201 protein-coding genes, 2 tRNA genes, 1 other RNA gene and 6 pseudogenes (2 of these 210 running past the window's edge) are annotated in these 227,823 nt (G+C 66.0%); 96 read left to right on the top strand and 114 right to left on the bottom strand.

Going from position 1 to position 227,823, the window contains the following annotated elements:
• Positions 1–168, bottom strand: partial view of an ABC transporter ATP-binding protein gene (locus tag ACMX37_RS04155; protein ID WP_483147649.1) — the beginning only. The gene continues 852 nt to the left of window position 1, outside the view; only the first 168 of its 1,020 coding nucleotides appear in the window; its start codon is at positions 166–168; the stop codon falls past the left edge of the window.
• A gap of 23 nt (positions 169–191) precedes the next feature.
• Here ACMX37_RS04155 and ACMX37_RS04150 point away from each other — a divergent pair, with 23 nt between their 5' ends.
• The 5 genes from ACMX37_RS04150 to ACMX37_RS04130 all read left to right on the top strand — a co-directional run bounded on the left by ACMX37_RS04150 (position 192) and on the right by ACMX37_RS04130 (position 5,828).
• Positions 192–1,871, top strand: coding sequence for an ABC transporter permease (locus tag ACMX37_RS04150; RefSeq protein WP_483147648.1), 1,680 nt, complete (start codon positions 192–194; stop codon positions 1,869–1,871).
• Positions 1,872–2,082: 211 nt separating this feature from the next.
• Positions 2,083–3,084: a magnesium chelatase ATPase subunit I gene (gene bchI, locus ACMX37_RS04145; protein ID WP_483147647.1), complete on the top strand. Its 1,002-nt coding sequence runs from the start codon at positions 2,083–2,085 to the stop codon at positions 3,082–3,084.
• Positions 3,081–4,781 carry a magnesium chelatase subunit D gene (locus ACMX37_RS04140; RefSeq protein WP_483147646.1) on the top strand — a complete coding sequence of 567 codons (1,701 nt, stop codon included), beginning with the start codon at positions 3,081–3,083 and terminating at the stop codon, positions 4,779–4,781. Before bchI ends, ACMX37_RS04140 begins: the two co-directional genes overlap by 4 nt.
• Positions 4,778–5,650, top strand: coding sequence for an alpha/beta fold hydrolase BchO (bchO, locus tag ACMX37_RS04135; protein WP_483147645.1), 873 nt, complete (start codon positions 4,778–4,780; stop codon positions 5,648–5,650). Before ACMX37_RS04140 ends, bchO begins: the two co-directional genes overlap by 4 nt.
• A gap of 16 nt (positions 5,651–5,666) precedes the next feature.
• Positions 5,667–5,828 carry a hypothetical protein gene (locus ACMX37_RS04130; RefSeq protein ID WP_483147644.1) on the top strand — a complete coding sequence of 54 codons (162 nt, stop codon included), beginning with the start codon at positions 5,667–5,669 and terminating at the stop codon, positions 5,826–5,828.
• Positions 5,829–5,858: 30 nt separating this feature from the next.
• Here the strand turns inward: ACMX37_RS04130 and ACMX37_RS04125 are convergent, their stop codons facing one another.
• The 5 genes from ACMX37_RS04125 to crtD form a co-directional block, all read right to left on the bottom strand.
• Complete coding sequence (locus tag ACMX37_RS04125; RefSeq protein WP_483147643.1) at positions 5,859–6,953, bottom strand: phytanoyl-CoA dioxygenase family protein; 1,095 nt, start codon at positions 6,951–6,953, stop codon at positions 5,859–5,861.
• A gap of 248 nt (positions 6,954–7,201) precedes the next feature.
• The gene (locus tag ACMX37_RS04120; RefSeq protein WP_483147642.1) at positions 7,202–9,658 is read right to left on the bottom strand and encodes an autotransporter outer membrane beta-barrel domain-containing protein; all 2,457 of its coding nucleotides are present in this window, start codon (positions 9,656–9,658) and stop codon (positions 7,202–7,204) included.
• On the bottom strand, positions 9,655–17,130 hold the full coding sequence (locus tag ACMX37_RS04115; RefSeq protein ID WP_483147641.1) for a beta strand repeat-containing protein: 7,476 nt from the start codon (positions 17,128–17,130) through the stop codon (positions 9,655–9,657). Before ACMX37_RS04115 ends, ACMX37_RS04120 begins: the two co-directional genes overlap by 4 nt.
• 197 nt (positions 17,131–17,327) lie before the next feature.
• Positions 17,328–18,152 (bottom strand): hydroxyneurosporene dehydrogenase, encoded by an 825-nt coding sequence (locus ACMX37_RS04110; RefSeq protein WP_483148356.1) that lies wholly within the window; start codon positions 18,150–18,152, stop codon positions 17,328–17,330.
• Positions 18,153–18,166: 14 nt separating this feature from the next.
• Positions 18,167–19,729 carry a 1-hydroxycarotenoid 3,4-desaturase CrtD gene (crtD, locus tag ACMX37_RS04105; RefSeq protein WP_483147640.1) on the bottom strand — a complete coding sequence of 521 codons (1,563 nt, stop codon included), beginning with the start codon at positions 19,727–19,729 and terminating at the stop codon, positions 18,167–18,169.
• A 95-nt stretch (positions 19,730–19,824) separates the two neighbouring features.
• Here crtD and ACMX37_RS04100 point away from each other — a divergent pair, with 95 nt between their 5' ends.
• From ACMX37_RS04100 to pufM, 9 genes are all read left to right on the top strand, one after another.
• Complete coding sequence (locus ACMX37_RS04100) at positions 19,825–20,949, top strand: methyltransferase (protein WP_483147639.1); 1,125 nt, start codon at positions 19,825–19,827, stop codon at positions 20,947–20,949.
• A 128-nt stretch (positions 20,950–21,077) separates the two neighbouring features.
• Positions 21,078–22,025: a chlorophyll synthesis pathway protein BchC gene (bchC, locus tag ACMX37_RS04095; RefSeq protein WP_483147638.1), complete on the top strand. Its 948-nt coding sequence runs from the start codon at positions 21,078–21,080 to the stop codon at positions 22,023–22,025.
• Positions 22,019–23,014, top strand: a complete 996-nt coding sequence (locus tag ACMX37_RS04090) for a chlorophyllide a reductase iron protein subunit X (RefSeq protein WP_483147637.1) — start codon at positions 22,019–22,021, stop codon at positions 23,012–23,014. Before bchC ends, ACMX37_RS04090 begins: the two co-directional genes overlap by 7 nt.
• Positions 23,011–24,543 (top strand): chlorophyllide a reductase subunit Y, encoded by a 1,533-nt coding sequence (gene bchY, locus ACMX37_RS04085; protein WP_483147636.1) that lies wholly within the window; start codon positions 23,011–23,013, stop codon positions 24,541–24,543. Before ACMX37_RS04090 ends, bchY begins: the two co-directional genes overlap by 4 nt.
• Positions 24,540–25,985, top strand: coding sequence for a chlorophyllide a reductase subunit Z (gene bchZ, locus ACMX37_RS04080; RefSeq protein WP_483147635.1), 1,446 nt, complete (start codon positions 24,540–24,542; stop codon positions 25,983–25,985). Before bchY ends, bchZ begins: the two co-directional genes overlap by 4 nt.
• Before the next feature lie 171 nt (positions 25,986–26,156).
• Positions 26,157–26,303, top strand: a complete 147-nt coding sequence (pufB, locus tag ACMX37_RS04075) for a light-harvesting antenna LH1, beta subunit (protein WP_088915090.1) — start codon at positions 26,157–26,159, stop codon at positions 26,301–26,303.
• A gap of 91 nt (positions 26,304–26,394) precedes the next feature.
• A complete protein-coding gene (pufA, locus tag ACMX37_RS04070) occupies positions 26,395–26,583 on the top strand; it encodes a light-harvesting antenna LH1, alpha subunit (RefSeq protein ID WP_088915091.1) in 189 nt (62 codons plus the stop codon).
• 98 nt (positions 26,584–26,681) lie between these two features.
• Positions 26,682–27,506 carry a photosynthetic reaction center subunit L gene (gene pufL / locus ACMX37_RS04065; RefSeq protein WP_483147634.1) on the top strand — a complete coding sequence of 275 codons (825 nt, stop codon included), beginning with the start codon at positions 26,682–26,684 and terminating at the stop codon, positions 27,504–27,506.
• Between the two features lie 14 nt (positions 27,507–27,520).
• Positions 27,521–28,495, top strand: a complete 975-nt coding sequence (gene pufM / locus ACMX37_RS04060) for a photosynthetic reaction center subunit M (protein ID WP_483147633.1) — start codon at positions 27,521–27,523, stop codon at positions 28,493–28,495.
• A 114-nt stretch (positions 28,496–28,609) separates the two neighbouring features.
• Here the strand turns inward: pufM and ACMX37_RS04055 are convergent, their stop codons facing one another.
• The 7 genes from ACMX37_RS04055 to ACMX37_RS04025 form a co-directional block, all read right to left on the bottom strand.
• On the bottom strand, positions 28,610–28,894 hold the full coding sequence (locus ACMX37_RS04055) for a hypothetical protein (RefSeq protein ID WP_483147632.1): 285 nt from the start codon (positions 28,892–28,894) through the stop codon (positions 28,610–28,612).
• 16 nt (positions 28,895–28,910) lie between these two features.
• Positions 28,911–29,414 (bottom strand): TspO/MBR family protein, encoded by a 504-nt coding sequence (locus ACMX37_RS04050; RefSeq protein ID WP_483147631.1) that lies wholly within the window; start codon positions 29,412–29,414, stop codon positions 28,911–28,913.
• A gap of 34 nt (positions 29,415–29,448) precedes the next feature.
• Entirely contained in the window at positions 29,449–30,642 is a 1,194-nt protein-coding gene (locus ACMX37_RS04045; RefSeq protein ID WP_483147630.1) for a geranylgeranyl diphosphate reductase, read from the bottom strand.
• On the bottom strand, positions 30,639–31,994 hold the full coding sequence (locus ACMX37_RS04040) for a BCD family MFS transporter (protein ID WP_483147629.1): 1,356 nt from the start codon (positions 31,992–31,994) through the stop codon (positions 30,639–30,641). The genes ACMX37_RS04045 and ACMX37_RS04040 overlap by 4 nt, the downstream gene beginning before the upstream one ends.
• Positions 31,994–32,920, bottom strand: coding sequence for a chlorophyll synthase ChlG (chlG, locus tag ACMX37_RS04035; protein ID WP_483147628.1), 927 nt, complete (start codon positions 32,918–32,920; stop codon positions 31,994–31,996). Before chlG ends, ACMX37_RS04040 begins: the two co-directional genes overlap by 1 nt.
• Positions 32,921–33,229: 309 nt before the next feature.
• Entirely contained in the window at positions 33,230–34,651 is a 1,422-nt protein-coding gene (gene ppsR, locus ACMX37_RS04030) for a transcriptional regulator PpsR (protein ID WP_483147627.1), read from the bottom strand.
• A gap of 14 nt (positions 34,652–34,665) precedes the next feature.
• A complete protein-coding gene (locus tag ACMX37_RS04025; protein ID WP_483147626.1) occupies positions 34,666–35,559 on the bottom strand; it encodes a cobalamin B12-binding domain-containing protein in 894 nt (297 codons plus the stop codon).
• Between the two features lie 255 nt (positions 35,560–35,814).
• Between ACMX37_RS04025 and bchF the strand changes: the two genes are divergently transcribed.
• From bchF to ACMX37_RS03950, 15 genes are all read left to right on the top strand, one after another.
• A complete protein-coding gene (gene bchF, locus ACMX37_RS04020) occupies positions 35,815–36,354 on the top strand; it encodes a 2-vinyl bacteriochlorophyllide hydratase (RefSeq protein ID WP_483147625.1) in 540 nt (179 codons plus the stop codon).
• A complete protein-coding gene (locus ACMX37_RS04015) occupies positions 36,351–37,655 on the top strand; it encodes a ferredoxin:protochlorophyllide reductase (ATP-dependent) subunit N (protein WP_483147624.1) in 1,305 nt (434 codons plus the stop codon). The genes bchF and ACMX37_RS04015 overlap by 4 nt, the downstream gene beginning before the upstream one ends.
• A 3-nt stretch (positions 37,656–37,658) precedes the next feature.
• Positions 37,659–39,233 carry a ferredoxin:protochlorophyllide reductase (ATP-dependent) subunit B gene (bchB, locus tag ACMX37_RS04010; protein ID WP_483147623.1) on the top strand — a complete coding sequence of 525 codons (1,575 nt, stop codon included), beginning with the start codon at positions 37,659–37,661 and terminating at the stop codon, positions 39,231–39,233.
• Positions 39,223–42,867: a magnesium chelatase subunit H gene (locus ACMX37_RS04005; protein ID WP_483147622.1), complete on the top strand. Its 3,645-nt coding sequence runs from the start codon at positions 39,223–39,225 to the stop codon at positions 42,865–42,867. The genes bchB and ACMX37_RS04005 overlap by 11 nt, the downstream gene beginning before the upstream one ends.
• Positions 42,868–42,886: 19 nt before the next feature.
• Positions 42,887–43,783: a ferredoxin:protochlorophyllide reductase (ATP-dependent) iron-sulfur ATP-binding protein gene (gene bchL, locus ACMX37_RS04000; RefSeq protein WP_088915103.1), complete on the top strand. Its 897-nt coding sequence runs from the start codon at positions 42,887–42,889 to the stop codon at positions 43,781–43,783.
• Positions 43,783–44,487 (top strand): magnesium protoporphyrin IX methyltransferase, encoded by a 705-nt coding sequence (bchM, locus tag ACMX37_RS03995; RefSeq protein WP_483147621.1) that lies wholly within the window; start codon positions 43,783–43,785, stop codon positions 44,485–44,487. The genes bchL and bchM overlap by 1 nt, the downstream gene beginning before the upstream one ends.
• Positions 44,484–45,923: a BCD family MFS transporter gene (locus tag ACMX37_RS03990; RefSeq protein WP_088915105.1), complete on the top strand. Its 1,440-nt coding sequence runs from the start codon at positions 44,484–44,486 to the stop codon at positions 45,921–45,923. Before bchM ends, ACMX37_RS03990 begins: the two co-directional genes overlap by 4 nt.
• A 73-nt stretch (positions 45,924–45,996) precedes the next feature.
• Positions 45,997–46,806 carry a photosynthetic reaction center subunit H gene (gene puhA / locus ACMX37_RS03985; protein WP_483147620.1) on the top strand — a complete coding sequence of 270 codons (810 nt, stop codon included), beginning with the start codon at positions 45,997–45,999 and terminating at the stop codon, positions 46,804–46,806.
• Positions 46,797–47,573 (top strand): photosynthetic complex putative assembly protein PuhB, encoded by a 777-nt coding sequence (gene puhB, locus ACMX37_RS03980; RefSeq protein WP_483147619.1) that lies wholly within the window; start codon positions 46,797–46,799, stop codon positions 47,571–47,573. The genes puhA and puhB overlap by 10 nt, the downstream gene beginning before the upstream one ends.
• Positions 47,570–48,061, top strand: a complete 492-nt coding sequence (gene puhC, locus ACMX37_RS03975) for a photosynthetic complex assembly protein PuhC (protein WP_483147618.1) — start codon at positions 47,570–47,572, stop codon at positions 48,059–48,061. Before puhB ends, puhC begins: the two co-directional genes overlap by 4 nt.
• On the top strand, positions 48,061–48,363 hold the full coding sequence (locus tag ACMX37_RS03970; RefSeq protein ID WP_483147617.1) for a hypothetical protein: 303 nt from the start codon (positions 48,061–48,063) through the stop codon (positions 48,361–48,363). The genes puhC and ACMX37_RS03970 overlap by 1 nt, the downstream gene beginning before the upstream one ends.
• A complete protein-coding gene (acsF, locus tag ACMX37_RS03965) occupies positions 48,360–49,421 on the top strand; it encodes a magnesium-protoporphyrin IX monomethyl ester (oxidative) cyclase (protein ID WP_483147616.1) in 1,062 nt (353 codons plus the stop codon). The genes ACMX37_RS03970 and acsF overlap by 4 nt, the downstream gene beginning before the upstream one ends.
• Positions 49,418–50,209, top strand: coding sequence for a putative photosynthetic complex assembly protein PuhE (gene puhE, locus ACMX37_RS03960; RefSeq protein ID WP_483147615.1), 792 nt, complete (start codon positions 49,418–49,420; stop codon positions 50,207–50,209). Before acsF ends, puhE begins: the two co-directional genes overlap by 4 nt.
• Positions 50,210–50,241: 32 nt before the next feature.
• Positions 50,242–51,462, top strand: coding sequence for a 5-aminolevulinate synthase (gene hemA / locus ACMX37_RS03955; protein ID WP_088915112.1), 1,221 nt, complete (start codon positions 50,242–50,244; stop codon positions 51,460–51,462).
• Between the two features lie 426 nt (positions 51,463–51,888).
• Positions 51,889–52,200 (top strand): GIY-YIG nuclease family protein, encoded by a 312-nt coding sequence (locus ACMX37_RS03950; protein WP_483147614.1) that lies wholly within the window; start codon positions 51,889–51,891, stop codon positions 52,198–52,200.
• A gap of 119 nt (positions 52,201–52,319) precedes the next feature.
• On the opposite strand, the gene ACMX37_RS03945 is transcribed toward ACMX37_RS03950, so the two are convergent.
• From ACMX37_RS03945 to ACMX37_RS03935, 3 genes and pseudogenes are all read right to left on the bottom strand, one after another.
• Entirely contained in the window at positions 52,320–54,398 is a 2,079-nt protein-coding gene (locus ACMX37_RS03945; protein WP_483147613.1) for a glycoside hydrolase family 97 protein, read from the bottom strand.
• A 28-nt stretch (positions 54,399–54,426) separates the two neighbouring features.
• A complete protein-coding gene (locus ACMX37_RS03940) occupies positions 54,427–55,788 on the bottom strand; it encodes an alpha-amylase family glycosyl hydrolase (protein WP_483147612.1) in 1,362 nt (453 codons plus the stop codon).
• 44 nt (positions 55,789–55,832) lie between these two features.
• A pseudogene (locus ACMX37_RS03935) lies at positions 55,833–56,255 on the bottom strand (MFS transporter); the annotation flags it as partial.
• A 310-nt stretch (positions 56,256–56,565) separates the two neighbouring features.
• Between ACMX37_RS03935 and ACMX37_RS03930 the strand changes: the two are divergent.
• The 4 genes from ACMX37_RS03930 to ACMX37_RS03915 are packed head-to-tail and all read left to right on the top strand — an operon-like array spanning position 56,566 to position 62,618.
• Positions 56,566–58,407 (top strand): alpha-amylase family glycosyl hydrolase, encoded by a 1,842-nt coding sequence (locus ACMX37_RS03930; RefSeq protein ID WP_483147611.1) that lies wholly within the window; start codon positions 56,566–56,568, stop codon positions 58,405–58,407.
• On the top strand, positions 58,407–60,059 hold the full coding sequence (locus ACMX37_RS03925; RefSeq protein ID WP_483147610.1) for an alpha-glucosidase: 1,653 nt from the start codon (positions 58,407–58,409) through the stop codon (positions 60,057–60,059). The genes ACMX37_RS03930 and ACMX37_RS03925 overlap by 1 nt, the downstream gene beginning before the upstream one ends.
• A gap of 10 nt (positions 60,060–60,069) precedes the next feature.
• On the top strand, positions 60,070–61,101 hold the full coding sequence (locus ACMX37_RS03920) for a LacI family DNA-binding transcriptional regulator (protein ID WP_483147609.1): 1,032 nt from the start codon (positions 60,070–60,072) through the stop codon (positions 61,099–61,101).
• Positions 61,098–62,618 (top strand): tryptophan halogenase family protein, encoded by a 1,521-nt coding sequence (locus ACMX37_RS03915; protein WP_483147608.1) that lies wholly within the window; start codon positions 61,098–61,100, stop codon positions 62,616–62,618. The genes ACMX37_RS03920 and ACMX37_RS03915 overlap by 4 nt, the downstream gene beginning before the upstream one ends.
• Before the next feature lie 160 nt (positions 62,619–62,778).
• Here the strand turns inward: ACMX37_RS03915 and ACMX37_RS03910 are convergent, their stop codons facing one another.
• Positions 62,779–65,550, bottom strand: coding sequence for a TonB-dependent receptor (locus ACMX37_RS03910; RefSeq protein ID WP_483147607.1), 2,772 nt, complete (start codon positions 65,548–65,550; stop codon positions 62,779–62,781).
• Positions 65,551–65,980: 430 nt separating this feature from the next.
• On the opposite strand from ACMX37_RS03910, the gene ACMX37_RS03905 reads away from it, so the two are divergent.
• On the top strand, positions 65,981–66,685 hold the full coding sequence (locus ACMX37_RS03905; RefSeq protein WP_483148355.1) for a DUF6445 family protein: 705 nt from the start codon (positions 65,981–65,983) through the stop codon (positions 66,683–66,685).
• The gene (locus ACMX37_RS03900) at positions 66,682–68,214 is read left to right on the top strand and encodes a tryptophan halogenase family protein (RefSeq protein WP_483147606.1); all 1,533 of its coding nucleotides are present in this window, start codon (positions 66,682–66,684) and stop codon (positions 68,212–68,214) included. The genes ACMX37_RS03905 and ACMX37_RS03900 overlap by 4 nt, the downstream gene beginning before the upstream one ends.
• 84 nt (positions 68,215–68,298) lie before the next feature.
• Here the strand turns inward: ACMX37_RS03900 and ACMX37_RS03895 are convergent, their stop codons facing one another.
• On the bottom strand, positions 68,299–68,808 hold the full coding sequence (locus ACMX37_RS03895; RefSeq protein WP_483147605.1) for a c-type cytochrome: 510 nt from the start codon (positions 68,806–68,808) through the stop codon (positions 68,299–68,301).
• Between the two features lie 205 nt (positions 68,809–69,013).
• Between ACMX37_RS03895 and ACMX37_RS03890 the strand changes: the two genes are divergently transcribed.
• The gene (locus tag ACMX37_RS03890) at positions 69,014–69,826 is read left to right on the top strand and encodes a DUF1499 domain-containing protein (protein WP_483147604.1); all 813 of its coding nucleotides are present in this window, start codon (positions 69,014–69,016) and stop codon (positions 69,824–69,826) included.
• Here ACMX37_RS03890 and ACMX37_RS03885 read toward each other — a convergent pair.
• The 4 genes from ACMX37_RS03885 to ACMX37_RS03870 form a co-directional block, all read right to left on the bottom strand.
• Positions 69,823–70,428 (bottom strand): CDP-alcohol phosphatidyltransferase family protein, encoded by a 606-nt coding sequence (locus ACMX37_RS03885; protein ID WP_483147603.1) that lies wholly within the window; start codon positions 70,426–70,428, stop codon positions 69,823–69,825. The genes ACMX37_RS03890 and ACMX37_RS03885 overlap by 4 nt on opposite strands.
• A 10-nt stretch (positions 70,429–70,438) precedes the next feature.
• Complete coding sequence (locus ACMX37_RS03880; protein WP_483147602.1) at positions 70,439–71,710, bottom strand: NupC/NupG family nucleoside CNT transporter; 1,272 nt, start codon at positions 71,708–71,710, stop codon at positions 70,439–70,441.
• 82 nt (positions 71,711–71,792) lie between these two features.
• Complete coding sequence (locus ACMX37_RS03875; RefSeq protein ID WP_483147601.1) at positions 71,793–73,934, bottom strand: FAD-dependent oxidoreductase; 2,142 nt, start codon at positions 73,932–73,934, stop codon at positions 71,793–71,795.
• Positions 73,935–73,976: 42 nt separating this feature from the next.
• A complete protein-coding gene (locus ACMX37_RS03870; RefSeq protein WP_483147600.1) occupies positions 73,977–75,113 on the bottom strand; it encodes an FAD-dependent oxidoreductase in 1,137 nt (378 codons plus the stop codon).
• A 270-nt stretch (positions 75,114–75,383) separates the two neighbouring features.
• On the opposite strand from ACMX37_RS03870, the gene ACMX37_RS03865 reads away from it, so the two are divergent.
• The 3 genes from ACMX37_RS03865 to ACMX37_RS03855 are packed head-to-tail and all read left to right on the top strand — an operon-like array spanning position 75,384 to position 79,680.
• On the top strand, positions 75,384–77,129 hold the full coding sequence (locus tag ACMX37_RS03865; protein ID WP_483147599.1) for an ABC transporter transmembrane domain-containing protein: 1,746 nt from the start codon (positions 75,384–75,386) through the stop codon (positions 77,127–77,129).
• Between the two features lie 2 nt (positions 77,130–77,131).
• Positions 77,132–78,166, top strand: a complete 1,035-nt coding sequence (locus ACMX37_RS03860; RefSeq protein ID WP_483147598.1) for an HlyD family secretion protein — start codon at positions 77,132–77,134, stop codon at positions 78,164–78,166.
• Between the two features lie 2 nt (positions 78,167–78,168).
• Positions 78,169–79,680 carry a TolC family protein gene (locus ACMX37_RS03855; RefSeq protein ID WP_483147597.1) on the top strand — a complete coding sequence of 504 codons (1,512 nt, stop codon included), beginning with the start codon at positions 78,169–78,171 and terminating at the stop codon, positions 79,678–79,680.
• A 7-nt stretch (positions 79,681–79,687) separates the two neighbouring features.
• Here ACMX37_RS03855 and ACMX37_RS03850 read toward each other — a convergent pair whose 3' ends face one another.
• The 10 genes from ACMX37_RS03850 to rpsU all read right to left on the bottom strand — a co-directional run bounded on the left by ACMX37_RS03850 (position 79,688) and on the right by rpsU (position 86,320).
• Positions 79,688–80,146 carry a tRNA (cytidine(34)-2'-O)-methyltransferase gene (locus ACMX37_RS03850; protein ID WP_483147596.1) on the bottom strand — a complete coding sequence of 153 codons (459 nt, stop codon included), beginning with the start codon at positions 80,144–80,146 and terminating at the stop codon, positions 79,688–79,690.
• 30 nt (positions 80,147–80,176) lie between these two features.
• Positions 80,177–80,986: a hypothetical protein gene (locus ACMX37_RS03845; protein WP_483147595.1), complete on the bottom strand. Its 810-nt coding sequence runs from the start codon at positions 80,984–80,986 to the stop codon at positions 80,177–80,179.
• A gap of 47 nt (positions 80,987–81,033) precedes the next feature.
• Positions 81,034–81,585: a hypothetical protein gene (locus ACMX37_RS03840; protein WP_483147594.1), complete on the bottom strand. Its 552-nt coding sequence runs from the start codon at positions 81,583–81,585 to the stop codon at positions 81,034–81,036.
• Positions 81,586–81,626: 41 nt separating this feature from the next.
• A complete protein-coding gene (gene gatB / locus ACMX37_RS03835; protein WP_483147593.1) occupies positions 81,627–83,123 on the bottom strand; it encodes an Asp-tRNA(Asn)/Glu-tRNA(Gln) amidotransferase subunit GatB in 1,497 nt (498 codons plus the stop codon).
• Complete coding sequence (locus tag ACMX37_RS03830) at positions 83,120–83,275, bottom strand: hypothetical protein (RefSeq protein WP_483147592.1); 156 nt, start codon at positions 83,273–83,275, stop codon at positions 83,120–83,122. The genes gatB and ACMX37_RS03830 overlap by 4 nt, the downstream gene beginning before the upstream one ends.
• The gene (locus tag ACMX37_RS03825; RefSeq protein ID WP_483147591.1) at positions 83,276–83,461 is read right to left on the bottom strand and encodes a glutamyl-tRNA amidotransferase; all 186 of its coding nucleotides are present in this window, start codon (positions 83,459–83,461) and stop codon (positions 83,276–83,278) included.
• Positions 83,458–84,939: an Asp-tRNA(Asn)/Glu-tRNA(Gln) amidotransferase subunit GatA gene (gatA, locus tag ACMX37_RS03820; RefSeq protein WP_483147590.1), complete on the bottom strand. Its 1,482-nt coding sequence runs from the start codon at positions 84,937–84,939 to the stop codon at positions 83,458–83,460. Before gatA ends, ACMX37_RS03825 begins: the two co-directional genes overlap by 4 nt.
• 120 nt (positions 84,940–85,059) lie before the next feature.
• Positions 85,060–85,362, bottom strand: coding sequence for an Asp-tRNA(Asn)/Glu-tRNA(Gln) amidotransferase subunit GatC (gene gatC, locus ACMX37_RS03815; RefSeq protein WP_483147589.1), 303 nt, complete (start codon positions 85,360–85,362; stop codon positions 85,060–85,062).
• Between the two features lie 14 nt (positions 85,363–85,376).
• Positions 85,377–85,976: an FKBP-type peptidyl-prolyl cis-trans isomerase gene (locus ACMX37_RS03810; protein WP_483147588.1), complete on the bottom strand. Its 600-nt coding sequence runs from the start codon at positions 85,974–85,976 to the stop codon at positions 85,377–85,379.
• A 137-nt stretch (positions 85,977–86,113) separates the two neighbouring features.
• A complete protein-coding gene (gene rpsU, locus ACMX37_RS03805) occupies positions 86,114–86,320 on the bottom strand; it encodes a 30S ribosomal protein S21 (protein ID WP_017664771.1) in 207 nt (68 codons plus the stop codon).
• A 220-nt stretch (positions 86,321–86,540) separates the two neighbouring features.
• Between rpsU and crcB the strand changes: the two genes are divergently transcribed.
• Genes crcB through ACMX37_RS03775 form a run of 6 tightly spaced genes read left to right on the top strand, consistent with a single transcriptional unit; the run spans position 86,541 to position 90,366 of the window.
• Positions 86,541–86,954, top strand: coding sequence for a fluoride efflux transporter CrcB (crcB, locus tag ACMX37_RS03800; RefSeq protein ID WP_483147587.1), 414 nt, complete (start codon positions 86,541–86,543; stop codon positions 86,952–86,954).
• Entirely contained in the window at positions 86,951–88,156 is a 1,206-nt protein-coding gene (locus ACMX37_RS03795) for an RluA family pseudouridine synthase (RefSeq protein WP_483147586.1), read from the top strand. The genes crcB and ACMX37_RS03795 overlap by 4 nt, the downstream gene beginning before the upstream one ends.
• The gene (locus ACMX37_RS03790) at positions 88,156–88,755 is read left to right on the top strand and encodes an FMN-binding negative transcriptional regulator (protein WP_483147585.1); all 600 of its coding nucleotides are present in this window, start codon (positions 88,156–88,158) and stop codon (positions 88,753–88,755) included. Before ACMX37_RS03795 ends, ACMX37_RS03790 begins: the two co-directional genes overlap by 1 nt.
• Positions 88,752–89,426, top strand: coding sequence for an HAD-IA family hydrolase (locus tag ACMX37_RS03785; RefSeq protein ID WP_483147584.1), 675 nt, complete (start codon positions 88,752–88,754; stop codon positions 89,424–89,426). Before ACMX37_RS03790 ends, ACMX37_RS03785 begins: the two co-directional genes overlap by 4 nt.
• Complete coding sequence (locus ACMX37_RS03780) at positions 89,423–89,662, top strand: hypothetical protein (protein WP_483147583.1); 240 nt, start codon at positions 89,423–89,425, stop codon at positions 89,660–89,662. Before ACMX37_RS03785 ends, ACMX37_RS03780 begins: the two co-directional genes overlap by 4 nt.
• Positions 89,662–90,366, top strand: a complete 705-nt coding sequence (locus ACMX37_RS03775; RefSeq protein ID WP_483148354.1) for an ATP12 family protein — start codon at positions 89,662–89,664, stop codon at positions 90,364–90,366. Before ACMX37_RS03780 ends, ACMX37_RS03775 begins: the two co-directional genes overlap by 1 nt.
• Here ACMX37_RS03775 and ACMX37_RS03770 read toward each other — a convergent pair.
• From ACMX37_RS03770 to ACMX37_RS03755, 4 genes are read right to left on the bottom strand one after another with little or no spacing between them, the layout of a single operon-like run.
• Positions 90,363–90,965: an ABC-type transport auxiliary lipoprotein family protein gene (locus ACMX37_RS03770; protein WP_483147582.1), complete on the bottom strand. Its 603-nt coding sequence runs from the start codon at positions 90,963–90,965 to the stop codon at positions 90,363–90,365. The genes ACMX37_RS03775 and ACMX37_RS03770 overlap by 4 nt on opposite strands.
• A 27-nt stretch (positions 90,966–90,992) precedes the next feature.
• The gene (locus ACMX37_RS03765; RefSeq protein WP_483147581.1) at positions 90,993–91,943 is read right to left on the bottom strand and encodes an MlaD family protein; all 951 of its coding nucleotides are present in this window, start codon (positions 91,941–91,943) and stop codon (positions 90,993–90,995) included.
• Positions 91,944–91,993: 50 nt separating this feature from the next.
• Positions 91,994–92,797: an ABC transporter ATP-binding protein gene (locus tag ACMX37_RS03760; protein WP_483147580.1), complete on the bottom strand. Its 804-nt coding sequence runs from the start codon at positions 92,795–92,797 to the stop codon at positions 91,994–91,996.
• Between the two features lie 10 nt (positions 92,798–92,807).
• Positions 92,808–93,920: an ABC transporter permease gene (locus ACMX37_RS03755; protein ID WP_483147579.1), complete on the bottom strand. Its 1,113-nt coding sequence runs from the start codon at positions 93,918–93,920 to the stop codon at positions 92,808–92,810.
• 107 nt (positions 93,921–94,027) lie between these two features.
• Between ACMX37_RS03755 and ACMX37_RS03750 the strand changes: the two genes are divergently transcribed.
• The 3 genes from ACMX37_RS03750 to ACMX37_RS03740 all read left to right on the top strand — a co-directional run bounded on the left by ACMX37_RS03750 (position 94,028) and on the right by ACMX37_RS03740 (position 98,389).
• Positions 94,028–96,844 carry a valine--tRNA ligase gene (locus ACMX37_RS03750; protein ID WP_483147578.1) on the top strand — a complete coding sequence of 939 codons (2,817 nt, stop codon included), beginning with the start codon at positions 94,028–94,030 and terminating at the stop codon, positions 96,842–96,844.
• A gap of 121 nt (positions 96,845–96,965) precedes the next feature.
• Positions 96,966–97,592, top strand: coding sequence for a class I SAM-dependent methyltransferase (locus ACMX37_RS03745; protein WP_483147577.1), 627 nt, complete (start codon positions 96,966–96,968; stop codon positions 97,590–97,592).
• A 62-nt stretch (positions 97,593–97,654) separates the two neighbouring features.
• The gene (locus tag ACMX37_RS03740) at positions 97,655–98,389 is read left to right on the top strand and encodes a 7-carboxy-7-deazaguanine synthase QueE (RefSeq protein ID WP_483147576.1); all 735 of its coding nucleotides are present in this window, start codon (positions 97,655–97,657) and stop codon (positions 98,387–98,389) included.
• A gap of 247 nt (positions 98,390–98,636) precedes the next feature.
• Here the strand turns inward: ACMX37_RS03740 and ACMX37_RS03735 are convergent, their stop codons facing one another.
• The 6 genes from ACMX37_RS03735 to ACMX37_RS03710 form a co-directional block, all read right to left on the bottom strand.
• A complete protein-coding gene (locus tag ACMX37_RS03735; RefSeq protein WP_483147575.1) occupies positions 98,637–100,334 on the bottom strand; it encodes an ATP-binding protein in 1,698 nt (565 codons plus the stop codon).
• Between the two features lie 97 nt (positions 100,335–100,431).
• Positions 100,432–101,178, bottom strand: coding sequence for a TIGR02186 family protein (locus tag ACMX37_RS03730; RefSeq protein ID WP_483147574.1), 747 nt, complete (start codon positions 101,176–101,178; stop codon positions 100,432–100,434).
• A gap of 32 nt (positions 101,179–101,210) precedes the next feature.
• The gene (locus ACMX37_RS03725) at positions 101,211–102,128 is read right to left on the bottom strand and encodes a sulfite exporter TauE/SafE family protein (RefSeq protein WP_088915152.1); all 918 of its coding nucleotides are present in this window, start codon (positions 102,126–102,128) and stop codon (positions 101,211–101,213) included.
• 101 nt (positions 102,129–102,229) lie between these two features.
• Positions 102,230–103,342, bottom strand: coding sequence for a hypothetical protein (locus tag ACMX37_RS03720; RefSeq protein WP_483147573.1), 1,113 nt, complete (start codon positions 103,340–103,342; stop codon positions 102,230–102,232).
• Positions 103,339–104,772, bottom strand: a complete 1,434-nt coding sequence (locus ACMX37_RS03715) for a glycosyl transferase family protein (protein ID WP_483147572.1) — start codon at positions 104,770–104,772, stop codon at positions 103,339–103,341. The genes ACMX37_RS03720 and ACMX37_RS03715 overlap by 4 nt, the downstream gene beginning before the upstream one ends.
• 119 nt (positions 104,773–104,891) lie before the next feature.
• Positions 104,892–105,329, bottom strand: a complete 438-nt coding sequence (locus ACMX37_RS03710; protein WP_483148353.1) for a VOC family protein — start codon at positions 105,327–105,329, stop codon at positions 104,892–104,894.
• Between the two features lie 76 nt (positions 105,330–105,405).
• On the opposite strand from ACMX37_RS03710, the gene ACMX37_RS03705 reads away from it, so the two are divergent.
• The 4 genes from ACMX37_RS03705 to ACMX37_RS03690 all read left to right on the top strand — a co-directional run bounded on the left by ACMX37_RS03705 (position 105,406) and on the right by ACMX37_RS03690 (position 108,970).
• Positions 105,406–106,158 carry an SIMPL domain-containing protein gene (locus ACMX37_RS03705; protein ID WP_483147571.1) on the top strand — a complete coding sequence of 251 codons (753 nt, stop codon included), beginning with the start codon at positions 105,406–105,408 and terminating at the stop codon, positions 106,156–106,158.
• A 176-nt stretch (positions 106,159–106,334) separates the two neighbouring features.
• The gene (locus ACMX37_RS03700; RefSeq protein WP_483147570.1) at positions 106,335–107,141 is read left to right on the top strand and encodes a metallophosphoesterase family protein; all 807 of its coding nucleotides are present in this window, start codon (positions 106,335–106,337) and stop codon (positions 107,139–107,141) included.
• 66 nt (positions 107,142–107,207) lie between these two features.
• Positions 107,208–108,518: a UDP-glucose dehydrogenase family protein gene (locus ACMX37_RS03695; protein ID WP_483147569.1), complete on the top strand. Its 1,311-nt coding sequence runs from the start codon at positions 107,208–107,210 to the stop codon at positions 108,516–108,518.
• An 89-nt stretch (positions 108,519–108,607) separates the two neighbouring features.
• Positions 108,608–108,970, top strand: a complete 363-nt coding sequence (locus ACMX37_RS03690) for a carboxymuconolactone decarboxylase family protein (protein WP_483147568.1) — start codon at positions 108,608–108,610, stop codon at positions 108,968–108,970.
• Positions 108,971–109,014: 44 nt separating this feature from the next.
• Here the strand turns inward: ACMX37_RS03690 and rnpB are convergent.
• From rnpB to ACMX37_RS03665, 5 genes are all read right to left on the bottom strand, one after another.
• Positions 109,015–109,431, bottom strand: an RNA gene (rnpB, locus tag ACMX37_RS03685) — RNase P RNA component class A.
• 63 nt (positions 109,432–109,494) lie between these two features.
• Positions 109,495–110,223, bottom strand: a complete 729-nt coding sequence (gene aqpZ, locus ACMX37_RS03680) for an aquaporin Z (RefSeq protein ID WP_483148352.1) — start codon at positions 110,221–110,223, stop codon at positions 109,495–109,497.
• Positions 110,224–110,303: 80 nt separating this feature from the next.
• Entirely contained in the window at positions 110,304–111,017 is a 714-nt protein-coding gene (locus tag ACMX37_RS03675) for an N-acetylmuramoyl-L-alanine amidase (RefSeq protein WP_483148351.1), read from the bottom strand.
• An 18-nt stretch (positions 111,018–111,035) separates the two neighbouring features.
• A complete protein-coding gene (locus ACMX37_RS03670) occupies positions 111,036–111,689 on the bottom strand; it encodes a histidine phosphotransferase family protein (RefSeq protein ID WP_483147567.1) in 654 nt (217 codons plus the stop codon).
• Positions 111,690–111,698: 9 nt separating this feature from the next.
• Positions 111,699–112,082: a M67 family metallopeptidase gene (locus ACMX37_RS03665; RefSeq protein ID WP_483147566.1), complete on the bottom strand. Its 384-nt coding sequence runs from the start codon at positions 112,080–112,082 to the stop codon at positions 111,699–111,701.
• A 28-nt stretch (positions 112,083–112,110) separates the two neighbouring features.
• On the opposite strand from ACMX37_RS03665, the gene ACMX37_RS03660 reads away from it, so the two are divergent.
• Together ACMX37_RS03660 and rpoH are read left to right on the top strand one after the other, a co-directional pair.
• Positions 112,111–113,076, top strand: a complete 966-nt coding sequence (locus tag ACMX37_RS03660) for an RluA family pseudouridine synthase (RefSeq protein ID WP_483147565.1) — start codon at positions 112,111–112,113, stop codon at positions 113,074–113,076.
• A gap of 134 nt (positions 113,077–113,210) precedes the next feature.
• A complete protein-coding gene (gene rpoH, locus ACMX37_RS03655; RefSeq protein ID WP_483148350.1) occupies positions 113,211–114,098 on the top strand; it encodes an RNA polymerase sigma factor RpoH in 888 nt (295 codons plus the stop codon).
• A gap of 148 nt (positions 114,099–114,246) precedes the next feature.
• Here the strand turns inward: rpoH and ACMX37_RS03650 are convergent, their stop codons facing one another.
• Positions 114,247–115,584 carry an amidohydrolase gene (locus tag ACMX37_RS03650; protein WP_483147564.1) on the bottom strand — a complete coding sequence of 446 codons (1,338 nt, stop codon included), beginning with the start codon at positions 115,582–115,584 and terminating at the stop codon, positions 114,247–114,249.
• A gap of 104 nt (positions 115,585–115,688) precedes the next feature.
• Here ACMX37_RS03650 and mtgA point away from each other — a divergent pair, with 104 nt between their 5' ends.
• From mtgA to ACMX37_RS03620, 6 genes are all read left to right on the top strand, one after another.
• Positions 115,689–116,360, top strand: coding sequence for a monofunctional biosynthetic peptidoglycan transglycosylase (gene mtgA, locus ACMX37_RS03645; protein ID WP_483147563.1), 672 nt, complete (start codon positions 115,689–115,691; stop codon positions 116,358–116,360).
• Positions 116,361–116,366: 6 nt separating this feature from the next.
• The gene (locus tag ACMX37_RS03640; protein WP_483147562.1) at positions 116,367–117,320 is read left to right on the top strand and encodes a cation diffusion facilitator family transporter; all 954 of its coding nucleotides are present in this window, start codon (positions 116,367–116,369) and stop codon (positions 117,318–117,320) included.
• Entirely contained in the window at positions 117,320–117,907 is a 588-nt protein-coding gene (locus ACMX37_RS03635) for a sigma-70 family RNA polymerase sigma factor (protein ID WP_483147561.1), read from the top strand. Before ACMX37_RS03640 ends, ACMX37_RS03635 begins: the two co-directional genes overlap by 1 nt.
• The gene (locus ACMX37_RS03630) at positions 117,904–118,680 is read left to right on the top strand and encodes an anti-sigma factor (protein ID WP_483147560.1); all 777 of its coding nucleotides are present in this window, start codon (positions 117,904–117,906) and stop codon (positions 118,678–118,680) included. The genes ACMX37_RS03635 and ACMX37_RS03630 overlap by 4 nt, the downstream gene beginning before the upstream one ends.
• Positions 118,681–118,824: 144 nt before the next feature.
• Complete coding sequence (locus ACMX37_RS03625) at positions 118,825–119,379, top strand: fasciclin domain-containing protein (RefSeq protein WP_483148349.1); 555 nt, start codon at positions 118,825–118,827, stop codon at positions 119,377–119,379.
• A gap of 201 nt (positions 119,380–119,580) precedes the next feature.
• The gene (locus ACMX37_RS03620) at positions 119,581–120,900 is read left to right on the top strand and encodes a hypothetical protein (RefSeq protein WP_483147559.1); all 1,320 of its coding nucleotides are present in this window, start codon (positions 119,581–119,583) and stop codon (positions 120,898–120,900) included.
• Positions 120,901–120,954: 54 nt separating this feature from the next.
• Here ACMX37_RS03620 and clpX read toward each other — a convergent pair whose 3' ends face one another.
• Positions 120,955–122,220 carry an ATP-dependent Clp protease ATP-binding subunit ClpX gene (gene clpX / locus ACMX37_RS03615; protein ID WP_483147558.1) on the bottom strand — a complete coding sequence of 422 codons (1,266 nt, stop codon included), beginning with the start codon at positions 122,218–122,220 and terminating at the stop codon, positions 120,955–120,957.
• Positions 122,221–122,417: 197 nt separating this feature from the next.
• Complete coding sequence (clpP, locus tag ACMX37_RS03610) at positions 122,418–123,122, bottom strand: ATP-dependent Clp endopeptidase proteolytic subunit ClpP (RefSeq protein ID WP_088915665.1); 705 nt, start codon at positions 123,120–123,122, stop codon at positions 122,418–122,420.
• Between the two features lie 166 nt (positions 123,123–123,288).
• Between clpP and ACMX37_RS03605 the strand changes: the two genes are divergently transcribed.
• A complete protein-coding gene (locus ACMX37_RS03605; RefSeq protein WP_483147557.1) occupies positions 123,289–124,824 on the top strand; it encodes an amidase in 1,536 nt (511 codons plus the stop codon).
• 20 nt (positions 124,825–124,844) lie between these two features.
• Here ACMX37_RS03605 and tig read toward each other — a convergent pair whose 3' ends face one another.
• Positions 124,845–126,392: a trigger factor gene (tig, locus tag ACMX37_RS03600; RefSeq protein ID WP_483147556.1), complete on the bottom strand. Its 1,548-nt coding sequence runs from the start codon at positions 126,390–126,392 to the stop codon at positions 124,845–124,847.
• Between the two features lie 63 nt (positions 126,393–126,455).
• Positions 126,456–126,540, bottom strand: a tRNA-Leu gene (locus ACMX37_RS03595).
• 133 nt (positions 126,541–126,673) lie between these two features.
• On the opposite strand from ACMX37_RS03595, the gene ACMX37_RS03590 reads away from it, so the two are divergent.
• From ACMX37_RS03590 to ACMX37_RS03580, 3 genes are read left to right on the top strand one after another with little or no spacing between them, the layout of a single operon-like run.
• Positions 126,674–126,985: a DUF3297 family protein gene (locus ACMX37_RS03590; protein ID WP_483147555.1), complete on the top strand. Its 312-nt coding sequence runs from the start codon at positions 126,674–126,676 to the stop codon at positions 126,983–126,985.
• Between the two features lie 51 nt (positions 126,986–127,036).
• Positions 127,037–128,449 carry a ribosome biogenesis GTPase Der gene (gene der, locus ACMX37_RS03585; protein WP_483147554.1) on the top strand — a complete coding sequence of 471 codons (1,413 nt, stop codon included), beginning with the start codon at positions 127,037–127,039 and terminating at the stop codon, positions 128,447–128,449.
• Between the two features lie 6 nt (positions 128,450–128,455).
• Entirely contained in the window at positions 128,456–128,944 is a 489-nt protein-coding gene (locus tag ACMX37_RS03580; protein WP_483147553.1) for a DUF2721 domain-containing protein, read from the top strand.
• Between the two features lie 42 nt (positions 128,945–128,986).
• On the opposite strand, the gene ACMX37_RS03575 is transcribed toward ACMX37_RS03580, so the two are convergent.
• From ACMX37_RS03575 to ACMX37_RS03555, 5 genes are all read right to left on the bottom strand, one after another.
• The gene (locus ACMX37_RS03575; protein WP_483147552.1) at positions 128,987–129,454 is read right to left on the bottom strand and encodes a hypothetical protein; all 468 of its coding nucleotides are present in this window, start codon (positions 129,452–129,454) and stop codon (positions 128,987–128,989) included.
• A gap of 283 nt (positions 129,455–129,737) precedes the next feature.
• On the bottom strand, positions 129,738–130,220 hold the full coding sequence (gene bfr, locus ACMX37_RS03570) for a bacterioferritin (RefSeq protein ID WP_088915176.1): 483 nt from the start codon (positions 130,218–130,220) through the stop codon (positions 129,738–129,740).
• Positions 130,221–130,358: 138 nt separating this feature from the next.
• Positions 130,359–130,559, bottom strand: a complete 201-nt coding sequence (locus ACMX37_RS03565; protein WP_483147551.1) for a (2Fe-2S)-binding protein — start codon at positions 130,557–130,559, stop codon at positions 130,359–130,361.
• Positions 130,560–130,635: 76 nt separating this feature from the next.
• Positions 130,636–131,922: a DUF418 domain-containing protein gene (locus ACMX37_RS03560; protein ID WP_483147550.1), complete on the bottom strand. Its 1,287-nt coding sequence runs from the start codon at positions 131,920–131,922 to the stop codon at positions 130,636–130,638.
• Between the two features lie 95 nt (positions 131,923–132,017).
• Positions 132,018–133,109, bottom strand: a complete 1,092-nt coding sequence (locus tag ACMX37_RS03555) for an SPOR domain-containing protein (RefSeq protein WP_483147549.1) — start codon at positions 133,107–133,109, stop codon at positions 132,018–132,020.
• 257 nt (positions 133,110–133,366) lie between these two features.
• On the opposite strand from ACMX37_RS03555, the gene ACMX37_RS03550 reads away from it, so the two are divergent.
• The 3 genes from ACMX37_RS03550 (at position 133,367) to ACMX37_RS03540 (ending at position 136,204) form a co-directional block, all read left to right on the top strand.
• Entirely contained in the window at positions 133,367–134,086 is a 720-nt protein-coding gene (locus tag ACMX37_RS03550; RefSeq protein WP_410179848.1) for an AAA family ATPase, read from the top strand.
• Between the two features lie 20 nt (positions 134,087–134,106).
• A complete protein-coding gene (locus ACMX37_RS03545) occupies positions 134,107–134,775 on the top strand; it encodes a hypothetical protein (RefSeq protein ID WP_483147548.1) in 669 nt (222 codons plus the stop codon).
• Positions 134,776–134,839: 64 nt separating this feature from the next.
• Entirely contained in the window at positions 134,840–136,204 is a 1,365-nt protein-coding gene (locus tag ACMX37_RS03540; protein ID WP_483147547.1) for a tetratricopeptide repeat protein, read from the top strand.
• Between the two features lie 87 nt (positions 136,205–136,291).
• Here ACMX37_RS03540 and ACMX37_RS03535 read toward each other — a convergent pair whose 3' ends face one another.
• Together ACMX37_RS03535 and ACMX37_RS03530 are read right to left on the bottom strand one after the other, a co-directional pair.
• On the bottom strand, positions 136,292–137,527 hold the full coding sequence (locus tag ACMX37_RS03535; RefSeq protein ID WP_483147546.1) for a dihydroorotase: 1,236 nt from the start codon (positions 137,525–137,527) through the stop codon (positions 136,292–136,294).
• The gene (locus ACMX37_RS03530; RefSeq protein ID WP_483147545.1) at positions 137,524–138,540 is read right to left on the bottom strand and encodes an aspartate carbamoyltransferase catalytic subunit; all 1,017 of its coding nucleotides are present in this window, start codon (positions 138,538–138,540) and stop codon (positions 137,524–137,526) included. The genes ACMX37_RS03535 and ACMX37_RS03530 overlap by 4 nt, the downstream gene beginning before the upstream one ends.
• Before the next feature lie 118 nt (positions 138,541–138,658).
• On the opposite strand from ACMX37_RS03530, the gene sppA reads away from it, so the two are divergent.
• Positions 138,659–140,566, top strand: a complete 1,908-nt coding sequence (gene sppA, locus ACMX37_RS03525; RefSeq protein ID WP_483147544.1) for a signal peptide peptidase SppA — start codon at positions 138,659–138,661, stop codon at positions 140,564–140,566.
• 89 nt (positions 140,567–140,655) lie between these two features.
• Positions 140,656–140,730, top strand: a tRNA-Val gene (locus ACMX37_RS03520).
• Positions 140,731–140,852: 122 nt separating this feature from the next.
• On the opposite strand, the gene ACMX37_RS03515 is transcribed toward ACMX37_RS03520, so the two are convergent.
• Both ACMX37_RS03515 and ACMX37_RS03510 read right to left on the bottom strand, forming a co-directional pair.
• Positions 140,853–141,950 (bottom strand): tyrosine-type recombinase/integrase, encoded by a 1,098-nt coding sequence (locus ACMX37_RS03515; protein WP_483147543.1) that lies wholly within the window; start codon positions 141,948–141,950, stop codon positions 140,853–140,855.
• A gap of 193 nt (positions 141,951–142,143) precedes the next feature.
• Positions 142,144–142,365: a hypothetical protein gene (locus ACMX37_RS03510; protein WP_483147542.1), complete on the bottom strand. Its 222-nt coding sequence runs from the start codon at positions 142,363–142,365 to the stop codon at positions 142,144–142,146.
• A gap of 105 nt (positions 142,366–142,470) precedes the next feature.
• On the opposite strand from ACMX37_RS03510, the gene ACMX37_RS03505 reads away from it, so the two are divergent.
• The 4 genes from ACMX37_RS03505 to ACMX37_RS03490 all read left to right on the top strand — a co-directional run bounded on the left by ACMX37_RS03505 (position 142,471) and on the right by ACMX37_RS03490 (position 145,051).
• Positions 142,471–142,875: a helix-turn-helix domain-containing protein gene (locus ACMX37_RS03505; RefSeq protein WP_066526817.1), complete on the top strand. Its 405-nt coding sequence runs from the start codon at positions 142,471–142,473 to the stop codon at positions 142,873–142,875.
• Positions 142,868–143,332 (top strand): hypothetical protein, encoded by a 465-nt coding sequence (locus ACMX37_RS03500; protein ID WP_141458246.1) that lies wholly within the window; start codon positions 142,868–142,870, stop codon positions 143,330–143,332. Before ACMX37_RS03505 ends, ACMX37_RS03500 begins: the two co-directional genes overlap by 8 nt.
• A 136-nt stretch (positions 143,333–143,468) precedes the next feature.
• Complete coding sequence (locus ACMX37_RS03495; protein WP_066526814.1) at positions 143,469–143,792, top strand: helix-turn-helix domain-containing protein; 324 nt, start codon at positions 143,469–143,471, stop codon at positions 143,790–143,792.
• Positions 143,789–145,051, top strand: a complete 1,263-nt coding sequence (locus tag ACMX37_RS03490) for a type II toxin-antitoxin system HipA family toxin (RefSeq protein WP_483147541.1) — start codon at positions 143,789–143,791, stop codon at positions 145,049–145,051. Before ACMX37_RS03495 ends, ACMX37_RS03490 begins: the two co-directional genes overlap by 4 nt.
• Positions 145,052–145,246: 195 nt before the next feature.
• On the opposite strand, the gene ACMX37_RS03485 is transcribed toward ACMX37_RS03490, so the two are convergent.
• Together ACMX37_RS03485 and ACMX37_RS03480 are read right to left on the bottom strand one after the other, a co-directional pair.
• Positions 145,247–145,396 (bottom strand): hypothetical protein, encoded by a 150-nt coding sequence (locus ACMX37_RS03485; protein WP_483147540.1) that lies wholly within the window; start codon positions 145,394–145,396, stop codon positions 145,247–145,249.
• A gap of 113 nt (positions 145,397–145,509) precedes the next feature.
• A pseudogene (locus ACMX37_RS03480) lies at positions 145,510–145,913 on the bottom strand (IS21 family transposase); the annotation flags it as partial.
• A gap of 198 nt (positions 145,914–146,111) precedes the next feature.
• On the opposite strand from ACMX37_RS03480, the gene ACMX37_RS03475 reads away from it, so the two are divergent.
• Positions 146,112–146,981, top strand: a complete 870-nt coding sequence (locus ACMX37_RS03475; protein ID WP_483147539.1) for an alpha/beta fold hydrolase — start codon at positions 146,112–146,114, stop codon at positions 146,979–146,981.
• Positions 146,982–147,014: 33 nt separating this feature from the next.
• Here ACMX37_RS03475 and ACMX37_RS03470 read toward each other — a convergent pair whose 3' ends face one another.
• Genes ACMX37_RS03470 through ACMX37_RS03460 form a run of 3 tightly spaced genes read right to left on the bottom strand, consistent with a single transcriptional unit; the run spans position 147,015 to position 151,227 of the window.
• Positions 147,015–148,469: an efflux transporter outer membrane subunit gene (locus ACMX37_RS03470; RefSeq protein WP_483147538.1), complete on the bottom strand. Its 1,455-nt coding sequence runs from the start codon at positions 148,467–148,469 to the stop codon at positions 147,015–147,017.
• Positions 148,470–148,476: 7 nt separating this feature from the next.
• The gene (locus ACMX37_RS03465; RefSeq protein ID WP_483147537.1) at positions 148,477–150,036 is read right to left on the bottom strand and encodes a DHA2 family efflux MFS transporter permease subunit; all 1,560 of its coding nucleotides are present in this window, start codon (positions 150,034–150,036) and stop codon (positions 148,477–148,479) included.
• Positions 150,037–150,042: 6 nt separating this feature from the next.
• The gene (locus tag ACMX37_RS03460) at positions 150,043–151,227 is read right to left on the bottom strand and encodes an HlyD family secretion protein (protein WP_483147536.1); all 1,185 of its coding nucleotides are present in this window, start codon (positions 151,225–151,227) and stop codon (positions 150,043–150,045) included.
• 604 nt (positions 151,228–151,831) lie between these two features.
• Here ACMX37_RS03460 and ACMX37_RS03455 point away from each other — a divergent pair.
• Entirely contained in the window at positions 151,832–152,317 is a 486-nt protein-coding gene (locus tag ACMX37_RS03455; protein WP_483147535.1) for a MarR family winged helix-turn-helix transcriptional regulator, read from the top strand.
• A gap of 192 nt (positions 152,318–152,509) precedes the next feature.
• On the opposite strand, the gene ACMX37_RS03450 is transcribed toward ACMX37_RS03455, so the two are convergent.
• From ACMX37_RS03450 to ACMX37_RS03435, 4 genes are read right to left on the bottom strand one after another with little or no spacing between them, the layout of a single operon-like run.
• On the bottom strand, positions 152,510–153,946 hold the full coding sequence (locus ACMX37_RS03450) for an efflux transporter outer membrane subunit (RefSeq protein WP_483147534.1): 1,437 nt from the start codon (positions 153,944–153,946) through the stop codon (positions 152,510–152,512).
• Positions 153,946–154,164, bottom strand: a complete 219-nt coding sequence (locus ACMX37_RS03445; RefSeq protein ID WP_483147533.1) for an efflux RND transporter permease subunit — start codon at positions 154,162–154,164, stop codon at positions 153,946–153,948. The genes ACMX37_RS03450 and ACMX37_RS03445 overlap by 1 nt, the downstream gene beginning before the upstream one ends.
• Positions 154,161–154,679, bottom strand: a complete 519-nt coding sequence (locus ACMX37_RS03440) for an efflux RND transporter permease subunit (RefSeq protein WP_483147532.1) — start codon at positions 154,677–154,679, stop codon at positions 154,161–154,163. Before ACMX37_RS03440 ends, ACMX37_RS03445 begins: the two co-directional genes overlap by 4 nt.
• A 3-nt stretch (positions 154,680–154,682) precedes the next feature.
• Positions 154,683–155,837: an efflux RND transporter periplasmic adaptor subunit gene (locus ACMX37_RS03435; protein WP_483147531.1), complete on the bottom strand. Its 1,155-nt coding sequence runs from the start codon at positions 155,835–155,837 to the stop codon at positions 154,683–154,685.
• A 124-nt stretch (positions 155,838–155,961) separates the two neighbouring features.
• Here ACMX37_RS03435 and ACMX37_RS03430 point away from each other — a divergent pair, with 124 nt between their 5' ends.
• The 3 genes from ACMX37_RS03430 to ACMX37_RS03420 all read left to right on the top strand — a co-directional run bounded on the left by ACMX37_RS03430 (position 155,962) and on the right by ACMX37_RS03420 (position 161,380).
• Entirely contained in the window at positions 155,962–156,552 is a 591-nt protein-coding gene (locus tag ACMX37_RS03430) for a TetR/AcrR family transcriptional regulator (RefSeq protein WP_483147530.1), read from the top strand.
• 430 nt (positions 156,553–156,982) lie between these two features.
• Positions 156,983–159,322 carry a TonB-dependent receptor gene (locus tag ACMX37_RS03425; RefSeq protein ID WP_483147529.1) on the top strand — a complete coding sequence of 780 codons (2,340 nt, stop codon included), beginning with the start codon at positions 156,983–156,985 and terminating at the stop codon, positions 159,320–159,322.
• 495 nt (positions 159,323–159,817) lie between these two features.
• Positions 159,818–161,380 (top strand): TonB-dependent receptor, encoded by a 1,563-nt coding sequence (locus tag ACMX37_RS03420; RefSeq protein WP_483147528.1) that lies wholly within the window; start codon positions 159,818–159,820, stop codon positions 161,378–161,380.
• Between the two features lie 16 nt (positions 161,381–161,396).
• Here the strand turns inward: ACMX37_RS03420 and ACMX37_RS03415 are convergent.
• The 9 genes and pseudogenes from ACMX37_RS03415 to ACMX37_RS03375 form a co-directional block, all read right to left on the bottom strand.
• Positions 161,397–161,714: pseudogene (locus tag ACMX37_RS03415) on the bottom strand (YybH family protein); the annotation flags it as partial.
• Between the two features lie 34 nt (positions 161,715–161,748).
• Positions 161,749–162,672, bottom strand: a complete 924-nt coding sequence (locus ACMX37_RS03410) for a CopD family protein (protein WP_483147527.1) — start codon at positions 162,670–162,672, stop codon at positions 161,749–161,751.
• A 7-nt stretch (positions 162,673–162,679) separates the two neighbouring features.
• Positions 162,680–163,069, bottom strand: coding sequence for a copper resistance protein CopC (locus ACMX37_RS03405; RefSeq protein WP_086740562.1), 390 nt, complete (start codon positions 163,067–163,069; stop codon positions 162,680–162,682).
• A gap of 16 nt (positions 163,070–163,085) precedes the next feature.
• Positions 163,086–164,192, bottom strand: a complete 1,107-nt coding sequence (locus ACMX37_RS03400) for a copper resistance protein B (protein ID WP_086740559.1) — start codon at positions 164,190–164,192, stop codon at positions 163,086–163,088.
• Positions 164,189–166,054, bottom strand: coding sequence for a copper resistance system multicopper oxidase (locus ACMX37_RS03395; protein WP_088912963.1), 1,866 nt, complete (start codon positions 166,052–166,054; stop codon positions 164,189–164,191). The genes ACMX37_RS03400 and ACMX37_RS03395 overlap by 4 nt, the downstream gene beginning before the upstream one ends.
• Positions 166,055–166,059: 5 nt before the next feature.
• Complete coding sequence (locus ACMX37_RS03390; protein ID WP_088912962.1) at positions 166,060–166,632, bottom strand: RNA polymerase sigma factor; 573 nt, start codon at positions 166,630–166,632, stop codon at positions 166,060–166,062.
• Positions 166,629–167,066: a periplasmic heavy metal sensor gene (locus tag ACMX37_RS03385; protein WP_086740553.1), complete on the bottom strand. Its 438-nt coding sequence runs from the start codon at positions 167,064–167,066 to the stop codon at positions 166,629–166,631. The genes ACMX37_RS03390 and ACMX37_RS03385 overlap by 4 nt, the downstream gene beginning before the upstream one ends.
• On the bottom strand, positions 167,063–167,323 hold the full coding sequence (locus tag ACMX37_RS03380) for a hypothetical protein (protein WP_086740551.1): 261 nt from the start codon (positions 167,321–167,323) through the stop codon (positions 167,063–167,065). The genes ACMX37_RS03385 and ACMX37_RS03380 overlap by 4 nt, the downstream gene beginning before the upstream one ends.
• A 61-nt stretch (positions 167,324–167,384) precedes the next feature.
• Entirely contained in the window at positions 167,385–167,771 is a 387-nt protein-coding gene (locus ACMX37_RS03375; protein WP_088912960.1) for a MerR family transcriptional regulator, read from the bottom strand.
• Positions 167,772–167,843: 72 nt separating this feature from the next.
• Between ACMX37_RS03375 and ACMX37_RS03370 the strand changes: the two genes are divergently transcribed.
• Complete coding sequence (locus tag ACMX37_RS03370) at positions 167,844–168,593, top strand: MauE/DoxX family redox-associated membrane protein (RefSeq protein WP_162291046.1); 750 nt, start codon at positions 167,844–167,846, stop codon at positions 168,591–168,593.
• Between the two features lie 165 nt (positions 168,594–168,758).
• Here ACMX37_RS03370 and ACMX37_RS03365 read toward each other — a convergent pair whose 3' ends face one another.
• From ACMX37_RS03365 to ACMX37_RS03350, 4 genes are all read right to left on the bottom strand, one after another.
• A complete protein-coding gene (locus tag ACMX37_RS03365) occupies positions 168,759–168,908 on the bottom strand; it encodes a hypothetical protein (RefSeq protein WP_156076275.1) in 150 nt (49 codons plus the stop codon).
• A 584-nt stretch (positions 168,909–169,492) separates the two neighbouring features.
• On the bottom strand, positions 169,493–172,735 hold the full coding sequence (locus ACMX37_RS03360; RefSeq protein ID WP_483147526.1) for an efflux RND transporter permease subunit: 3,243 nt from the start codon (positions 172,733–172,735) through the stop codon (positions 169,493–169,495).
• An 11-nt stretch (positions 172,736–172,746) separates the two neighbouring features.
• Positions 172,747–173,967 (bottom strand): efflux RND transporter periplasmic adaptor subunit, encoded by a 1,221-nt coding sequence (locus ACMX37_RS03355; RefSeq protein ID WP_088912958.1) that lies wholly within the window; start codon positions 173,965–173,967, stop codon positions 172,747–172,749.
• Positions 173,968–173,969: 2 nt separating this feature from the next.
• Complete coding sequence (locus ACMX37_RS03350; RefSeq protein WP_162291054.1) at positions 173,970–175,172, bottom strand: TolC family protein; 1,203 nt, start codon at positions 175,170–175,172, stop codon at positions 173,970–173,972.
• A 166-nt stretch (positions 175,173–175,338) separates the two neighbouring features.
• Between ACMX37_RS03350 and ACMX37_RS03345 the strand changes: the two genes are divergently transcribed.
• Complete coding sequence (locus ACMX37_RS03345) at positions 175,339–175,587, top strand: hypothetical protein (protein ID WP_482783204.1); 249 nt, start codon at positions 175,339–175,341, stop codon at positions 175,585–175,587.
• A gap of 72 nt (positions 175,588–175,659) precedes the next feature.
• On the opposite strand, the gene ACMX37_RS03340 is transcribed toward ACMX37_RS03345, so the two are convergent.
• From ACMX37_RS03340 to ACMX37_RS03330, 3 genes are read right to left on the bottom strand one after another with little or no spacing between them, the layout of a single operon-like run.
• Positions 175,660–176,013 carry a DUF3703 domain-containing protein gene (locus ACMX37_RS03340; protein ID WP_086741015.1) on the bottom strand — a complete coding sequence of 118 codons (354 nt, stop codon included), beginning with the start codon at positions 176,011–176,013 and terminating at the stop codon, positions 175,660–175,662.
• Positions 176,010–176,585, bottom strand: coding sequence for a methyltransferase family protein (locus tag ACMX37_RS03335; RefSeq protein WP_086741017.1), 576 nt, complete (start codon positions 176,583–176,585; stop codon positions 176,010–176,012). Before ACMX37_RS03335 ends, ACMX37_RS03340 begins: the two co-directional genes overlap by 4 nt.
• On the bottom strand, positions 176,585–177,226 hold the full coding sequence (locus ACMX37_RS03330; RefSeq protein WP_088912955.1) for a cation efflux transmembrane domain-containing protein: 642 nt from the start codon (positions 177,224–177,226) through the stop codon (positions 176,585–176,587). The genes ACMX37_RS03335 and ACMX37_RS03330 overlap by 1 nt, the downstream gene beginning before the upstream one ends.
• A gap of 83 nt (positions 177,227–177,309) precedes the next feature.
• Here ACMX37_RS03330 and ACMX37_RS03325 point away from each other — a divergent pair, with 83 nt between their 5' ends.
• The 3 genes and pseudogenes from ACMX37_RS03325 to ACMX37_RS03315 all read left to right on the top strand — a co-directional run bounded on the left by ACMX37_RS03325 (position 177,310) and on the right by ACMX37_RS03315 (position 178,887).
• Positions 177,310–177,705 (top strand): MerR family transcriptional regulator, encoded by a 396-nt coding sequence (locus ACMX37_RS03325; protein WP_086741021.1) that lies wholly within the window; start codon positions 177,310–177,312, stop codon positions 177,703–177,705.
• Positions 177,706–177,859: 154 nt separating this feature from the next.
• Positions 177,860–178,030, top strand: a pseudogene (locus ACMX37_RS03320) (efflux RND transporter permease subunit); the annotation flags it as partial.
• Between the two features lie 218 nt (positions 178,031–178,248).
• Positions 178,249–178,887 (top strand): cation efflux transmembrane domain-containing protein, encoded by a 639-nt coding sequence (locus ACMX37_RS03315; protein WP_088912954.1) that lies wholly within the window; start codon positions 178,249–178,251, stop codon positions 178,885–178,887.
• Between the two features lie 22 nt (positions 178,888–178,909).
• Here the strand turns inward: ACMX37_RS03315 and ACMX37_RS03310 are convergent, their stop codons facing one another.
• The 3 genes from ACMX37_RS03310 to ACMX37_RS03300 form a co-directional block, all read right to left on the bottom strand.
• A complete protein-coding gene (locus ACMX37_RS03310; RefSeq protein ID WP_088912953.1) occupies positions 178,910–179,233 on the bottom strand; it encodes a YnfA family protein in 324 nt (107 codons plus the stop codon).
• Between the two features lie 210 nt (positions 179,234–179,443).
• The gene (locus tag ACMX37_RS03305; RefSeq protein WP_086741166.1) at positions 179,444–179,833 is read right to left on the bottom strand and encodes a type II toxin-antitoxin system VapC family toxin; all 390 of its coding nucleotides are present in this window, start codon (positions 179,831–179,833) and stop codon (positions 179,444–179,446) included.
• The gene (locus tag ACMX37_RS03300; protein ID WP_086741164.1) at positions 179,826–180,074 is read right to left on the bottom strand and encodes an AbrB/MazE/SpoVT family DNA-binding domain-containing protein; all 249 of its coding nucleotides are present in this window, start codon (positions 180,072–180,074) and stop codon (positions 179,826–179,828) included. Before ACMX37_RS03300 ends, ACMX37_RS03305 begins: the two co-directional genes overlap by 8 nt.
• Positions 180,075–180,607: 533 nt before the next feature.
• Between ACMX37_RS03300 and ACMX37_RS03295 the strand changes: the two genes are divergently transcribed.
• The gene (locus ACMX37_RS03295) at positions 180,608–181,276 is read left to right on the top strand and encodes an OmpW/AlkL family protein (protein ID WP_483147525.1); all 669 of its coding nucleotides are present in this window, start codon (positions 180,608–180,610) and stop codon (positions 181,274–181,276) included.
• Between the two features lie 134 nt (positions 181,277–181,410).
• Positions 181,411–182,145, top strand: coding sequence for a hypothetical protein (locus ACMX37_RS03290; protein ID WP_483147524.1), 735 nt, complete (start codon positions 181,411–181,413; stop codon positions 182,143–182,145).
• A gap of 13 nt (positions 182,146–182,158) precedes the next feature.
• On the opposite strand, the gene ACMX37_RS03285 is transcribed toward ACMX37_RS03290, so the two are convergent.
• A complete protein-coding gene (locus ACMX37_RS03285; protein WP_483147523.1) occupies positions 182,159–182,773 on the bottom strand; it encodes a DUF2490 domain-containing protein in 615 nt (204 codons plus the stop codon).
• A 156-nt stretch (positions 182,774–182,929) separates the two neighbouring features.
• Positions 182,930–183,517, bottom strand: a complete 588-nt coding sequence (locus ACMX37_RS03280) for a phosphoribosyl-AMP cyclohydrolase (protein ID WP_483147522.1) — start codon at positions 183,515–183,517, stop codon at positions 182,930–182,932.
• A 143-nt stretch (positions 183,518–183,660) separates the two neighbouring features.
• Here ACMX37_RS03280 and ACMX37_RS03275 point away from each other — a divergent pair, with 143 nt between their 5' ends.
• The 5 genes from ACMX37_RS03275 (at position 183,661) to ACMX37_RS03255 (ending at position 189,031) form a co-directional block, all read left to right on the top strand.
• Complete coding sequence (locus tag ACMX37_RS03275) at positions 183,661–184,698, top strand: sensor histidine kinase (RefSeq protein ID WP_483147521.1); 1,038 nt, start codon at positions 183,661–183,663, stop codon at positions 184,696–184,698.
• Entirely contained in the window at positions 184,695–185,357 is a 663-nt protein-coding gene (locus ACMX37_RS03270; protein ID WP_483147520.1) for a response regulator, read from the top strand. The genes ACMX37_RS03275 and ACMX37_RS03270 overlap by 4 nt, the downstream gene beginning before the upstream one ends.
• 2 nt (positions 185,358–185,359) lie before the next feature.
• The gene (locus ACMX37_RS03265) at positions 185,360–187,696 is read left to right on the top strand and encodes an ATP-binding protein (RefSeq protein ID WP_483148348.1); all 2,337 of its coding nucleotides are present in this window, start codon (positions 185,360–185,362) and stop codon (positions 187,694–187,696) included.
• A complete protein-coding gene (locus ACMX37_RS03260) occupies positions 187,693–188,130 on the top strand; it encodes a response regulator (protein ID WP_483147519.1) in 438 nt (145 codons plus the stop codon). The genes ACMX37_RS03265 and ACMX37_RS03260 overlap by 4 nt, the downstream gene beginning before the upstream one ends.
• A gap of 97 nt (positions 188,131–188,227) precedes the next feature.
• A complete protein-coding gene (locus ACMX37_RS03255; protein WP_483147518.1) occupies positions 188,228–189,031 on the top strand; it encodes a TerC family protein in 804 nt (267 codons plus the stop codon).
• 49 nt (positions 189,032–189,080) lie between these two features.
• On the opposite strand, the gene ACMX37_RS03250 is transcribed toward ACMX37_RS03255, so the two are convergent.
• Positions 189,081–190,868 carry a hypothetical protein gene (locus ACMX37_RS03250; RefSeq protein ID WP_483147517.1) on the bottom strand — a complete coding sequence of 596 codons (1,788 nt, stop codon included), beginning with the start codon at positions 190,866–190,868 and terminating at the stop codon, positions 189,081–189,083.
• Entirely contained in the window at positions 190,865–191,845 is a 981-nt protein-coding gene (locus tag ACMX37_RS03245) for a DUF4007 family protein (protein ID WP_483147516.1), read from the bottom strand. Before ACMX37_RS03245 ends, ACMX37_RS03250 begins: the two co-directional genes overlap by 4 nt.
• 131 nt (positions 191,846–191,976) lie before the next feature.
• Between ACMX37_RS03245 and ACMX37_RS03240 the strand changes: the two genes are divergently transcribed.
• Positions 191,977–193,113, top strand: coding sequence for a cysteine desulfurase family protein (locus ACMX37_RS03240; RefSeq protein ID WP_483147515.1), 1,137 nt, complete (start codon positions 191,977–191,979; stop codon positions 193,111–193,113).
• A 76-nt stretch (positions 193,114–193,189) separates the two neighbouring features.
• Here ACMX37_RS03240 and ACMX37_RS03235 read toward each other — a convergent pair whose 3' ends face one another.
• From ACMX37_RS03235 to ACMX37_RS03225, 3 genes are all read right to left on the bottom strand, one after another.
• On the bottom strand, positions 193,190–193,675 hold the full coding sequence (locus tag ACMX37_RS03235) for a DUF2779 domain-containing protein (RefSeq protein ID WP_483147514.1): 486 nt from the start codon (positions 193,673–193,675) through the stop codon (positions 193,190–193,192).
• Between the two features lie 233 nt (positions 193,676–193,908).
• A complete protein-coding gene (locus ACMX37_RS03230; protein WP_483147513.1) occupies positions 193,909–194,409 on the bottom strand; it encodes a DUF7830 domain-containing protein in 501 nt (166 codons plus the stop codon).
• 41 nt (positions 194,410–194,450) lie between these two features.
• Positions 194,451–195,224: a BrxR family transcriptional regulator gene (locus ACMX37_RS03225; protein ID WP_052241830.1), complete on the bottom strand. Its 774-nt coding sequence runs from the start codon at positions 195,222–195,224 to the stop codon at positions 194,451–194,453.
• Between the two features lie 73 nt (positions 195,225–195,297).
• On the opposite strand from ACMX37_RS03225, the pseudogene ACMX37_RS03220 reads away from it, so the two are divergent.
• A pseudogene (locus ACMX37_RS03220) lies at positions 195,298–195,513 on the top strand (metallophosphoesterase family protein); the annotation flags it as partial.
• A gap of 123 nt (positions 195,514–195,636) precedes the next feature.
• On the opposite strand, the pseudogene ACMX37_RS03215 reads toward ACMX37_RS03220, so the two are convergent.
• The 3 genes and pseudogenes from ACMX37_RS03215 to ACMX37_RS03205 form a co-directional block, all read right to left on the bottom strand.
• Positions 195,637–196,374: pseudogene (locus tag ACMX37_RS03215) on the bottom strand (phosphotransferase family protein); the annotation flags it as partial.
• Positions 196,375–196,557: 183 nt separating this feature from the next.
• Entirely contained in the window at positions 196,558–197,319 is a 762-nt protein-coding gene (locus ACMX37_RS03210) for an IclR family transcriptional regulator (protein ID WP_483147512.1), read from the bottom strand.
• A 50-nt stretch (positions 197,320–197,369) separates the two neighbouring features.
• Positions 197,370–198,878 carry an AMP-binding protein gene (locus tag ACMX37_RS03205; protein ID WP_483147511.1) on the bottom strand — a complete coding sequence of 503 codons (1,509 nt, stop codon included), beginning with the start codon at positions 198,876–198,878 and terminating at the stop codon, positions 197,370–197,372.
• A 646-nt stretch (positions 198,879–199,524) separates the two neighbouring features.
• Between ACMX37_RS03205 and ACMX37_RS03200 the strand changes: the two genes are divergently transcribed.
• A complete protein-coding gene (locus ACMX37_RS03200) occupies positions 199,525–201,996 on the top strand; it encodes a TonB-dependent receptor (protein WP_483147510.1) in 2,472 nt (823 codons plus the stop codon).
• A 626-nt stretch (positions 201,997–202,622) separates the two neighbouring features.
• On the opposite strand, the gene ACMX37_RS03195 is transcribed toward ACMX37_RS03200, so the two are convergent.
• The 12 genes from ACMX37_RS03195 to ACMX37_RS03140 all read right to left on the bottom strand — a co-directional run bounded on the left by ACMX37_RS03195 (position 202,623) and on the right by ACMX37_RS03140 (position 216,038).
• Positions 202,623–203,801 carry an ATP-binding protein gene (locus ACMX37_RS03195; protein ID WP_483147509.1) on the bottom strand — a complete coding sequence of 393 codons (1,179 nt, stop codon included), beginning with the start codon at positions 203,799–203,801 and terminating at the stop codon, positions 202,623–202,625.
• Between the two features lie 101 nt (positions 203,802–203,902).
• Positions 203,903–204,427, bottom strand: a complete 525-nt coding sequence (locus tag ACMX37_RS03190) for a hypothetical protein (protein ID WP_483147508.1) — start codon at positions 204,425–204,427, stop codon at positions 203,903–203,905.
• A gap of 66 nt (positions 204,428–204,493) precedes the next feature.
• Entirely contained in the window at positions 204,494–204,811 is a 318-nt protein-coding gene (locus ACMX37_RS03185; RefSeq protein WP_483147507.1) for a hypothetical protein, read from the bottom strand.
• 149 nt (positions 204,812–204,960) lie between these two features.
• Complete coding sequence (locus ACMX37_RS03180) at positions 204,961–205,224, bottom strand: ribbon-helix-helix domain-containing protein (RefSeq protein WP_483147506.1); 264 nt, start codon at positions 205,222–205,224, stop codon at positions 204,961–204,963.
• Positions 205,221–205,889 (bottom strand): ParA family partition ATPase, encoded by a 669-nt coding sequence (parA, locus tag ACMX37_RS03175; RefSeq protein WP_483147505.1) that lies wholly within the window; start codon positions 205,887–205,889, stop codon positions 205,221–205,223. Before parA ends, ACMX37_RS03180 begins: the two co-directional genes overlap by 4 nt.
• 124 nt (positions 205,890–206,013) lie before the next feature.
• Positions 206,014–208,980 (bottom strand): MobF family relaxase, encoded by a 2,967-nt coding sequence (gene mobF / locus ACMX37_RS03170; protein WP_483147504.1) that lies wholly within the window; start codon positions 208,978–208,980, stop codon positions 206,014–206,016.
• Positions 208,977–209,759 (bottom strand): hypothetical protein, encoded by a 783-nt coding sequence (locus ACMX37_RS03165; protein ID WP_483147503.1) that lies wholly within the window; start codon positions 209,757–209,759, stop codon positions 208,977–208,979. Before ACMX37_RS03165 ends, mobF begins: the two co-directional genes overlap by 4 nt.
• Positions 209,760–210,086: 327 nt before the next feature.
• A complete protein-coding gene (locus tag ACMX37_RS03160) occupies positions 210,087–211,301 on the bottom strand; it encodes a helix-turn-helix domain-containing protein (protein WP_483147502.1) in 1,215 nt (404 codons plus the stop codon).
• 435 nt (positions 211,302–211,736) lie between these two features.
• Entirely contained in the window at positions 211,737–212,366 is a 630-nt protein-coding gene (locus ACMX37_RS03155) for a hypothetical protein (protein WP_483147501.1), read from the bottom strand.
• On the bottom strand, positions 212,354–213,106 hold the full coding sequence (locus tag ACMX37_RS03150) for a hypothetical protein (RefSeq protein WP_483147500.1): 753 nt from the start codon (positions 213,104–213,106) through the stop codon (positions 212,354–212,356). The genes ACMX37_RS03155 and ACMX37_RS03150 overlap by 13 nt, the downstream gene beginning before the upstream one ends.
• 129 nt (positions 213,107–213,235) lie before the next feature.
• Positions 213,236–213,781, bottom strand: coding sequence for a hypothetical protein (locus ACMX37_RS03145; protein WP_483147499.1), 546 nt, complete (start codon positions 213,779–213,781; stop codon positions 213,236–213,238).
• Positions 213,768–216,038 (bottom strand): glycosyltransferase, encoded by a 2,271-nt coding sequence (locus ACMX37_RS03140; protein ID WP_483147498.1) that lies wholly within the window; start codon positions 216,036–216,038, stop codon positions 213,768–213,770. Before ACMX37_RS03140 ends, ACMX37_RS03145 begins: the two co-directional genes overlap by 14 nt.
• 345 nt (positions 216,039–216,383) lie before the next feature.
• Here ACMX37_RS03140 and ACMX37_RS03135 point away from each other — a divergent pair, with 345 nt between their 5' ends.
• Both ACMX37_RS03135 and ACMX37_RS03130 read left to right on the top strand, forming a co-directional pair.
• Complete coding sequence (locus ACMX37_RS03135; protein WP_483147497.1) at positions 216,384–216,944, top strand: ECF-type sigma factor; 561 nt, start codon at positions 216,384–216,386, stop codon at positions 216,942–216,944.
• A complete protein-coding gene (locus ACMX37_RS03130; RefSeq protein ID WP_483147496.1) occupies positions 216,937–219,321 on the top strand; it encodes a serine/threonine-protein kinase in 2,385 nt (794 codons plus the stop codon). The genes ACMX37_RS03135 and ACMX37_RS03130 overlap by 8 nt, the downstream gene beginning before the upstream one ends.
• A 22-nt stretch (positions 219,322–219,343) precedes the next feature.
• Here ACMX37_RS03130 and ACMX37_RS03125 read toward each other — a convergent pair whose 3' ends face one another.
• Genes ACMX37_RS03125 through ACMX37_RS03115 form a run of 3 tightly spaced genes read right to left on the bottom strand, consistent with a single transcriptional unit; the run spans position 219,344 to position 225,404 of the window.
• Positions 219,344–220,276, bottom strand: a complete 933-nt coding sequence (locus tag ACMX37_RS03125; RefSeq protein WP_483147495.1) for a hypothetical protein — start codon at positions 220,274–220,276, stop codon at positions 219,344–219,346.
• Entirely contained in the window at positions 220,276–224,475 is a 4,200-nt protein-coding gene (locus ACMX37_RS03120; RefSeq protein ID WP_483147494.1) for a coiled-coil domain-containing protein, read from the bottom strand. The genes ACMX37_RS03125 and ACMX37_RS03120 overlap by 1 nt, the downstream gene beginning before the upstream one ends.
• Complete coding sequence (locus ACMX37_RS03115; protein WP_483147493.1) at positions 224,472–225,404, bottom strand: hypothetical protein; 933 nt, start codon at positions 225,402–225,404, stop codon at positions 224,472–224,474. The genes ACMX37_RS03120 and ACMX37_RS03115 overlap by 4 nt, the downstream gene beginning before the upstream one ends.
• Positions 225,405–225,660: 256 nt before the next feature.
• Here ACMX37_RS03115 and ACMX37_RS03110 point away from each other — a divergent pair, with 256 nt between their 5' ends.
• Positions 225,661–227,823, top strand: partial view of a M14 family zinc carboxypeptidase gene (locus ACMX37_RS03110; protein ID WP_483147492.1) — the 5' portion only. The gene runs 465 nt beyond the window's last position; 2,163 of the gene's 2,628 nt are visible here — the first part of the coding sequence; its start codon is at positions 225,661–225,663; the stop codon falls past the right edge of the window.

Genomic DNA, 227,823 nt, shown 5'->3' with positions numbered 1-227,823 from the left:
CTGCTGCACCCGCAGGAGGCCCGCCGCGAGCCCCAAAAGCGTTGACTTCCCGCAACCCGACGCGCCAAGCAGGCAGGTGATCTCTCCCGTCGGAGCGGTGAAGGAGATGTCCTCCAACGCCCGCACCGCACCGTAGGCATGGGCAATATGGCGAAATTCGAGGCTCAATGGCGCTGTCCGCAGGAAACGAGGTGAGCCGCCTTAGGCAAATTGCGCCCGACTCCGCAAGCAGGGCTGCGGACGGGACCGGCTGGACGCTCGCCGCGCTGGCGATCGCCGCGCTCGCCGGGCTGCCGATCGCGGCAGTGCTGTGGACGGCGCTGGCGGGCGGCGGCACCGGAGCGGGCGAGACGGTCGGCGATCTCGCCGCGACGGTCCTTCCGACCTACATCGCCAACACCGCCTTGCTGATGTTGCTGGCGGGCGGGATCGCCGGGGTGACGGGGACGGGCTGCGCCTGGCTGATCGCCGCGACGCGCTTTCCTGGGCGCCGCGTGCTCGGCTGGGCGCTGGTCCTGCCGCTGGCGCTGCCCGCCTATCTCGCCGCCTATGTCTATGCCGACATCCTCGATTACGCCGGGCCGGTGCAGAGCGCGCTGCGGGCCGCGACCGGCTGGGGAGTGGAGGACTATGCCTTCCCCGACATCCGTTCGCTGGGCGGCGGGGCGCTGGTGCTGGGACTGGTGCTCTACCCCTATGTCTACCTGCTGGCGCGCACCGCCTTCGCCACCCAGAGCCTCACCCAGTTCCGCGCCGCGCGCAGCCTCGGCGCGGGCCCGTCGCGCGCCTTCTGGCGGGTCGCCCTGCCCGCCGCGCGCCCCGCGATCGCGGGCGGCCTCGCGCTGGTGCTGATGGAGGTGCTCGCGGACTTCGGTGTGGCCGAATACTTTGCCATCCCCACCTTCTCGACCGGCATCTTCAGGAGTTGGCTGGCGATGGGGGACAAGGCGGCCGCGCTGAAACTCGCGGCGGTGATGCTGCTCTTCGTGATCGCACTGGTCGCTTGGGAGGCGCGCACCCGGCGCGGGCGCAGCGACAGCCGCGACGGGCTCGCCGCAAGGGGCGTGGATGCCGAGCCGCTGGTTGCGCTCTCCCCGCTCGGCAAGGGGCTGGCGCTCGCCGCCTGCGCCCTGCCGGTGCTGCTCGGCTTCGTGGTGCCCGCTGCCTGGCTCGCCAACCTCGCCATGAGCGATACCGCGCGGGCCGCAGCCGGGGATCTCCCGACCTACCTGAGGGGGAGCCTGTGGCTGGGGCTTGCAACCGCGCTGCTGTGCCTTGCCTGCTCCCTGCTGCTCGCCTTCGCTCGCGCCCGCTCGGCATCGCGCGCGGCGGCGGGGGCGATCCGGCTGGCGACGCTCGGCTATGCCCTCCCCGGCGCGCTGCTCGCGGTCGGCCTGCTCGCGCCGCTGGGCGGGTTCGACGTGAGCCTGACCCGGTTCGCGCGAGACAGCCTCGGCTGGAGCGGGGGCCTGCTGCTGACGGGAACGAGCGCCATGCTGGTCTTTGCCCTCTCGGTGCGGTTCCTGACGGTCGCCTACAACACCGTCAGCGGCGGCCTCGCGCGCATCCCTCCCGGCCTGGATGCCGCCGCAAGGAGCCTCGGCGCAGGCCCTTCGCGGGTGCTGGCGCGCATCTATGCCCCGCTCCTCGCCCCCAGCCTCGCGGGCGCGGCGGCGCTTGTGTTCATCGACACCCTGCGCGAACTGCCCGCGACGCTGATCCTGCGCCCCTTCAATCTCGAGACCCTCGCCACCCGCACCTACCGGCTCGCCAGCGACGAGCGATTGGTGGAGGCGGCGATCCCGGCGCTGATCCTGCTTGCGGCGGGGCTGCTGCCGGTGCTGGTGCTGAACCGGCTGGGGAAGCGCTAGCACCTTCGTTTGCGTGCCACCTTTGGTGGCGCAGACCGCCCGCCCCGCCTCCCCACCCGGCCACCAATGATACCATCAGGCTATGGTGGCCGGGTGGGGAGGCGGGGCGGGCGGTCTGCATCGCGCATCAGCGCGATCGAAAACAAAACTGTCCAGCCAGCTTGTCACCGGACTTGTCCAAACCTTCGCGAAGGTTCACAAGGTGAGCCACATGGCACGCTTTCCCTTCTCCGCGATCGTCGGCCAGGACGAGATGAAACAGGCGCTGCTGATCGCGGCGGTCGACCCCAGCATCGGGGGGGTGATGGTGTTCGGCGATCGGGGCACGGGCAAGAGCACCGCCGCCCGCGCCCTCGCCGGGCTGCTGCCGCCGATCATGGCGGCGGAGGGCTGCCCCTACGGCGCCTCGAAGGAGGATCAGGCACGCTACCCGGACGTCTGCGGGCAGGGCAAGCTGATCAAGCGCCCCGTCCCCTTCGTCGACATGCCGCTGGGCGCGACCGAGGACCGGGTGATCGGCAGCCTCGATCTCGAAAGGGCGCTGCGGTCGGGCGAGAAGGCGTTCGAGCCGGGGCTGCTCGCGAAAGCCCATCGCGGGTTCCTCTACATCGACGAGATCAACCTGCTCGAGGATCACCTCGTCGACCTCCTGCTCGATGTCGCCGCCTCGGGCGAGAACGTAGTTGAGCGCGAGGGGCTGTCGGTACGCCACCCTGCCAAGTTCGTGCTGATCGGCAGCGGCAACCCGGAAGAGGGCGAGCTGCGCCCGCAACTGCTCGACCGCTTCGGCCTGTCGGTCGAAGTGCGCACCCCCAAGGACATCGAGACCCGCATCGCGATCATGAAGCTGGTCGCCGAGAACGAGGCCGACCCGCAAGGCTTCGCCGCACGCTGGGCGGAGGCGGACGAGGCCATCCTCAAGCGCGTCGCCAAGGGCAAGACGCGGCTTCCCAAGCTCACCCCCGGCGAAGACGTTCTGCGCGATGCGGCGAACCTGTGCCTTGCGGTGGGCGCGGACGGCCTGCGCGGCGAGCTCACCCTGATGCGCGCCGCCCGTGCGCTGGCGGCGCTGGAGGGTGCGAAGAGCGTCACCCGCAAGCACCTCGTCGCGATCGCGCCCTCCGCGCTCAGGCACCGGCTGCGCCGCGACGTGCTCGACGAGACCGGCTCCACCGTGCGCATCACCCGGGCGATTGCCGAGCTGTTCGGATGATCGCCGAACCCGCCGATCCGCTCGACGATGCGGTGCTGGCGGCGCGGCTCTTCGCTCTGGCCCCCGCGACCTTCAAGGGCCTTGTCCTGCGCGGCCCCGGCCCGACACGCGAGGCGCTGGTTGCCGCCCTCGCCGAGGCCGTGCCGCTGCGCCGCCTGCCCGGCCATGTCGATGACGAACGGCTGCTGGGCGGGATCGATCTGGCCGCCAGCCTCGCGGCCGGAAAGCCGGTCCGCCAGACCGGCCTGATCGAGGAGGCGCGCGGCGGGGCGCTGATCGCCGGAATGGCCGAGCGGATGGACACGGGCGTCGCCGGCCGGCTCGCCCAGGCGCTCGATGAAGGCAGGACGGCGCTCGTCCTGCTCGACGATGCCGCCGAGCCCGACGAAGCCCCTCCGGCAAGCCTCACCGAACGCCTCGCCTTCCCCTGCGACCTTGCCGCCTCGCGCCGCTGGCAGGGGGTGACGCTGGAGCCTGCCCGGGGGAGCCTCGCGGCGGTGAGGCCACTCGATGATGCCGACCTCAGGGCGCTGGCGGCGACCGCCGAGGCGCTGGGTGTCGACAGCCTTCGCGCTCTCGTCTTCGCCACCGAGGCCGCCCGCGGGCTTGCTGCGCTCGCGGAGCGCGAGACGGTGGACAAGGCCGACCTCGCCGGTGCCGTCCGCCTCGTCCTCGCCCCGCGCGCGACTCGCCTGCCGCCTCGGGAACAGGACGTCCCGCCCGAAGACCCCCCGCCCCCGCCGCCCGACGGGCAGCAGGACGACCCCTCCGACAGCGACCGGCAGCAGCAAGAGCCCGATCTCTCCGAAATTCTCGTCGAAGCCGCGAAGGCTGCGATCCCTGCCGGGCTGCTCGAGCAACTCGCGCAAGGCAAAGCCCCGCGCCGCGCGTCTTCCAGCGGCACCGGGCAGAAGCGCAAGGCGGCGACGCGCGGCAAGCCGCTCGGCGCACGGGCCGGGATGCCGCGCGGGGGCGCGAAGCTGGCGCTGATCGATTCCCTGCGCGCCGCCGTGCCGTGGCAGGCCGTCAGGCGGAAGGAACAAGGCGGCGACGCTGCCCGCCCATCCTCTGGCCCCATCATCATGCGCAAGGAAGACCTGCGCATCCGCCGCTTCGAGGAGCGCGCGGCCCGCGTGACGATCTTCGCGGTCGACGCCAGCGGCTCGGCGGCGGCGGCGCGGCTGGCCGAGGCCAAGGGCGCGGTCGAGCTGATGCTGGCGCAGGCCTATGTCACCCGCTCGGAGGTCGCACTGGTGGCCTTCCGGGGCACGAGTGCCGAGCTGCTCCTGCCCCCCACCCGCTCGCTCACCCGCGCCCGGCGCACGCTTGCCGAACTGCCCGGCGGGGGCGGAACGCCGCTCGCGCTGGGTCTCAACGCCGCGCGCGAGGTGGCCGAGGCCGTGATCGCCCGCGGGCGCAGCGCCGCGCTGGTGATCCTGACCGATGGCCGCGCCAACATCGCCGCCGACGGCTCGCCCGGTCGTGCGCAGGCCGCCGCCGATGCCGAGGCCGCCGCCAAGGCCATCGCGGCGCGCGGGATCGACGCGCTGGTGGTCGACATCTCCGCCCGCCCCGGCCCCGAAGGCGCGACCCTCGCCAAGGCGCTCGGCGGCCGCTTCCTCGCCCTGCCCCGCGCCGATGCGCGGATGCTGCAGGCGGCGATCAACGCCGTCCAGCCGGTCGGCAAGGCGGCATGAGCGCGCTCGATTGGAATGCCGAGGGCCTGATCTGGCCGCACCGCGAGGCGAGTTCCTTCGTCGAGGTCGGGCGCACCCGCTGGCACGTGCAACGCATGGGCTCCGGCCCGCCGCTGCTGCTGCTCCACGGCACGGGTGCCTCGGTCCATTCGTGGCGCGGGCTGATGCCGCTGCTGGCGTCGGATTACACCGTGATCGCCCCCGACCTGCCGCGCCATGCCTTCACCACCGGCCACGATGCCTATGCCATGAGCCTGCCAGCGATGGCGCGCGAGGTCGCGCGGCTGCTTGAGGCGCTGGAGATCGCGCCCGAGGCGATCGTCGGCCATTCGGCGGGGACGGCGATCGCGCTCCAGCTCGGGCTCGATCACGGCTATGGCGGGCCGATCGTCGGCCTCAGCGCGGCGCTGCGGCCCTTCCCCGGGCCCTTCGCCCAGATCTTTCCCGCCGTCGCCAAGGCGCTGTTCATCAACCCGCTGGTGCCGCGCATCTTTGCCGGCACTGTCGATCTGACGGGGGGCGCGGGACGGTTCCTGTGGCGCTCGACCCATTCGCGGATCGATCCGGCGGGGCTGGCCTGTTACCGCACCCTGCTCAAGCACCCCGGCCATGCCGGAGGCGCGTTGGCAATGATGGCGAACTGGGACCTGCCCGCCCTGCGCGAACGGATGGGAGACGTCCGCAATCCCGTGCTGCTGGTGCATGGCGCCAACGACCCCGCGATCCCGCCCGACTGGGCGCGCGATGCCGCCGGCTGGCTGCCCGATGCCCGGCTGGAACTTCTCCCCGGCCTCGGCCATTTGGCCCATGAGGAAGCCCCCGGCGAGGCCGCAGCCCGGATCGCCGCCTTCCTCGCGGGCCGAGAATAGCAACAGGAGCGGCGCGATGGGCAATTTCGGCTGGATCGAGATCGTGCTGTTCTACGGCCTCGCGATCGGCTTCGGCGCGTGGCAGTGGATCGCGATGGACCGCAAGCTCAAGCGCACCCGTGCCGAGAAGGCCGCGCGCGAGGCGGCCGAGCAGGATAAAGCGCCGCCGCCTGCCTGACGCCCCGCCAAGGCTTTCGCGGCGGCGCGATCACTCCGCGGGCGTGTGCTCCAAGGCGGGCTCGACCTTCGACGCCACTTCGAGAGGCGGGGAATTCAGCAGATCGCCGAAGGTCACGGGCTGCGCGACCAGCGAGGGATGCGGCGAATAGCCGTCGAACAGGTGCTCGGGATCGATGATGTCGCGCGCAATGCTCATGCCGTAGAGACGCCGGGGGTTCGGCGAGCGGTTGTCTGGTCCGGCATGGATCGTGTCGCTGCGGAACACGATGACCGTCCCCTTGCGCGGCGCGGTCCGCACGATGTGGAAATTGTCCCTGATGGCGGCACGGTGGCGATAGAGATCGCGCAAGGTGCGCGGTCCGAAGGTGCCGAGGCTCAGATGCGTGTTCCGGTTCGTCAGGAAGCGCAGGATATTGGGCTGGTATTCGTCCCACTTGGTCGAGAACACCCGGTCGCGGAACTCGCCGGGCGCCAGGGACCCGCCCCGGCCCTTGCGCATGTCCCGCAACTTCCGGAAATTGTGGCGGAAGACGTGGATGTTCGACCAGACCATGAACAGGTCCATCAGCTCGAGGCCAAAGCCGCCATGCCGTTTTTCGACGCCGGCATACTTGTGGGTGCCCGGCACGAACACGGTCCCGCCCTGGTCTTCCGAGACATCCTCGAAGGCCGCGAAGAAGCTGAGCACGTTGGGCGGGTCACGGTGGAAATACTGGTGCGACGAGCCCAGGTAGCTGGTCAGGGTGACCGCTTCGAGCAGCCGGTGGGACGGGCGGCAATATTCCGAGATCACGCCCTCGAGCCGCTGGCACAGGGTGCCGGCGAAGCTGTTGAGAAACGGCGTGGAGGGCAGCGAGCAGAAATCCCGGCGCTTGTAGCGGTTGTCGGTTTCGCTGGCGAAGGTGCACAGGTTGCGCTCGGGGTCGTCGGCGGCCTGACGGACCATGTCGAGCGCGGCACCGGCCTCCTCGTTCGACAGAAGATCAGTGAGGATGACGAAGCCGTAGGTATCGATCCTGTCGACGGCTTCGCGGGTGCAATGATCCGACAGCTTGCCGTCCGCGTCGAGCACGGCGGGCACCTCGAAAAGCGACGTGTCGTTGGAGATTGTCAGTCCGATCATGCCCGTCTGCCCCGTAAACATCCGGCATTTCCCGCAAGTGGTCTGCCGATTGTCGTCAGGTCCTGGTGTGGCAGAGCATGAGGGGACGAAGCCGCAGCACAATCTTGGCGCGGAAACTTCACCATCGGGTTAACTACAAGGCAAAACGGGCGCGGCGGCTTCCCATGCCGGGGCCACCGCGCCTGGTCCTTCCGCTGCGGCAGCCGACAGGGCAAGGCGGAACCCGCCCTGCCCCTCAGTCGGCTGCTTCAGAACCTAACCTGGACCGTCGCGCGTGCACCGTGGTCGGTGATGGTGCTGCCGATCAGACCGTTGTAGCCGGCCGAAATCTCGAGGTTGTCCTCGAGCTTCAGCCTCGCCTCGAGCCGCGCGGCAAGCGCGAACTTGTCGAGCTGCACGCCCTCGATCGCGAAGCCCTGCTGCGGGGCCGCGGCGAGAGCGAGTTGTGCCCGGGGATCGCGGTCGCCCAGCTGTGCACGGCCCGCCAGCGTGCCGAGCAGGTCCAGCCGCTTGCCGACCGGCACCATCGCATCGACCCCGGCGGTGACCGAGCCGGTCGAATAACGCTGCCGGGTCATGGCCAGCGCGGCCGCTCCGCCCCTTTCGGTCAGCGCATCCAGCCGGAACGATCCGATCGCCCCGCCCACGAAGGGACGGAACTGGCTCTTGCCGGCGGTCAGCGTGTAGGACAGCTCGGCGAAGGCCTGACGGCCCCTGCCTTCGGTGGTCCCGACATTGTCCTCGGCAAATCCGGGCAGGGCGATGCTGCGGAACGCCCTGAGATCGACCTCGGCCAGATAGCCGCCGACCGTCGCGGTCAGGCCGCCGGTGCTGATCGCGGCGTAGGCCCCGCCTCCCGACTGCTGGACCTCGGCGCTCGATCCGCGCGCGTCGATGGTGACATCGCTCTGGATCCGCAGCCCGAACAGGCCCGCGCGCCAGCTGCCGTTCTCGTTGGCATTGCCGAAGTCGATGCCGGTGGCAAAGCCCATCCGGTCGGCTTCAAAGCGGGCGGCGTTGCCGTCGCCATCGCCGTCGCCCCAGCCGCCGAACAGCTGCGCCCAGGCGCCCGCGCCCTGCCCCGCTTCCGGCGCGCTGCGGGCCGCCATGGCAAGCGTATTGACGCGCCCCAGCACCGCTTCGCGCACGAGCCGCTCCTGCTCGATCCCCACCCCGGCAGCGGTCGCGTAGATCTCGCCGGAAAGCTGGTCGAAGGCCCCCGGCAGCTGCGCCGTAGGCAAGGCATAGACGTTGAACAGCGGCTGCGGATTGTAGCCCGCGGTCACCGCGCCGTCGATGCGGCTGACGACCGAACGCTGGTTGGCGGTGAGGGGCGTGTTGCCGACGATTTTCGCCAGCAGGTTGGGCGCCATGCGGAGCCGCGCCTGGGTGGCGGTGTAGACCAGTTCGGGCCGGTAGAGGATCCCGAAGCCGGCAAACCCGGTGGCGGCGTCGAAGGTGCCGGTGCGCCCGCCATCGGCCTGGAGCAGCACGATCTCGGAGTTGAAGGCATAGACCCCGCCGAGATTGGTGAAGGCCGCCGTCCCGCCGAGGCTCGCCGCGCCGTTGCTCACGATCGCGTCGGACAGCCCGCCCGCGCGGATCTGGAGCTGGAGGGTGCTGCCCGCCTGCAGGTTGACCGCGCCGTTCACCCCGAGCACGCCCGGCCCGTCCGCGCCGGGGGCGATGATGCTGCCGCTGTTCGCGGTCAGCCCGCCGATGGTGCCGCTGCCCGACAGGGTCGCACCCGAGAGCACGGTGAGGCGCGAGCCGGCAAGCCCGCCCGCCACGCGCAGCTCGCCCGCGCGCACGAAGGTGCCGCCGGTGAAGCCGTTGCTGTTCCCGGTGAGGGTCAGCAGGCCCGCCCCTGTCTTGTCGAACACGCCGGTCCCGACCAGCGAACCGGCGAAGGTGCCGGCCGAGGTCTGGGCGAATTCGAGCGCAGCGTTGTTCTCGATCAGGCCCTGGAGGGAGACGGTGTTGCCGACCAGCCGGCCACGGTTGACCAGCGTTCCGCCGCTGTAGGTGTTTGCGCCCGTCAGCGTGGTGGTGCCGGTGCCGTCCTGCACGAAGATCCCCGTGCCGCTGATCACGTTGGCGAGGGTAAAGGCGTCGCTCCGGTTGATGACCAGCGCCCCGTTGTTGACCACCGGTCCGGCAATCGCACCGGTTGCTCCGCCATTGCCCAGTTGCAGCACGCCGCCGCTGATGGTCGTTCCGCCGGTGTAGGTGTTGGTCCCGGTCAGGACGAGCCGTCCGGTGCCGACCTTGGTCAGCCCGCCGGTGCCGCTGATCACCCCGCCGAACAGCGTGGCGATCCCGTCGGTCCCGGTGGTCAGCCGCGCATTGCCGAGGATGATCGCCCCCGCGCCGCTGATCGCGCCGACGCGGGTGTCGAACCCGGCGAGGTCGAAGCTGCCACCTGCGGCCTGCTCGAGGATGGCGATGCCCGTGGTCGCGCCGGTCAGGGCGATGCTGCCCGCGTTGACGACATCGCCGTTGAGAACGCCGGCGATCTGCGCGGTGCCGTTGTTGACGAGTCCTCTTTCCAGCGTGCCGGTGGACACGAGGCTGCCGTCATTGAAAACGGTGCCGGCAATTACGCCATGGTTGCGCGCCGATGCGCCCGCCGCGTTGCTCACCTGGCCGAGGATCGTGCCGTTGTTGACCAGAACGGCGTTGTTGACGACGCTGCCGGCGATCACTGCCGCCGACAGGGGGCGCTCGCGGGCACGACCGTGGCTGCGGCCGGGGCCGTCATCAAGTCGGTTGCCGGAGCGGAGAGGTCGACGGTCGCCAGGGCGCTCGTCGTCATGGCGCCGTCCCCGCCGAGGGTGACGAGGGCGGGCCCGCCGGACAGCTCGCTCGCACCTGCCGACAGGGCCGGGCGCAAGGTAGCCCCCGCGACCGCAGGGACGACGTCCCCGCTGACGGCTTCGCTCGACGCTACGGCCGGAGCCGAAGCCGGCACAATTGCCGCTCCGCTGCCGACCACCAGCGTCCCGGCGTTGACGAAGGTCGTGCCGGTATAGGTGTTCACGCCGTCCAGCGTGAAAGTGCCGCTGCCTGTCTTGACCAGCCCGCCGCTGCCCGAGATCACCCCCGCGAAGGCCGAGGAGCTGTTGTCGCCGCCGACGAACAGCGTGCCCGACCCGAGCGCGATCGTGCCGCCCCCTGCGAGGCTGCCGAGGGAACTGCTGAACCCTGACAGGTTCAGACTTCCGCCCGCCGCCTGAGTGAATCGGCCGAGCAGCATGGCACCGCCGATATTGGTGATCCGGCCATTGTTGGTCACCGCCCCGTCGATCTGGCCTGCGAGCTGGACCGAGCCGTTATTGACCAGCCCGCCGATCACCCGCCCTGCGGTGAGGAAGGTCCCGTTGTTGGTCACCAGCCCGGCAATCGTCCCGCCAATCGCCAGATCGGCGTTGTTGAGCACCCCGCCCGCCAGCGATCCGCCCGTCTCCACCAGCAGCGTTCCCTCGCTGACGGTGACGAGGCCGGTGAAAGTGTTCGCGCCTGCGAGCGCAAGGGTCTGTGCGCCGCGCTTGATCAAGCCACCGCTGCCCGAGATCACCCCGGCAAAGCGGGTGCTGCTCGCAGCGGTGTCGACGGTCAGATCGCCGCTGCCGAGCACCACGGCACCTTCGCCCGACAGCCCGCCGAGGGTCGTGGCGAAGCCGGCCAGATCGAAGCGGCCACCTGCAACCTGCATCAGCCCGGTGATCCCGGTGGTCGTGCCGGTCAGGGTGATGGTGCCGCCATTGCCGACCGCGCCGCTCACGACGCCGCTGATCTGCGCCGTCGCTCCGGCCGCATTGACCAGACCGCCGCCCAGCGTGCCGGTCGAGACCAGCGTGCCGCCGTTGGTCACGAGGCCGCCGATGGTGCCGCTGTTGGCAAGGCTGCCCGCATTGGTCACGCCGCCTGCGATGCTGCCGGTGTTACTGGCGTTGCCGCCCGCGAGGTTGGCCAGCCCGCCGCCGAGAGTGCCGCTGTTGGTGAGCGTGCCGCTGCTGGTCACCAGCCCGGCCACGCTGCCGGCGTTCGAGAACACGGCCGTGTTGGTCACCGCGCCCGTGATGCTGCCCGCGTTGGCGAGGGTCGTATTGTTGAGGATCGCACCCGACAGCGATCCGCTCGCGCCGATCGCCAGCGTCCCCGCGCTCACCGTGGTGAGGCCGGTGAAGGTGTTCACCCCGCTCAGCGTGAACGTGCCGCTGCCGGTCTTGACCAGTCCGCCGCCCCCCGAGATCACCCCCGCGAAGGTGGTGGAGCTGTTGTCGCCCCCCGTGGTCAGCGTCCCGCTGCCCAGCTGCACCGAACCGTCGCCCGCAAGGCTGCCCAGTTCGAGGCTGTTGCCAGCGAGGTCGAGCGTGCCGGTCACACTCTGCGTCAGCGCCGCACCGCCCGAGGTCGCGCCCGTGAGCGCAATTGTCCCGCTGTTGCCGACTGCGCCCGCAAGCACGCCGCTGATCTGCGCCGTCGCCCCGCCTGCGTTCGCCAGACCGCCGCCCAGCGTGCCGGTCGAGACCAGCGTGCCGCCGTTGGTCACGAGGCCGCCGATGGCGCCGGTGTTGCTCAGGCTGCCGGTGTTGCTCACGGCCCCCGCGATGGTCCCGGCGTTGGTAAGCGTCGCGGCGTTGCTCGCCCCGCCCGCCAGCGCCCCGCTCGCGCCGATCGCCAGCGTCCCCGCGCTCACCGTGGTGAGGCCGGTGAAGCTGTTCATCCCGCTCAGGGTGAACGTGCCGCTGCCGGTCTTCGTCAGCCCGCCGCTGCCCGAGATCACCCCCGCAAAGGCGGTGCTCGCATTGTCGCCGCCCGTGGTCAGCGTCCCGCTGCCCAGCTGCACCGCACCGTCGCCCGCAAGGCTGCCGATGGTGGTGCTGTTGCCCGCCAGGTCGAACACCCCGCCCGCCGTCTGCGTCACGGCCCCGATCCCGGTGGTCGCGCCGGTCAGGGTGATGGTGCCGCCGTTGCTCACCGCGCCGCTCACGACGCCGGCGATCTGCGCCGTCGCCCCGCCTGCGTTCGCCAGACCGCCGCCCAGCGCGCCGGTCGAGGCGAGAGCACCGTTGTTGGTCACCAGCCCGTTGATGGTCCCGGCGTTGGTGAGGGTCGCGTTGTTGAGCACCGTGCCCGCCAGCGACCCGCCCGCGCCGAGCGCCAGCGTCCCCGCGCTCACCATGGTCAGCCCGGTGAAGCTGTTCACCCCGCTCAGCGTGAACGTTCCGGTGCCGACCTTGGTCAGGCGTCCATTGGTGCCGCTGATGACGCCTGCAAAGCTCGTCGAGGCATTGTTGCCGCCCAGCGTGAGCTCATTCGCGCCCAGCAAAACGCTGCCCGTCCCGGCGAGCGATCCGATGGTCTCCGATGTGCTCACGGCCAGCCGCGTGCCCGCGGCCATGCTCACCGCGACCGAATCCGCCAGCGCCGATCCGCCCACCAGGTTGACATCGCCGCCGTTGATCGTGAACGGCCCGGTGAAGGTGTTGACGGCGTTGAGTTCGAGCAGGCCCGGACCATTCTTGACGAGGCCGGCGATGTTCGAAATCGCGCTCAGCGCGCGGATGGTGGAATTGCCGGTGCCTTCGCTGGCGAAGGTCAGCACCTGCGTGCCGGTGCCCTGAATGCCGGGACCGGTGAAGATCAGCCCCATCCGGTCAACGACCGAGATCGTCGCATCGCTGGCGAGCGTGATCAGGCCCCGCAGTTGGGATGTCTCGTTGCCCGCGGGTCCTGTCGGCACGCCTCGCAGGGCGCCGCCCCCGCCGACGCCGCTGCCATTGAGCGTGATCGCCTCGTCGACGACCAGCAGCCCCCGGATCGCCAGCGTCGCTCCGTTGGCGACGACCGTCCCCGCGGCGGTGCTGCCGAGCGCGCTGCCATTCGCAACCGTCAGCGTGCCGACCGAGACCGTGGTCAGCCCGCCATAGGTGTTCGCGCCCGACAGCGTCAGCTCGCCCGCGCCCAGCTTCGTCAGCGTGCCGCTGCCGCTGATGACGTTCGCAACCGTGATGTCGTTGGCACGGTTGAACACCAGTGCGCCGTCGTTCAGCACATTCCCGCCGCCCAGCGTTCCGCTCGTCCCGCCATCGCCGACCTGCAGCGTGCCGCCGAGGATGCTGGTGTCGCCCGCATAGGTGTTGGCACCCGTCAGCGTCAGGGTCCCCGCGCCGGTCTTGGTCAGCGATCCTGCGCCCGAGATCCCGACGGCGATCGTCGCGCCGACGCCGGCGGTCGTCTCGATCCCGGTCGGCCCGGCAAGGGCCAGGCCCGAGCCCGCGTTGGCTCCGGCGATGAGGTAGCCATCGGTCTCGAAGCGGAGGCCCGAAGGCGACAGCACGGTGTCGGCTGCAATCGTGACGGTGCCGCCCGCAGCGCCGCCGAAGACCGCCAGCGCGCCGTTGCCCGCCCACGGCCCGCTGACCGTGCCGGCGGCGTTGCTGAAATTGCCGCTCGTGAGGTCCCAGGTCCCGCTGCCGCCGACGATCGCGCCGGTCGGGGCGAAGGTCGAACCGTTCCAGTGCACCTGATCGGCAGCGCCTGCGACATTCATCAGCACCGCGTTGGCGCCGAGCGCCAGGATTCCGGCGAACCCGCCGCCCAGCGGGTTGAGCGTCAGATTGCCGAGCGCCCCGGTGAGCGAGCCGAACTCGAACAGGGTGTATTGCCCCGCAGAGAAGCCCGCACCCTGAACGATGCTGATCGTGCCGCCGTTCAGGGCAAGGTTGCCGGTCACCCGGATGAGGTCGTTGTTCGGCCCGCCGACGACGCCCGCCTCGCCAAGCTCGAAGATCGTGTTCGAACCCGCGTCAAGATCGAGCGAGGCGATGGTCATGGTCCCCGGGCTGAGACCCGCGGCCAGCGAGCCCCCGGCGCCGATCGTCACCGCCCCGGTGAGCGTCCCCGTGCCTCCGAGCGTGCCGCCGGTCACGGTCACGCTGCCGCCCAGCGTCCCGGTCACCCGCAGGATCCCGCCGGTGAGCTCGGTCGTGCCGGTGAAGCCGCCGCTCGCGCCCGACAACGTCGTGGTCCCCGCGATCTGCCGCAGCGTGCCGTTGTCCACGATGTTCGAGGCCAGCGTGAAATCGGAGGACGTGTGGTTGAAGACGATCTGACCGGTGCCGGCGCCGAAGGTGATGGTGGGCGCGTCCAGCACCCCCGCGGCAACCGCCGGGCTGCCCTCCGCCGCACCGAAGATCAGCGTGCCCCTGCTGCCGGCTTCCTGGGCGATCCTGAGCTCGTCGGCGACCTTCGTGCCGCCGTCGGCGAGGGTCATGGTTCCCTCGCCCTGGAAGCCGACGACGGCGACCTCGGCGTTCTCCCAGATGCTCCCGGCGCCCGTGATCAGGACGTTGCCCGAGGAGCCTGCCTGCACGCCGATCAGCGAGAAGGAGTCCGAGCTGACGTAACCCCCGTCTGCAATCGTCAGGGAACCCGTTCCGCCGATGCCGACATCGATATGGAAAGTGCTCTCCCAGCGGCTGCCACTGCCGCTGACCGAAACGCCGCCGATCGAGCCCGCGCTGCGCCCGATATCGCCGATCAAGCTGCGCACGAGACCGCCCGAGGTGATGGCGAGCTCGGCATTTTGCGTGTCGCCGACCGCCAGAGTGCCCGACAGCACCAGCGACCCGGTGACGCGCACCTCGTCGCCCTGGATGATCGCATCTGGGGTCACTAACTGATTGCGGGCCCCGGTGAGCGTGCCCGCGATGGTCGCGCCGGAGAGGCGGATCACCCCTCCCGTTCCCACGTTCACCGTGGCGCCGGCGCCCAGCGTTCCGCCCGTCTGGATGTAGTTGCCGGTCACGTCGAGCGCGCTGCCGGTGTTGCCGGTGATCCCGCCCGCCGAGAAGTCGACGCTCGCCACGGTGTCGGTGAAGCCGACCAGCGCGAGCGTGCCGCCTGCGATCTGCAGCGACGAGGCATCGGGCAGGACGTTGTTCGCCCCCAGCGCCAGCGTGCCGCTTTCGATGCGGGTCGCGCCGCCATAGGTGTTGGTGCCGGTGAGGGTGAGCGTGCCGCCCCCGCGCTTCGTCAGGCTGCCCGTGCCGCTGATGATGTTGCCGACCGTCAGGTCGTTCGAGCGGTTGAACACCAGCGCAGCGTTGTTCACGACATTGCCGCTGCCCAGCGAGCCGGTGGTCCCCCCGTTGCCGATCTGCAAGGTGCCCGCGCTGATCGTCGTCGTGCCGGTGTAGGTGTTGGTGCCTGTCAGCGTCAGGGTTCCGGTGCCGGCCTTGGTGAAGCCGCCCGTGCCGAGGAACTCGAAGATGCCGCCGGCGAAGGTGCGATTGCTCGCGTCGCCCGCGGTCAACGTTGTGCCGCCGTTGAGCAGGATATTGCCGTCGCCGGTGATGTTGCCGACCCGCTCCGAGGTGAAGATCGCGACCTGGCCCGGCGCGTTGACGGTCAGAAGCACCGTGTCGGCGAGCGCATTGCTGTTGTTGAGCTGGAGCTCCCCCGCGTTCACGACGACATCGCCCGTGAAGGTGTTGTTACCCTGCAAGGTCGCGGTGCCCGTGCCGTCCTTGACGAGGCCGCCCGTCCCGGTGGCGATGTTGCCGATGATGTTGTTGATCCCGGCACCGCCGAGGGTGAGGTTCACGTTCGTGCCGGTGACGGCGCCGAAGATATTCAGCTGCGAACCGGCATCGGCCATAATGCGCGTCGCGCTGCCCAGCGTGATCGGGCCGGTCAGGTCGTTGAAGCCGGTCAGGCTGCGGAGCGCGCCGCCATTCAGGACGCCGTTGCCGTTGAGGATCAGGGACTCCGCAATCAGGAGGTCGCCCTGGAGCGCCAGCGTCGCACCACCCATGACCGTCGTTCCCGCAGCGGCGCTGCCGAGCGCATCGTTGCTGGCGACAATCAGCGTGCCTTCCGATACTGTCGTCGCACCGGTGTAGGTGTTGCCTCCCGACAGTGTCAGCGCGCCCGCGCCGAGTTTGGTGAGCGAACCCGTGCCGCTGATGATGTTGCTGACCGTAAACGCGTCCGACCGGTTGAACGCCAGCGCGGCGTTGTTCGTCACGGTGAAGCCGCCAAGCGTCCCGCTGGTCCCGCCATCGCCGATCTGCAATGTGCCCGCATCGATGATGGTGAAGCCGGTATAGGTGTTGTTGCCGGTGAGGATCAGCGTGCCGGACCCCGCTTTCGCCAGGCGACCCCCGCCCGAGACGTTGCTGGCCAGGGTCTGCGTGTTGGCGAAGTCGAAGGTCGTCGTGCCCGAGACGATCTCGATCCCGCCAACCAGCGTGCCGATGTTGGTGATGGTGTTCAGAACCGAAAGGGTCAGCGCGTTGCCGTTGACCGACCCCGTCCCGCCGACGATCGTGCCGAAGTTGGCGAGCGTGAGGTTGCTCCCGACGATGCCCGAGCCACCCCTGCCCGTCGCGCCGGCGATACCTCCGCCACCCGCCGCGCCGCCGTTGCCGCCCGACACCGTGACGCCCGCACCGATCGTGACGCTTTTCGCGCCGCCGCCGACGAAGGCGAGGCCCGTGCCGCCATTCCCGCCGGAACCGCCGCGTCCGCCACTACCACCCGAGCCGCCCGTGCCGCCGGTGACGTTGGAAGTGATCGTCCCGAGCGCGCCATTGCCCGTCACGACCGCGCCGAAACCGCCGCCGCCGCCGCCACCACCGCTATTTGCGCCAGGTCCGGCGACGCCGCCGTTGCCTCCATTGCCGCCGGTGACCGCCGAGACGGGCAGCGCCGCGCCGACGAACCCGTGAGCGCCGCCACCGCCACCACTGCCGCCCTGACCGGCGGGGCTGGCGCCTGCGCTCGTCCCTGCCGCGCCGGGCGTGGTGCCGCCGGCAGCGCCTGCGGGGCCTCCGTTGCCACCCGCGCCTCCCGCTCCGCCTGTCTCGCCCGCCCCGCCGCCGCCGCCGCCAGAGCCGACTACGCCACTCTGGGCACCCCCGGCACCGCCGTTCGCTCCGGGCCCGGTCGCGTTTGCCGCACCGCCCGCCCCGCCGGGCGCGCTAAAGGCGATGCCGCCGTCACCACCCGCCCCGTCGTTTGTCTGCGCATGGGCCGCGCTCGGCGTCAGGGTCAGCGCACCGACAACGGGAATCAGCGCGGTGGAGGAAAGAAGACGGAGCGTCGCGCGCCGGTGACGGACTACAGCAGAACCCCGCGCGAAACCGCACGTCGAAAATTCGGTCATAATTCCCCCCAAACCCAATCAGGGGAACAACGTAACGTTGATTAACCGGTAGCGGAAGTAAGGAAATTGCAGTTGGCTCCAACCGTGCTCTTGTCCTCTGCTTGGTACCCATGATCCCGTGCAGAATCGCAGTCCGCTGACTTCGGTAGCGGCGGCCCGGCTCTGTTTGCGTCAGAGTTTGCGAGGACGCGCCCCGCCTAACTCTTCCGCCGCGGCATCCGGTAGGGCAGCATGAACTGCACCAGCGGCGAGGCGAAGCGGCGCATGTCGAGGCTTTCCTGCACCGCCACCACCTCCTCGCCGGCAAAGCGCGAGGCGAGCTCGCTGCGGGCGTAGAAGGGGGTGTCCTCCCAGGTCCGGCGCACCTCGGCCACGCCGATGTCGGAGCGGGTGCGACGGGTGATGCCCCACCTGCTGTCGGGAAGGGCGGCGATGGGGGGCAGGTCGACCGGCTCGGGCACGCCCTTGGCGTCGAACCTGAGCGCGCTCGCGAACAGCGAACCGTCGCCGCGCTCGCCCTCGTAGCACACCAGCGCACCTTCCTTCAGATGCGCACGCGACCAGTGCCAGGTGTTGAATCCGGTCTCGAGCGGCTCGGCCCCGCGGTTGTGATCGAGATAGGCGCGGCCCTGCCACCTGAGCGCCGGGGCGGTCATCTCCACCTCGATCCGCGCGCAGGGCGCGAGGCAGTGCCAGATGTGGTTCTCCGCCCCGTCGAGCGCGAAGGCGGTGCGGTTGAGCATCTCTGGGAACACGCGCAGCGTGCCGCGCACGGGGCGTTGCCAGGGCACGAACAGCCGCGTGTCGCCTTCGACGATGTCGATGGTCAGCGCCCCGCGCTCCCAGCGCACGTTGCTGGGGCCGATCGCGAGGGTGCTGGCATCGCGCCGCACCGCGCCACGTCCGCGCTCGGTCATCACCCAGCGGTGCTGCGGGCCATAGAGCGCGACGTTGAGGCAGGCATGGTCGAGCGGATCGCCCCGCCCACTCTTCTTGTAATAGGGCGAGAAGACCGAGCCCAGGAAGGCGATGATCGTCAGCCCGTGCTGCCCGTCGTCGCTGATCGCGTCGACATACCACCAGGTGTAGCCGCCCGCCGGTATGTCCTCGTCGAAGCGAGGTCCTTCGCGATCACCCGCGCGGCCAGCTGCCCGGACAAGGCTGCCATGGGCACCCCAGCCGCCGGATGGGTCGCCCCGCCCGTGCAATACAGCCCGGGAAGGCGCGTCTTCGGCCCCTGCCGCTGGAAGGAGGCCGCCCAGCCGTGCGACGCTCTGCCATAGAGGGCGCCGCCGGTGGCCGGGAAGAGGTGCTCCCAGTCCGTAGGGGTCATGAGCCGGTGCGGGAAGGCTTCCTCCAGCGTCAGGCCGCAGCGCCTGAGCGTGGCCATCATGGCCCGTGTGCATCGCTCTCTCTCCTCGGGTGTGTAGGTGTGGACGTCTCCGTCGGCAGGGGCGTTGACGATGATCTGGAGCCGCTCGCGGCCCTGCGGCGCGGGCGCGCCAGTCCGAGCGTCGCGGTCGATGGCGCAGACATAGACCGTGGGCTCGGACGGCGTGCCCCCCCCGGCGATCTCGCGGAACTCGCGCGGGTAATCGCGCGAGAAGAAGACATTGTGGTGGGTCAGCTCGAAGCCGCGCGTCTCGGCATGGGCATACCACACCAGCGCCGAGAGCGAGCGCTTGGCCTGCGGGATCGCGGGCACCGCGCGGGCCGCCGCCTCGCCGAAGCGGCCGGTGGCGAGCGCGCCGGGATCGCCGTTGCAGATGACGATGTCGGCCGGGATCGCCTCGCCCGATGCAAGGCGCACCCCGCTGGCGCGCCCTTGCGTGGTAAGGATCTCGGCCACCGGTGCGCCGGTGCGCACCCGCGCGCCCTGCCGCTCGGCGAGGCCCGCGAGCGCCTTCGCCAGCGCATGGATCCCGCCCTCGATCAGCCACACCCCGCGCGCCTCGAGATGGGCGATCAGCATCAGCGTCGCGGGCGCGGCGAAGGGCGAGGAACCGCAATAGGTGGCATAGCGCCCGAACAATTGCCGGAGGCGCGGGTCGGCGAAGTGCTCTCCGAGCGCTGTCCACATCCCGTCGAAGGGGCGCATCGCCAGCGCGTCGCCGATCCGCCACGGCCCGATCCGCCACATCATCGGCAGCGGGGTCGAGGCCTTGTCGCCGCGCAAAAAGGGTTCCTCCAGCACGCCGAAGATCCGCGCGGCCTCGGCGGCGAAGGCGCGGTAGCCCCGCGCGGCCTCCTCCCCCGCAAAAGCGGCGACGGATGCGGCGCTCGCTTCGGGGTCGGCGAAAAGATCGAGATGGCCGCCATCGTCCCACGCATGGCGGGCGATCACCTCGGCGCGGCGGGCGGTGACATGGTCATCGAGCCGCGCCCCGCAGGCGGCGAAGACCTCGTCGAACACGGCGCGATAGGTGAAGACCGTGGGCCCGCCGTCGATCGCCGCGCCATCGACCTCGACCCGGCGTGCCTTGCCGCCGACCCAGGCCTCCTTCTCGAACACGGTGACATCGGCGCCGCGCGCGGCGAGCAGGGCGGCGCTGGTGAGGCCGCCGATCCCGGCTCCGATCACGGCGACTCGCGCGTGCACCTGTCCTCGCTCCCGTCAACAACCGCGATTATCATTGACCTTACGCGCCAACATGTCCAATCTTTTAGACATATGGCCCGTGAAGCACCCCGACAGTGAGCCGCTGGGCCGCCTTCAAGCTCGGTTACGTGGCCCGCCGCAACCGGCTGTTCTCGAGCGCCGGATTCCAGCACTGGGCCGCCCGCCTGCCGCTCATCCGGTGGATCGCGCGCAGCCGTGCCAATGGCGCCTTCGACCTGCTCGCGGGCTTTGCCTATTCGCAGGTCCTGCGCGCCTATGTCGAAGGCGGGTTGTTCGACGTGCTGGCGGACGGCCCGCTCTCCGCCGCCGATGTCGCCGCCAGGATGGACCTGTCGGAGAGCGCCGCGCTCACCCTGCTGCGCGCCGGCCGCCCGCTGATGCTGTCGGAGGAGCCGGCGCCAGATCGCTGGATGCTGGGAGAGCAAGGCGCTGTTTTCGCGACCAATCCCGGCGTGCAGGCGATGGTCCGGCATCACCGCTTGCTCTATGCCGACCTGGCCGATCCGCTCGCCCTGCTGCGTGCCGACCGGGCCGCGCCCACGGCGCTCTCGCGCTTCTGGACCTATGCCGGGGCGCTCCAGGGCGTGACCGAAAGGGGCGAGGACACGGCGGAATATTCGGCATTGATGGCCGCCTCGCAGCACTTCGTGGCCGAGGAGGTGCTGGCTGCGGTCACCTTCCGCGACGTCGAGCGGCTGCTCGATGTCGGCGGCGGGCACGGGGCGTTCCTCCGGCACATCGGCGCGGCCTGGCCGCAGTTGAAGCTCGGCCTGTTCGATCTTCCGGAGGTCGCCGCGACCGGAGCCGCGGTGCTGGGCGAGGCGCTCGGCCCACACCGCATCACCGCGCATCCCGGAAATTTCTTCAGCGATTCCATACCGCAAGGCTATGACATGGTGTCGCTCATCCGGATCCTCCACGATCACGACGATGCGCCGGCACAGAGCCTGCTCGCCAACATCCGCGCCAGCCTCGCCCCCGGAGCCCGGCTGCTGATCGCCGAACCCATGGCGCGAATTCCTGGCGCGGAGCCGATGGGCGAGGCCTTTTTCGGCCTCTACCTCTGGGCGATGGGCTCGGGGCGCCCGCGCAGCCCGGCCGAGATCATCGCCATGTGCCGCCAGGCCGGCTTTGCGCGCGCTCGCCTCGTCGCAACGGCGCAACCGGTCAACGCAAGCGTGATCCTTGCCACCGCTTGAGCATAATTTGTCCAAGTTGTTTGACAGTAGGGAACGTAAGGCGTAGCACACAGTTGGGAGAACGTAGCTGCGGGGTTTTCGACTCGGCGTTCGCGCCTCGAATTGACCCCTCAGGGAGGACCGAGGACATGAACACGCTGGCCGTCATTCTCGAAGCACCGGAGCGCCTCGCTCTCCGGTCGCTCGAAATGAAGCCGGTGGAAGCCTCGGACGTTCTCGTCGAGATCGCCTGGAGCGGCATCAGCACCGGCACCGAGAAGCTCCTCTTCACCGGACGCATGCCGCCCTTCCCGGGCCTCGGCTATCCGCTGGTGCCGGGCTATGAATCGGTCGGCCGCATCGTCGAGACCGGGCCCGATGCCCGCTCACGGCTGGGCGACTGGGTCTTCGTGCCCGGGGCAAATTGCTATCAGGATGCCCGCGGCCTCTTTGGCGGCACGGCGCAGCGGGTGATCGTGCCCTCGGCCCGGGCCCTGCCCATTCCCGAACACCTCGGTGAGGCCGGCGTGCTCTGCGCGCTCGCCGCGACCGCGCTCCACGCGATCAAGGGCGGCTTTGCCCGGCGCGAGTCGTTGCCCGACCTGATCGTCGGGCACGGCGTGCTCGGCCGCCTGCTCGCCCGTCTGACGCTCGCCCTCGGCGGCGCGGCGCCGACGGTGTGGGAAACCAATCCCGCCCGCCGCAATGGCGCGGCCGGCTACACCGTCATCGACCCCGCCGCCGACGAGCGGCGCGATTATCACGCGATCTACGACGCCAGCGGCGATGCCGGCCTGATCGACGATCTGGTGATGCGCCTTTCCAAGGGCGGAGAGATCGTGCTGGCCGGCTTCTATTCCGAACGCGTCAGCTTCGCCTTCCCGGCCGCCTTCATGCGCGAGGCCCATTTCCGGGTCGCTGCCGAATGGCAACCCGGCGACCTCGCCGAAACGCGGGCGCTGATCGAATGCAGCAGGCTCGACCTCAAGGGTCTCGTCACCAACCGGCGCCCTGCCGGAGAGGCGCTCGACGCCTACCCCCAAGCCTTCAGCGATCCCGATTGCCTGAAGATGGTCCTCGATTGGAGCGAATGCTGATGTCCGTGCTTGATACCCAGGCCGCCCACCTTCGCGAAGAGGCAAGCCACGAGCCCGATCCGGTCCACACCGGCGAGGTGAAGAGCGAGACACAGATCATCGCGATCTACGGCAAGGGCGGCTCGGGCAAGAGCTTCGCGCTCGCCAATCTCAGCTACATGATGGCCCAGCAGGGCAAGCGCGTGCTGCTGATCGGTTGCGATCCCAAGTCCGACACAACCAGCCTGCTGTTCGGCGGCAAGGCCACGCCTTCGATCATCGAGACCTCCTCGAAGAAGAAGCTCGCGGGCGAGGAAGTGCGCATCGAGGATGTGTGCTTCCAGCGCGACGGCGTCTTCGCGATGGAACTCGGCGGGCCCGAGGTCGGGCGCGGCTGCGGCGGGCGCGGGATCATCCACGGCTTCGAGACGCTCGAGAAGCTTGGCTTCCACGACTGGGGCTTCGATTACGTCCTGCTCGACTTCCTCGGCGACGTGGTGTGCGGCGGCTTCGGTCTGCCGATCGCCCGCGACATGTGCCAGAAGGTGATCGTGGTCGGATCGAACGACCTGCAATCGCTCTATGTGGCGAACAACGTGTGTCAGGCGGTCGAATATTTCCGCAAGATGGGCGGGAATGTCGGCGTGGCGGGCATGATCGTCAACAAGGACGACGGCACGGGCGAGGCCCATGCCTTCGCCAAGGCGGTCGGCATCCCGGTGCTCACCGCGATCCCCGCCAACGAGGACATCCGCCGCAAGAGCGCCAATTACCAGATCATCGGCTTCCCCGGCGGCGAATGGGGCAGCCTGTTCGAGGAGCTGGCGGAAAATGTCGCCAGCGCCCCGCCGCTGCGCCCCACCCCGCTCGATCAGGACGGCCTCCTCGGCCTGTTCAGCGCCGATGTCGTCGGCGGCAATGTCGAGCTGGTTCCCGCCACCCAGGCCGACATGCGCGGCGGGGTGTTCGAAACCCGCCCCAGCCTCGAAGTGATCTACGACGAGGCATGAGCGACCACAGCGCCTTTGACGCGGAACGCACCCCCGACCGGATCGCTCTCGATCCCGGCGCGGAGGCGGGCGGCTGCGCCTCGAAGGACACGATGCGCGAGGCCGCGCGCGCCGCGGGCAAGAGCGAGATCCTCGATCAATATGCCGCCGACTATCCGGTCGGCCCCCACGACCAACCCCAATCCATGTGCCCCGCGTTCGGGTCACTCCGGGTGGGCCTGAGAATGCGGCGCACTGCGACCGTGCTCTCGGGCTCGGCCTGCTGCGTCTATGGCCTGACCTTCACCTCGCACTTCTACGGCGCGCGGCGGACGGTCGGCTATGTGCCCTTCTCCTCGGAAACGCTCGTTACCGGCAAGCTGTTCGAGGACATCAAGGAAGCCGTCGAAGGGATGGCCGATCCCGATCTCTACGATGCGATCGTGGTCACCAACCTGTGCGTGCCCACCGCGAGCGGCGTGCCCTTGAGGCTGCTGAAGAAGCAGATCAACGGGGTGCGGATCATCGGCATCGACGTGCCCGGCTTCGGCATCCCCACCCACGCCGAGGCGAAGGACGTCCTGGCCGGCGCGATGCTCCAATATGCGCGCGAGGAAGTCATGGCCGGCCCCGTCGCGGCCCCGCGCGAGCGTGCCGACCGGCCGAGCGTGGCGCTGCTGGGCGAGATGTTCCCGGCCGATCCGGTGGTGATCGGGCAGATGCTCGCGCCCCTCGGCCTTGCCGCCGGCCCCGTGGTCCCGACCCGCGAATGGCGCGAGCTCTATGCCGCATTGGATTGCGCGGTCGTCGCCGCGATCCACCCCTTCTACACCGCCTCGATCCGCGAATTCGAAGCCGCGGGTCGCCCGGTGATCGGCTCGGCCCCGGTGGGCGCGGACGGCACCGCCGCCTGGCTGCAATCGCTGGGCGATGTCATGGGCCTGCCGCAAGCGCAGGTCGACGGCGTCAAGAACGCGATGATCGGCGCCTGCAAGGGCGCTCTGGCGAACATGCCGATCAAGGGCCGCATCACGGTTTCGGGCTACGAGGGCTCGGAGCTGCTGGTCGCCCGCCTGCTGGTCGAAAGTGGCGCGGATGTGCGCTATGTCGGCTCGGCCTGCCCGCGCACGAAGTGGTCGGATGCCGACCGCGAATGGCTCGAGGCGCGCGGGGTGCAGGTCCAGTTCCGCGCCAGCCTCGAACAGGATATCGCCGCGGTCGAGGAATATCGCCCCGATCTCGCCATCGGCACCACCCCGGTGGTGCAGCACGCCAAGGCGAAGGCGATCCCGGCGCTCTACTTCACCAACCTCATCTCGGCGCGCCCGCTGATGGGCCCGGCAGGGGCAGGCAGCCTCGCCACGGTGATCAACGCCGCAATGGGCAACAAGGCGCGCTTCGATGCGATGCGCGACTTCTTCGAGGGCGTCGGCACCGAGCACGCCGCGGGTGTGTGGGAAGACGTGCCGGTCGACCGGCCCAAGTTCCGCAAGAAGTATGCCGCCCTCAACGAGGCCGCGCGCAAGGCATCGGAGGCGATCGGCACATGACGCTCGTCCTCGATCACGACCGCGCCGGCGGCTACTGGGGCGCCACCTACGTCTTCACCGCGGTGAAGGGCTTGCAGGTGATCATCGACGGCCCGGTCGGCTGCGAAAACCTGCCGGTCACCTCGGTGCTGCACTACACAGATGCCCTGCCCCCGCACGAGCTGCCGATCGTCGTCACCGGCCTCGCCGAGGAGGAGCTCGGCAAGACCGGCACCGAAGGCGCGATGAAGCGGGCGTGGAAGACGCTCGATCCGGAGCTGCCCTGCGTGGTCGTCACCGGCTCGATCGCCGAGATGATCGGCGGCGGCGTGACGCCCGAGGGCACCAACATCAAGCGCTTCCTGCCGCGCACCATCGACGAGGACCAGTGGCAGAGCGCCGACCGCGCGCTGACCTGGCTGTGGACCGAATTCGGCCCCAAGAAGATGCCCGCCAAGCGCGAGCGCCGCGAAGGCGAGAAGCCGGTCGTCAACATCATCGGCCCGTCCTACGGCATGTTCAACATGCCCTCCGACCTCGCCGAGATCCGGCGGCTGGTCGAAGGCATCGGCGCGGAAGTCGGCGTGGTCTTCCCGCTCGGCACGCACCTTGCCGACATCGCCAAGCTCGCCGCGGCGGACGCGAATGTCTGCATGTACCGCGAGTTCGGCCGCAACCTGTGCGAGACGCTCGAGCGGCCCTATTTCCAGGCTCCCGTCGGCCTGTCGCAGACCACCAAGTTCCTGCGCGCGCTCGCCGCCGAGCTCGGCCTCGACCCCGAGCCCTTCATCGAGCGCGAGAAGCACACCACCATCAAGCCCTTGTGGGACCTGTGGCGCTCGGTCACGCAAGACTTCTTCGGCACCGCGAGCTTCGGCATCGTCGCGAACGAGACCTACGCGCGCGGCATCCGCCACTTCCTCGAGGACGACATGGGCCTGCCCTGCGCCTTCGCCTTCTCCCGCTGTGCCGGGGTGAAGCCGAAGAACGAGGACGTGCGCGCCGCGATCCGGGCCAACCCGCCGCTGGTGGTGTTCGGCAGCTACAACGAACGGATGTACATGGCCGAGTGCGGGGCGCGCGGGATGTATATCCCCGCCAGCTTCCCCGGCGCCGCGATCCGCCGCCACACCGGCACGCCGTTCATGGGCTATTCGGGCGCGACCTATCTGGTGCAGGAAGTCTGCAACGCGCTGTTCGACGCGCTGTTCCACATCCTCCCGCTCGGGACCGAGATGGACAAGGTCGACGCGACGCCCGCGCGGGTGGAAGCGCCCTTGATCTGGGACAAGGCCGCCAAGGCGCGGCTCGATACACTCGTCGAAGCCCAGCCGGTGCTGATCCGCATTTCCGCCGCCAAGCGCCTGCGCGACGCGGCGGAGCGGACCGCGCGCCAGCGGGGAACCGAAACGGTCACGGCAGACTGCCTCGAAGAGGCACTGCTGGAAGGAGCGGGAGCATGATGACGATGCGCGCCCGCCACATGCCTTTGTCGCTGCCGCGGAGCATCGCCGCCGCAGCGCCAGCCCATGCCCCCCTGACGGGGGCTCTCCAATCCACGTGGGGGATCACGCGGGGATGCCGACGGGGGCCTTCGGGCTTCCATTCACACCCAACTGAACGGAGACAACCCAATGAATGAACGCATCGGGACTCACCTGACCCCTGAAGAGGCTCAGGAAATCCACAAGGGCTTCATGGGCACTTTCACCATCTACGTGGTGATCGCGCTTGTCGCCCATGCGCTGCTCTGGGCCAACAAGCCCTGGCTGCCGCTCTGATCCAAGACCGGCTGTTCGGCTGAACGCCACCGGCTTGCCGGTCCGCTTTCGGTCGGAACCGTGATCCGAAAAATCTGAAAGGAACTTCACCATGTGGAGACTCTGGTTCTACTTCGACATCCGCCGCACCCTCGTGGCGCTGCACGTTGGTCTCGCCGTCCTGGCGTTCACCATCCACTTCATCCTGCTCAGCACCGAACGCTACAACTGGCTCGAAGACGCCAGCGCTGCGCCGGCCCAGGCGGCTATCGAATCGTCGGAAGCTCCGGCGGCGGGATAGTTCGTCTCGAAAATGTGAGGGGGCAGGTTCGCCTGCCTGCCTCCTAACACTCGTCGACAACCTATAGCACCCGCCCCAGTGGCGGGGAGGATGGACCTATGGCGCTCCTTAGTTTCGAGCGGAAATACCGCGTCCGCGGTGGCACATTGATCGGCGGCGACCTTTTCGACTTCTGGGTCGGGCCGTTTTATGTCGGATTCTTTGGAGTGACGACGGCAATCAGCGCGCTGCTTGGCACCGCACTGATCTTCGCCGCCGCGACGCAGGGCCCGACTCTCAACCCCTGGCTCATTTCGATCAACCCGCCGCCGATCGAATACGGCCTCAGCCTCGCTCCGCTCCAGGAGGGCGGATACTGGCAGATCATCACCTGCTGCGCTGTCATCGCGTTCAGCTCGTGGGTGCTCAGGCAGGCGGAAATCTCCCGCAAGCTCGGCATGAGCTACCACGTGCCGATCGCCTTCAGCGTGGCGGTCTTTGCCTATGTCTCGCTCAACGTCATCCGTCCGCTGTGGATGGGCGCGTGGGGCAACGGCTTCCCCTACGGGATCTGGACCCACCTCGAGTGGGTCTCGAACGTCGGCTACGCTTTCGGCAACTTCCACTACAACCCCGTGCACATGCTCGCGATCACGTTCTTCTTCACGAACTGTCTCGCGCTCGCCCTGCACGGCGGTCTGGTGCTGTCGGCGGTGAATCCGAGCGGGGGCACCGACGTCAAGTCGCCCGAATACGAAGACACCTACTTCCGTGACTTCATCGGCTATTCGGTCGGCACGCTCGGCATCCACCGGGTGGGGCTCTTCCTGGCGCTCAACGCCGGGTTCTGGAGCGCCATCTGCATCGTCATCTCCGGCACTCTGTATGTCGGCAGCTGGATCGAATTCTGGGATTTCTGGAAGAAGATCCCGATCTGGTCGTAAGGAGCACCTGAACCATGGCGACTTATCAGAACATCTTCACGCAGGTGCAGGTCAAGGGGCCACCCGAAATGGGCGTCCCGATGCCGGCCGGAGAAGACATCCGCATCCCGGCCACGGGCTACTCCTACTGGTTCGGCAAGATCGGCCAGGCGCAGTGGGGGCCGATCTATCTCGGCTGGACCGGCACGCTCAGCCTCGTCTGCGGCACGCTGGCGATCCTGATCATCGGCCTCAACTTCTGGGCGCAGGTGAACTGGAGCCCGCAGGGCTTCATGCGCGAGTTCTTCTGGCTCTCGCTCAACCCTCCGGGGCCCGAATACGGCTTCAGCCCGTTCGTGCCGCTGAAGGAAGGCGGCTGGTGGATCCTCGCCGGCTTCTTCCTGACGGTCTCGATCCTGCTGTGGTGGGTGCGCACCTACCGCCGTGCCAAGGCGCTGGGCATGGGGATGCACATCCCCTGGGCCTTCGCCTCGGCGATCTGGCTCTACCTGGTGCTGGGCTTCATCCGCCCGATGCTGCTGGGCCAGTGGTCGGAAGCCGTGCCCTTCGGCATCTTCGAGCACCTCAACTGGACCAACAACTTCTCGCTGGTCTACGGGAACCTGTTCTACAATCCGTTCCACGCGCTCTCGATCGTCTTCCTCTACGGGTCGGCGGTGCTGTTCGCGATGCACGGGGCGACGATCCTGGCCCTCGGCCGCTACGGCGGCGAGCGCGAGATCGAGCAGATCACCGACCGCGGGACGGCCGCCGAACGCGGCGCGCTGTTCTGGCGCTGGGTGATGGGGTTCAACGCAACCTTCGAATCCATCCACCGCTGGGCCTGGTGGTTCGCGGTGCTGACCACCCTCACGGGCGGCATCGGCATCCTGCTCACCGGCACCGTGGTCGACAACTGGTACCTGTGGGCCCAGGAACACTACTATGCTCCGGACACGATCCACTACGATCCGACCGGTGCGGCGCAGGCTTCGGCCGGCCAGAAGTGAGGGACGGGGCCGCAAGGCCCCTCCCCTCCCCAAGGACAGGAACATGGACCCGGTCCGGCACAGCGCCGGGCCGGGTTTTTCCTTGTCCGTGATGGGGAGCGAAAGGTGGCCTGGTCAGGGCGGCGGCGGTGGCGAGCCCAGCCGGGTGCGCAGATCGATGAGGTGGAGCGGCAGCGAGGCGCCGAGCGGCAGCGCGATCCACCACCACGCCGCCCCCGTCATCGCCGCCCGCAGCCCCAGCACGATCAGCGCGGCAGGCCCCAGCAGCCCGAGCACCGCGCTCCACCGCCAGTGGCGCGCGGCGCGCAGCCACAGCGCCTCGGCCGCGAGCACCGCGAGGATCACGTCGGCGGCATGGCCGCCTTCGAACAGCAATTCGACGAGGCCCTGCCCTGCCATGCGCGCCGCGCCTGCCTCAGCCGAAGGGCGCGTTGAGCGCGACCACCGCCCGGTTGAGCGCGGCCGCGAAGGTCACCCATGCCAGGTAGGGCACCAGCAGCAGTGCCGCCTTCTTCGAGAAGCGCCCGCAATAGAGGATCATCGCGAGGATCGAGAGCCACAGCAGCACGACCTCGTAGAACGCCCAGTCGGGCCGCTGGAAGCGGAAGAACAGGATCGACCAGCTGATGTTGAGAAAGCCGTTCAATGCGAACAGGCCGATCACCCATTCCGCCGCCGCCGTGTTCGGCGCCGCGCGCCAGGCGGTGATCCCGGCGACGGTGATCAAGGCGTAGATTACCGTCCAGCCCATCGGGAAGACCACGTCGGGCGGGTTCCACGCGGGCTTGGCGAGCGCCTGGTACCACGGCCCGAGATCGGTGACGGTCGCGCCCAGCGCCGCCACGCACAGCGCCGCCACGCTCGCCACCATCACCGGCAGGATCATCATCCGGTTCATCGCAAGGGGTCTAAGGCTCATGCGGCGGGCCTGCAACGGGAATGCGCGCGCCGGCTCAGGTCGCGGGGCGCAGGCCGAGCAGGTGCGCGGTGTCCTTGAGGAAGATCTTGACGTGGGCGAGCGGCTTCGCGCGCACCAGCTTCTTGTGCATGTAGGCCTGCCAGGTCAGTTCCTGCACGTCCTTGTCGTCGCACATGGTCACGAAGCGTTCGCGGCGCTTGTCGGAGGAATACCAGAAATACTGCATCACCCCGAGCACCCAGAAGACCTTGCCGTGCTCCTTCATGAAGGCCTTGCGGGCCGAGCGCAGGTGCTTCGCCTCCCCGGTCCTGAGGAAGGCGGCGCTGGCCTCGGCCACCATCCGCCCGCCGACCATTGCGTAATAGATGCCCTCGCCCGAGGCGGGCGCCACGATCCCCGCGGCATCGCCCGCGACGATCACGTCGGCGCCGTTGTCCCAGCGCTTCAGCGGCTTCAGGGGGATCGGCGCGCCCTCGCGGCGCACCGTCTCGCAGCGGTCGAGCCCCAGGTCGTCGCGCATCGTCGCGATCGCGCCGCGCAGGGAAAAGCCCTTGTTGGCGCTGCCCACCCCGATGCTCGCGGTCTCACCGTGGGGGAAGACCCAGGCGTAGAAATCGGGCGAGAGGCGGCCCTGGTAGAAGACATCGCAGCGCGAGGCGTCGAACTGGTCGGTGTTCTTGGGCGGGCTCTTGATGATCTCGTGATAGGCGAAGACGCAAGGCACCCGCTCGGCGCCGGGCAGGCACTGCTTGGCCACCGCCGAGCGCGCGCCGTCGGCACCGATCACCACCCGGGCCCGCACGCTCTCGAGCGGGCCGCCCCTGGTGCGGCGGAAAGTGACGATGGGGTGGGCCTTGTCGTCACGCTCGATCTTCTCGAAAGTCGCGGTGAGGCGCTCGGCACCGGAATGGCGGGCGCGCTCGCGCAGCCATTCGTCGAATTCCTCGCGGTCGACCATCCCCACATAGCCGATCTCGCCCACCGGCATGTCGACCGCACGGCCCGAGGGGGCGATCATCCGGGCCGAGCGCGCCTTGGCGACCAGCAGCGACTGGGGAATGTCGAAATCGGCGAGCAGCCGCGGGGGCACCGCGCCGCCGCAGGGCTTGATCCGCCCTCCGCGCTCGATCAGCAGCACCGAATGGCCCGCCAGCGCAAGGTCGGTCGCGGCCGTCGAGCCCGAGGGCCCGCCGCCGATCACCACGGCATCGTAGATCGTCTGGTTCATGCGTAGACCCCTTCCTTGCGTTTTGCCCCCTCGGCGCGGATCGCCGCCCCGCCCGTCGCCTTGACCGCCAGCAGCGCGGCGAGGACGAAGGCGGCCGCCTCGATGGCGAAGACCATCTGGAAGGCCGGCCCGTCGGCGCCCAGCGCGTGGCGGGCATAGTCGACGCCCCCCGCCCCGAGCAGGTTCCCGAGCCCGAAGGCGATCGCCTGGCTGGCACCCCACACGCCCATGCGCACGCCCTCGCGGGTGGTCTCGCCGGCACCGGCGAGGCCCATCATCGCGCCGATGGCGGCGACCGCGAAGACGCCGTTTCCGAAGCCGAGCACGAAGACGTTGGCCCCGAGCGGCCACGGTGGCCCGCTCACCGCCGCAACCCCCAGCGCCGCGAGCCCCGCGGCCGAGAGCAGGCACCCGCCGATCACCCAGGCGCGCAGGCCGTCGGGCCGCTTGCCGGTGAAGGCGCTGCCGCCCACGCCGGTCAGGATCATGCCGAGAAGGATGCCGCCCTGATGCTGCCCGCCCAGCTGGGTCGATTCCCCTGGCGAGAGGCCGAAGATCAGCCCCGCGAAGGGCTCGAGGATCAGGTCCTGCATCGAGAAGGCGATCATCGAGACGAAGATGAAGACGGTGAAGCGCCGCGCCGCAGGCTCGTGCCAGATCTCCGCCAGCGCGGCGCGGAAATCGGGCACCTCGCCCTCGCGCGCGGCATGGCCGAAGCGGCCTGCCTGCCGTTCGAGCCGCCATGTCGCCAGCACCGTCAGCGCCACCATCGCCAGCGCCAGCCCGCCCGCGACGACCAGCAGCCGGTCGAAGCTGAAGGGCTTGAGGAGCTGGCCCACGGTGATCGCCGAGGCGACGATCCCTGCCACCATCATCGTCCAGGTCACCGCCGCGGCGGCCGCGCGCCGTTCGGGCGCGACCCCGCTCGCGAGCAGCGCCAGCGCCGAGGTCCCGCCCGCGCCCACGCCTGCGCCGATCAGCGCATAGGCGAAGACCGCCAGCGCCAAGGCCGCGCCGAAGGATTCCCGCATCATCAGCGTCGCCTGCGTCGCCAGCACGGCCCCCGCCGCCAGCACGGCAAGCCCGCCGACGATCCAGACCGTGCGGTTATTCCCCTTGTCCGAGGCATGACCCCACAGGGGGCGGCCCAGCTGCACCGCGTAATGCCACGCCACCAGCACGGCGGGGATCGTTGCCAGCAGCTTCAGCTCCACCACCATCACCCGGTTGAGCACGGTCGAGGCGAGCATCACCAGCGCGCCGATCGCCGCCTGCACCAGCCCGATGCGGATGATCGCCAGCCAGCCGAAGCCCCTGGTCGGCACCGAGGGCGAGGCCAGCGGGGCGTGCATCAGATCTGCCCCCCGAGGCCGAGCGCCGCCGCCAGCATTCCCAGCACGTAGAGCGTCACGCCCACCCCGTTGTACCACGGCGCATATTTCGCCGGATCGCGCAGCAGGCGCGGCATGGCGGCGATCTGCGCGGCGAGCACGCCGGTCACCACCACGGCGGAGATCGTGTAGCCCCACGCCGCCAGCAGCGCGATCACCACGACCTGTGCGGCGGCCATCGTCACGCAGGCGAGCCGCGCCGCCGTGCTCACGCCCAGCACCACGGGGAGCGAGGTGAGGCCGGTCTGGCGGTCGCCCTCGACCGCCTTGAAGTCGTTGAGGACCATGATCCCGTGCGCGCCGAGCGAATAGAGCACCAGCACCGCGATCACCTCGGCGGAAGGCATCGCGCCCAGCATCACGGTCGCGCCGGTGAACCACGAGAGCCCCTCGTAGGTCAGCCCGCACACCAGCGGGCCGAGCCAGCCGTTCGCCTTGAAGCGCAGCGGCGGGGCGGAATAGGCCCAGGCGAAGGCGAGGCCGACCAGCGATGCGACGAAGACGATCGGGCCGAGCAGCCAGCCGACGCTCGCCGAGACGAGGCTGGCGATGATGGCGATATAAAGCCCCCACCGGCCCGGAATCCGGCCCGAGGGGATCGGGCGGTGGGGTTCGTTGATGGCGTCGACATGGCGGTCGAACCAGTCGTTCACGGCCTGCGAGGTGCCGCACACCAGCGGCCCTGCCAGCAGCACGCCGCCCGCGACGAACCACCAGCGCCCCTCCAGCCCGGCGCCCGAGGACACGGCGCCGCACATGAAGGCCCACATCGGCGGGAACCAGGTGATCGGCTTGAGGAGTTCGAGCACGTCGCGCGGTCGCGGGGCGCCTCCGGGACGCCGGGCCGGGCTGGGCACGGTGCGAGTCGAGGGTACCGAGTGCTCCATATCGCGAGGCTATGCCTGACAGGGATAAGCGTCAACTTATTTGGACACTACATTTCCGCCAAACCCCGATTTTCGCATTCAGATTCGTAAACGGGTGAAAAGCCATGTCACATCGGGACAGGCCGGCCATATTGACAGTCGGAATGCAAAGGATTGCGCGGCGTCCCTCGCGCCGGCCCCCGCAGGTGCCCGCGCGCGAGGTTCGCCATGCCTTTGCCATGCCCCGCGCATGCCGCTGTCGTCGGCGCGTCTTCACGCTGTCGTGCGGTGGTCTTTCGCGGTTGGGAATGCCCCTTCGGGCCGCGCGTCCTACTCGCCGTCGCCGGCGAGGTTGCCGAGGCCGTAGCGGTGGAGCTTGGAATAGAGGCTCTGGCGCGAAAGCCCGAGGATCTCGGCGGCCGAGGCGCGGTTGTCCGAGGTGTAGCTCAGTGCCGCCTCGATGCACAGCCGCTCGATCAGGTCGGTGCTCTCGCGCACGATGTCCTTGAGGCTCATGCGGCCGACAAGTTCGGTGAGCTGCTCGACCGAGCGCGGCAGGTCCTGCGCGCCGGGCGGCAGATCGCGCAGCCGGCGGCCGATCGGGCGGATCACGAAGGCATAGTAGCCATCCTCGCCCGAGGTGCGGACCGCCGACAATTCAATCGGTTCGCCGTCGACATCGTGGCCGACCCGCAGCACGGTGGCGACATTGCGCGCCGCGCCGTGCTGGTCGATCTGGCCCTCGATCAGGTCGAGATCGATGCCCGGCCGGCCGATCGATTCCGACAGGTGCCGGCCGCGCAGCTGGTCGACGCTGGCGGCCTGGAGCATCTCGACGAAGGCGGCGTTGGCGGTGACGATCTCGAGGTTGCTGTCGGCGACCACGAAGGCGTCGGGCATCTGGTCGACGAGCGCCAGAACGGGGGAAAACTCGCCCGTGGGCCGATCGCTCGCGGGCACCAGCCGCACCAGCAGGAACTGGCCGCGGTCCTGGGTGAAGCCGTTGACGCTGGCCATCACCTCGCGCTGCCCGCGGGCGATGCGGATGCGCCCCGGGCTGACCGTGTCCGACACCAGCGCGGCGCCGACCAGCGCCTGCACCGCATCGTGCGAGTTCTTGTCGATGAAGGTCAGCAGCTTCTTGCCCGGCAGCCCGGCGGGACGTGCGCCCACCAGCGTGTGGGCGGCCGGATTGGCCTCGCGGATCCGGAGCGTGCCGGCCTCGACGATCAGCACCGGCTCGGTCGAACGCTCGAACAGCATGCGGTAACGCGCCTCGAGCTGGCGCATCCGCAGGTAGTCGCGTTCGAGCGACTGCTGGACCTGGAGCAGGCGCTGCTGGAGCTTGCCCGCCTCGCGCAGGTCACGGCCGAAGGCGATGCGGTGCTCGCCGCGATTGACGCTGAGCACGGCATAGCGGATCGGCACGTCGCCATCGCGCGAGGGATGGTTGACCTGCCGCCAGTGCTGCACCTCGCCGCGCCGGGCGGCGGCGAGCATCTCCATGATCTTCGGGCGGGATTCGTCGGTGACGGTCTCGATCCAGTTGGTCCCGACCATGGTCGTGAAGCTCGGGAACTCGCGCGGGTCGAAGGCCGCATCGAGGATCGTGCCGGTGTCGTCGAGAACGAGGGTGACGTCGCCCGCCACCATCGCCAGCTTCATCGCCGCATCGGCATCGAGCGTGTTGAACAGCTCCGCCGCCTTCCCGAAAGGGTGCTTGCCTTCGATCGAGTGCTTGCGGGTGAGCATGTCCGTTCTCGAACCTACCGGAGGTTCAGATCACGGGCAGCAGCAGTCTTCACCAGCGCATTCGCGAGTTCGAGCGCGGCGAGCGCATCCGCGCCCGTGCCGTCTGCCCCCACTTCCATCGCCATTCCGGGATTCTCGTTGATCATTCGTCCGCCGACCAGCACGATGATGTGAGGATTGGCGGACACGTTGCGCACCGCCTTGATGAGATTGCTCAGCGCGGCGCTAGGACAATCGCGGGCGAGCGTCAATCCTACGAGGTCGAAGGGCTGGTGGGCGAGCCGGTCGAGCAGCTCGCGCCGCTCGGGCTTGACCAGCGCCTCGCTGCGCCAGCCGCCGCGGGCGAAGACCTCCTCGATCATCAGCGTGCCGAAGTTGTGGTGATCGCCCGGCATCGGCGAGAACAGCGCGCAACGGGGCGTGGCAAGGCCGGCCAGATCGACCGGCGCCCGCGCGGCGACTTCGCGCATGACTTCCTGCAGACGCCACAAACCCATTGTCACGTCTAGGAAATCGCACTCGTCATTGTCCCACATCTCGCCGAGACGGCGGGCGGCGGGGGCGAGCAGATCGAGGCAGATGGTCTCGACACTGGCGCCCTTGGCGATGAAGGCGTCGACCTCCTCCAGAAGGGCCGCGGCCTCGAGCCGGAGCGGCAGGACGGCAAAGCGCGAAGCCTCGTCAGGGGTGATGGTGCGCAGCAGACGGGAGCGCTTGCGGTTCTCCCCGGAAGAATGCGCCATCAGCAGGCGCGGGATGATCTCGCTTTCGATGATGGTGTTGACCGAGTCGGGCTGGTCCGCCGGTCCGGAAGATCGTCGTCTGACTCGTTCCAGCGGCGCCGCAATCACCCCCCGCAGCACCGCCGATCCTGCGCCGAACATGCCCGAAGCCTTGGACTCTCCCATTCGTCAGACCCTCCCCAGGTCGTGCGGACGAACCTTCCGCAGGAGGTAGTGACCGCTTCCGCAAGAAACGGCCTTGGCCCTGATCCCGAAAAGCCAGCGACTCCGGTTTACGCCTTTTTCGCCTGGCACGCAAACGACCTTACCCGTGTTGGATTAGTCGTCAAGAAAACTGAACGTCCAATTCAATTGACACTTATGTTGGAAAGCGTAATGTTCCGAGTCTGAGAGAAAAGGCTGACGCGACAAATGACTCGGATGGATCAGGCATCCCCGGTCGAACCCGGAACCACGGTGAAGGGGGCGGGCCACGAGAGGGGCAGTTCCCGCGCACTTTACACCGCGGAAGAGCGGGCGCGGCGGGACGCTTCGGTCTGGACGGTCGTGCAGGGCGTGCTCGCCCCGGTGCAGTTTCTCGTATTCCTGGTCAGCCTCGGCCTCGTGATCCGCACGCTCGCGACAGGCGAAGGCGTCTTTGCCGCCGATGTCTCGATCGTGATCAAGACGCTGGTGCTCTACACCATCATGATCACCGGCTCGATCTGGGAGAAGGTCGTGTTCGGGAAGTGGCTCTTCGCCGAGTCGTTCTTCTGGGAAGACGTCTTCTCCATGCTCGTGCTGGCGCTGCACACGCTTTACCTGGCGATGCTGCTGGGCGGGCTGGGAACGCTGGAACAGCGGATGCTGGTCGCGCTCGCGGGCTACGGCGCCTACGTGATCAACGCCGGGCAGTTCCTGTGGAAGCTGCGCATGGCGCGTCTGGAAGGCGCACCCGCGCGCCAGGCGGTGGCCGCATGAATGCGCTCGACCTCCTCGATGGCTGCGCGGCCGAGCAGGCCCGCCCCGCCGCCGAAGCCCAGCGCCCCGTCCTGCGCGAACGCGGCCAGCGGGAGGTGTTCTGCGGGCTGACCGGCATCATCTGGCTCCACCGCAAGATGCAGGACGCCTTCTTCCTCGTGGTCGGCTCGCGCACCTGCGCCCACCTGCTCCAGAGCGCCGCGGGTGTGATGATCTTCGCCGAGCCGCGCTTTGCCACCGCGATCATGGAAGAGCGGGACCTTGCCGGCATGGTCGATGCCCAGGACGAGCTCGACCGGGTCGTAAACCGCCTGCTCGAACGCCGTCCCGACATCCGCACGCTGTTCCTCGTCGGGTCGTGCCCCTCGGAGGTGATCAAGCTCGATCTCGCCAAGGCCGCGCAGCGGCTCGGCGCGGTGCACATGCCGCGGGTGCGGATTCTCAACTATTCCGGCAGCGGCATCGAGACGACCTTCACGCAAGGCGAGGACGCCTGCCTCGCCGCGCTGGTGCCGGTCATGCCCGCGCTTCCCGCCGATGCGCCTGCGGAGCTGCTGATCGTCGGCAGCCTGCCCGACATCGTCGAGGACCAGTTCCTGCGTCTCTTCGCCCAACTCGGCATCGACAGCGTCGGGGTGCTTCCGGCACGCAATGCGCGCGATCTGCCGGCCGTCGGGCCGAACACGCGCTACCTGCTGGCCCAGCCCTTCCTCGGCGAGACCGCGATGGCGCTGGAAGGTCGCGGAGCGACGCGGATCGAGGCTCTCTTTCCTTTCGGCGCGGAGGGCACCTCCGACTGGCTTCGCGCCGCGGCCCGGGCCTTCGGGATCGACGCCGCGCACGCGGAACAGGTCATCGCGGCACCCCGCGCACGGGCCGAACGGGCGCTCGCCAACCTGCGTCCCCAGCTCGAGGGCAAGCGCATCACCTTCCTGCCGGATTCGCAGCTCGAAGTGCCGCTCGCGCGCTTCCTCCAGGACGAACTCGGCATGGAGCTGGTCGAGGTAGGCACGCCCTACCTCCACCGCGCCCACCTCGCGCGCGAACTGGAAAGCTTCGGCGCGCATGTGCGCCTCAGCGAAGGCCAGCATGTCGAGCGCCAGCTTGACCGCGTGCGCGCCGACCGGCCCGACATCACCGTCTGCGGCCTCGGCCTCGCCAACCCGCTCGAGATGGAGGGGCTCACCACCAAGTGGGCGATCGAACTCGTCTTCTCGCCGATCCACGGCTTCGATCAGGCCGCCGATCTCGCCGAACTCTTCGCCCGGCCGCTACGGCGCCGCGATCTGCTGGAGGTCTAGACCATGCAGCTCGCCGTCTGGACCTACGAAGGACCGCCCCACGTGGGAGCCATGCGGGTCGCGACGGCGATGGAGAAGCTGCACTACGTCCTCCACGCGCCCCAGGGCGATACCTATGCGGACCTGCTCTTCACGATGATCGAGCGGCGCGGCAAGCGCCCGCCGGTCACCTACACCACCTTCGAGGCGCGCGATCTCGGCAAGGACACCGCGCAGATCTTCCAGGATGCCGCGCGCGAGGCGGTCGCCCGCTTCAACCCCCAGGCGATCATCGTCGGCGCGTCCTGCACCGCCGAGCTGATCCAGGACGACCCCGCCGGCCTTGCCGAGGCGATGGGCCTGCCCTGCCCCGCGATCGCGCTCGAGCTCCCCAGCTACCAGCGCAAGGAGAACTGGGGGGCGGCCGAGACCTTCTACCAGATCGTGCGCACCCTCGCCGACAAGTCGGTGACACGCGAACCCCGTGAGGGCCGTCCCGCGCGCGCCAACATTCTGGGGCCGACGGCGCTCGGCTTCCGGCACCGCGACGATCTGGTCGAGATCCGCAAAATTCTCGGCGCACTCGGTGTCGAGGTGAACCTCGTCGCCCCGCTGGGCGCCACCCCGGAGGACATCAGAAACATCGGCGCCGCCGACTTCAACATCGTCCTCTACCCCGAAATCGCAGATGAGGCCTCACGCTGGCTCGAGCGCACTTTCGCTCAACCCTGTGTGCGGACCGTCCCTATCGGCGTGGGAGCGACCCGCTCCTTCATCGCCGACGTCGCCGAGCTGGCAGGTGCAGATCCCACGCCTGCCCTCGGCGACACCTCTTCCCGGATGCCCTGGTGGTCCCGGTCGGTCGATTCGACCTACCTGACCGGCAAGCGCGTCTTCATCTTCGGCGACGCCACCCACGCCGCCGCCGCCGCCCGCATCGCCCGCGAGGAGCTCGGCTTCGAGGTCTGCGGCCTCGGCTGCTACAACCGCGAATTCGCCCGCGAAATCCGCGCCGAGGCCGCGCGTTGCGGGGTCGAGCCGCTGATCACCGACGATCACCTCGCGGTCGAGGACGCGATCGCGGCGGCGTGCCCCGAACTGGTGCTCGGCACGCAGATGGAGCGGCACATCGCCAAGCGCCTCGGCCTGCCCTGCGCGGTGATCTCCGCGCCGGTGCACGTGCAGGACTTCCCCGCGCGCCACTCGCCCCAGATGGGCTTCGAGGGCGCCAACGTGATCTTCGACACCTGGGTCCACCCGCTGGTGATGGGGCTGGAGGAGCACCTGCTCACGATGTTCCGCGAGGATTTCGAGTTCTCCGACGAAGCGGGCGCATCGCACCACGCCGCGCATTCCCCGCGCAAGGCGCCGGTGGCTGATGCGGTTTCCGAAGGCCCGGTCGAGGATATCCCCTCCCCCGCCGCGGCGGAGGAAGGCGGCACGCTCTGGACCGCCGAGGCCGAGCGGGAACTGAAGAAGATCCCCTTCTTCGTGCGCGGCAAGGCCCGGCGCAACACCGAGAACTTCGCCGCTGCCGAAGGGCGCCGCCAGATCGACCTCGAAACCCTCTACGACGCCAAGGCGCATTATGCACGGTAGTGTCGCCTCGGCCTCCACGGTGGACCCGCGGGCACCCGTCAGGGTGGTGATCGTCACGCTCGACAATCACCTCAAGGGCGCGGTCGACCGGGCCGAGGAGGCGCTGGCGAAGGAAGGCATCGACCTCTCGCTCCACGCCGCCAGCGAATGGGGCAGCAACGCCGAGGATCTCGAGGCGGTCAAGTGCGCGATCGCCTCGGCCGACATCGTCATCGCGACGATGCTGTTCCTCGACGATCACATCCGCATGATCCTCCCCAGCCTCGAGGCGCGGCGCGAGGAATGCGACGCGATGGTCTGCCTGATGAGCGCGGGCGAGGTGGTGCGGCTCACCAAGATGGGCGGCTACCGGATGGATGCGCCGGCCAAGGGGCCGCTGGCGCTGCTCAAGAAGCTGCGCGGCTCCTCGGGCAAGGACGGCAAGCCCAATTCGGGCGCGGGGCAGATGAAGATGCTGCGCCGCCTGCCCAAGATCCTGCGCTTCATCCCCGGCACCGCGCAGGACGTGCGCGCCTATTTCCTGACGCTGCAATACTGGCTCGCGGGCTCCGACGAGAACGTGGTGGCGATGGTCCGCGCGCTGATCGACCGCTATGCCGCGGGCGAGCGGCTCTATCGTCGCGGCATCACCAAGGCCGATGCGCCGCTCGAATATCCCGAGACCGGGGTCTACCACCCCGCCACCCAGCAACGCATTTCCGAAAGCCTGCGTCTGCTGCCGGGTGCGCCGGGACGCGAAGGCACGGTCGGGCTGATCCTGCTTCGCTCGTATCTTCTGGGCCGCGACTGCGCGCATTACGACGGCGCGATCGCCGCTTTCGAGGCCGCCGGGCTGAAGGTCATCCCGGTTTTCGCCAGCGGGCTCGACGCGCGTCCGGCGATCGAACAGTTCTTCATCGGTCCCGACGGGAAGCCCACGGTCGACGCCATCGTCAACCTCACGGGCTTCTCGCTGGTCGGCGGCCCGGCCTATTCCGACGCGCCGGCTGCGCGCGAGGTGCTGGGCCATCTCGACCTGCCCTATCTCGCCGCCCATGCGATCGAGTTCCAGTCGATCGAGGACTGGGCGCACCGCCCGCAGGGCCTGCTTCCGCTCGAGGCGACGATGATGGTCGCCCTGCCCGAGCTCGACGGCTCGACTGTCCCGCACGTGTTCGGCGGTCGCGCGGGGCAATCGGGCGAAGGCTGTTCGGGCTGCGACCGTCGCTGCGCTCGCCCGGCCTCGCACAAGGCGCGGCCGATGCAGGCCTGCCCCGAACGCGCCGAGGCGCTGGCCGCTAAGACGCTGAAGCTGATCCGGCTGCGCCGTGCCGAGCGCGCCGCGCGCAAGCTCGCGATCGTCGTGTTCAACTTCCCGCCCAATGCCGGGGCGACCGGCACGGCGGCCTTCATGGCGGTGCACGAGAGCCTCTACGCGACCCTCCAGCGCCTGAAGGCCGAGGGCTACAGCGTCGAGGTGCCGGAAAGCCTCGATGCGATGCGCGACGCGTTGCTCAAGGGCAATTCGGACCGCTTCGGCACCGACGCCAATGTCGCCCACCGCATCCCCGCCGACGATCATGTCCGGCGCGAGCCGCACCTCGCCGAGATCGAGGCCGCCTGGGGCCCCGCGCCGGGCAAGCAGCTGTCGGACGGCGGCCATATTCTCATCCAGGGCGCGCAGTTCGGCAACGTCTTCGTCGGCGTCCAGCCCGGCTTCGGCTACGAAGGCGATCCGATGCGCCTGCTGTTCGAGGGCGGCTTCGCCCCGACCCACGCCTTCAGCGCCTTCTACCGCTGGATCCGCGAGGATTTCGGCGCCCACGCCATCCTCCATTTCGGCACCCACGGCGCGCTCGAGTTCATGCCGGGCAAGCAGGCCGGGATGTCGGGCAAGTGCTGGCCCGATCGCCTGATCAGCGACACGCCCAATTTCTACCTCTACGCCGCCAACAACCCTTCGGAAGGGATGCTGGCCAAGCGCCGCTCGGGCGCGACGCTGATCAGCTACCTCACGCCGCCGCTGGCGCAGGCGGGCCTCTACAAGGGCCTGTCGGAGCTGAAGGCGAGCGTCGAGCGCTGGCGGGCGACCATCGACGATGCCGACCACGCCGAGGAACGCGCCGATCTCGCCGCGCTGATCGCCGACCAGTGCGAGGCGCTCGACATCGTCTATGCCGACATCGGCGAGCTGCCCGCCCGCCTCTACGAGATGGAGCAGGCGCTGATCCCGCACGGGCTCCATGTGTTCGGCCGCAACCCTGCGGGTGCCGAGCGCGAGGATATGCTCGATGCGATGATGGAAGCGGGCAGCCATGACGGGCCGACGCCCGATCGCGCGCGGCTCGCGGCACTGCTCGATTGCTCCGACGAGATGGGCTCGCTGATCCATGCGCTCGACGGCGGCTATGTCCCGCCCGCGCCCGGCGGCGACGTGGTGGTGAACCCCGACGTGCTCCCCACGGGGCGCAACATCCACGGCTTCGACCCATTCCTGCTGCCCTCCGCCTTCGCCTGCCGCATGGGCAGCGAACAGGCCGAACGCCTGATCGCGCGTCATGTCGAAAGCGGCCAGCCCTTCCCCGAAAGCATCGCGATGGTGCTGTGGGGCACGGACAACATGAAGTCCGAAGGGGTCCAGATCGCCCAGGCCATGACGCTGATGGGCGCGCGCCCGCGCCGCGACACCTATGGCCGGCTTGCGGGTGCGGAGCTGATCCCGCTCGAGGAACTCGGCCGCCCGCGGATCGACGTGGTGATGACCCTCTCCGGCATCTTCCGCGACCTCCTGCCGATGCAGACCCGGATGCTCGCCGAAGCCGCGCTGCTCGCCAGCGCCGCCGAGGACGAGCCGCTGGAGGCGAACTTCATCCGCAAGCACACGCTGGCGCAAATGGACAAGCACGGCTGCGATCTCGAAACCGCGGCCCTGCGCGTCTTCTCCAATGCCGAAGGGGCCTACGGCGCCAACGTCAACCAGATGATCGAGGGCGGCGTCTGGGCCGATCCCGATGAACTCGCCAACGCCTTCGAGGTCAACAAGGGCTTTGCCTATGGCGTCTCGGGCAAGCCGGTGCAGCAGCGCGAACTGCTCCAGAGCGCGCTCGGCACGGTCGATTTCACCTACCAGAACCTCGAGAGCATCGAACTCGGGATCAACGATGTCGACCAGTATGTCGATGGCCTCGGCGGCGTGACCCGCTCGGTCGCGCGGGCCAAGGGGGCGGAGACCCCGGTCTACATCCTCGATGCGACCCGCGGCTCCACCAAGGTGCGCACGCTCGCCGAACAGATCGACCTCGAGGCGCGCACCCGCACACTCAACCCCAAGTGGTTCGAAGGTCTGCTCGAACATGGGTACGAGGGCGTTCGCCAGATCGAGGGGCACGTGACCAGCACCCTCGGCTGGTCGGCGACAACCGGACAGGTCGCGCCCTGGGTCTACCAGAAGATTTCCGAGACCTTCGTGCTCGATGCCGAAATGCGCCGCCGTTTGTCCGAGCTCAACCCCAAGAGCGCGGGCCGCGTGGCAGGACGGCTGCTCGAAGCCTGCGACCGCAACCTGTGGGCACCCGACGAAGCGACGCTCGCCGCCCTGCGCGAAGCCAATGACGAGCTGGAGGACCGCCTCGAAGGCGTGTTCCCGGCCGAATGACCTGAGGGATGAGGACCAAATGAACCTGCACAACCCCCGCTCGACCTTCTCGCCGCCCGACGGCGAAGGCTCCGTCCAGGTCGCACTGGACCCGGCTGACAAGATCAAGGGCGCCAAGGTCTTTGCGGTCTACGGCAAGGGCGGGATCGGCAAGTCGACCACCTCCTCGAACCTCTCGGCCGCCTTCTCGAAGCTCGGCCACCGCGTGCTCCAGATCGGCTGCGATCCCAAGCACGACAGCACCTTCACCCTCACCAAGAAGCTGATGCCGACGGTGATCGACGTGCTCGAGACGGTCGAGTTCCACTCGGAAGAGCTGCGGCCCGAGGACTACATGTTCGAAGGCTACAACGGCGTGATGTGCGTCGAGGCGGGCGGGCCGCCGGCGGGCACAGGCTGCGGCGGCTACGTGGTCGGGCAGACGGTCAAGCTGCTGAAGCAGCACCATCTGCTCGAAGAGACCGACGTCGTAATCTTCGACGTGCTGGGCGATGTCGTGTGCGGCGGCTTTGCCGCGCCGTTGCAGCACGCCGAGCGCGCGATCGTGGTGGCGGCGAACGATTTCGACTCGATCTTCGCCATGAACCGCATCGTCGCGGCGATCGGGGCGAAGTCGAAGAACTACGACGTGCGCCTCGCCGGCGTGGTCGCCAACCGCAGCCGCGAGACCGACGAGATCGACCGCTTCTGCGACAAGATCGGGATGCAGCGCCTCGCCCATTTCCGCGATGTCGACGCGATCCGCCGCTCGCGCCTCAAGAAGTGCACCCTGTTCGAGATGGGCGACGATCCGGAAGTGATCGCCGCGCAGAACGAATACCTGCGCCTTGCACAGCTTCTCTGGGACGGTGTCGAGCCCTCGGCGGCGCAGCCGATGAAGGACCGCGACATCTTCGACTTCCTGGGGTTCGAGTGATGGCGACGCGGCTCCCCACCGATTACGATACCCGCCGCGAGGCGCTGGCGACCTATTTCGACAGCACCGCGCGCCAGGCGTGGATCGACCTCACCTCGGACGCCAAGGTCTCCGGCATCCGCGCCACCGTGCGCGCCGGGCGCGATGCCATGCGGGCGACCCTGCTCGACTGGCTCCCGGCGGACCTAAGGCGCACCCGTATCCTCGATGCCGGCTGCGGCACCGGATCGCTGGCGGTGGCGGCCGCCTGCCGGGGCGCGGAAGTGACGGGGATCGACGTGGCGGCGGGCCTTGTCGAGGTGGCGCGCCAGCGCACGCCCTCGTTCATCGGCCACGGGCGCATCCACTGGAAGAGCGGCGACATGCTCGATCCCGACTTGGGCAGCTTCGCCCATGTCGTGGCGATGGATTCGCTGATCCACTACCAGCCCGAGGACCTCGTCGACGCGCTCGCCCGGCTGGCGCAGCGCACCACCGGGAGCATCCTCTTCACCTTCGCGCCGCGCACCACGCTGCTCGCCGCGATGCACAATATCGGCAAGGTCTTTCCCAAGTCCGACCGCAGCCCGGCGATCGTGCCGGTGGCCGAAGACGAGCTGCGCGAGCGCCTTGCGCGCCTCGGCGGCTGGAGCATCGGCCGTACCCAGCGCATCAGCAGCGGGTTCTACACTTCGCAGGCGCTCGAACTGGTGAGGCACGGATGAACCGTCCCGCGCGCCCGAAACAGCCGCACTGGACGGAACTGGTGTTCCGCCTGCTGCCGTTTGCGGACGCGGCCAGCGCCGACCTGCCCCTGCCGCGCCTGCTGCGCCTTGCGCTGTTCCAGGTGAGCGTGGGGATGGCGATGGTGCTGCTCAACGGCACCCTCAACCGCGTGATGGTGGTCGAGCTCGGCACGCCGACCTGGCTGGTCGCGCTGCTGATCGCCGTGCCCCTGTTTGCCGCGCCATTCCGGGCGCTGGTCGGCCACAAGTCCGACACACACCGCTCGGTGCTCGGCTGGCGGCGGGTGCCCTATATCTGGTTCGGCACGATGCTGCAGTTCGGCGGGCTGGCGATCATGCCCTTCGCGCTGCTGCTGCTCGACGTGGAGGGCCGCTTCGAGCTGGGCCTCGTCGCCGGGGCTGCCGCCTTCCTGCTGACGGGCACGGGCTTTCACGTGACCCAGACCGCCGGCCTCGCGCTGGCGACCGACCTTGCGCCCGAAGACAAGCGCCCGCGCGCCGTGGCGCTGCTCTACGTGATGCTGCTGGTGGGGATGATGTTCTCCGCCTTCGTGATCGGCGGGATCCTCGCCGACTATTCGGCGACCAAGCTGGTGCAGGTGATTCAGGGCTGCGCGCTGCTGACGATGGTGCTCAACCTGACGGCGCTGTGGAAGCAGGAGGCGCGCAACCCCGCCGCCACCGCGCCCGACCGCGAGACGCCGAGCTTCGGGCAGATCTGGCAGGCCTTCGTGAGCGACGGACGCAACGCGCGGCTGCTGACCGCGATCGGCATCGGGGCTGCCGGCTTTGCCATGCAGGACGCGCTGCTCGAGCCTTACGGCGGCGAAATCCTTGGCCTGTCGGTCGGGGCGACCACGGGACTGACCGGCGCCTGGGCGCTGGGTTCGCTGTGCGGCTTCATGCTCTCGGGCCGCGCGCTGGCGCGCGGGTGGGATCCGCTGCGGCTGGCGGGCGCGGGCCTGGTGATCGGGATCAACGCCTTCCTGCTGGTGCTCTTTGCCGGCCCCTTTGCCGCGCCGCTGATGCTCTATGCCGGCGCGCTGGGGATCGGCGTGGGGCTCGGCCTGTTCTCGGTCGGAACGCTGATGGAGGCGATGAGCCTCGCGCGCGGCGAGACCGCGGGTCTGGCGCTCGGTGCCTGGGGCGCGGTGCAGGCCACCTGTGCCGGGCTCGGCATCGCCGTCGGCGGCCTGTTGCGCGACGGGGTGGCCCTGCTGCTCCAGAGCGATGCGCCCACGGCCAGCATGGCGATGCGCGCCACCGGCTATGGCACCGTCTACATTCTCGAGATCGCGCTGCTGCTGATCGGCCTTGCCGCCATCGGCCCGCTGGTGGGTCACCAGCGCCGCGCCAACCCCGATGCCGAAGACCCGTCCGCCCAGCCATTCGGGCTGATGGAGTTCCCGACATGATTGCCCGTGCCCGCCTGTCCCGTCTCTTCCCCGGCTCCGCCTCAGCCGGCCTGTTCCACGAGAGGAATGTGAAATGAACGCTGCCTATATCGTCGGCACCTTCGATGTTGCCGAACTCGCCTTCCTGCTTTTCTTCGGCTTCTTCATCGCGCTGGTCTTCTACCTCAACAAGGAAAGCCGCCGCGAAGGCTATCCGCTCGAGGACGAGGTCACCGGCGCGGTCGAGCCCGACACCCGCCTGTTCGACGGCGCGAAGAAGAGCTTCCAGCTGCCCAACGGCCGCGGCACCTATGTACCCGAGGACGTCGCCCGCGACGATGTGAACGTCCCCGCGGTGCAGGCCTTCCGGGCCGGCGGCGCGCCGTGGGTCCCGACCGGCGATCCGATGGTCGACGGCATGGGCCCGGCCGCCTTCGCCAACCGCTCGAAGTATCCCGATCTCACCTTCGACGGCCGCCCGCGCATCGTGCCGATCGCCCAGAGCCACGAACTGGTCGTCGCTCCCAATGATCCGCAGCTGATCGGCTGGGATGTCGTCGCCGCCGACGGCGTCAATGTGGGCAAGGTCAGCGACATCTGGGTCGACCAGGCCGAACACTTGATCCGCTATCTCGAGATCGAGACCACCAGCGGCAAGAAGGTGATGGCGCCGATGATGGTCGCGGTGGTCCACGGCAACAGCCTGCTGTCCAAGATCCTGCCGACCACCAGCGACGAACGCGAATATGTCGAGATCGACGCGATCACCGCCGCCCAGTTCGACAACGTGCCCGCGCTCGAGACCGCAGGGATCATCACCCGCTACGAGGAAGACCGCATCCAGGCCTACTTCGGCGGCGGCTACATGTATGCGACACCGGAAAGGTCGGAAGCATGGATCTGAACCTGCCTGCGGCGGAGACGGATCAGGCGGCAGCGGCGGCAACGCCGCTGCCGGCCGGGCTCGATCACGCCGCGCTCGAGAATGACGGCCCCAAGGCCTTCGGGGACCGGATGGGCACCCCCGCGCCGGACGAGACCGTGCTCTGGAAGGGTCGCCCGCAGCTCGCGCTGCTGGCCCGCACCGCCTTCCATACCCGCAAGGCCGGGTTCTACATGGCCGCGCTGGCAGGGATCGCGCTGGCAACCGGCAACACCGATGCCGCGATCGTCGCCGCGGTGCTCGGGGTGGTGCTGGTGGCGCTGCTCTACGTCCTCGCCTGGGCGAGTGCGCGCAGCACGCTCTACATCCTCACCGACACGCGCCTGATCATGCGCATCGGCATGGCGATCGAGACGCGCATCAACATTCCCCTGAAGCAGGTCACCGCCGCCCACCTCGCGCCGCGCGGCAAGGACGGGCATGGCGACATCGCCTTCGAACTTTCGGGCGAGCGCCTGCTCGGCACGCTGCTGCTGTGGCCGCACGTGCGCCCCTGGCACTACGCCATGCCGCAGCCGATGCTGCGCGCCGTGCCCGACGCGGCCGGCGTCGCGCAGATGATCGCCGAGGCCCGCGCGCGCTTCGGCGCGATCGAGCGGAATTTGAGCGAGATCAAGGAAGCTGGCCCATCCAGCGTCCAACACGGCCAACAACCCGCGGCCGCTGCCGGTCGTCTCGCACCGGTCCTGCACCGCGGCGATCAGGGTCTGGAGGGAGCACCCGCATGATTGTCCGCGAGTACGAGAAGGACGAAATCACGGTCCACAAGGTGCCCCTGTTCCTGATGGGCGGCATCATCGCGATCTCGCTCGCGCTGACGGCCTCGGTGACGATGGGCCTTTTTCCGAAGCAGTCGGTTCCTTCGGAAGCGCGCGCTGCGGCCGGGATCGGGGCGGCTCAGGAACGCACGCTGAGGTTCTTCGACGAGGAAGACGGCACCGTCCGGATCGAGGACGGCGGTACGGGCGAAGTGCTCGCCCGCCACGGCGTCGGCCAGGGCGGCTTCATCCGCGCGACGGTGCGCAGCCTCGTCCACCAGCGCCGCATCCGCGGGCATGGGGCCGAGGTGCCTTTCACCCTCACCCGCTGGGAAAATGGCGGGCTGACGCTCGCCGATCCCGTCACCGGCCGCTCGGTCGAGGTCAGCTCCTTCGGACCGGACAACCGCGCGGTCTACGCCAACCTGCTGCCCGCCGCGCCGGAGGGGACCCGCTGATGGCCCTCGCCTTCCTCTCCGCGACCAGCTTCGAGACGCCCTGCACCGTCACGGTCGAGCAGAGCTCGGAGCATTTCCACGCCCATGTCGAACTGGCCGAGGACATCGCCATCGAGCCGGGCGACAAGGTGCGCGTCCACGGTGCGCCGATCCAGATTCCCTTCGGCACCCGCCAGGTCTTCGAACGCCGCGCCACCGTTACCCGCGCCAGCCCCCTGATGCGCGCCCTCACCCGGCTCGCCGCCTATTTCGACCTCAGCGAACTCTACGAAGTCAGCTTCAACGCCGGGAGGATCAAATGAACGCCTACAAGCCGATGACCAGCGAGGAGGCGATGGCGCTGGCGACGCAGGACACGATGCTGACCCCGCGCTTCTACACCACCGATTTCGACGCGCTGGACGCGATCGACGTCTCGCCCGTGCGCGCTGAATGGGACCAGCTTATCGCCGACATGGTGGGCGATCCGAACAAGCTCCACTTCAAGCACAACGACAGCTTCAAGGGCGTGATCGAGGGGCTGGAGCCTTCGCTCCGGCAGGAGTTCACCGATTTTCTCGTCAGCTCGATGACCAGCGAATTCTCCGGCTGCGTGCTCTATGCCGAGATCGCCCGGCGCACCAAGAACCCGGACGTGAAGCAGCTCTTCCGCCTGCTCGCCCGCGACGAGAGCCGCCATGCCGGCTTCATCAACGAGAGCCTCAAGGATGCCGGGATCGGCGTCGATCTCGGCTATCTGACGAAGACCAAGAAATACACCTACTTCAAGCCGAAGTTCATCTTCTACGCGGTCTACCTGTCGGAGAAGATCGGCTACGCGCGCTACATCACGATCTTCCGGCACTTGGCGCGCAATCCGCAGCACAAGTTCCACCCGATCTTCGACTGGTTCGAGGAGTGGTGCAACGACGAGTTCCGTCACGGCGAGGCCTTCGCCATGCTGCTGCGCTCGGACCCCAAGCTGCTCGAGGGCGCCAACAAGCTGTGGGTGCGCTTCTTCCTGCTGTCGGTCTACGCCACCATGTATGTGCGCGATCACAACCGCCCGGTGTTCCACGCCGCGCTGGGGGTCGATCCGACCGAGTACGACTACAAGGTCTTCGCGATCTGCAACCAGATCGCGCGCCAGGTCTTCCCGGTCGAACTCGACATCGATCATCCCGCCTTCCGCCGCCAGATGGAGAAGCTGCGCCTCGCGGCTGCCCGCATCGAGGACGGCAAGGCCAGGGGCGGCATTGGCGGTCTGCTGAGCCGGGCCTCGGGCACGCTCGGCGCAGGCCTTGCCTTTGCGCGGATGTATCTCATGGCGCCCAAGCCCAACACCCTGCCCCGCTCGATCCGGCTGCAACCCGCGTGGTGAGCTGGAGCGGCCATATTGTGCCGTTCATCGTGACGGTGGCGATCTGGTTCGTCGCGACCGGGCTAATTGCCTGGGCGGACAACCGCGAGCGCGCCACCTTCTCGACCAGCCTGATGGTCGGCAGCATCGCCGGGATCGCCGGACTGCTGGTGATCCTGCTCTCGTCGCTCTCCACGCAGGTCTGGGCCGTCTACCTGTCCTTCATCGGCGCGCTGATGGTGTGGGGCTGGCACGAGCTTTCTTTCCTCACCGGTGCCTCGGCCGGCCCGCGCCGCGGCCTTGCCGATCCGTCGCTGACCGGCCTCGCCCGCTTCCGCCAGGCCGCCGCGACCGTGATGCATCACGAAGTGGCGCTGGCGGTGACGGCGCTGCTGCTGATCTCGCTCTCGTGGGACGTGCCCAACCAGATCGGCGCGACTGTCTTCGTGCTGATGTTCGCGATGCGGCTGATCTCCAAGATCAACCTCTTCGTGGGCGTGCCCAATGCCAGTTCCGAGATGCTCCCCGAGCAGCTGGTCTACCTAAAGTCCTATTTCGGCCCGAGCCGCATGACCTTACTCCTGGCCCTGTCGATCGCGGCGATCGCGGCGGCAAGCGGCTGGTTCGCCAGCCTCGCGCTCGCCGCGCCGGTGGGCTCGGCGCAGATGGTGGGCGCGAGCCTGCTGACGACGCTCGCCCTGCTCGGCGTGCTCGAACACCTGTTTCTCGCCCTGCCCTTCCGCGACGGGATGCTGTGGGGCTGGGCCCTTCCGCAGCGCAAGCCCGCTGCCCCGACGAACCGAGACTGACGACAATGACAAAGACAACAGAGGGAACCCCGATGGACTTCGAAGCCTTTTTCGCAGGCGAACTCGACGCGGTGCGCGAGGATGGCCGTTACCGGGTGTTCACCGACATCAAGCGCCACCGCGGCCGCTTCCCCCACGCCACCCGCTTCATCGCCGAGGAAACCCAAGCCGTGACGGTGTGGTGCTCGAACGACTACCTCGGCATGGGCCAGCACCCCGCGGTGCTCGAGGCGATGCACGAATGCCTCGACGAATGCGGCGCGGGCGCGGGCGGCACGCGCAACATCTCGGGCACCAACCACTACCATGTGCTGCTCGAGCAGGAGCTCGCCGACCTCCATGGCAAGGAGAGCGCGCTGCTGTTCACCTCGGGCTACGTCTCGAACTGGGCGGGCCTCGGCACGCTCGCGGGCAAGATCCCGGGCTGCGTCGTGTTCTCGGACGCGCTCAACCACGCCTCGATGATCGAGGGCATCCGCTACAGCCGGGCGCCCTACAAGATCTTCCGTCACAATGACGTGGAGCATCTCGACGAGCTGCTGTCGATGTACGGCCCCGAAGTGCCCAAGCTGGTCGCCTTCGAGTCCGTCTATTCGATGGACGGCGACATCGCCCCCATCGCCGACATCCTCGACGTCTGCGAAAAGCACGGCGCGATGAGCTACATCGACGAAGTCCACGCGGTCGGCCTCTACGGCCCGCGCGGCGGCGGGATCGCCGAGCGCGAAGGCCTGATGGACCGCATCACCGTGATCGAAGGCACCCTCGGCAAGGCCTTCGGGGTGATGGGCGGCTACATCGCGGCCTCCGCCAACCTCGTCGACTTCGTGCGCTCCTTCGCCAGCGGCTTCATCTTCTCGACCGCCCTGCCCCCTGCCGTGGCGGCGGGCGCCGCCGCCAGCATCCGCCACCTCAAGACCTCGAGCGCCGAGCGCGAGCTTCAGCAGAAGCGCGTCGCGCAGGTCCGCCGGGCGCTCGACATCATGGGCATCCCGCACCTCGACAACCCGAGCCACATCATCCCGGTGATGGTTGGGGACGCCAAGAAGTGCAAGATGATCAGCGACTGGCTGATGGACAACCACGGCATCTACGTCCAGCCGATCAATTACCCCACCGTGCCCGTCGGCACCGAGCGGCTGCGCGTCACGCCCTCGCCGGTGCATTCCGATGGCGACATCGACCGGCTGATCAAGGCCCTGTCCGAGATCTGGTCGCACTGCGAACTGGCGCGGATGGAACAGGCCGCCTGAACCTTCCCGACCGAGAAGAATACCGGCTCTCCCTTGGACGGGAGTGAGGGCGCGGGCGGACGGGCGAAGTTTACAAAGTTGACACTGTAAACTTTGCAATCCTACGGGATTTTCCGCGATGTTTCATGGGGTTCCTCGCCAAAACCGAAGTTGACACTGTGTTTTGCGTTTTCTCCGCATGATCGGGGAGGCAGGCGCAAGTCTGCAAGGCAAGGCCGCGCGCCATCGACAATACGAAAGAACTGCCCGAGCCTAACCGCAAGCCCCCCCGGTAGGAAAGCGCGCCACGCGTCCGCTTTCGGGCGTGCCGTTAAGCTGCGTGAATGTCGGGAAGTGGGTGGGAAGCTGCCACTACACCATCCGTCGCCCCGTGCTCGACACGGGGCTTGGCTTTTCTTCGTCGGCAGTGGCTGCGATACTCTGACGATGGAGAAGGGTGGCTGGGTCTACATCATGGCGAACCGCTTTCGCGGCGGGATGTATGTCGGCGTGAGCGCGGATGCTTTCGCCCGTGTTTATCAGCACCGCGAGGGCACGGGTTCGCGCCATGTCGCTGATTTCGCCAAGACGCGGCTGGTCTATGTCGAACGCCACGACACCATCGAAGGCGCCATCGCCCGCGAGAAGCTGGTCAAGAAATGGCGGCGCGAATGGAAGCTCGCGCTGATCGAGGCGGACAATCCCGACTGGGACGATCTTTGGGAGCGGTGGTTCGCCCCCCAGCTGGACCAGAAGTAGCCAAGCCCCGTGTCAAGCACGGGGCGACGAGGGCGTGAGATGTCGACAACGGGGTCGATACCAGAACGGCGGCCTTCGTCCGAGAGCAGGCGAAAGCCGCCGAACCGGTGGGGCCCGCTTCACCCTGCCGGAATGAAGCGCACCGCGAAGCCGCCGCCGGGCGCCAGCCGCACCGCGAACATGTCGCCCCCGGTCACGACCTTTTCCTCGATCACCATGGCATAGGGGTTGGTCTTCCAGTCCGCATCCGGCCCGTCGCGATAGACCTGCGCGCGGTAACGCTTGCCCTTCTCGAGGAAGGAGAGCGGCAGCGACAGGTCGCGCGGGCTCTCGTCCGTCACCGCGCCGAGGAACCATTCCTTGGACTTCCTCCCCTGCCGCGCGAAGGCGACGTAATCGCCGATCTCGCCGGCGAGCGCGATCGACTGCTCCCAGTCGGCCTCGACATCCTTGATGAACTGGAAGGCGTCGGCGCGTTTCTCGTAGTTTTCGGGCAGGTCGGCGGCCATCTGCACCGGCGAATAGAGCACCACGTAGAGCGCGAGCTGCTTGGCCAGCGTCGTTTCGGGGCGGTTCGAGGGGTCGCCGCGCGGCATGTCCTCGCGCAAGGGGGGGCGTTCGTTGGGGTGCAGGTCGAAGATGCCGGGGGTGAAGTCCATCGGCCCGGCGAGCATCCGTGTGAAGGCGAGCATTGCCTCGTGCTCGGGCGGGTTGGGGGGCGTGCCCCAGGCGTTGTATTCCATGCCCCGCGCGCCTTCACGGGCGAGCCAGTTGGGATAGGTGCGCCGCAGCCCGGTGTCCTTCACGGGCTCGTGCGCGTTGATCGAGATCTTCCGCTTGGCGGCCTCGGTCACGACCTTGAGATGGTGGCGCACCATGAACTGGCTGTCGTGCCATTCGTAGCGGCGGATGCCGTTCTCGTCGATCCGCACGGCGTCGCCCGCATCGGCGACATAGCCGGTCTTGACCTGGCGCACGCCGACCTTCTCGTAGAGGTCGAAGGCGGCCTCCATCTGGTTTTCGTAGTTGGTGATGTTGGCCGAGGTCTCGTGGTGGCCGATAAGGCGCACGCCCTTGGACTGCGCATAGCGGCCCAGTTCCTCAAGGTCGAAATCGGGCATGGGCTCGGTGAAGCGGAACAGGTCGCCGTTGTTGTACCAGTCGCCGTCCCAGCCGATGTTCCAGCCTTCCACCAGCACGCCGGAAAAGCCGTGCCTGGCGGCGAAATCGATGTAGCGCTTGGTCTCCTCGGTGGTTGCGCCGTGGATCTGGTCGCGGCCCCAGCTGCGGTCGCGGATATGCATCGCCCACCAGATGCCGACATACTTGCCGGGTTCGACCCACGAGACATCGCCAAGCTTGTTCGGCTCGTTGAGGTTGAGGATGATGTCGGAATTGATCAGGCCCACCGCATCGGGTGCGACCTGGATGGTGCGCCAGGGGGTGTGGAAGGGCGCCTTGGTCTTGACCTTGGGCCCGCCGGTCCAGTTGCGCAGCTTGGATTCGAAATTGCCCGGCCGCAGCGCCGTCAGCGACATCGAGGAATAGTCGACCAGCGCGGCTTCATGGATGCTGAAATAGACACCGTCGGCATTCCTGAAGGTCGCTGGGGTGTGCGCATCGGCGACCTTGCCGGCAGGGCCGGTGCGGGTGAGGTATTCGTAGCGATTGAACTCGCCCGAAGGCGTGTACCACATCGCGGTCTGCTCGCCGACGCCGAACTGGGTGAGTTCCTCGGTGAGGTTCAGATCGCCCGCAAGCGCGGCCTGTTCGGCCAGCTCGTAGCGGAAGCCGATGCCGGTGTCGAAGGCGCGGAAGCGCACGGTGATATCGCGCGCGGGACCGTCGGTTTCGGTGCGGAAGGTCACCGCGAGTTCGTTGTGGTGGTCGCGCACGAGGCGGCGCTCTCCCCAGGGCTGTTCCCAGGTCGAGTCCTTGCTGGCGCGGGTCTGTCCGGCGATGGCGAGGCCTCGCTCGAAGCCGTGGTGTTCGGCGAACAGCATCCCGAGCTTGGACGGGGCGATGACCTGCTTGCCCTCGAAGGCGACGGCATAGGTCGCCTGTCCGCCGTCGTCGCTGACAGTGACGGTGATCTTCCCGTCGGGCGAGGCGAGGGTCAGGGTCTCGGCCTGTGCCGGGGCAGCCGCCGCCCAGGCGATGGCGGCCAGCGCCACGAGGGGTTTCCAGTGCTTCGTCATGCGTCCTCTCCCGCGCCGCAGCGGCGCCTCACTTGGTCTCGGTGTAGATGCGGTAGCCCCATGCGGGCAGATCGAGGCTCTCGCCGCCCGCGAAGCTCGCGGGCGCGCCGGTCAGCGCATCGGTGTAGCGGCCGTGGTGGCGCGCGTGGCTGAAGGTCAGGGTCTGGGCGCGGGGGCTGAGGTTGAAGACGGCGAACACCCGCCCGCCTGCCGCCCCGCGCGTGAAGGCGAAGACATCGGCGCTCGCGCTGGTCGGCACCTCGACAAGGGGCGCCCCGAACCGCCCGTTATGGAGCGCCGGATGCGCGGTCTTGAGCGCGACGAGCTTGCGGAACAGTTCGGCGTGCCGGCCTTCCTTCCACACGATCGGATCGCGCTCGAAGAATTCCAGCTGACGGTCGTTGTCCGCCTCCTGCCCGTTGTAGATCAGCGGCAAGCCCGGCCCCACGAAGGACAGCGCGATGGCGGCTTCATAGGCCGGGCCGTAGATATCGGCCGCCACCCCGTCCCACGAGTTCTGGTCGTGGTTCTCGGTATAGACCATGCGCATCGCGGCATGCGGCCAGGTCTCGGACTGACCGGCGTAGTAGCCGCGGATCGGCCCCGCGCCCTCGCCGCTTCTCACGAGGCGCTGCATCGCCTCCTTCCAGCCCCAGCCATAGGTCGCATCGAAGGCGCGGGCGTGGAGATCGCGCTGCTCCCATTCGGCGAGCATGAAGACGGGCTTCACCTTGTCGAGCTCGGCGCGGGCGGTGTCCCAGAAGTCGGTCGGGACATAGCCCGCCACGTCCGCGCGGTAGCCGTCGATCCCGAACTCGCGCACCCAGTAAACGAGGCTCTCGGTCATGTAGCGGCGGAGGCCGGGCTGGCTGTAGTCGAAATCCGCGACGTCCGACCAGTCGGTGCCCGCGGGGCTCATCAGCGCGCCTTCGGGGGTGCGGGTGTACCATTCGGGGTGGCTCGCCGTCAGCGGATTGTCATAGGCCGAATGGTTGGCGACCCAGTCGAGGATCACCTTCAGCCCCAGCCGGTGCGCCTCGTCGACGAAAGCGCGGAATTCGGCCTCGGTGCCCAGCTCCGGGTTGACCGCGCGGTAGTCGCGCACCGCATAGGGGCTGCCGAGGCTACCCTTGCGATTGACCTCGCCGATCGGATGGATCGGCATCAGCCAGATAATGTCGACCCCCATCGCGGCGAGGCGCGGAAGCTGCTTCTGCGCGGCGGCGAAGGTGCCCTCCGGCGTGAATTGGCGGGTGTTCATCTGGTAGAGCACCGCATCGGCCGTCCACTCGGCATTCTTCACCTGCACCACATCGCGCTGGGTGTAGTCCGGCTCGGCCAGCGCCGGGGCGGCCAGCGCGCAGGCCGCAAGGGCAAGGACCAGCCGCATCACGCCGCCTCGGTCCGCAGTGCCGGAGCGCCCGCCGCATCGCCATCGGCCACGAACAGCGTCGCCACCGCCGCCAGCACGAAGCTCGCCGCCGCGATCACCATCGCGTAGATCGCCGCGCCGCCGAACAGGTTGGTCACCAGGACCCACAACGCGGGCGCGTTGGGCATGACGAAAAGCGCAAGGCTGGCGAGGATCGCGCCAACGAGGAAATAGGGGCGACGGCGGCCGAGCGGCCCCCAGGTTTTGTCCGAAAGGTGGCCGATGATCGGCTGCACGATCAGCCCCGTCATCGGCGCCGCGATCCACAGGATCGCCAACTCGCCGACATCGGCCCCCAGCGTCTGGAAGATGCGGCTGACATTGCCGTTCTGGAGCTCGAATCCGATCTGGATCCCGAGGAACCCGAAGCTCATGTTCCAGATCTGGCCCGCGTTCAGCGCCGGCTTGTGACCGCTTTCGATCATGGTCGTCCCATCCCTCTCCCCGCCGCTGCGGCCACTGGCGCGTGACGCGGCTTGCAGCAGCGCCTATGCTTCGCGGCTCTGCCGGCCGGTGATGCTGCGCGCTGTCGGCGACAGTCTGGACGCGCTGCAAAAATTTGCAAGAAACTTTCCCTCAATTGGCCGCAAAAATCGCCTGAGGCAGCACCTCATCCCATCTTTTGTGATATTTTATAGAGTCTTGTATCACATTGCGGCCGGCCAGGGCGCGCGTCACAAAGATTTGCAAAAACTCTCCCGAGATGTCACAACCGCCGCGAGAGGGAGTTGGGTCATGACGCGAATCTTCGTGAGCCTGGCGGCTGTGCTGTGCGCGCAGACCGCTCTGGCGGGAGCACCGGCACGGGGCGAGACGCCGGCCGCACCGGCGCCGCTCGCCCAGCGCCAGCTGGAAGACGAGATCATCTATTTCGTCCTGCCCGACCGTTTCGCCAACGGCGATCCGGCGAATGACAGGGGTGGCCTTTCGGGCGGCCCCCTCCAGCACGGCTTCGACCCCACCCACAAGGGCTTCTACCACGGCGGCGATCTCAAGGGCCTGACCGCGAAGCTCGACTACATCCAGGGCATGGGCGTCACTGCGATCTGGTTCGCGCCGGTCTTCAAGAACAAGCCCGTGCAGGGCAAGCCCGGCGAGGAAAGCGCGGGCTATCACGGCTACTGGGTGACCGACTTCACCAGCGTCGACCCGCATTTCGGCACCAATGCCGAGTTCAAGGCCTTCGTCGATGCCGCCCACGCGCGCGGGATGAAGGTCTACATGGACATCATCACCAACCACACCGCCGACGTAATCGACTATGCCGAAGGCGAAGCGAACGGCTACCGCTATCGCAGCAAGGGCGAATACCCCTTCTCGCGCCGCGGCGGCCCTGGCGGGACGCCGATAAACGAAGGCTTCGCGGGCGACGACAACCCCGATCCGGCCAACTGGACCAAGCTCACCGACCCGACCTTCGCCTACACCCCGGTGGTGCCCGAGGCCGAGAAGAACGTGAAGGTTCCGGCGTGGCTCAATGACGTCACGCTCTATCACAACCGCGGCAATTCGCACTGGATCGGCGAAAGCTCGGTCTACGGCGATTTCTCGGGTCTCGACGATCTCGCCACCGAAAATCCCCGCGTGGTTGCCGGGATGATCGAGGTGTTCGGCGACTGGATCGACAATTACGGGATCGACGGCTTCCGCATCGACACCGCCAAGCACGTGAACCCCGAGTTCTGGCAGGCCTTCGTCCCCGCCATGCTGGCGCGCGCCAAGGCGAAGGGGATCGATCACTTCCACATCTTCGGCGAGATCGCCTACGAGGAACCCACCGCCACCCTCGCCGCGCAGGTGATGGCCGAAAGCGGCCTGCCCTATGCGCTCGACATGGGCTTTGCCAAGGCGGCGCAGATGGTCGCGAGCGGCAAGAGCCCGCCGCGGCTGATGGCCGAATTCCTCCAGCAGGACGCGATCTACCCCGGCGGGGCGAAAACCGCGATCGGCCTGCCGACCTTCCTCGGCAACCACGATTTCGGGCGCTTTTCGATGTTCGTGGCGCAGATGAGCGGATCGGACGATCCGGCAAGGCTGCTCGCCCGGGTCAGGCTCGGCCATGCGATGATGTTCCTGCTGCGCGGCGTGCCGACCGTCTATTACGGCGACGAGCAGGGCTTCATCTCCGACGGCAACGACCAGCTTGCGCGCGAGGACATGTTCCCGAGCAAGGTCGCGGTCTACAACGACAACCGGCTGATCGGGACGAAGGCGACCACGGCCGAGGACAATTTCGATACCGCCCACCCGCTCTACCGCCTGATCGCCGAGCTTTCCGCCGCCCGCACCGCCAGCCCGGCGCTGCGCCGCGGCTTCAGCACGGTGCGCGCCTTCGCGGAGGAGGCCCCCGGCCTGCTCGCGGTCGAGCGCCACGATCCGGAAACCGGACAGCGTGTCCTGACGGTGTTCAACACCGGCGAAAGGCCACTTTCGCAAAGCATCGAGGTCAGCTACGCGGCGCGCGGCGTGACGCCGCTCGTCGGTCAGTGCCCCGCCGCGCTCGCCGCGCCGGGCGCGGTCAAGGTGACGCTGCCCCCCTTCGGCTTTGCCGCCTGCATTCTGGAGACCGACGACTGATGGCGACCGCAATTGCCGCCGATGCCGCAACCGCCGCCAGCCCGCTCGCCTGGTGGCGCGGCGCGGTCATCTACCAGATCTACCCGCGCTCCTTCCGCGACACCAACGGCGACGGGATCGGCGACCTTGCCGGCATCGCCGAGGGCCTCGACTACATCGCCGGCCTCGGCGTCGACGGCATCTGGATCAGCCCCTTCTTCACCTCGCCGATGAAGGATTTCGGCTACGACGTCGCCGATTACTGCGGGATCGACCCGAGCTTCGGCACCTTCGCCGATTTCGACCGGGTGGTGGAGAAGGCCCATGCCCTCGGCCTCAAGGTCATCATCGACCAGGTCTACTCGCACACCTCGGACGAACACGCCTGGTTCAAGGAAAGCCGGCAGGACCGCACCAATCCCAAGGCCGACTGGTATGTCTGGGCCGATCCCAAGCCCGACGGCTCGCCGCCGTCGAACTGGCAATCGGTGTTCGGCGGCTCGGCGTGGCAGTGGGACGGCCCGAGGAAGCAGTATTACCTGCACAACTTCCTGACCTCGCAGCCCGATCTCAACGTCCACAATCCCGACGTGCAGGACGCGCTGCTCGATGTGGCGCGGTTCTGGCTGGCGCGCGGCGTCGATGGGTTCCGATTGGATGCGCTGAACTTCTCGATGCATGACCCCGAGCTGCGCGACAATCCGCCCTCGGGCCTGCCGATGGAGCTGGTGACGCGGCCCTTCGACATGCAGGTGAAGCGTTACAACCAGTCGCACCCCGACATCGTCGCCTTCCTCGAGCGGATACGCCAGACGCTCGACGAATTCCCGGGCCGATTCACCGTCGCCGAGGTCGGCGGGCCGGAGCCGCTCGCCGAGATGAAGGCCTTCACCGAAGGCGGCAAGCGGCTCGATTCCGCTTACAACTTCGACTTCCTCTACGCCCCGCGCCTCACCGCGCCGCTGGTGCGCGCCTCGCTCCAGCAGTGGAGCGGCGAGGAAGGCGAGGGCTGGCCCTCCTGGGCCTTCTCGAACCACGATGCGCCGCGCGCGGTGACCCGCTGGACGCTGGACGGCGACATGGCGCGCGCGAGCCGGCTCAACCTGCTGTTGCTGCTCAGCCTTCGCGGCAATCCGATCATCTACCAAGGCGAGGAACTGGGCCTGCCGCAAGGCGAAGTCGCCTTCGAGGACCTGCAGGACCCCGAGGCGATCGCCAACTGGCCGCACACCCTGGGCCGCGACGGCGCGCGCACGCCGATGCCGTGGCAGGCGGACGCGCCGCAGGCGGGCTTCTCGAATGCGAACCGCACCTGGCTGAAGCTCGATCCGGTCCACACCGGCTTCGCCGTCGACCGGCAGGCGGCCGACCCCGCCTCGACCCTCGCCTATGCCCAGCGCCTACTGGCGGCGCGGCGCGAGCATCCGGCGCTCGCCATCGGCGGGATCACCCTGCTCGACAGCCCGGCGGACATCCTCGCCTTCCTGCGCGAGGACGAACAGGGCCGCGTGCTGTGCGTCTTCAACCTCGGCGAGGCACCCGGCGACTGGAGCCCGCCCGCCGGACTCGGCCCGCTCGCCCTGATCGCGACCGAAAGCCATGTCGGCCCCGGCGCCGTGCCCGAGGCCCTCGCCTCGGGCACCGGCTACTGGGCGCGGGTGACGGGCGGCTGAGGGACGGGGGATGGCCGACAACCCGCCCCCCTCCTCGCGGCGCAGCGCAACGCTCGAGGACATCGCGCGCGAGGCGGGGGTGTCGATCTCGACCGTCAGTCGCGCGCTCAACGACAGCCCCTCGGTCAAGCGGCGCACCAAGCAGCAGATCTGGCAGATCGCCCGCGCCCACGACTACGAGTTCCGCGCCTCGATGCCGAGCGGGCCGATCGGCGCCGACGCTACCCTCGCAGTGGTCGTCCCCGCGCCGCAGGGCCGCGATGCGCGGGTGTCGGACCCCTTCTTCCTCGAACTGCTGGCGGGCATTGCCGAGGCCGCGCGCGAGCGCAACGCCGACCTCATCATCAGCCACCTTGCCCCGCGCGCCACCGGCGATCTCGACTACGCCATGAGCACCAGCCGCGCGACCGGCGTGATCTTCATCGGCCAGTCCTCGCTCCACCACGAGTTCAACGCCTTGGCCGCGCGCGACAACCGCTTCGTGGTGTGGGGTGCGGAGTTCCCGGACGCGCAGTATTGCGTCATCGGCTCGGACAACCTCGCCGGCGGCCGGCGCGCGACCGCGCACCTCGCGCGGCTCGGGCGGCGGCGCATCGCCTTCCTCGGCGACAGCGAGGCGCCCGAGGCCGAGCAGCGCCTGCGCGGATACAAGCAGGCGCTCGAACAGTCGGGTATCCCTTTCGACGACGATCTGGTCGTCCCCGCCCATTTCGAGGTCCACTCCGCCGAAGCCGCCGTCCGCAGCGCTCTGGCGCGGGGCCTGAGGTTCGACGCGATCTTCGCCGCCTCCGACCTCATCGCGATCGGCGCGATCCGCGCGCTGACCCGCTCGGGGATGCGCGTGCCCGATGATGTCTCGGTGGTGGGATACGACAATATCCCGGCAGCCCGCCTCGTCACCCCGCAGCTCACCACCATCGACCAGGACGCCAACCTTGCGGGCCGGATGCTGGTCTCCAAGCTCATCGACAAGGGCGATGGCCCGGCGATCTCGCAGCGGCTTGAAACGAGCCTGCTGATCCGCGAAAGCTGCGGCGGATGACCGGACAGAGCGCGCCCCTATCGAGCATCGTCATCGTCGGCGGCGGCAGCGCCGGGTGGATGACGGCCGCCGCCCTCGCCGACGCGGTGGGGCGTTCCTGCGCGATCACCCTGATCGAAAGCGAGGCGATCGGCACCGTGGGCGTCGGCGAGGCGACCATCCCGCCCATCCGCCACTTCAACAAGCGCCTCGGCATCGACGAGGCGACCTTCGTGCGCGAGACGCAGGGGAGCTACAAGCTCGGGATCGAGTTCGTCGACTGGGGGCGGCAGGGACACCGCTATTTCCACCCCTTCGGCCAGTATGGCGCCGAATTCGACTCTGTGCCCTTCTACCACCACTGGATGCACGAGCATCTGGCGGGCCGGGTGGAGGGCCCGATCGACGACTTCTCGATGTGCTGGGCGATGGCGAAGGCGGGCAAGTTCAGCCACCCCTCGCCCGACCGGCGGCTGATCCAGTCGACCTTCGACTATGCCTACCACTTCGACGCCGGGCTCTACGCCGCCTTCCTGCGGCGCTATGCGGAAGGCCGGGGGGTGACGCGGCGCGAAGGCAAGGTCGTCGACGTTGCCCTGCGCGGCGAGGACGGGTTCATCGAGAGCGTGACGCTCGAGGACGGCGAGCGGATCGCCGGCGAATTCTTCATCGATTGCAGCGGCTTCCGGGGCCTGCTGATCGAGGAGGCGCTGCACGCGGGCTACGACAACTGGCAGCATTGGCTGCCCTGCGACCGCGCCGTGGCGGTGCCCTGCGAGCGGGGCGAGTTCACCCCCTACACCCGCTCCACCGCGCGCGAGGCGGGGTGGCAGTGGCGCATCCCGCTCCAGCACCGCACCGGCAACGGTTATGTCCATTGCAGCGAGTTCATCTCCGAGGACGAGGCCGCCGCGACCCTGCTCGCCAACCTCGACGGCAAGGCGCTGGCCGACCCGCGCCCGCTCAGGTTCGTCACCGGCAAGCGGCGCAAGTTCTGGGAGAAGAACTGCGTCGCCATCGGGCTGTCGGCGGGGTTCATGGAGCCGCTGGAATCGACCAGCCTCCACCTCATCCAGTACGGCATCCTGCGGCTGATCGCGCTGCTGCCGGACGCCGCCATGTCGCCCCTGCTGGCGCGCGAATACAATGCCCAGACGGCAAGGGAATACGAGCTGATCCGGGACTTCCTGATCCTGCACTACAAGGCCACGACCCGCGAGGATTCCGAGCTGTGGCGCTACTGCGCGGCCATGCCGATCCCCGACAGCCTGCAATACAAGATCGACCATTTCCGCGAGGCCGGGATGCTGGTCGCCGACGGGCAGGAGCTGTTCGCCAACCCGAGCTGGATCGCGGTCTATCTCGGCCAGGGGATCGTGCCGCGCCAGGCCCCGGCGCTGGCGGCTATGCGGGCCGGGGTGCCGGTCGCCGAGCGGTTCCGGCAGATCCGGCAGGCGATGGACGAGGCGGTTGCCGCCATGCCGTCGCACGGCGATTTCATCGCCCGCCACTGCCCCGCCCCGCCGCTCGCGGCCTGATTTCCGCCCCCCAAGCACCCGCGCATGCCGTGACAACGGCAGGGCGACGCGTGCGCGATGACCGCGCGACGACATCGCCTCGCCCCTCCCCGGAATCGAAAGGGCCCGCCATTGCTGGCGGGCCCTCCCTGAAACCCTCGTGCGACCCGAGGGGTCCGGGTCAGAAGTTCTTGCGGATCGTCAGGTTGAAGGTCCGCCCGTAGAGCTCGTGGCGGCTCGGGAAGGTGCCCACCTGCTGGCCGCCCGCGTTGAACAGGTCGTTCTCGGTCACGAAGGGCTCGTTCGTCAGGTTGAACACTTCCGCGAGGATCTGCACCCCGTTGAGGAAGCTGCCCTCGTTCGAGAAGGTGTAGCCGATCTGCGCATCGAGGATGGTTTCCGGCTGGGCCTGGGCACCCGAGAGCGAACCGTCGAAGTTCTGCACCTCGGACAGGAAGCCGTTGCGGTAGCGGGCCGCCAGCTTGGCGCGGAAGCCGTACTTTTCGTAGAATACGTCCGCCGACCAGGTCACGTCCGAATAGCCGGGGATGGCGATCGGGTTGAAGTTCTGGTTCTGCACCTCGGCATCGGCATAGGTGACGCTGGCAAAGCCGCCGAACCCGTCGAGCGCATCGCTGAAGTCGCCGAAGTTCAGGCGGACCGTGCCTTCCACGCCGGTGATCGTGCCGTCGGCGAAGTTGACCGGGCCGTTGAAGATCCCGGTCGCGACCTGCGGGTTAGCCTGCAGGAAGGCGCCCGCGCCGAAGTTCTGGATCGACTGGCTGAGATCGGTCAGCTCGCTGAAGTCGATAACCCAGTCCGACAGGTCCTTGTGGAACGCCGCGACAATGATCGCGGTGCCCGGCGAGAAGTACTTCTCGAAGGAGATGTCGTAGGAGGTCGACGAATAGGGCTGGAGCGCCGGGTTGCCGCCGCCAAGGTTGAAGCAGACCACCGAGGGCGGGTTGAATGCGATCACCCGGTCGGGGCGCTGGTCGTTGTTGGTGTCGATGCAGCTCAGCGGGTTGAACCCGATGTTCTGGTTCGCCGTCATCTGGTCGAGCCGCGCGCGGGTGATGGTCTTGGCCGCGGCGAGACGGATGAAGGTGTCGGGCATGATCTCGAAGGCGAGGTTCATGCTCGGCAGCCAGTTGTCGTAGCTCGCCTCGACGGTGTTGATCCCGCCCGCGATCGTGCCGGTCGAGCCCTGCTCGGTGTCGGCATAGCGCAGGCCGATATTGCCGCGCACCGGAACCGAACCCAGATCGCCGTCGATGTTGGCCTGAATGTAGAAGTTGTGGATCTTCTCCTCGACCACCCACTGGGTGTCGAAGGTGGCCTTCTCGACGAGATAGGTGCCGTCGGTCAGGAAGCTCGACGGATCATAGGCAAGGATGTCCATGCCCAGGCTCTTGGTGTCGGTCGAACCGACGATCGCGGCCGTGGGCACCCGCAGCCCGTTGCCGAAGGCGGCGGTGGGACGCAGGAAGCTCTCGTTCGAATCGAAGCTCTTCTGGCGATCGGTGTAGAGCCAGCCGACGGTGATGCGGTCGATGAAGCCGCCGTCGAACTCCCAGTAGGTCTCGGCGCGCAGCTGGTGCAGCTCGTCCTCGATGATCGGCTGCTTGATGAAGCCGACCTGGCCCCAGCCGCCCGGATCGGTGAGCAGGACGTTGGCCGGGTTGGTGTAATCGACCTGGCTGGCGATGGTGTACTGGCCGTCAGCCGGGAAGGTGAAGGTCAGGCGGTCCTGCAGGCCCGAACGCGCGCGGCCGGTGCCGGCATAGCTTTCGTAGTCGATGTCGTTGCGGTCGAGGGTCGAGTAGCCGTAGTCGAGCACGAAGCCGAGGTTGTCGGTCGCCTTCCACTCGATGTTGCCGCCGAGCGCGAAGATCTCGCTGTCCGCGCCCTCGGTGTCGGTGCGCAGGATCGGCACGACCGCGCTGTAGGTGGCGCTGTCGGCAAAGGGCCCGCTGCCCTGCGCGCCGACGAAGTTCGCGCCGCTCCACGAGGCGATCGGGGTTTCGGTGCCGCGGAAGATCCCGCTGTCGGTGGTGTTGGTGTAGAAGCCGTCGAGGGTCAGCGAGAAGCTGTCGCTCGGCTCGAACTGCAGGCTGCCTGCGACCGAGGTGCGCTCGAAGTTGCGGCTGACGACGCCCTGGCGCGGGTTGTCGGCGGGGTAGATCACGCCGCCCGGGGTGCGGCCGATCTGGAACTGGTTGGTCTTCAGTTCGCGGCTGATGAACTGCGTCGGGATCGACTGGATGGTGGCACCCAGCGACCAGCCGATGGTGCCGTCGGCGTTCTGGTCGATGTAGCTGCCGAAGAAGCGGTAACCGTCCGAGGCGAAATCGGGGTTGAGCGAGCCGCTGTCGTTGATCGTGTAGGTGCCCGACACGGTGATCTGGCGCTTGTTCGAATCCAGCGGACGGATGGTGCGCAGGTCGACCGCGCCGGCGATGCCGATCGCGGCGAGCTGGGCGTCACCGGTCTTGTAGACCACGCCGGTGCCGATCAGTTCCGAGGGGAACTGGTCGAATTCGATGCCGCGGTTGTTGCCCGCCGAGACGATCTCGCGGCCGTTGAGGAGCGAAAGCGAGAAGTCCGGGCCGAGGCCGCGGATCGAGATCTGCTGCGAGCGGCCGCGCACACGCTGGGCGGTGACGCCGGGCAGGCGGGCGAGGGTGTCGGCGATCGACTGGTCGGGCAGCAGGCCGATGTCTTCGGCCGAGATCACTTCGACGATCGAGGTGGCGTTGCGCTTGGCATCGAGCGAGGACTGGATCGACCCGCGGATGCCGGTGACGACGATCGCGTTCTCACCCTGGCCCTCGGCGACGGCCGCCTGCTCCTCGTCGGTCTCCTGCGCCATCACCGGCGCGCCGGTGGCGGTCAGCGCCAGAAAGGTCGCGGCCCCGCACAGCAGGCGCGCGCTACGATTGATCCCGTTCATTCTCATCAGAAGTCCCCTCCCGCTAGCGCCGCTCTCTGTGCGCTTTTGCAGGTTTTTTCATAGCCCATGCCGCGGCGCAGGTAAATCGCCAAATGGCAGTTGTATGACGCGGCCGAGGATTGGCACAATTATTCAATTATTTCTGTGGGTTCGATGTACCCATGCACCCGGTTGCCGCTCGCCTGCCTGTTTGAGCGAGCGCAAATGTTGCCCGATGGACACAGTTTTCGCCTATGCCGCATCGCAGCATGATTTCCGCAGCGCCCGCGCCGGGTGCGATCCGTCGTTCATGTCGCTCAGTATCAGGATTTTACGTTCATAACCAATTGTTTAAGGAACAACCTTGGAGTGCCTGCCCGAGTTTGTTAGGCTCTCCGGCATGGCCACCCAGCCCGCCTCACCCCGGCATGCACCCCCGCAAGGATGGGCGATCACGCTTGCCGCGCCGCGGGTCGGACATTTTCCGTTTTCAGATCAGCCTCTTGTCAGCATCGAGAATTTTCTCGAGACGCCGGAGCATGCAATTTCGCAAGCCTCTTTGCAAAATTTTGCAAAAATCACGCCGCAATATCCCGGCGTGCGCGCCGCGCTCGATCCGGCGGTGTGCCGGGCGTGGCTCGGGGTGCTCTCTCCCCTGCTCGATCAGTGGTTTGGCGGGGACGGGCGGCCCTGGGCGATGCAGGCGTGGTATTCGCTGGTGACGGCCCCGCCCGCCGCCCTCGCCCCGATCCAGCGCCTGCCCCATGTCGACGGCACCGACCCGCAGCAGATCGCGATGATGCTCTACCTCCACCGCACCGGCCACGGGGGGACGGCCTTCTTCCGTCACCGGGCGACGGGCTTCGAGTCGCTCACCGCCGAAACCTATCCGCGCTATGCAGCCGCGGTGCAGGACGAGGTCGCGCGCGCGGGCCTGCCGCCCGCCGCCTACCCGACCGACGGCGCCCCCCATTTCGAGCGCGTCCATGTCGCCGAGGGGACCTTCAACAGCGCGATTTTCTATCGCGGCAACATCCTCCACAGCGGGGTGATCGACAACGCCGCCCCCCTGAGCGCCGACCCCCGCGAGGGCCGGCTGACGATCAACGCCTTCTTCCGCCCGGTTCCGGGCCAAGGCAGGCAAGCAACGGGATGAATGCCATGGACCGGCCCGAGGTGAGGAAACTGGTGATCGTCGGCGGGGGCACCGCCGGATGGATCACCGCGGCGGCCTTTGCGCGGCTGCTGGGCCAGCGCCTGACGATCGAGCTGGTCGAGAGCGAGGCGATCGGCACGGTCGGCGTGGGCGAGGCGACGATCCCGCAGATCATCCGGCTGAACGCGATCCTCGGACTCGACGAGAACGCCTTCCTCTCCGCCACCTCGGGCACCTTCAAGCTGGGGATCGAGTTCGTCGACTGGGGCCGCAAGGGCAGCCGCTATCTCCACACCTTCGGCGACACGGGCATGACCCTCGCCAATGTCGCCTTCCACCACCACTGGCGCCGCAGCGCCGGAAGCGCGCCCGATCCGAAGGGGCTGTGGGACTTCTCGCTGCACCAGATGGCGGCGGACCAGGCGCGCTTCGGCAAGCTGGACCGGGTCGGCAACACCGCAGTGACGGGCCTTGCCTATGCCTATCACTTCGACGCCAGCCGCTATGCCCTGTTCCTGCGCGACTATGCCGAAGGGCGCGGCGTCACCCGCACCGAGGGCATCGTCGAGAGCGTCGCGCGCGACGGGGAGAGCGGCGACATCCGCTCGATCACGCTCGGGGGCGGCAAGGAGGTGGCTGGCGATTTCTTCATCGACTGCACCGGCTTCCGCGCCCTGCTGCTCGGCGAGACGCTGGGGGTCGGCTATCAGGAATGGTCGAAATGGCTCCCCTGCGACCGCGCGCTCGCCGTGCCGTCCGAGCGGCTGCCGGTGCTGGTGCCCTATACCCGTGCGACCGCCAGGGACGCGGGCTGGCAGTGGCGCATCCCCTTGCAGCACCGCACCGGCAACGGGCACGTCTATTCCTCGGGCTTCACCACCGACGAGGCGGCGGCCGACCTGCTGATGGCGGGGCTCGACACGAAGGCGCTGGGCGATCCGCGCCCGATCCGCTTCACCACCGGGCGGCGCGAGGCCTTCTGGGCGCACAACTGCGCCGCGATCGGCCTGTCGAGCGGCTTCCTCGAACCGCTCGAATCGACCTCGATCCACCTGATCCAGTCGCATGTCAGCCGGCTGATCCAGCTCTTCCCCCGCGCCGGCGACCCGTCGGCGATGCGCGCCGAATACAACCGGCGCTGCGAGGAGGAATTCGCGCAGATCCGCGATTTCCTGATCCTGCACTACCACCGGACCGACCGCGAGGACACGGAGTTCTGGCGCTACTGCAAGCACATGAATGTGCCCGACAGCCTCACCCACAAGATCGCGCTGTTCGCCGCCTCGGGCCGCGTCGGGCGCGATGTCGACGATCTGTTCCGCGATGCGAGCTGGGTGCAGGTGATGCTCGGCCAGGGGATCGTGCCGGCGGATTACGACCCGATGGCCGACCAGCTGAGCGAGGCGCAGCTTGCCGAGTTCCTCGCCAACCTCAGGACGCTGATCGCCCGCGCGGTCGGCTCGCTGCCGAGCCACGAGGAATACCTCGCGCGCCACTGCCCCGCCGACGCAAGCCTGCTCGCCGCCTGACGCCGCGCACCGGGCGGGCAAAGAAAAAGGGCGGCGCAGTCACCTGCACCGCCCGATTTTCCTGTGGCCGCGAGGGCCCGCCGATTACTTCGACTGCTGCTCGAGGTAGGCGACGAGGTCCGCGCGCTTCTGGTCGTCCTTGACGCCCGGGAAGGCCATCTTGGTGCCCGGCATGAAGCCCTTGGGATCCTTGAGGTAGTCGAACAGCACGTCCGGCGTCCAGGTGACGCCGCTGTTCTTGTTGGCGTCCGAGTAGGAGAAGCCCGGGACCGAACCCGACTTGCGGCCCACGACCTTGTGCAGCGACGGGCCGACGCGGTTCACGCCTTCGTCGAACACGTGGCAGGTGCGGCATGCGGCGAAGACCTTCTCGCCCGAAGCCGGATCGCCGGTGAAGCTGGCATAGGTCACCGCGCCGCCGGCAGGCGCCGCAGCGGCGGCATCGGCGGGGGTTTCGGTCGCAGCCGGAGTCTCGGCCGGAGCCATCTCGGTGGCCGCCGGAGCTTCGGCTTCCTCGGCCTGCTTGCCGCCGCAAGCCGAAAGGGTGGCAAGGCTCGCCAGCGCGGCCGCGCCCATCAGGAAATTACGCTTCATGGTCGTTTGTCCTCTGAACAAGATGTTCCTCCCGCATCCCAGCGGGGCTTAACCCAGAATTTCGGGCATGGAAAGCGGGACTTCACCTGCGCAAAAGGCCCTCTCCCCAGACACCGCAAGCACTCCAACGCATCGCCGGGCAAAGGGTTTCCCGCCGCGTTGCGTGAAAGTTGCCTTGGGCTCCGGGGGCGCTATGTTCGCGCGCATGAAGAACCTGCCCTGGCACACCAAGCTCGTCCTCGCCCTCATGGCGTTCGTCCCGCTCTATTTCATGGTCGCCGCGCTCGGCACCAAGGTGGGGATATGGGACTGGAAGCTGGGGCTGATGACCCTGACGCTGGGCGGCGGCATGATCCTGCTGGGGATCGCGGCGCTGGCGGCGCTGGTCTCGCTGGTGCTGGGCGTGCGCGCGAAGCCGCGGCGCAACGGGGTGCTGGCGGCGGCGATCATCGGCCTGCTGGTGCCCGCCGCCGCGCTGGCGGTGTTCCTCGGCATGGGCGGCAAGGCGGCCGGCAACCCGATCCACGACATTTCCACCGACACCGGCAACCCCCCGGCCTTTTCCGAAAGCACGATGGCCGCGCGCGAGGCGGCGGGGGCCAATCCGCTGAGCGACTACCAGGTGCCGCTCGGCCAGCTGCCGCTCTATGCGGAGCGCACCCCGCCCGAACTGGCGGTCAAGAGCCACGCGCAGATCATCACCGCCCGCCCTGATCGCCCCGCCCCGCTGCCGCTGGGCGGCGCGAGCAAGGCGGAAGGCACGGCGGCGGTCGCGGCGGCGATGGCGGCGATGGGGCTGACCGAGATCCGCCAGGACGCCGCCGCCGGCATGGTCGAGGGCGTGGCGGAAAGCTTCTGGTTCGGCTTCAAGGACGATGTCGTCGCGCGCGTGGGCGATGCGCAGATCGATTTCCGCTCGGTCAGCCGGGTCGGGATCAGCGATCTCGGCGCCAACACCGCGCGCATCGCGGACCTGCGCCAGCGCACCGAGGCGCTGCTGGGCGCGGCGAGCCGCTAGTCGGCGAAGGCCCGCACCGCCATCGCGCTCCTCTGCACGACGGTGAGCGCGCAAAGCCCCGCATAGCCGAGCGCCAGCACCGGGAACCACGCGGGCGCGAGGCACATGGCGATGAACACCGCGATGGTCTCGGCCCCTTCGGCAAGGCCGGTCGAATAGAAGAAGCTCTTCTTCCCGTGCGCCTCGGTCTCGGCCCCGCGCTTGGCGGCGACGACCGCGAAGGCGAGGAAGCTCACCCCCGTCAGCACGAAGCTTGCGACCAGCACCAGCGCGGGCACGGCATTGGCGGGCGCGAGCACCCCGAAGCCGACCGGCACGCTCACGTAGAAGGCAAAATCGGCGACGATGTCGAAATAGCCGCCGAGATCGCTCGGCCCGCGCGCCCGGGCGACCGCCCCGTCGAGCCCGTCGGCGAGGCGGTTGGCGAGGATCAGCGCGAGGCCCCAGCCGATCTGGCCGAAGGCGATGGCCGCCGCGCCTGCGAGCCCCAGCGCGAGGCCCGCGAAGGTCAGCCCGTTGGCGGTGACGCCCGCCTCCGCCAGCGCACGCCCGGCGGCGTTCAGCGGCGGATCGATCAGCGGGCGGAGCTTGGCGTCGAACATCGCGCGCGCCTCACCACGTCACCAGCCCGATCCACGCGCCGGTCATGGCGGTGGCGAGGTTGCCGCTGATCCAGCTCTTCATGCCCAGCCCCGCCGCCTCGGCGCGGCGCTCCGGGCAGAGCGTGCCGATGGTCGAGACCAGCAGGCCGACGCTGGCGAGGTTGGCGACGCCGCACAGGGCATAGGTGACGATCAGCTGGCTCCTCGGCCCCAGCGTCCCTGCCGGAAGGGCCGCAAGTTCGAGATAGGCGACATATTCGTTGAGCACCGCCTTGGTCCCCATCAGGCTGCCGGCCGCCTGCGCCTCGGCCCAGGGGACGCCGATCAGCCACATCAGCGGGGCCAGCGCCCAGCCCAGCAGGCGCTTCAGCGTCAGCGCCTCGCCCTCGACCATCGGCAGCCACGCCAGCGCCATGTCGACCAGCGCGACGAGGGCGAACACGGTGATGATGACGGCGATCACCGCGAGGAACAGCTGCATCCCGTCCATCGTGCCCTTGATGACCGCATCGATGCTGCTGGCATAGCCGAGGTCCGGTGCCTCGCCGTCGACCTCGGTCGCGCTCTCCTCGGGGGTGCCCGGCACCATCAGCCGGGCGACCAGCAGCGCCGCCGGGAGCGAGATCAGCGAGGCGGCGATCATGTGCCCGGTCGCATCGGGCACCACGGCGCGCAGTGTGGTGGCGTAGAGCACGAGGATCGCGCCCGAGATGGTCGCCATCGTCAGGGTCATGATCTGGAACAGCTCGGCGCGGCTCACGCGGCCGAACCAGGCGCGGGTGACGAGCGGCGCCTCGACCACGCCGAGGAACACGCTCGCCCCGCCCGACAGGCCGACCACGCCCGACACGCCGAGCGAGCGGCGCAGGAGGAAGGAGAGGCCGTTCACGATCCAGCGCAACACCCCCCAGTGCCACAGGAGCGCGGCGAGCGCCGAGAAGACGATCACCAGCGGCAGGATCTGGAAGGCGATCACCAGCGGCGGCTGCGCGCCCTCCCTGAGTGCGAAGGGCAGCTCCGCCCCGCCGAGATAGCCGAACATGTAGGACGAGCCCTTGAGCGTCGCCTGCTCGACCGCCGCGACCGCGTCATTGGCAAGCCCGACCGCCGCCCAGACCGCCGGCACGCGCACGATCAGCACCGCCAGCACGCCCTGAAGCGCCAGCGCGCCCGCCATCCAGCGCCAGCCCGGCAGGCGCGCGCGGTTCTCGCTGAAGGCCCAGGCAAGGCCCATCAGCGCGGCAAGGCCGATGATCCCGCGCAGTTGGTCGAACAGTTCCAATCAATCCCCCCTCGTGCGGTCAGCCCCGCCCTTCTTGCCGAAGACGCGGCCCAACGCCAGCCTGCCCGGCGCGGCCCGCCGGTCAGCCGCGCATCCAGGCGTGGTAGCGTTCGACCCACTTCAGCAGGCCCTCGGGCTTGTTGGCGCGTTTCCAGTTGCCGGCGGCGAACTTGTTGGCCTCGGCCATGGTCGGGTAGGAATGGATCGTGCCGAGGATCTTGTTGAGCCCGATCCCGTGCTTCATCGCCAGCACGTATTCGGCCAGCAATTCGCCCGCGTGCGCCCCGACGATCGTCGCGCCGAGGATCTTGTCCTTGCCGCCTGCCGGGGTGAGCACCTTGACGAAGCCCCGGGTCTCGCTCTCGGCGATGGCGCGGTCGAGATCGTCGAGTTCGTAGCGCGTCACCTCGACCGCGATGCCCTGCTCTGCCGCCTCGCGCTCGTTCAGCCCGACGCGGGCGAACTCGGGGTCGAGGAAGGTGACAGCGGGGATCACGCGGTAATCGGCCTTGAACTTGCGGAAGGTGCCGAACAGCGCGTTGACGCTGGCATACCAGGCCTGGTGGCTGGCGGTGTGGGTGAACTGGTAGGGGCCCGCCACATCGCCGGCAGCGAAGATATTGGGGAATTTGGTGGCGAGGAACTCGTCGGTGGTCACGGTCTTGCCCGTGTCGACGCCAATGTCCTCGAGCCCGAAGCCGGTGAGCCGCGCCTTCCTGCCGATGGCGACGATCAGGGCGTCATAGGGGATGCGCACCTCCTGCCCGCCTGCCTCGGCGATCAGCGTGCGCCCCTCGATCCGCACCGCCTTGTGGCCGGTGAGAACGCGGACCCCGTCCGCCTCGAGCACCTCGCGGGCGAGCGCGGAGACGTCGGCATCCTCGCGCCCGAGCAGGCTGTCGGCCATCTCGACCTGCGTCACCTCGGAGCCGAGCCGCGCCAGCGCCTGCGACAACTCGCACCCGATCGGCCCGCCGCCCAGCACCGCGACCCGCTGCGGTGCCGCGTCCATCTGCGCGAAGGCCTGCCACATGGTCTCGCTGGTGAGATAGCCGCTCTCCCCGATCCCGGGGATCGGCGGCACCACCGGCTCGGCCCCGCTGGCGATGATGATGCTGCGGGTGGTCAGCCTTTGCGTGCCGCCGTCGTTGAGCGCGATCTCGACCGTCCAGGGGTCGATGATCCGCGCATAGCCCTTGACCACATCGACCCCGAGACCGGTATAGCGTTCGACGCTGTCGTGCGGTTCGATCGCCTTGATGGTGTCCATCACCCGCTGGATCACGGCCCGGAAGGGCACCTCCGGCTCGACCGCCGCCAGCCCGTAGCGGTCGGCATGGCGCATCGTGGCGGCGACCTTGGCGCTCTTGATGATCGCCTTGGACGGCACGCATCCGGTGTTGAGGCAGTCGCCGCCCATGTCGTGCACCTCGACCAGCGTCACCTTGGCCTTCACCGTCGCGGCGATATAGGCCGAGACGAGGCCTGCCGAACCCGCCCCGATCACCACCAGATTGCGGTCGAACTTTTTCGGGCGCCGGAACCCCGCATAGACCTTGCGCCGCTTGATCAGCCCGATGATCCCCTTGGCGATCCACGGCACGATGCCGAGCAGCACGAAGCTCCCCAGCACCGCCGGCGAGGCTATCCCTGCCAGGCTGTCGATCCGCGCCAGCTGGGTGCCCGCGTTGACGTAGACGATGGTACCGAGCAGCATGCCGATCTGGCTCACCCACATAAATGTGAGCGTGCGGATGCGGGTCAGGCCCATCACGAGGTTGACCATGAAGAAGGGGAAGACCGGGATCATCCGCAGCGAGAAAAGGTAGAACGCCCCGTCGCGCTCCAGCCCGGCGTTGATCGCCTTCAGCCGCTCGCCGAAGCGCGCCTCGATGCTGTCGCGCAGCACGTAGCGCGAGGACAGAAAGGCGAGCGTCGCCCCGATGGTCGAGGCGAAGGAGACGATCACCGTGCCCCAGACCACGCCGAACAGGGCGCCCGCCGCCAGCGTCATGATCGCCGCGCCGGGGAAGGACGCGGCGGTGACGACGACATAGGCGAGGAAGAACCCCGCGACCACCACCAGCGGATTGTCGCGCTGGAAGGCGGCCGTGTCGTCAGCAAGCGCCTTCACGCCCGCGAGCGTCAGGTATTGCCCGAGATCGAAGGCGAAATAGGCGGCGGCGAGCGCGGCCAGAACGGCGATGATGGCAAGCTTCTTCACGTGATCCCCTTTCGGCCCGGTTCGCGGCCCTTCCCGCGCCGGTTACACGCCTCTTGCGAGCGCGGCGTATTCCGCGATCCAGCCTTTATCTATCCTGTGCTTCCAGGCGAGCACCCAGCGCCCTTCGGCAACGAGAGGACCGTAGCTCGCAATCGCGCGCCCGTCGCCGGTGTTCATGAGGTAGAGGCTGTGGCGGCGCGGGCGGTAGGCGGCCTGCGGCGGCTCGCCCGCGAGGAGGCTTCGCAGGTTGGCGGCGATGACGGGTCCGGCGAAGACGGCATGGACGCCCGAGCGGGCAAGCGGCCGGTCGGTGCGCGCGGCAACGTCCCCGGCGGCGAGGATATGCGGGTGCGAGGTCGATCGCTGGTGCGCGTCGACGGCGATGAAGCCGCCCGCATCGGTGGCGATGCCGCTCGCGCGCACCCAGGCGGGCGCGGCGCTGCCGGTGGCGGCGATGACGAGCTGCGCTGGTTCGAGCGATTGCCCGTCCGCGACCAGCGCCCCGTCCGAAAAGCGCGCCTCGGCGACGATCACCGCGACCCCCTGCCGCGCGAGGGCGGCGGCGACCCGGCGGCGGACCCTGTCCGCAAAGCCGGGGAGCAGTCCGTCCGAGCCGGTCACCAGCACCACCTCGGGCCTGGGATCGGCCTGCGCCATGTTGCGCAGCCCGAAGGCGATCTCCACGCCCCCTGCCCCACCGCCCGCCACGACGATGCGCGTGAGGGCCTGCCCCGAGGCGCGCAGGTCGGCGAGGCGCTGCACAAAGGCCCCGATGGGGCGCACCTCCAGAAGGCGCGGGTCCGCGCCGAGCAGCGCCGCTCCCTGCCCCTCGCCGCCGGTGTCGAACGAGGCGATATCGAAGGCGATGTCCCGCCCCCCGGCGGTGGTCACCGCCCGCGCCTCGGGATCGAGCGATGTGCAGCGATCGAACACCAGCTCCGCCCCGGCGCGTGCGGCGAGCGCGGCGAGATCGACCACCCCGTCGTCCGCCGCGTGCTGGCCCGCGAGCCAGCCGGGGACCATCCCCGAATAGCGCAAGGCCGGCTCGGGGCTGAGCAGCACCCGGCGCGCGGCCGGCGGCGGGCCGCGGCAAATCCAGTCGGCCAGCACCGCGACATGGGCATGGCCGCCGCCCGCCAGCAGCACAGTGCCTGCCTTGCCTGCCTGTTTTCCTGCCATCACGACCGTCTCTTCGCCTGCGGTTCAGCTACGCGCAAGCTTTGCGCGCTAACGGGCGTGACTGATACTTTATTACCTCTCATCACTTCTTGCAGACATATATCTTCAGGAATTTGAACATTATCCCCGCAGCGGAACCGCGGGCGCGCTCGACGATTGATCGCTTGCGGCGCCGCGTGGTTGCAATAGATGCAAAACTGCTCCGGCGCTCGCCATCATCCGGCCGGGCATCGGATCGCTTGGACACAGGTTTCGGACGGAAAGGCTGCCATGGCAGGTGAAGGCCAAAGTTACGGCTCGAAGATATCGCTGGTGAAGTTCTTCAGGATCTTCCTCGATATCCTGAAGCCCGAGGCGAACTTCTACTGGCTCGCCGCCGTCTACGGCATCGGCATCAGCCTGCTTTCGCTGGCGACCCCGATCTCGGTGCAGATGCTGATCAACACCATCGCCAACACCGCCATGCGCGCGCCGCTGGTGGTGCTGACGCTGACGCTGTTCGGCCTGCTGCTGATCTCGAGCTTGCTCTACGCCCTGCGCGTCCACCTGATGGAGATCTTCGCCCGCCGCTTCTATGCGCGGATGGTGGCCGAGATCTCGCTGATCTCGGTCTATGCCCAGAACCCCTTCTTCAGCGATGTGAAGAAGGGCCCGCTGTTCAACCGCTATTTCGACGTGGTCTATGTCCAGACCGCGATCCCGATCCTGTTCATCGGCGGCTTCACCACCCTGCTGCAGATCGCGGTCGGCTTCGTGCTGGTGAGCCTCTACCACCCCTATTTCCTCGGCTTCACGCTGGTGATGATCGCGCTGATCTGGATCGTCTGGCTGGCCTGGGGCAGCCGCGCGCTGCGCACCGGGGTCGATCTCAGCCACGCCAAGCACGCCACCGCCGCCTGGCTGGAGAGCATCGGCGGCTCCAACGGCTTTTTCAAGTCGCAGCGCCGCATCGACTACGCGCTCGACAAGACCGACGATCACACCCGCGACTACATCACCCAGCGCAAGCGCCACTTCCGCCACCTGTTCTCGCAGACCATCGCCTTCCTGGTGATGTATGCCGCGGCGAGCGCCGCGCTGCTCGGGCTGGGCGGCTGGCTGGTGATCGAGAACGAGCTGACCCTCGGCCAGCTGGTCGCCGCCGAGCTGGTCCTCTCGGCCGCCTTCCTCGGCGTGTCGCAGCTCGGCAGCTATCTCGGCTATTTCTACGACCTCTTCGCCGCGGTCGAGGAAATCTCCCACTTCTACGATGTCGAGCAGGAACAGCCCAAGGGCGCCGATCCCTTCGACGTGCCGGACCACACCATCGTCATGAAGGGCGTGCGCGGGAAGGCGCGGCACGAGGAGGTGCAGTTCGATCTCGAGATCCCGTCGGGCGCGATTATCATGGCCGCGGCCAGCCAGCACGGGGTGCAGCGCCTGTTCACCAACCTGCTCAAGATGCACGTGTTGCCGCAAGGCGGCATCGCCACGCTGGGCGGGATCGACATGAAGGCGATCGAGGCGCACCACCTGCGCAAGAACGTCCACGTGCTCGACCGGCCGAGCATCGTCGAGATGACGATCCGCGAATACCTCGCGCTGTCCTGCCCCGACACCGCGCCGCAGCGGATGCTCGGCGCGCTCGAGACGGTCGGCCTCGCCGGCACCATCGCGACGCTGGAGAAGGGCCTCGACACCCCGCTCGCGGCGACCGGCTTTCCGCTCTCGGCGGTCGAGCTCCAGCAGTTGAAGCTCGCCAACGCCCTGCTCGAACGCCCGCGCATCCTGGTGCTGAGCCGCCTGTTCGACCTGCTCGATCCCGAGCCGATCGCCCGCGCGGTCGCCGAACTGCGTGCGCAGGCCTACACCACCGTGATCTACTTCTCGAACCGGCGCATCGACCTGGGCTTCGACCGCTTCCTCTATCTCGAGGCGGGGCGGCAGCGCTATTTCGCCAGCTTCGAGGAATTCAGCGCGGCCAAGGCCCGCTCCGCGCCGCCGCCGGGCGAGCCGCTCAGCAAGGGAGACGCGTGACCATGGCGACGCTCAAGGAGGACATGGCGCACTTCACCACGCTCGCATCGATCCGCACGCCGCGGGTCATGCGTGTGGTGTTCTTCATGCTGCTGGCGGCGCTGGTGATCACCGTCGCCTTCCTGATCTACGTCCCCTGGGTGCAGACCACCTCGGGCCGCGGGGTGGTGACGACGCTCAGCCCCAACGAGCGCAAGCAGGACATCAACGCGCTGGTGCCGGGCCGGATCGAGGAATGGTATGTGCGCGACGGGTCTTCGGTGAAGAAGGGCGATCCGATCGTCCGCATCGCCGACATCGACCCCAACCTGATCGAGCGCCTCCAGGCCGAACGCCGCCAGATCGAGCTGCAGCTGGCCGCCGCCCAGTCGGCGCTCGCGACCGCCCAGATCGACGAGCGGCGCTCGCGCGAGCTGTTCCAGGCCGGGCTTGCGGCGCGGCGCGATTACGAACTGGCGCAGATCAAGGTCGCCGACATGCAGGGCCGCGTCGCCGCCGCCCAGGCCGATCTCAATCGCGCCGATGTGAACATCTCGCGCCAGTCGGTGCAGATCGTGCGCGCCCCGCGCGACGGCTTCATCCAGAGCCTCAACGCAGGCGACGCGGCAACGGTGGTGAAGGCGGGCGACGTGCTCGCCACCTTCGTGCCCGACGGCGCGGTGCGCGTGATCGAGATCTTCATCGACGGGCGCGACGTCGCGCTGGTGCGTCCGGGCGACAAGACCCGCATCCAGTTCGAAGGCTGGCCGGCGGTGCAGTTCTCCGGCTGGCCCTCGGTCGCGGTCGGCACCTTCGGGGGCCGCGTGATCACTGTCGACCAGTCGGCCCAGTCCAACGGCCGCTTCCGCGTGCTGATCGCCGAGGACAAGCTCGACGGCTATGGCTGGCCCGAGGAACGCTACGTCCGTTTCGGCGCGGCGGTGCAGGCCTGGGTGCTGCTCGAGACCGTGCCGGTGGGCTACGAGATCTGGCGCCAGCTCAACAATTTCCCGCCCGAACTGACGGCACCGCCGTCAAGCGGGGGGTCGGCGAACTGACGATGGTGCGAAGTCCCGCCTTGCCGCGGCCGGGCGCGCTGCCCGGACGCCGATGGATCGGCGCGGCGGCGCTGGCGCTGGCGCTCGCGCTTGTCCCTGTGCCGGTTGCCGCGCAGGACATCGCCCCTGTCAGCGATCCGCTCGAGGTGGCAATCACCACCGGGCCGCTGCTGCCCGAGGAAGTGCTGCGCTCCTCGGCGCTGACCTTCCCGTCGATCCTTGAGGCCTTCGAGCGCGAGGCCGCAGCCCGCTCCGACCAGCTCGCCGCCGACGGGGCCTTCGACCTGATGCTGAAGGGCGAGTATTACGACCGCCTGACCGGCTTCTATTCCGGCGGCTTCGGCAAGGTCGAGGCGCGCCAGCCGCTCAGGCCCTATGGCGCGGAGGTCTACGGCTCCTACCGCGTCTCCAACGGCGATTTCCCGACCTACGAGAACTACAACTACACCAACGCGCTCGGCGAGGCGAAGGTGGGGGCGCTGTTCTCGCTGCTGCGCAACCGCGACATCGACAGCCGCCGCTTCGCGATCGAGGACACCCGCCTCGCCGCCGCCCAGGCGCAGATCGACGTGATGCTGGTGCGCCTCAACGTCCAGCACGAGGCGCTGCGCGCCTATTGGCGCTGGGTCGCGGCGGGCGAGGAGATCCGCGTCTTCGAGGAACTGCTCGAGATCGCCGAGGCGCGCCAGATCGGCCTCGCCCGCGAGGTCGGCGAAGGCGCGCGGGCGCGCATCGCCCTGACCGAGAACGAGCGCAACCTGCTCAACCGCCGCGCGCGGCTGGAGGAGGCCAAGCGCAACTTCGCGACCGCCGCCAACAGCCTCGCCTTCTACCTGCGGGGGTCGGACGGGCGGATGATCGTGCCGACCCGCGAACAGCTGCCGGACCTGTCGCGAATGACCGGTATCGCCCCGGTCGAGACCCTCGCGGCCAATCCGATGAGCGAGGTGATCCAGAGCCGCCCCGAACTCGCGGTCTTCAAGGTCGCGATCGAGCGCGCCAACAACCGCATCGCGCTGCGCCAGAACGACCTGCAACCCTCGCTCAACGCCACGGTCGAGCTGTCGCGCGATTTCGGCCAGCTCGGCCCGGGCGGACCGGGCTTCGATTCGACCGACACGGTGGTCGGCCTGACCTTCTCGGTGCCGCTCCAGCGCCGCGAGGCGCGCGGGCGCCTCCAGCGCGCCGAGGCCGAACTGCGCGAGACCGAGCTGCGCCAGCGCCGCATCGCCGACCAGATCACGATGGAGCTCGGCAACATCATCGAGAACCTCACCGCCGCGCTCAAGATCGCCGATCTGGCCGAGGCCGAGGTCAAGCAGGCCAACGCGATGGTCCAGGCCGAGCGCACGCGCTTCCGGCTCGGGGCGGGCGAGTTCTTCCTCGTAAACCAGCGCGAGGAAGACGCCGCCAACGCCCAGGTCAGTGCCATCCGCGCCGACCTCGCCGGCCGCCTCGCCGAGGCGAGCTACAATGCGGCGACGATGAATTTGAAGGCGCTGGGGCTGGAGTAGCGGGCGGTCAGATCCGACCGCGCAGCGCCTGATAGGCCGCCGCCGAGACGGTGTTGGCGAGGTTCAGCGAGCGGATCACCTCGGAGCGCATCGGCAGCTTGAACACGCGGTCGGGGTGGCGCTCGATGATCGCCTTGGGGATGCCCTTGGTCTCCTGCCCAAAGACGAGGAAGGCGTCCTCGGGGTAGTCCGGTTCATAGAAGGACCGCGCACCGAATTCCTCGAACAGGAACATCTGGTCTGCGCGGGGGCTGCGCGCCTCCAGAAAGGCGTCCCAGCTGGCATATTCGGTCAGGCGCACATGCGGCCAGTAGTCGAGGCCGGAGCGCTTCACCCTTTTGTCACTGATCTCGAAGCCCAAGGGGTGGATCAGGATCAGCTCCATGTCCAGCGCCACGCAGGTGCGCCCCACCGCCCCGGTGTTGCCGGGAATCTCGGGCTGGACGAGGACGATGGCGAGGCTCATGGCGACCGGTGCGTGTCGGGGCGCGCGGGGCTAGAAATTGTCCGGCACAGGCTTGCCGGTCGGCACATCGATCACCGTCCCTCCCGCATAGGCGAGCACGCCGGGCACTTCGGCAAGCCTTCCGATATTGACCGCGTTGGGCGTGAAGAAACGGCCCACCGCGCGGTAGGCGGCCGGGACGATGCGGGCACCGGCCAGCCCTTGCGGCAGCGAGCTCTCTGCCCGCGTGGACCGCACCGTGCCGAGATAGCCCTGCTTGCCAAGCAGCTCGGGCGATTTCGAGGCGCGGAAGGCAAAGTCGGAAACGAGATGGCCCATGTCGGTGATTTCTCCCGCGCGCGCGGTGAAAGCCACGGTTCCGAGGCACATGCACACCATCAGACGCGGCAAACCGGTCGACGGGGTGAAGCCGTAGAGCACGTAATCGCCAGGCACCGCCTCGACGAGAAAGGTCTCCTCGGCCGGTGACTTCGCGAAGGTCCGGCCGAAATCGACATCCTGCAAATTGGCGACCGCATCCCAGGCGAATGCAAAATTCTCCAGCGTCGGCGGCTGCGGGATCGGCTCGCCATCGACCGGGTTCTGGCGCGAGCGGGCGAGCGCATGTTCATAGGTCTTGGTCAGTTCCGGCAACGCCTTGGCATATGCCTCGGCCTTCGCGGCCTCGTAGCGGACGATCTCGTCAGCCGAGGGCACCCGCATCAGCAGCGGTTCGAGCGGCGTCACGCTCGGGTGCTGCGTGATGCGGAACAGCAGATAGGCGCGGTCGGCGCGGATGGTCGCGGGCTTGCCGCCGGCGATCTCGATCAGCTCGTCCGCAGGCTTGGCACCGGAAGGCACGCCCGCCCATAGCAAGGCCGCGACAACGGCAAGGGCAAGACAGCGAATCACGGCGCCTCCGCCAGCGGCTCGGCATCGGGGCGCGGGCCGGACGCGATCTTCGCCCGCACCGCAATCGCTGCGGGTGTGGCGTCCGCCGCAATCGTCTTCCACACATCCTTGCGCAGCGGGAATCGCTGGTAACCGAGCGGAGCGAGGCAGGCATGGAGCCGGCCCTGCGCGGCTAGCTGCGAAGCCGATCCCATGATCAGTGCCCCCATGACGTCGCCGACCAGCCCGTAGGGATGCGACGGGGGCGGGCTGTCGTCGCGGGCTTCGGGCCTGCCGCGCCACGCGATGAACATCGGCAGCAAGGGCGCATTGCCCCCCGCCATCGGCGTGAAGCGCGCGCAGTCGGCGATGTCGGCATAGGCCTGTTCGTAGCTGGTGTCGGCGCGCCAGAAATGAAAATACTTCCCGCCGTCCTTCACCACCGCAGGATCACGCCCGCCCGACAGATCGGGCACCGCGACCGACGCCGGGTCGGGAATGTCGCTCTGCGCTGCCAGCGGCGCGGCAAAGGCCGCAAGCGCCGGCACGAGGACCAAAGCCAGACGCATCCTTCCCCCCTTCCGGCCTCGCTCCCGAGGCAATCGGCACCCTATCCCAGCTTGCCCTTCAGAAGCTGGTTCACCAGCTGCGGGTTCGCCTTGCCCTGCATCGCTTTCATCGTCTGGCCGACGAAGAAGCCGAACAGCGCTTCCTTGCCGGCGCGATACTGTTCGACCTTGTCGGCATTGGCGGCGATGATCGCGTCGACTGCGGCCTCGATAGCGCCCGTGTCGCTGACCTGCTTCAGCCCCTCGGCCTCCGCTATTTCAGAGGGATCGCGGCCGGTCTTGAGGACGATCTCGAAGATCTCCTTGGCCTGTCCGCCGCTGATCTCGCCCTTGTCCTGCATCGCGAGGATCGCCGCCTGCGCCGAGGCGGTGGCGTTGGCGGGATCGGCCTCGTCGCCCAGCGCCTTCATCACCCCCGGCGCGACCGAGAGCGACCAGTTGGCGACCTGCGTGGCGACCGCGGGTTCATCCTTGCCGATCGCCCGGGCGGTTTCGGCCAGCAGGGTTTCGAAGCGGGCGAAGGTCTCGACCTCGGCGGTCAGCTCGCGCGCGTTATAGGGGGTGAGGCCCAGCACCTCGACATAACGCTTGCGCTTGGCATCCGGCAGCTCGGGCAGCGAGGCGCGGCATTCGGCGAGGAAGTCGTCCTCCAGCACCAGCGGCAGCAGGTCGGGATCGGGGAAGTAGCGGTAGTCGTGCGCGTCTTCCTTGCTGCGCATGGTGCGCGTGGTGCCGGTGCCCGGATCGAACAGGCGGGTCTCCTGCACCACCGTACCGCCGCTCTCCAGCACGTCGACCTGGCGCATCGCCTCGTGCTCGATCGCCTGCATGACGAAGCGCACGGAGTTGACGTTCTTGGTCTCGGTCCGGGTGCCGAAGGGCTCTCCAGGGCGACGCACCGAGACGTTGACGTCGGCGCGCATCGAGCCTTCTTCCATGTTCCCGTCGCAAGAGCCGACATAGCGCAGGATCGCCCGCAGCTTCCTCAGGTAAGCCCCTGCTTCCGCAGGCGAACGCATGTCGGGCTTGGAAACGATCTCCATCAGCGCGACGCCCGAGCGGTTGAGGTCGACATAACTCATCGTCGGATGCTGGTCGTGCATCAGCTTGCCCGCGTCCTGCTCGATGTGGATGCGCTCAATGCCGATGACCTTGTCTTCCGGGATGCCGGCCTTCTCGTCCGCCTCGATCAGGAGTGAACCTTCGCCCACAATCGGATGATAAAGCTGGCTGATCTGGTAGCCCTGCGGCAGGTCGGCGTAGAAGTAGTTCTTGCGGTCGAACCGGCTCCACGCGTTGATCTGCGCCTCGATCGCCATGCCGGTGCGCACCGCCTGGCGGATGCATTCGCGGTTGGGCACGGGCAGCATCCCCGGCATCGCGGCATCGACAAGGGAGACCTGCGCATTGGGTTCAGCCCCGAAGGCGGTGGCAGCGCCCGAGAACAGCTTGGCGTTGGAGGTGACCTGCGCGTGGACTTCGAGGCCGATCACGACCTCCCATTCGCCCGTGGCGCCCTGAATACGATAGTTGCTCATCTGACGGTCTCTTTCAGCTTCTTCTTTTCTGCACGCTTGGCGTGACGCTTCTTGGAGAAGTAGCCCCAGCCATAGCCCAAGGCCCATCCAGCCAAGTCAGCGATCAGCAGGCCCAATCCAACGGCAATCGGCAGCAGGATGAGGTCTTCCATTTAATGATCTTCCTCCCGAGCGTCGATGTCAGCGCGAGGGGTATTGTCGATCACCTTGCCATCCGGCCCGAAGCGCAGTTCGCCGTGATCGACGTTTTTCCTTACCCAATTGGCGACCATGAAGGTCAGCGGCACCGCCAGCATGATGCCGATCCCGGCCAGCCAGAGCGGCAGATCGGGTGTCACCACCACTTCTCCGGCTTGGCGGTGAAGCCTGCCCTTTGCTGGATCGCCAGACCTGCGTTGAGCACGCCCTGCTCGTCGAAGGGACGGCCCACGATTTGCAGGCCGAGCGGCAGGCCGTCGGCGTTGATCGTGGCGGGGACGCTCATCGCAGGCAGCCCGGCGAGGCTGGCGGGGACCGCGAAGACATCGTTCAGATACATCGTCAGCGGATCTTCGGTCATCGAACCCAGCGGGAAGCTCGCCGTCGGCGTGGTCGGCGCGAGGATCACGTCGCATTCGGCGAAGGCGCGCTCGAAGTCGCGGGCGACCAGCGCGCGGACCTTCTGCGCCTGGGTGTAATAGGCGTCGTAGAAGCCAGCCGAGAGCACATAGGTGCCGATCAGGATGCGGCGCTTGACCTCGTCGCCGAAACCGGCGGCGCGGGTGGCGGCGTACATGTCCTGCAGGCCCACGCCGTCGGGAAGATCGCGCAACCCGTAACGCACCCCGTCATAGCGGGCGAGGTTGCTCGACGCTTCGGCAGGCGCGACGATGTAGTAGGCAGGCAGCGCATACTTGGTGTGCGGCAGCGAGACGTCGACGATCTCGGCGCCTGCGTCCTTCAGCCACGCCTTGCCCTGTTCCCAGCTGTCGAGGATCGCCTGATCGGTGCCCTCCATCCGGTATTCGCGCGGGATGCCGACCTTCTTGCCCTTGAGGTCGCTGCTGAGCGCCGCTTCCCAGTCGGGCACGGGCATGTCGAGGCTGGTCGCGTCCTTGGGATCAAACCCGGCCATTGCGCCGAGCATGATCGCGCAATCTTCCACCGAACGCGCCATCGGCCCGGCCTGATCGAGCGAGGAGGCGAAGGCGACGATGCCCCAGCGCGAGCAGCGGCCATAGGTCGGCTTGATCCCGCAGATGCCGGTGAAGGCGGCAGGCTGGCGGATCGAGCCGCCGGTGTCGGTGCCGGTCGCGGCAGGCGCGATGCGCGCGGCGACGGCGGCGGAGGAGCCGCCCGAGGAGCCGCCGGGGCTCATCGGCTGGTTCGACCCAGCCTTGCGCCACGGCGAGGACACGTTGCCGAAATAGGAGGTCTCGTTCGACGAGCCCATCGCGAACTGGTCGAGATTGAGCTTGCCGAGCATCCCCGCGCCTGCGTCCCACAGCTTCTGGCTGACGGTACTCTCGTAGCGAGGCGTGAAACCTTCGAGGATGTGGCTGGCAGCGGTGGTCTGGACGCCGTGGGTGGCGAAGAGGTCCTTCATGCCGATCGGCACGCCGGCCATCTTGCCCAGTTCCTCGCCCGCGGCGCGCGCGGCGTCGACCTTCTCCGCGGAGGCGAGCGCATGGTCGGGGGTGGTGACGATGAAGGCGTTGAGGCTGGAGGCCTCGGCCACGGCGGCGTTGAAGGCTTCGGCCACTTCACGTGCGGTGAAGTCGCCCTTCGCCACGCCGTCGCGGATGTCCTTTACGCCGAGAGAGGTGAGGTCAGTCATTGTTTCCAACCGTTCGCCCTGAGCCTGTCGAAGGGCTGTCCTTCTTGAGGCGCAGGGAATGAAAAGAAAAGCGGGGCTTCGACAGGCTCAGCCCGAACGGAAATGGGCGTAACCCCTTCCCTACTCGATCACCTTCGGAACCCCGAAGAAGCCGTGCTCGGCCGCAGGCGCATTGGCGAGCACGTCGTCGCGCTTGCCGCCGCCGGTCAGCGGGTCGGCGTCGACCACGTCCTCGCGCAGGCGCAGCGTGTTGGGGATCACCGCCGCCATCGGCTCGATCCCGGTCACGTCCACCTCGCCCAGCTGCTCGACCCACTGGAGGATGCCGTTGAGTTCCGGGACCATGCGCTCGAGCGCCGTGTCATCCATCCGGATGCGCGCCAGCGAAGCGATCTTGGCGACGGTTGCCTTGTCGACCGACATGCGCGCCCCCGCCCTTACTGGCCCGGAGCGCCCTGGGGCGCACCCTGCGGTGCACCGCCCGGACCGCCCGGAGCCGCGCCGCCCATCTGCTGCTGCATCGTCTGCTGCAGGATCTGGAGATTGCGGTCGAAAGTCGCGCGGCTCATGATGTCGATCACCTCGATCTCGAAGATCAGGTCGGCGTTCGGCGGGATCGGGGCGCCCGGGGGCGGGGTTGCGCCATAGGCGAGATCGGCGGGGATGAAGAGCGTGTACTTGCCGCCCTTCTGCATCTGCTGGAGCCCCTGGAAGAAGCCGGGAACGGTCGCGCCGTCCTCGAGCGGGAATGGCGTGCCTTCGGGGAACAGGCCCTGCACGGGCAGCGGGATGTCCTGCGATTCGTCGAACACCGTGCCGTCCGAGGCGAGCTTGCCCTTGTACTTGACCCAGACGACCTCGCCGACCTTGGGATTGGGGCCGGTGCCCGCCACCTCGGTATCGACGCTGAGGCCGCGCGGAACGGCGGCCCAGGCGAGGCCTGCGCCCACCAGGACCGCGAGGATCACCCCGATCCACAGCTTGGTCAGCGAGCCCTTGGCGAGCGGCTTGATCGGAACGCGCGTAATCTCGGTCATGGTAACGGTCCTGATGAGCGGCACCTTCACGCCGCGTGACGACGGCAAAAGGGCGCGGGGATAAGCCGCGCCCTGATGGCTGATCGGAAAGGGGGTTTCAAGCGGTTCCGGTTGCCGAAGCGCGCCTGACGACGGGATTATTTGCTCCCGTCGCGCTCCATCCGCTTGCGCTCCATCTTGCGGGCGCGGCGCACGGCGGCGGCCTTTTCGCGGGCGCGCTTTTCCGACGGCTTCTCGTAGTGGCGACGCAGCTTCATTTCGCGATAAACGCCCTCGCGCTGCAGCTTCTTCTTGAGCGCGCGCAGGGCCTGATCGACATTGTTATCGCGAACCATGATTTGCATAAACGACGACTACCTCATGTCCAAACGCCCAGAGCCCCGCATGTGATTCTGCGCGGGGTTGCGCGGTGAAATTCCAATGAAATGCGGGCGATTCCCAAGGGGAGCCGCCCTCCAAACCGCGCCCCGATAGTCCAACACCGGCAAAATGGCAAGCCGCCAGAACGGATTCGCGTGCCGAGCCGACCTAGGCAGAGCGCCAGTCGCCCGCTAAAGGCTCCCCATGGACGGTGTCATCTCCCCTCTCAAGGCCAGCCTGTTCGTCGCCGCCGGCGGCGCGGCGGGCTCGGTGCTGCGCTATCATGCGGGACGCTGGGTGGGGGATCTCGCCGGGGCGGGCAACGCCTTCCCATGGGGGACGCTGGCAGTCAACATCCTCGGCAGCCTGTTGATGGGCGCGCTCGTCGGGTGGTTCGCCCGCTCGGCTCCCGGCGAGCAGACCGCCGAAGTCGCGCGCCTGCTGCTGGGCGTGGGCCTGCTCGGCGGCTTCACCACCTTCAGCGCCTTTTCCGCCGAGCTCGTCACCATGCTCCACCGCGGACAGGCCGGGCTTGCGGCGGGCTATGCCGCCGCCTCGCTGATCGCCGGAATGGCGGCGATGATCGTCGGCCTCGTCGCAGCGCAGAACGTCCGATGACCGCCGCCCCGACCAACGACAACGTCCGCCAGTTCACCGTCGGCCCGGACGACGACGGTATCCGGCTCGACCGCTGGTTCAAGCGCAACCTGCCGCAGGTCGGCTTCGCCACGGTGTCGCGCTGGGCGCGGACCGGGCAGATCCGGGTCGACGGCAAGCGCGCCAAGCCCGAGGATCGCCTGAGCGAAGGGCAGGTACTGCGCGTCCCCCCCGGCGGCGAGGAACCCGCACGCGAGGCGGCCAAGCCCCGCGCCCGCCCGCTCAGCTCCGAACAGATCGCCGAGGCGCGCGAGATGGTGATCCGCGAGACGCCCACCGCGATAGTCCTCAACAAGCCCCCCGGCCTCGCCACGCAGGGCGGCAGCAAGACGACCAAGCATGTCGACGGGCTGCTCGATGCCTTCGTGGAAGGCAACGCGCCGCGCCCGCGCCTCGTCCACCGGCTCGACAAGGACACCTCGGGCGTGCTGCTGATCGCCCGCACCCCGGGCAGCGCCGCGAGCTTCTCCAAGCGGTTCGCCAGCCGCTCGGCGCGCAAGGTCTACTGGGCGCTGGTGGTCGGCGTGCCGCAGCTGGCCGAAGGCGTGATCGACGCCCCGCTCGCCAAGCAGCCGGGCACGGGCGGCGAGAAAATGCATATCGACGAGGAGAACGGCGCGGCGGCCAAGACCCGTTACCGCGTGGTCGACCGGGCGGGCCAGCGTGCGGCGTGGGTCGAGCTCGAGCCGCTCACCGGCCGCACCCACCAGCTGCGGGTCCACATGGCGGCGATCGGCCACCCGATCGTGGGCGACGGCAAGTATGGCGGGCAGGACGCCTTCCTGACCGGCGCGGTGAGCCGCAAGATGCACCTCCACGCCCGCCGCCTGATCATCACCGAGCCCAAGGCGGGTGAAGGTTCCGGCGGCAAGCTCGACGTGACGGCGGAACTGCCGCCGCACTTCGCCGCCAGCATGGAAGTGCTGGGCTTCGACCCGGCCCTGTCCGATGCCGCCCCCTTGCGCGAGGAGGTGCCGGAAAAGACCCCCGAAGAGAAGAAGCAGGCCGCCCGCCGCCACTTCAAGCAGGCGCGCAAGGAAGAGCGCGCCCCCCGCCGTGCGCGCGGAAGCGCCAACGCCAAGGCGAAACCCAAGCCCAAGGGCAAGGGCAAGCCCGCCAAACCGGCCAAGCCCAAGGGCCCCGGCAAGAGCCCCCGCCGCTGATGCACCCCAACCCGCTTTTCCGCAGCGACGACCGTGCGCTCCTCGAAAGCCTGATCGCCGAGATCGGCTTCGGCATGGTCTTCGCCCAGACCCCCGACGGGCCGCACGTGGCGCACACGCCGCTGCTCTCGACCGGGGACGGCGCGGTGCAGTTCCACCTCGCCCGGGGCAACGCCCTGACGCGGCACCTCGACGGCGGAACGGCACTGATCGTGGTCAACGGCCCGGACGCCTATGTCTCCCCCCGCTGGTACGACAACCGCGACACCGTGCCGACCTGGAACTACGTTGCGCTCGAGCTCGAAGGACGCGTGCGCAAGATGGCGGACGAGGGGCTGGAGGCTTTCCTTCACGCCGCCATCGCCAAACACGAAGGGCGGCTGGAGGGCGAGCCGTGGCGCGCGGACGAATCGTCCGAGAAGGTCTGGTCCGGCCTGTTCAGGGGCATCACCGGCTTCGAGATGGAGGTGCTGGCCTGGCGCCCCACCGTCAAGCTCTCGCAGAACAAGTCCTCCGATGAACGCGCCCGGATTGCCGAAGGGCTGGACGCTGCCGGCCATGCCGCCCTCGCCCATCTCGTGCGGGAGCTGCCCGAATGACGCGGCTCCCCAAGCGCTTGGCCGTGTTCGATTGCGACGGCACGCTGGTCGACGGGCAGGCGGACGTGTGCTGGGCTATGGAGCGCGCCTTCACCCGCGCCGGCCTTGAAGCGCCCGACAATCACGCCGTGCGCCGGATAGTCGGCCTGAGCCTGCCCGCCGCGGTGCGCGCGCTCGCACCTGCCCTGAGCGAGGACGAGAACCGCGCCGTCACCGAATTCTACCGCTCCAGCTTCCGCGCGCGGCGCGAGGAAGGCCTGCTCGACGAGCCGCTCTACGAGGGCATCGCCGACCTGCTGCGCGATCTGCACGCCGCCGGCTGGAGCCTCGCGGTGGCCACCGGCAAGTCCGACCGCGGGCTTGCCGCCTGCCTTGCGGGCCACGGCATCGCCGACCTGTTCGTCTCGCTCCAGACCGCCGACCGCCACCCCTCAAAGCCCCATCCGGCGATGCTGGAGGCCGCGCTGTTCGAGGCCGGCGCGGCGCGCGAGGAGACGGTGATGATCGGCGACACCAGCTTCGACATGGTCATGGCGCGCAGCATCGGGGTCGCCGCGATCGGGGTCGGCTGGGGCTATCACGGCGCTGCCGAACTGCTCGCGAGCGGCGCTGCGCAGGTGGTCGAGACCGCCGCCGCGCTCGCCGCCGCACTGGAGGAAACCCTGCCATGAGCCGTTCGCAGCGGGAACTGGAGGATGCGCGCGCGCGCACCGGCTTCATCATCATCACCGCCGTCCGCTTCGGCGGGGTGGCGATGGTGATGCTCGGCTTTGCCATCGTGCGCGGCATCATCGACCTGCCCTATGCGGTGGGCGCGGTGATCGCCGTGGCGGGCTTCATCGAGATGTTCTTCCTGCCGCGCTTCATAGCCCGCCGCTTCAAGGCCGGAGACGGACGCGAGAGATGATCCGGCGCTTCTACAAGGATGTCACGCTCGCGCAGCAAGCGGGCGGGTCGCAGGTCATGCTCGACGCGCGCGGGGTGAAGACCGTGGGCGGCGCGCCCCAGATCGTGCCGACGCAGGCGCTCGGCGAGGCTCTCGCGGCGGAGTGGGCGCGGCAAGGCGAGCGGCTCGATCCCGCCAGCCTCCCCCTTCGCGACATGGCCGATTACGCGATCGACGTGGTCGCCGCCGATCCGGCCGCCGTGGCGCAGGGTCTCCTCGCCTATGCCGAGACCGACACCCTGTGCTACCGCGCCGATCCGGACGAGCCGCTTCATGCGCGCCAGCAGGCCGAATGGGAGCCGCTGCTCGCCGCCTTCGAGGCCGCGCACGGCATCACCTTCACAAGGGTGAGCGGCGTGCTCCACCGCCCGCAGCCGCCCGAGACGATGGCCGCCCTGAAGGCGCGGCTGCTCTCGCTCGATCCCTTCACCCTCGCCGGCGTGGAGGCGATGACGAAGCTCGCCGCTTCGCTCGTCACCGCCCTCGCCGCCCTCGATGCGGCGCACGAGGACGAGCCGCTCGTGCTGTGGCGGGCGGCGTGTCTGGAGGAGGAATGGCAGGCGGAGCTATGGGGCCGCGACGAGGAGGCCGAGGAGCGCCGGGCGCGGCGGGAGGCGGATTTCCTCAGGGCCTGCGCCTTCGCGCGGCTGGCGCGGGGCGCCTAGCTCCCCGTCACCCAGGCGGCGACATCCGCAGCCACGCGGTTCGCTGCCGTGTTGAGCCCTGCGCCGACCGCACGGGCCTCTGCCGGGATGCCCTCCTCGCGCGCCTCGAAGCGGCGGGTCGTGACCTTGCCCTCGCGGTCGATCCGAACCGCATCGAAGCGCACCACCGCTGACCTCGTGGCGACTTCGTAGCCCATGTCGATCAGCGTGCCGCGCATCGTCACCGTGGCGAGGGTCGCGGTGTCGTCACCGTCGACCACCATCGCGCCGCCGCGCGCACGGATCGTCTCGCCCACCAGCCGCCGGAACAGGCGCGCGGGCTTTTCGACCCAGAAAGCTTCCTTGAGATAGGCCAGCTCGGTGTCCGACACCGCCACCGGCACGCGCAGCACGTCGAGCTTGGCGGGGGTGTCGAAACTCAGCACCGCGACCACCGGCTGTTCGCTGCCGCCCCCGCCGGCCCCGGGTCCTGCCGGCGCGCGCGCCTCGGCGCTCAGGGTCAGCAGGCTCTCGGGCGGTTCGCCGCCGAGGCTGATGCAGCCGGGGAGCGCCAGCAGGAGCGGCGCGGCGACAAGGAGGGGCCGGAGGCGGAGGGTCATGGCATGGGTCCTTCTACGCGGGCCGGATCATTGGGGCTTGTAATCGGGCAGCGACTTGCCGCCCACCAGCGCGCCCGCACCCTCGCTCTCGAGCTTCTCGGTGACCGAGCGCAGCGCGCGGCTGGTGGCGCGCAGGTCCTCGAGCGTCGCTTCGGCATTGGGCAGCGTGGTGGTGCGCAGCTGGCGCGCGGCCGGGCGCGTGTCCTCGAGCGTGGCAGCGAGCGAGGCGAGCGCGGCATTGGCGCTCTTGAGCGTCGCGCGCAGTTCCTGCGCCAGCGGCTCGCCCTGCTTGTTGAGGAGGCCGTCGGTGCTCAGCGCCAGCTTCTCGACCGCATCGAGCGTCTGGTTGAATTCCTGCATAGTGGTGCGGAATTCCTTGAGGTTCTGGGTCAGTTCGGGGGTCGCGTCGGCCAGCCCGCCGGTCAGGCGGTTGGAGTTCCTGAGGATGCCGGCCAGCTCCTCCTGGTTCTCCGGCCCGAGAATCTGGTTGAGCTGTTCGGTCAGCGTCGCCAGCCGCTCCAGCAGCAGCGGCGCGTTGGCGACGATCTCGCCGAAACCGCCGCGTCCCGGGGGGATCACCGGGCGGCCTTCGGGGCAGGCGGTGGTCTCGCAGGTGATCGGCGGATTGTCCTTGCGCGCACCGTCGAGCAGGATCGTCGAAACGCCCGTGAAGCTCGCCTGGATGGTGGCCTGGGTGCCGACCAGAATCGGCACGTCGTCCTTCACCTTGACGCGCACCCGCACGAATTCCGGATTGTCCTTGGCGAGCGCGATCTCGGTCACCTGACCGACAGGCACACCCGCGAAAGTGACCTGGCTGCCCTGCGCGAGGCCCGAGACCGACTGGTTGTAGAAGATGTCGTATTCGTCCTGCGCGCCCTCGTTCAGCCGCGCGATCCAGACGATGAACGCCGCCAGTGCCGCCAGCAGCACCAGCGTCACCGCACCGACCCACAGATGATTGGCTCTGGTCTCCATGCCTGTTCCCTATGCGGCCCGTGCGGGCGGCTTGTCCAATGTTCTCTCGCTCATGCCGGCTCACCCCTGAGGTGGGCGTCATGGGCGCTGCGGCCGCGCGGGCCGTTGAAGTATTCCTCGATCCAAGGGTGCCCCGTCGCGATCAGTTCGGGGATGGTGCCGACCGCGATGATCTTCTTGTCGGCGATCACCGCCACGCGGTCGCAGATCTCGTAGAGCGTATCGAGATCATGGGTTATGAGAAACACCGTAAGGCCAAGCGTCTCCTGCAATTCGCGGGTCAGCCGGTCGAACTTGGCCGCGCCGATCGGGTCGAGCCCGGCGGTGGGCTCGTCGAGGAACAGCAGCTCCGGATCGAGCGCCAGCGCCCGCGCGAGCCCGGCGCGCTTCTTCATCCCGCCCGACAATTCGCTGGGATATTTCTGCACCGCATCCTCGGGCAGGCCGGTGAGCATCACCTTGTAGCGGGCGATTTCGGCGCGGAAGGCGGGATCGAGACCGGGGAAGAACTGCTTGATCGGCACCTCGACGTTCTCGCCCACCGTCAGGGTCGAGAACAGCGCGCCGCCCTGGAACAGCACCCCCCAGCGGCTGCGCACGGCAAGGTCGTTCTCGGCATCCTCGCCGCACAGGTTGTGGCCGAGCACCCGGATCCGCCCCTCGGCGGGGGACTGGAGGCCGATGATCGAGCGCATCAGCACCGACTTGCCCGTGCCAGACCCGCCGACAACGCCGAGGATCTCGCCCCGCCGCACCGTCAGGTCGAGCCCGTCGTGGACAGCGAAATCGCCGAAGCGGTTGACCAGTCCCTCGACCACGATCACCGGCTGGCCGTCATCGGGATGCGCGTTCATCTTCATCGCCTCATCCCCATCCGATCTCGGTGAAGAACACCGCGAAGAAGGCGTCGAGCACGATCACCGCGAAGATCGCCGAGACCACCGCCATCGTGGTGCGGCGGCCGACCTCCTCGGAATTCCCGCGCACCTGCATCCCGTGGTAGCACCCGGCGAGCGCGACGATGAGGCCGAAGACCGGCGCCTTGATCAGGCCCACCCACAGGTCGTGGGTGGGGACCACCTCCTGGATGCGCAGCAGGAAGGTGAAGAACGGGATGCCGAGCGCGAACTGCCCGACCACCGCCCCGCCGATGATCGCCAGCAGCGCGGCGAAGAAGCCGAGCAGGATCATCATGAAGGTCGCCGCGACGATCCGGGGGATCACCAGCACCTCGATCGGCGAGATGCCGATGGTGCGCATCGCGTCGATCTCCTCGGTCAGCTTCATGGTGCCGAGCTGCGCGGCGAAGGCGCTGCCGGACCGGCCCGCCACCATGATCGCGGTCATAAGCACGCCGAGTTCGCGCAGGGTGATGCGGCCGACGAGGTTCACCGTCAGCGCCTCGGCGCCGAACTGTTCGAGCTGCACCGAGCCCTGCTGGGCGATGACGATGCCGATCAGGAAGCTCATCAGCCCGATGATCGGCAGGGCCGAGACGCCCACCAGCTCCATCTGGTGCACCAGCGCGCGGATCGGGAAGCGGGTCGGATGGCGCGCCAGGCTGGCGATGCCGATCAGGATCTGCCCGAAGAAGCCGACCACGCCGTAGATGCCGCCGCGCGCGCCGAACACCTTCTCGCCCACCGCCAGCGGCACGCGCTCCCACACCGGCAGGCGATGGGCATGGATGTGCCCGCCGGCGTCGATGTCGCGCATCGCCGCCAGCAGGCGCTGGGCCTCAGGGCTGGCGCCGGTGATCTCGCTGCCGTGCTCGCGCGCGAAGCGGCACACCACCCAGGCGCCGACGGTGTCGATCTCCTCGACCCCCGCCAGATCGACGCTGCCGACCGGGCCGGCGATGTGCTTGAGCTCGCGTTCGAGCGGGCCGATTTCGGAAAGGATGAGCTGCCCCGACAGCACCAGCCGGGTGCCATCCGCGCCTGCTTCCTCCAGCGAATGTTGGGCGGCGCTCTGCATCGGCCTAGGCTATGGGGCGAATTTTCCCGCCTCGCAAGGCTCTCGCGGCGAAGCGCGGGTGCCTTGCATCATTGCATCGCAACATAGGTTGCGGCATGGCGCGGCCCATGACGAGCGAGACCTTGCCCACCACTTTCGACCCCGCCGACATCGAGGCGCGCTGGTACCAGCATTGGGAAGCGAACGGCTGCTTCCGCCCGGAGCGCCCCGACGCCGAGGCCTTCACCATCGTCAACCCGCCGCCGAACGTGACCGGGAGCCTCCATATCGGCCACGCGCTCGACAACACGCTTCAGGACGTGGTGATCCGTTACGAGCGGCTGCGCGGCAAGGACGCCTTGTGGGTGGTCGGCACCGACCATGCCGGGATCGCCACCCAGATGGTGGTCGAACGCCAGATGGAGGCGCGGCAGGACAAGCGCACCAACTATTCGCGCGAGGATTTCGTGGGGAAGGTGTGGGAGTGGAAGGCCGAAAGCGGCGGCACCATCACCCACCAGTTGCGCCGCCTCGGCTGCTCGATGGACTGGAGCCGCGAGCAGTTCACGATGGACCCGCACTTCACCAAGGCGGTGATCAAGACCTTCGTCGATCTGTACAACGACGGCCTCATCTACCGCGACAAGCGACTGGTGAACTGGGACCCGAAGCTCAAGACCGCGATCTCCGATCTCGAGGTCGAGACGCAGACCATCGCTGGCAGCTTCTGGCACCTCAAATATCCGCTCGCGGACGGGGTGACCCTGCCCGACGGGCGCGATTATCTCGAGGTCGCCACCACCCGGCCCGAAACGATGCTCGCCGACATGGCGGTGGCGGTGAACCCCGAGGACGAACGTTACAAGAGCGTCGTCGGCAAGCATGTGATCCTGCCCCTGACCGGTCGCCGCATCCCCGTGATCGCCGACGAGCACGCCGATCCCGAGTTGGGAAGCGGCTGCGTCAAGATCACCCCGGGCCATGACTTCAACGACTTCGAGGTCGGCAAGCGCGCGGGCTTTGCCGCGGGCGAGATGCTCAACATGCTCGATGCCGAGGCGAACGTGTGCCAGACCGCCGACGGGCTGGTGCCGGCGGAATTCCTCGGTCTGCACCGCTTCCGCCGCGACGGCGTGGACGGCGCGCGCGAGCTGGTGGTCAAGCGGATGAAGGAGCTTGGCCTCCTCATCCCGCACGTGACCAAGGACAAGGACGGCAACGCGGTCGAGCACGACGCCGAGCCGCGCCAGATCGCCACCCCCTTCGGCGACCGCGGCGGCGTGGTGATCGAGCCGTGGCTGACCGACCAGTGGTATGTGAACGCGGCTGAACTCGCCAAGAAGCCGATCGAAGCCGTGCGTTCGGGCGACATCCAGATCGTCCCCAAGACGTGGGAGAAGACCTTCTTCAACTGGATGGAGAACATCCAGCCCTGGTGCGTCTCGCGCCAGCTGTGGTGGGGGCACCGGATTCCGGCGTGGTTCGCGGACGATGGCCGCTGCTTCGTCGCCGAAACCGCCGAGGCCGCGCAGGCAATGGCGGGCGAAGGCGTCGCGCTGACGCAGGACGAGGACGTCCTCGACACGTGGTTCTCCTCCGCCCTGTGGCCCTTCGCCACGCTGGGGTGGCCGGATGAAAACACCTCCGTTCGCCCTGAGCCTGTCGAAGGGCCGCACTTCTCTTCGGAAGTGAAGGACGGGGCTTCGACAAGCTCAGCCCGAACGGGTCTTTTGCAAAAACACTTCCCCAACAGCCTCCTCATTTCCGGCTTCGACATCCTGTTCTTCTGGGACGCGCGGATGATGATGATGGGCTTCTACAACATGGGGCAGAAGCCCTGGGACAGGCTCTACCTCCACGGCCTCGTGCGCGCGGCGGACGGGGCGAAGATGTCGAAGTCCAAGGGCAATGTGGTCGATCCGCTCGGCCTCATCGACCAGTACGGGGCGGATGCGCTCCGGTTTTTCATGGCGGCGATGGAAAGCCAGGGCCGCGACATCAAGATGGACGAGAAGCGGGTCGAGGGATACCGCAACTTCGCCACCAAGCTCTGGAACGCGGCGCGCTTCTGCCAGTCGAACGGCATCGGCGCGTCGGACACGATCAAGGCCCCGCCGGCGCGGCTTGCGGCCAATCAGTGGATCATCGGCGAGGTGCAGGCCTGCGTCTCCGCGATCGAGAGCGCGATGGCGGACCTCAGGTTCGACGCGGCGGCGAACGCGATCTACCAGTTCACCTGGTCGAAGTTCTGCGACTGGTATCTGGAGCTGATCAAGCCGGTCTTCGCCGGTGATGCCGACAGCCCGCCCGCCGTGGAAACCCGCGCAGTGGCCGGCTGGGCGCTCGACCAGATCCTCGTCATGCTCCACCCCTTCATGCCCTTCATCACCGAAGAACTGTGGCACAAGCTGGGTGAGCGGCCCTACGAACTGATCGTGGCCCAGTGGCCCAAGCCCGAGGCGGAGGTCTCCAGGGAAGCGACCGACGCGATCGACTGGGTGATCGACCTCACCACCAACACCCGCAGCGCGAAGAACGAGCTCGGCATCGCGCCCGGCGCCAAGCTGGCGGCGTGGCTGGCCGCGCCTTCCGACGTCGCGGCGCGCACCATCGAGCGGTCGAGCGCCGCGATCGAGCGCCTTGCGCGCCTTACCCCCGTGACCATCGGCGAGGCACCCGCAGGCCCGGCGATGCAGGTGACCGCGGGCGAGGACGTGTTCGTCATTCCGCTTGAAGGGATTGTCGACATCGCGGCAGAGAAAGCCCGGCTCGAAAAGGCGCTGGCGACCAGCACCAAGGAAGCAAAGTCGCTCGAAGGCCGTCTGTCGAATCCCGCATTCGCCGAGAAGGCCAAGCCCGAAGCGGTCGAGAAGGCCCGCGCCGATCTCGCCCACCACGCGGGCGAGGTGGAGCGGCTGACGGCGGCCCTCAAGCGGTTGGGATAGCCATCGGGGCCGCATCAGACGCGGCAAATAAGCGGCGAGCCGTTGTTCATGGGCCGGGAGTGGTTGAAAACCCGCTCCCCGGCGCATTGTCGAACGCGGCGCAGGCCCTAAGGGTGGGCGGATGAACCGACCCGCCCATGCCGCCACCGCTCCGCGCAGATCGCGCAAGGCGGTTGCCAGCTTCGCCCAGTCCGCAGCCGTTTTCTTCCGGGGATTCCTCGATCACCCGCGCATGGTGGCCTCGATCGTCCCGTCCTCGCGCAGCACGATCAATGCCCTCCTCGAACGGCTCGACTGGGACCGCTGCCGCCTTTTCGTCGAATACGGGCCGGGCGTCGGCACCTTTTCGGCAGCGATTCTCGAGCGGCTGCACCCCGAGGGGACCTACCTCGCGATCGACACCAATCCGCGCTTCATCGAGTTCCTGCAGCAGACTATCGACGACAAACGGTTCCACGCGGTGCTCGGCTCGGCCGCCGATGTCGATGTCTTCATCCGTGCGGCGGGGCACGAGAAGGCCGACTACATCCTGTCGGGCCTGCCCTTCTCCGCCCTGCCCGACGAACAGGGGCGGCAGATCGTCGATGCCTCCTACCGGATGCTGCGCGAAGGCGGGGCCTTCCTCACCTACCAGTTCCGCGCGACCGCGCGCCGCCTGACCGCGCAGCGTTTCGGAACGGTGGAGACCGGGCTTGCGCTCTTCAATGTCCCGCCCTGCCTGCTCACCTGGGGCTGGAAGCTGGCCTAGGCGCGTCCGTCCCGCAGGCGGGATGCATTTGCGAGGGACCGCATTCGTGGCATAGGCGCGCCATGAACCTCGCCCTCGCCACCGACGACACCAACGGGCCGGAAATCTTCGCCTCGCTTCAGGGCGAAGGGCCGTCTGCCGGTATGCCGGTCGCCTTCGTGCGCCTGTCGCGCTGCAACCTCGCCTGCACCTGGTGCGACACGGCCTATACGTGGCGGTTCGAGGGCGACAACCGGCCGCACCGCGACGGGATCGCGTTCGACCGCAAGGCCAACCAGGTGACGCTCTCGCCGGCCGAAACGGCGGAGCGGATCGCGGCACTGGGCCAGAAGCGCCTCGTCATCACCGGCGGCGAGCCCCTGCTTCAGGCCCCTGCGCTCGCCGAGATGCTCGCGCACCTGCCCGACATTGCGGTCGAGATCGAGACAAACGGCACCGTCGCGCCCCTCGTGCGGCTCGATGTCCGGGTCGATCAGTACAATGTCAGCCCCAAGCTCGCGCACAGCGGCAACCCCGCCGACCTCGCGCTGATCCCCGAGCGGCTCGACGCCTGGGCGAGCGACCCGCGCGCCTTCCTCAAGTTCGTGGTGGCCTCGCCCGAGGACGTGGACGAAGTGCTGGCGCTCCACGACCGCTACCGTTTCCGGCCCGAGCGGGTGTTCCTGATGGCCGAAGGCACCGACAGCGCGACCCTGCGCGCGCGGCAGGCGTGGCTGTCAGAGCTGTGCCTGAAGCACGGCTTCCGGATGAGCGACCGGATGCACATCCATCTCTACGGGGATACGCGGGGGACGTAGTTTGTTTGCGTCCGCGCCTCCGCGCGGACGTCCTCGGCGCTACTCCTTCGCTACGCTACGGGCACCTGCGGGCGGCCGTTCGGCCTTGCAGCCCGTCCGTTGGCGGGCCGAGGCACCGCCTCCCACGATATGAAGGGCTGATTTCGGTCGCGCAGCGACCGCGAGCGCACGCGCGCGAGCCGCAGGTGCCCCGTAGCGTAGCGGAGGGAACAGCACCGAGGACGGGCCCGCGGAGGCGGGCCCGCTATCAACCTTGACTCCGCCAGCGCATCACCACGCGCTCGACCAGTTCTTCCTCGCCGCCGTCGCGGTTCCACAGTTCGACGAAGCTCGGGTCTTCCGAAGCCGGACGCTTGTGTTCTTCGAGCGCGTCGAAGCTGACGCGGATCGGGATCGCCACGCCCTCGCCGCAGATGATGCATTCGCGGTTGCGCAGTGCCGGGATCGAATCGAGGAACCCGCGCGCGCCTTCGGGCATGGCGGCCTTCACGAAGGCCTGGTCGCGGTCGTTGTTGAGGCGCATCGAGATGATCGTGCCGCACTGCGACAGCACGCCTTCGGCAAGGTCCGAGGGGCGCTGGGTGATGAGGCCGAGCGAGATGCCGTATTTGCGGCCTTCCTTGGCGATGCGGCTCAGGATCTTGCCGACCGACGAGCCATCGGCGTTCTTCTCGTTCGGCACGTAGCGGTGCGCTTCCTCGCACACCAGCAACACGGGCCGGGTCTTCTCCTCGCGGCCCCAGATCGCGAAGTCGAACACGAGGCGGCTCAGCACCGCGACCACGGTCGAGGTGATGTCGGACGGCACGCCCGAGACGTCGATGATCGAGATCGGCTTGCCGTTGCCCGGCATGCGGAAAATCTTGCCGATGAAGTCGGCCATCGTGTCGCCGACCAGCATGCCCGAGAACATGAACTGGTAGCGCGGATCGGCCTTGATCTCGTCGAGCTTGCCCTTGATGCGCATGTAGGGCGCGCTCGAGGTCGCCTTGTCGAGCTTGCCCATCTCGTCCTGGAGGATGTTGCCGAAATCCGACAGGAGATAGGGGATGGGCGAATCCACCGTGATCTTGCCCATCGTCTGCGCCAGCCGGTTCTTCTGCCGCGCGCCCAGCAGGCACTTGGCGAGAATGTCGGCATCGACCTGGCGTTCGTTGCCGCTGCTGGTGAGCAGCACCTCGCAATGTTCCTCGAAGTTCATCAGCCAGTAGGGCATCTGGAGGTTCGAGACGTCGAGGATCTGCCCCGTGGTGCGGAAGGCGGCGGAATATTCGCCGTGCGGGTCGATCATGACGATGTGACCCTTGGGCGCGGCCTCGCAGATGCGGTGCAGGATCAGCGCGGCGCTGGTGGACTTGCCCGTGCCGGTCGAGCCCAGCAGGGCGAAGTGCTTGCCGAGCATGGCGTCGATGTAGAGGCCGGCGCGGATGTCCCTCGTCGGGAAGACCTTGCCGATGGTGATGCTGGCGCGCCCGTCGCTGGCGTAGATCTGTTCGAGGTCGCGGGTGGTGGCGGGATAGATCATCGCGCCGGGGATCGGATAGCGGGTGACGCCGCGCTTGAAGCCGTGGATGCGGCCCGTCAGCTTCTCCTCGCCGCCCTCGCCGAGAAAGTCGATATGGGCGATGATCCCGCCTTCGGTGCGGCGGTCCTTGCGCTGGTCGCGCACGTTGGCGAGCAGCCAGGCATCGCCGACGCGGATCTTGACCTGGCTGCCGACCTGCCCTGCCATCTGGACGGAAGGATCGGCATCCTTCATGCATTCGTTGATGCGTTGCAGGTCGAGCGCGATCTGCGAGCCCGAGCCCGAGATCTCCAGCACCACGCCGATCGGCAGGCGCGAATTCTCGTGGGTGCCGCGGGCATAGGCCGCCGCCACTTCCTCGGCGCCGACCGGGTCGGGCCCGGTGAAACGCTCGAAATCCTGTCTCGGGTGATCGGTCATTGGCGCCCTTCCCTCGCGCTATTCTGCGCAATCCCCCGGGGGATAGGGCCGACGAGGTTAAGATCGCGTCAACGCAAACCTTTCCAAGACAAGGGCTTCAGGCCCGCGCGAACAGCCGTCCGGCCAGCCAGCCCATACCCAGCGACAGCGCGATCGCGCCGAGGCCGTAGAAGAACGACCATCGCTGGGCGGCGGTGACCACCTGCCCCTCGAGCCCGGCCTTGACCACCTCGATCCGCGCGGTCGCGCTCGCCAGCACCCGGCCGCGGGCAATGGCGAAAGTCTCGGCGGTGTAGCGTCCGGTGGTGACGTTGGAGGGCAGGTCGATGCGCGCCTGGTAGAGCACCTTCTCGGCGATCCGCACCCCGCGCGGGTTCTCCTGGTAGAGTCCCTGCCCGCGGCGCAGCGCCACCAGCCCCTGCGCGAAACGGGCCTGTTCCTCGGGATCGATCTGGCCCGAGGGGGAGAGCTGGATGAAGTCGGTGCCGAGCTCGTAGATGGCCGCCGTCCGCTCGTCGACGATATCGGCCACGGGCCGCGAGGAGGCGACCGCGAAGAAGGCAGGGGCGGAGCGGAAGTCGCTCGATCCGGCATTCATCCAGATGCCCGCGATGCGCTCCTTCTCGCGGATGCGCACCGGCTCGGTCGGGCCCTTGAGCACCACCACGATATCATAGTCGGTGCCGCGCCCTCCCGTGCCCTCGGGGTCGATCACCGCGCCGTAGAGCAGAAGCCGCGCGCCGGTGAAGCCCTGCCGCACCTCGATCCGCGACTGGCTGACGGCGGGCACCAGCACGGGCTCGCGCTGGGCGAGCGCGGGGGTGGCTGTCAGCGCCCCCCACACGACGAGCAGGCAGGCAAGCCGCCCGGCCAGCCTCAAAGCGGCACCACGGTGTAGATCTCGTCGGGCTGGACGCCGAGGCCGTAGAGCATCCTCAGCGCGATCACGAGCACCAGCGCGGCGAGCGCGAGGCGCAGGTATTCGGGCCGCGCCTTGAGGGCGATCTGCGTCCCGAACTGCGCCCCCAGCACCGATCCCAGCAGCAGCAGCGCCGCCAGCACCAGATCGACCGCCTTGGTCGTCAGCGCGTGGGTCATGGTCGTCACCATCGTCACGAACAGGATCTGGAACAGCGAGGTGCCGACCACCACGTTGCCGCTCATGCCGAGGATGTAGAGCATCGCCGGCACCAGCAGGAACCCGCCGCCCACCCCCATCAGCATGGTCAGCACGCCGACCGCCATGCCGAGGATCATCGGCGCGAGCGGCGAGATGTAGAGCCCCGAGGCGTAGAAGCGCCAGCGGTAGGGCAGGCTGGCGACGAGCGGATGGTGGCGGCGCTTCCTGACCTGCGGCCCGCTCTTGCCGAACAGGCCGGGGCGCAGCGCCTCGATCGCCTCGCGCATCATCAGCGTGCCGATCGAGCCGAGCATTACCACGTAGAGGATCGAGATCACCACATCGATCTGGCCGACCGCCTGGAGCGCGCTGAACAGCGCCGCGCCGATCAGCGCGCCGATCATCCCGCCGCCGACCATCACCGCGCCCATGCGGTAGTCCACCCCCTTGCGCCGCGAATGGGCGAGCACGCCCGATACGCTCGCGCCGGTGACCTGCGTGGCGGCAGAGGCGGCGGCGACCGTGGGCGGGATGCCGTAGAAGATCAGCAGCGGGGTGGTCAGGAACCCGCCGCCGACGCCGAACAGCCCCGACAGGATGCCCGTCAGCCCGCCCAGAAGGACGATGTAGAGCCCGTTGACCGAGAGATTCGCGATGGGCAGGTAGACGTCCATGCGGGGCAGGCTAGCCGAGGCGGCGGGGCGTTGAAAGCCGCGCCGGATACTTGTTCCATGATCGCGCCGACCTCTTGTTGCAGACCGCCCGGCCCTTCCCTTCAGAAACCGGTGGAGAGCGTCGCCGCGACGCCAGAGCCGGGGGAGGCATCGCCCGCCACCCGCGCGCGCCAGTCGACGGTGAGGCGCGCGGGCACCGTGCCGATACGAGTGTCGAGCCTGACGGTCGGGCCCATGTCGAACCGCTCCGCATCGCGCTGCGCCCCGCCCCATGCGGCAAGGCCGAGGCTGACGCGCAGGGCCGTGTCGCCAAGCCGCGCCGCCTGCGGCACCTCGCGGGTGATGGCGGCGACCCCATCGGCGAAGGGGGTCGTTCCCCGGCCGCCGACCCAACCCGCCTGCCCGTAGGCCTCGAGCCGCGCGCCGAGCGGCAGGGGCAGCGGGGGGATCTCGGTCACTGCATAGGCGGCAGGGCGCCAATCGTCGAAAAAGGCAGCGTCGGTATAGCGCAGCTCGCCCGCCACCCGCACCGGCACGCGCGGCAGGGGGCGAAGCGAGGCGCCGGCCGCGACTTCGCTCTCCCCCCGCCGCACCAGTGCCCGGTAGGCGCGGGCGTAGAGGCGGGGGTCGCGCGGGCTGGACGGGGCGAGGCGGTATTGCAGCACCGCGCCCGCCTGGCTCGCGCCGTAGATCGGCACGCGCCCCTGGCTGACCGGAGCGGCGTCGGAGCCCTGCCGCCAGAAGGCCCAGGCATCGAGCGACCAGCGCCCCGGCTTTGCAGAGGTCGGCGCGGGGACGGTGGCCGCGCTTGCAGGCGGAGGGAGAAAGGGCGCGGATGCAGGTGCGGTCGGCGGGGCGGCTTCGGGCGCTCGCATGTCCGCCGAGGCAGCAGGCGCCAGGTCCCCGGCGGCAACGCGCGCGCGCGGGGCGAGCCTTGCGGGCGCGGCAACGTCGCGGCGCTCCCGCCGCTGGCGAGGCAGGTCTCCGGCTGCCGGGATGCCGGTCCATGTCTCCCGCGACGTCAGCGGCGGCGCCAAGCCGTCCCATGTCGCCGCAGGGCGCCGCATCGCGACCGGGATGGCGACCGCGCCTGCGTCCGGCACGAAGGGGTGCTCCCACCACATCACGCGCGCCGCGCCCCAGCCGCCGATCAGCAGCGCGAGCATCACCAGCGGCCCGCCGCGGGCCGGAGCGCGGCGGGCCGCCCCTGTCATCGACGGACCGCGCCGACGAGGCGGGCCTCGGTCGGGTGATAGTCGTGCTCGGTCTTGTCCCAGGCCGCCGCCGTTCCGCCCAGCGTGCGGATATAGGCCATCACCGCGCGCCGCCCGGCGATGATCGCGATGACGTTGGCGAGCGGCAGGCGCAGCACCGCGCGCAGTCCCTCGCCGATCCCGTATTCGCGCGCGGTGAAGGCAAAGCGCATCGCGATCCGCCAGCCGAAGGCGAGGCCGTTGGCGATCAATACCGCCGCCAGCAGCGGGGTCAGCGGCGGCGGTTCGGCAAGGCCTGTCGCCACCATCAGCCCCATCGCGCCGGTGAGCACCACCAGCGCATAGCCCACCAGCAGCACCAGCGCCGTCATCGGCCCGCGCCGGTCACGCGCGCGCATCCAGTATTCGCTCACCCCGCCGTCCCAGCCGACGCGGTCCCAGCCCTGCAAGGCGATGCCGAGCACCCAGCGGCTCTTCTGGCGCACGACGGTGTCGAAACGGTGCGGGAACAAGGCGCGGGTGGCGATCAGCCGCCCGTCGTCGCCGCGCACCCGCACGAAGCGGCAGCGCCCCCCGGCGGCGGCGATGGCGAGGCCGAGCTCGTAATCCTCGGTCAGGGAATCGCTGGCGAAGGGCAGGCCCTGCCCGCCCTCGGCGCCCTGCCGCGCGGCCAGCCAGCCCAGCGCCCGGCGCGATACCGCGCAGCCCACCCCCGCCCCCGGCAGCGCCGCGCCCAGGGCATCGCGCACCACCAGCGCCTTGCCATGCGCCTCGGCGAATTCCTCGCAGTAATGGGCGCCGATGTGCCGCGCGAGCCAAGGGCGCTGGCGCGGCACCAGCGGCTCGACCGGCAGCTGCACGAAGTCCGCGCCCGCCGCCACGCTCTCGTCGAGCAGGCCGAGCGCGCCGGGATCGACCATGTCCTCGGCATCGTGGAACACCACCATCGCGAAGCTGCGGCCGCTGCGCGCCTCGTCGAGCGCCATCGCGGCGTGGAGGCGGTTGAGGCAATCGGCCTTGGTGGTCGGCCCGTTATGGCCGTGGATCACGAGCCTCAGGCGCACATCCCCGCGCGCGGCGGCGATCGCCGCGCCGAGCGTGGCGGGGTCGTTGCGGTAGCAGCCGACGAACAGGCGCAGCTCGGGCTGCGGCCAGGTGGCGAACAGGTGGCGGATGGTCTGGCCGATCACCGCGGACTCCTGCCAGGCCGGGATCAGCACCGCGACCGGCCCCGACAGCGGGCGGCGCAGCAACGCCCCGCGACTGCGGCGCGGCGTCACCGCGCGCCCTGTCACCCTGAGCCAGAGATAAGCGGCATCGACCGCCAGATCGTCGAGCGCCCCGATCAGGAAGAACACGCCTGCGAAAAGCAGGAGTTCGTGCTGCAGCAGGGCAAGCCCCTGCCACAGACCAGGCTCCGTGATGGACAAGGCGACCCCCTTCCCCAAGTAAGGCGTCAACCTACGTTTACACGGCGTTTAATGCAATACTCTTGATTCTTTTGGTGGTTTAAATCGTTTTAATTGCGGGCGTCCAGTAAACCTGACGCCTACCAGCTGCCGACATTGGGCATGCTGGCCCACGGCTCGGCCGGTTCGAGATAGCCTTCCTGGAGCAGTTCGATCGAAATGCCGTCGGGCGACTTGACGAAGGCCATGTGCCCGTCGCGCGGGGGGCGATGGATGGTGTGGCCGGCGTCCATCAGCCGCTGGCAGGTCTCGTAGACATTGGCGACACGGTAGGCGAGGTGGCCGAAATTGCGCCCGCCGGTGTATTCCTCGGGCGCGCTGCCGTCTGCGGGCGGCCAGTTGTAGGTCAGTTCGACCTCGGCAAGGCCCTCCTGCCCGGGCGCGGCGAGGAAGATCAGCGTGAAGCGCCCCTGTTCGCTGTCGAAGCGGCGCACCTCCTCGAGCCCGATCAGCTTGAAGAAGGCGACCGTTGCCTCCGGGTCGGCGACGCGGATCATCGAGTGCAGGTATTTGACCATCGGGCTTTCCATTCAAAAACGGTTCATCGACGCTGGTGCACAACTCGTCGCACCAACTCTTACGGGGGACAATGCGATGAGCGGTGACGAGATGCAACCTGCGACTGCGCCGGGCGGTGGCCTCGGCGGGCCCGACAACCTGCGCTGGTTCGGCGCGGCGGGGATCCTCGCGGTCGGCATGATTACGGGCGGATACCTGCTGGGTGACGGGCTGCTGCGCGCCAAGGATGCCGAGCGCGCGGTCACCGTGCGCGGGCTGGCCGAGCGCGACGTGACCGCCGATCTCGCCACCTGGACGATCTCCTATTCCGCCTCCTCGGCCAGCCTTGCCGAGGCGCAGGACAAGGTGCGGCGCGACACCGCCGACATCGAGGCCTTCTTCAAGGAACTGGGCTTCCCCGCCGATGCGCTCCAGCCGACCGGGGCCAACGTCACCAGCTTCACCAGCGACGGGATCACCACCTACACCGTCCGCCAGCGCCTCGCGCTGCGCACCACCGACATCGCCCGCGCGCAGAAGGCGGTCGCCCGCCAGTTCGATCTGGTGGGCCGCGGGGTGTTCCTCGAGGAAGGCTCCGGGATGGCCTACACCTTCACCAAATTGAACGACATCAAGCCCGACATGGTTGCCGCCGCCACCCGCGACGCGCGTGCCGCCGCCGAGCAGTTCGCCAAGGATTCGGACTCGGGTGTCGGCAAGATCCGCAACGCCACGCAGGGCTACTTCGAGATTGAGGCGCGCGACGGCGAGGCCGGCGGCTGGGGCATGGCCGACAGCCCCTACAAGAAGGTGCGGGTGGTCACGACGGTCAGCTTCACGCTCGACTGACGCTTGGCGTGCGATGTCCGTTGAACGCCAATTTCGCACCGTCCATCGTGCGCGCCGGAGGGTCTGTTGCGCACCTGCGTTGTCGGGAGTATGCGCGCCCCTCTGCCAAAGCGGCGCGCCTCCCCGCCCTCCGGCAGAACCGGCCGGAGCCGCATAACCGGACAGCCTGATCGATCATGCTTCATAGACTGCGCGAATTTTTCCGTCCCCCACCGCCGGCCAAGCTGCCGGAAGTGCCGGCGGGCACGCGCTACTACGCGGTCGGCGACATCCACGGGCGGCTCGATCTGTTCAACGCGATGATTGCCGCGATCGAGGAGGAAATCGCCGCCGCGCCGGGGCTCGATCATCACGTCGTCCTGCTCGGCGATCTCGTCGACCGCGGGCCGGACAGCGCGGGCGTGGTCGAACGCGCGCGCGCCTGGCAGCAGGCCCGCAACGTGCGCATCCTCGCCGGCAATCACGAGGAGATGTTCCTCGCCGCCTTCACCAAACCCGAGGCGCTGCGCCACTTCCTCAAGCACGGCGGGCACGAGACGGTGCTGAGCTACGGCTTCTCCAGCAAGCAGCTGGCGCGGCTGGAACTGGAGGAGATCTTCGAGCGCCTGCCCCAGGTCGTCTCGCAGGCGACCCGCGACTACATCGCCTCCTTCGAGACGATGATCCGCGCCGGAGACTATGTCTTCGTCCATGCCGGGATCGACCCGTCGCGCCCGCTCGCCGAACAGAAACGCAGCGACCTCTTGTGGATCCGCGAGCGGTTCCTGAGCCATGAAGGGCCGCTCGAGAAGGTGGTGGTCCACGGCCACACGATCTTCGACCGGGTGATGGACTGCGGCAACCGCATCGGCATCGACACTGGCGCTTTCCGCTCCGGTGTGCTTACAGCCCTCGTGCTCGAGGGCGATCAGCGGCGGATCCTTCAGGCCTGCACCGACGAGGCCGGATCCATCGCGATTTTCCATGGCGAGCGCCCGCGTTAGCCCATAGACGGCGGTGCCACGCAGGTGCGTGCCGCTTCACAGACTGCATTTCAGGGAAAGCCGGACATGAAGATTGCGATGGTGGGTTCGGGCTATGTCGGGCTCGTGTCGGGCGCGTGTTTCGCCGATTTCGGGCACGACGTCGTCTGCATCGACAAGGACCAGGGCAAGATCGACCGCCTGCACGCCGGCATCATGCCGATCTACGAACCCGGGCTCGATGCGCTGGTCGAAAGCAACGTGAAGGCCGGGCGCCTCAGCTTCACCACCGATCTGGGCGAAGGCATCGCCGGGGCCGACGCGATCTTCATCGCGGTCGGCACCCCCAGCCGGCGGGGTGACGGGCACGCGGACCTCACCTTCGTCTACGAAGTCGCGCGCGAGGTCGGCGAGAAGCTGGCGAATGATGCGGTGGTGGTCACCAAGTCGACCGTCCCGGTCGGCACCGGCGACGAGGTCGAGCGGATCATCCGCGAGACCGGCACGGCGCACCGCGTCTCGGTCGTCTCCAACCCCGAATTCCTGCGCGAGGGCGCGGCGATCGGCGATTTCAAGCGCCCCGACCGCATCGTCATCGGCGCCGAGGACGAATTCGGCCGCGAGGTGATGCGCGAGGTCTACCGCCCGCTGTTCCTCAATGAATCGCCGATCCTGTTCACCAGCCGCCGCACCAGCGAGCTGATCAAGTATGCCGCCAACGCCTTCCTCGCGACCAAGATCACCTTCATCAACGAGATGGCCGACCTGTGCGAGAAGGTCGGCGCGAACGTCCAGGACGTCAGCCGCGGGATCGGGATGGACAACCGCATCGGCTCCAAGTTCCTGCATGCCGGCCCCGGCTATGGCGGGAGCTGCTTCCCCAAGGACACCCTCGCCCTGCTCAAGACCGCCGAGGACTACGACAGCCCGACGCGGATCGTCGAGGCGGTGGTCAAGGTCAACGACAGCCGCAAACGGGCGATGGGCCGCAAGGTCGTCGACGCACTGGGCGGGATCGAGGAGGCGCGCGGCAAGAAGGCGGCGCTGCTCGGCCTCACCTTCAAGCCCAACACCGACGACATGCGCGACAGCCCGGCGATCGCGGTGGCGCAGACGCTGATGGATGCGGGCGTGGCGGTCGCCGCCTACGACCCCGAGGGGATGGAGCAGGCCCGCCCGCTGCTGCCCGAGGTGACCATGTGCGGCAACCCCTACGAGGCGATCGAAGGCGCCGACGTGGTGGTGATCGTGACCGAATGGGACGCCTTCCGCGCACTCGATTTCCGCCGCATCAAGCAGATCGCCAAGGCGCCGGTGCTGGTCGACCTCAGGAACATCTACAAGCCCGACGACATGCGCGCGGCGGGATTCACCTACATCAGCGTCGGCCGGGTCTGATCCCGGCTCCCGGGAAAACTTGATCCCGGTCAATGTCCGCACAGCGGGCGATCTGCTTAGGCTCGGGCTCGACAGCCAAGGAGCCGACGATGGCGCATACCCAATTCAAGGACTGGCCGGCGATGGCCGCGGGTCTCACCCCTGCCGTGCGCGAACTGCACAAGGCCGCCCCCGGCGTGATGAAGGCGTTCCGGGAGATGGGCGGGGCCGCGCATGCGCAGGGCGCGCTCGATCCCAAGACCAAGGAACTGCTGGCGGTCGCAATCTCGGTCGCGGTGCGTTGCGATCCGTGCATCACATACCACGTCGAGGGTGCGCGCAAGCACGGCGCCAGCCGCGAGGAACTGGCCGAGACCATCGGCCTTGCGATCTACATGGGCGCAGGCCCCAGCGCGATGTATGCCGCCCAGGCGCTCGAGGCCTATGACCAGTATGTCGACAAGGCGGGCTGAACCACCCGTCTGCCGCGATGGAGCAATGCGGCAGGGTGGGTAATCATCAGGGGGCCGTCATAAGCCGGGTTCTGTCTCCGCGGGCGGTATCCTGACGGACCGGCCCCGCGGCGGCAGCCATTCATCTGGGCCGGCGATTGCTCGACGGCTCTAGCAGCCAACCCGGGTCTCTCGGCGCGAAACACGCCTGCCCTCCTTGCGGAAGGCGCGAGACCCCTATTCGGCCTTGCTCCGGGTGGGGTTTGCCATGCGGTTGCCGTTGCCGGCCCCCCGGTGCGCTCTTGCCGCACCCTTTCACCCTTGCCTGTGCCCGCAAGCGGGCCATCGGCGGTCTGCTCTCTGTGGCACTTTCCCTTGCCCCGCCCGAAGGCGTGACCGGCGGGCGTTACCCGCCACCCTTGTTTCGTGGAGCCCGGACTTTCCTCGCGTCCCGAAGGACACGCGGCTGCCTCGGGCCCCCTGACGGGTCGGCCTATAGGCGCGATGGGCGGCGAATGCAAAACCGCCGCCCCGGGTGCATCAGGTCAGGCTGTGACCGGTTCGTGCCCGCCGATATTGGCGAGGCTCTCGTCCGGCGCCAGCAGCAGCTTCCACACCAGCGCGCCGATCGCCGCGCCCGCCAGCGGGGCGATCCAGAACAGCCACAGCTGCCCGACCGCCGCGGTGTCGGCGTAGAAGGCGACGCTGGTCGAGCGCGCCGGGTTGACCGAGGTGTTGGTCACGGGGATCGAGACGAGGTGGATCAGCGTCAGCGCCAGCCCGATGGCGATCGGCGCGAAGCCCGCCGGTGCCTTGGGCGAGGTCGCCCCGAGAATCACCACCAGGAAGCCCGCCGTCAGCACCACCTCGGCGACGAGCGCGGCGGTCATCGAATAGCCGCCCGGCGACAGCTCGCCATAGCCGTTGGAGGCGAAGCCGCCGGCCTCGAAGCCCGCCGTCCCGCTCGCGATCACGAACAGCACGCCCGCCGCGCAGAAGGAGCCGATCACCTGCGCCGCCCAGTAGGGGGCGAGTTCGCTCCACGAAAAACGCCCGCCGATGGCAAGCCCGAGGCTGACGGCCGGGTTGAAGTGCCCGCCCGAGATCCCGCCCACGGCATAGGCCATCGTCAGCACGGTAAGCCCGAAGGCGAGGCTGACGCCCGCAAAGCCGATGCCGAGCTCCGGCACGCCGGCCGCAAGCACCGCCGATCCGCACCCGCCGAACACCAGCCAGAAGGTGCCGAAGAACTCGGCCGCGAGTTTCCTTGTCAACATGATGTGATCCCCCTCTTTAAGCGTCTTCTCTCCTTACCCGGCACCGCCGCGGCGGTGGCCGAATCCCTTGCAAGTCCTCACCGCGTGCGCCCCTGGTCGCGATCGAGCAGCAGCTGCCACAGGATCGCGGCGACCTCCCCGTCGGGGACGCCGGTGATCCGCTCGGGCCGCCAGCGGCGCTCGAAGGCCTCGACCGCCTTCGCCTGATCGGTGATGTCGTAGCCGAAGCGTTCCAGCGCGAGGAAGAAGCTGCCCTCGTTGTGGAACGGGTTGCCCGCCGCAAGGCATTGCGGGCGCGGCAGGCAGAGCTTGTATTCGGCGAGGCGATCCCACGGGAACAGCTCGCCCGGATCGGTCTTGCGCATCGGCGCGACGTCGGAATGGCCGACTACGTTGGCGCGCGGGATGTCGTAGTGCTTCACGATCCGCGCCAGCAGCGGGATCAGCGCGTCGATCTGCGCCTCGGCAAAGCCGCGATAGCCGAGCCCGTGGCCCGGGTGATCGAGCTCGATCCCGATGCTCGCCGAATTGACGTCGGGGATGCCGCGCCAGTAGCTCGCCCCGGCGTGCCAGGCGCGGCGATCCTCGGGCACCAGCCGGATCACCCCGCCCTCCTCGGTGATGAGGTAATGCGCGCTGACCTTGGCGGCCGGATCGGTCAGCCGCTCGATCGCGGTGCCGACCGGCTTCATCTCGGTGTAGTGCAGCACCACCATGCTGACCGGCAGCGCGCGTTCGTCATGATTGGGCGAGAGGCGTTCCTCGTGAACCAGTTCGTCCTCTCCCCCCATCATCACCCCTTCTTGCGCCTATCCGATCATGCTTTCGGGCTCGGGCAGCACCGCGCCCAGCACCAGCGCGCCATCGCCGAGCTTGTACTGGAGGCCGCCCTCCATCTCCTCGGCAAGCACCGCGATCATGTAGGCGGCGGCGGTGCGGCTGGTGATCTCGGCCTCGTCGAGATCGCCCTGCAGCGCGCGGCCGATGGTCTCGTCGAAGGCGATCCGCTCGCCCCGCGCGCGGGCGACGATCTCCACCGCCCCGTCGCGCCGCTCCGCCCCGATGTCGAGCGATCCGCCGCGCACCAGCGCATCCAGTGCGATCTGGGCGAGGTTGAGCAGCACCTTGACGGCGGGCTTGGGCAGGCTGGGTTCGGCGATCGCCCAGTTGACCTCGACCCGCTTGGCATCGGCGGCGAGGGCATCGATCACGGCCCGCGCCTCGTCCACCGGGATCGCCTCGCCGAAGCCGCCGGCCGCCCCGAAGGCGAGGCGGAAGAACTTGAGCTTGTCGGTGCTGATCCGCGCCGACTGCTCGAGCAGTTCGACCACCTTGGCGCGCATCTGCGGGTCCTGCTCGTCGGCGAGCAGCTCCAGCCCGTTGGCGAGCGCGCCGACCGGCGAGAGCATGTCGTGGCACAGGCGCGAGCACAGCATCGCGGCAAGATCGGTCCGGGAAATCATGCGCCTTTCCTAACCATCGATCATGGTAAAGGAAAGAGCGGTGAAACCCGCTTCCCCGTCCCGCCAGAACCTTACGTCTTCTCCCGCAAGGATCGCCCAGATCCGGCCGTCCCCGGCAGCGCAGGCGCGATCCGTGGCGGAGGGTACGGCTTGCCCCTGCGGATGCGAGTGGAAATAGCCGACGACCTCAGCCGCCCCGGCGCGGGCGGCGCGGTAGGCGTCGATCAGGGCCTGCGGGTCGATCTCGAAATGGGTCTCGGGCGAGGGATGGACATTGGCGGCAAGGCGCGCCTCGAGGATGCGGGCCCCTTCGCCCAGCAGGATCCCGCAGGCCTCGCGCGGATGCGCCGCGGCAGCGGCGGCGCGCATGGCGGCAAGGGCTTCGCTTGTCACTTCGAGCCTCATCGCGCATGGCCATAGCATGTCCGCGAGCGAAATCATCACCGGCACCATCCCCGCGTCCAGTGGTTCGGGCGCCCGCCTCGACAAGGCGCTCGCCGAGGCCACCGGTCTCAGCCGCGCGCGGGTGCAGGCGCTGATCGAGGAAGGGCGGGTCGCGGTCGCGGGGCGGCCTGCCGCCTCGGTCTCGGTGAAGGTCGCCGCCGGAACGCCCTTCCGCATCGACATCCCTCCCGCCGCTCCCGCCGAGGCCGCGCCGGAGGACATCCCGCTCGCCATCGCCTTCGAGGACGAGCACCTGATCGTCGTCGACAAGCCCGCGGGGCTCGTCGTCCACCCGGCAGCGGGGAACCTCTCGGGCACCCTGGTCAACGCGCTGCTCCACCATTGCCGGGGGCAGCTCTCCGGCATCGGCGGGGTGGCGCGGCCGGGGATCGTGCACCGGATCGACAAGGACACCTCGGGCCTGCTGGTCGTCGCCAAGACCGACGCCGCGCACGAGGGCCTCGCCGCGCAGTTCGCCGAACACTCCGTCCACCGCCGCTACATCGCGGTGGTCGCCGGGCACCCCTCCCCCAGCGAGGGCACCATCGACGCCCGCATCGGGCGATCGGACGCCGACCGAAAGAAAATGACGGTGCTCCCCAACAATTCCTCGCGCGGCAAGAGCGCGATTACCCATTACAAGGTGCTCCACAGGCTCGAATCGTCCGCGCAGATCGAATGCCGGCTGGAAACCGGGCGCACCCACCAGGTGCGCGTTCACTGTGCGTCAATCGGCCATCCGCTATTGGGAGACCCTGCCTATGGCCGCACCCCGAAACCCCTGCGCCCCGTTCTCGAGCGACTCGGTTTCGCGCGGCAGGCGCTGCACGCGGCGGAACTGGGCTTCCGGCACCCCGTGACCGGCCAGATGGTGCAATTCCGGAGCAATCTGCCGCAAGACATGATGGAACTGATCGACCAACTTGGCCGTATTGATCGATGAAACGCGCATACATCTGACCGGTTTTCACGTATATAAGTAACCCGTGGCCCAGTTCGCGGGATGCCCATCAGGGGTCCCGTGCAGAGCGGTCGACGCCAGAAAGGTTAGGTAAACCAGTGTCCAAGTCCAAGACCATGTCGGTCCCGGCGCTGAGCGGCGAGCAGTCGCTCAACCGCTATCTCGCCGAGATCCGCAAGTTCCCGGTGCTCACCGCCGAGCAGGAATACATGCTCGCCAAGCGGTATCAGGAGCACGAGGATCCCGAAGCCGCCGCCCAGCTCGTCTCCAGCCACCTGCGGCTCGTCGCGAAGATCGCGATGGGTTACCGCGGCTATGGCCTGCCGGTCGCCGACCTGATCTCGGAAGGCAACGTGGGCCTGATGCAGGGCGTCAAGAAGTTCGAGCCCGATCGCGGCTTCCGCCTCGCGACCTACGCGATGTGGTGGATCAAGGCCTCGATCCAGGAATACATCCTGCGCTCGTGGAGCCTCGTGAAGATGGGGACCACCGCGGCGCAGAAGAAGCTGTTCTTCAACCTTCGCCGGATGAAGAAGAACCTCGACGCCTACGAGGACAGCGACCTGCGCCCGGACGATCTCACCAAGATCGCGACCGATCTCGGCGTGCCGGAGCAGGAAGTCGTCAACATGAACCGGCGCATGATGATGGGCGGCGATGCCTCGCTCAACGTCAGCTTGCGCGGGGCCGAGGAAGGCTCGGGCGAATGGCAGGACTGGCTGGCGGATGACCGCCCCTTGCAGGACGAGACCGTCGCCGAGGCCGAGGAATCGCAGCTGCGCATGGAAATGCTCAGCGAGGCGATGAACAGCCTCAACGACCGCGAACGCCACATCCTCACCGAACGCCGCCTGACCGAGAAGCCCCAGACGCTGGAAGAGCTCAGCCAGGAATACGACGTCAGCCGCGAACGCATCCGCCAGATCGAGGTGCGCGCCTTCGAGAAGCTCCAGAAGGCGATGCAGCGGATCGCGGGCGAAAGGCTGCTGCCGGGCGTCGCGTAAGCGCGCTGCCGTCACCCGGCCGTTGCGCGATCATCGCGCGGTCGTCGCCGGGTCGTTGCATGATATCGAAAGGGCGCTGCGAGGGTTCGCAGCGCCCTTTTCGCATCGGGGCTCCGTCAATGTTTCACGCGGAGCATTTCGGGAGCATCTATCGCTTCTTCGCCGGGGCAAGGTCCAGCACCGCCGCCACCATCGCACGGGTGCCGAGCACGACGCTCTCTTTCGGGGCGACCTTGAACAGCGGGGAATGGTGCCCCGCCACCGCCGGGCCGCCGTTCTTCGCCGCGTCGATATCGGCCTGCGGCGTGCCGCCGACCGCGAAGTAGTAGCCCGGAACGCCGAGGCCCGCGCTCACGAAATAGGTAAAGTCCTCCGCGCCCATGTTCTGCTGCTCGAAGGGCACCACCGCCGCCTCGCCCAGTTCGCGCTTCATCACCGCGTTGAGCCGCCGCGCGAGGGCGGCGTCGTTGATCGTCGTCGGCGTGCCCGCGCCGCGCACCACCTCGACCGGCATGGAGTCGGGCAACCCGTGCGCCTTGCCGATATTGACCGCGATCCGCCCGATCGCCGCGATCACCTGCTCGCGCGTCTCCTCGTCATTGGCGCGCACCGTCACCTGCAGCTTCGCCTCGTCGGAGATGATGTTGTGCTTGGAGCCCGCATGGAACGAGCCAACCGTCACCACCACCGGCTTCACCGGCGAGATCTCGCGCGAATCGATCGATTGCAGCGCGCTCACGATCTGCGAGGCGATGTAGACCGGGTCCTTGCCGAGGTGCGGCGAGGCGCCGTGGGTGCCGATGCCCGGCACGCGAATGTCGATCGAATCCGAGGAGGAATACTGGATCCCCTCGGCCGCCGAGACGATCCCGGTGGGCAGCTGGGCGGCGACATGGAAGGCGAGCGCGTAATCGGGCTTGCCGAAACGCTGGTAGAGCCCGTCGTCCATCATCGCCTTGGCCCCCGAGACCAGTTCCTCGGCGGGCTGGACGACGAACATCAGCGTGCCCTTCCACTTGTCCTTCATCGCCGCCAGCCGCCGCGCGGTGCCGATCATGGAGGTGATGTGGGTATCGTGGCCGCAGGCGTGCATCACCGGGTATTCCTTCCCGTCGAGCCCGGTCTGCACCGCCTTGGAGGCATGGGCGAGGCCGGTCTTCTCCTCGACCGGGAGGCCGTCCATGTCGGCGCGCAGCAGAATCGTCGGGCCGTTGCCGTTCCTGAGAATTCCGACCACGCCGGTCTTGCCGACTCCGGTCGTCACCTCGAGCCCGGCCGCCTTCAGCTCCGCCGCCATCTTCGCCGCGGTGCGGTTCTCGAGGAAGGAGAGTTCGGGATTGGCGTGGAAATCGAGGAACAGCGGAGCGAGGTAGCTGTCGTAATCCGCCTCGATCGCCTTACGCGTCTCGGGCGCTTCGGCACGGGCGGGCACGGCGACGGCAGCGGCAAGCGCAAGGGCGCTCGCGGCGAGGTGGAACAGGCGCATTCTTCGGTCTCCCCTTCGTGTGTGACCGCTAGCTAACCGCCACCGGCCCCGCCCTGCAAGCGGCGATGCTTCCCACGTCCCCCGGCCTGCGCTAGGGGCGTCGCATGGTCTCCACCATCCTCCGCCTCGCGGCCAAGGCCTTTGCCGGCTTCATCGGCCTCACCCTGGTTCTGGTGATCGCCTTCAAGTGGCTCCCCGTGCCCGTCACCGCGACCATGCTGATGGACGGAAACGGCATCACCAAGGACTGGGAGAGCCTCGACAATATCGACCGCAATCTCGTGAGCGCGGTGATCGCTTCGGAGGATCAGCGGTTCTGCCAGCATTCGGGCTTCGACACCGAGGCGATCGAGCAGGCGATGCGCGAGAACCTCGAAGGCGGGAAGATCCGCGGCGGATCGAGCATCAGCCAGCAGACCGCCAAGAACGTCTTCCTGTGGCAGGGCGGCGGCTATTTCCGCAAAGGTCTGGAGGCCTGGTTCACGTTCTGGATCGAGCTGGTCTGGGGCAAGCGGCGGATCATGGAGGTCTATCTCAACGTCGCCGAGACCGGGATCGGCACCTATGGCGCCGAGGCCGGGGCGCAGCGCTATTTTGGTCACTCCGCCGCGCGCCTCAGCCGCGACGAGGCGAGCCGCATGGCCGCTGCCCTCCCCAGCCCCAAGAAACGCTCGGTGAAGAACCCGGGCGGGTGGCTCGCGCGCCACGGCAACCGGATCGAAAAGCGGATCGGCATCGTCAGGCGTGACGGCCTCGATGCTTGCGTCTACAACTGACCCGCCATGGCCCACGCGCACGCCCATCATCACGACCATCACGGCCATGAGCACGGGCATGGGCACGGGCATGGGCACGGGCATGGGCACCACCACCACGCGCCCGCCGATTTCGGCCGCGCCTTCCTGATCGGCATCATCCTCAACACCGGCTTCGTGGTGATCGAGGCGGTCGCGGGGCTGGTCTACGGCTCGATGGCGCTGATCGCCGATGCCGGGCACAACCTGTCGGACGTGCTCGCCCTCGCGCTCGCCTGGATCGCCAGCATCGCCGCGCGCCAGCCGCCGTCCGGGCGCTTCACCTATGGCTACAAGTCCTCGACCATCCTCGCCGCGCTGGCCAATGCGCTGCTGCTGGCGGTGGCGATCGGGGCGATTTTGTTCGAGACCCTGCACCGGATGATGAACCCCGCCGAGCCGCAGGGCATGGCGATGGCGGTGGTCGCCGGGATCGGGATCGCGATCAACGCGTTCACGGCCATGCTGTTTCTGAAAGGTCAGGAGGATCTCAACATCCGCGGAGCCTATCTCCACATGGCGGCCGATGCGCTGGTCTCGCTCGGCGTGGTGGTGGCGGGCCTTGCGATCCTCGTCACCGGCATCGCCTGGATCGATCCGCTGGTCAGCCTCGCGATCGTCGCGATGATCGCCTGGGGTACCTGGGGCCTTGCGCGAGACTCCGTGGCGATGGGCCTCAATGCCGCGCCCGAGGGGATCGATCTGGCAGAGGTCCGCCAGCACCTCGCCTCCTTCGAGGGGGTTGCCGCGGTGCACGATCTTCACGTCTGGCCGATGTCCACCACCGAGGTCGCGCTCACCGCGCACCTCGTGATGCCGGGGCGCCCGGCCTCCGACAGCTTCCTGCGCGAGGTCGCCGCGACGCTCGCAGCGCGCTTCGGGGTCAACCACACCACGCTCCAGGTCGAAAGCGGCGAAGCCCCGTGCGAGGCGTGCGACTGATGGCCGCCCGCCCCCGCCCTTCCGCCGACGAGGCGCGCGAAGCGCTGCGCGATGCGATGGCGCGGCTCGCCGCCGGGGACCAGTCCGCGCTCGAGGAAATCTATCGCGCCACGCGGGTGAAGCTGTTCGGGATCACCCTTCGTATCTTAGGCGACAGGAAGGAAGCCGAGGACGCCTTGCAGGACGTCTATGTCAATCTCTGGCAGCGGGCCGACCGCTATGACCCGACCCGCGCGAGCCCGATCGCGTGGCTGGCGGCGTTCGCGCGCAACCGGGCGGTCGACCGGCTGCGCACCGGCAAGGTGCGCGCGGGCGCCGTCCCGGTCGAGGAAGCCGCGCCGCTCCCGGACGAGGCGCCGCTCGCCGATGCGCTGCTGGTCGATGCCGAACAGGCGGCGCAGATCCACAAGTGCCTCGGCGCGCTGGATTCGAGGACGCAGGGGCACATCCGCGCAGCCTTTTTCGAGGGCAAGACCTATGCCCAGCTCGCCGAGGCCGCCGACGTGCCGCTCGGCACGATGAAGAGCTGGATCCGCCGCGGGCTGCAACGTCTGCGCGCCTGCCTCGAAGCGAGCGAGGCGGCATGAGCGGCGTGGAAGAAACCGGCCCCGAAGTGACCCGCGACGATCCGATGATCGCCGCCGAGTGGGCGCTCGGCCTGCTCGAGGGCGAGGAACTGCTCGCCGCGCGCGGGAAATACGCGACCGATCCGGCCTTCGCGTGGCGCAAGGAATGGTGGGACGGCTGGTTCGCCCCGCTCACCGACGCCATGCCGGGCGCAGAGCCGGGCGACCACGTGTGGGACGGCATCGCCGCGCGCGTGGCGGCGGCGCAGCAGGCGGCCTCGACCGCCTCCCCCGAGGCTTCCGGTGCCAACGTGATCGCGCTGGAAGCGAAGGTGCGGCGCTGGCAGTGGGTGGCGGGACTTTCGAGCGCGGCGGCCGCCGTGGCGCTGGCGTGGCTCGCCCTCGCCCCCGGCAGTGCCCCCGTGCAGGCGCCCCCGGAGCAGGTCGCCACCGCCGCGCCGCTGGTCGCCACCGTCCCCATCGGCGAGACCGGCCTCAGGCTCGACGTAACCTACATCCCCGAGAGCGAGCGCATGGTGGTGGGCGCGGTGGGGCTCAAGCACGATGGCGTCCACGATCACGAGCTGTGGCTGGTCCCCGCCGACGGTTCGGCGCTGCAATCGCTGGGCGTGGTCGCACCCGGCGAGGTGCGCAGCATGACGCTTCCCGCCGCCGTCACCGCCAAGCTCGGCGACGGTGCGGCGCTGCTGCTGACCCGCGAGCCGATCGGCGGCAAGCCCGAGGGGCAGGACGCCGGCCCGGTGGTCGCCAAGGGCGCCTTCACCCGCGTCTGACCCCAAGTCGCTTCGCCGCGCGCCAGCGGCAATTCATCCGCATTAGCAAATTCGCTGCATCCCCTGCACCGGGGCTTGCGTAGCTTTTCACGCAAGCGGGAGGGGCTTGCAGACGTGACAACCCCATTTGCGGAGATCCCCGAAGTGACCCCCAAGACCACCCTCACCGCCGCCGTCGCGGCCGCGCTTGCCGCCACCACCACTCTCGTGGCTGCCCCCGTGCTTGCCGACAACCACATGGCGAAGAAGGCAGAAGCCAACATCGTCCAGACCGCCATGAGCACCGGCATGCACAACACGCTGGTCGCCGCGGTCAAGGCCGCCGGCCTTGTCGAGACCCTCTCGAGCCCTGGCCCCTTCACCGTCTTCGCCCCGACCGATGCCGCCTTCGCCAAGCTGCCCGACGGCACCGTCGAAACGCTGGTGAAGCCCGAGAACAAGGGCACCCTGACTACCATCCTCACCTATCACGCCGTCCCCGGCAAGGTGACCGCCGGCGACCTCGTCAAGCTGATCAACACCAACGGCGGCAAGGCGACGATCACCACCGTCCAGGGCGGCACGCTGACCGCGATGCTCGAAGGCGGCAATGTCGTGATCACCGATGCCAAGGGCGGCAAGACCACCGTCGTGAAGGCCGACGTCATGACCTCGAACGGCGTCGTCCACGTGACCGACGGCGTGTTCCTGCCCGGCTGATAACGCATACCCGGCTGGCGCTGCCCCTCACTCCCCCATCCCCTCCCAGAAGGGGCGGCGCTTACTCCGACCCCGTCCGGCCTGCCTCCAGGGCCGGGCGGGGTTTTGCGCGGCAATGACAGATACCGTGCGGGGTGTGCACTCGGCACCTTTTATGAGATGATCCCTCTGGGGCCGCGCAGCACTGGGGGAGCTGATCCGATGACACATGCCTTTTGCACGAAGACCTTCGTCGCGGCTGCGGCATTTCTGGCAGGGAGCATGAGCCTGGGGCTTGCGCCAGCCGCTGCGCAGGGGCAGCGGTGGCAGGTCTCGCAGAACAACCCCGGTGTTCCCCCCGTCGCCGTCGTGCCGGGCAGCGGCGCGATTACCGGGATGGGGTTGATGTGTGACGGGCAGCAGCCCTTCGTCCTGATGAATCTGGCGCAGAGCGCTGGCCGCGCAAAGAAGATTGCGGCTGCCCTTTCCGTCGACGGGCGCAGTTTCCCGATAGCGTTCAACGTGGTGGGGCAGCCCGCGAAGCTCTCGGGCGCGGTCACGGACAGCGCACTGATCGGCGCACTGGCGAGTGGGCAGAGCGTGGTCGTCAGCATCAATGGCAAAACGGTCGGCTCGCTCCCACTGACGGGCTCTTCGGCGGCGCTGCAGCAGGCGCTGACTGGCTGCTGGCAGGCCCCGGTGGTGCAACTGGAGCGCGTGCCCGACACGCCCCCGCCCACGATCGCCGCGGCCGAGCGCACGGCAATCATGCGCGCAGCCGGGTTCACGCTGCGCCGCGGCAAGTGGAGCACCTGCGAAGGTCAGGAAACCGGCGATGTCGAGCAGCTGCGCGATCTCAACGGCGACGGCCAGCCCGAGGCGTTGGTCATGAGTTACGGAACAGCCTGCCGCGGCTTCACGGGGTCAGGCTTCGCCTTGCTGACCCGGGCGGGAGGGACCTGGAAGGTCGTTACCGAGTCGACCGGAATTCCCGATTTCTACCGGAACGAGACCAGCGGCTGGCCCGATATCGAGATCGGGGGACCGGGATCGGACTGCTTCCCATTGCTGCGCTGGGACGGGCGCGAGTACGCCCTTGCAGGCACATCCCTTGCGGGGAAAATCTGCACGCTCGAGCCGCGATTTGCTGCCAGCCCGGTCGCTGCAGCGGCGGCACCCGCACCCGCACCCGACTCAGGCTCGACCGGAATTCTGGGGCAGGTCCCGGTGCGGCTCGGCTATTACGTCCGACTGGGCGCGAAATGCACCGCGCCTGCCTATCTCTACAAGTTCGAGCGCTCCCGCCACCTCGAGATCGCGCCGGAAAAGAACCGCGTCGACGTACTCGTGTACAACTATGGGAGGGTGATCAGCCGCAAGGACGGGGCGTATGAGATTTCCATCGCCAGGCCCGGCCCGGAAGATCTCCCGAGTCTGGGGATCAGGCCCATGGGCGGAGGCGGCCTCGATCTGCTTTATCAGGGTACCACTTCGCTGATGCACTGCCCCGACGAACAGATCCCGGCGCGGCTGAAGCGCTAGCGAGTCAGGGCGCGCCGGAATGTCTGAGCGGTGGCTGGAAGGCAGAGGCGGTACCTACGCGGCCTCTTCCTTCTTCGCTTCGCCGCCGTGGACGCGGATCGGTTCCTTCTTGCCGGCGACCACGTCGGCGTCGATCACGATTTCGGTGACGCCTTCCATGTCGGGCAGGTCGAACATCGTGTCGAGCAGCAGGCCCTCGACAATCGAGCGAAGCCCGCGCGCGCCGGTCTTGCGCTTGATCGCGCGCTCGGCGATCGCCTGGAGGGCGTCGTCGGTGAAGGTGAGTTCGACGTCCTCGAGCTCGAACAGCTTGCGGTACTGCTTGACCAGCGCGTTCTTGGGCTCCTTGAGGATCGTCACCAGCGCCGGCACGTCGAGATCGTGCAGGGTGGCGATCACCGGCAGGCGGCCGACGAATTCGGGGATCAGCCCGAACTTGAGGAGATCCTCGGGCTCGGACTTCTCGAGCAGTTCGCCCACGCGGCGCTTGTCCGGATCGGCGACATGGGCACCGAAGCCGATGGAACGCTTCTGCAACCGGTCGGCAATGATCTTATCAAGACCTGCGAACGCCCCGCCGCAAATGAACAGGATATTGGTCGTGTCGACCTGCAGGAACTCCTGCTGCGGATGCTTGCGCCCGCCCTGCGGCGGAACGCTGGCGGTGGTGCCTTCCATCAGCTTGAGGAGCGCCTGCTGCACGCCCTCACCCGAAACGTCGCGGGTGATCGAGGGGTTTTCGGCCTTGCGGGTGATCTTGTCGATCTCGTCGATGTAGACGATCCCGTGCTGCGCCTTCTCGACATTGTAGTCGGAGGCCTGGAGCAGCTTGAGGATGATGTTCTCGACGTCCTCGCCCACGTAGCCCGCCTCGGTCAGCGTGGTGGCGTCAGCCATGGTGAAGGGCACATCGAAAGTGCGCGCCAGCGTCTGGGCGAGCAGGGTCTTGCCCGAACCCGTGGGGCCGACGAGCAGGATGTTCGACTTCGCCAGCTCGACGTCGCCCGCCTTGCCCGAGTGCTTGAGGCGCTTGTAGTGGTTGTGCACCGCGACCGAGAGCACGCGCTTCGCCCGGTCCTGGCCGATGACGTAGTCGTTCAGGGTGGTGAAGATGTCCATCGGCGTCGGGATCTCGCCGTCCTTCTTGCCGGCGATCCCTGCCTTGGTTTCCTCGCGGATGATGTCGTTGCACAGCTCGACGCATTCATCGCAGATGAACACCGTGGGGCCGGCGATAAGCTTGCGCACCTCGTGCTGCGACTTCCCGCAGAAGCTGCAGTAGAGGGTACTCTTGCTGTCGGATCCGCTCAATTTGGTCATTCCTGTGTCCTCGAATCCGCTTGTGCAGGCGCCGGAACGTCGCGCACGGATTCGTCAAGTGTATCGCGTGGCCCCCATGAATCAACACATGGCGCGTGAATTCGTGGTGTTACCATGGCTGCCGCCCTCGACATGGCGTGGAAAAGCCACGTCTGGCGGCGGCTTGTCCCGCCGCGGAGCAGGCCGGGGTGCAAAGCTTATTCAGGTGCCCCGCCCGAACCGTCCTCGATGCCGGTTTCCTCGCTGTCGGGCCGGGTCTCGAACACCTTGTCGACCAAACCGAAGGCCTTGGCCTCCTCGGCCTCGAGGAAGGTGTCGCGGTCCATCGCCTTCTCGATTTCCTCGAGGCTGCGGCCGGTGAACCTGACGTAGAGATCGTTCATGCGGCTGCGGATGCGAAGGATCTCGCGCGCCTGGATCTCGATATCCGACGCCATCCCGCGCGCCCCGCCCGAAGGCTGGTGGATCATGATCCGCGCGTTCGGGAGCGCGATGCGCATCCCCGGCTCGCCCGCGGCGAGCAGGAAGCTGCCCATCGAGGCGGCCTGCCCGATGCACACGGTCGACACGCGCGGCTTGATGTACTGCATGGTGTCGTAGATCGCGAGACCGGCGGTCACGACACCGCCGGGCGAGTTGATGTACATCGAGATCGGCTTGGAGGGGTTCTCGCTCTCGAGGAACAGCAGCTGGGCGACGATCAGCGAGGCCATGCCGTCTTCCACCTGGCCGGTGACGAAGACGATGCGCTCGCGCAGCAGGCGCGAGAAGATGTCGAAGCTGCGTTCGCCCCGGCTGGTCTGCTCGACCACGACGGGCACCAGCGCGCCGGTAACCGGATCGCGGGTGAACTGGCCCTGAGTTCCGTAAGCTTCGCCGGTATTGCCGAACAGATCGATCATTGAAGGGCCCTTGTCCATTTTCGGTTTCCGGATGGCTATGTCGGCAGGCGGGGGGCAATTTCAAGGGCGTTTACCTTGTCCCTGTGAATTGACGGGGAGGCCGCAAGGCGCGCGCCCGGCGTTTTCCCTCTTGTCGCAGGGCGGATGCGTGGCAAACCCTGTCACGATGACGACCACCGCCCTCGGCCGCCCGGCCCTCGCCCTGCTCCTCGCCACCACCGCCGTCCCGGCCTTCGCCCAGCCCGCCACTCCACCGGCTGCCCCGGCGACCGACCGTGCTGCGGTGAACGAACTGCTCGCGGTGGACGAATACATCCTTCGGATCCAGGCGCTCGACGATGCCGGCCCGCGCATCAACGCGGTGATCGACTATGATCCCGCGGCCGCGGTCAAGGCGCGCCAGCAGTTCGCGACCGGGCCACTCAAGGGCCGCACCGTGCTGGTGAAGGACAATGTCGAGACCGCCGAGTGGCCGACAACCGCGGGCAGCCTCGCCCTCAAGGACAATGCCACGGGCCGCGATGCGCCGCTGATCGCGCTGCTGCGCAAGAACGGCGGCGTGGTGCTGGGCAAGACCAACCTTTCCGAATGGGCCAACATCCGCTCCGATAATTCCACCAGCGGGTGGAGCGCGGTGGGCGGGCTGACCCGCAACCCCCACGCCATCGACCGCAACACCTGCGGCTCCTCGAGCGGCAGCGGGGCGGCGATCGCAGCCGGCCTTGCATGGGGCGCGATCGGGACCGAGACCAACGGTTCGATCACCTGCCCGGCGAGCGTGGGCGGCATCGTCGGATTCAAGCCCAGCGTCGGCATCGTCAGCCGCACCCATGTGGTGCCGATCTCGAGCACGCAGGACACCGCCGGGCCGATGACGAAGACGGTCTATGATGCCGCCCTGCTGCTGACCGCGATCGCCGGCGAGGACCGGGCCGATCCGGTGACGCTCGAGGCGAAGCGCGTGCCCGATTACACCGCCGGGCTCGATACCGCCACGCTCGCGGGCGTGCGCATCGGCGTGCTGCGCAGCGCGGTCGGCAGCCGCGCGGACGTGAAGGCACTGTTCGAGACCGCGCTCGCCGACCTGACGCGCGCGGGCGCGGTGCTGGTCGACATCGAGTTCACCCCCTCGGGCGAGTTGTGGGGCGCCTCGCTGCCGGTGCTGATGTACGAGCTCAGGGTCGAGATGGACAAGTATCTCGCCGCCCGCCCCGGCACCGGCGGACCGCGCAGTCTGTCCGATGTGGTCGCCTTCAACACAGCCAACGCCGCGGCGGAAATGCGCTGGTTCGGGCAGGACCTGTTCGAGCGGGCGCTCGGGACAACCGACGCCGAGGCCTATGCGAAGAACCTCGCCACGCTCCGCCGCCTGACCCGGGCCGAGGGGATCGACAAGCTGCTCGCCGACAATCAGGTGCGCTTCCTCGTCGCGCCCACCACGGGGCCGGCGTGGAGCACCGATCTGGTCAACGGCGACAATTTCGGCGGGCGCATCGGCGCGGGCTATCTCGCCGCGATCGCGGGCTATCCGCACCTCACCGTGCCGATGGGCGCGGTCGAGGGCCTGCCGGTGGGCCTGAGCTTCATGGGCGGCCAGTGGCAGGACCACGAGGTGCTGAAGGCGGGCGCCGTCTACGAAAAGGCGCGGACAGCCAGGCTGCCCGCGCCTTCGTTCCGGGTGTGGCGACCGGCGGGGGAGTAAGCGCCCCGCCGCTCACCTGATCACTTCTTGGCGGCAGCCTTCTTGGCCGGGGCCTTCTTGGCAGCGGGCTTTTCGTCCGCCGGAGCCGCTTCCTTCTTGGGCGCAGCCTTCTTGGCCGGAGCCTTCTTCGCGGCCGGCTTTTCCTCAGCCGCAGGCGTGTCCTCGGCGGCGGCTTCCTTCTTTGCCGGGGCCTTCTTCTTGGCCGGAGCCTTCTTGGCAGCCGGCGCCGCTTCGGTGGTGTCTTCCGCCTCGATCGCAGCCTGAAGTTCCTCGACGGTCACTTCGCGTTCCGTAACTTCCGCCTTGTCGAACAGGAAGTCGACGACCTTGTCCTCATAGAGCGGCGCGCGCAGCTGGGCGGCGACCATCGGCTCGGACTGGACGTACTGCACGAAACGCTCGCGGTCCTCGGCGCGATACTGCATCGCGGCCTGCTGGATCAGCATCCCCATTTCCTGCTGGGTCACTTCCACGCCGTTGGCCTGGCCGATTTCCGAGAGCAGCAGGCCGAGACGCACGCGCCGTTCGGCGATCGAGCGGTATTCGTCCTTCTCGTCCTCGATCTGCTTGAGCGCGGCGGCCGCATCTTCCTCGCGGGCGGCTTCCTGCTGGAGCTGGGCCCAGATCTGCTGGAACTCGGCCTCGACCATGGTGCCGGGCACCTCGAAGCTGTGGCCCGCAGCGAGCTGGTCGAGCAGCGCGCGCTTCATCTGGGTGCGGGTGAGGCCGGCGGTCTGCTGTTCGAGCTGGCCCTTCATGATCTCGCGCAGCTTGTCGAGGCTGTCGAGCCCGAGGCTCTTGGCGAAATCCTCGTCCACGGTGGTCTCGGTCTCGACCTTCACCGCCTTCACGGTGACGTCGAAGGTCGCTTCCTTGCCGGCGAGGTGCTCGGCCTGGTAGTTCTCGGGGAAGGTGACGGTGATCGTCTTTTCCTGGCCGGTCTTCACGCCGACGAGCTGGTCCTCGAAGCCGGGGATGAAGGTGCCCGAACCGAGCACCAGCGCGGCGTCTTCCGCCTTGCCGCCCTCGAACTCGACACCGTCGAGCTTGCCGACGAAGTCGATGATCAGCTGGTCGCCCTCGGCCGCCTTCTTCGTCTTGGCGGCGTCCTTGTAGCTCTTGTTCTGCGCGGCGATGTTGCCGAGCGCCTCGTCGATCTGGGCGTCGGTCACGGGGACCACCAGCTTCTCGAGCTTGAGGCCCTCGATGCTCGGCGCCTCGATCGTCGGCAGCACTTCGAGGCTGACGGTGACGGCGGCGTCCTTGCCCTCTTCATAGTCCTCGTTGAGGCCCACTTCCGGCTGCATCGCGGGGCGCAGCGCCTCGTCGCGGATCAGCTTGTCGACCGATTCGCGGATCGTGTCGTTGACGACCTGACCGTGCAGGGCCTCGCCGTGCATCTTCCTGACGAGGTTCGCGGGCACCTTTCCGGGGCGGAAGCCGGGCATCCGCACCTGCGGCGCGATCTTCTTGATCTCGGCGTCGATCTTGGCGGCCAGTTCGGCGGCAGTGATCGTGATCAGATAGGCGCGCTTGAGCCCTTCGTTGACAGTCTGCTTGGTCTGCATGGGAACTGGTCTGAAGCCTTCTTGACTAGAAATCTGTAAGGCCGGGCCGGTGAGGGGCGAACTTGGTGCGGGCGAAGGGACTCGAACCCCCACATCTTGCGATGCCAGAACCTAAATCTGGTGCGTCTACCAATTTCGCCACGCCCGCATGCCCGAACGAAGCCGCGCGGGAAGCGTGTGGCTCCCCGCGCGTATCAGCCGGTGCCCTTATCCCCCTCGCGCCAAAAGGGCAAGCGCAACACGCTTGAAGCTGGAGCAAAGCACCGATAAGGGCGCGGGCCATGAGCGAAGACACCCCCGAAACCGCCCCCGCCGCCTCCACTGGCGCGGACGTGCCGCCCGATCACCTGTCGGTCAATCCGCGCAGCCCCTTCTTCGATGCGGAGAAGCTCCAGCGCGGCGTCGGCATCCGCTTCAAGGACCGCGTGCGCACCGACATCGAGGAATACTCGATCTCCGAAGGCTGGGTGCGGGTGCAGGCGGGCAAGGCGGTGGACCGCAAGGGCCAGCCGCTGACCATCAAGCTCACCGGCCCGGTCGAGGCCTGGTACGAGGATCTGGGCGAGAACCCGCCGGTCGCCAAGAAGGGCTGACCCCAGCCAAACCTTGCCAAAAGCGGCATTTGCGCCCACTTGGCGCGGGATATGTCCCTCCCCGCCAAGCCCGAAGTCGTCATCATCGGCCGACCCAACGTCGGCAAGTCCACGCTGTTCAACCGGCTCGTGGGCAAGAAACTCGCGCTCGTCGATGACCAGCCCGGGGTGACGCGCGACCGCCGCATGGGCGATGCGGTGATTGCGGGGCTCCACTTCACCGTGGTCGACACCGCCGGGTGGGAGGACGAGGACGAACTCTCGCTCCCCGGCCGGATGAGGAAGCAGACCGAGGCGAGCCTCGCGGGCGCGGACGCGGCGCTGTTCGTGGTCGATGCGCGTGCCGGCCTCACCCCGCTCGACGAGGAAATCGCCCGTTACCTGCGCGAACAGGAAGTGCCGGTGGTGGTCGTCGCCAACAAGGCCGAAGGCGCCGCCGCCGAAGCCGGGGTGATGGAGGCCTATGCGCTGGGCCTCGGCGAACCGCTCGCGGTCTCGGCCGAGCATGGCGAGGGCGTCGCCGACCTGTTCGCCGGGCTGTGGCCGATCATCGGTGCCAAGGCCGAGGAATGGGAAGAAGCCAACGAGGCCGAGCGTGCGGCCTTGCGCGAGATGGACGAGGAGGATCGCCCCTCCGGCCCCCTCAAACTCGCCATCGTCGGGCGGCCCAATGCGGGCAAATCCACGCTTATTAACCGGCTGCTCGGCGAAGACCGCCTGCTGACCGGCCCCGAAGCCGGGATCACCCGCGATTCGATCGCGATCGACTGGAACTGGACCGACCCCAAATCGGGCGAGACCCGTGAAATCCGGCTGATCGACACCGCGGGGATGCGCAAGAAGAAGAACGTCACCGAAAAGCTCGAAAAGCTCTCGGTCGCCGACGCGCGCCGGGCGGTGGATTTTGCCGAGGTCGTGGTGCTGCTGCTCGACGCGACGCAGGGCCTCGAGCACCAGGACCTCAAGATCGCCAGCCTCGTGCTCGAGGAGGGCCGCGCGCTGATGATCGCGATCAACAAGTGGGACGTGGCCGAGGACGCGAGCAAGCTGTTCAACGGCATCCGCGCGGCGCTCGACGACGGCCTCGCACAGGTGCGCGGGCTTCCCCTGTTCGCCGTCTCGGCCAAGACCGGCAAGGGCCTCGACCAGATGCTCGCCGGGGCCTTCGAACTGCGCGAGGCGTGGTCGAAGCGGGTCTCGACCTCCGCCCTCAACCGCTGGTTCGACGACGCGATGGAAGCCAATCCGCCGCCGGCTCCGGGCGGCAAGCGCATCAAGCTGCGCTACATCACCCAGGCCGGCACCCGCCCGCCGCGCTTCGTGATCTTCGGCAGCCGCCTCGACCTCCTCCCCAAGAGCTACGAACGCTATCTGGTGAACGGCATCCGGGCCAAGCTCGGCTTCGACGCCGTGCCGGTGCGCGTCACGCTCAAGACCAACAAGAACCCCTACGCCAAGGACTAGCGGGCCATGCTCCCCGACCTCCTCGCCGCCGCGGCGGTGCACACGCCCTTCGCCTTCGAGATCATCGAGCGCACCGCCTCCACCCCGCGGGTGCAGCAGGTGGTGCAGCTGAGCCTTGCGCCGGCGTTCCTGCTCTCCGGGATCGGGGCGGTGATGAACGTGATCATGAGCCGCATGATCTGGATCGCCAAGCGCATCGAGATCATCGAGGACAGGATGGAGGAACACCGCACCCCGCGCCAGACGCGCGAGGTGGGCTGGCTGATGCGCCGCCGGCGGCTGATGCAAGGCGCGATCATGTTCTCGACCGCAGCGGCGGTGATGATCAGCCTGGTGATCGGCCTCCTGTTCATCAGCGCCTACATCACCGCCCAGATCGGCACGGTGATCGCGGGGCTGTGGGTGCTGACGATGGCGCTGCTGGTGACGGGACTCGGCTTCTTCCTGCTGGAGACCCGGCTGGCGGCGATAGGCGCGGTGGAGCCGAAGGAGTAGAAAGAAGGGGCAGAGCCTCTCGCGGCCCTGCCCCCTCGCGGCTCAGTTCGCGAAGTTCACCTTGCGCAGCAGGTAGGTGCCCTGGATCTCGCGGATTTTGTTGTAGAGCTCGATCTGGGTCTTGTTGCCAGCATCGATATTGGCCTTCCCGTAAGCCTCGAGAAACTCCATGTAGCGCGCCTTGCTCGGCCCCAGCGCCTCGGTATTGGGGAAGACGACGATCAGCACGACGTTGAACTCGCCATCGCCATAGGGCACGCCGTAGATGGCATAGTCCTTGATATGGCCGAGCTTCTTCTGGATCTCGTTGGCGGCGATCCAGGTCTTGCGCAGGCCGCCAAGGTAGGTGTCGGCCTGGCCTTCATCGACCTTGACGAGGGTCATTTCGATCGCCTCGTCGGCCGGCGTGTAGTCCTTGTAGACCTCGGCCGGCTGGGCATGGGCCGGTGCCGCCAGAGCAAGCGAGCCTGCCGCGATGCCGCAGCCGATCAGTTTGGCAAGTGTCTTCATGATGTCCTCCAATGCGTGATGCTATTGGAGGGTTTGCACGCGATGATGCTGCGGTTGTTCCCTCACCCTAACGCGCGCTGGCGTGCCCGCAGCATGCCCGCGCTTTCCCCCCGCGAGGAAAGTGCGCCTTGTCACCGGATCAGTCAAGCGGGTTACCCGAAACGGCATAACGCCGGCTGACCTCGCCTTGGCCGTAACGCAAAAGGGCAGGGCCTCGCCCGGCCCTGCCCCTCTGCGACAATCGTGCCTCCGCCGCCCCTACGGGAGCGCGCGAATTGATCCGTCAGCTGTCGCCTGCCGGCGCGCTTTGCAGCTGGCAGTAGTTGTGCAGCCCCATGCGTTCGATCATCTCGAACTGCTGCTCGATGAAGTCCACATGCTCCTCCTCGTTCTTGAGGATGTAGGCGAAGAGCTCGCGGCTCACATAGTCGCGCACGCTCTCGCAATACTCGATCGCGTCGCGCAGCAGCGGGATCGCCTCGTTCTCGAGCGCGAGATCGGCGCGCAGGATCTCCTCGACGTTCTCGCCGACCTTCAGCTTGTGGATCGCCTGGAAGTTGGGGAGCGCCTCGAGGAACAGGATACGCTCGGCCAGCTTGTCGGCGTGCTCCATTTCCTCGATCGATTCGTGGCGCTCGTAGGCGGCGAGCTTCTTGAGACCCCAGTTGTCGAGCACGCGGTAGTGCAGCCAGTACTGGTTGATCGCGGTCAGCTCGTTGGTGAGCGCCTGGTTGAGGTAGTCGATGACCTTCTGGTCGCCCTTCATGGGGAAAGCTCCTTGCGTATTGTCAAAGCCGGGTGCCGGCATTGCCGTCATTGTAGACGGTGCCGGGGCCTGTCCGCAAGGGTCGGGCGAGGAAAATCTTTGCGAATCAGTCGCTTGCGAGCCGTTCGCAATCGCGGCTCAGGCGGCCTCTACTGCGAGGAAATCGCACCTGGCGGCGGCGCGCTCGGCGTCGATGATTTCCTGCGCTTCATCAAGGCACTGGCCGCAATTGGGGCGCTTGCCGAGGCAGGCGTAGGTCGCTTCTGCGTCACCCTCGCAGGAGAGCGCGGCTTTCCGCAAGTCGGTCTCGCGGATGGCATTGCAGATGCAGATGTACATGGGCGTGCGAATCTTTCCTGCGAGGCGTTTGCAGGAGCGAATGTATGCGAACCATTCTTAATAACAAGTGGGAAAATCACTTCCTCAAGGGAAAGACCGTCCGGTAGGTCAGACACCGCCACAGCCATTCCAGCGGGCCGTAGCGGTAGCGGTCGAGCCACGGCTTCGACCATGCGAGCATCAGCACCCAGGCCAGCACCACCACGACATAGAGCTGCGGGCGGTTCAGCTGCCCGAACAGCCCCAGCGCCCAGCCGTGGAACAGGAACATCATCACCACCGAGGTGCCGAGATAGTTGGTGAAGGCCGCCCTTCCCGCCGCGCGCACGCGATCGCCGAGCCAGCCGGTGGCCGAGGGCGCGTAGGCGACCAGCAGCGCGGCAAGGCCGATCACCATCCACAGGCGCGGCAGCGGGCTCCATGCCAGCCAACCGGCCAGCAACCCGTAAAAGGTAAAGCCGCCCGCCTTCACCACCAGCCCGATCGCAAGATGCGCCAACCCGCCGACTACGACCCCGGTCCAGCCCCAGCGCAGCAGCGTGCCGCGCGCCACGCCGCCGCTGAAGAACCCGAGCCGGTACAGCGCCACCCCGATCAGCATCAAAGGCAGGGTCTCGAAGCCGAACAGCAACGAGTTGACCCACGGCTCCCACCACTGTTCGGTCAGGCGGTGGGCCACCAGCGTCCCGTAATCGCCCGCGGCGATCGCGGCGTTGGGCACCTCGCCGCGCGCCAGCGAGCGTTCCATGTCGGCGACCAACGCCGCCCGCTCCTCGGTCATCCCCTCGCCGAACGACGTGTCGGAAACCAGCCACTGGAACGTCAGGGTGGCATAGAACAGCACCCCCAGCATGTAACCCGCAAGTCCGACCCAGAGCTGGGTCTTCACGCGCCATCGCAGGCAGGCGAGCACGGCAAAGCCGAACAAGGCGTAATAGAACAGGATGTCGCCGGGCCATATGAAGAAGAAGTGGATCATGCCGAAGCCCAGCAGGATCAGCAGGCGCCATGCCTGAAGCTTGCGGGTTGCGCCGCGCGCCCAGGCCTTCTCCATGAACAGATACATCCCCGCGCCGAACAGCAGGGTGAACAGCCCGCGCATCTTCCCGTCGATCAGGATAAATTGCGTGATCCACAGCCACCCGCCCGGGTCGGCCGGATCGGTGAGGAAAGCGGCGGGGTACATATAGGCTTCGAACGGCTGCCCGAAGGCGACGATGTTGGCGGCAAGGATGCCCATCACCGCAAGGCCACGGATGAAATCGAGCGTGTCGATGCGCTCGGCGGCGCTCACCGGGGCGATCGCGGACGCGGGCACCGCGGCGGCGTTATCGTCGATGCTCGGCGCGATCGTGTCGTTCATGGCTGATCCCCCGGCCCTTGAATGGCGGGAGACTAGCAGAGCGCAGCTCTTTGAAAAGAGCGGGTTGTCGAAATCGCTCGGCGGTTGGTCCGCCTTCAGCCCTGCCCGGCGACGACGCAGGCCTTGCCTTCGCGCTTGAGGCTGGCGCAGGCGCGGCTCGCCTCTGCCTCGCTGGGAAAGCCGGTGGCGAGCAGGCGGGTGAGGCTGCCGCTCGGCACGAGGGTCTTCCTGGTTCCGGCGAGCGCGGCATGGCCCGAGAGCTGTCCCCACAGGCGGTCGGCATTGGCGGCAACGCCGAAGGCGCCGAGCTGGACGCGCCAGTTGCCCTGCCGGCGCGGGGCGGCGGCAGGCACGGGAACGGGCGTCGCGGCGGCGGGCTTGGGCGCGGCAGCAGCCGCGGCGGCGACCGGCACGGGCGTGACCGTTCGCGGCGCGGGCGGCAGTCCGGCGGGCTTGGGTGCGGGCTGGGCCACGGCAGCGACGACCGGACGCTTGGCCGCTGCGCCTGCCGGAGCCGGAACCGCTGCAGGAGCCGGAGCGGCAGCCGGGCGTGTGCCCAGTTCCACCGCCGCGAGCTCTGCGGAACGCTGGGCCTTCGCGCCCGCCTCCAGTTCGCGGGCGAGCGACTGCGCCTGGGCACGCTGGGCCTGCGGCACGTATTTGTCCATCTGCGCCAGCGCGTCGCGCGCCTGCGGCAGGCCCGATCCGTTCGCCAGCGTCATCAGCGCATAGGCGCGCACCCAGTCGCGCGGGGCGTAATCGGCGTTGAAGTGCGACAGGCCGAGCACGTATTGCGCCCGCGGATCGCCGCGGTCGGCGGCGGCCTTGATCAGCGGCATGGCCTTTTCCTGCTCGCCTTCCTGGAACAGCATCAGCCCGTAATTGTCGGCGGCCTTCACATGGCCGAGCCGCGCCGCCTCTTCATAGAGCTTGCGCGCGCGGGCGTTGTCGACTTCGACCCCGCGCCCGAGGCGATAGGCCTGGGCGAGGTTGAAGAGCGCGTCGGGATCGCCCGCCGACGCCGGTCCCTGCCATTCCACCACCGCACGGGCAAAGTCGCCCGCGCTCCACGCGTCGACCCCGGCCTTGACGTCGGCCAGCGCCGGTGCGGCCAGCAACGCCAGCACTGCGCCCGCAGCGATTCCGCCGCGCGTTGCGATCGTCTTCGTCACAATGATCCTTGCCATCGCCTGTCTGCCTCGCGGTGTGCGGGTGGATGTCTCGCGGGGAAGCATAGGCAAACAGGGTTAGCAAATGGTTGCCCGATACCCCGGCACCCTGCTGCGGCAAACGGCTGCACGGGCGATCAATGCCTTCTTGCACGCAGCGGCCCGGTGTTAACCCTAAATTAGGGGTATCCTGCGATCCCGTCTCCATCCAGCCGTTGTCGCAGGGTCGCAATAGGGCGGCCTGCCAGCGGTTCAATCCATGGGGGACCCAGGCGTTGCGTGTACTCGCTTTGGCATCGCAGAAAGGTGGATCGGGCAAGACCACCCTGTCCGGACATCTCGCCGTCCAGGCCCAGCGCGCCGGCGCCGGGCCGGTCGTGCTGATCGACATCGACCCGCAAGGCAGCCTTGCCGACTGGTGGAACGAGCGCGAGGCGGAATATCCCGCCTTCGCCCAGACCACCGTGGCGCGTCTCGCCAATGATCTTCAGGTGCTCCGCCAGCAGGGCTTCAAGCTCGCGGTGATCGACACGCCCCCGGCGATCACGATGGCGATCCAGTCGGTCATCTCGGTGGCCGAGCTTATCGTCGTTCCGACCCGCCCCTCCCCGCACGACCTGCGCGCCGTGGGCGCCACGGTCGATCTGTGCGAGCGCGCGGGCAAGCCGCTGGTGTTCGTCGTCAACGCCGCCACCCCCAAGGCCAAGATCACCTCGGAAGCGGCCGTCGCGCTCTCGCAGCACGGCACCGTCGCCCCGATCACGCTCCACCACCGCACCGATTTCGCCGCCTCGATGATCGACGGCCGCACGGTGATGGAAGTCGATCCCGAGAGCCGCTCGGCCGCCGAGATCGCCGCGCTCTGGCGCTACATCGCCGACCGGCTCGAGAAGAACTTCCGCCGCACCGTCTTCGCTGCCGCGCCCAATGCGCCGATGCAGATGGGCGGCGTGCCGCGTCCTGCCGGCGGCTTCGGTCGCCGGGTCGCGCAGTAAGCGGGAAGGCGGACAGGCCCATGTCGGACTCCGGTTTCGCCTCGCTCGGCCCCTCGCTGCTCGCCCGAAAGGGCGGCGCCAAGCCCGCGATGCGTCCGCAGGTCGCCCCGCTGGTGACGGACGAGACCCCGGTCGCCGAGGAGCAGCTCGAGGATCTCGGCTGGAACGACATGGGCGATTCGGACCGTGACGGCGGCGCCGAGATCGTGCCGATCAATGCCGACATCGCGCCCGACGGCATCCCCGCGCACCCCGGCCCGATCGTGCGCCGCCAGCAGCGCCGGCTCGAGGAGCGCGTGCTCGCCGATGCGGCGATGACCGGCCCCGAAGACCGCGAACCCGAATATGACGAGGACGCCGAGGCGCTCTACGGCGAGGCCGAGGACGAGGATTATGGCTACGAAGACGAGGGCGAGGAGGCGGAGACCGAGCTCTACACCCCGCTCGCGCCCGAACCCGTCGCCGCACCCGCGCGCCGCGCACCCGCCAAGCCGCGCGTGCCCGCCGTTCAGTCGGGCCGCCGCGCCGCCTTCACGCTGCGGCTCGATGCCGACCGCCATCTCAAGCTGCGTCTCGCCGCGACCATGCAGGGCGTCAGCGCCCAGGCTCTCGTGACCGAGGCGCTCGACCGCCTGCTCTCCGAATATGACGAGCTCGACGTCATCGCCAACCACCTGAAGCGCCACTGATCCGGCGCGCGACCGACCACAACCACGAAACGTGAAAAGCCAGGACCGAACGGGGGAAATGACAATGGACCGTAAGCTCAAGACCGGCATCGCCACGCCGCGCCTCGCGCTCGCCGTCACCACTGCGATCGCCGGGCTGGCGATGGCCGGGTGCATGGCCTCCGCCGCGCCGCGCGCCGACGTCTCCTTCGGCAGCGCCCAGACCGCGCTCGCCAAGGGCCAAGTCGACAAGGCGATCATGCACGCCGAGGCGGCGGTGCTCGCCGAGCCGCGCAACCCCGGTTTCCGCGCGCTGCTGGGTGCGGCCTATCTCGAGGCGGGCCGCTTCGAATCGGCGGCGACCAGCTTCGGCGACGCGCTCGACCTGGGTGACGAGAACCCGCGCACCGTGCTGAGCTTCGCCCTCGCCAAGATCGCCACCGGCGATTCGCGCGCCGCGGTCACCATGCTCGACGAATATGCGCAGAGCCTCGATGCCGCCGACCTCGGCCTTGCCCTCGCGCTCGCAGGACAGCCGGAGCGCGGCGTCCACGTCCTGATCAACGCCGTGCGCGCGAGCGAGCAGGCCTCGCCCAAGCTGCGCCAGAACCTCGCCTATACCTATGCGCTCGCCGGCAACTGGCGCGCGGCGCGGGTGATGGCGGCCGAGGACGTGCCCGCCGACCAGCTCGAGGCGCGCCTGTCGCAATGGGCCTCGCGCTCGGCGCCCGAACTGTTCCAGGAACGCATCGCCGCCCTGCTCGACGTGGCCCCGCGCGCCGACGCCGGCCAGCCGCAGCGTCTCGCGCTCGCCAACTTTCCGGCGCAGGAGGTGATGGTCGCCGAAGCCGCCGCGCAGGGCGAGAGCGAACTCGCCTTCGCCGAGCCGGTGCGCGTGGCCGAACCCGCCCCCTCGGCGACCTTCATGGCCGCCTTCGCCCCGGCTGCCGCAGCGCCCGAACCGGCAATCCAGACGGTCGAGCCGGCCCCTGCCGGTCAGCGCTTCGTCTCGGTCCCGGTGGTGCAGGACCTGCCCGCCGCTGCCGCCCAGTCGCGCGGCGTGCCGCGGGTCGCCGGCACTGTCTCGCAGCGCCGCATGGCCGCCCCCGCTACCGCCCCCGCTCCTGCACCGGTGGCGAGCGACAAGGCCGCCGCCTCGCACCTCGTCCAGCTCGGCTCCTACGACAGCAAGATCGAGGCCGAGCGTGGCTGGAACGCCCTCAAGGCGAAGTTCCCGCAGCTCAAGGATCACCAGCCGGTGATCACCGAGGCGCTGGTGAACGGCCGCACCTTCTGGCGCGTCGCCGCAGACGGCTTCGGCCCGAAGAGCGCCAAGGCGATGTGCGGCACCGTGAAGTCGGCCGGTCGCGGCTGCTTCGCCTATGCCGCCACCACCCCGCCCGCAGGCGCCGTCAAGCGCGACGTTCGGATGGCTGCGCGCACCCGCTGACACGATTTCCTGTCACAGGAATGAGCAAGCCTTGCTCCCGGGCAGCCCCGCGCTGTCCGGGAGTTGTTTTTCGGCACCTGCCGGAGCTCAGAGCGCCAGCCGCACCCCGCCCTTCCAAAGGCCCAGCACCCGCCCCTGCGCGCCGTGCCGGTCGAAGGGGGTGTTGTCGGCGGTGGCCTCCATCTTGCGCCGGTCGATGATCCACGGAGCGTCCGGGTCCACGAGGGCCAGGTCGGCCTCCAGCCCCGCCGCCAGCGCCCCGGCAGGCACGCCGAGGATGCGGGCGGGGTTGGCCGCCAGCAGGTCGAAAGCGCGGGGGGTGTCGATCACGCCATCCCGCACCAGCCCCAGGGTCATGGCGAGCAACGTTTCGGCCCCCGCCATGCCGGGCAGCGCATCGGCGAAGGGCAGGCGCTTGTCCTCGGGCCCGCGCGGGTCATGGCCGCTGGCGATCACGTCCACGGTGCCGTCGGCGATCGCGGCGAGCGCCGCCTGACGGTCGGCCTCGCTCCTCAGCGGGGGCGAGAGGCGGGTGAAGGTGCGGAAGTCGGCCGTGGCGAGGTCGGAGAGCATGAAATGCGCGGGCGTGATCCCGCAGGTCACCGCCAGGCCCCGCGCCTTGGCCTCGCGCACCAGATCAAAGCCCCGCGCCGTCGTCACCTGCCGGAGATGCAGCCGCGCCCCTGCCAGTTCGGCGAGCGCGATATCGCGGGCGATGGCGAGCGCCTCGGCTTCGGCGGGGGCAGCGGGCAGGCCCAGCCGGGTCGCGATCTCGCCTGCGGTGGCAGCGGCCTCTCCCGCCAGCCCGCCGTCCTCGGCATGGGCGACGACCACCAGATCGAGCATCGCGGCATATTGCAGCAGCCGCAGCATCACGCCGCTGTCGGCGATCCAGCGCCGCCCCGTGGCGATGCCCCGCGCGCCTGCGTCCTGCATCAGTGCCAGCTCGGCGAGTTCCCGCCCCTCGAGGCCCCGCGTCGCGGCGGCGAGGGGGTGGACCCACAGGTCGGGCTTGCCGCTCTTGGCGATGAAGCCCACCCGGCTCGGCAGATCGAGCGGGGGCGACTGATCCGGCATCAGCGCCGCGCGGGTGATCCCGCCGAAGTGGAAGGCGGGCTTGTCGACCGCGAAAACCCCGAGATCGACCAGCCCGGGGGCAAGCAGACGCCCGCGCGCATCGACCACCGCGTCGCCATCCTGCGGCGCGACATCGGCCCCGATCGCGTCGATGACCCCGCAACGACACCGCAACGCACCGTCGATGACCCCCGCACGCGTGACCAACTGCGCGTTGACGATGGTGAGCGGCTGCACCTGTCTCATGCCCAGCCCTCCAGCCCGCGCGCGCCGCGCGTCAGCACGTCGAGGCAGGCCATGCGGATCGCCACGCCCATCTCGACCTGCCGGGTGATCAGCGAGCGGCCTGTAAGGTCCGCGACCTCGCTGTCGATCTCCACCCCGCGGTTCATCGGCCCGGGGTGCATCACCAGCGCATCCGGGCGGGCGAGCGCGAGGCGCTTCGTCGTGAGGCCGTAGAGGTCGCGGTATTCGCGCGGGGACGGCACGAACTGGCCGCTCATCCGCTCTGATTGCAGGCGCAGCATCATCACCACCTCCGCGCCCTCGAGCGCGGCATCGAAGCGGTGGTGGACCTCCACCCCCATCGCCTCGATGCCGGCAGGCATCAGCGCGGGCGGCGCGCAGACCCGCACCTTCGCGCCGAGCGCCGTCAGGCACAGGATGTTCGAGCGCGCGACCCGGCTGTGCAGGATATCGCCGCAGATGGTGACGGTGAGGCCGGTGAAGTCCTCGGCCCCTTCCCCGCGCTCGGCCAGGGCATGGCGCAGCGTCAGGGCATCGAGCAGGGCCTGTGTCGGGTGTTCGTGCTGCCCGTCACCCGCGTTCAGAACCGGGCAATCGACCTTGTCCGCGATCAGCCGCGTCGCGCCCGAGGAACCGTGGCGGATCACGATCGCATCGGCGCGCATCGCGTTCAGCGTGATCGCGGTGTCGATCAGCGTCTCGCCCTTCTTCACGCTCGAGGTGGCCGCGTGCATGTTGACCACGTCCGCCCCCAGCCGCTTGCCCGCGATCTCGAAGGACAGCAGCGTGCGGGTGGAGTTCTCGAAGAAGGCGTTGATGATCGTCAGCCCGGCGAGCCGGTCGCTGTGCTTGGCGCTCTGCCGGTTGAGCGCGACCCACTGCTCGGCCTCGCTCAGCAGGTAGAGGATCTCGTGGCGCTGCAGGTGCCCGATTCCGGTGAGATCGCGATGCGGAAAGGCGAGCCTTCCGGGGGGAAAGCGGCCCGCAGAGGGCGAAGGATCGGTCGTGGCCATTAAAGCCACGCCCTTAGTCGAGCCGCATCCGCCGCTCAACCCCGCCGCGCAAGCTTTCCGATAGAAGTTGCCGGCCAAAGACCCTAGATCGGGAGGGCCAAGGCAAAAGGGACATCGGATGAGCTTCGTCGGCAAGGTTTGGAAGATCCTCGTGGGGATCAAGGACGGGCTTGTCCTGATGTTCATGCTGCTGTTCTTCGTGGCGCTGTTCGGGGTGCTCTCGGCCCGGCCCAACCCCGGGCAGGTGCGCGACGGGGCGCTGCTGATCGACCTCGACGGGATCGTGGTCGAGGAAAAGACCGCGCTCGATCCGATCGAGGCCCTGCTCTCGCGCAGCGCGCCGCTGGGCGAGACCCGCGCGCGCGACATCGTCCGCGCGCTCGATGCCGCCGCGAACGACGCACGGGTGAAGGCGGTGGTGCTCGACATGACCACCTTCCTCGGCGGCGGCCAGGTGCACCTGAAGGAAATCGGCGCGAGCATGGACCGCGTGCGCAAGGCCGGAAAGCCGGTGCTGACCTATGCGATGGGCTATGCCGACGATCACATGCTGCTGGCTGCCCATGCCAGCGAGGTGTGGCTCGACCCGCAGGGCGTGGCGGTGATCGCCGGCCCCGGAGGCAGCAATCTCTACTATGCCGGGCTGCTGGAAAAGCTGAGCGTCAACGCGCGGGTCTACCGCGTGGGCGAGTTCAAGTCGGCGGTCGAACCGTGGTCGCGCACGTCGATGTCGGACGAGGCGCGGGCGAACATCGGCGGGCTCTACGGGGCGCTGTGGGAGGAATACCGCGCGAATGTCACCAAGGCGCGGCCCCGGCTCCAGCTGGCGCGGGTGACGGGCGATCCGGCTGCGTGGATCGAAAGCTCGGGCGGCGATCTGGCCGAGGCGGCGGTGGCGGCGGGTCTGGTCGACAAGCTCGGCGACCGCGCGCAGTTCGGCGCGCGCGTGGCCGAACTCGCGGGCAAGGACCCGTGGAGCGAACTGCCCGGCAGCTTCGCCGCGAGCAAGCTTTCCGCCTATCTCGCCGATCTCGGACAGAAGCGGAAGGGCAAGAAAATCGGCGTCGTCACCATCGCGGGCGAGATCGTCGACGGCGATGCCGGCCCGGGCGTCGCCGGGGCGAAGCGCATCGCCGACCTGCTCGACGAGGCGCTCGACGATGATCTTGCCGCACTGGTGGTGCGGGTGGATTCGCCCGGGGGCTCGGTGACCGGCTCGGAGGAGATCCGCCGCGCGATCCAGCGTTACCGCGACCGCAAGATCCCCGTCGCCGTGTCCTTCGCCAATGTCGCCGCAAGCGGGGGCTACTGGGTGGCGATGGCCGGCGAGCGGATCTATGCCGAGCCCGAGACCGTCACCGGCTCGATCGGGGTCTTCGCCGTGATCCCGACCTTCGAGGGGGCCGCCGCACGGCTCGGCGTCACCTCCGACGGCTATCGCACCACGCCCCTGTCGGGCCAGCCCGACCTGATCGGCGGCTTCACCCCGGCGATGGACAGCCTGTTCCAGACCTCGATCGGCGGCACCTACAAGGATTTCCTCGCGCTGGTTGCGAAGTCGCGGCGGATGCCCGTCGAGCGGGTCGATGCCGCGGCACAGGGGCAGGTATGGGATGGCGGCACCGCGCGCCAGCTCGGGCTGGTGGACGAGTTCGGCGGCCTTCCCGACGCGCTCGGCTGGGCGGCGGGCAAGGCCGGGGCCAAAGAGGGCGAATGGCACGCAGTCCACCTCGGCGAGCGCGATGCCAATTACGATTCGCTGATCCGCCAGCTGATCGTCGGCGACGATGCCCGGCAGGGCGCGTCGACCGGGGGCGGCGACATCTTCGCGATGACGGCGCTGCGCCGCGAGCACCTCGGTGCCCGCATCGCCCGCGATGCCGAACGGCTGCTGGGAACCCGCGGAATCCAGGCCTTCTGCCTCGCCTGTCCCGCCGGAATCGCCGCCCCCGCCGCCGCGCAGCGCAGCGCAGCGCCGCAGGACGCGGGCGTGCTGGCGCTGCTCGGCTGGCTCGCCGGCAGCTAATTCGCGCGCAGGCGGCGCACGGGCGCTTGCCAAGCGCGCGAGGCCGCATTAAAGGCGCCCCCCTGTCCGGGCCTCCGAGCCCATCGGACGGGCGCGTAGCTCAGCGGTAGAGCACACCCTTCACACGGGTGGGGTCGCAGGTTCAATCCCTGCCGCGCCCACCATAAATCCCTTTGAAATATAGGGAATTTATGGATGGCCATTTTTCTCACTTGCAGGTTTTGACCCCGTTTCACCCCCGAAATGGGCCGGAATCGATCTCCGCTCGTACAAAACCCGTACAGCATCAGAGCTCCTTTCTCAGCTTGAGCCGCGTCTTTCGCTCGGCCTTCAACAGGCCCCGACGCAGGGCCTGATTGATCTTTATCTCCGCATCTTCGGCATGCGTGTAGGTGTTGCGCATCAGGTTGAGGTCGGACCAACCGCCGAACGCGCCAGCAGCCTTCTCGTCGACTCTTTCGCGGACATTCATTTCCTGACCGAAGCCATGGCGGCCCGCGGGATGGAACGGGATTTGCTCGATACCGGCATCTTCGCAGGCCTTGTTCCAGAGCTTTCGCGGTCCGCCACGGTCTGCATAGCCGAATAGCCGCAGGTTCTCCGGCTTGCGCGGCCAGTCGCGAGGATAGACCTCGGGCAAGGCCGTCAGCTCGGCTAGGATTTCGTCGGGCACCCGCAGCCATCGATCCCCATGCCCCTTGGCGCCGGGGATGCAGATCATGCCCTTCGCCTTGTTGATGTGCTTGTGGGGATGCATCGAGACTGCCTGACTGATCCGGGCACCAGTGACGAACATGAGCAGCGCCAGCGCACCCAAACGAGGAGGCGCATGTTCCCGGAACTTGAGCAGCCATTCCCAGCTGCCTGGCGGATACTTCTTCCGCCCGGTGCTTTTGCGCTTGTTATCCTGCGCGACCTTTTCTTTCTGGGTATAGCCCCTGACTCGAAAGGCGATTCCGCTTTCGCTGTCATTGATGTTGTTGAGTACTGCCCTGACCGGCGTCACCACCTGACGGGTCCAGGTGTCTGTGGAGCAATTCGGATAGAGCTTCGGGCCTAGCTCACGGACCAGTTTGGGGCTGATTTCCTGGATGGGGATCGCGCCGATCTCCAAGGTTATCGGGACGAGGTAAGCGGCTTCCTTCGGCTTGGCATCATACTTCAGAACAGCATCGGCGAACGTGATGGTCTTTTCTTCCGGATCCTCACCTAGAAGGTGGATGCGGATGGCGCTTTGCTCTTCCTTCCGACACCAGTCCCAAGCGCCTTGTTCCTCAGATGCGCCAGTGCTGCATCGGTAGTATTCGGTGATCGGCGCGCCGTTGTATTCGACCCGACCGCGCGCCCACCAGACCGCGCCGCGGGGATAAGGTTCGAGGGGCATTTCTTCTGGCTTTCGATAATAAGGTCGAGCTGCTCAGGGGTGATGAGCATGACCCGGCCCACTTTGTGGCAAGCACCCCACCGGTGCGCTAACTCCCGCAAGGTTCGTGGCGAAAGCACGATGCCATTCTCGGCAAGCAGTGCGGACCAAGCCTCGGGCGTCTTTGCTCGGTCGAGGATGGGTGTGAGGCTGGTCACAGCAAAGCTCCCTTCGATATGGGCGACGGCTGCGAACCAAATTTGAGATCTGGCTCAACCATGTTGGCCTGAACGAACTCATCTACGGCATTGGCTGGAAGAAGGAGTAAGCCATCAAGTTTCACGTGGCGAAGCCGACGTGCTGCCACGAGGCGGCGGATCCGGCCCTCCGGCCAGCCAGAATGCCGCGCGATTTCTCGGATGGTCATCATTTGCATATCAGCAAATCCTCCGTATTCTGCGTGTTCATCCGCCAATGGCGAGTCATTATGCAGATGCGACAATAATATGCATTTCGTGATAATCCGCAAGCCTGTTCGTGTATGACAACGATCGGACAACGATTCTTCGATGTGCGCCGCGCAAAAAAGGCGACGCAAATCGAGTTCGCCAGCAAGCTAGGGCTCTCACAGTCGGCTCTCGTGGCTTACGAACGAGGTGACCGCGACCCGCCCGCTGCTGCCATTGCAAAGATCTGCCAAGAGTATCGAGTTGACCCTACTTGGCTGCTATCCGGCACAGGCATCATGTTTCGCGACAACCTGCTGCAGATGTTCGAACAAGCGATCCGCCTCGCGAAGGATTTCAACCTCAGGTATGAGGTAAACCCAAGCAGCGAGAACGAGATCAACCTTGCGAAATTGTTCTTTCAATATTTGATCGAGAACGGCACAATTTCGGACGATATGGCAGACGTGCTGACCAGAAGGATGGCAGCCAATGAATGACAATGATGTGTTTGGCGCTGCAGAACGAAACCTGCATTCCTTCTTCGCCGATCGATACCCTGATCGCGCCGCCACCCAACGGACCATAGTTCGCCAATCCATACTGCAAAGAGCACGACGCGAACATTTGAGGCTCGTTTTGCAAAGCTATATGTCTCTGATGAAATGGCTAAAGCCCATCACGCTGGCTCTGATTTTTTTCGCATCGGCAGCATATTTCCTACGGGTGTCATCGCTAGGCTTATCAGCGGCCCTGCCAGAGCCGCACGAAGCTATGATTTTATTCCTCTTTTGCGTCCTCCTCACTCTGGAGAAGATGATTGGACGGCCAGTCTTGCGTGGAAATGCATGGAACTGGCGGGACGGATGGCGCCTGAAGCTGAGCCCAGCGTTTAAACGGATGTACCGCGCGAGTCATACCTCAATACTACATCGCCGAAGAGCAGGAACGCATTGAGCGTTCACGGTGAAGCGGCTTGTGACGGTGCCACGTCATCAGCGCGAAGTTTGAACCAGAGTCTCGCGCACGAATTAAGAGGCCAAATACGGCCCATAAAATTGACAATTGGATTCTAGAGGGCCATATATGGCCCATGCTATTCATCCTCCAAGATCAGCTGACGCACCTCGGTAAGCGGATCAAGGCTCGCCGCCTGGCTCTCGATCTTACCCAGCAAGCGGCAGCCGCCAAAGCAGGCGTGGCCCACAGAACATGGCGACGGATGGAGACCGAAGGCAGGGCGTCCATCGAAGACCTTGTTCGCGCTGCCATTGCACTGCGCTGCGATGAGGGCATTGTCGCGCTGTTTCCACAAGTTCCGGCGACCAGCATGGATGAACTGCTTGCACAGCAGCGTCAGGCAGCCAAGCGGCAGCGCCAGCGTGCCAGCGGGCGCTCAAGCGGAATTGGGTCATGAAGCTGGCTCCGGGAACGCCTTTGGCGGTTGGACTGCTGACCGACGAGACTGCAGCGCCGCGTTCTGTCGGCAGGCTGGCGATGGCCAGCGGATTGGCTCAGCTCGAATGGTCGGCAGAGATCATCGCTGCGCGTCTTCCAATCTCTCCGCTTAACTATCCAGCTGAGTTCGGCCTGCACCCTGCCCGCAGCCGAATATTCGAAGGCCTCCACGGTTTCCTGTCGGACTGCCTGCCCGATGCATGGGGCCTGTTGTTGCTGAGGCGTCGCGTCCAGCAGTTGGGACATCGTTTTGAAGACCTCAATGCGGTGGACCGGCTTGCTCTGGTCGGCGCGAGAGGCCGCGGCGCCCTTGTCTTCCAGCCTCAAACGCTGTCGGACGAAGCAGCTGATAGCATCGACCTTGACTTTCTGGCCGATGAAGCCCGCCATGTGCTTCTGGGCGAGGCGTCAGAATTGGACGATCTGCTAGCACGTCTCGGCGGCGGTTCTGGCGGCGCGCGGCCGAAGGTTCACGTGGCGATCGGCGCGGATGGCAGCCTGTGTGCCGGAGACGAACTGAGTAACGCCACTGGCGGAAGAGCCGGTCAGCAATGGATCGTCAAATTTGCCGCAACCATTGACCCCGTGGATATTGGGCCGGTGGAAGAGGCCTATGCCCGCATGGCGCGCGCCGCGCAGATCGACATGGCGGAAACGCGGCTTATCCCCTCGAAGACCCGACCGGGCCATTTCGCAACCAGACGTTTCGATCGGCCGACTCCGGGAAAGCGGCTGCATATGGTCAGCCTCGGCGGAGCCCTCGAAGCGTCCTCACATATGCCGAGCGTCGATTACGACGGCTTCCTCAAGGCGACATTGGCCATTACCCATAGCATGGCAGACGTGGAACAGGCCTTCCGCCGCATGGTCTTCAACGTGCTGGCGCGAAATCGCGACGATCATGTCCGCCAACATGCCTACCTCATGGATGCTCGTGGCAATTGGCGGCTTGCACCCGCTTTCGACCTCACGTTCTCGAATGGACCTGGCGGCGAGCATTACATGGCCGTTCTGGGCGAAGGCCGCAATATCACGCGCGAGCATGTCGAGAAGCTTGGGAAGACCCACGGGATCCCCGCCAAACGTGTAACCGCCGCTATCGACGAGGTTCGGGCGGCCCTCGCGGATTGGCCCGCCCATGCGCGTGATACGGGTGTAAGTGCGTCCAAGGAACCGGTAACAGAAGGCTTGGCCTCTGTGGCGCAGCAGTTTGGCTAGCCAAGCGCGGCACAATAGTCATACTATGGCGTTATTGCCTGTTCTGCACTTCGACCCGACACCACGCCCCGCAGCCCGACGGATGCTCGTTTGTATTGAGAATGCAGATGGCAGCTTGAGACAATGACCGGGAGGAGCCTGGGCGTCGTGTTGGACCATATCGAGACGAAGTTTTCCAATACAAAATTCTGATATTTAACGATAATCATCGATCCCGATGAGATAATAAACATTATGTAAAATTTGTACCAGCGCGGAGGCCGTCCCCCGCGCAATCATGAACCATTCGACGATCAGGAACATCCCGCCGAAAATCAGTATCCATAGCAGCGTCATCTTCGCCACCTCGCCAACCCCCAACTGGTGCGACCTGAGGCTGAGGCCTAGCGAAGTGTTGCGTCTGATCGAGGCCTGCAGCTCACACGCTCGCCAGTGATTACGGCCCAGTTTTCGTTCTAGTCTAACTGGAATGCCTCCCCTGGCGCAAAGACCAGTGGCACAGAGGTCCCACGCACGATGGTTTGCCGCTCATATTGCCGCTACGCCTTTCACGCTCGCGCAAAAGCGGCAGCCCAGCCTTAGGAAACGTCAAATTCCACCGCCACCAGATCGGCGTGCGACTGCTTCAAGTGCGCCCCTGCTTGCGCGACTTGCCTGCCTGGATTCGCAGCCAATGCGAGAGCTTCTCGGCAAACGGGTCCAGCTTGCTGGCAAGCTCGGGAACCCGAAACTGCGGCTCCCCTGAACTGCTGGGAAGATACTTGCAGATCGTGTTCCGCGACAAGCCAGTGCGCCGCGCGATCTCCCGGATCTGCATCCGATCTCGCAGATGCCAACGACGGATTACACTTAGTGGCGCCATCTCGATCACTCCTGTCTCCCTCGCTGCTCGCAGCAAGGGACGGGTCAAGACACGGGTCAAATCTCAACGGAAAGCTAAAGTCAGGCCTCAGGTGGACGCTTATGGGCAATGCGATCTACCATCTCCTGCCTTGTGATATAGTAAAGGTCTTTACCATACGAAATCTTGTCTTATGCTGGCGGTATGTCGAACTCATCCATGATCCTGTCCGGCCATTGCGGCCATCTCATTGCCGCGCTGACCGAGGGGCCCGAGAGCGGTATGCCGGTTTTGCTGGCGCACGGCGGCGGGCAGACCAAGCGGGCGTGGAAGCGGGTTACTGCAATGCTGGCGGCGACCGGGTTTCGCACCATCGCGCTCGACCTGCGCGGGCATGGGGAAAGCGCCTGGGCGGCGGACGGGGCCTATGACATTCTGGATTTCGCGCAGGATCTCGTGGCCATTGCCGGAGCGCTTGATCAAGCCCCCGCCCTGATCGGCGCCTCGCTAGGGGGCCTTGCAGGAATCATGGCCGAAGGCCGCGTCGCACCCGGCAGCTTTGCCTCGCTCACTCTGGTGGACATCACGCCGAAAATGGAGGCTGGCGGGGTTGCGCGTGTGGTCGGCTTCATGGCCGCTCATGCCCGCGAAGGCTTTGCCTCGCCCGACGATGCAGCGCGGGTGATCGCAGAATACCTGCCCCATCGCCCGAGCCGCAAGGCATCCTCCGGGCTTGCCCATTATCTGCGCCGGCGGGACGACGGGCGCTATTACTGGCACTGGGACCCGGCCTTTATCGATGGTGTCATGCGGCGCCATGCCGAAGGCGGCGATGACAGCGATTTCGGGCACAGCGCACTGGGCGAAGCAGCCGCGCGGCTGGCGCTTCCGGTTCATCTCATCCGCGGCGGATCGAGCGATCTCGTCTCGCCCGAAGCGGCAGCGCATTTCCTCGCGCTGGTGCCGAACGCTGCCTACAGCGATATTGCCGATGCAACGCACATGGTGGTGGGCGATCAAAACGATGCCTTTGGCGATGCAATCGTCGATTTCCTGATGCGCACCCACCGCGGGGACATTGCAGCATAGGCCCGCCGGGCAGCTCTGGGCTGCACAGCCCTTTCATCCAGGCGGCGGCAGCTCTTCCCAGCCAAGGCCAAGCGACTTTTGCACCGCAATCCAGCTGGTGGTCAGCCCTGCTAGCGCCCTGTTAAGGTCAGCCTGAGACTGATCGCGCTGCCTCAGTGAGGCGTTGAGTTCGGTGCGCGAGATTACTCCTGCGCCATGGCGCTGGATATTGAGATCGGCAGCGGTATCGGCCTGACGCTTGATCTGCGCGAGCGCTGCCACATAGGCGCGGTTCTGGCCGAAACGGGCCAGCGCTTGCTCGGCATCCTGCAAGGCTCCGAGCACGATCTCGCGGTAGCGCGCCTCGGCCTCGTCGCGGGTGCCTCTGGCTTCGTCGATGGCGGCAGCGGTGCGCCCGAAGTCGAGCAGGTTCCATTGCAAGCGCGGCACCGCCAGCGCGGCAAGATTGTCGGGGTCGAGAACATCGCCCGGTTCCGAACCGCCAAGACCCAGAACGCCGAGGAAGGAAATCTTGGGGAAGCGCCGGGCTTCGGCCACTCCGATGCGAGCGGTGGCGGCGGCAAGATTGCGCTCGGCGGCGCGGATATCGGGGCGGCGCGCGATCAGCGCAGCCGGATCGCCCACCTCGACCCGCTCCGGCGGCAGCGGGATAGGGCCGCCCTGAACGAGCATATCATCGAGCGCGCCGGGAGCCTCTCCGACCAGCACCGCCAGCGTATCGCGAAACACCGCACTATCGGCGCGCGCCTCGGCAATCCGCGCCTTGAGCAGTTCGAGCTCGGCATTGGCATTGCCGACCGGGAACAGCGCCAGTGCGCCCTGGGTGTAACGCGCATAGGTCAGCTCCAGCGTCTGCTGCTGCAGATCGCGCTCGCTTTCGAGCAGCGCCAGCCGGGACTGGGCTTCGCGCAGGGCGACATAGGCGCGGGCGACTTCGGCGGCGAGTTGCACCAGCGCATCCTCGCCCGTTGCCACCGCTGCCGCAGCCTGCGCATTGGCCGCCTCGCTGCGCCGCACCTGCTCGCCAGCGAAATCAAGCTCCCAGTTGGCGATCGCACCGAGGTTGTAGAAGCTGAGGCGGTCATCTCCGCCACCGCCACTGCCACCGCCTGCCGCGCCGGATGATGGGCCTTGCAGATTGAGATCAGGCAGGCGCCCCTGCGCCACGGTTGCGTCGGCCCCGAGCGTGGGGAAGCGATTGGCTTGCTCCGCCCGCACCCTCGCGCGCGCCTGCTCGATCCGTGCGCGCGCCGCCGCGATGCCCGGATTGCCGCCAAGCGCGCGTGCCTCAAGCTGATCGAGCACCGGATCGCCCAGCAGCTTCCACCACTGGCTCGCCCGCGGCGCGGCGGTATCGACCTCATCGCCCGCACGCTGGAATTGCCCGGGAAGTGCGCGTGCCGCTTGCGGCGGCCCGGCATAATCCGGCCCGGCTACGCAGCCGGTCACAAGCACCAGAGGAAGGGTTAGAAGAAGGGGGTTTTTCATTGCGGTCTCAGTGCATGGAAAGCGATGCATTCTTGGGCAAGGGCCTCAGGAACAGAACCAGCGGCACTGTCGCCAGCGTGATCACGCCCATGGCGAAAAACACATCATTATAGGTCATCACCAAAGCGTCGCGCTGGAGCATTCCGGCAAAACTTTCGAGCGCAGCTTGGGCATTGCCCATCATGGCGCCCATGCCATCGAGGTAGTCTTGAACCTGTGGGTTGTTCGCGCTGACCGCTTCTTCCATGCGGCGACTATGGTGCCACATGCGCTGATCCTGAAAGGATGCAAGCCCTGCCAGCGCGAAGGAGCCGCCGAGATTGCGTGCGGCGTTGAAGATGCCCGAGGCATCACCGGCGTCTTCCTTGGCGACAGACGCAACCGTTGCCTGATTGAGGAACATCATGGTGAGGATCATGCCGATGCCGCGCAGGAACTGGCTTTCGGTAAAGACCCCGCCGCCAGACTCGGCCGTCAGGCTGACGCTGACAAAGCAGCTTGCCGCCATGATCAGCATTCCAGCCCCCACCGCGATGCGGATGTCGATTTTGCTGATCATTAGAGGCAGCACAGGCATCATCAAGAACGCTGGGACGCCCATCCAGAAAATGACCTGCCCAGTCTGCAAAGCATTGTAATCGGAAATGATCGCCAGGAACTGCGGGATGACATAGGTCGATCCATACATCACCATCCCCAGCGCAAGAGCCATCACGATGACGCTCGCAAACTGGCGGCCCAGCATCAGCCGCAGCTTGAGCACCGGCTTGCTCGCGTAAAGCTGGCCATATGCAAGCAGCAGGAACCCGATGATCGTGACAATCGTGAGCTGGATGATGAGTGGGGATTCAAACCATTCTTCGCGGTGGCCTTCTTCAAGCACGACGGTGAGGCCGCCGAGCCCCAGAATCATGCCCACAATCCCAGCCCAGTCCGCCTCTCGCAGATATTCCCAGTTGGGCTGTTCATGCGGCAGGCCGATGAACAGCAGGCCGAGCAGAAGCGCACACACCGGCACATTGACGAAAAAGGCGTAGTGCCAGCTCAGGTTCTCGGTCAGCCAGCCGCCCACCAGCGGGCCCATCACCGGCCCGAGAATAACTGTCATCCCGAACAGCGCCATGCCGATCGGCTGCTGCGATGGCGGCAGGCGCTTGGCCACAATGGTCATGGCGGTTGGAATTAGCGCGCCGCCCATGAAACCCTGCCCGGCGCGGCCGATGATCATCGTCGTCAGATCAGTGGCGATCCCGCACAGCACCGAAAAGGCGGTGAAGGCCGTGACCGCGACGATCAGCAGGGTGCGCAGCCCAAGCAAGCGTTCCAACCAGGCGCTCAGCGGAATGATGATGATTTCGGCGACTAGAAAGGAGGTGGCAATCCACGTCCCTTCCGTGCCGCTCGCGCCAATTTCACCCTGAATGGTCGGCAGCGCGGAATTGACGATCGAAATATCCAGCGTCGCCAGCAAGGCGCCAAGCGATCCCGCCGCCACCGCCAGCCAGGCGGTCAGATCGGCGCGCTCGACCTGTGGTGCAGCCGGCTCGCCCAGAAGTGCCGCATCCATCGACCGTTACCTCTCGGCAGGCGCGCGAACCGCCGCAAGTTCATCCTTTGCGGAGCGGGTATCGACTGTTGCCACCACCGACATCCCCGCAACCAGCAGACGCTTGACTTCCGGGCCTGCCTCGATCGCGATCCGCACCGGCACGCGCTGCACGATCTTGGTGAAGTTGCCGGTCGCATTCTGCGGCGGCAGGATCGAGAATTCCGCGCCCGTGCCCGGAGCGATACTGTCCACGCGGCCTGCGATTTTCACGTCAGGCAGGGCATCAACCTTGAGCGTCACCGGCTGCCCGGGCCGCATCAGTGCGAGCTGGGTTTCTTTGAAGTTGGCGGTCACGTAAAGCTGATCGGTCGGCACGATGCTCATCAACCGCTGGCCGGGCTGGACGAACTGGCCGGGCCTGACAGTCAGATCGCCAATCCGCCCGGCGATGCTGGCGTTGATAGTGGTCGAATCAAGATTGAGGCGCGCGGCCTCCAACTGCGCGCGCGCGGCGTTCGCCTGCGCGGTGGACTGGCCGATCTGCTGACCGAGCGAGCCGAGCCGCCGTTCACTGGCAAGGACAGCGGCCCGCGCTGCGGCAACCTGCGCCTCAGCCTCGCGCGCCTGGGTCTGCAACTGTTCCAGCTTCTCGCGCGGTTCAGCCCCACTTTCAGCGAGCGGGCGATAGCGCGCAACCTGCTGTCTTGCCAGCTCGGCCTGCGCGCTCACAGCGGCGAGCTGCGCTCGCGCCTGCGCGATCGCAGCATCTTGTTCGCGCTGCTGAGCGCGCACCGTGTCACCGCCAGCGAGCAGGGCTGCAATCTCAGCTTCGATCTGCGAGGTCTGTGCCTGATAATCGCGAGCATCCAACTCAACCAGCGGCGCACCGATAGCCACCGCCTGATTTTCGCTGACCAGCACCTTTTCGACATAGCCTGCGATCTTTGGCGCAACGATCACGCTGTCAGCCGCGACATAAGCATTGTCGGTCGATTGCTGGAATTTGCCGAAGGTTTCGTGGTTGTAATACCAATAGCCGCCTCCCACCAGGATAGCGATGGCGGCCACAATGAGGCCGCGGCGCAGGCGCGGATTGGCAAGGCGGCCGGATTGCGCGGGTGCAGCTGGACGAGCGGGCGCCGCAGGCAAGGATGCCTCAACATCCGTCTTAGACCCTGCAAAACTTACATTATCGGCATGGCCGGCCATTATTTCGAGCGCTCCTGCGGTAACAGCCCCCCTTTGCTGCCGCCGTATAATACGAGAGGAAAATAGGAAAGTCCTTTATCAAAAATTTGTCGAAGGTGCTTCCCCCATCTTTGGACTGAGCAGACAATCAGCGTCACGCTCGATGGCATCTCCACCGATGATGATGGTTCGTTGTTCCTGATGGACGAGATTAGCTGCGGGGCGCGGAAGGCCTGCGACGATCACGCTCAGCCGCTGGGGCTCTGCGTCACCAAACCCGTTCGACGTATCCTGCGACCTTAGGAGATACAATGACGCTTTCTGCCTGGATATAGGCGTTGTCGGTGGAATGCGGGTGTTGGCCAAAAGTCCGGTGGCGGCAGAACCAATAGGCTCCGCCAATCAAGATGAGGAAAGCAGCGATGATCACGGCCCTCCGCTGTCGCGGATTCGAGCCCCTTCTGGCTCTCATGCGAGGCACCCGGCGGTCGTGCGCTTGAATTCGTTATTTGATCAGTCAGTGCTGTTGCAAATTCCGTGCTACGCGAACCGTTGAATTACTGTATAACCATCAACCCAAGATGCAAAAGCCCTCTAGTAAACTGCGGCGATGTGGAAGCCCAAAATGACCGATCAAACAGCCACGGCCCCATTGGAACGTATCTTCAACGACAACGATCATATGCTATTCGTGATGGATGAAATCAGCCGTGCGGCCCGAAAAGCTTTTGATGAGCGCGTGGAGGGGATGGGGCTCAATCGAACCCAGTGGCGTGTGCTGGCTCAGCTCATCCGAGAGCCAACATTGAACCAATCCGAGATTGCCAAAAAGCTCGATCTTGAACCTGCAACAATTGGATTGGCCGTTAATGCATTGTCAGACCAAGGGTTCGTAGAAAAGCAGCGGGATCCGAATGACGGCCGGGCTTGGTCCTTGGCATTAACTTCAAGGGTTGCGAAAATCCTTCCGGACCTCAGGCGTGCTGCTGACAGTGTGCACGCAGCATTGTGGTTCGGCATTACCGCCGATCAAAAAGCCGCGCTCAAAGTAGTTCTTGAGCATCTCAGCGCCAATGCGCGCTCCCAAGCGATTGAATTCGAGCATCGCTGAGGATTGGGCAAGCGATGTATGCCTCCCAAAAAAAAGGGCGGCACGCAGGCCGCCCAAAGGTGTGGAGAGAGGAAAGGAAACCGACACACTCGGTGCTTCCTTCCTCCTCTTCTGATGGTAGCACATTGCCGCAGATAGTAAATGCCTTTAGCTCTCTCACTCAGAATTGTCGGCCGCGAACGGCGTCGCAAGTCAGCTAGCAGCTCCATTTCCGACCGCTCCTCCACCAAGCGCGACGAAAAGCGTGGCACGATTTTGAAGCCACGCCCGACGCGTGGCGAGGAGTTGCTGCTCAGCGCTGAAGAGATTGCGCTCCGCATCGAGCACTTCGAGATAATCAGCGACTCCTTCCCGATACCGCGCTCGGGCAACCTTAGCGATCTCAGTTTGCGCGACAATGGCCCGCTCTAATGTGTCGATCTGCTCGGCCAAATATCTTCGACCGGCCAAGGCATCGGATACTTCGCGGAAGGCCTGCTGCACGGTACGATCGTAAACAGCGACTTGCTCAACTTCCAAGGCCCTGGCCAGATCAAGATTTGCCTCTCGCGCACCGAAATCGAATATGGGTAGCGAGATGCTTGGGCCAAAACTCCACCCTAAACCATCTTCGTTGAACAGGTTGCCAAGACTCGTGGATGTCAGGCCGGCAGATCCAGTGAGCGAGATCGAAGGAAAGAATGCAGCACGCGCCGCACCGATATCCGCGCGTGCGGCTCGTAGTTGCTCTTCCGCAGCGATAATGTCGGGGCGGGCCAACAAAAGCTCGGAAGGCAGCCCTGCGGCAAGCCGACGCCCGTCGGCCTGTTGTGCCAGCGTGAGACCACCCGGGAGCTTCTCTGGCATCGTCCCGCCGACGAGCACAGCGAGTTGATTGCGAAGTTGCGCCAGCGATAGTTTCTCGCTCGCAAGCTGTTGTTCCGCTTGCGTGAGCAGCGTCTCAGCTTGGCGATATGGCAGAGCAGATGTCACGCCCGCCTGAAGCCTAAGCTTCGCAATCCTCAGCCCTTCGCGACGTGATCGAGCGGTGGCCTCGGCTAGGACGATTTGTTCCTCGGTTTCTACGATCTCGAAGTAAGTAGTCGCCGTATCCGCCACAAGAGAGAGGTAGAATGCACGTTGGTTCGCCACTTCGGCCAGATATCGGGCACGGGCTGCTTCGCTCTGATTGCGCACACGCCCCCAAAAATCGAGCTCAAACGCGCTAATGCCCACCCCGATATCAAATCGGTTGAAAGTGAAAGAAGTTGGCGCGTTTCCGTCTCCGGCACCGAACACCGGATTTCCGGCGGTTGCCTGACGCGTCCGGTTGCCGCTGCCGGTCGCAACAAGGTTTGGCAGCCGGCGGCTTTCGTCGATCCTGAATTGCGCCCGCGCCTGCTCTATCCGTGCGGTCGCGGCCAGCAGATCACGATTGTTTGCGAGGGCATTCGCGATCAAGGCTTGCAGCTTTGGATCGCCATACCAGTCACGATACGACAGCTGCGATGCTACCACTGCCCCATCGGGTCGGTATTCAGGATTGTAGGCTGACCCAGTCGCTAGCTCAGGCCGTACATGTTCCGGCGCCAAATTCACGCAACCGACAAGTGCAAAGGATACGATTGCCAGAATTGCGGTTCTCTTCATCAGTCCGACTCCTGCGGGTTCGGTGAACCAGATGTAACCACGTCGTTGACGGCGATCTTTTCACCTTTGGCTCCGGCTATGCTGCGGACCACTAGATAGAGGGCCGGGATTAGAAATATGCCGAGCACAGTGGCTGCAATCATACCCCCAAGCACGCCTGTACCGACGGCGACCCGGCTGGCTGCCCCCGCTCCGCTCGCGAGCACCAGTGGGATCATACCCCCTGCACCCTGCGAAGTTCGTCAATGATCTGGCTCGACGCGATGTTTCCGAGATCGGTACTGTTCAGCCCCTTGTCCCGCGATGTGAGCGCGACAATAAGCAGGAAACCCGCATTTGCTTGCCTAACTGTAATGCCCTGCCGCCGGACTTCCTCGGGCAAGCGAGCTTCGACCGTGCTGAGCCGATTCTGTACCTCGGTCTGAGCGATATCGATATCGGTCCCGGCCTCGAAGGTAAGCGTAATGCTCGCTGTACCATTCGATGCGCTGGACGAGGCCATGTAGAGAAAGCCCTCTACGCCGTTCAATTGCTGCTCGATGACCTGCGTGACGCTTTGTTCGATGGTTTGCGCGTCGGCACCGGGATATACTACGTTTATGGTCAGCGAAGGAGGAGCAACTTCCGGATACTGCTCTATAGGAAGAGCCCTGAGAGCGAGCACTCCCGCAAGCAGAATGCCAAGCGACACAACCCAGGCAAAGATGGGCCGGTCGATAAAAAAGCGCGCCATCGGTCAACGCTCCTTCGCCGGCACCACGCGCGGCACATTGCTTGGAGCCGCGTTTATCGGCTTTACAGCCACGCCAGGGCGCAGCTTCTGGATATTGCTGACAACCACTTTATCGCCTGGCTTCAAGCCATCTTCGACAATCCATCGATCCCCGATCAGCGCACCTAATCGAATCGGGCGGTTGGCCACCGCCCCTGTGCGGTCGACGACGAATACGGATCCACCCCGCTCGGAGAGCACAACGGCACGCTGTGGGATGGTAATGCCTTCCTTCAACTGCCCAATGAACAGCTTTGCCCGAACAAATTCGCCAGGGAGCAAAACGCCGGTTGGATTAGGAAACTCGGCGCGCAGATCGACGGTACCCGTCTCTTCATCGACGGACAGCGCCAGAAAATTGATATACCCAGAAATGGGATACTCGGACCCGTCGGCGAAGCTCAGCCTCACTTCAACCCGCCCATTTTCGTCAAGAGCCAATCTGCCGCTCGATATAGCGCGGCGTAATGCAAGAACTTCGGTGGCAGCTTGGGCGAAGTTTACATAGACTGGCTGACTCTGCTCGATGCGCGTCAAAAGTGTTCCCTCGATCTGGCTAACCAGCGCGCCTTCGGTGACTTCGGCGCGCCCTGCTCGCCCGGCAATCGGTGCGCGGACTGTGGTGTAATTCAGTTGTAGGGATGCCGCTTCGAGCTGGGCGCGGGTCTGCGCGACATTTGCTTCGGCTTCTCGCGCTGCAGCAAGGGCTGCATCATATTCCTGACTGCTGATGGCATTTTCGGCAACGAGGGGTTTGTATCTTTCCACCACCGCTCGGGCGTTGGCTGCGGTGGCTTTTGCTCGTTCGAGCGAAGCACGAGTTTGTGCAAAAGTGGCCCTCAATTCCCTCGGGTCGATAAGGAACAATGGCTGACCAGCTTGGACATCGGTTCCTTCGACGTAAAGCCGCCGCTGCACGATGCCCGTGACACGCGCGCGCACTTCAGCCATCCGAACGGGCTCAACTCGGCCTGGCAGCTCAATCACGTTCGGCACGGCTTGCGGCGCAATGGTCACGACTTCAACCGGAAGCGGCGGCGGCGGCGGCGGTGGATCGTTCCGGCCTGAACATCCTGCAAAGGCCAGCAGGGCCAAGAGGGCCGTGAAGCAGCGCGACATGGGAGAGGATCCTTCGGCTTCTGTTTTTATGGATGAATCGGTGTAATAGCTATTACACGGTTGTCAATTACCACATAAAGTCCGAATGGTTCCCGTGATGGAGCAATCGTCTCAAAACTGTCGCTTGGAGCGCCGCAAGGGGGCTATCGTCGCGGCTGCGCGGGACCTGTTTATCAAGAACGGTTTCGAGCAAACAACGCTTGCCGAAATCGTCAATCGTTCGGGCGGGTCTTTATCGACCGTATACAAGCTCTTTGGAAATAAAGACGGGCTTCTCGAGGCAGTCGTGCTAAAAAATGCGGCCTCAGGCGAAGCAATTGTTCGCGACGCTATGGAAGCCGGCTTGGCGCCAGGTCCCACGCTGCATCAGGTGGCCGACGGGCTTCAGAAGTTTTTTCTTCACCCTGACGTAGTGGCAATCGTTCGCATCGTTATTGGCCGAAGTGTCAGCGACCCTCGATTTGCAAGAAGGTTCTTCGAACGTACCGCTAATCGTACGAGGGACGCAATGCGCGAGCTATTCGCGCGTTGGCAAGAAGCAGGATACTCCATGCAGGGTACTCCTGATTTTCTGGCGGATCAATTTATGAGCTTGTTCTCAACCGATCTACAAAGGCAGGCATTCAGCTATGGTGTGATAGGGACAACCTCGCGCGAGATGATCGCAGCACGCACGGATTTTTTCCTGAAGGCAGCAGAAATTTTGCCGCCCTAGTCATGCCCCCCCCTTTGCGGTCCAGCTCACGCCTTTCCTCGCAGACCGGTAAGAAATGCTGAGACATTCTGGTCCGCCCACCGCGAATCCCGTTCTGCTGCATCAGAAGTGATCAGTCCTGTCAGTGAGAGATTCTTGCCAAGACTGCATGCTCAGAGCGATCGCGGTCTGCCATTAGCTCCACGGCGTATCCCCTTGGCCGGCCTTTAACCGTTCCCAGCACAATAACGGCAGGGCAGGCCGAGCCAAAGGCGGACCCGGGCAAGTAGTCGCCAGGATCGCGCATGCGACTCGCCGTCTCGCGTGCAGCTGGGCGGCCTTGATGTTGCAGGTTGGTCACAGTGTGAAATTGGTTGCTCTGTCCAGTTGACGCGAAACGATGCATCCGCAAAACGCAATAGCCAAAACAGACAAGAATTGAGAGGTCATCATGCAGAAACATATGCTGTTCCGACGCTCGTTGGCATTGCTGCTTTCCACGGCTGCCATAAGCCCATTTGCCGCGCACGCTCAGGACGCCGAGCCGCAAAACCAGCAAGAGACGAGTGCTAACTCGCTCGACGCGATCAACGAAATTCTCGTTACCGGAACCAAGACCAAGGATGCCGAGAACGTGCAGGACGTGCCGCTGGCCGTTACGGCGTTCAACGCCAGTACACTCGAAGCTTTCAAGATCCGCAACATCGCTGGCCTTTCGTTTCAAGCGCCGAGCGTCAGTCTCGACGATGTGGGCACGACCCGCGGCGCGGCCAACTTCACGATCCGTGGCGTCGGCATCAACTCGTCGATCCCCTCGATCGACCCGACCGTGGGCGTCTTCGTTGACGGCGTGTATCTCGGCATCAACGGGGGCGTGGTGTTCGACCTGTTCGACCTCGATAGCGTTGAAGTGCTGCGCGGCCCGCAGGGTGTGCTGTTTGGCCGCAACGTCACCGGCGGCGCGGTGGTGATCAACACCGGCAACCCGACCGAAGATTTCCGCGGCAAGTTCCGCGCGGCAGTTGATGGCCCGATCGATAGCGGCCGCGGCGGCGCCAACTACACCGTCAGCGGCGTGCTGAGCGGCCCGATCGTCGAGGACGTGCTGCTGTTCAAGGTCGGCGCCTATTACAACAAGGACGAAGGCTACTTCACGAACCTGTTCGACAATTCGAACCACGGTGCAGCCGAAACCAAGATCCTGCGTGGCGCGCTGGAAGCCCGCCTCGGCGGCCTGACCCTGCTCGGCAAGCTCGACTACTTCGAGAGCGACGGCGACGGCCCGTCCAGCCAGAACCGGGCTCTTTTTGACCGAAATTCGTTCGATTTCTCGATTGATGAGCCGGGCAATTACGCGAACGAAATCTGGACCGGTTCACTTACCGCGACGGTTGATATCGGTGCCGGCACACTGACCAACGTGTTCGGCTGGCGCAAGTATGACGCCACCACCCTCGGCGATATCGACGCCACACCTCTCTTTCTGTTCCATTCAACGACCGAGACGGCACAGGAGCAATTTTCAAACGAGCTGCGTTATGCAATTTCGCTCGACAGCCTAGACTTGACCGTTGGCGGGTTTTGGTTCGAACAAGATCTTGCCTACACCGAAGAACGCAGCCTGCGCCGTGACCTGCCGGTGAACCTGCAACCCCCGCGCTTCTGGGGCGGCGGTTCGCAGAACCACGAAGTGATCGGTGTGTTCGCCAACGCCCAGTGGGAATTTGTTGACAATCTGTCGCTGATCGCGGGCATCCGCTGGAATCAGGAAACTAAGGATGCAGGCATCACCTTCATCCGTCCGCGGCCAACCTGTTCGGTGGTCCAAGGCACCTGCCCGACATCGGGCACCAACCCCTTCGTTCCCGGAGAGAGCAACGGCTTCACAGATCGCGTGCGTTTCCGCAACGTCTCGCCAAAGCTCGGTTTACAATACGAGTTCGCGGACAGCCAGGTCTATGGGCACTGGAGCCGCGGCTTCCGTTCGGGTGGCTACAACTTCCGCATAACCGACGTCGCGCTGTTCAATCGCATTCTTGCTGCTACCGATGGCGCGCTGGGCTTCGACGAAGAGCAGGTCGACACCTACGAAATCGGGGGCAAGTTCCAGACGGCCGACCGTTCGTTTACACTCAATCTTGCTGGTTATGTGACCAAGATCGGCAATATGCAGCGTGAGGTGAACACGGCAGGCCCTTCGGGCGTCGTTCAGAATATTGTTAATACTGCCGATGCCACCATCATGGGCATTGACGCCGAAGCCCGCATGCGGGTGTCGGACTCGCTGGTTTTCACCGCCAACCTCGGCCTGATTGACGCGGAATACGACAGCCTATTGTTCAATATCGGCAGTTCCGACGGTATCACCGGTAATCCGGCGGATTCGCTGGGCCTTAGCATACCGCGCGTCTCGCCTGTCACTGTGGGTGCCGGTTTCATCCACGAACTCGACCTCGGGAGCAGTAACATCCTCACGCGAGTGAACTACCAGTATCGCGACAAAGCGGCCTACACGGACGACAACCTGGGATGGCTGAACGATTTGAGCATGCTGGAAGCCAACATTACTTGGAACACACCGGTCGACGGGCTGTCGCTCTCAATCTACGGGCGCAACCTGCTCGATCAGGTGCAGGAAGGGGGCGACACACAGGTACCCTTCGGTCCGACCTTCCCTGGTTCAACCTCGACTGGCGTGCGCCGTCCGTTCGGACTGCAACCCACCGCCGGCACCTTCTCACCGCTGATGCGTGGCCGGAACGTGGGTATCGAAGCTCTGTTTGAGTTTTAATGATCGCACCCTAAGCGGGGTGCGATATGCTTGCTCACGCGACCTGAAGGTCGCGTCGCTGCGGGCGGCCGCTTGGCCCTGCGATTGCATTGCAACCGAGGTCGGCCACAGGCGAACAAGGATGGGGCGCTCCGGGAACGGGGCGCCCCCTTATTGTTTTCAGCCTTACCCGCGCACTTTACAACCGACTAGGCCAGCGACCTCATTCGACCATCACGGGAGACGGAGAGAGCGCTGTCTCAATGGCTTGTGTGCTCTCATGACGGGTCGACATTTCTGCAAGGACCGTGCCTTGCTTCCGGTCTATCAAGCTATCCAACACCAACCTTAAATGGCTTTACTAATTTCACATCTTCGCATAGCTTCTCACTTGCGAGGATGGCACTCTCTCCCCTCCTCAAGAAAGCTTCAGGGCGATCCAAAGGTGGGCGCTTTTGAGCATCGCAAGCCGCTGCGGGGTAGAACGTCTCAGCCGACGAACGGAGAGGATACAAAATGAAAACTAGGGCGATGATACTGGCGAGTGCCGCAGTTGTCGTGGCTTGTCCGCACGCGGCTAATGCGCAGGAGAATACTGAAAGCGGCCCTGATGCGGATAGCTCTGTAATTATCGTCACAGCGCAACGGCAGTCGCAAAGCCTTCAAGAGGTACCCATTGCTGTTTCCGCTTTTGACGCCGAAGCGCTCGGAAGCCAGCAAATTGAAAATGCGTCGGATCTACAACTAACACTGCCAAACGTGTCCTTCTCAAAGGGCAATTTCACCGCCGCATCTTTTACAATACGCGGAATTGGTGATCTATGCGTAGGCGTCACATGTGATGCGGCAACAGCTATTCATGTGAACGGTTCCCCGCTCTTTGGAACACGGTTATTTGAAACAGAATATTTTGATTTAGAAAGAGTGGAAGTTCTGCGCGGGCCGCAAGGAACGCTGTTCGGACGTAATGCGACATCCGGGGTGGTGAATTTCGTTACAGCGAAACCCGACCTGGGGGCCTTCGGAGCGTCCGGTGAGTTGGAATATGGCAACTACAACAGCATCAGGGTCGAAGGCATGGTTAACGCTCCAATCACCGACACGATTGGTGTCCGATTGGCCGGCTTCTATCTCAATCGGGACGGGTATACCACGAATGTCTTCGACGGAACGGACATTGATGACCGTGATATGTATGCCTTCCGAGGCTCTTTAAGGTTCGAACCAACTGTCGACACTACAATAGACTTGATGGGCTATTACTTCCGTGAAAAAGATAATCGACTGCGCAACCAAAAGCAAACTTGTCAGCGTGATCCTCTTGGTGTTCTTGGCTGCCTGAACAATCGGCGTGATTTTGATATCACTAACGCCAACTCAACGGTCGGCGCTACGCTTAGCTCACGAGAATTTTTCGCCCTTCAGGGCATTCCGTCTGCCTTGGGTCTCGGAAGCCTGTACGGCCCAGACGCGTTCAGCGGGTTTAACGAACCCAGTGATGTCCGGGTGGTCAATACAGCATATACGCCTTTTTATTTTGCTGATGAGTTACAGTTACAGGCCCGTTTGGAGCAGAGGTTGGGGGATCTCTCTCTATCTGTGACGGGAATTTACCAAGACACACAAGTCGAATCCCGTCAGGATTACTTCCTTGGCATTCAGAATCGCAGCACGTTTGCTCCAGCTCTGAATGCGCTATCCAGTTTTGCGACTGTTGGCATACCAACAGGTCTTCCTGCGCCGGCGCCCGCAGTTGTTCCCGGCTCCGCCGCCTACTTCGCACCAATCACCCAAGCCCTCATACCGAGCGGACCACAGGGCGTGTTATGCACTTCCGACAATGATGACGGTAATAGGGGCGCATTCGAAGGCAACTCGCGCTGCTCTGAAACGCCACTCTCCTTCGATAGATCGGCGGAGCGCCGAAAATCATGGAGCGCGGAGGTTCTTCTCTCTAGTGATTTCGATGGCAGCTTCAATTTTCTTCTGGGCGGCATCTATGCCCGCTCAAAAACAACAGACAACATACATTATGTAAAATTGTCTCTGTCAAGTTCGGAATTTTGTTCTGCTTACTGACATCAATTCACATGCTCTAGCCATTGATTGTCGCAGATGACCAATGGATGTGCATGATACGCCATTGCCCTTTCATCCGCCTGAGAATTACCGTCTCGATCAACCGGCTGTTGATCACACGCGTGCGGTACGTTCCTGAGACCGTTTCAACGCTCATAACCCACGCCATATCGCCTTGCATTCGATCAGTCCGGCTTACCAGCTTCCGAGTTACAGCGGCGGTAAAGGCAGCGTCCGCCTCCAGATGGTGGCTGGCATATTCGGCGCGACCTCTTTCGACGCCGCCAGATTCAAAGATGACGACATCTTCCGCAAGCAGCGCTAACGCAGCATCTGTGTTCCCCCTCGGTGGTCAATCCACGTACTGTCTACATCGTCATTGGAGACAGCATGCCCAGCACAGCAACCAGTCCAATCACCCCAGCAGCCAACATCAACTCGCCTGCCAAGCTTTTACGCAGGAGCGTCAGTGCAACTGAGTGCTCCACACTGTCGCGTTCATGAACCAGAAAATGCCGCCGTCCGATCTGGGCATTGTGCGCGCCAAACGCCAGCATTCCGCCAACTAACGTCACTTTTGCGACTAACAACAAGCCATAGGGGGTGTCGGAAACGGCTATGGTGTTCTCCAAGCCAAAGATCAGCTGCGCATTTATCAGACCCGTCATAGATACAGCTGCGACAAGCCCGACACCCAGCGGTGCGAAGCCATGCATGACGCGAAGCAGCTGATCGGTAGGGATAAGAGCGGGCTGCCGGTGAGCTTTGATTGTCAGTAAAAGGAACCAGCAGATGGCACCTACCCACAAGCTCGCCGCAAGCAAGTGTACGCCGTTATTCAGACGGTGGAACAAGCCCAATCCGCCTTCAGTCGCAGCCACATGGCCGCTCCAGCTTAGCGTGAGCAGCGCACCGGCGAAGCAGGCAGCAGCGACGGGGAAACCTACGCTAGTCCGGTGTCGAATGAACAACGCACACAAGCCGAAGGTGAGCAAAGATTCGCGCAAGATGAACGCTTTGCCAAGGTCAGTGCCAACAATCATTGCTTCGGCCATCGGCCAATCGAGCGCTGTAATTGGCACACCCATCATAGCAGCGATCGAGGCCAGCATCAGGGCGATTGAAACCACCGGTGCCGCAAGCGCTGCGATGATCAGCGTGTGACCGCCCTCGTCGTGAGGCACCCAGCGCTCGCCACGCAACCCAACCAACCGAAATGCCGTCCAACCCAACAGGCCGAGCAGCAAAGCATAATGAGCAAACCGCAGAACCTGTTCGGTTGGCTCACCCATCTCATTATCAGCCGACGATAAAGCTGACTTTACCTGTCATACGATGGCCGTCCGCCCCCGCAGCCTGCCAGCGCACCTCATAGGTTCCTTTGGCCAGCGGCTTTTTCAGGGTGAGTGTCATCGTTTTGTTGCCGTTGGACCAAGAGGTGGTGAAATTGCGGATGGCCATTTCGCCGTGGTTTGCCATGCCCGGCATCGCGGTCATGACGATGCTTGCTGCCGCCGTCGGCGGGAGCAGAGCTTCACTGAAGGTCAGTGTGACCACGCGGGCGCTGCCAACAGTCGTTCCCTCAGCCGGTGTCGATGCGACGACTTTGGTGTGAGCAAGCGAAGCGGACGGAACTGCAAGCGGAGCGGCGACCATTGCGATTGCGGCGAGGAGAGATGCGAATTTCATGGGGTACTCCTTTATTTCAGAACCAGAAACGGATGCCAACGAGATAGTTCGTGACGCTGGGATCCTCGCCGCGTGCGCGGGCGTAATCGGCGCTGCCGCCGAGGCGCCAACTTTGCTCGATGCCGATATACGGGGCAAATTCGCGAATAAACTCGTAGCGCAGCCGCACGCCGACCTCGACCGAATCGATGCCTGACCCGGTGCCGAGCTGCGGAATTTCCTGCGCCGACAGGTTCACCTCGGCGCGCGGTTGCAGGATCAGACGTTGAGTGATGCGCTGGTCGACCTCGCCCTCGATCCGCGCTGTGAGATCGCCACGCTGTGACAGGAACAATGCGGCGTCGACCTCGAACATATAGGGCGAAAGCCCTTGCACGCCGATCACCGCATGCGTGGTATCGGGTCCGCGGAGGTCTTGGCGCACGCCCGCCTGCAGATCCCAGAAGGGCGCAATGGCCCGCGCGTAGAGCGCCTGGACCTCGGCTTGTTCAATCGGTTCGCCGAACGTGCCTTCACCTTCGCTCTTGAACCAGAGCCGGCTCGTCGGGCCACCATAATAGCCCTGAAGATCCCAAAGATAGCCCTCACGACCGTCGCGCACCTGCGTCTCGAAACGATCGCCCTGAAACCAGAAGACCGGGAAATCGCCATGGGTGCGTTGCAATTCCTCGCGCGAAGCCCGCATCGCGTCGGCGCCCCAGATGGCATCGGCGGCGCGCGGTGGACCGCTTCCGGCCTCAGGTGGCGGCGGGGTTTCCATGGCAGGTCCCGGAGAAGCAGGCGCGGCAACGTCGACCGCGCCATGATCCATGGTGCTGTGGTCCATGCCAATCATCGAATCGGCAGGCCCGGCCGCCCCACCCGTCATGTCATGGCCTGCGTGAGGGTCGATTGGCTCAGCGGTAGCAGGCTGCTCTGGCATGGCGTGCCCCGCGTGCGGATCGGCCGGATCAAGCGCTGTCGGCGCCGCGGGCATGCCGTGGCCGGCATGGCGGTCGCCGGGCGCTGGCGCAGGTGTGGGCGCTGGCGCGGGCATTGCATGCCCTTGATGCTGAGCGAAGGCCGGAACGGAGATCAACGCGCTCCCGAGCAGGGCCGCTGACAGGACAGACCGCACGCTCATGCACCGCCGCCCGGACCGACCACGGTCACAGTCTGCATCATCCCGCCATGCATGTGATACATCAGGTGGCAGTGAAACGCCCAGTCGCCGGGTTCATTGGCCGTGAGATCAAATTGCGCGCTGGCGCCGGGCTGGACGATCACGACGTTCTTGCGCGGCTGAAGCGCAGCGCTTTCCCCGTTTACCAGCTCGAAGAACATGCCGTGCAGATGGATGGGGTGCGCCATCATGGTGTTGTTGACCAGCTTCACCCGCACCCGCTCGTTCCATGCAAAACGGATCGGCACATCGCTGACGGCAGAATACATCCGCCCGTCGAACGACCACATATAACGTTCCATATTGCCAGTAAGGTGCAGTTCGAGCAGCCGCGATGGCTCGCGGGTGTCGCGGTTGGGCTCGAGCGCCTTGAGCATGCGATAATTGAGCACCCGGTGCGGCACATCGCGCAGTCCAAGGCCGGGATCGCCCATTTTGTCGATGGGGGCCATCGACACCATGTCGATGCCTGGGCCGATCGCGACGTCGGGCGGGAGCAGCGCGGTATCGCGCATCTTCATGCCGTCCATGCTCATGCCACTCATCGCCATGCCTGCCATGCCACTATCGGCAGAGGCGGCCACGTCGCCATGTCCCATGGCTGCGTGATCCATCGCGCCTGTTGCACCACCGGTTGCACCTTCTGCGGAAGGACCGGACGTCATTGCTCCATGATCCATGCTGCCGGACCCGTGATCCATTCCCATGTCGCCCATGGTTAGCAGCGGCGGATCGCGCAGCGCAGGAACGGTCGCCCGCGCACCGGGCCGACTCGCCAACATGGCCAGCGCCATGCCCGAACGGTCCATCGACTCACCGACGATGGCATAGGCTTCGGCATTTCCTGGCTCGACGATTACGTCATAGATTTCGGCAGTGCCGATCTGGAATTCGTCAACCTCAACCGGGCGCACGTTCTGCCCATCTGCTGCGATGATCGTCATCGGCAGGCCGGGGATGCGAACGTTGAAAAAGCTCTGCGCCGATCCATTGATGATACGCAGCCGGATGCGTTCTCCCGGCTTGAACAGATATTCCATGCCCTCCGCCGGCCCACGTCCGTTGGCAAGAAACGTGTACGTCTTCCCGCCAATATCCATGATATCGGTCGGCATCATCCGCATCTGTGCCCACATCCGGCGTTCTTCGCCGGTCATCGGGTAGTCATCGGTCCAGGTGTTTTGCTGGCGGTTGAAATAGCCTTCGCCGGTGCGCAACCGCTGCATGATGAAATGTGGGTCGAGCACAGTGAAGTCGCTTAGCAGCAAAATGTAATCGCGATCATACTCCACCGGTTCGGCGCCTGCCGGGTCAATAATCAAAGGGCCATAATGCCCCGACTGCTCCTGCAAGCCCGAGTGGCTGTGATACCAATAGGTACCTGCCTGGCGGACCGGGAATTCGTAGGTGAAGGTCTGGCCCGGCTTGATGCCCGGAAAGCTGATGCCCGGGACCCCGTCCATCTGGAACGGGAGCAATAGCCCGTGCCAGTGGATCGATGTATCCTCGCTCAAATTGTTGGTGACATTCAGGCGGACATTCTGCCCTTCGCGCAGCCGGATCAACGGGCCGGGGACACTGCCATTGACGGCGATGCCCGGGCCGCGTCGCCCTTCAACAATGCGATGCCCGCTGCCGACGGCAAGATCGATGACCTCGCCGCTGAGCTCACCAAAGCCCGCAGGAATGCGCGGGCCGTCGCGGCCATGGCTGCCGCCCCGGTGCATGCTGTGCCCTTGCGCCCAAGCTGGCGTAGCGGCGAAGGCTGAGGCCGCGCCAAACGCAGCGATCAGGTGACGTCTTGTGAGATGAGGACTGGTCATGCGATTTATACGCGCGCAAGGCCTTCACCCCTCAAAGTTTCCTGAAGTTTTTTCCGCGCCCTCCCAAGACGTGTCTCGACCGCCTTTACGCTGATGCCCAGTGTCGTTGCGGTCTCCTGCTGGCTTAGCCCTTCGACTGTGCAAAGGATCAGGACATCTTTGAGACGTGCTGGAAGCTTGGCGATCGCGCGGGCGGTCGCGGCGAGCTCGGCGCGGTCTGCGGCAAGCGTTTGTGCCGAGGGTGCATCATCGGCAATCCATTGCGCAGCCTGTTCGGACATGGGCAGGCCTATGAAGCGCCTGACGGCGCGCCGACGGGCCCAGTCCCGGCATTTGTTGAGCGTGATGGCGCTGATCCAGGCCTTGAACGATCGTCCGGGGTCGAAGCGGTTCAGCGCGCCGAATGCGGCTATGAAAGCCTCCTGCGTAATGTCCAAGGCTTCATCCGGATCACCCGTCGCTGAGCGCGCAAGCCGGTACACTGTCTCGCGGTAGCGCTCCACAAGCTCCCGCTGCGCATCGGCATGGCCAGCCAGAGATCTGCGGACGAGCGCCGCATCCGGATCGTCAGCGGTCACTGCGGCTGAGCAGCGAGGCTCTTGCTGACCACCGCATCGAACCGTGATTGCTGATCGGGGCGCAGAATGGCGCGCATCGCGAAAACGTGTTCGAGTGTTGCTTTTTGGAGATCCCCCATCGCGTCATGCGTCTCGTCGACCGCGGCCGACACGCGGGGACCGTATTCGTGCTCGGCAGCAATGGCTTCGCCGAGCAGCGCGTTGCTGCTCCTGAGCCGTTCTTCGAGCGCTTCGCGCCGCGCAGCGAACTGGCGCTCCAATGCAGTCAGTTCTTTTTCCTGCGCCGGGTCGAGGTCAAGCTCATCATGAATCAGGGCGTGGAGTTCAGCCCCACCATGGTGCGGTGCGGGTTGAAGCATTCTTCCGAGCCATACCCCTACCAGCGCAAGCGCAATGATCAGCCCCGCCGCCAAAACGATGCGACGCTGGTTCATTGCTGACCCAGGGCGATGAGAGGGGTCAGCGATGCCGGGGGACCGAAGGCGGCAATAGGCACTTCGGCTTGTGCAGGTGCCTGAAGACCGCTGAAAACGCCCAGTCCGAGCGACGCAACGAGGCCTAGTCCGAGCAATGCCCGTGTCTGCCTGACGTCTGCCTGTGCGCGCTGCGCGAGGCGTTCACCATCAATCCCGGACATATCCGGGACAGGAAGTCTGGCCAGGCGTGCGAGATTCTCGTCGAGATCCATCATGCAGCTCCTTTAGAGTTGTATACGCAGGCGCGGACAAAACCCCTCACTTTCCGATGCCCAATTATCGTTGCAGCTCAAAACTGAAGGCATCGATGATCGGACAGGGCCCAGATTTCCCCGCAGCGCAGTCCTCGGCGAGCCGGACGAGCGCACCGCGCATGGTTTGCAAAGTGGCAATTTTCTCATCAAGCGCCGCGATCCGAACGCGTGCAAGGTCCTGCGCCGCCGCTCGGTCGCCAGAATCGAGGGAGAGCAGCGTGGCGATCTCTTCAAGTGTGAACCCGGCGGTCTGCGCCGAGCGGATCGATTGCAAGCGTGCCAGATCGCCGCGCGTGTAGCGGCGCGGACCCTCGTGGCGCTCAGGCTGGGCCACCAATCCGCGCCGCTGATAATAACGGATCGTCTCGACGTTGACCCCGCCTGCACGGGCAAATTCACCGATCTTCATATAATGCTTGATCCCGTACCATGGTACGGAACCTATATAAGCCGCAAGTTTGCGATTCAAAGGAAATCACTAATGCCCAAGCCTACAAAAACCGCCGTGCTTCACCGCATGGTCATGCAAAACCACACTTGCCCTTACGGCCTGAAGTCAAAGCATCTGCTCAAAACGCGAGGTTACTCCGTCGATGATCGGCACCTCACCACGCGCGAACAGACTGACGCGTTCAAGGCTGAATACGGCGTTGCAACCACCCCACAGACCTTCATCGATGGCAAGCGGATCGGAGGGCATGACGACCTGCGGCGCTACTTCGGGATCAAGGTCCCTGTTCCCGGCGCGACCAGCTATCGCCCGGTAATTGCGCTCTTCGCCATGACAGCAGCCATGGCGATGGCCGCTGGCATCGCGGTTGATGGCACAGCCTTCAGCATTCGCGTTGCCGAGTGGTTTATCGCGTTTAGCATGTGCGTGCTTGCGATGCTCAAACTTCAGAATGTCGACAAGTTCGCGACCATGTTCCTCAATTACGACCTGTTGGCGAAGCGCTGGGTCCCTTATGCGACCCTCTATCCCTTCGCTGAAGGCTTGGCCGGTGTCCTGATGGTTTCAGGCCAGCTGCATTGGCTCTCGATACCCGTGGCGCTATTCATTGGGACGATCGGTGCAATTTCGGTCTTCAAGGCAGTCTACATCGACAAGCGCGAACTCAAATGCGCTTGCGTCGGTGGCGACAGCAATGTCCCGCTAGGCTTCGTCTCGTTGACTGAAAATCTAATGATGATGGCAATGGCAATCTGGATGTTATCCAGAGCCATTGGCTAAAGGTCGCCCGCATAAGAATTGAGAACATCGCCCCTTAGGCTTTGACCTGCCTAAAAATAATTGGTCGTTGCTCATTATCGATGGGGATAATGCCCCCACCATACACAAGAAAGCGGGCGCCCGGTTAGTAACCGGACGCCCGCCCTTTTTGCTCTGGTTATTCCCTTACGGACAGCAGCTCATGGCCGCATCGCAGCAAGCGAGCACGAGGTCGCAGCAGGACATGGCGAGGGATGCAACCTGATCCGGCGCAGCGGCAAATGCTGCAGAGCTGGATCCGAGCAGCACGGCTGCAGCGATAATGTACTTTTTCATGATGGTATCTCCGTTGATGTTGAATTGACTGGATCAGCGGCGAATTCGGGGAGGAGGCGGTTCCGGCCCTGCGTTTGGCGAGGGCGGAGAATTGGCGATAAGCAGGAGAAAGGTGAGCGACGAAAGATCGCGGGCTTCTAGTGACGAAAATCGCGCTGCTGGCAGCGTCTGGCAAAAGGCGAGACAGTAACTCTGACACTGCTGACGCTCATCATCCATGCAATCATCGCAGCCGCCTGCGTCTGCGCTCATCTCTGCCATGGGGGTACAACCGTTCGCTGCATACGTTGCCTCGACGGGCAGCAGCGCGACCAGAAATGCCGCGAGGTAGAGAAAGAGGCGCTGTGTCACTGGATGGACCATACTGCTGGGTTCGGTTTGATCAAAGACTTAGTTACAATCAGCTAGGCAATGCTCCTGCGCACTCGCATCTCGCCTGCCGGCGCCATGATCATGGCTCGCCCCCATCAGCCTGCATCCTGCGTGATCAAACACCGTTCGCAAGATTGCGACGCAAATCGCTTATCGCTGTGGTTCATCGCCTTTCTCGCTAGTCCTATCTTCCAATGCATCTGATCCTCATCTCATGCGATTGCGGGGGATAATGCCTGCGGCTCATCGTCAGGAAAGCGTCTTGCTTCCCGGTCGAGCACAAGCCGGGCGAGCGCGGGCAAGACGACCAAGGTCAACAGGGTCGCCGAAATCAATCCGCCGATTACCACCGTCGCGATCGGTCGCTGCACTTCCGCCCCTGTGCCCCTTGCCAGAGCCATCGGTACGAAGCCGAGACTGGCCACCAATGCCGTCATCAGCACGGGCCGCAGGCGCATCAGTGCGCCTTCGCGCACCGACTCCAGCACGCCCTTGCCGTTCTGACGCAGCGCCAGGATGCTCGACATCATTACCAGCCCGTTGAGCACCGCCACGCCAGACAGCGCAATGAAGCCAACCGCTGCGGAGACCGAAAAGGGCATGCCACGCAGCCACAGCAATAGCACCCCGCCGCTCAGCGCCAGCGGCACGGCCGAGAAGACCATCGCCGCCCGGCTCGCCGATCCCAGCGCTGCGTACAGCAACGCAAAGATAGCCGCGAAGACGAGGGGTACCACGATGCTGAGACGGCTTTGCGCGCGCTCGAGATTCTCGAACTGTCCGCCCCAGTCGATCCAGAGGCCGGCGGGAATCTGGACATCGCGCGCGACCGCCTGCTGCGCATCGGCGACAAAGGATCCGAGGTCTCGCCCGCGCACATTGGCCTGAACCACAACCCGCCGCTTGCCGTTTTCGCGACTCACCTGATTGGGGCCATTTTCGACTTTGAACCGGACGAGTTGACCGAGTTGTACCGAGCGCGTCGTTCCCTCCGCAGTCGGCAGCGCAACCGGCAGCGCGGCCAATGCGTCGAGATCACGTCGCTGCCCTTCGGGCAGGCGCACCACGACATCAAACCGCCGATCGCCTTCAAAGACGAGCCCGGCTTCGCGGCCGCCGAGCGCGATCTGTACCACGTCGGTCACATCGCCGACCGACAGACCATAGGCAGCAATCGCCGCCCGGTCGAAATCGATCACCAGCGCCGGCAGTCCTTCGGTCTGCTCGACTTTGACATCCGAAGCACCATCGACTGCACGCAGCGCGGCTGCAACCCGCTGCGCCGTAGCATGCAATGTCTCGAAATCATCGCCATAGACTTTGACCGCCACATCTGATCGCACGCCCGAAATCAGCTCGTTGAACCGCATCTGGATTGGTTGGCTGAACTCGTAATTGTTGCCGAGCAGCGTGTTCAGGCGGGCTTCCACTCGGGCAATCAGAGCAGCCTTCGTTTCTGACGGATCGGCCCACTCCTCACGTGGGCGCAAGATCACGAAGGTGTCGGACACATTGCCGGGCATCGGGTCAGTCGCAACTTCCGCTGTGCCTGTCTTCGAGAAGACCGTCGCGACCTCCGGAAAGCCAGCAATCACCCCCTCGACCTGCAACTGCATTGAGGCCGATTGCTCGACACTCGTGGACGGGATCCGCATCGCATGAAGCGCGAAATTCTTCTCGTCGAGCTGCGGAATGAACTCCCTCCCAAGGCTGGTGAAGGCCAAGAGCGCGACAAGGAAAATCGCCGTTCCCGAGCCGATGGCCACCCATGGCCGGGCGAGCGCTTTGTCGAGCAAAGGCTCATAGCGGCTCCGCGTTGCCGCCAGCACACGCGGCTCCTTCTCCTCGACCTTGCCGGTCACGAGCAGCGCCACCATAGCTGGTACGAAGGTCAGCGACAGGATGAACGCTGCGGCGAGCGCCAGCATCACGGTGATCGCCATCGGCGCAAACATCTTGCCTTCCACCCCGTCGAACGCGAGCAGCGGCAGATAAACCAGAATAATGATGGCCTGACCGAACACCGACGGACGGATCATCTCGCGCGCTGCAACCATCACTTCGTGCAGCCGCTCCTGCAAGCTGAGCAACCTGCCTTCGTGATGATGGCGCTCAGCCAGACGGCGCAGGCAGTTTTCGACGATGATCACCGCGCCATCGACGATCAGCCCGAAATCGAGCGCGCCAAGGCTCATCAGATTGCCTGAAACACCCCCTTTGACCATCCCAATCGCCGCCAGCAGCATCGACAGCGGGATCACTAGCGCGGTGATGATGGCAGCCCGGAAATTGCCGAGCAGCAGAAACAGGACGACAATGACGAGGAGCGCGCCTTCAGTCAGGTTCTTGGCCACCGTGCTGATCGTCGCATCCACCAGCACCGAACGATCGAGCACCGGCGTCACGACAATGCCGGGCGGGAGGGCCGCGCCGATCTCTTCGAGCTTCTCGGCGGATTCAGCTGCCACCGTGCGGCTGTTGCCTCCTGCAAGCATCAGAGCGGTGCCGACCACAGCGCCATGACCATTGACACTGGCTGCACCTGTACGGACTTCGCGGCCCGATGAAATGGTCGCTACATCGATGACCCGCACCGGCGCCCCGCCACGCTGGGTAATCACGATATTGGCAATTTCAGACCCGCGTGACACCCGGGCATCGGCCCGCACCACCAGCCCTTCACCGCTGCGCTCGACCACGCCCGCACCGCTCGACACATTGCCGCGTTCGAGCGCCTCGACCAGATCGGCCATCGACAGACCGGCGGCGGCCAAACGCACCGTATCGGGTGCGACTTCATATTGCTTTACGAAGCCGCCGATCGCGTCGACACCCGCCACATTGGCAACCTGGCGCATCTGCGGGCGAATGATCCAGTCCTGTACGGTGCGCAGGTAAGTCAGGCGCTCCTCCGGCGTCGTCAACCGCTGTCCCTCAGGTGTCAGATAGCTGCCGTCAGTTTGCCAGCCCGGCTGCCCGGCCCGCGCGCGCGGAGCCCCGCGCCCGTCGGGATGCTCAAAGTCGACCGTCCACATCAGTACTTCGCCAAGGCCGGTCGACACAGGTCCGATTTGTGGGTCAACCCCGGGCGGAAGTGTCCCCGCTGCCTGCGTCAAGCGCTCACCCACCTGCTGGCGGGCGAAGTAGAGATCGGTATCGTCAGTGAAGATCACTGTGACCTGTGCAAAGCCGTTGCGGGAAATCGACCGCGTCTCGACCAGGCCGGGCATGCCCGCCATTGCGGTCTCGATCGGATAGCTGACCTGTCGTTCCATCTCCGTCGGTCCCAGCGAGGGCGCGACGGCATTGATCTGCACCTGCCGGTTGGTGATGTCGGGCACGGCATCGACCGGCAAATTTGCCAGCTGGGTCGCCCCGTAGATTGCTGCGAAGACGGTCAGCATGACCACCAGCACTCTTCGCTCGACGGCGAAGGCCAGAATTTTCTCAAGCATCGTCCGTCCTCTCAGTGATCATGTTCGGCCTCGGCCTTGCCGAGTTCCGCTTTGAGGACGAAGGCGTTGACGGTTGCCACGCGCTCGCCGACGCGCAGGCCGGAAAGGACCGGAACCGCTGCATCGCTACCTAACCCGATCGTCACCGGACGCATGACAAACCCGCGCTGGGTCCGCACGAACACGACACTGCGCCCCTCGGTCTCCTGGATCGCGCTGCGCGGCACGACTGGTACGCGCGCGCCGTCAACGCCCGGAGTAGCAACCCTCGCGCTGACATTCTGTCCGACGCGCAAGTCACCGTCGGTGTTGTCGATAGTCGCGATCGCCTTGGCCGCGCCGGTCGCCGGATCGACGGCAGGCGACAGGAACCGTATGCGACCGGTATGGGGATGATCGCTCCCCTGGACGGAAAGCGTGATGGTCTGACCGATCACAACCCGCTGGATGTCGCGCGCTGGGATCATCAGCTCTGCCCATACCGTCCGTGGATCGGCGACCTGAAACAGCTCGCGCTCCGGCGGAACATATTCGCCCGGGGTCACCGTTACCGACGTTACCTCGCCTGCAACCGGCGAGCGCAGCGTCATGAGGCGCGTCGTCCCGCCGCCACTGCCGGCGCCCAATGCTCGCAATGCCTGATCGGCCTGCTGCGCTTCGATGCGCGCAGCGTCATAGGCCGCCTGCGCGGCTTCATAGTCCTGCCGGGCAGTCACACGCTGGCGGAACAGACTTTCCTCCCGGACAAGTACAGTGCGCGCGGCTTCGGCCGCGCGGCGTGCGCGCGCTGCGGCACCTTGTGCTTCAGCCACTTCACGGCTGTCGATCACTGCAAGAGGATCCCCGACACCAACCCGGTCGCCAAGCTGACGCAGGATGCGCACCACAACACCGGAGGTCCGTGCCGTGACATGCCCAACCGATTGGGTGGGCGGAACCAGAACGCCCGCTGCCGTCACCTCGCCGCCGGCAAGGCCCTCCTGTACTACGGCAACAGCAATCCCCGCTGCTTGTATCTGCGCATCACTGACCGCAATTGTTCCCTCCGAGGCTCCGGCTGAAACAGTCGCTTCATCGGCGTCTCCACCGCTTTCTTCCTCTTCAGCGTGCGTGGCATTCCCAGTCTGTGCGGTATCACCCCTCAAGAGATACCCAGCGCCGCCACCAGCCAGCGCAATCACCGCAGCGCCTGCGAGAAGTGGCATTGTCCTTTGATCGAGTTTGTAGGCCATGGTTAAATCTCCTCGCGCGCAAAGGCGCGGTTGAGCGCGGCAAGTGCGCGCGCACGATCCAGGCGAGCGTCGATTATGGCCCGCCGGGCCGAAGTGAGCGCTGTCTGAGCATCGAGCAGTTCGAGCAGTGAAAAGCGCCCCGCGCTGTAGCCAATCTGCGCGAGCCGAAGCGCTTCCTCGGCCTGGGCAAGACCCGGTCCTTCAAGGGCCTCAAGCCGGGCGTCAGCCGCTTCCACGAGCATGCGGGCCTGTGCCCGATCCCTACGCGCATCGGCGCGCACTCGCTCCAGTTCAAACTCCGCAGCGGTCGCATCGGCACGGGCAGCTTCAATGCCGCCGCGATTGCGATCGCGGATCGGAATGGGGATCGACACGCCAACGACAAAGGCCGTATCGCGACCATCACTGAACCGGCGTAGCCCTCCGCTCACGGTAACATCGGGGGTAGCCGCAGACTGGGCCAGTGCAATTCGTGCCGCCGCTACACGCTGCTCGGCATCGGCGAGCCGTTCGTCGATACTCGCAAAGCCAGGCTCGTTGCGGCCCATCGGCTCGGCGGCCGCACCTGTCTCGGTGCCCTGCGAAGGAGTCAACTCCGCATCGTCCGACGCAATCAGCGTCGCGAGGATGCGCCGCGCCGCCAGCATCGCACTGAAGGCTTCCAGTTCGGCCGCCCGAGCGTCCGCAAGAGCGGCCTCGGCTCGCAATTGCCTGAGCGGTGGATCGCGACCCGCTTCAACCAGTATCCGGGCTGTGTTAGCCAGCGAGGCTGCCTGCACTGCATTGTCGCGCGCGAGCGTCGCCCGGTCGGTCGCCGCAGACAGCTCGGCGAACGCCACTTCTACCTCACGGCGCAAATCTACCCGCTCGCGGAGCAATGACAGAGCGGCAACATCGCGCTCGCCCGCTGCAACCGCCCGCCGCGCACTGCGCTGACCGCCAACTTCAAGCCGTTGGCTCAGCGCCAGCGTTGTCTGCGCACTATCGAAGGACCGAAAAGGGCCGTTGCCGGCAAAGTCCTCGACCTCAAGACTGACCTCCGGATTGGGCGCCACCCCCGCCTGCCGTGCTCGGCCCTCTGCGGCAGCGACACGCGCTTGAGCCGCAGCTATTCTAGGGGAGTTGGCAAGCGCGCGCTCGAGCGCGCTGCCAAGCGTAATAGGTTCAGCCAACGCCGGATGGGCGGTAGCCAGCGCCGCAGCCATAAGGGCGGCGCGCAAGGACATTCGCATCGAAAAACTCCTGAACACAGGTGCAAACGGCACACGGGCGCAATGGCCCGAGTGCACTGGGCGACTGGGTTCAGGCTGACGGTGGTTGAAGGGGAGGCGCTTGAGCGAACGAGCTGAGAACGGCGGCGCTCAAGGCTGAATGCGAGGTATTGCCGCCCAGTGGCAGACCGAAATCACTTGCCCCTTCGCTGGCAAGTCCGATGCTGCAATGATGATGAACCAGCCCATGACATGGGCCGCCGTCATCGCTGGAACCGTTCCCGTGCCCGTCTCTGTCTGCATGATCAGCATGAGCATCCAGCATCATGACGCTGTCGTATCCGCTCGTACCATGCGCTGCAGCCGGCGATTCAACGCCGCCAAAGGCAAGGCCGATAGTCAGCCATAACAGGAGGAACATAGCCCGCACGCTAATGACCTACTCGTTCCGACCGGAAACAGCAATCTTGAACGCTTAAGGTCATTCGCCCATCCCGTCTTGCAAGAGCTCCAGAAGATCAGGCGGAATTGGCATTGGCTGAAAGGCGCTCACAGTCGACCGCCCGGTATTTCCGATCGGCAACTTTCCCGTCAGCGCGCCGATCGGCGCCAGAATGAGTCGGAAGATCTGGCCAAGTGCTTCGCTCCAATCGCGTTGCCGGAAGGCAAAGGCCAGCATTGCGCGGTGATTGGCCAGATGCTGCCTTAGGTAGGGCTGGGACAGGATGTGCGCCCGCTCGAGGTGGCACCATGCCATATCGTACTCGCCACGGCTGCGCGCCAAGCGATAAGCTGTCATCTCCTGCTCAATGAGCCTCATTGCAGCGAACTTCATTCCGCTCCTCCCTTACCAAGCCAACGCGGTACACGCGCTTTGAACTCGTGGTATTGGGCACCAAAACTTGCTGAAAGATGGGCTTCCTCGATCCTGACTTGGGCGATGCAGGCGACGACAAACGTCGCCCATGACACCCAGGCCCACCAAAATGCAGACACCATCGCGGCCGAGAACCCGACGAGCATCATCGCAAGGAAGATCGGGTTCCTACTGTATCGGAAGAGCCCGTGGGACACGAACTCCGGTGCATCTCCCTGACGAACGCCGATACGCCATGCGCGGCCCATCTGGATTTGCGCCACGATCACGGCGCCACCACCTAAAGTGGCAAGTATAGCCGCCAACCATGACAAGTCGCGGGGCCCAGCTCGTGCGCCGATGCCACTTGCAATAATCAGGGCCGCACCACTGACCGCGAATGCAAGTCCCGAAGCTCGCTGAGCCCCTTTCGCCGACAGAAAGGCGAATGCGTGGTCGCCAGTACGTCGCCGGATGGCGACACCGCGAACGATTGTCGCAGTGATTATCGCGACCATCGCAACGAAAGGTACTATTTGAAGAAATTCCATCAGGCCTGTTCCTGCCAAGCAGGCGCAGACTTCAATTCGCTCATCGCCTGTCGAAGAATCTGCATGCCCCCAGTTAACGCCAACCACGCCATTGCGGAGGCGACGATCAGGTCAGGCCATACACTGCCAGTTCCGAATACACCGATGGCAGCAAGCATCACGGCAACGTTGCCGATGGCGTCGTTGCGCGAGCAAATCCACACCGAGCGCATGTTCGCATCGCCAGTACGAAAGCTGTAGAGCATGATGGCGACGCCAGCATTGGCTGCGAGCCCGAGCAGTCCGATGACTCCCATCAGTTCAGGTTCGGGTGCAGCGCCCTCAAGCGCCGCCAGAACCGCGGTGATCGTGACCCAACCGCCCAGTCCGATGAGGGTGATCCCCTTGGCCAGCGCCGCCCGCGCGCGCCATGTCAACGCCATTCCGGCGACAAGCAGGCTGATCGCGTAGTTGGCGGCATCGCTTAGAAAATCGAGTGCATCAGCCTGTAACGCGCGGCTGTCAGCAGCGGCCCCTGCTCCCATTTCCACCGCGAACATGCCGGCGTTCACGCCGAGCGCGATCCACAAAGCCCTTCGCCAGCGCGGGTCATTCAACGTGGCCGCCGTTCCGCACGCGGCCTTGCAGCAATCATCAGCCATCGTCCTGCCTTCTCGACAATCTGCGAGTCGGCAGTCTATCTACACTCTGTAGCAACTACAGGGTCAAGAGCGGAGGTGTGGCAATGAAGATTGGCGAACTTGCGAGCGCCACTGCGACGAAGGTCGAGACGGTGCGCTATTATGAAAAGATCGGGCTGCTGCCGCCGCCCTCACGGACAAGTGCCAATTACCGCGCCTATGGGAATGATCATCTTGCGCGCCTGTCGTTCATCCGTCGCGCCCGCGATCTCGGTTTTACGCTCGAAGCGGTCCGCGAGCTGCTCACGCTGTCGGACGACAAGGCCCAATCCTGCGATGCGGTTGATGGGATTGCGCGCGTCCACCTTGCCGAAATCGACCGCAAGGTTACCGATCTGACCGCGCTTCGTGGGGAGCTTGATCGGATCATCGGATCCTGCCGTCACGGGACGGTGGCCGAATGCAAGATCATCGAAACCTTGGCCCCGCGCGGAAATTAGCAAGCTTGATCAATTACCTGATCATCGGTGCCTCTGATTTCAGTGCTCCGCATGATTTGGATGCGAAGCGACACACAAGGCTTGGAGCGCCTAGCCGCGCATTCCGCCGCGACGTTCTGGTATCTACTTCCGAGGCTATCGAAGTCGCCATCCTATCCGTCCGGCGCTCATGACTGCGCTGGTGGCATTGCTTGGCTTCGTGCCGATGGCGGTCGCGACCGGGAAAGGGGCCGAAGTGCCACGGGCGCTGGCAACTGTGGTCATAGGCGGCTTCATCCCCGCAACCATTCTTCCCCTTTTCGTTCTTCCGGCGGTTGCCAGACTTGTGCTGGGCGTTTCTGACGCGAGGCGAAGCCGGAAGTAGAACTGGCGCGACGGCCTGCGCCGTGACGCTACCCAGGATGAACAGGTAGGTCTTGGCGAGCTTAACCAGGTGATTTTGGGTGCCAACGCAATGTGGAAAGCTTCAGCACTTGACGATCGTACTTGCGGCCATGCCGTCTGGTATAGGCAGGAAAATTGGTGGACAAACGATATAATGAGATGAGCGGCGAAGGCGACCTTAATCTCGACACAGCCGAAAAGCGGCGCACCTTGTGGATCGTGCTGTGGCTTAACGTCGCCATCGCTGTAGGCTTCTTCATTACCGGCATCGCGGGCGATTCAAATGCTCTGCTCGCTAACGGGCTGGATAACTCATCGGACGCGGCGGTCTATGCGCTGAGCCTGCTGGCCCTGTCCCGTTCGCGAACTTGGAAGCGCGGCGCGGCACGCTTTTCCGGTATTATGCTGCTCATTTTCGCAGGCGGCGTCATCGCCGATGCCATTCGGCGCTTTGTTGAAGGATCGGAGCCAACTGGCATCATGATGATGGCAATGGCAGCGGTGGCGGCTGTCGTGAACCTGATCTGCTTGAAGCTACTCAATGAAATGAACGAGAAGGACGTCAATCTTCGCGCGGCGACCACCTTCAGCTTCAACGATTTCATCTCCAACGGCGGCATCATCGTCGCCGCCATCATCGTGACGGTATCCGGCGCAAATTGGCCCGATCTTGTGGTCGGTATCGCTGTCGCCGGAATAGCGCTGTATGGCGGTGTCGAGATCCTTCAGGATGCCCACATGGACGTCCATGATGAGGATGGCACAGAGCATGAGAAGGGTGATCAGCTCAACCTGTAAGAGGCGATCGGTCTTTCCACGTTTAAACTGGGCGCGGCCCCCACAGAATGATCGAAGCCCCTAACAAGCAGATGGCCACTCCAATGGTATCCCAACGATCAGGTTTGATCCCCTCAGCCATCCAAAGCCAAACCAGCGCGGACAGAATATAAATCCCACCGTAAGCCGCGTAGGTGCGACCAGCATGCTCAGCCTCGACGAACGTAAGAAGGACCGCGAAAAGGCACAGTGACAGAGCGCCAGGGATCAGCCAGATCGGGCTGCGATCAAGGCGCAGCCAAGCCCAGAACGCGAAGCAGCCCGCGATCTCGGCCAGCGCTGCACCGATGAAGATCAAGTAGGTCATCGTGGCGCCTGTCTGACAGGCACGGGCGGGAGTGGCAATCATTCGGATCCCACGGCAGGCTTACACTCAGTTGCGATCACAAGCAGGGTTGGAGCTTGATCCCAGAACCTGCACGGCGGCTTTCGGCGAAAACAGACGTTTTCGCTGATGATCGGCACCGGCTTAGTTTGGGGCGGGAGTGGCCGGAAGGTCTTGGGTCGGAAGCGGAACTTAGCGAAGAACTTCGACGGCGATATCAACGTCGAGTTTGCCCCATGCCCGATCGGTAGTCACTGCAACTGCATTGCACGACTCGGCTGCGCTAAGGCAGGCTCGATCCCCCAAGGACAATCCAACACTTCGCGTCGCAGCACGCAGCAGTCCGGCATGTACTGCCTGACTCTGATCGAACGCGAGCACATCGAAATTCAGCTCTGCAAGACTGGACGTTATGACCTCATCGGGCACACCGCCTTCTTGTAGTTTGGCAACAACCTCAGAAAGGTTGACGGCGCTTATGTGGCTGGCAGCAAGTCGCTCTCGAACCTGATCGCCGCCGTTCTCACCGAGCATCATCGCGAGCACAGCCGAGGCATCGAGCATATAGCGCTTATCACTCATTTTCTGCGGCAGCCCGGCGCTCAGCTATCAATTCGTCAGACAAGCTGCGACCTGGCTCCACATACTTGCGCAACTTCGCCTGAACCCGGGTCACAGCATCGCGATAGGGCCGCACGTGGATTTCGCCATCGACCACTTCGAGCAGCACGGTGTCGCCATCGGATAGAGAGAGCGCACGCCGGATCTCGACCGGCAATTGCAGCCTTCCTCCCGAGACAAGTTTTCCCCGCTGCACGTTCATAAATCACCTCGCTGTATGGTCGATTGGCCATTACAATTTTTGGTTTTCTGTATCAAGCGCAGGTCAATACATTTGAAATGAGCAAGGCTCGTGCGACCGCATCGGATCGCTTAGCGGACAGTTTTGAGTGCCATCAACGTCAGGCGGGATCGGTGCCTCAGTTAGATGCGTCCTCGACCTGGACCGACGATAGCGGACGGCTACCGGACTTCCCCGATAGTCGAGCGGTCCACGGTACTCTCAGCTCACTTAGTAAAGGTCCTGATGGCCTAGGCTGATCAGCATGCCATTTGGCAGACTGCGTCAACGCACGGCGCAGCTAGACACTTGCAATGGTCGCAGCCCCTAACCTGCCTTCGGTATACCTACGGGCCGACAGTACTGCGATCTGGCGCGGCACAAACCTGCACGGCGCCGCGTCCCATGCCCCCCACGATCCCTGTACGCCTCCGGTTGCTCTCAAAGGCTCAAGGAGGATTGGTGGGGGTGCTGCGCTCCCCTAATCCACGAGAGATATCAACATGTTGCCAAGATTGTCCTTCCTCGCCTCATTTGCCGCCCTTTCGTTCCTGATCGCCGCACCCGCAGCGGCGCAGGAAGAAGGTGGCTCCATCCAGATCAAGGGTTTTGTCACCGCTGTCCTGCCCGACGGCGCGATAAGCGAAGTCGAAGCCGACAATATCGGCTTACCGGGCGGCGCACAGACCCGTGCGACAGACTCGGTCGTTCCGACAATCGCCGCCGAGTTCTTCGTCTCACCCAACTTCTCGATCGAGACCATCTGCTGCGTGACGCCGCACGATGTCCGCGGTGCAGGTGCCCTGGCAGGTGCAGAGCTGATTGACAACGCGATCATCCTGCCTGCCACCGTCACCGCCAAGTATCACTTCGACCTTGGCGGAGGCATCAAGCCCTACCTTGGCGCAGGCCCGACCTACTTCATGATCTTCGGCGAAGATGTCGGCGCGGATGCCGCCGCTCTCGGCGCGACCGACGTGGACCTGTCGGACGAGCTCGGCTTTGTCCTTCAGGCGGGAGTCGACATCCCGCTCAACGATCGCGGCCTCGGGCTGTCGCTCGATGCCAAGCGCTATTTTGTCGGCACCACCGCGACCTTCAATGCCGGCGAAAGCGTTGCGCTGCGAAGTCATCACGATCTTGACCCGTGGGTGTTGAGCGCAGGCCTGGCCTACCGGTTCTGACCTGCCTCGCCCCTGTCGCATCGGCGGGGGAAAGCTCTTTCCTGCAAGACGGCTCGTGCACCAACCGGCACGGGCCGTCATCTGCCAAGGACGTCCTCGCTTTTCGCTTTCCAATCGGCCAGAGCTCGGCGGCAATGCCTGCGACCTTCCCCCTTCCCCAGCATCGCACCTCGCTTCGGTCCGGCGTCTCTGCCGCCAGTCTGACCAGCGCTGCCGTGCTTGCGGCGATGCTCGCAAGTCCTGCGCTGGCAGGCGGCGGCGCGCATATCGTCGATGATGATGCCACCCTTCCCGCCGGAGTGTGTCATGTCGAAACCTGGCTGACTTTCGCCGGAGATGGCGGCGGTCTCGCAGTCGCGGCGCCTGCCTGCACGCTCGCAGCGTTGCCCCGGCTCGAAATCGCGGCGGTAGTCCAGCGCGGGTGGGGAGAAGACGCGGCGACGACGATCGCGCCTGCCCTCAAGCTCAACCTGCGATCCTTTGAGGAGGTGCCGGTCGGCGTGGCTGTCTCAGCCACGGCAGTGTGGAACCCGGCGGATGGGCAGATCCAGTCCTTCGCTCTCAATGTCCCGGTCTCGCACCGGATCAACGGGAAGCTGGTGGTGCACGCCAACCTCGGCTGGACCGGGCAGACCGGAGGCGGCGATCGCCACGCTCTGTTCTGGGGCGCGCAAGCCGAATTCGCACTCGCGCCCGATCTGGTGCTGATGGGCGAGGTGTTCGGATCGGATCGCGGCGCGCCCGGCGGACAGGCTGGGCTGCGCTGGGTGACGGACCGCGGCCGCATCGACGTCGATCTGCTGGGCGGCCATCGTATCGATGGCGGCCCCGGCAACACCCTGACATTGGGCGTGACGATCAGACGGTAGCGCCCGCCGTCGGTCAGAAGGTCATGAACAGATTGACGTTCGCCGTGTGATCCGAGCGATCCTGCCCGTCGCGGAACACGTGCTGATTGAGATAGCCGGGAACCACCTCGATGCCCTTGGCGAGCGGGATCGAAATCCCGACGAAGTTGCGCCAGATCGACAGGCCGCCGCGCTGCACGCTTCCTTCGTCAAGATCGACGAAGGGCTCGGTATAGGCAACGATCCTGTGCCCCTTCTCGCTGATCGGCACGCGCAGCTGCACGAACTGGCGCAGCCGCCACTGCGTGTCTTCCTGCTCCTCGAAGGTGCGCTGCTCAAGCCGCGTGCGCGAATCCAGCGTGGTGCCGCCGGGCGTGGTCAGCAGGCGGACGTTCAGTTCCTGGTAGAAGCGGTGCTCGTTCAGTTCGACCGGCCCCACAGGATCGGTCAGCACGAAGGCGTAGCCTCCGCCGATGTTGACGTCCTTGCTGATGCGGTAGCCGACATAGGAGCGCAGCAGCAATTGCCCGAGGCGTTCGGCATCATTGGTGAAACGCTCCTGTGCCTCGAGCCTCACGAACACCTTGTCGGTGGCGTTGATGGTCGCGAACTGGCCGAGCCAGACGTTGCCATCATCTTCGGTGGCCACGGCGGGAGCTGCCGTTACGAATACCGCAGCGGCGACGGCTATGGGGCGTAAATTCATGATCACTCGCATTGCAAATTGTCGAAAGCGCGGACCCTGCGATCCTCGCGCCGGGCCCGCGCTCCGTCCCTACATGGGGCGGGGGTTTAGGGGGGAGGATTACGCCCCGTTGTAGGGAACAGACGACTGGTGAACGACGATCTTCAGAGCCCCGTCATTCCCGCGGATGTAGCCGAAGGTGTATTCCACCTTGGTCTCCGTGTCGCTGCCGACGGGCGTGAAGTAGTAGTTGCCCATCGCGACCGCCATGCCGCAGGAATTGTTCGTGATGCCGACGTTCTTCCAGCGCACCTTGCTCCACGGCTTGATCGCGAAGCCCTTGTCCTCCGGATAGGCGGGATTGCCGCCGACGAAGTAGGACAGCGCCGAATCGAACGAGGTGCGGAACTGGTCGACCGACGCCAGCGTCGGCTTGAACAGCACGAGGCTGAGATCATAGGCATAGAACTGATCGATGTGGGCCGCAGCGGCCGCCGAATAGTCGCCGCCCTCCTGATAGACCTTGCCGATCTTGACGATGCCATCGCCCCATGCCTTCTGCGCTGCGACAACTTCCCTCTCAGTGATGCAATTGACGTTCTGCTCGGCAGGCGCGGTGACAGCGCGCAGGCGTTCCTTGGCATAGCCGGGGGTGCAAGCGGCGGTCAGGAGAGCGGCGGTAGCAAGGGCCAGAGGTCCGGTTTTCATATTCAGTCTCCGTTTCGAGGTCAGAACAAGGTGACCGGAGAAATTGCATGAGTCTGGCCTTGCTGCGTCCGCCGGGCGGCGAGCCGTCTGGCCTATGCCGTTCGGCATATGACAAACCCAAAGCCTGGCATTACTAGGCTGGCGTGACGCATGCGCCCTCTATCCACCCGCGCCGGGAAACCGCCTCTGATTTGCGCGCTCTGTATCGCGAGGCCGAGGCGCGCGCCGCGCGGTTGCGCGTGATCGTCGAGGCGGGCCGCATTCTGGCATCGAGCGCGCCAGACGCGACAGATGCAGCAGCGCACATGGTTGCTCAGGAGGCGGCTCACCTCGCGGGTTTTGCACGCGGGACCATAATGGACGAGGCTGAAGGTGATTTGAGCGGCAACGACAGGCTCTGTCTGCCGCTTGCAGCGCCGGCCAGTGATGGAAAGTCGGTCGGAACGCTGGTGCTCGAACAGCGTATCGGAGCACCGAGTCCCGAGGATTGCGAGGCGCTAGGGATCATCGCCCAGCTGATCGGCGGAGCACTGGCTGCCCAGGTCCGCGAAGCGCGGCTCGCTACACTGCTCGCCGAACTGCTCAGCGCACAAGAGGCCGAACGCAGCCGGGTCGCACACGAACTGCATGACGGCGTTGCACAGTCTGCAGCGGCGTTGGCCCGACGGCTCGAGCTCGCTTTGGATGGCGACCCGGCCGACCTCGACCAGGCAGCTGATCAGGCCCGCGCGCTGGTGCGCGAATTGCGTCAGGTGATCGCCGGAATGCGCCCGCCCGCCCTCGACGATCTGGGGCTTGCCGCGGCACTGCGACAATTGCTTGATGACGCGGACGAAGGGCAGGGCGTGATGCTCGACGTGGCGCTCGGGTCACGGCCGCCTGCACCAATTGAAACTGCGCTTTTCCGGATCGTCCAGGAAGGCTTCAATAACGCCCGGGCGCACGCCGGCAAGAGCGCACGTATCACCATCAGGCTAAGCGAAGCGAACGGTTGCTACCGTGCCCAAATCGACGATGATGGACAGGGCTTCGATCCCTCCGCTCTGACTGCTCGCGCGCCTGACCGCGGGTTCGGCCTCAGCTATATGCGTGAGCGGATCGAACGTATCGGCGGGCGGCTCGAGATCCGGAGCGCTCCGGGACAAGGCTGCCGCCTGCTGGCAGAACTGCCTGCCGCATGAACGACACTTCCGCTCTGCCCCGGGTTCTGATCGCCGATGACCACGACCTCGCGCGCGAGGGCCTGCGTGCACTTCTCGAACGCAGCGGCGCCTACAACGTCGTGGCTGAGGCAAGGACCGGAGAGGAAGCGCTGGCCCTTGCGGCGGAACACTCTCCAGATCTGGCTCTCCTAGACATCCGTTATGCTGACGGCGGGATCGACGGGCTTGAGGTTGCCCGCCGTCTTGCTGAAGCCGCCCCGGCCCTCGGCGTCGTGCTGATTACCATGCACGACAGCGCCGATTACGTGCGTGCTGCGATCGGGGCGGGTGCGCGCGGATTTCTGGCGAAGGATGCTGCACGCGACGAAGTGCTTGCCGCGCTGGCGCAAGTGAGCGCGGGAAGGGTGGCCTTCCCTCCGGCTCTGATGCGCCGCGCGGTGACCGAAGATCGAGCGAGCCCCGTGCTTGCAGCGATCAAGCGCCTGACCCCTCGAGAGCGCGAGGTGCTGGCGGCACTGGCTACGGGCGGCACCAACAAAGAGATCGCCCTTTCGCTCGGCATTATGCCCGGCACGGTAAAGACCCATGTCGAACGCCTGATCGGAAAACTCGGCGTGCGCGACCGGACGCAAGCCGCCATCCTTGCGGTCGAGTTTGGCATCGGGCGCGCGGCGTGACGATGCGCGGCATATCGAACTGGTGGGCCAACCGCCCGCTGGCAACCAAGGGGCTCGTGGTGGTGGCGGTGCCGCTGCTGATCTTCCTGGGATCGGTCGCTGCCCTCTATGCCATCAGCCGCATGGAATCGCGCGCCGAGCAGGATGTCAGGCTCACCATTGCGATCCAGAACGACGTCAACGAGGTCCATGCCCTGCTGGCCGAGGCGTCGAGCGGCGTGCGCGGCTATCTCCTGACCGGCGAGCCGCGCTTTCTCGAGCCCTATCAGCGCGCCGAACAATTGGTGCCGCAGGTGACCCGGCGTTTGCGCCGGGCGATCCGTGACGCTGAGGCATCGGCGCATCTCGCCAGAATAGAAGTGCTCGCCGGGCAAAAGCGTGAAGGCCTTTCCGTGCTTTTGGCTGCCCGCAGGCGGACCGGTGCCGATATCGTCGCCGATCCTACCATTGCCGCGGGCCTCGCCGCCAACAAGCAAGTGCTGGATGCGCTGCGCGGTGAGATCGAGCGCATGCAGGAGCGGGAGCGGGAATTGCTGGCAGCGCGTCAGGACCGCCTCCATGAGGTGCGCCGCAATGGCCTGTTCATCACCGGTTTGTTGACCGTCGCCGGTCTTGTCGGAAGTCTGTTTGCGGTGTTTCTGTTTTCGAGCGGGATCGTGCGCCGTGTCCAACGGCTTGAGCGCGAGGCGGTGCTGCTGGCGCAGGGCGATGCATTGCCCGAACGCGAGGCGGGGCGCGACGAGATCGGCCTGCTCGCGGTGCGCATGACCGAAGCGAGCGCGCTGCTGCGCGCCCGCGAACAGGCACTTCGTGAGGGCGAAGAACGCTTTCGTCTGGTGATCGAGGGCGTGCGCGATTACGGAATTTTCGCGCTCGATCCGGCGGGCCACGTGGTGAGCTGGAACACCGGGGCCGAGCGGATCAAGGGCTGGACCAGCGAGGAGATTGTCGGCCGCCACTTCTCGACCTTCTATCCGGGCGATGATGCGCGCGAACGCTCGATGCGCAATCTTGCCGACGCGGTGCGCGATGGCCGCACCGAGGATGAAGGCTGGCGCATCCGGAAGGACGGCACTCTGTTCTGGGCCAATGTGGTCATCACGGCTCTGCGGGACGAATGCGGCGAGTTGCGCGGCTTCTCCAAGGTGACGCGCGATATAACCGAGCGCCGCCGTGCGCAGGAAGCGTTAGAACATGCCCGGCAGGAAGCCGAGGAGGCCAGCACCGCGAAGAGTGTTTTCCTCTCCCGCATGAGCCACGAGCTGCGCACCCCGCTCAATGCCATTCTCGGCTTTGCACAACTGTTGGAACTTGACCGGTCCGACCGCGGCGAGACCGACGCAGCTGGCATCGATCAGATCCTGCGCGCCGGTCGTCACCTGCTGGGGCTGATCGACGAGGTGCTTGATATTGCAAGAATCGAAGCCGGAAAGCTGGGAATGGATATCGTACCCGTCTCGCTAGGCGATACGATCTCGGAGGCGGTCGGTCTGTCGCTCCCCGAGGCCGAGAGCCAGAGGATCGCCATCATCCAAAACATCGGCCGCCATACCCCAGTCGCTGCGGATAGGCGGCGGCTGTTGCAGGTCCTGCTCAACCTTTTGAGCAACGCCGTCAAATACAACCGACCCGATGGCGAGGTGGCGATCAGCGCCGCGGTGCGGGACGGGCGCGCGCGCGTCGAGGTGACCGATACCGGCATCGGGGTCGATCCCGATCAGGCAGGCGACCTGTTCCAGCCCTTCACCCGGCTTGCCGCAGGTGCAGCGCGCACGGAAGGGACCGGGCTGGGCCTCTCGTTGTCCCGCGCGCTGGTCGAGGCGATGGGCGGCGCGATCGGCTACACGCCGCGAGCCGACGGACTGGAGGGCGCTTGTTTCTGGTTCGAATTGCCGCTCGCCGCGCAGACCAGCACTCCCGAGCAGGTTCCTGCGAAAGCCGCGCGTCCCTGGCCGGCAGCGTCGCACCGCCTCACGATCCTGCTGATCGAGGACAACCTCGCCAACGCGCAGCTGATCGAAGCGGTCGCCGCCCGGCATTGGCCCGAAGCGCACGTCGTCAACGCCATGCAGGCAAGCCTGGGGTTGGATCTGGCGCTGCGACACCGGCCTGACCTCGTTTTGCTGGATCTGCATCTGCCCGACAAGGACGGGGACTGGGTCCTGGAGCAGCTCGCCAGGGCCTATCCCGATCTGCCGGTGATCCTGCTCACCGCCGACGCGCTTGCCGCGCAGGCCGACTGGGCGTCGCGCGGCGCTGCTGCGGTGCTTACGAAGCCGATCGACGTTGCCGCCCTGCTCGAAACGGTCGACGCGGCGCTGGGGGAGCGTGCACAATGATCCCGCCTCGCTCCGCCACGGACGCGCGCATCCTCGCAATCGACGACGAACCGGCCAATCTGGCACTGATCACGGCGGTGTTGCTGCGCGAGGGCTACACGCAGGTCGAAACGCTGACCGACCCGCGTCTTGCCGCCGAGCGGCATCTCGCATTTGGCCCCGATCTCGTGCTGCTCGACCTGATGATGCCAAGCATCGACGGCTATGCGCTGCTCGACAGCCTCGGGCGCCTGACCGGCGCGGATGATCTGGTGCCGATCATGGTGCTCACCGCAGACACATCGATCGAGGCCAAGCGCCGGGCGCTGGCGCTTGGCGCGCGCGATATCGTGACCAAGCCTTTCGATGTCTTCGAATTCGCGCTGCGGGTGGCCAATCTTGTCGAGCTGCGCATGATGTTCCAGCGGGTCAAAGCCGCAGCAGCACCCGACTGAACCCCCGCGGCCCTGCCGCGCGAAATTGCAACCAGAAATATCACCCGAACCCTGTCGCCTCTTGTTTCAAGCCGATCAATTCTGCAGAGCCCCGGTCATGGATATCATCGCCCTTCTGTCCGATCCGGCCGCCTGGCTGGCCTTGCTCACGCTCATAGCGCTCGAGGTTGTGCTCGGGGTCGATAACCTCATCTTCATCGCCATCCTTTCGAACAAGCTGCCCGCCCATCAACAGGAACGTGCCCGCAAGCTCGGACTGATGCTGGCGCTGGGGATGCGGATCGCACTGCTGATGCTGATCGGCTGGATCGTCACATTGCAGCAGCCGATTTTCGACCTCGGGATCGTGGGCCCGCCCGTTGAAGGCACCAACAAGGCCAGCTTCGAGACCGCCTTCTCGGGCCGCGACCTCATCCTGCTGGCCGGCGGCCTGTTCCTGCTGTGGAAGGCCACCAAGGAAATTCACCACTCGATGGAGCCGGCGGATGCCTCGGGCGATCTGCTCGACAAGACGCCGGGTATCGCTGCTGCGGCGACAGCCAGCTTCGGAGCGGTGATCGTGCAGATCATTGCCATCGATCTGGTGTTCTCGGTGGATTCCATCCTCACTGCCGTCGGCATGACCGACGACATTCCGATCATGGTGGCCGCCGTCATCATCACCGTCACCATCATGCTGTTCGCCGCAACGCCGCTAGCCAATTTCATCGAGAAGAACCCGACGTTGGTCATGCTTGCGCTGTCGTTTCTGGTCATGATCGGGCTCGTGCTGATCGCCGATGGCTTCGGCTTTCATGTGCCCAAGGGCTACATCTACGCAGCGATGGGCTTTTCGGTCATGGTCGAGATGCTCAACATCATCCAGCGCAACCGGAGACGCCGGGACGCGGGCGCGGACTAGAGGGGGGTTCTGCCGCAACATCGAATTTGGCAAACCGAATGCTGTACACTTAGAAACTTCTTGTAGCCACCTCCCGGCGAGCGACCGCATCACCCTTTAATTCTGGGCGCGACACCTGCACCTTTTCGAGAGCAATGAGCTCGCGGCTCAACTCGCGCAGCATGTAGCTATCGCTTGACAGCCCGAGGGCTATCGGACGGTCGCCGACTTCTTTCTCAAGACCATCGAGGATTCGCCGGACTTGAGCCGGGCTGTCGCCGTCTTCGTTGACGAGAAGAAGGAACAAGCCTGATGAACCCTTCCCCTCTTGAAAACCGGAGATTCGCTTCGATCCGTCTCCTAAAGTAGCGATATCGACTTCAAACCAATGCATCGCACCAGTCTCGTGATACTCGCGCTTTGCGAGGATAGGGGCCAGAACACCGCTGCCCCTCAGCTTCGAAAAGTCGCAGCCGACAATTTCGCCGAGCGCTTCTTCGATCGCTTGTTCCACGTCGAAATCCGACCCAGCATAGAGCGTGTAGCCTCCAAGATGCCGTCGGAAGATGACAACCGATCGTCTCTTCAATGACTCGAGTGCGGCGCTGATTTCATGCTCGCTGAGCCTCGGTAGTGCAGAGGCCAGGATTTTGCTCGATGCCACAAGACCAGACCGATCTCGGAACAGATCCAACAGGGCGACGGCTCGCAGGACCGATAGTTCAGCATCAGTTGCACCGCCAGCCTCTGAACGCTCGATAGCATCGAGGGCCAACGACCACCTATGGGAATCAGGTGACGCCATAATTGAAGGCTCGAGATTAGCCCTAAGATAGCCCCACAACCAATCGCAGTCATATGTTGTGCTCGAGACCGCTGATGTCGAACTGAGGAAGTCCTGGAAGCCGTAAGGTTCTGCTGAACCGAGAAAGCCGAAGAGACTTCTCTGATTTTGTCCGAACCGCCGCCTTGAGAGAGGCCCTAACAGACATGCGACGACTGGCCCAAGAGGCCAGCATGACGCAAGCCGCTGCTCAACCACCTCAGAGCCACCACGCGTGCCGCCTACCGCCTTAGCGACATCAGCAATGCCAGCTATTACCTGCGGTCGAGCGTCACATTCGATAGCTCGCGAAAGCAATTCGATCTGCTCTTCGCCGGTCGGATTGAGCGGCACATCAACATAGCGCCCTTGTATCTTAAGCCAATCTTCGCGCGTCTCGCGCGCGAGCCTGTAGGCATAGTCGTCAAAGGCTTGGTGAAGCACTCCGACAACAACGAGTCGACCATCCGACCGAGACGCCGCCTCTGCCAACTCTTGGAAGAAGAAAGCATCTCCGCCTTCAGACGCGGCGTGCTCGAGCAATTTGCCCATCTCGTCGATAACGAGCAAAGTCCCGATGCCGCGCTTGGCTTCGGCCAAAAGGCGATCGATCGGACCATTGCCCTTCTTGATCCCAGCCTCATCGAGGGCGGCTGTTATCACGGCAGCCGTATCGGCACGAGACCCCACAATCGAGACTGTACTCCAACCCTGCGGCGCCCACCTCATCTGCTTCGTTATCTGCTCCCGAAGCTGTGAGGGCAGAACCTTGAGCGCTTCGTCGCGATCAGGGCCGTCAGGCCCCAGAGCAGCGGCAAGCACGACCGCAAGGCTCGATTTCCCGCAACCGTAGGGGCCGGTCCAGGTAAAGGCCCCATGGCCGAGGCCCGACACATGTTCAATTGTCGTCTTCAAGGCCTGCGCGGCGGTGGCGGTGCAGATGAACCCAGAAGCGGCAGCAGCGTCATCACCGAGACGGATCGACCGCTGAAAACGACGACGGACGCGAGTGATATCTGACAGAGTTTTGGTCATGCGGCTTCCTCCAACCCGCTGTAGAGAGGTGATAGGAGACCGTCCGCATCGAAGTGATCAAGCTCCACGCGTCGAGATACTTGCCGCAGACCACCACCTTCGTCCCACACGAGTGCGGAAGAAGTGTATTTTTCAATCCGCTCAAGACGCTCGACGAGCGAGTCCTCATCAAGAAGGAAGACTCGCCCCGGCGAGCCAGGATCATGAGCAATCGTTTCGAGGGAAAGCGAGCCGCGGGTCAGGAATTGCGAACGCCAAAACTCGAACAAGCTGAAGGCGAACACTGCATCTGGCAGAGAGGGCTTTGGTCCGCGGCGGAATTGCAACGCACCTCCAGCCATAGGAGCAATCAATCCCAATTCCGCAAACGGGCTTTCAAGCCCATCTTCAATCGCCCCCCGGCGCACGGTTTTGGTCACATAAGTCCGAACAAAGCACTCAGCATCGCGGTCGACCGTGCCCCTCGCTATCCGACTATTCGTAAGTCGCCCGATCTCGCGCAACTCCTCGAGCCTAGTCCAGAGACGCGATGCCAACGTGTCCTTTGTGAAAATTGCGTCGTTGAACTCATTAAAGGCAAAATACCAGGTGGTGGCGCGACCCGGGGTCGCGACAAGCCGCCAGTGAAGCAGCCAAAGTGAAGCAGGCAATTCAAGGTAGGGATCGCCTCCGCCGAAGATCGCATGACCGAGGGCTGTCGGCTCCAGCAATTCCAAGCGTCCGACACGCTCGCCCAGCGGAGCAAGAACGCCACAGGCAAGGGCCCAATGCCGCATCGAGGCAACCATGTTTTTGCCGACGCCAAACTTTCCGATCCCTATGTTGGGGGAAAACGCCTGTTGCCGGTCTTCACCAACAGACGATAACTCTTCACAAACAGCGTCGTAGGACTTTTTCAGCCATCCATACCGGCAGGGGAAGGTTTCATGCCCCGCTACCTGAAGCTTGATGCCTTCCCGGTCCAAGAGGCTGCGCATGCACTGATTTCCTTATCACTGGACAATTTCACCAGTGATGATAGCGAGGTTAGTCACTGGTGACAATCGCCAGTCACTAGTCTTTCGCGATCTGCACGACCGGAACGCATGGCGAACACTGTGAGGTAGGCGTGATTTATCTCGACCATCAGGCATCCACGCCGACCCACCCTGAAGTCGTCGCCACGATGCAATCGCTATATGCGGAGTACTATGCCAATCCCCATGCTGCTGACCACGCAGCAGGGTGGTCAGCGGCCGACGCAATCGAAGCGGGTCGCGCCGACGTGGCCAGCGCGCTAAATGCGGATAGCGACGAGATCGTATTCACATCGGGGGCTACGGAAGCGAACAATCTCGCGATACTAGGATTGAGGCAGTCATCACTGCGGCGACCGAAGGTCATTGTAAGCGCGATCGAGCACAAGGCGGTTCTTGCCCCTGCGAGGGAGTTGTGTGCCGAGGGTGCTGAGCTCGTTATCGCTCCTGTCGATCGAAACGGCCAGATCGACATAGACCGGCTTTCAGGCTTGATTGATGATCGGACACTCCTCGTCTCAGTGATGCTCGTGAACAACGAGATGGGTGCGGTCCAGCCAATCAAGAGAGTTTCTGAGCTTTGCCGCAGCGCAGGAGCACTTCTGCACACGGATGCGGCACAGGCACTCTCTTGGATGCCTATCGATGTCTTAGAGCTTGGCGTCGATCTCCTAAGCGTCTCTGGACACAAGGCTTTCGGCCCCAAGGGCATCGGTGCACTCTATGTCAGCCGCGAAGTAAGGCAGCAGCTGAGACCGCTAATCCATGGAGGTGACCAGGAAGCCGGCCTACGAGCGGGCACACTCCCGACGCCGCTCTGTGCCGGCCTTGGCCACGCCTGCAGGCTACTACCGGACGAGCATACAGTGGAAAAATGGGCAGACCTTACTCATTCCCTGTATGCTGGACTGCTAGGCATTTTTCCTCAAATCAAGCTAGTGGGCGGTGCTGAGAACCGTCACCCCGGGAACCTATGCATCCGAGTCCCAGGTTTCGACGCGGAGAGACTCGTTGCTCATGTACAGCCGCACGTCGCGTTAGCGCGCGGTTCAGCATGCACTTCTGGAATTCCCGAACCTAGCCACGTCTTGCGCGCGATGGGGCTGGACGCACTTGCCGCCTCCGAAGTCGTTCGCCTCAGTACGGGGCCGACCACCCGAATTGAAGAGATCGAAGCGGCACTGGAATGCTTCGCGCAAGCCGCCGATCGGATGAGGTTGGTTGCCTGACCGGCGGGCAATGCCGGCAGAGCCTCATTTGGCCAGAACCAAAGGCCGAAGACGTATTCCCGATCTTGATACGTTCCTAACTCAAGTTCGCCTGGCTTCCAGCCAATGCCCGTGCGACGGCGACCATCGCCCAAGTGTCACGGGCGCAATAGGCCCTGAGCGCCTCTTCCAGCGCCTCGCGCCGCAGCGGGTCACAGGCTGGGTCCGCGGCCTCGAACCACGCCGCCTGCGCATCGCCCCCGTCCTTCACCTCGAGCGCGCCATAATCCAGCTCAGCGGCGATGGTCGGGAGCAACGCCTTGATTGACCAGCTCCCTCGCTGGTCGCGGTGGTACCAATTGTTGCGGGCTACGGGCAGCAGATCGACCGTCGCCTCGGCCATCGCTTCGAGGCGCGCAGCGAGATCGGGGAATGAAGCTGCCAGATCGCGCAACACGCTGCGCTCGAAGGCCGCATTATAGGCAATGATCGTCGCACCCGCGGGGATATCCTCCACCAACGCCTCCGCACAGGCCCGGCGCGGGTCGGTGCCGTCGCAGCTCAGAAACTCGTGGTGCGTCACCTTCGACCTTCTCTAGGACATCGACGCGCACCAGTACGCCATCATGTTCGAAGGTCGCCTCGAAGATCGGGCCGGGATGCCCGCCTGCAATGAGCGCGGAAGTCTTGGCCAGCGCCTCGGAAAGAGACGGCGGATCGACCATCACGCCGCCAGGGTGAAGCGCACAGGCGATCTCACCAACGGCATTACCGGTCGCTAAGCGCGCTTCGGCGCCCTCGTCCTGCTCGGCGAGCTCAGGGCGAAACGTCAGGTCGGCGGAGGCCGCAGAGACCTTCGCTTGCTTTCCAGGTCCTTTCTGAGGCCACATCCTTGAACCGTGGATCGGCCGAGAGGCTCCGCAGAAGAAGTTCCTTGACCCGCTTGTGCGCGCTGCTCTCCTGGGCGCCGCGGTACTTCATGGCCCTGATATCGGCTTCGCTCAGATCCGTCCGCGTGACAGCCGGGCACGAGCCATCTTCATGGCGATGCCGGAAGAAGAACCGCTTGGTCGTGCTGCAAGCCAGATAGACCGGAACACCGCACGTCGCGCACACTAGGCGTGCTTCGTCACGTTTGACGAGCGCCTTGAGTCTTTGGCGTAGCAGAATTGCGCGCTCATACCGGAATGCCCGGATCAACCGGCGGACATTGAGCGCATGGCCAGTTCGCGGGTTCCTGACAGCGTCAATCTCGGGCTTTGTCACCGCCGATGCCCATGCCAGCGGATCAACGGTCGTGTTTCCAACCATGGCCATTTCCTTTCCTTGTGGCAGCAGACTCCCCTCGCCCGGGATGGCTAACAGCGCTCCAATCGTGCGCCCGCCTGTTTGAGCCCCCAGCGTCGCTCGACATAGAATTCGAGCGACTTGCGGACCTCGAAGCTCAGAACTTCCTGCGTGAACCCATATTCCAACCGGACAGCGGCCTGCTGTTCTTCCGTCAGACTGCTCAGCGGCCGAAGCCGGATCTCGACGAACTCCTCCCAGTCAGCATCGCGCGGAAGATCTTCGCCGACCGGTGCCACATCGAAGGTGCTGTCGGGATGGACCCGAACCGGAACATAATCGCGCCATTCGCGGTGGTGGAAACTCCACGCCCGAACGTGCAGGCGCTCGCCGTCGGAGGCAAAATGCGCCGGTGCGATCCATTGGTTCTGACGCAGCCCACTCGACATCGACACGTAGCCGATCTCGATCTTCTGCCGCTGCTCGACCGCCTGCCATAGGCGACGCATCACAAATGGGGGGCACTGCCGGGCCGGTGATGGAAGAACAGAAAGGCCGCTCGATGTGGGATGGCCGACAAACTCATCCGGCGAGCCTGCATCCTCCACAAAAGGCAGGCCGCGATGGTGGGGGTTGGCAACATAACACTTTCGGACCGTGTCGTAGCGAGGCTTCGGCTCTGCAACCCGGTCGAGATATTCCCTCAGATCGATTGCCGCTTGCGGAGACGAGATCCCGAAACGCTCGATCAGGTCCTTGCGATTCACCTGTCCGCGCCAAGTCAGGCACCGGTCGAGATAGACCAGGCGGGCGAGCATTGCTGGCTTGAGTGCAGGATCGTCCATGTCCGAACCCTACTTGACGAGCCACCGCACGTCTATATAAATTTTATATGCACTTGGATTCGAGGACAGAATAATGCGCATCTTGCACACCAGCGACTGGCATCTGGGCCGCCAATTTCATGGCCTGTCCCTCGATGAAGACCATGACCACATTCTCGTCCAGATCCTCGCGGTGATCGATGATGAACGCCCCGATGTCGTGATCATCGCCGGCGATGTTTTTGACCGGGCAAACCCGCCCCAAAGCGCGATAACCCGCCTCTCGCAGTTCCTCACAACGGTGCGGGCAGCATCCGATGCAGCGATCGTTATTATCGCGGGCAACCACGATTCCGCCGCGCAGATCGGTGCGATGGGCGTTCTTGCAGATGGCGGCGTGGCCCCCCGGAAAAGTCGGCGGCAGGCGGTACATCATGAGATGGTAAGCGAAATCGGCCAAGGGATTGCCCAGGCTCGAAAGCTCCCAGTCGATCACTGCCAGCACCTCCGGCGCGTCGGGCGCGAAAATGAGGTTGTCGACGCGAAAATCGCCGTGGACGATCCGGCCTCCTTCATCGGGCGGCACGACTTGCGGAAGCCACTCGGCGATCGCATCAAGTTCTGCAATTTGGCCTGCTTCGGTATCGGCTCTGTATTGAGAGGACCAACGCTCGATCTGGCGTGCCAAGTAACGGTCCGGACGGCCGAAGTCGGCAAGTCCGACGGACTCGGGTATGATTGTGTGAAGTCGGGCGAGCGTTTCGCCCATTGCGTCGAAGAGAAGGGGGCGTTCGGCCGGAGCCGCGTTCTTAAAGCTCGAATCCCAGAACATCCGGCCCTCGACCATGGACATGAGGTAGAAGGGCGTCCCAAGGATATCGGGTTCTTCGCACAGGGCGATGATTTCGGGGACAGGAAAGCCGGTATTGCCGAGGGCGGACTGAACGCGGACTTCGCGCTCGATGGCATGGGCGCCCTTTAGCAGCGGGCCCTCTGGTTTCCGCCGGAGCACGAAGTTGCCGCGGGTGGTGGTCAGGGCAAATGTCGGGTTCGATTGGCCCCCGCTGAACCGCTTGATCGCAATCAGCGCGCCGACGGAAGGCGCATGATCGTGGAGCCATTGCTCAAGGCGCCGAGGGTCCGGCAAGATATCGTCCACCGCCTTGCGCATGCATTGCTCTCCGCTTTTTTGGCCAGAAAGGGGCCGGCGCGCGAGTGGCTATCACAGCCGAAGGGCGTTTCCCATATCGAATGTCTATCGTTATGGAAAATGACAGTCAGGCGCGCAGTGCACCATTTTCTGCAGCGCGGAGGATGTTGGCATGAAGGTGGAGGCGAGTGGATTGGCGCCCGGTTATTTGCGCCCCGAGTGCGCGCGGGCGATCGCTGCAAGACGTTCTCCGACCTCCCGGGTCATGGTCTCGCTCATCGTGGTAGTAAAACCGCTGGCTGTAAGTCCATAGATCGCCCGGCCACTATAGTCGGTGATCAACGAAGCGACGGAAACCACGCCGGGGTATAACGCTTCACGGTCAACCCCGTAACCAAGCCGCTCGGCGTCACGCACCTCCGAAATATATTGCTCTGCGGTGATCTGGCCTTCCCAACGCGCTTGCTCGAAATGGCTGAGGAGTTCGCTTTCGCTAAGTTTCTTTTGCGCCGCCAAGGCCCGTCCCACGGCGCCGAGCATGAGCGGCATGCGCTGCTTGACCTCCATGTCCAGCCGCATGGGGCGGTCGGCTACCGCGCGTTCCATCAAGATCATTCGGTCGGGGGTGACCTCCCAAACTCCCGCCAAACAACCAGTGTCTGTAGCGAGGCGGTTCAAATCGACCATGATGTCTTCGACGAGGCTTCGGCCGAGAAGCTGCTTTGACAATTTGAGCAGACCATCGCTCAGCGTATAGGTCTTGCTGAGATCGTCGAAGCGCGCGGCGTTTTCAGCGACCAGCGTGCGAAGAATATTGAATGCAGTCGACGGGTTGACCTTGGCGGCGCGCGCTATCGAACTCACGCCCAGCGGCGCAGTGCTGTCACTGAGAACCCGCAAGATCCGAAAAGCCTGCGTAACAGCCCCGACCAGCTTGACTGGTTTGTCCCCTTTGCCATCTGTCATAGCGAAGAGCTATCGGAGGGGCGAACGATCGTCAATCGTGCTCGGGTTGTTCAGGAAGAAACAGCCTCGATGCGCGGTGGGAGTGCGCCAGGATCTGCACAGACTGCCTTGAGCGCCCGGCGATCAATCTTCTGGTTAGCCAGTCGCGGCAGGGGCTCATCGAAAGCAAGGACGTATCGCGGTAGTTTGAAGCCAGCCAGCCGAGAGGCACAATGCGCATAAATCTCCTCTGGCGTGATCGCGCGTTCTGCATAGACGCAGGCGCAAGGCGCTTCGGTAAACTTGCTGTCAGGCACGGCAAAAACAGCCGCTTCGACAACGCCATCAAGTGTGCATATGACGCTTTCGATCTCGATGGGCGACACATTGAAGCCGCCCGACTTGATCATTTCCTTCGCCCGGTCGACGAAGGTGAAGTAACCGTCCTTGTCGCGAACGCCGATATCACCAGTGTGCATCCAACCGTCGACAATTGCTGCACGCGTGGCTTCTTCGTCGTTCCAATAACCTGCCATCATCCCCGGGCCTTGGAGAAGCACATGGCCTGGTTCGTCGATGTCGCACTCGCTACCATCGTCCCGGACTATGCGAAACCGGGAGAAAGCCAGTCCGCGGCCGCAGCTCATCGGATTGGCTAGAGCTTCCTCGCTTGAGGCAACGATCGATCCTCCGCCAACCTCGGTCATGCCGTAGAGTTGGCGGACGACTACACCGCGATCGAGCCAACGTTTCAAGATTTCGGGCGAAACGCTCGCCCCGCCGATGCGGGCAAATGAGAGGCTGGAGAGATCCGCCGATGCGAAGTGTGGAAGCTTGGATATCTGATCGTAGATCATCGGAACACCGATGAAGAAACTGATCCGCTCCTGCTCCAGAACCTCCAATGTCAGCTCGGCGACATATTTGCGCGTGGCAAACAGTGTGCCTCCCAGGACCGTCGTGAAAATGATGCCCCAAGGCAGCCCTGGCGAGCTGTGCATTCCAAATGGCATTAGTGCGCGCGTATCCGGACCCAGCTGGGGGTCAAGGGTGCGCATTTCGAGGAACTTCAGAAGATAGCTGCCATGGGTCATCATGGCCCCCTTGGGGCGGGCGGTAGAGCCGCTTGTGAAGATGATCATGGCCACAGCGTCCGATGAAACGCGCTGTGCACACCAGCCCTGCGACGCGCCGGTTTTCAGGCTCTGAAGGTCCTCCATAGCGAATTGCGGGGTAGAAACGCCGGCAGCTCCGAGGCGTTTGGAGCGTTCCGCATCGGCAATGATCAGCTTGCTTTGGCTGACCGCTGCGATAACCGGCTTGTTGAGGTCGAACCGGCTTGTCAGTCCCCCAAAGCCGCTGGGTGGGCGATCGAGGGTCCCGCCAGCTGCCTGGTACTTGAGATCATTGCCCGCGCAAAAGGCGCGGCCAGACCCAGTGATGATGGCAACCCATTGGTCTGGGTCCGCAGCGAAATTATCGAACACGTCGGCGAGTTCGTTATGGGCGGCGGTGTGCAAGGCATTGAGGCTTTCCGGCCGCTCCAGCGTAATGAGCGTCAGTGGGCCTTCGCGTTCCACGCTTATGAAGGTGTACTCCCCGGTACGCGGGGGAAGAGGCTCGCCCACCATCGTCAATCAGCTTCCTGCACATTAGTAGTACCAGAAAACGCTAGCGCGTAGCTGGCGCAATTTACAAACATCATTAAAACCTCGCTCTGCATTGTTTCTCCAGTCTTATCACCGCGGCCCGATTGAACTAGTAGACCTAATACTTCTATAAGTATCAGTCATTTCAGTTGTAGAGCGTCGATTTATCTAGCGTGGCACAGTTAGAACGGGAGGTGGCCGGACTTATTGCCCACCTTTGATATTTTAGTCGCGCTGGCAGGCACGCAGCGGCGTGCGAAAAACGTCTTTTGCAGCGCGTCCAGCATTCGGGTCGCTCCCAAACATGCCCCAGTTTGCGGACTGGTTGGCTGATGCATTACACCGCCCTCGTTCCTTATCAAGAACGCTATTCGCCTAACAGAAATGATGGGATTTGGCGGAGCTGGAGCCAGATACGGCGTGCTTTCGTAGGAATTCCATATGCTTGCGCAACCTGCATTGAGGCGCCACCATTCTCGTTACAGAATAATATTCTCAATGGTTGACTTGATCGAGAATTGCGGGAATCGTGCTTCCCAAGGGCCCTGAAGTGGCTTTTGAACACGGGGAGAGATTAATGAGTAATCGTCGAAATCGGCTTGCACGGGCCATTCTCCTGGGATCCGCCAGTGCGGGAGCGTTGATCGTTGCTCCGGCAAATGCTCAGGATCAGGCGGCCAATGTGGGCGGGCCAGAGATCGAAAATGCTAGTCCTGAAGCAGGGCCGGACCGCGCTTCTGTCGACGACAATGTAATCATCGTCACCGCACGGCGCCGGGAAGAGACCAACATCAATGCGCCTGTCAACATCCAGGCAGTGACGGGCGGCCAATTGGCATCCCTCGGTATCAACTCGGTAGATGCGATTGCCCGGCTTGTCCCTACTCTCATCACCAGTGAGGCGACATCTTCTCCCCAAGGCGGGATTGTAGCGATCCGCGGGCTTTCAGGGGTAGATGCAAACCCCTTCGCCGATCAGGCGGTTTCCTTCAACACAGACGGCGTCCCTGTGGCGCGGTCATCTGTTCGGCGTCTTAGTCAGTTTGACGTGGCGCAAGTAGAAGTCTTGAAGGGCCCGCAGGCGCTCTTCTTCGGCAAGAACAGCCCCGCTGGGATCATTACGACGCGGAGTCGGGACCCCAAGGGCTTCTTCGAAGCTGGTCTGACGACAGGATACGAGTTCAATTCGGATGAATTTCGTACCGAGGGATATGTGTCCGGTCCAGTTTCGGACACCTTGGGCCTGCGTTTGGCTGGGTTCTATAGCCAGATGAAGGGCGATGTCCGAAATGTTGCGCCTACCAGCGGGACGAACGTGTTCGTTCCGTTTGACCGCAGAGCACCCAACGGGGACGAGTTTGCCGTTCGCGCCACCGCTCTCTTCAATCCAAGCGACAATTTCGATGCCAGATTGAAGGTTGCTTATAACAAATCCAACCTTTCAGGTTCGACCGACGTATTGCAATTCGTCGACTGCCCACTTGGCTTCCCGCAGGGTATGCCTGTCGAATTCAGGGCAATTGATAATTGCCGCGCTGACGACTTTGTAACTTCAACCGATAATATTGGAACAAGGTTCGGGCAGCTGGATAGTCGCTTTACTCAGGAAACCTACCTGAAAAGCGAGCAGGTTTTGGCTGGCCTGGAGTTAAACTATGGCTTGGGCGAAAACTTCACACTGTCGTCCATTACTGGTTTCTATGACGCCCGGAATACCTATGTAGGAAGCTTCACCGCCAACTTCGTCGAGGGTGTAGCACCGCAGACGTTCCTGCCTGCATACGCTGACCTCAAAATCCGCGAAGTCACTCAAGAAGTTCGACTGACCTCGGATTTAAGTGGCCCCGTCAACTTCATGGTGGGCGGACTATTTCAGGATATGCGGGGTGATGTCGTCGCGCTTGTGTCCTTTAACGCAAACAACCCCTTCCCGCGGAACAACTACCGATATGTTCAGGACGGGCTCGCATATTCCATTTTTGGCCAGTTTACGGTTGATCTGACAGAGCATCTTGAGCTTTCTGGTGGTGCGAGATATTCCTACGAGCGCAAAAAGCTTCCGGTCTTCGAAACTGCGCTTTCGTCGAATTTCCAAAATCGCCTGTCAGTTGAGGGCCCCCGTGAGGTGAGCTTCAACAATCTGTCGCCCGAAGCAACCTTGAGTTATCGTCCATCAAACAACATCACCATCTATGGCTCCTACAAGGAAGGCTTCCTGTCCGGGGGCTTCAACGCTACCAACCCCGCAACGACCACAACGCCTAATGCGCAAGGCAATCTCGTAAGTCTGATTGATCCGCGTTATGATCAGCAGTTGATTTCGGGCTTCGAGGGCGGTGTTAAAGCTTCGCTGCTCAATGGCGACCTTACCACTAATTTCGCCGTTTTCGATTACGATACGACAGGCCTGCAAGTCGCTGTGCTGGTCGGCATCAGGCAGGAACTGCGCAACGCAGGCGCTGTGAGAACGCGCGGTGCGGAATTTGACTTCACCTATCGCACTCCTCTTGAAGGATTGACGATAAATGGCGCTATTTCCTACCTGGATGGGAAATATACGGATTATCAAAGCATCTGCTATCCGGGCCTTCCGGCACCTCAATGCCGAACCCAGATCAATCGCTTTACCGGTCAGTCGGCATTGCTAACCGATATTTCAGGAACAGAGCTTGTTCGTGCGCCTGACTGGTCCGGTTCAGTCGGATTTAATTACAAAAGCCCAGAGTTTTCCGGAAAGAGAATTGAAGTTCTGAGTAATTTCTTCTTTACTGATAGCTTCTTCACTGACGTGATCAGTTCGCCCGGTGGTAGGCAGCCCGCTTATCAGATCCTTGATGCAGGTGTGTCACTCAAGGCGGCCGATGAGAAATGGGAGTTTTCGCTTCTCGGTCGAAACCTGACAAACGAACGCTATTTCACGAGATCTGCTGGCAACCCGTTCTCCGGCAGTTCTCCGGGCGGTACGGGGACGTTACTCGCAGACACGGTTGCGGTTACAAGCCGTGGCCGTGAGATTTGGCTGCGGGCCACTTTCAAGTTTGGGGGATGATCTCCTCTCATGTGTTGAATTGACCCAACTCGCAACTGGAGCCTCAGGGCGAGGAGTTATTGACGCACAGGCGGTGGGACTGCGCCTGAAGCTCCTGCCAATTGCGCGAAAAGCCGGGGGGCCTTTCATCGTCCTTCGTTCGGCGAGAAAGCGATAATCGTATTGGGGGCTCTTGCCCCCAATACGATCTAATTCTTCAGCTAAAATGCCCTTACCCGAGATGCTGTCCTTATCGATCCGCTTGGGGTCAACGCCTGCGGCGATGAGCGCATCATACTGCAGGTGATAGTCTTGACTGACATCGACCTTTGATACGCGGGTGTGCGTCCGATCATTGAGACGTTTTCGGCCATTCAGCCCTCCCTTCAGATCCGGTCCGGCTCTCTGACACCAAGGGGGCGCAGAAATGTGCCGGGGCTTCAAGCCGAGCCGAAGCAGCACGTGCACAAGTGCCTAATTCAATGGGGCAATCGGGCAAGACGCCATCCGTCTCAAATCCCTCCGCTTGTGAGGCTTTCGCGGGTACGAATAACGGGATTGCAAGCGGTGGAGCTCGCGCGGAACGAGGGGATGGAACGCCCAGACATCCCTACGGACGACGCCGGTCGGCCGAACCTTCTCGCCGCCTATTCCTCGACCGGGATCGCTCGCCGCATGAAGGCGTCGAACAGCGGCACGGTGAAATCCGTTTCGCCATAGCCAGGAGTATAGATCATGCCCTTGGCGATCAGCGAGGCGCGCACCGGTCCGAAGGCGTTGGGCTTCTTGCCGAGGTGCTCAGCGATGGCGCTGGAGATGTAGGGCCCCTCCCCCAGCGCCGCCATGCCGCGCAGGTAGCGTTTCTCCGAAGGGGTCAGGCGGTCGAATCTCACCCGGAAGAAGCTCGCATCGAGCGCAGCAATCGCGGCTGGGCTGGCGATGGCGACGTCAGCTGCGGTAATCGGGCAGGCCGTGGCCGCGTCCCAGCACTGCTTGCCCCACTCCTGCAGGAAATAGGGATAGCCGCGCGTCACCGACAAGACCTGGTCGACAGCGTCGTCCGTAATGTCGCAATCTTCGGCTTTGATCGGGTTGGCAAGGGCCGCGCGGGCAGCATCGGGTGGAAGCGGGCCGATCTGAGCGAACACGAACAGGCGCTCGGCATAGCTCTTGGCCCGGCCCATCTGCCCGGCGAGTTGCGGCAGGCCTGCCCCCACCAGCGTGATCGGACGATCATTCTGCCGCGCCCTGTGGAGCGCGGTAATCAGCGCCGCCAATTCGCGCTCGGGGACATATTGCAATTCATCGATGAACAGCACCAACGCCGTGCCGCGCTCCCCCGCCGCAGCCCCGGCCACGTCGATCAGGTCGATGAGATCCGCTTCAAGGTCGCCATTGTCGGCGACCCCCGGTTCACCCAGATCGAGCGATGCCTCCAGTTCGCCATAGCTGAGTTTGAACGCCTTCACGAACCGCGCCAGCGCGCCGAGCCCGCGCTTCGCCAGGGTCATCGCCGCCTGCCCCCGATCGAGCCGGAGCAGCGCGGTGCGAAGGGCAGGCACGATCAATGACGGCAGGGATTGACCCTCGGGCGCTTCGATCGGCACCGCAACGATCCCCTCCCCCTCAGCCGTGCGGCGCAGTTCGTTGAGCAGAACGGTCTTGCCCACGCCGCGCAGGCCCATCAGGATGACGCTCTGCGCGTGGCGGCCATGGGCGATGCGGTGGAGCGCGATAGCGACGTCCTCCATGATCGCGTCACGGCCTGCAAGTTCCGGCGGACGACTGCCGGCACCAGGGGCAAATGGGTTACGTCGGGGATCCATGCCTAAGACTTTTATACAGTTCTAGCGAAATAGCTAGACAGACATAAGACTTTTAGAACGCGCCAGCAGTTTGTGAAATGCGCCGCGCCTCCCAGCCTAAATCACTGAACCAGTGACAGCTGCGCGAGCGACCTGTTCTGCTCGGCCCGTGCTGCTTGTTCCCGCAGCTGCTTGCGATAAGCGCGCTCCCCATGGAGCTTCCTCACCTCGCGGAACATCATGGCAAGCTGGAATACGGTCATCGGCGCGCGCCAATAGCGGTTGGAGAGCCGTCCCTCGACCTTATCGAGCAACTGTGGCCGTTCCCGGTCGGTTGCAGCGACCAAGGCTGCAGCGATATCGCGGCCGCTGGCAATGCTGTGCATGCGCGCGACAAGTGGGAAGATGGCTACACCAATAGCGGTCAGGCTGATCGCAGCGAGACCAGGGATGAACACCTCCCAGCGTTCGGGCGCGACGTCGAGCACGAAAGCGGCGAGGGTTGCGATCCCGAATGCGATGATGATGGCCAGAGGCACTGCGACCGCGATCGGGTGGCAGCTTGCGAAGAACCGAGCACGGCTGATGGGACCTGGGTGCGGCAATTCAGCGATAGGCTGGGCATTTGCGGACGGATTGTCGGTCATGGTGATTTCCTCGTTTGAAGCATCAGGGAGGCGGTGCTGTTCATGCGCACTGGGGAGCGACGGACATCAATCGCTCCGCGAATGATCGAACCCGCCCGCGCTGGTGCCCGACCAATGATCGAAGCTGCTGCCGGTCGACCCAAAATCATGGTGGTGATGGTCATGACGGTGATGATGGTCGTGGTGGTTGTGGTGGACGTGGTGGTCGTCCCGGCGGTCCAGATTCACGCCGAAGGGGTTGCCGCCGACATCAACACCGCCGATGCCGGGGGTGATCATGGGAAGACCGGTGGCGGGGTTGATTCTGGGCCCCTCGTCGATGGGGGCGCCTGGCGGGTTGCTCGAGCTGGTGAACAAGCCGGTCAGCCATTGGAACAGTCGCATGGGTATCTCCTGTCATTGAAGGGCTGTCGGTGCACAGGCCCTTGGGGTGGTGCCCACATGTTCACACGTTCACATGGGCATAGTCTCACATTCTCACTTCAACTCATACCCCTCAAAATCCTGCCTTTTCTCTTGTTCCCTCGGGTCGACTAGCGGCCAATGGGGCTCTCGCCATATTTGCGCAGGACGTCGTCGAAGGCTTCGGCCATCAGGTCCTGGAGGCTAAGGCCATGACGCCGGGCGCAGGTGTGGAGCGCCAGCGACAGCTCAGGCGCGAAGTAGCCGGAGATTGCCTTGCGGCCGACTCGGCTCGGCGGGGTCGGAATCTGGACGACGGGTGATGGCGAGGCGGGTGCGGTGGCCTTTGCCTCATCCTTGGGCGTGCGGTCGGCAAGATTGGCGAAGCGGTTCATGCTGATTTCCTCTCGTGGGCCTGAGACAGTGAGCGTGTGGACATGTGAAGCTGTTCACATGCCCACATGTGCAGCTGTTCGATCTCGCTGGCTGCCTTGCCGCCCGGATCGAGCTCGAACACGGTCTGCCCGGCTGCGACCGCATGACGATAGGCAGCGCGGTCCGGCAGGATGATGGGGCAGGTCTGGCCGCCAAAGCCTGCCACCAGCTCGCGAGCGTCGGCATAGATGTGCGGGGCATGGGGCGGCCCGGCGGTGAACACGACGAAGGCGGGGCGCGCCAGCAGCTCGACCAGGCGGATAGTCGTGCGCATCGCGGCGAGGTCGAAGGCGCTGGGGCGGCACGGGATGAGCACCAGATCGGCGCACTCGGCCGCCTTGCTGGCGGCAAGATCGGCATGCGGCGGCGTATCGATTACGATCAGTTCTGCGCCCTGCGCGGCGGCGGCAGCGATCTTCGCCGGGATACGCGGCGGGGCGCTGTCGATCACCTCCGGCGGCGCGCCTTGCCGCCACTCAGCCCATTGCGAGGCGCTGGCCTGCGGGTCGGTGTCGATTAGCAGGCTGATGCGCCCAGCCCGGGTTGCCGCTGCGGCAAGATGGATCGTCAGCGTGGTCTTACCCGCACCGCCCTTCTGGCTGATGATCGCGACCGTCCGCGTCATAGGGCTGGTGTGAGGATGTGAAGGCGTGGTCATGTGCGGTGGTCCTCATGTTCACATGTGGGCATGTGAGGCTGTGCGAGTGTGCGATACGTGCGGGCGTAGGGATCCGGGGGCATCATGGCGGTCACATCCCGAAGTCGTAATCGCGATCGCGCGACAGATCTGGCCCGCTGGATCCGCGCCCCGGTTCGCTGCGCTCGGGTGTCCGCTCCAAGGCCAGTTCACGGTCCTTCTTCTCCGTCGGGGAGGGGAGAGCGTGGCCATTTGCCCGGGCGGTCTCGATCGCGCTGCTTTTTTCGCCAGAGCGCGCCTCGACCTGCCGCTCGACGCGCGAGGGATTGTCGGTCACCAGCGTCGCGTTCTCCGCGATCCGGGTCACGGCGACCAGGAAGGAGGCCGAGGTGTTGAGCATCCGCTCGCGCTCAGACATCATGATGATGCCGTCTTTGGCCGTCATTCCTTGCGCGACGTGAACGTTGATGGCGTAGGCAAGGTCGAGCCGCTCGAGCATGGGATCGCCGCGTGGCAGATCGTGGAACTGGCCGTTGCCTGCCTTCACGGTGATGGTGTCGCCGTTGATCCGCGCGACATGGGCGATATCGCCGTTGAGCAGCCCGCGCTCTGCGTCCTTGGTGGTCCAGCGGATGCGGTCGCCCTCGTGCAGGTCGATCTGCTTGGGCTCGAAGATGGTGACCGCGTCGTGCTTGAGGTTCCGCGGCAAGCGGGCGGGATCGAAGCGGCGGATCTCGCCGTCGGGCATGGCGAGTTCGACCTTGCCATCCTTGACGCCGATCACCGTGCCGCGTTCGCCGCGGGAAAAGCCCTGTGCGCGCAGGTTCGTCTCGATGGCGACGACGCGCCCGTCCTGATAGCCTTTCAATTGACGCGCGCCCTCGCGGGTGATGGTGACCCGGTCGAGCACCTCCAGCGACAACCCGCGCGCGCCCACTTCGCCGCGTTCAATCAGCGCGTCTTGCGCGGCGGCATTGCCCGCGCTGCGCATAGCGCGCCCGGCAGCGAGCAGCATGGTATTGTCACGCTCTTCCCTGGGGAGGTTGGCCCACATGGCAGCGGCGGCATCGGGGATCTTGCCTGAAGCCACCTCGGTTGTGGCAGGCTTTAGGACAGCGAAGGCTTCGCCCACATCGCCCTGTTCGAGCGCGCGGTTGATCGCGACCATTTGCGGGGTCTGCGCCCGCAGGTTCTCGGTGATCTGGCTTTGCCTGAGATCCTGCTGCTGCAACTGCGCGAAGGGCTTGCCCGCCTCGATGGCCGGAAGCTGCTTGATGTCGCCGGCGAGCACTAGCCTGCCCACGTCCATCTGGTTGGCGAGGGCGATCAGCCGCGCGAGCCGGTCCGTGCCGATTTGACTCGCCTCATCTACCATCAACAGCGCACCGGACAGCTCCGCCCTTGCCGTTGCCACCTTTTCCGCGTTGGCACTGCCATCGATGACACGACCATAGCGTGCCAAAAACCCATCCACGGTTGATGCCGGACTTGCGGTCTTCTCCCCAAACTCCCGCGCGATGCGCCCCACGTGGGACAGCGCCACAACCTGCCGCCCCTCCTCCCGCGCAATGGCTGCGACCGGAGCCAGCGCCGCCGACTTCCCCGCACCCGCGCCGCCCTGAACCAGATGCACGCGGTCTTTGGACGTGAGGATCGCAACGCCCGCCTGCTCCTGCCCGGCATTGAGGCGGCGAAGGCCGATGGCCCGCGCTTGCTCCTGCAGTCGCGCAACGATGCCGTCCTTGTCTGCGATGGGCTGAACGCTGTCCTTGCCCGCCTGCGCCAGGGCAATGACCTTAGTCTCCATGGCCAGCGCCTGTTCGGTGGTGAGCATCCGGTCGCGATCCGCCGGACCGCTGCCGATCAGCAAGCCGCGCTGCTGCAACAGATCGATCCGGGCTTCGATCATGGTGACGGTGACTGGCCCCTGCCGTTCAAGCGCGGTGCGGATCAGGTCATTGCGGGAGAACGCCGCCTCGCGCTCGCCCAGCTCCCGTGCCGCCGACGCCACTGCCTGCGCCGCGGCAAAAGCCTTGGGCTCGAGCCGCCCAAGGCGCTCTGGCACCAGCGGGTCACCATCACGCGGGGTGAGGCCCATCGCACTGGCGACTGCCATGCCGCGCTCGCCGATGCCGCGAAGGCCGTCGACGGCACGCGACCAGACCGTCTGCGCACCCGCTGCTCGGGCCATGGCATGTTCGATCAGGCGCGACGGGTCGAAGCCGACGGCGCGGGCGGTCTCTTTCCACGCGGCGACCTGCCGCGCCGCATCGGGCTCCAGCTCCTTCCCGCGCCGTGTCGATAGCGCCGCCAGCTCGCGCTCGCGCGCACTGCCTCGGTCTTCCTTGGCCAGCTCGGCAAGGATCTCGGCGCGGCGGGTCGAGAACGCTTCGACCGCATCCCGGGTCACGCCCTTGATCTCGAACGCGCCATCAACGGCATTGCGGGCAGGCACGGTTTCGTAGCCCAAGGCTTCGACGCGGTTGCGCAGTTCGGCATTGTGGACTGCCGACAACACGTGCTGCGCGCGGTAGAGCTCGTCATTTCGCACCGCATGCCATTTGCCATCCGAGGCTTTGGTCGCGTTGGCGATGACGGCGTGGATGTGTAGCTGCGGCTCGCCATTCCGGTTCACGTCATGGAGGAAGGTCGCGGCGATGAGATTGCCGGTGAGTTCGGGCACTTGTCGCCCTTGCGCCGCATCCCAGACCCGAGCTTCGACAACGTTCTTCTCCGCCCAACGCAGGGTTGCTGCCACGGAGTCCTTCAAGGCTTCTACCAGACGCTTGTCGCCGCCGAGCATCGCCACCAGCGACACGGACTTCGACGCCGAGAAGGTGAGGTCGACACCGGGGCGGTGCACGCCGTCCTTCCCGGCAATCACTGACCCATCGGGAAGCCTGCCCTCGAACACGGCGACGAAGGCCGCTTCCTCGACCTTGCCTGACAGACCTAGTACCTCGGCGCCCTTACCGAACCACGAGCTTGCATCCTGTGTCTGGTCGGCGGTGTAGTAGTTGTCGGCCGAGTAATACTCCGCCGCCGATGAGGCTGAGCCGACCGAGGCGAGCGTAATCATCGCCGGTCCTCGTGGGCGATGACGCGCAGCCCGAGATCGCGCTCCTGCTGGGGAACGGTGCAATCGGTGGTGGCGTATTCCGCTTCGATCAGGCGACACATCTCTGCCGGGCTATCGATCAGCCTGGCAGCCTGCGACAAAGACCAGCTGTCCCACAAGTTCGGTGCCATGAGGCCGACAAGGAAACCGAAGACAATCACCAAGCCTCCGCACGCTGACAGAAACCTGAGCGACAGCATGCGATCATCGCCGAGGTAGACTGCGCGAATCTGGCGCGGCTCACCTGCCAGCTTGATCGATTGTGCCAACTGCTCGGAAATTTGCGCGAGGCGTGGATCAAGCGCCTCGATGAGCCTGGGCTCCAGCGTTTCGAAACCGGCAAGCAGCTTCTCGACCTGCTTGTAGAAGGCCGAGTAAGCCTCGGAGTTGCGTTGCCGGATTTGGTTGGCAATGTTCTCATGGGCACGTTGGCTAGCTGCTTCGCCGCCATTCCAGTCCGCCACGAGCTTCCCGAACAGCCGAGCGTTCTCGTTCTGCGCCCGGTCGAGCTCGACCACGAGGTCACGCAGCTCATGAACAAGAAAGCTGACTGTGGTGTCGAGGCGCGGTGCAGCCTCCTTCTGGAACAGGGCACGGCCAGCATCGGCGGCCTCAATGAATTCGACGGCCAGATCCCTGAGCAGGGCCGCGTTCGACAGACTCCGTTCGGCCGCGATGGCGCTGAACCGGGTGTAGATGTCAGATGAGACGCTGGTGTTGAGCTGTTCAAGCTTGGCCACTGGAACCTCCTTTGATGACAGAGGCAAGAGGCGTCCGTCTAGAAATCAACCTGTTGAAATATGGCGGTTCTATAGACTGGCTATAGACCGATTGTGCTGCTGGGGGAGCTTTCCCGGCGCGATTATGACCCCGTCTAGAGCCTAGAATGGCGGATTTCTGCGGGTCTTTGCCCGCCCAGACCACACCGCCACGTAGCGTGGAGTGTGTAATTCTATTTTCCCCGCCGAGCCCTTGTGCCGTCCTGATTTCCGAATTCCATAATGGTCTGGAATTCCTGTTGAGACCGCCCCGGCGGGGACAGCGATATGCTGAGACGCGGCACCTGGTCATTGCTCGGCACCCCTCATGCGATGTCCGCGATCTTCTCCGGCAAAGGTCCGGAGAGCCGCCTGACAGGCCATCGCGAAGCTCTGCCCGGCGTGCTGGCGGGATGGAGCGACTTCGAACGGACGGTCAGGCATGCTCCCTCCCGCAAAGCCCTTTGCAGCCTCGATCATGGGAGCGAGGCTCCAGGTTTTGCGCATCAGCCCGGCCAGACATTTCCTGCCTGATCGGGCCCGGTATCGGTGCTCTGCCGGAAGCCGCGCGTTACGGTCGATGACGAGCACCGAAAGCGCTGCTCGCTCGCGCCCCAGCCTTTCGCAGGCCTCTGCCCAGATCGGCTGTGAGATGCCATGCCACAGGCACGCGATGGCCGACGCGTTGACAATGTCTGGCCAGCCCGGTGGCCGCACGGATGGCAGCAGAACCCGATAATCCTCGCTCGCAAGGCTTGCGGCCATTGCCGGCGTGATCTCGGCTGACTCATTAGCGTCGCGCCGCGCGGCGGGCGCGCGGATACAGTGTTTCGATGAGTCTTGGATAGGTATATTGGGTGCGAAGATTTCTTCCGTCCGGACGGAAGATTTCGTGTCACCAGACGGAAGATCCAGCTGCACCAGCAGCGCCTCCAGCGACGCTTTCAGGGCCTCCAGCTTCTCGATGGACTCGATGCGGGACACGCGGCCCCTGGGCAGGATCCGTTCGGCCTTCTCTACGGTCTCCGCCGCCTCGGTTGCCCTTATCTGGCGAGCGAGCATAACCACCTCGTGGCGCAGGGCGGCAACTGCATCTCTTTGCAGTTCCATGGCCTCATGCCGCGCCGTCCACCGATGGTAGCCATCGATGATCGGTCGCAGACTGATCCCCGCAAGGGTGACGATCGCGCCGTCACGGCGCTGACCCGTGCGGCGCGCATGGAGAACATGGGTCCGCTCAATGAATCCGCCGCGCTCCAACTCGGCTTCGGCGTTGTGCAGGACCTTCGTCGAAATGCGCAGCGTCTGTGCCGTCGTCTGCGGTTGCTCCCACACCCCGCAAATCTTGCCAGGCTCAAAGTCGGACGACCGGCAGCCGAGCAGGTAGTGCTTCAGGACGCGCACCGCAGTCGCCGACAGGCGTTCCTCGCGACAAGACCCCGACGCGATCTTCTCGATGAGATCAGCGAGACTGAAGTGGGTAACGCCGGGTGGCAGGCCACCATGGGCCAAGGAGGCGCTCATTTTGCACCTCCCGCAAGGTTTGTCCTTGCACCCGATTCTTCGGTCGCGTAAGTGAGAGAAATAGCCGCAACGCTATTGAAATGACCGCTGTGAAGGGTGCCAGCCCTTCCGGCGGTTTTTCGTAGGCGGTCTGGCGGCCTGCCTACTGGCTTTCCAACCCGGCAATTCCGACCAGACATGCGCTTTTCCGATGGCCTCAAAGTGCCCGCTCGTACAAATCGCGTACAGTCAGCCCCGTACAGAAGGCTGATTCTGCAAAGAAAACATCTGGCTATCTGATTTGGCTGGCTCCCTTCACACGGGTGGGGTCACAGGTTCAATCCCTGTCGCGCCCACCATCCTTCCCACGATCTGGAAGAGATGGTGCCGGTTCTCATGGAAAAAGCATGAAAAGCGCGGGTCGGAATTGGCCCGCGACCGATCACTCGCGTGACATCATGGGCAGGCGGTCTCGCGCAGGAAGATCGCATCCTCGTCGCCGAACTCGAAATCGAACCCGCGTTCGATCGCCATGCAGCGCAGCAGGATCACCTCGTCGCTCGACATCAGCGCGTGCTCGCAGCCGATGCCCAGCACCTCGTCCGTCGCGAGCAGATCGAGCGCGATATCGTAGTCCATGCCTTCGACATCGAGGATGAAGAACTTCGGAACGCCCGGGGTTCCGAGGCTCCGCACCGGCGTGAGGGACACCGGATAGGATGCCCGGTTCGCCGATATGAACGCGCGGTCGCGCCCGCTGCCCGAACGCAGGTTCTGCGCATTGCTCTCGGGCCGCAGCGACGAAATGCCCCTGATCCAGTCCGATGGCGGGGTCTCGGCGGTGTCTATCTCGAAGAAGGTGATGATGCCTGCGTGATTGTGGACCACGGCCCGGGTGATCCCGCTGCCCGGCTTCGCCAGAGCGTCGATTTTCAGCACTGTCGCAACCGTGACGGGAATGCGCCAGTGCGCCGAGCCGGCTTCGTCGTTCACGCCGATCAGGATCACCTCGCAAGCGGTCTGCCCGGCATCCGCGGCAGCGATCGCGTCATGCATCCGGGCGTAGATCGATGTCATGACAGCCACCACTGGCTTGCCGTCCCCTCCAGTATTCTTGCGGCCAATTCGCGATCGAACCAGTCGGGCCAGCCGCTGGAGAGCTTTCGGAGGTCCGGTTCACCTATTGCGTCGACCCCGATCCAGGCCGCGAGAGCCTCCCGGTTGGCCGCAGCCTCGGCGCATGAGAACAGGGCCTCATAGTCGACCCGGAAAAGATTGCGATGGGACCGCAGGTGTCCCTCGACGAACTGCAGGTCGGCTTTCGTTTCCAGAGCCGTGCGGATTGCCTTGATGGTGAGGGCCCGGTGGGGAAGACGATCGGATCCGGCAGCGATGTGCCCGGGGCGTTCCTGGCGGCGTTCGAGGTGGTAGACGCCTGTCAACTGCGCCTGAAGGCGCGAGACGGCGGCGCGCAGCGGGTTCGCCCGGCCGATGAGCAGGGTCGGATCGCCGGATTTCAGGATCAGTTGCAGCAGGACCGGCGGCGCGGTGACCATCAGCTGCGGCGGATTGAACCGGTTCAGATCATGGAATTTTATGTCGAGCCAGTAATCGTGTCCGGTATCGGCCCGCAGAAAATCGAGGTACTCGCCGAACCGGCTTATCGAGGGCGGGTCGGGGTGTTCCCACTTCTTCACGTAATCGCCCATCCCGTCGGCGGCATTGTAGAACACCTCGCCAAGATTGACGAAAGCCGCGCTGGCCTGAAAGCACCGGGCAATCGCGGTCGTCCCGCTTCTCACGCCGGCCAGACAGAAAATTATCATCGGCTATTCCCGCTGAAGCCCGTTGCGCGAAAGCCTGTCACCGCCGGCACGGTGCAATCGCCGTCAGGGAGGGCCGCAGAACCGAGACACCCGGATGGTGGCCGTTGCGGCAAGGGGCCCGCGTCGCCGTCACCGCAGGGCCGCCAGCCAGCCCGGCCCGAGGCAATGGACGGCATCATTGTTGATCTTCACCGCGAAGATCTTGGACACGTCGAAATTCTCGACCCGGAACCGGTACCGGTGCCCGGTGGAGCCGCCCGGCGCGGGACAATCGTCCGGACGGGGGTTGATTTCGGCACGGGCCGAACCTTCCGCGCTGTAGAAACACAGCGAGCGTATCCTGCGGTCGAACGCGATCGAGCCGCAAAGGAGATCGTCAAAGGCTTCGTCGATCGTGACCACCTCCTCGTTGCATCTCGGCAGCGGCGCGACCTCGTATTCCGATTCCTCCAGATGAACGCGCCAGGGACATTCGGCGGCGTGCGCGCTCAAGTGCAGGTCGAACCCGCTGAAACGGGTGAAGCCGGCGCTCAGCACGTCCACGCGTTCATGGACGGCTGCAATCGCGACCTTGCCCTCGGCACAGCACAACTGGACCTGCGAGGGAAATCCTCCGATGTCGCCGCTGACCCAGCCCAGCAGCCTGCCCTTATCGATCAACTCAACGCTGTGCATTCCACCACTCCAGCATGGCCGCCACACCGGCCTCGCAACTGCGGTCCGCAATGGCATTCTTGCAGCGCGCGCGCTCGGCCTCGAAATCCGCCGTCTCGCGAAAATCGGTCAGTTGTTGCCTGATCCTGTGGATCGCGGCGTAATCGCCGATCTCGATGCCGACGCCGCGGGATTGCAAGATGTGGGCGGTGCCGCCGTTGTATCGATAGAGCGGAATGACCCCGCACCGGATGCTTTCCATCAGCAGCAGGCCGAGCCCCTCATAGTTGCTGGCATCGAGATAGAATTCGACCTTGTTGAACAGCCGCACCTTCTCGGCAGTCGAAAGGAAGCCGAGATGGGTGCAGAAATTCTGCCGCCTGCCGCGCAGATTCTCGTTCCCGAAGGAGTAGATCCTGTAGCCCAAGGGGGCGAGCGCGCTCACCACCCCTGCGACATAGGCGGCGCCCTTGTTCGGATTGCCGCTGAACTGCACCGCGATCGACTTCGGCTCGCGCGGGACGGCAATATCGTAGTATTTTTCGAGCGGCGGCCCGTAGGGGATCAGCACCGCCTGTTCGTCGATATATTCGCCCACGATCTCCTGCAGGAACTCCGAGACGACGAAGACGGCATCGAAACCCGCATAGCCCGACACGACCGAGGCGAGGTATTCCCCGTCGGAGAAGGAAAACTCGGGCCCCTGTATGAAATACCCGCTCTTCAGGCCGTGCTGGCGGGCCATTTTCTTGACGGGCTCGCAGGTGTCGTGCGCCGTGGCGATCAGGTAGGCCGCATTCGCGAGGATCACATCGCAGCGTGCCGCATCTTCGGCGGGGATCGCGCGGACCGGACGCCCGTGTTCGTCGAAAGGGGTCGTGGTGCAGATCACCGCGGCAGGCAGCCCCCGATCGCACAGGCCCTCGACGATGTCGAACACAGCCGCGACGCCGCCGATCCTCCGGTCGTTCGTGGGGAGAAGAAACACCAGCTGCGGCATGGGGCACGAGTGGACGAGCGCCGACAGGAGGCGGCTCTTGTCGGTCTTCACCTTCTCGAGCGCGGCAGTCGCAGCGGCGTGGCGCGCCTCGAACACCTGCCCCCACCGCTCCATGAACCGGCGGTGGTTCTCGACCCGGAGCTCGGACCGCAGTTCGGTCACGCCAAAGCTGGCGCCGTGCTCGTGATAGACGCAGCAATTGTCGGCGACGACTCCGCGATAGCCGAGGTTGACGCAGCGGTAATAGAGGTCCGAATCGTCCCCGTAACCGTTGACGAAGAAATCGTCGAAAAGCCGGGCGCCCGGGTACTTCCGGCGATCGACCGCGAGCATGTATCCCACATTGGTCTCGGCATCGGGATAGGCCGGCTCGTCCCAGGACAGGATCAGGTCGAGCTCGCGCCAGTGCACCACGTCGCATTCCGGCGCTTCGAGATTTTCCCCGCCGACGGCGAAGGGGGTGGAAAGCGCGATCCTCTCATCGGCGAGCAGCGGCGCGATGACCCGGGATATGCTGCCCGGCTGCATCCTCACATCCGTGGTCAGCAGCACAACGATGTCGCCGCTGCCGGTCTTCGAATAGAGGAAATTCACGTTGTCGATGAAGCCCAGATTGCGGTCCTGGCAGTGGACTTCGACAAGGTCGGCATCGAGCCCTGAGAGCAGGTCGCGATGCAGCAGGTTCTGCGCCGGGACTGCATGGCCGTCGATCGAGATGACCACGCGCCCGCCGAGGGCCTTCAGTTCGGGAAGGAAGGCTTCGATCTCCCTGCGGATATCGAGCGTGTATCGCGGGCTCCCGAAGACCGGAACGATCACCGTAACCGGTGGCGAGTCCGATAACGCAGGGTCGGGGTGAGGCGGGGCCCCATCGAGCTTGAGCGGCTCGAACCGGATCGGCCGGAGCGTCCTGGCATCGAGAAAGGGACGGGGCGAGACCAGCCAGTCGACACCCCCCGAAGACACCTTTTCATATTCGCCGTCCACGCCATCGTAGCCGGACGGACAGTAAAGCACCGCCGTATTCTTGAACTGAAGCCGCAGCAGACGAGACGATGCCGACCGTGACTTCGAATTCGTCCGGCTGGGATGTCGACGGTCCAGATATCGCAGAATTCGATGGGTGCCGCGAACGTTGTAGTCGAAGTTGAGGCAGGAGATCGAAAGTGCCTGCATCTTCGAAGAGCCCCAGTTTTGACTAAGCAGCAGAACCGAAATGTCGCAGATCGACCGGCTGGGCGCCCCCATGATTTGGCGGCCTTGCCCTTGCAGCAGCATCTAACAATCGCGATCGGCATCTGCAAGCAGATGCCTCAGGATTGGTGCTATATATCATGGACTTGTGGTTACTACGTAGTGCGCCAAGGAGGCCCGCGGCAGTTTCCACCTCGGGCGGCAGCCGGTCCGTTCCCCGGCTATGAGGACCGTCGCCGCCCACTGGACAGGACGCGCCGCGTGTCGATGCGGCAGGCGTCAGCCGGCGCGGCGCTGCCTGCTGCAGGCGTGGCAAGATGAAGGTTGGCTCTCGGCCCATGTGATGGCACACTTCCGCGGAACGCGGGGGGCTGCCATGGCAGGAATGATCGCGGGTCGGCAGTTCCATGAGCAACGGGGCAGGTCGACTTGAGAGGCGAGTTCGACACCGATCTGCTTATCGTCCATTGGCGCGGCGGCGACAGGTCTGCACGCGACCGGTTGATCGAGCGCCTCCATCCCGAACTTCGCGACATTGCGGCCGCCCGCTTGCGGCGCGAGAACGCATCCTCGCTGTCGACCGGCGATCTCATCAACACCGTCGTGCTCAGGCTGATCGAGATCGAGCGGATCGACATTGCCGACCGCGCGCACATCCTCGCGCTGGCTTCGCGGCTGATGCGCAACATTCTCGTGGACCACGCGCGGCTGCGCAACAGCGACCGGCGACGGCACCACAAGGTCGAACTGACCACCCAGATCGAAGGCGAACAGCGGTTTGACCTGAAAGCCCTCGATTCCGCGCTTATCCGGCTGAGTGCGATTGATCCGCAGCTGGGAGAGTTGGTCGAGATGCGATATTTCGGGGGCATGACGCTGGCCGACATTGCCGAGGTTTCGGGCTGGTCGGAAGCCACTGTGAAGCGGCGATGGATGGTGGGACGTGCGTGGCTGTGCGACGCGCTGACCAACCCTGTCGACCATGACTGATCCCGACACGGAACGCGACGCCCTCCACCTTTTCGAGCAGCTGCTCGACCTTGCCGAACCCGATCGCGCGGCCTGGCTCGAGGAGGTCACCCGCGACAGGCCCGCCCTGCGCGCCCGCATCGAGGCCCTGTTGGCTGCGGAGCGGCAGGCCATGCTGCGCACCGGCGACATCACCGAACTGCTGGACGAGGAGCGGGCGCCGGACCGCATCGGGGCCTATCGGATCACCGGCCTGATCGGGCGCGGCGGCATGGGGTCGGTGTATCGCGGCGAACGCGACATCGGCGACTTCGCCCATGTCGTCGCGATCAAGCTGGTCAAGCCCGGCATTCTTTCGGAGGCCCTCTCCGAGCGCTTCCAGCGCGAACGCCGGACGCTGGCGGCGCTCAGCCATCCCGGCATCGCCCAGCTCTACGACGGCGGCGAGATCGACGGGGCCCCCTATTTCGTCATGGAGTATGTCGACGGCCTGCCGATGCTCGACTGGGCCGCGCAGCAGGGGCTCGATTCGGACGCCCGGCTGACCCTGTTCGCCGAGATCTGTGCGGCGGTCGCCTTTGCGCACCGCAACCTCGTCATCCATCGGGACCTGACCCCCTCCAACGTGCTCGTGACGCATGCCGGCAAGGTCAAGCTGATCGACTTCGGCATCGCCAGACCCGCCGACACCCTCGGCACCGCGCCTGCGGGCAGCGGCTCGCTCGGGACGCTGAGCCTCACCCCGGGCTATGCGGCACCCGAGCGCCTGTGGGGCAGCACGGTGACGACCGCGACCGACATCTTTTCCCTCGGCCGCCTGCTGGAAAGGCTGATGTCGGAAACGGCCTCCGGTCCGGAGCTCGAGGCCATCATCGGCAAGGCCACGGCCGACGAGCCCGCGGAACGATATCCCACCGTCGATGCGCTGGTCGCCGATGTGCTGGCCCTGCGCGACGATTACCCGGTGGCGGCGATGCAGGGCGGCGCCCTCTACCTTGCCCGCAAGTTCGTGCGCAGGCACAGGTTGGGGGTGGCAGCCGGGTCTGTCGCCGCCGTTCTCCTGATCGCCGCCTTCGCCGCCGCGCTGGTCGCCCGAGGCGAAGCCCAGCAGGCGCGCATCGTCGAGGCACAGCGGTTCGAGCAGGTGCGCTCGCTCGCCAATTACCTGCTGTTCGACCTCAATGCGAAGCTGCGCCGCGTCGCCGGCAACACGGGCGCCCGCGCGGAGCTCGCCCGCGAGGCGCAGCGGTATCTCGACATTCTCGCCGCCAGCAGCGGCGACCGCCCCGATCTGACCCTCGATACGGCGCGCGGGCTGGTCCAGCTCGGACGCATCCTCGGCAGTCCCAACGAACCCAATCTCGGCGAGGGTGAACGCGCCTCCGCCAATTTCCGGGCAGCGCAGGATCTGCTGGCGCGGCTGCCGGCCGATTATGCCGCGCGCAAGGCCCCGGTCGAGGCAGAGGCCCGGGCGCTGCAGGGGCTGGTCCTGCTCCACGACGAGGCTCGGCAAAAGGAGGCGGAGGCGGAGATCGGCAAGGCACTGGCGGTTCTCGATGCGGTTGCCGCAAGCGGACGCGACCCCGCATGGCACGAAGCGCGCAGGACCGTGCGCAAGGCCCAACTCGAACTCGCGGACCTCGGCGGCAGGCTGGAGCAGGTGGGCGCCCTGACCGCCGCGATCGAAGCGGACATTGCCGCCTGGCCCCTCGCGATGGGCAAGGGCGCCCCCGCCGCGCTCGACCGTGCCTATGCCGATCATTACCGCGGCCTTGCGCTGGCCTACGGCGATCCTCCGGCGGATTTCGGGCTGGCACAGTTCGAGAAGGCGCAGGCCCGCTTCGACGCGCTCGCCGAGGCCGATCCCAACAATGCCATCGTCCTCTACATGTCCTCCTTCAACCTGATGGAGGGCTTCGCAGCCGCCTCGCGGGCCGGCAAGGAGGAGGTCTCCGGCCGTCTCGTGCGGCGCGCTGCGACGGTGATCGACCGGCTCGTGGCGATCGACGGGCGCGACCAGTCCGTGCGCAACCGGGCGGGGAGCATCCGCGAATCCCTCGCCCAGAACCTGCGCGACCAGGGACGCTTCGGCGAGGCTCTTGCCCTGCAACGCCAGGTGGTGGCCCTTCGCGCGTCGAGCATCGATGCCGGGCGCAAGGCCAATGCCGTGGGCAACCTCGGCTTCTCGCAGATGATCCTCGGCATCATCGCGCGCGATGCCGGCGACCGTGAACTCGCCTGCGCGAGCTGGAGCGAGGCCGTCGCCAGCTTCTCCGAACTGGAGCAGCGCGGCCAGCTGATCGGGTTCATGAAGGACTTCGTGCCGGGACTGCGCAAGAAGCAGCAATTGTGCCGCGACAGGGCGCCGCTCTCCGCCCTCGCCGAACCGATCCGCTGATCCCGGCCCGCCGCTGTGGCGGCTAGAAGCGCAGGTTGAACGCGACCCCGATCCCGGCGTCGAAGGCATCGTAATCGGACAGGAAGAAGCGCGAGTCCTGCGTCTCGAAGCCCGCATTGATCGCGAGCGTCACCCGCTCGGCCGGACGCCACGCCAGCGCCGCGCCGAGCTGGTAGGCCATGTCGACGCGCTCGACGAAGGTCACGTCCTCGTAGAAGTCGTCATACCACCGTCGCACCACCGCCGCCCGCACAGAGGCGGTAAGCTGCGGCGATATCGCCGCAAGGGCATCGACCGACGCGCTGACCGAAATCGAATTGTTCTCCGAAATGCCCGACCACTGGCGTGTCGCCCCGACCCCGGGACGCAGCAGGACCCGTCTGCCCAGCGGCAGGGCCGCGCTAAGGCTGGCCGAGGTGCCGTAGAAGCTGGTGCCCCGGGTGAAGTCGCGTTCGAAGTTGTAGCCCCCGAAGCCGGTCACGCCGACATAGAGCGGCGTGTCCCCGATGGCTGTCCCGAGCGACAGGGTGCCCGATGCGGTCCGGTTCGACGGTGCGAAGTCCTCGAAGAACTCGCGGCCGGCGAGCGTCGCCGACAGGCCGAAGTCGACCTTTCCCCCCAGCACCGTGGCGATCCCGGCGCTCAGGGCGGTGTCGTTGTAGAAGCTGGAGCCAAGGCTGTCGGCGGTCCGCTCCGGGTTGGTGGTGAAGCCGAGCGAGGTCGAGGCGGAGATCAGGAAGATCTCGTTCACCTTGAGAACGAAGACGCCGGCCTCCCCGTCGATGGTCTCGCCGGTCTCGCCGCCGCGGGGACGACCCGCGTCGAGCGAGCGGTCGACGGCGGCATTGATCTGCTGGCCGACGATGGTGGCATCGTTGATGTCGGGTCCGGCCTGTGCCCATGCCGCTCCCGACTGGACGGCAAGCGCCGCCGCAATGATTGTCCGGCGCATCATCATCTCCTCCTCGGCGGCGCATTTGTCCGGATCCGGAGCGTGGCGAATTCGCCGGTCGCAAGCGAATAGGACTGGGTGGCATTGCCCTCGACGACGTTCTCGACGGTGATCTCGGCGGTGTTGGGGCGGGCGAAGCCTTCGTTGACCGCGAAGATCTCCAGCGCTGCCACGCCGGGGCGCAGGTCGATCCTGAAGGTGTCCCCGGCATTGCGCAGCGTGAAGTTGTTGTTGGTGAAGATGGTCTTGCCGAACTGGGTGATGCGGATGTTGATGATGTCCCCATCCTCGAGACCGAAGTCGCGCAGCAGGTAGGCAAGGTTCAGGCCGGAGATGCTGATGTCGCTCAGCCCCCCGGTCGAGAAGATGTCGCGGCTGGCGTTGAGGATGTCGCCCAGCGCGACGATGGCCGATTTCATGGCCCAGCGTTCGAGGTAGGACGGCCCGCACCCGACATAGCCGCCGCAGCTCGGTGCCTGGAGCGCCCAGCGGCGGTAGCCCTCGTCCTGGGACAGGCGGATGATGCTGCCGGCGTCGGCAAGGGCCGATGCAAGATTGGGATAGCCGGCCTGAAGGGCGAGGCGCGTGAGGGCGCGGATGTCCTGCGTCTTCAGCCACTCCGCCCAGGGCCCCAGATCCACCTGCACCCTGCCCGACATGTTCTCGAAGCCGAAGGCGAGGTTGTCGGTGCGGGCCAGCCAGTCGTCATCGGCGAAATCGGTCCAGGGGAGGCTCGAAGGGTCGGGCGGGTCGAATTCCGGGGGCACCCAGACCGGCGGTTCGAAGACCGGCGGAACCCAGACCGGCGGCTTGAACTCGACCGGCTTCACATCGAACTGGGTGATCGTGAGCGCCGATGTCTCGAGCCCGCGGTTGCGCGCCTCTTCGAGCCAGCGCTGGCGGGCGGCGGCCTCGGCTTCGCGGCGGGCGATCGCCTCGGCGGCGATCTGCGCCATGCGCGCGGCTTCTGCCTGCCGGCGGGCAGCCTCGGCCGCCGCCGCGGCCGCAAGCTCGGCGATGGCATTGGCCTCCGCCTCCAGCGCCCGGCGGCGTTCGGCCTCGATCCGCGCCAGCCGCGCGGCGACCATTGCGGGATCGGGCGGGGGTGCGGTCGGATAGTCGGGCTTGATGGCCTCGGCGATGTCGCGGTTGAACTTGTCCCATTCCTCGGGCGTCGGCGGGCGCTTGAGGTTCTCCTGATAGATGCGCTCGTTCTCGGCCCGCGCGGCCGCGATCAGCGCCTCGCGCGCTTCCTGCTCGACCCGCTCGCGTTCCGCCCGCGCGCGCTGCCGCTCGGCGAGCAGTTCCTCGGCCATCCGCCGTGCGCGCTCGGTGTCCTCGTCGAAGTTGGCGAGCTCGTCCCGCGCCTCGGCCGTCATCTGCGCCAGTTCGCGGATCGATGCCTCCATCCGCACCCTGTTCTCGCGGATCTGGCGCAGTTCGAGTTCGTAGCCGAGCATCTGCGCCTCGAGCGCACGCCGATTGGTGTCCTGCACCCCCTTGGCCGCGATGATGATGTCGGTGACCGAACCCACGGTCATCGATGCCGAATCGAGCAGCACGCCCTTGATGTTGCCGGTCACCACATTGCCCGCGAGCGAGAGGATCTCGAGCCCGAGCATCGATATGGCACCGGCCGAGCCGTAATTGCGCGTGAGGGGCAGTTGCTGCCCGTCGGACAGATCGGCCGTCGCGGCGTTGGTGACGTTGTAGGCAGCCTGACCGATGGAGAGCACGTTGAGGCCCGTCGCCAGGTTCTTCACCACGTTGCCCGCGGGGGACTTGGCCAGATAGGTCATCAGCGACGCCAGCTCGGTCTGCGACAATGTCTTGAGCAGCTCCTGGACCTGTCCGCCCTTGGCCACCAGCGCGGCCAGCGCGGCCTCGCTCTGCGTCAAAGCGGCGGCGCGGCTCTTCAAAACCGCGGCCAGTTCCAGCGCGCGCGCCGACGGCACGCTCTGGTAGGTCGTTCCGGCCTGGGCCATCCGCACGAGTTCGCCCGCAGTCGCCTCGACACTCTGCTGGAGCCTCGCATAATCCTCGAGAATGCCGGGTGCAGGCTTGATGTTGAGGCGCCGCAGCGTCTCGAGTTCCGCCTCGGCCTTCGCGAGTTCGGCCTTCTGCGCATCGAGCGTCGTGCGCAGCGCGGTCGCGGCCGGGGAGACGCGGTAATCGACCGGCGCGCTCTGAAGCGCCGCCAGCGTCGCCTCGTAGCGGGCCTTGTTGACCTCGAGCAGCGCGGCAGCCGCGTTCGAATCCCGGACGATCTCCTCGATGCCTTCGAGAATGGTCGCGAACTTGTCGGCCAGCTCGACGGTGAGTTTGGATCCGTCGAGCACGCCGCCCCCGCCTCCGCCACCGGCAGAACTCCCGCCGTCGGCCTGCCCCCCGCCGCCAGCGCCGCCGGCGAACTGGATCACGCCGCCGCTCGCGTCGAGCAGCGGGCCGATATGGCGCAGTTCCATGCCGCTCGGCGGGGCCACGGTCACCGTCGAAGGCTGCACGACCGGTTGCATGAACTCCCAGTGGCGGTTCGCCCGCTCCTGCATCGCCAGGGCGAGCTGCTTTGCCTCCTGCGCCGTTCGCAGATCCCACGCCGAGCCGCTGCGCACCGCATCCTGGTAAAGCGCATCCGCCGCGGTCGCGAGCGAGGCCGCGGTGCGTGCCAGCTTGATCGTCAGCTGATGGAGCTGATCGGCTGCAAGTCCCAGCGCGGCGAGATTCTCGGCCGAGGGGTTCTGTTCATAGGCCCGCCGGGCTGCCGTGACCGCGGCGGCGAGCTGCTCGAACCCGCCGACCCACTGCGTGGCCGAATCCCGCTTGGCCAGCAGCGTGGCCCTGTAGGGGTTGACCGGATCGGCGAGCAGCTCGCCCACCGAAGCGCCGATCGGCTTGGCGGGGTTGGTCGCGAAGATCTCGAGCGCGTGCGTCGCCTTCTGGCTCACCCAGCTGATCTCGCTCTGCAACTGGGTGTCGATCGTCAGCGTGCCGCCATTCTGCGCCTGGGCGAGCAGGGTCTCGGCCTTGCGGGTCAGCGCGGCGAGATCGCCGAGCATGTTCTGCAGGGCGCTGGCTTCCTCCGGCGAGGGCTGCACCCCCGCGTCGCGCTGCGCGGTGGCTGCCGCGAGGACCTTCTGCTGGAGCGCGCCAAGGCTGGCGAGGACCTGCGCGAAGGTCTGTTCGCCGACCTCCGCGCCGCGATCGCCCATGTTGTACGTGCCGGTCAGCTCGCCCAGCTGGTTGGCGCTGTCCTCGGCGATCGACAGGGCCATGATGTCGAGCCGGGCGGCGAGGCCGAGCGGCGTCTGGTCGCCGGTGCCCGGCTCCTCGGCAAAGGCGAGCACCGCCTCGCCCGGCTCTTGGTAGAACCGCTCGAGGAGCGGCGCGACCTGCGGAATGCTGCGCAGATCGACAAGAGCACGCCCCTCGGCATCGACCGCCACGAGCGTCTTGGCGTAGCGGTAGGGCCGCGCGGTCGCACCCGGCTGCGCGGCGACGGCGCGCTGAAGCGCCGCGTTCCAGTACATCTGGCCGAAGCCCGGATCGGTGAGAGCCGCGCCTTCGCCCCATTGCACCACGGTCCTGCCGCCGTGGTCGTAGGTGAACGAGGGGATGCGGTAGCGCAGCAGGACATAGCGCCGCCCCTCGTGCGTGAAATAGGTGCGGCCCAGTTCGAGCCCGAGGCTCTGGTTGCCGAGCGCGGCGAGACCCAGCTCGCCGAGCGTCATCCGGGCGGTCCAGCTGGCGTCGCTCCCCAGCGCCGGGCCGCGGCCCAGCTGCGGCCGCACGAAGCGGTTGTGATAATCCCGGACCGCCGCATCGCCGCCGCTGAGCGTTTTGGTCGCATAGTTGTAGCGCATCCCCGTCTCGACGCCCGAGAGGTTGCGGAACCGGCTCGCGGCCGTGCCCCCGTCGCGCTCGACGACCACCGCGCCGTTGCCGAAATCGACCTCAACCCAGGATTCGTCCCCCACCCGCATCCGGGCAAATCCGGCGGTCTGGGTATGCGAGAATTCCTGGTTCCCGTCGAAGGTCTGCAGCATCAACCGCATCAGGTAGCTGTTGCTCTCCCGGATCTCGGTGTCGGCCTCGGCCGGGGCCGGTGGCGGCGAGGCCGCCTGCTGGGCCAGGGCGGGAGCGCAGACACCCGCCAGCAGGGCGGCCGTGCAGGCGACGAGACGGCTGAGACGCGCATTGTTCATGACCGGCCCTCCAGGCTGACGGTTCGCACGAAGATGAAATCCCCCAGCGGGCGCAGGCTGATGCGGACCCGTCCCTCGGGGAGCGGGACGAACCACTCTCCGCCCGTGCCCCCCGGCTCGGGGAGGGCGTCCGGCAGCAGCCGCGACCAGTCGTGCCGGGCCAAGAGCCGGCGGGCCATCAGTGCGCGCGCATCGCCCGCCTCGCCGCGCAGATCCGCATTGCCGAACGGAACCGGATCCATCAGCGCGGCCACATCCGCGACGTTGCCCTTGCGCAGGGCCGCGACGAAGTTGGTGACGACCGAGCGTTCCAGCGCATCCGGTCCGGCAATCCCGGAAAAGCGGATCGTCTCGATCGCGAATTCACCCTTGAGGCTGCGCGCCGCCATTTCGCGCTCCGCCGTGCCGGGGGCCGAGACGTTGAAGCTGGTGCGCCCGAGCCGCCCCCAGAAGACCCCGCGCCTCTGGCCCGCCGCGATGTCCGAAAGAGCGCCGGCGATCTGCGGAGCGGCGTCGGGGTGTGTCACGGCAAGCCCGGCAAGAAGCCGCTCGGCATCGTAGCGCACGCGGGTCGTCGCGCCGCCGAGCGGCGGGATCAGCAGCATCTCGCCGCGCCGCGCCGTGACCTTGCCGTCGCTGGCCTGTCCCGCCGTCACGACGACATAGGCGACCTCGCTCGAAAGGCCGAAGACGCCCGAGAATTGCGTGAGCGCGATCGTCCTGCCGGCAAACAGTACGGCGCCGCTGCGGTCGGTGACGAGCGATTGATTGCCTGTCCGCAAGGCGACCGCCTCCGGCGCGGTGTCCGACCCGCTCGCGTTCGACGCGAGGGCCTCGCCCGGCATGGCGACGGCCTGCACGGAAAGGAGAAGCAGCGCCGCCCAGGCGGGTGCGCCTGCGCTGCGCCGCGAAGGATATGTCTCAGCCATGTGTCCGTCGTCCCCCCGTCGCGACAGGACCGCCGAAAACGGGTCCGTCACACCAAGGAGCGTAAGACAGGCGGAAAACGGGTCACGGGAATCGTCGCAGAGGGAAAAAAGCCGGTTGCCGCGACGCAATGGCGGCATGGCCCGACCTGCGCCGCAGCACCCGGCATTGCTCCCTCCCCGCTTGACCCGGGCGGGGTTGTCGCGGCAAGGCTCGCACTCCTTCCGCCAGTGTCCGGCGGACATGCGAGGTTATCCGATGCGAAAGATGTTCCGGGGCCGGTGGCTCGTCGCGCTCGCCGCCCTTGCCGGCGCGGCCCTGCCCGCCTCCGCGCAGTCCTTCATCGAAGGCCAGTTCGATCCCGCGATCCCGACCCTCACCGCCACGGTCGGCCATGCGCCCGGCACGCGCATCACCTCGCCCGACCAGACCTATGCCTATATCAAGGCGCTGGCCGAGGCCGCGCCGGATCGCGTCCGGCTGGTGCAATATGCGACGAGCTGGGAGGGGCGGCCGCTCTATTACCTCGTCATGTCCGCGCCGCAGAACATGGCGCGGCTCGACGCGATCCGCGCCGACATGGCGAACATCGCCGCGGGACGACCGGGCAACGGCACCGCGATGCCCGTGACATGGCTGGCCTACGGCGTGCACGGCAACGAGATCTCCTCGACCGATGCCGCGCTGATGACGGCCTACCACCTGCTCGCCGCCCAAGGCGACGATCGCGCGGCCAAGATCATGGCCCAGACCATCGTCGTCATCGACCCGATGCAGAACCCCGACGGGCGGGCGCGCTTCGTGAACAACTTCCTCGCTTCCACCGGCATCTCGCCGGCCGCCGACCGTCAGGCCGCCGAGCACGACGAGCCCTGGCCGAGCGGGCGGGTGAACCACTACATGTTCGACCTCAACCGCGACTGGTTCACCCTCTCCCAGCCCGAGACCCGCGGCAAGGTCGCCGCGATCCGGGAATGGAACCCGGTGGTGGTGATCGACCTGCACGAGATGGGCGGGGACGAGACCTATTTCTTCTCGCCCGCCGCCCAGCCCTTCAGCCCCAACCTCACCCCCGCCCAGATCCGCGCCTACGAGCTGATCGGCCGCTACAACGCCGCCGCCTTCGACGCGCGCGGCGAGCCCTATTTCACCCGCGAGGTCTACGACCTGTTCTACCCCGGCTACGGCGACACCTGGAACGCGCACCAGGGGGCGATCGGTTCGACCTACGAACAGGGATCGGCGCGCGGGCTGGTGTGGAAGCGCCGCGACGGGACCGAGCTGACCTATGCCGACACCGTCGCCAACCACTTCACCGCCAGCCTCGCGACCGCAGCGGCGGTGGCCGACAATCCGCAGAAGTTCCTTGCGGACTTCGCCGCCTACCGCGCGGCCAATGCCGGCGGCGGCGCGGGGCGCGGGACCTATGTGATCGACCTCGGCAAGCGCCGTTGGCACGCCGAGCGGCTGGGCCGGCGCCTCGCCGAACAGGGCATCACCGTGCTGCGCCGTGACGGCAGCGCGACGATCTGCGGCAAGTCCTACCCCCAAGGCTACCTCGCCGTGTCGCAGGCCCAGCCCGCCGCGCGGCTGATCCGCAGCCTGCTCGACCGCGACACCCCCCTGCCGCCCGACTTCCTCGCCGAGCAGGAGCGCCGCCGCTCGGTCGACCTGCCGCACGAGCTCTACGACGTGACCGCATGGTCGGTGGGGCCGATGGCCGGGGTCGACGTCCAGCTGTGCAACGCCGCCGCCAGCGGCGAGCCGCTGCGCGCCGATGCGCCGATCGCTCCCAAGGCCGAAGGCAGCGGCAGCTTCGCGGTCGCGGTGCCCTGGACCGATGGCGGGCAGGCGCGGCTCGTCACCCTCGCCCTGCGCGAAGGCATCGAGGGCCGCGTCACCGACAAGGCCTTCACTGCCGCAGGCCGCGCGTATCCGCGCGGCACGGTGGTCTTCCCCGCCGGGAGCAACACGCCCGAGAAGATGGCCCGCCTCGCCGCGCTCGCCCGCGAGGTCGGCGCGCACACGGTCGCGCTCGAGAGCGGCTGGGTCGAGAGCGGCCCCAATCTCGGCAGCGAACGCTTCGTGCGGCTCACCCTGCCGCGCGTCGCGGTGGCGTGGGACGACGGGATCTCGCAGCTCTCCGCCGGCAGCCTGCGCTATGTTCTCGAACAGCGCATCGGTCTGCCCGTCACCCCGATCCGCACTAGCCGCCTCGCCCGCGCCGACCTCAGCGACTATGACGTGGTGCTGGTGCCCGAGGGCGATCCCTCGGGCGTGCTCGGCGAGGGCGGCCAGCGCAACTTGCGCGAATTCGTGCGCCGCGGCGGCGTGCTGGTGGCGATCGGCGACAGCCTCGAGACCTTCAGCGGCGGGGACAATCCGCTGCTCGCGGTGAAGCGCGAGGCGGCGCTCGGCCGC

The organism is Porphyrobacter sp. THAI-01a, assembly GCF_056868655.1.
The sequence above is the reverse complement of the archived record's forward strand: the minus strand, read 5'-3'. Positions and strand labels throughout refer to the sequence as shown.

Excerpts from the sequence above, each read along its gene's own strand:
- bchI (WP_483147647.1), top strand. The coding sequence starts at position 2,083 with ATGGCACGCTTTCCCTTCTCCGCGATCGTCGGCCAGGACGAGATGAAA.
- ACMX37_RS04140 (WP_483147646.1), top strand. The coding sequence starts at position 3,081 with ATGATCGCCGAACCCGCCGATCCGCTCGACGATGCGGTGCTGGCGGCG.
- bchO (WP_483147645.1), top strand. The coding sequence starts at position 4,778 with ATGAGCGCGCTCGATTGGAATGCCGAGGGCCTGATCTGGCCGCACCGC.
- ACMX37_RS04130 (WP_483147644.1), top strand. The coding sequence starts at position 5,667 with ATGGGCAATTTCGGCTGGATCGAGATCGTGCTGTTCTACGGCCTCGCG.
- ACMX37_RS04125 (WP_483147643.1), bottom strand. The coding sequence starts at position 6,953 with ATGATCGGACTGACAATCTCCAACGACACGTCGCTTTTCGAGGTGCCC.
- ACMX37_RS04115 (WP_483147641.1), bottom strand. The coding sequence starts at position 17,130 with ATGACCGAATTTTCGACGTGCGGTTTCGCGCGGGGTTCTGCTGTAGTC.
- bchC (WP_483147638.1), top strand. The coding sequence starts at position 21,078 with ATGAACACGCTGGCCGTCATTCTCGAAGCACCGGAGCGCCTCGCTCTC.
- ACMX37_RS04090 (WP_483147637.1), top strand. The coding sequence starts at position 22,019 with ATGCTGATGTCCGTGCTTGATACCCAGGCCGCCCACCTTCGCGAAGAG.
- bchY (WP_483147636.1), top strand. The coding sequence starts at position 23,011 with ATGAGCGACCACAGCGCCTTTGACGCGGAACGCACCCCCGACCGGATC.
- bchZ (WP_483147635.1), top strand. The coding sequence starts at position 24,540 with ATGACGCTCGTCCTCGATCACGACCGCGCCGGCGGCTACTGGGGCGCC.
- pufB (WP_088915090.1), top strand. The coding sequence starts at position 26,157 with ATGAATGAACGCATCGGGACTCACCTGACCCCTGAAGAGGCTCAGGAA.
- pufA (WP_088915091.1), top strand. The coding sequence starts at position 26,395 with ATGTGGAGACTCTGGTTCTACTTCGACATCCGCCGCACCCTCGTGGCG.
- pufL (WP_483147634.1), top strand. The coding sequence starts at position 26,682 with ATGGCGCTCCTTAGTTTCGAGCGGAAATACCGCGTCCGCGGTGGCACA.
- pufM (WP_483147633.1), top strand. The coding sequence starts at position 27,521 with ATGGCGACTTATCAGAACATCTTCACGCAGGTGCAGGTCAAGGGGCCA.
- ACMX37_RS04055 (WP_483147632.1), bottom strand. The coding sequence starts at position 28,894 with ATGGCAGGGCAGGGCCTCGTCGAATTGCTGTTCGAAGGCGGCCATGCC.
- ACMX37_RS04050 (WP_483147631.1), bottom strand. The coding sequence starts at position 29,414 with ATGAGCCTTAGACCCCTTGCGATGAACCGGATGATGATCCTGCCGGTG.
- ACMX37_RS04045 (WP_483147630.1), bottom strand. The coding sequence starts at position 30,642 with ATGAACCAGACGATCTACGATGCCGTGGTGATCGGCGGCGGGCCCTCG.
- ACMX37_RS04040 (WP_483147629.1), bottom strand. The coding sequence starts at position 31,994 with ATGCACGCCCCGCTGGCCTCGCCCTCGGTGCCGACCAGGGGCTTCGGC.
- chlG (WP_483147628.1), bottom strand. The coding sequence starts at position 32,920 with ATGGAGCACTCGGTACCCTCGACTCGCACCGTGCCCAGCCCGGCCCGG.
- ppsR (WP_483147627.1), bottom strand. The coding sequence starts at position 34,651 with ATGCTCACCCGCAAGCACTCGATCGAAGGCAAGCACCCTTTCGGGAAG.
- ACMX37_RS04025 (WP_483147626.1), bottom strand. The coding sequence starts at position 35,559 with ATGGGAGAGTCCAAGGCTTCGGGCATGTTCGGCGCAGGATCGGCGGTG.
- bchF (WP_483147625.1), top strand. The coding sequence starts at position 35,815 with ATGGATCAGGCATCCCCGGTCGAACCCGGAACCACGGTGAAGGGGGCG.
- ACMX37_RS04015 (WP_483147624.1), top strand. The coding sequence starts at position 36,351 with ATGAATGCGCTCGACCTCCTCGATGGCTGCGCGGCCGAGCAGGCCCGC.
- bchB (WP_483147623.1), top strand. The coding sequence starts at position 37,659 with ATGCAGCTCGCCGTCTGGACCTACGAAGGACCGCCCCACGTGGGAGCC.
- ACMX37_RS04005 (WP_483147622.1), top strand. The coding sequence starts at position 39,223 with ATGCACGGTAGTGTCGCCTCGGCCTCCACGGTGGACCCGCGGGCACCC.
- bchL (WP_088915103.1), top strand. The coding sequence starts at position 42,887 with ATGAACCTGCACAACCCCCGCTCGACCTTCTCGCCGCCCGACGGCGAA.
- bchM (WP_483147621.1), top strand. The coding sequence starts at position 43,783 with ATGGCGACGCGGCTCCCCACCGATTACGATACCCGCCGCGAGGCGCTG.
- ACMX37_RS03990 (WP_088915105.1), top strand. The coding sequence starts at position 44,484 with ATGAACCGTCCCGCGCGCCCGAAACAGCCGCACTGGACGGAACTGGTG.
- puhA (WP_483147620.1), top strand. The coding sequence starts at position 45,997 with ATGAACGCTGCCTATATCGTCGGCACCTTCGATGTTGCCGAACTCGCC.
- puhB (WP_483147619.1), top strand. The coding sequence starts at position 46,797 with ATGGATCTGAACCTGCCTGCGGCGGAGACGGATCAGGCGGCAGCGGCG.
- puhC (WP_483147618.1), top strand. The coding sequence starts at position 47,570 with ATGATTGTCCGCGAGTACGAGAAGGACGAAATCACGGTCCACAAGGTG.
- ACMX37_RS03970 (WP_483147617.1), top strand. The coding sequence starts at position 48,061 with ATGGCCCTCGCCTTCCTCTCCGCGACCAGCTTCGAGACGCCCTGCACC.
- acsF (WP_483147616.1), top strand. The coding sequence starts at position 48,360 with ATGAACGCCTACAAGCCGATGACCAGCGAGGAGGCGATGGCGCTGGCG.
- hemA (WP_088915112.1), top strand. The coding sequence starts at position 50,242 with ATGGACTTCGAAGCCTTTTTCGCAGGCGAACTCGACGCGGTGCGCGAG.
- ACMX37_RS03950 (WP_483147614.1), top strand. The coding sequence starts at position 51,889 with ATGGAGAAGGGTGGCTGGGTCTACATCATGGCGAACCGCTTTCGCGGC.
- ACMX37_RS03945 (WP_483147613.1), bottom strand. The coding sequence starts at position 54,398 with ATGACGAAGCACTGGAAACCCCTCGTGGCGCTGGCCGCCATCGCCTGG.
- ACMX37_RS03940 (WP_483147612.1), bottom strand. The coding sequence starts at position 55,788 with ATGCGGCTGGTCCTTGCCCTTGCGGCCTGCGCGCTGGCCGCCCCGGCG.
- ACMX37_RS03930 (WP_483147611.1), top strand. The coding sequence starts at position 56,566 with ATGACGCGAATCTTCGTGAGCCTGGCGGCTGTGCTGTGCGCGCAGACC.
- ACMX37_RS03925 (WP_483147610.1), top strand. The coding sequence starts at position 58,407 with ATGGCGACCGCAATTGCCGCCGATGCCGCAACCGCCGCCAGCCCGCTC.
- ACMX37_RS03920 (WP_483147609.1), top strand. The coding sequence starts at position 60,070 with ATGGCCGACAACCCGCCCCCCTCCTCGCGGCGCAGCGCAACGCTCGAG.
- ACMX37_RS03915 (WP_483147608.1), top strand. The coding sequence starts at position 61,098 with ATGACCGGACAGAGCGCGCCCCTATCGAGCATCGTCATCGTCGGCGGC.
- ACMX37_RS03910 (WP_483147607.1), bottom strand. The coding sequence starts at position 65,550 with ATGAACGGGATCAATCGTAGCGCGCGCCTGCTGTGCGGGGCCGCGACC.
- ACMX37_RS03900 (WP_483147606.1), top strand. The coding sequence starts at position 66,682 with ATGAATGCCATGGACCGGCCCGAGGTGAGGAAACTGGTGATCGTCGGC.
- ACMX37_RS03895 (WP_483147605.1), bottom strand. The coding sequence starts at position 68,808 with ATGAAGCGTAATTTCCTGATGGGCGCGGCCGCGCTGGCGAGCCTTGCC.
- ACMX37_RS03890 (WP_483147604.1), top strand. The coding sequence starts at position 69,014 with ATGAAGAACCTGCCCTGGCACACCAAGCTCGTCCTCGCCCTCATGGCG.
- ACMX37_RS03885 (WP_483147603.1), bottom strand. The coding sequence starts at position 70,428 with ATGTTCGACGCCAAGCTCCGCCCGCTGATCGATCCGCCGCTGAACGCC.
- ACMX37_RS03870 (WP_483147600.1), bottom strand. The coding sequence starts at position 75,113 with ATGGCAGGAAAACAGGCAGGCAAGGCAGGCACTGTGCTGCTGGCGGGC.
- ACMX37_RS03865 (WP_483147599.1), top strand. The coding sequence starts at position 75,384 with ATGGCAGGTGAAGGCCAAAGTTACGGCTCGAAGATATCGCTGGTGAAG.
- ACMX37_RS03860 (WP_483147598.1), top strand. The coding sequence starts at position 77,132 with ATGGCGACGCTCAAGGAGGACATGGCGCACTTCACCACGCTCGCATCG.
- ACMX37_RS03855 (WP_483147597.1), top strand. The coding sequence starts at position 78,169 with ATGGTGCGAAGTCCCGCCTTGCCGCGGCCGGGCGCGCTGCCCGGACGC.
- ACMX37_RS03850 (WP_483147596.1), bottom strand. The coding sequence starts at position 80,146 with ATGAGCCTCGCCATCGTCCTCGTCCAGCCCGAGATTCCCGGCAACACC.
- ACMX37_RS03840 (WP_483147594.1), bottom strand. The coding sequence starts at position 81,585 with ATGCGTCTGGCTTTGGTCCTCGTGCCGGCGCTTGCGGCCTTTGCCGCG.
- gatB (WP_483147593.1), bottom strand. The coding sequence starts at position 83,123 with ATGAGCAACTATCGTATTCAGGGCGCCACGGGCGAATGGGAGGTCGTG.
- ACMX37_RS03830 (WP_483147592.1), bottom strand. The coding sequence starts at position 83,275 with ATGGAAGACCTCATCCTGCTGCCGATTGCCGTTGGATTGGGCCTGCTG.
- gatA (WP_483147590.1), bottom strand. The coding sequence starts at position 84,939 with ATGACTGACCTCACCTCTCTCGGCGTAAAGGACATCCGCGACGGCGTG.
- gatC (WP_483147589.1), bottom strand. The coding sequence starts at position 85,362 with ATGTCGGTCGACAAGGCAACCGTCGCCAAGATCGCTTCGCTGGCGCGC.
- ACMX37_RS03810 (WP_483147588.1), bottom strand. The coding sequence starts at position 85,976 with ATGACCGAGATTACGCGCGTTCCGATCAAGCCGCTCGCCAAGGGCTCG.
- rpsU (WP_017664771.1), bottom strand. The coding sequence starts at position 86,320 with ATGCAAATCATGGTTCGCGATAACAATGTCGATCAGGCCCTGCGCGCG.
- crcB (WP_483147587.1), top strand. The coding sequence starts at position 86,541 with ATGGACGGTGTCATCTCCCCTCTCAAGGCCAGCCTGTTCGTCGCCGCC.
- ACMX37_RS03795 (WP_483147586.1), top strand. The coding sequence starts at position 86,951 with ATGACCGCCGCCCCGACCAACGACAACGTCCGCCAGTTCACCGTCGGC.
- ACMX37_RS03790 (WP_483147585.1), top strand. The coding sequence starts at position 88,156 with ATGCACCCCAACCCGCTTTTCCGCAGCGACGACCGTGCGCTCCTCGAA.
- ACMX37_RS03785 (WP_483147584.1), top strand. The coding sequence starts at position 88,752 with ATGACGCGGCTCCCCAAGCGCTTGGCCGTGTTCGATTGCGACGGCACG.
- ACMX37_RS03780 (WP_483147583.1), top strand. The coding sequence starts at position 89,423 with ATGAGCCGTTCGCAGCGGGAACTGGAGGATGCGCGCGCGCGCACCGGC.
- ACMX37_RS03770 (WP_483147582.1), bottom strand. The coding sequence starts at position 90,965 with ATGACCCTCCGCCTCCGGCCCCTCCTTGTCGCCGCGCCGCTCCTGCTG.
- ACMX37_RS03765 (WP_483147581.1), bottom strand. The coding sequence starts at position 91,943 with ATGGAGACCAGAGCCAATCATCTGTGGGTCGGTGCGGTGACGCTGGTG.
- ACMX37_RS03760 (WP_483147580.1), bottom strand. The coding sequence starts at position 92,797 with ATGAACGCGCATCCCGATGACGGCCAGCCGGTGATCGTGGTCGAGGGA.
- ACMX37_RS03755 (WP_483147579.1), bottom strand. The coding sequence starts at position 93,920 with ATGCAGAGCGCCGCCCAACATTCGCTGGAGGAAGCAGGCGCGGATGGC.
- ACMX37_RS03750 (WP_483147578.1), top strand. The coding sequence starts at position 94,028 with ATGACGAGCGAGACCTTGCCCACCACTTTCGACCCCGCCGACATCGAG.
- ACMX37_RS03745 (WP_483147577.1), top strand. The coding sequence starts at position 96,966 with ATGAACCGACCCGCCCATGCCGCCACCGCTCCGCGCAGATCGCGCAAG.
- ACMX37_RS03740 (WP_483147576.1), top strand. The coding sequence starts at position 97,655 with ATGAACCTCGCCCTCGCCACCGACGACACCAACGGGCCGGAAATCTTC.
- ACMX37_RS03735 (WP_483147575.1), bottom strand. The coding sequence starts at position 100,334 with ATGACCGATCACCCGAGACAGGATTTCGAGCGTTTCACCGGGCCCGAC.
- ACMX37_RS03725 (WP_088915152.1), bottom strand. The coding sequence starts at position 102,128 with ATGGACGTCTACCTGCCCATCGCGAATCTCTCGGTCAACGGGCTCTAC.
- ACMX37_RS03720 (WP_483147573.1), bottom strand. The coding sequence starts at position 103,342 with ATGACAGGGGCGGCCCGCCGCGCTCCGGCCCGCGGCGGGCCGCTGGTG.
- ACMX37_RS03710 (WP_483148353.1), bottom strand. The coding sequence starts at position 105,329 with ATGGTCAAATACCTGCACTCGATGATCCGCGTCGCCGACCCGGAGGCA.
- ACMX37_RS03705 (WP_483147571.1), top strand. The coding sequence starts at position 105,406 with ATGAGCGGTGACGAGATGCAACCTGCGACTGCGCCGGGCGGTGGCCTC.
- ACMX37_RS03700 (WP_483147570.1), top strand. The coding sequence starts at position 106,335 with ATGCTTCATAGACTGCGCGAATTTTTCCGTCCCCCACCGCCGGCCAAG.
- ACMX37_RS03695 (WP_483147569.1), top strand. The coding sequence starts at position 107,208 with ATGAAGATTGCGATGGTGGGTTCGGGCTATGTCGGGCTCGTGTCGGGC.
- ACMX37_RS03690 (WP_483147568.1), top strand. The coding sequence starts at position 108,608 with ATGGCGCATACCCAATTCAAGGACTGGCCGGCGATGGCCGCGGGTCTC.
- ACMX37_RS03675 (WP_483148351.1), bottom strand. The coding sequence starts at position 111,017 with ATGGGGGGAGAGGACGAACTGGTTCACGAGGAACGCCTCTCGCCCAAT.
- ACMX37_RS03670 (WP_483147567.1), bottom strand. The coding sequence starts at position 111,689 with ATGATTTCCCGGACCGATCTTGCCGCGATGCTGTGCTCGCGCCTGTGC.
- ACMX37_RS03660 (WP_483147565.1), top strand. The coding sequence starts at position 112,111 with ATGTCCGCGAGCGAAATCATCACCGGCACCATCCCCGCGTCCAGTGGT.
- rpoH (WP_483148350.1), top strand. The coding sequence starts at position 113,211 with ATGTCGGTCCCGGCGCTGAGCGGCGAGCAGTCGCTCAACCGCTATCTC.
- ACMX37_RS03650 (WP_483147564.1), bottom strand. The coding sequence starts at position 115,584 with ATGCGCCTGTTCCACCTCGCCGCGAGCGCCCTTGCGCTTGCCGCTGCC.
- mtgA (WP_483147563.1), top strand. The coding sequence starts at position 115,689 with ATGGTCTCCACCATCCTCCGCCTCGCGGCCAAGGCCTTTGCCGGCTTC.
- ACMX37_RS03640 (WP_483147562.1), top strand. The coding sequence starts at position 116,367 with ATGGCCCACGCGCACGCCCATCATCACGACCATCACGGCCATGAGCAC.
- ACMX37_RS03635 (WP_483147561.1), top strand. The coding sequence starts at position 117,320 with ATGGCCGCCCGCCCCCGCCCTTCCGCCGACGAGGCGCGCGAAGCGCTG.
- ACMX37_RS03630 (WP_483147560.1), top strand. The coding sequence starts at position 117,904 with ATGAGCGGCGTGGAAGAAACCGGCCCCGAAGTGACCCGCGACGATCCG.
- ACMX37_RS03620 (WP_483147559.1), top strand. The coding sequence starts at position 119,581 with ATGACACATGCCTTTTGCACGAAGACCTTCGTCGCGGCTGCGGCATTT.
- clpX (WP_483147558.1), bottom strand. The coding sequence starts at position 122,220 with ATGACCAAATTGAGCGGATCCGACAGCAAGAGTACCCTCTACTGCAGC.
- clpP (WP_088915665.1), bottom strand. The coding sequence starts at position 123,122 with ATGATCGATCTGTTCGGCAATACCGGCGAAGCTTACGGAACTCAGGGC.
- ACMX37_RS03605 (WP_483147557.1), top strand. The coding sequence starts at position 123,289 with ATGACGACCACCGCCCTCGGCCGCCCGGCCCTCGCCCTGCTCCTCGCC.
- tig (WP_483147556.1), bottom strand. The coding sequence starts at position 126,392 with ATGCAGACCAAGCAGACTGTCAACGAAGGGCTCAAGCGCGCCTATCTG.
- ACMX37_RS03590 (WP_483147555.1), top strand. The coding sequence starts at position 126,674 with ATGAGCGAAGACACCCCCGAAACCGCCCCCGCCGCCTCCACTGGCGCG.
- der (WP_483147554.1), top strand. The coding sequence starts at position 127,037 with ATGTCCCTCCCCGCCAAGCCCGAAGTCGTCATCATCGGCCGACCCAAC.
- ACMX37_RS03580 (WP_483147553.1), top strand. The coding sequence starts at position 128,456 with ATGCTCCCCGACCTCCTCGCCGCCGCGGCGGTGCACACGCCCTTCGCC.
- ACMX37_RS03575 (WP_483147552.1), bottom strand. The coding sequence starts at position 129,454 with ATGAAGACACTTGCCAAACTGATCGGCTGCGGCATCGCGGCAGGCTCG.
- bfr (WP_088915176.1), bottom strand. The coding sequence starts at position 130,220 with ATGAAGGGCGACCAGAAGGTCATCGACTACCTCAACCAGGCGCTCACC.
- ACMX37_RS03565 (WP_483147551.1), bottom strand. The coding sequence starts at position 130,559 with ATGTACATCTGCATCTGCAATGCCATCCGCGAGACCGACTTGCGGAAA.
- ACMX37_RS03560 (WP_483147550.1), bottom strand. The coding sequence starts at position 131,922 with ATGAACGACACGATCGCGCCGAGCATCGACGATAACGCCGCCGCGGTG.
- ACMX37_RS03555 (WP_483147549.1), bottom strand. The coding sequence starts at position 133,109 with ATGGCAAGGATCATTGTGACGAAGACGATCGCAACGCGCGGCGGAATC.
- ACMX37_RS03545 (WP_483147548.1), top strand. The coding sequence starts at position 134,107 with ATGTCGGACTCCGGTTTCGCCTCGCTCGGCCCCTCGCTGCTCGCCCGA.
- ACMX37_RS03540 (WP_483147547.1), top strand. The coding sequence starts at position 134,840 with ATGGACCGTAAGCTCAAGACCGGCATCGCCACGCCGCGCCTCGCGCTC.
- ACMX37_RS03535 (WP_483147546.1), bottom strand. The coding sequence starts at position 137,527 with ATGAGACAGGTGCAGCCGCTCACCATCGTCAACGCGCAGTTGGTCACG.
- ACMX37_RS03530 (WP_483147545.1), bottom strand. The coding sequence starts at position 138,540 with ATGGCCACGACCGATCCTTCGCCCTCTGCGGGCCGCTTTCCCCCCGGA.
- sppA (WP_483147544.1), top strand. The coding sequence starts at position 138,659 with ATGAGCTTCGTCGGCAAGGTTTGGAAGATCCTCGTGGGGATCAAGGAC.
- ACMX37_RS03515 (WP_483147543.1), bottom strand. The coding sequence starts at position 141,950 with ATGCCCCTCGAACCTTATCCCCGCGGCGCGGTCTGGTGGGCGCGCGGT.
- ACMX37_RS03510 (WP_483147542.1), bottom strand. The coding sequence starts at position 142,365 with ATGCAAATGATGACCATCCGAGAAATCGCGCGGCATTCTGGCTGGCCG.
- ACMX37_RS03505 (WP_066526817.1), top strand. The coding sequence starts at position 142,471 with ATGACAACGATCGGACAACGATTCTTCGATGTGCGCCGCGCAAAAAAG.
- ACMX37_RS03500 (WP_141458246.1), top strand. The coding sequence starts at position 142,868 with ATGAATGACAATGATGTGTTTGGCGCTGCAGAACGAAACCTGCATTCC.
- ACMX37_RS03495 (WP_066526814.1), top strand. The coding sequence starts at position 143,469 with ATGCTATTCATCCTCCAAGATCAGCTGACGCACCTCGGTAAGCGGATC.
- ACMX37_RS03490 (WP_483147541.1), top strand. The coding sequence starts at position 143,789 with ATGAAGCTGGCTCCGGGAACGCCTTTGGCGGTTGGACTGCTGACCGAC.
- ACMX37_RS03475 (WP_483147539.1), top strand. The coding sequence starts at position 146,112 with ATGATCCTGTCCGGCCATTGCGGCCATCTCATTGCCGCGCTGACCGAG.
- ACMX37_RS03470 (WP_483147538.1), bottom strand. The coding sequence starts at position 148,469 with ATGAAAAACCCCCTTCTTCTAACCCTTCCTCTGGTGCTTGTGACCGGC.
- ACMX37_RS03465 (WP_483147537.1), bottom strand. The coding sequence starts at position 150,036 with ATGGATGCGGCACTTCTGGGCGAGCCGGCTGCACCACAGGTCGAGCGC.
- ACMX37_RS03460 (WP_483147536.1), bottom strand. The coding sequence starts at position 151,227 with ATGGCCGGCCATGCCGATAATGTAAGTTTTGCAGGGTCTAAGACGGAT.
- ACMX37_RS03455 (WP_483147535.1), top strand. The coding sequence starts at position 151,832 with ATGACCGATCAAACAGCCACGGCCCCATTGGAACGTATCTTCAACGAC.
- ACMX37_RS03450 (WP_483147534.1), bottom strand. The coding sequence starts at position 153,946 with ATGAAGAGAACCGCAATTCTGGCAATCGTATCCTTTGCACTTGTCGGT.
- ACMX37_RS03445 (WP_483147533.1), bottom strand. The coding sequence starts at position 154,164 with ATGATCCCACTGGTGCTCGCGAGCGGAGCGGGGGCAGCCAGCCGGGTC.
- ACMX37_RS03440 (WP_483147532.1), bottom strand. The coding sequence starts at position 154,679 with ATGGCGCGCTTTTTTATCGACCGGCCCATCTTTGCCTGGGTTGTGTCG.
- ACMX37_RS03435 (WP_483147531.1), bottom strand. The coding sequence starts at position 155,837 with ATGTCGCGCTGCTTCACGGCCCTCTTGGCCCTGCTGGCCTTTGCAGGA.
- ACMX37_RS03425 (WP_483147529.1), top strand. The coding sequence starts at position 156,983 with ATGCAGAAACATATGCTGTTCCGACGCTCGTTGGCATTGCTGCTTTCC.
- ACMX37_RS03420 (WP_483147528.1), top strand. The coding sequence starts at position 159,818 with ATGAAAACTAGGGCGATGATACTGGCGAGTGCCGCAGTTGTCGTGGCT.
- ACMX37_RS03410 (WP_483147527.1), bottom strand. The coding sequence starts at position 162,672 with ATGGGTGAGCCAACCGAACAGGTTCTGCGGTTTGCTCATTATGCTTTG.
- ACMX37_RS03405 (WP_086740562.1), bottom strand. The coding sequence starts at position 163,069 with ATGAAATTCGCATCTCTCCTCGCCGCAATCGCAATGGTCGCCGCTCCG.
- ACMX37_RS03400 (WP_086740559.1), bottom strand. The coding sequence starts at position 164,192 with ATGAGCGTGCGGTCTGTCCTGTCAGCGGCCCTGCTCGGGAGCGCGTTG.
- ACMX37_RS03395 (WP_088912963.1), bottom strand. The coding sequence starts at position 166,054 with ATGACCAGTCCTCATCTCACAAGACGTCACCTGATCGCTGCGTTTGGC.
- ACMX37_RS03385 (WP_086740553.1), bottom strand. The coding sequence starts at position 167,066 with ATGAACCAGCGTCGCATCGTTTTGGCGGCGGGGCTGATCATTGCGCTT.
- ACMX37_RS03380 (WP_086740551.1), bottom strand. The coding sequence starts at position 167,323 with ATGATGGATCTCGACGAGAATCTCGCACGCCTGGCCAGACTTCCTGTC.
- ACMX37_RS03375 (WP_088912960.1), bottom strand. The coding sequence starts at position 167,771 with ATGAAGATCGGTGAATTTGCCCGTGCAGGCGGGGTCAACGTCGAGACG.
- ACMX37_RS03370 (WP_162291046.1), top strand. The coding sequence starts at position 167,844 with ATGCCCAAGCCTACAAAAACCGCCGTGCTTCACCGCATGGTCATGCAA.
- ACMX37_RS03365 (WP_156076275.1), bottom strand. The coding sequence starts at position 168,908 with ATGAAAAAGTACATTATCGCTGCAGCCGTGCTGCTCGGATCCAGCTCT.
- ACMX37_RS03360 (WP_483147526.1), bottom strand. The coding sequence starts at position 172,735 with ATGCTTGAGAAAATTCTGGCCTTCGCCGTCGAGCGAAGAGTGCTGGTG.
- ACMX37_RS03355 (WP_088912958.1), bottom strand. The coding sequence starts at position 173,967 with ATGGCCTACAAACTCGATCAAAGGACAATGCCACTTCTCGCAGGCGCT.
- ACMX37_RS03350 (WP_162291054.1), bottom strand. The coding sequence starts at position 175,172 with ATGGCTGCGGCGCTGGCTACCGCCCATCCGGCGTTGGCTGAACCTATT.
- ACMX37_RS03345 (WP_482783204.1), top strand. The coding sequence starts at position 175,339 with ATGCGAGGTATTGCCGCCCAGTGGCAGACCGAAATCACTTGCCCCTTC.
- ACMX37_RS03340 (WP_086741015.1), bottom strand. The coding sequence starts at position 176,013 with ATGAAGTTCGCTGCAATGAGGCTCATTGAGCAGGAGATGACAGCTTAT.
- ACMX37_RS03335 (WP_086741017.1), bottom strand. The coding sequence starts at position 176,585 with ATGGAATTTCTTCAAATAGTACCTTTCGTTGCGATGGTCGCGATAATC.
- ACMX37_RS03330 (WP_088912955.1), bottom strand. The coding sequence starts at position 177,226 with ATGGCTGATGATTGCTGCAAGGCCGCGTGCGGAACGGCGGCCACGTTG.
- ACMX37_RS03325 (WP_086741021.1), top strand. The coding sequence starts at position 177,310 with ATGAAGATTGGCGAACTTGCGAGCGCCACTGCGACGAAGGTCGAGACG.
- ACMX37_RS03315 (WP_088912954.1), top strand. The coding sequence starts at position 178,249 with ATGAGCGGCGAAGGCGACCTTAATCTCGACACAGCCGAAAAGCGGCGC.
- ACMX37_RS03310 (WP_088912953.1), bottom strand. The coding sequence starts at position 179,233 with ATGACCTACTTGATCTTCATCGGTGCAGCGCTGGCCGAGATCGCGGGC.
- ACMX37_RS03305 (WP_086741166.1), bottom strand. The coding sequence starts at position 179,833 with ATGAGTGATAAGCGCTATATGCTCGATGCCTCGGCTGTGCTCGCGATG.
- ACMX37_RS03300 (WP_086741164.1), bottom strand. The coding sequence starts at position 180,074 with ATGAACGTGCAGCGGGGAAAACTTGTCTCGGGAGGAAGGCTGCAATTG.
- ACMX37_RS03290 (WP_483147524.1), top strand. The coding sequence starts at position 181,411 with ATGCCTGCGACCTTCCCCCTTCCCCAGCATCGCACCTCGCTTCGGTCC.
- ACMX37_RS03280 (WP_483147522.1), bottom strand. The coding sequence starts at position 183,517 with ATGAAAACCGGACCTCTGGCCCTTGCTACCGCCGCTCTCCTGACCGCC.
- ACMX37_RS03270 (WP_483147520.1), top strand. The coding sequence starts at position 184,695 with ATGAACGACACTTCCGCTCTGCCCCGGGTTCTGATCGCCGATGACCAC.
- ACMX37_RS03265 (WP_483148348.1), top strand. The coding sequence starts at position 185,360 with ATGCGCGGCATATCGAACTGGTGGGCCAACCGCCCGCTGGCAACCAAG.
- ACMX37_RS03260 (WP_483147519.1), top strand. The coding sequence starts at position 187,693 with ATGATCCCGCCTCGCTCCGCCACGGACGCGCGCATCCTCGCAATCGAC.
- ACMX37_RS03255 (WP_483147518.1), top strand. The coding sequence starts at position 188,228 with ATGGATATCATCGCCCTTCTGTCCGATCCGGCCGCCTGGCTGGCCTTG.
- ACMX37_RS03250 (WP_483147517.1), bottom strand. The coding sequence starts at position 190,868 with ATGACCAAAACTCTGTCAGATATCACTCGCGTCCGTCGTCGTTTTCAG.
- ACMX37_RS03245 (WP_483147516.1), bottom strand. The coding sequence starts at position 191,845 with ATGCGCAGCCTCTTGGACCGGGAAGGCATCAAGCTTCAGGTAGCGGGG.
- ACMX37_RS03230 (WP_483147513.1), bottom strand. The coding sequence starts at position 194,409 with ATGGCCATGGTTGGAAACACGACCGTTGATCCGCTGGCATGGGCATCG.
- ACMX37_RS03225 (WP_052241830.1), bottom strand. The coding sequence starts at position 195,224 with ATGGACGATCCTGCACTCAAGCCAGCAATGCTCGCCCGCCTGGTCTAT.
- ACMX37_RS03210 (WP_483147512.1), bottom strand. The coding sequence starts at position 197,319 with ATGACAGATGGCAAAGGGGACAAACCAGTCAAGCTGGTCGGGGCTGTT.
- ACMX37_RS03200 (WP_483147510.1), top strand. The coding sequence starts at position 199,525 with ATGAGTAATCGTCGAAATCGGCTTGCACGGGCCATTCTCCTGGGATCC.
- ACMX37_RS03195 (WP_483147509.1), bottom strand. The coding sequence starts at position 203,801 with ATGGATCCCCGACGTAACCCATTTGCCCCTGGTGCCGGCAGTCGTCCG.
- ACMX37_RS03190 (WP_483147508.1), bottom strand. The coding sequence starts at position 204,427 with ATGACCGACAATCCGTCCGCAAATGCCCAGCCTATCGCTGAATTGCCG.
- ACMX37_RS03185 (WP_483147507.1), bottom strand. The coding sequence starts at position 204,811 with ATGCGACTGTTCCAATGGCTGACCGGCTTGTTCACCAGCTCGAGCAAC.
- ACMX37_RS03180 (WP_483147506.1), bottom strand. The coding sequence starts at position 205,224 with ATGAACCGCTTCGCCAATCTTGCCGACCGCACGCCCAAGGATGAGGCA.
- parA (WP_483147505.1), bottom strand. The coding sequence starts at position 205,889 with ATGACGCGGACGGTCGCGATCATCAGCCAGAAGGGCGGTGCGGGTAAG.
- mobF (WP_483147504.1), bottom strand. The coding sequence starts at position 208,980 with ATGATTACGCTCGCCTCGGTCGGCTCAGCCTCATCGGCGGCGGAGTAT.
- ACMX37_RS03160 (WP_483147502.1), bottom strand. The coding sequence starts at position 211,301 with ATGAGCGCCTCCTTGGCCCATGGTGGCCTGCCACCCGGCGTTACCCAC.
- ACMX37_RS03150 (WP_483147500.1), bottom strand. The coding sequence starts at position 213,106 with ATGATAATTTTCTGTCTGGCCGGCGTGAGAAGCGGGACGACCGCGATT.
- ACMX37_RS03145 (WP_483147499.1), bottom strand. The coding sequence starts at position 213,781 with ATGCACAGCGTTGAGTTGATCGATAAGGGCAGGCTGCTGGGCTGGGTC.
- ACMX37_RS03140 (WP_483147498.1), bottom strand. The coding sequence starts at position 216,038 with ATGCTGCTGCAAGGGCAAGGCCGCCAAATCATGGGGGCGCCCAGCCGG.
- ACMX37_RS03130 (WP_483147496.1), top strand. The coding sequence starts at position 216,937 with ATGACTGATCCCGACACGGAACGCGACGCCCTCCACCTTTTCGAGCAG.
- ACMX37_RS03125 (WP_483147495.1), bottom strand. The coding sequence starts at position 220,276 with ATGATGCGCCGGACAATCATTGCGGCGGCGCTTGCCGTCCAGTCGGGA.
- ACMX37_RS03120 (WP_483147494.1), bottom strand. The coding sequence starts at position 224,475 with ATGAACAATGCGCGTCTCAGCCGTCTCGTCGCCTGCACGGCCGCCCTG.
- ACMX37_RS03115 (WP_483147493.1), bottom strand. The coding sequence starts at position 225,404 with ATGGCTGAGACATATCCTTCGCGGCGCAGCGCAGGCGCACCCGCCTGG.